Genomic DNA, 223,980 nt, shown 5'->3' on the forward strand with positions numbered 1-223,980 from the left:
GTGGCCGCGCGCCTGTCCACTATGCTCCTGCTCACGCCGAAAAGCAGAAAGCCCGGCCAGGGGCCGGGCTTTCTGGTTCAACTCGAGCGTGCGTCCGTTAGTTCTGGACGTTGAGCTCGGTGCGGCGGTTGCGCGCACGACCTTCCGGATTGTCCGAACCATCCGGGTTGGTGTTCGGCGCGATCGGGCGGCTCTCGCCGTAACCGGTCGGGCCCACCAGGCGGCTGGCAGCAATGCCGGCGCCGGTGATGTGGTCGTACACGGCGCGCGCGCGGCGCTCCGACAGGGCCTGGTTGTAGGCGTCGGTACCGACGGAGTCGGTGTGGCCGGCGACTTCAACGCGCAGGTCGGGGTAGCGACGCAGGATCTCGATCGCCTCGTTGAGGATGGCGACGGCGTCCGGACGCAGGGTCGAGCGATCGAAGTCGAAGTTCACGCCACGCAGGTCGATGGTGACCGGGACCGGGCAGCCATCCGGGCCGACCGTGGTGCCTGCCGGGGTGTTCGGGCAGCGGTCGTCGCAGTCGTTGACGCCGTCACCGTCGGTGTCGCGGTCGGCGCAGTTGTCGACCGGAGCCGGCGGCGGCGCGACAACCGGAGCAACCGGCGGCGGGCCCAGCGGGATCACCACGCCGACCGAAGCCAGCAGGTCGGTGAAGTAGCTCTCCGACTGGTTGTGCGGGTAACCCGCCCAGTCCTGCGAGCCGTTGGCGGCGTAGCTGCTGTCGTCGAAATCGCCACGCAGCGCGACTTCGGCACGGACCGCAACGCGGTTTTCGAAGGTGCCCTGCAGACCCAGGCCGACCTTGGCGGCGAAGTTGCCGTCCTCGCGCTCACCCGGCGAATCCGGGCTCGGGAAGTTGTCGTACTCTTCTTCCGAACGCTGGTAGCCGACGCCGAACAGCGCGTAGGGGTTCCAGGTGCGGCCTTCCTGCATCCAGTGGTAGCGGAAGTCGAACGAGATGCCGTACTGGCTCCAGTTCAGGTCGGGGTTCGAACCCTCGACCGAAGCGGCGCTGCGCAGGCCCGGGTTCTGGTAGTTGATCTCACCGTCGACCGACCAGTTCGGGCTGATGAACTTGCCCAGGCCGATGCTGCCGAACGGGGCGTCGTTGGTGCGGCGGTCGTCGTCCTGGAAGTTGTAGCCGACGGAGCCAGTCAGGTACCAGCGATCGTCGAACTCCTGCGCACTGGCAGCGTGTGCCAGGCCCAGGCCGCCAACCAGCGCGGCGCAGAGGAGTTTCTTTTTCATTCGTTCAGCTCCTTGATCAAGGGGGGAAAGCATCTACATCGTTTGTTGTGATTGCGTCGAGATCGCGTCAGGCAATCATCGCCGGCGTAGCCTAGAGTCAGGCCTGTGAAGACGTCGTTAACGCTAGCATAACAGTTGCGGAGTGCCAATCTGGGGCAACTCCGGACCCACCCTCCACAGTCAGGGACGGCGAACGGCAGCCAGCGCAGCGACGCCGCGTCCAAGCGTGCACACGATTGTGATCATCGGGCCCCGCGCAGATGTTCCGCAGCAGCGGCTGGCACGGCCTGACCGCCGCGCACCTCGCGCTACTTGCCGGCATCACCGTGCACGTGCAGCCCCCATGGATGTCGCGCCGCCCCACAAGCCGAGACAACAACATGACCGCGATGCTCCACCGCTACGCCGCGTTCTCCCACGATCCGGCCGGCGGCAATCCTGCCGGCGTGTGGATCGGTGACATCCTGCCCGCAACGGCGGTGATGCAGCGGATCGCCGCGGAGGTCGGGTTCTCGGAAACAGTGTTCGTTGCGGGTACCGGCAACGTACGCAGCGCGCGCTATTTCAGCCCCGAAGTGGAAGTGCCTTTCTGTGGCCACGCGACGATCGCCGCCGGCATCGTGCTGGGCGAGACCTGCGGCGATGGACGCTATCTGCTGGAGACCACGGCCGGCGAGGTGCCGGTGATGGTCACGCAGCGCGGCGGCGTGCGCGAGGCCGCGTTGACGAGTGTCGTGCCACGCCACGCGGCCGCGGCGCCCGGGCTGGTCGATGCCGCACTGGCGGCGCTGGGATGGACGCACCTCGAACTCGACCACCGCATTCCTCCGGCGCGTGCCTACGCGGGCGCCTGGCACCTGGTGCTTGCCGTGCGCGATGCGGCGCGGCTGGCATCGCTTGCGTACGACTTCGAACGCCTGAAGGCGCTGATGCTCGAGGACGGGCTCACCACGCTGCAGCTGGTGTGGCGCGAGCGGGCGGACCTTTTCCATGCCCGCAACCCGTTCCCGGTGGGCGGCGTGGTCGAGGACCCCGCGACCGGCGCCGCCGCAGCCGCACTCGGTGGCTATCTGCGCGACGCCGGGCTGATCGCGGCGCCGGTGCGCATCCGCATCCGCCAGGGCGACTGGATGGGCCGGCCCGGCCTGCTGGTCGTCGACATCCCGCACTCCGGGGGCATCATCGTCTCCGGCACCGCGGTGCCGTGCGCGGCCTCCACCATGTCGCCGCCCTCCCCGACCTGTCAGGAGCCCACGCCATGAAAGCCATCGTGACCACCGGCCCACGCCCGGCCAAGGACCCTCGCGCGCTCGAGGAGCGTGACCTGCCGATGCCGGCGCCGGGTGCCGGCGATCTCCGCGTGCGCATCGAAGCGGTCTCGGTGAACCCCGTGGACACCAAGCTCCGGCGTGCGCCGCTGCCTGCCGGTACCGACCACCGGGTGCTGGGGTTCGACGCCGCCGGGACCGTCGATGCCGTGGGCGACGCGGTGCGCGGCTTCGCGCCGGGCGATCGTGTCTATTACGCCGGCGACGTGACCCGTGCCGGCAGCAACGCCGAGTACCAGCTGGTCGATGCACGGATCGTGGCGCGCGCGCCCGCGTCGATGGACGCCGCGCAGGCAGCCGCGTTGCCGCTGACCGCGCTCACTGCATGGGAGCTGATGTTCGAGCGCATGCCGTTCTCGATCGAGGGCGGTGGCACCGGCAGGACGTTGCTGGTGATCGGCGGCGCCGGCGGCGTCGGGTCGATGGCGATCCAGCTCGGGCGGCTCGCCGGCTTCCGGGTGATCGCCACCGCGTCGCGCGAGGAGACCCGCGCCTGGTGCAGCGGACTCGGCGCCCACCATGTCGTCGATCATCGCCAGCCACTGGCGCCTCAGCTGCAGGCCCTGGGTTTCGAAGCGGTGGATGTCGCCCTCAACCTTGCCGACACCGACCACTACTGGGACGCACTGGGCGAACTGCTGGCGCCGCAGGGGCATGTGGGGCTGGTCGTGGAACCCACGGGTGCGCTGCGCATCGGCGATCCGTACAAGGCCAAGTGCATCGGCATCCACTGGGAATTCATGTTCGCGCGTTCGCGCTTCGGCACCGCCGATATCGCCGAGCAGGGGCGCATTCTTGCGCGCGTGGCCGCGCTGGTCGATGCCGGGCGCCTGCGCGGCACGCTGACGGAGACACTGCAGCCGATCTCCGTCGACACCTTGCGCGAGGCGCATCGCCGGGTCGAAGGCGGCCGCAGCATCGGCAAGCTGGTCCTGGCCGGCTGGTAACGCCCGGCGGTGCCGTGCCGCGCGTTGCGTGATGCAACCGGACCCGGCATCCTCGCCGATCCATACGCAAGCGTATTTCGCGATGCCCGCCCGCCAGGACGCCGCTGCCGCGGCACCGCACTACCCGCACCTGTTCGCCCCGCTCGATCTCGGCTTCACCACGCTGCGCAACCGCGTGCTGATGGGTTCGATGCATACCGGGCTCGAGGATCGCGCACGTGATGCGCCGCGCCTTGCAGCGTACTTTGCCGAGCGCGCGGCGGGCGGCGTCGGGCTGATCGTCACCGGCGGCTACGCGCCGAACCTCGAAGGCTGGCTGAAACCGTTCGCCGGCAGCCTGGTGTGGCGCGGGCAGCTGCGTCGGCATCGCCTGGTCACCGACGCGGTGCATGCGCACGACGCGAAGATCTGCCTGCAGCTGCTGCACGCCGGCCGCTATGCCTATCACCCGCTGCAGGTCGCGCCATCGAAAGTGAAGGCGCCGATCAACCCGTTCACCCCCCGCGCGCTGGGTGCTCGGGGCGTGGAGCGCACCATCCGCGCATACGTGCGCGCCGCGCGGCTGGCGCGCGATGCCGGCTACGACGGCGTCGAGGTGATGGGCTCGGAAGGCTATCTGATCAATACCTTCGCCAGCGCGCGCACCAACCGCCGCGACGATGCATGGGGCGGCGACCTGCGCCGGCGCCTGCGCCTGGCCACCGAAGTGGTGGCGCGGATTCGCCAGGCCTGCGGACCGGACTTCATCCTGATCTACCGGCTGTCGATGCTGGAACTGGTGCCCGACGGCTCGGACTGGAACGAGATCGTCGAACAGGCCCGTGCGATCGAGGCGGCCGGCGCGACCATCCTCAATACCGGCATCGGCTGGCATGAATCGCGGGTTCCGACGATCGCCACCTCGGTGCCGCGCGCCGCTTTCGCCGGCGTCACCGCCAGGCTGCGCCCGCATGTGCGGCTGCCGGTGGTCGCCACCAACCGCATCAACATGCCGGACGTCGCCGAGGCCATCCTCGCGTCCGGGGCCGCCGACATGGTGTCGATGGCGCGCCCGCTGCTGGCCGACCCGCAGTGGGTGGCCAAGGCCCGCGCCGGGCGCACGCAGGCGATCAACACCTGCATCGCCTGCAACCAGGCCTGTCTGGACCATGTGTTCGTCAACCGCACGGCGAGCTGCCTGGTGAATCCGCGTGCCTGCGCGGAGACCGAACTGAACTGGTCGCCTGCGGAGACGCCCAAGCGCATCGCCGTGGTCGGCGCCGGGCCGGCGGGCCTCGCCTGCGCGACCGTGGCCGCTGAACGCGGCCATCGCGTGACCCTGTTCGAGGCGGCGGACACGATCGGCGGGCAGTTCAACCTCGCCCGGCGGATTCCCGGCAAGGAGGAATTCGACGAGACGGTGCGCTGGTTCGGCCATCGCATCGAGGACACCGGCGTGGCGTTGCGCCTGTCCACCCCTGCCGATGCCGCCACCCTCGCCGGCTTCGACGAGGTGGTGCTGGCCACCGGCGTCCGCCCGCGTGCGGTGGATTTTCCCGGCCACGACCACCCCAAGGTGGTCGGCTATGCCGACGTGATCCGGGGCCGGGTGGTGCCCGGCGCGCGGGTGGCGATCGTCGGTGCCGGCGGCATCGGCTTCGACGTCGCCGAATTCCTCGCCCATGCCGGGCCGTCGTCCACGCTCGACCCGGAGCGCTGGATGCGCGAATGGGGCGTCGACCCGACCTTCGAGCGGCCGGGCGGCCTGCAGCCGGCGCAGCCACCGGCCCCGGCCCGCGAGCTGTGGCTGCTGCAGCGCAGCCCGGGCAGGCCCGGCGCGCGCCTGGGCAAGACCACCGGCTGGATCCACCGTGCCGCGCTGAAGGCACTGCAGGTGCGCATGCACGGCGGCGTCGAATATCTGCGGGTGGATGATGCCGGCTTCCATGTACGCATCGATGGTGCCGACAAGGTGCTGCCGGTCGACCACGTGGTGGTCTGCGCCGGACAGGAACCGCATCGCCCGCTGCGCGATGCCCTCGTCGGTGGCAGCGCGCGCGTACATGTGATCGGTGGTGCCGATGTCGCCGCGGAACTCGATGCCAAGCGTGCGATCGCGCAGGGCACGCGCCTCGCCGCGACGCTGTAGCCGGTGCCATCGATCCGGAAAACAGCCGTCGCTGCCTACTCCGGATAAGCTGAACGGGGCAACCCCATCGGGGACCGCCCATTCAGGAACCGTTGCCATTGGCGCTTTTACCGTGCGCCCACCTTCCGGGGCCAACCTGCCCCGGAACCGGCCCGGGTCGCGTTCGGCGATTCCGGTGCCCGGGCAGAAGTGTGCCGCAGAGCCCGCTGCCCTTGTCGCGAATCCCTCGCGAGCGTCCCGGCTGATGCCGGACGTGCCTATCGCCATGCCGGAATCCGCTGCGACCGCCGTTCCCCTACGGGACGACGCCGCCGGCCGGCGCAACGGAGCAAGGACCGAACATGCAACTGAGCTGGATCCTGTGGCTGGCATCGATTCTTCCCCAGCCCGCCGCCGATGCGTTGTGCCTGAGCACGACCGTCTACCTGGAAGCCCGCAACCAGTCCGAGCGCGGCCAGAAAGCCGTCGCCGAAGTCGCCCTGAGGCGGCAGGACAGCGGCCTGTGGGGCGAGTCGATGTGCGAGGTGGTCACCGCACGCAAGCAGTTCGCCCCGACCATCGTGTCCCCGCGCACGCGCCTCAACAATGTCGAGGCGTGGTCGCAGGCGGTCACGATCGCCCTGGAAGCGGAACGCAACTGGTCGCTGCCGCCGGGCGAGCGCACCGAGATCGTGCCCGGCGCGAGCCACTTCATGGCGCATGCGATCGCCAGCCCGGGCTGGCGCAATGCCTACCAGGTCGCACAGATCGGCGACCACACCTTCCTGCGCGTGCAGCGGCTGACGCCGCGTGCGGCCGCCGGTGCCTCGGCGACCGCCGCGGCGGCGAAGGGCTGATCGGCACGCGATGACCGCCGGCCGGCAATCCGGCGCTGCCGCCGGAAGCAATGACCCCACAGACAGCAAGGCCGCGCGATGCGCGGCCTCGCTGCGTTGACGTTGCCGGATCCCCCAGCGCTCAGCTGCGCTTTTCGATCGGCACGAACTCGAGGTTTTCGGGGCCCGTGTAGTTCGCGCTGGGGCGGATGATCTTGCCGTCGATGCGCTGCTCGATCACGTGCGCGCTCCAGCCGCTGGTGCGGGCGATGACGAACAGCGGGGTGAACATCGCCGTCGGCACGCCCATCATGTGGTAACTGACCGCGCTGAACCAGTCGAGGTTGGGGAACATCTTCTTGATGTCCCACATCACCGTCTCCAGGCGCTCGGCGATGTCGTACATCTTCATGCTGCCCTGCTCTTCCGACAGGTCCTTCGCCACCTTCTTGATGACCTCGTTGCGCGGATCACCGGTGGTGTAGACCGGGTGCCCGAAGCCGATCACCACTTCCTTGCGCTCCACGCGTGCCCTGATGTCGGCTTCCGCCTCGTCGGGCGAGTCGTAGCGCTTCTGCACCTCGAACGCGACCTCGTTGGCGCCGCCGTGCTTCGGCCCGCGCAGGGCACCGATCGCACCGGCGATGCACGAATGCATGTCACTGCCGGTGCCGGCGATCACGCGCGCGGTGAACGTCGATGCGTTGAATTCGTGCTCGGCGTAGAGGATCAGCGAGGTATGCATCGCGCGCACCCAGCTTTCCGGCGGCGGCTCGCCGTGCAGCAGGTGCAGGAAGTGCCCGCCGATGGAGTCGTCGTCGGTCTCGACGTCGATGACCCGGCCGTTGTGGGCCCAGTGGTACCAGTACAGCAGCATCGAGCCGAGCGAGGCCATCAGCCTGTCGGCGATGTCGCGCGCGCCGGGGTGGTTGTGGTCGTCCTTCTCCGGGGTCACGCAGCCCAGCACCGAGACGCCGGTGCGCATCACGTCCATCGGGTGGGCGGACGGCGGCAGCTCTTCCAGCGCGGCCTTGACCGCCGCCGGGATGCCGCGCAGCGACTTCAGCTTCGCCTTGTAGGCGCGCAGCTCCGCGGCGTTGGGCAGCCTGCCGTGCACCAGCAGGTGGGCGATCTCCTCGAACTCGCTGGTGGTGGCGAAGTCGAGGATGTCGTAGCCGCGGTAGTGCAGGTCGTTGCCACTGCGGCCGACGGTGCACAGCGCGGTGTTGCCGGCCGGGGTGCCGGACAGGGCCACGGACTTCTTCGGCTTGAACGCCGGGGCGGTGGTGTCGCTCATGTCGTTTCTCCGTTGGGGCGTGCCGCCCGCGGGTTGCCCGGATCGGCACGGATTGAAGGCTTCGGTCGTTCCTGCCCGGCCCGCGCCCATCCGCGCGGCGCCGTGGCGACGCTTATTTCTTTGCGGCGAACTGCGAATCCAGGCGCTCCTCGAACGCGTGGTAACCGATGCGCTCGTAGAGCTCCTCGCGGGTCTGCATGGCATCCACGACGGACTGCTGGTGGCCGTCGCGACGCACCGCGGTGTACACGGCTTCGGCTGCCTTGTTGGCGGCGCGGAAGGCCGACAGCGGAAACAGCTGGATCGCAACACCGGCGGACGCCAGCTCGTCGCGGGTGAACAGCGGCGTCCTGCCGAACTCGGTGATGTTGGCCAGCACCGGCACCTTCACCGCGTCGACGAACCGGCGGTAGGTGTCGAGGTCGTAGGCGGCCTCGGCGAAGATGCCGTCGGCACCGGCCTCGACGCAGGCCAGTGCGCGTTCGATCGCCGCGTCCACGCCTTCCACCGCGATCGCATCGGTGCGCGCGATCAGGAAGAACTCCGGATCGGTCTTCGCATCGGCTGCCGCCTTGACGCGGTCGGCCATCTCGCCCTGCGACACGATCTCCTTGCCGGGGCGATGCCCGCAACGCTTGGCGCCGACCTGGTCCTCGATATGGCAGGCGGCGGCGCCGGCCTTGATCAGCGACTTCACCGTGCGCTCGATGTTGAAGGCGCTGGCGCCGAAACCGGTGTCGATATCGACCAGCAACGGCAGGTCGCAGACGTCGGTGATGCGGCGGGTGTCGATCAGCACGTCCTCGAGCGTGTTGATGCCGAGGTCCGGCATCCCCAGCGAACCCGCGGCGACGCCGCCACCCGACAGGTAGATCGCACGGAAGCCGGCGCGCTGCGCCAGCAGGGCGTGGTTGGCGTTGATCGCGCCGATCACCTGCAGCGGCGACTCGGCGGCAAGGGCAGCGCGGAACCGTGCTCCCGGGGAAGCGGAAGCGCCAGTGGACGGATGACTCATGGAAGGCTCCAGTCAGGCCGGCACTGCCGGCGGGAGTGGCGGTCGTCCCGCCATGCCCGCCACTCTTGCAGTTCTGGACGGGTTGATCAATCTTGATCATGTCGATCAACATATCGCCCGCCATGCCGAATGATGCCACCGACCCGCCTCCCGACCTGCTCACCGCGCGCGACGCCTGCGCGCTGCTCGGCATCAGCCAGTCCACGCTGTATGCCTATGTCAGCCGCGGCCTGCTGCGTTCGCGCCCGGGGGCGGACCATCGCAGCCGCGTGTACCTGCGGCAGGACGTCGAGCGCCTTGCCGGCCGCAAGCGCAGTGGCCGGGGGGCGGCACAGGGCGCGGCGCAGAGCCTCGACCGTGGCCTGCCGGTGCTGGAAACACGGATTTCGCTGATCCGCGCCGACAGCCCCTACTACCGCGGTCGCTCGGCGGTGGCCGCGGTGCGGGCAGGCGCGGGGCTGGAAGACATCGCGCGGCTCCTGTGGGACTGCGGTGCCGACGACCCCTTCGCGCGGGTGGCCGTCGCCCCGTGGCCGGAAGACGCCGCGCCGCTCGCACGCGCTGCCGGCCTGCCGCCGCTGGAACGCACGATGGCGGCGCTGCCGCTGCTCGCGCTCGATACCGTGGGCGCCTTCAGCGCCGCACCCCGCGCGCGCCACGAGATCGCCGCCGGCCTGCTGCGCGATGTCTGCGCACTGCTGGTCGCCGCCGAGCGTACGCCGGGCCCGGTGCACCTGCAGCTCGCACGGGGGTGGCGAGCCGACGACGCCGCATTCGCGGAGCTGGTCCGCGCGGCTCTGGTGCTGTGCGCCGACCACGAACTCAACGTGTCCGCGTTCGCGGCGCGCGTGGTGGCCTCCACCGGCGCGCACCTGCATGCGACGGCCTGCGCCGGACTCGCGGCGCTCTCTGGGCCGCGCCACGGAGGTGCCACCGCGCGTGCCTGGGCGCTGATCGCCGAGGCGCGCGCGGGCGATCCGCTCGCGGTGATCGCCGCGCGCTGGCAGCGTGGCGACGATCTCCCCGGGTTCGGCCATGCGCTGTATCCGGAGGGCGACCCGCGCGCGGCCGAACTGTTGCGGCTGCTGCGCATCGGCGCCGCCGGCAGCATGGTGATGCAGGAACTCGACGCGATCATCGCCGCCGCCGAGGAAGTCAGCGGCGAGCGCCCGAACATCGACCTGATGCTGGCGGCGATCTGCCATGTCCACGGGCTGCCGGCTACACCGGCGCTGGTGCTGTTCGCCGCCGGGCGCGTTACCGGCTGGCTGGCACATGCACTCGAGCAGCAGGCCGAGGGCCGCCTGATCCGTCCGCGTGCCCGCTACACCGGCGTGATGCCGGACGAGCGCGTGGACGGTACGCACCCGGGCGACGACGCTGGATCCTGAGCGGCTGCTTCAGTCCGCTGCCAGCGCGCGTCGCACTTCGTCCAGCGAACCGGGGTCGTCGAGGGTGGAGAGATCACCGGGATCCTGCCCTTGGGCCAATGCCTGCAGCGATCGCCGCAGCAGCTTGCCCGACCGCGTCTTCGGCAGGGCGTTGACGATATAGACCCGGGCCGGCCGCGCCACCGCCCCCAGCGAAGTGTCCACCGCGCGCTGCATGTCGCGCGCGGCCTGCTCGCGGGCGGCGACGTCGGCACCGCCATCGCGCAGGGTGGCGAACACCACCGGCACCTGCCCCTTGAGTGCGTCGGCCACGCCGATCACCGCGGCCTCGGCGACGGCCGGGCAGGACGACACCACTTCCTCGATCTCGCGCGTGCCGAGCCGGTGTCCGGCGACGTTGATCACGTCGTCGGTGCGGCCGAGGATGAAGGTATAGCCCTCGTCGTCGCGGATCGCCCAGTCCAGCGAGCTGTAGACCAGTTCATTGAAGTGGCTGAAATAGCTGTCGACGAAACGCCGGTCGTCGCGCCAGATCGTGGTCATGCAACCCGGCGGCAGTGGCGGCTCGATCACCAGCACGCCCTTGCGGTTCGGCCCGACCTCCTCGCCGGTCGCGTCGTCGACCACCTTCATCCGGTAACCGAGGTTGGGAAACCCGGGCGAGCCGAACTTCACCGGGCGCATGTCCAGGCCCGGCATCAGGGTGAGCGCCGGCCAGCCGGTTTCGGTCTGCCAGTAGTTGTCGATGACCGGCTTGCCGAGCGCCTCGCTGATCCACGTCGCAGTGGGTTCGTCCAGCGGCTCGCCGGCGAGGAACAGGTAGGCAAGCTTGGACAGGTCGTGGTCGCGGAGATGGCGGATGTCGTGCTTCTTCAGCACGCGGATCGCGGTGGGCGAGGAGAACATCGTGCGCACGCCGTATTTCTCGCACAGGGACCACCAGATGCCGGGGTCCGGATTCACCGGCAGCCCCTCGTAAAGCACCGAGGTGCAACCGCCGATCAGTGGCGCGTACACGTTGTACGAATGGCCGACCGCCCAGCCGACATCGGACGTGGAGAACATCACCTGGCCCGGGGCGCAGTCGAAGATGGTGCGCATCGACTGCGCCATCGCCACCGCGTAGCCGCCAACGTCGCGCTGCACGCCCTTGGGCTTCCCCGTGGTGCCGGAGGTGTAGAGCAGGTAGCTGGGCTCGTTGGATTCCAGCCATTCGACCGGCACCTCCGCATCGCCGACCTCCACGCGCAGGGTCGCGTAGTCGACGTCGCGCCCTTCGATACGCGGCTGCGCGGGATCGAGCCCGCGCGAGACGATCAGCACGTGCGTCGGCGGCGCCTTGGCGCGCGCGCAGGCCTCGTCGACCAGTCCCTTGTACGGGATCACCCGGCCACCACGGCAGCCGGCATCGGCGGCAATCAGCAGTTTCGGCTCGGCATCGTCGATGCGCAGGGCGAGGTTGTGCGCGGCGAAGCCGCCGAACACCACCGAATGCACCGCGCCGATCCGCGCACACGCCAGCATCGCGAACACCGCCTCGGCCATGTTGGGCATATAGATGACCACGCGGTCGCCACGGCCCACATCGAGCCGCCGCAGCACGGCGGCAAACGTGTTCACTTCGCGATGCAGCTGGCGGTAGGTGACCTCGCGCGTCTCGCCGGTCTCGGTGGACACCGCCACCAGCGCGAGCTGGTCAGCACGCTCGTCGAGATGGCGGTCGACGGCGTTGTAGCAGAGGTTGGTCTGCCCGCCGACGAACCAGCGCCGGAACGGCGGATTCGAGTAATCGAGGATCTGCCGCGGCGGCGCATGCCAGTGGATGCGCTTCGCCTCCTCCGCCCAGAACGCTTCGGGCTCATCGATGGAGCGGCGGTAGACCTCTTCGTACGTCATGGCGCGATCCCGCTAAAGCCGATCGCCCGAGAATAGTCCGCGACCACGCTGCCGGTAGCTCGACCTTCGTCTTACGCCCGGCTCATCGCAGCCCTGCGTCGGATGCAGGAAGGTAGGCGGTGACCGACTCCGGGATGCCAGATCGTCCCGCGGCTGCCCACGGAAAGTTGCCCTCCAAGCTCAAGGCCGGCGGGCAGCTTGAAGTCCGTTGATGCGCGCATTCTTTCGTTGCTGTTTCGCGCGTACGAAGGTGTTGCCCTCGATCTTCTCCGGGCCGCGGTGATGGCGCAAAGCCGGAGTGGCGGATGCGTGTGTGGTGCTTCGTTTGACGTCGCGCCGCCCGTCGCGGCCGCAGGGGGATGTCCAGAGCCGGCCATGGATGGCCGGCGGCCGGATGTGGGAGCAGGACGCGGAGATATCCGGCTGGACATCCCTCTGTGGCCGCGGCGGGCTGCCCGCGCCCCGCCCAGCCGGTGCTCTGGCTCTGGCTGGCTTTTTGCCATGGGCGTCCGGGCGCGAGGCTCCGCGCTCGGGTGGAAACCCCTCAATCGAGAGAAGAACCCAAAAAAGGACAGCGGCGTTCGCCGCTGTCCTCCAGGTTCATCGATCCGGCATCGAGAGCCGGCCAGACCCGCATCAACCCAGCAGGTGGGCCACGCCGCTGCGCTCTTCCTCGAGCTCGGCCAGCGTCTTGTCGATGTAGCTGCGGCTGAAGTCGTCGATCGGCAGGTCCTGCACGATCGTGTAGCGGCCGTTCTCGGTGGTGACCGGGAAGCCGAACATGACGCCCTCCGGGATGCCGTAGCTGCCGTCCGACGGCACGCCCATGGTCACCCACTTGCCGTTCGAGCCCAGCACCCAGTCGCGGATGTGGTCGATCGCGGCATTCGCGGCCGAAGCGGCCGACGACAGCCCGCGCGCCTCGATGATCGCCGCGCCGCGCTTGCCGACGGTCGGAATGAAGGTGCTCGCGTTCCACTCCTGGTCGTTGATCGCATCGCCGATCGACGCACCGTCGGCGGTGGCGAAGCGGTAGTCGGGGTACATGGTCGGGCTGTGGTTGCCCCACACGACCAGCTTCTCGATGCCGCCGACCGGCTTGCCGAGCTTCGTCGCCAGCTGGCTCAGCGCGCGGTTGTGGTCCAGGCGCAGCATCGCGGTGAAGTTTTCAGGCTTCAGGTCCGGTGCCGACTTCATCGCGATATAGGCATTGGTGTTGGCCGGGTTGCCGACCACCAGCACCTTGACGTCGCGGCTGGCGACCTTGTTCAGCGCCGCGCCCTGGGCGGTGAAGATCTTCGCGTTCTCCAGCAGCAGGTCCTTGCGCTCCATGCCCGGGCCGCGCGGTCGCGCGCCGACCAGCAGTGCGACGTCGGCGTCCTTGAAGGCCACTTCCGGGTCATCGGTGCCGACCATGCCCGCCAGCAGCGGGAACGCGCAGTCCTCGAGCTCCATCATCACGCCCTTGAGCGCGGCCTGGGCCTTTTCCATCGGCAGCTCGAGCATCTGCAGGATGACGGGCTGGTCACGGCCCAGCATCTCGCCGGAGGCGATGCGGAACAGCAGCGCGTAGCCGATCTGGCCTGCGGCACCGGTAACGGCGACTCGGACGGGGGTCTTCATTGCGTGGAATCCTCTGGTTGCAGTGGGAGCGGCAGACGCGTCAGTACACGCGATAGCCGAGTTTGCGCAGGCCCTGGTCGAGGGCGGCGGTGTCGTAGCCGCGCACGACCTGCTGGCCGATGATCGTGGTGGGGACGCCGCGCGCACCGATCGCCTGCATCGCGCGGTCGCCTTCGGGGGTGTCGACGTCGAGCACGCGGTAGCGCACGTTCGCGCGTTCGAAATCGCTCTGCTGCCTGCGGCAGTAGCCGCACCACTCCGCGGCCAGCATCACGATGCGGTCGTCGGCGGTGCCGATGCGCGGATCATCCGGATGCAACGCGGGTTCCGCATCGCGCTGGAAGTGGTGCCAGGCGCCGGCGGCGGCAAGCAACAGCAGCAGCACCGGCCAGCGCATCGATCAGCCCAGCAGCGGGCGCGGGGCCCGGGCGGCGGCGGCACGTGCGCAATGCGCAGGCGCGAAATCGGCGATCGATGGAATCGTCTGCGGCATCTGAAAGGTCGTAAGCCAGCCCGGCGCGGCGCGCGGCGGGCTGGCGATTTTACCATCCGTCAGGGCATGGCCGCCCCGACAGGCCGGCCGCACTCAGGCGGCGAGGATTTTGTTCCACTCGGCAACGCGCCCGGCGTTCGCCGCCAGCACCGCATCGGCGTCGCCTTCGATCTTCACCGACTTGATGGCGTCGCCCTGCTTGACCGCGTCGACCACGTCGAGGCCTTCCACGACCTTGCCGAACACGGTGTGCTTGCCGTCCAGCCAGTCGGTCTTGATGTGGGTGATGAAGAACTGGCTGCCATTGGTGTTCGGGCCGGCATTGGCCATCGACAGCACGCCGCGGTCATGCTTGACACCGTTGCCGGTCTCGTCCTCGAAGCGGTAGCCGGGGCCGCCGCGGCCGCTGCCCTCGGGGCAACCGCCCTGGATCATGAAATCGGCGATGACGCGATGGAACGAGAGGCCGTCGTAGAAGCCGCGGCGGGCGAGGTTGACGAAGTTGGCCACGGTCAGCGGGGCCTTTTCAGCGAACAGCTCGACCTTGATCTGGCCACGGTCGGTGTCGAACAGGGCGTGCAGGGACATGGGGGAATCCTTGTGAAGGGGCAGCCGCCTTCGGCGCCTGCGTGAACGGTGAATGCGGGGATCGGGACCGCCTGCAGCATCGACGGCACCTGCCGGTATATGATACCCGGCTTCCTTCCCACGAGCCTCGCGCCCTGCCCCGCAACGGCGCCCGCTCCACTGTGCCCGCCATATGTCCATCGAACGCTTGCGCAACATCGCCATCGTCGCCCACGTCGACCACGGCAAGACCACCCTCGTCGACCAGCTGCTGAAGACGTCCGGAACCCTGGACGAGCGCGCGGTCGTCCCCGACCGGGTGATGGACAGTGGCGACATCGAGAAGGAGCGTGGCATCACCATCCTCTCGAAGAACACCGCCATCCGCTGGACCCATCCGCAGACCGGGGAGGTGTGGCGCATCAACATCGTCGACACCCCGGGCCACGCCGATTTCGGCGGCGAGGTCGAGCGCGTGCTGTCGATGGTCGACTCGGTGCTGATCCTGGTCGACGCGATGGACGGGCCGATGCCGCAGACCCGCTTCGTGACCCAGAAGGCCTTCGCGATGGGCTTCAAGCCGATCGTGGTGGTCAACAAGGTCGACCGCCCCGGTGCGCGCCCGAGCTGGGTGCTGGACCAGACCTTCGACCTGTTCGACCGTCTCGGCGCCAACGACGACCAGCTCGACTTCCAGGTGGTGTATGCATCCGGCCTGCAGGGCTATGCGGGGCTCACCGATGATGTCCGCAGCGGCGACATGACCCCGCTGTTCGATGCCATCTGCCAGCACGTGCCGGCGCCGCCGGTCGATCCGGACGGCCCGTTCCAGATGCGCGTGACCTCGCTGGACTACAACAACTACGTCGGCGTGATCGGCATCGGTCGCATCCAGCGCGGCAAGGTGAAGACCAACCAGCAGGTGACCGTGGTGGCCGCCGACGGCAGCCGCCGCAATGCCAAGGTGCTCCAGGTGCTGGGCTTCATGGGTCTCGAGCGCGTCGAGGTCCCGGAAGCGCAGGCCGGCGACATCATCGCGTTCTCGGGCATCGAGGGGCTGGGCATTTCCGACACCCTGTGCGACCCGTCCGCGGTCGAGCAGCTGCCGGTGCTCAAGGTCGACGAGCCGACGATCTCGATGACCTTCCAGGTCAACGATTCGCCGTTCGCAGGCGTCAAGGACCGCTCCGGCGGCAAGTTCCTCACCAGCCGCCAGCTGCGCGACCGCCTCACCCGCGAGACCGCGCACAACGTGGCGCTCAAGGTCGAGGACACCGCCGACGCCGACAAGTTCAAGGTCAGCGGCCGCGGCGAGCTGCACCTGTCGATCCTGATCGAGAACATGCGCCGCGAGGGTTACGAACTTGCGGTGTCGCGCCCGGAAGTGATCATCCGCGAGGTCGATGGCAAGGTCGAGGAGCCGTACGAGGCGCTGGTCGTCGACATGGACGAGCAGTACCAGGGCGGCGTCATGGGCCGGCTGGGCGAGCGCAAGGCGCTGCTGCAGAACATGGAGCCCGACGGCAAGGGCCGCGTGCGCCTGGACTACATCATCCCGGCGCGCGGCCTGATCGGCTTCCAGACCGAGTTCAAGACGCTGACCGCCGGCACCGGCCTGCTGTTCCACGTGTTCGACCACTACGGCCCGAAGGCCGATGGCGACATCGGCCAGCGCAACAATGGCGTGCTGATCTCCAACGGCACCGGCCCGTCGCCTGCGTACGCGCAGATGGCGATGCAGGAACGCGGCCGTCTCTTCATCGAGCCGGGCGAAGAGATCTACGAGGGCCAGATCGTCGGCATCAACGCCAAGGACAACGACCTCACCGTCAATGCGCTGCGCGGCAAGCAGCTGACCAACTTCCGCGCTTCCGGCAAGGATGACGACGAAGGCCTGATCCCGGCGATCAAGTTCTCGCTGGAGCAGGCGCTGGAGTTCATCGACGACGACGAGCTGGTCGAGGTCACGCCGAAGGCGATCCGCCTGCGCAAGAAGCACCGCTCCGAAGTGGACCGCAAGCGCGCCAGCCGCGCCGCCTGATCCCGGCCACGGCCATGAGCGACTTCATCGCCTGGCTGCCGGATGCCGACACGCTCGATGCGCTGGAGGCACTGTGTGCGGCATTGCCCGGGGCGTTCCCGGCGATGCCGCCACTGCAGTTGCGCCGGCGCGCGCAACTGCACATGACGCTGCGTTACCTGGCGGAAGGATTGCCCGACGACCCGGCGCCGCTGTACGCGGCACTGGCCGACCTCGCTGCGCGCACGCCACGCCTGCCTGTGCAGCTGGGACGGCTGGAAAGCTGGCCGGGTGCCGACGTGCTGGTCGCGCGCCCTGCGCCATCGGATGCGCTCGACGAGCTGTTCGCCGCGCTGGATGCGGTGGCAGTGGCCTGCGGCCATGCGCCGGAACCACGGCGGCCGCGCCCGCACATCACCCTCGCCTATCTGCCCAGGGGGCTGTCCGCGGCCGGCCTGGCGACGCCTGCACCGGGCGTGCTGCCGCTGCCGATCGATGCCTGCCTTGGCAGCCTGTCGCTCGCACGCACCGCGCCCGGCCGCTACGACAGCCTGCAATGGTGGCCTCTGGCCGAGCCACCCTGCATGTCGTCCGACCCGCACCCACGATGAGCACCGGGGCCGCCACCGGCGGACCCGCCGACACGGCGCCGCCATCACCCGCCGCCCCGCTGCGCGCGGTGGCGGTGTTCGAGGCCGGCAAGGGCGTGGCCGCCCTGCTGGCGGCGGGCGCGCTCGGCTGGCTCGGCGCGCCGCAACTGCAGCGGTTGGCCGAATCACTCGCTGCGCGAGTCGGCGCACCGCTCGACCGCGATCGGGTGGCCTGGCTGGAGCGCGTGTTCGATGCCGGCACCCTCGACCTCGTGCTGGTGGTGCTGCTGCTCTACGCAGCGGTGCGCTTCGTCGAGGCCTGGGGCCTGTGGCGTGCACGTGGCTGGGCGTCCTGGCTGGGCTGCATCGGTGCCGCAATGTACCTGCCGATCGAACTGCGCGAACTCTGGCGCCATCCCGGCTGGCTTCCTGCCACCGTGCTGGCGATCAACCTCGCCGTGGTCTGGGTGCTGGGGCGCGACTGCCTGCGGCGCATGCGCGTGCAGGCAGCGCGCGCCGGCTAGGGCGGCGGCGAGGCCTGCGGCGAGCCGGTGTTCGCGGAATCGGCGACCTCGTCGTGATCCGCCGACCCGCCGGCACCGTGCCTGGCCATGGCGAGCGTGCCACCCAGTTCGGTGCGCCGGCGCGCCAGCGACCGCGGATGCTCGCGACGCAGGAAGTCCATCATCCGCTCGCGCACCGCGGCACGCAGGTCGTAGTCGTCGCCGGAATTGCGCGCACTGACCAGCAGGCGCACCTTCATCGCATCCGGCTGCAGGTCGTCGACATGCACCACGCAGACGCGTCCGTCCCAGCGCGGGTCGGACTGGCAGATCCGCTGCAGCTCGTCGCGCACGGCCTGCAGCGGCGTGCCGTGGTCGAGCCACACGTACACCGGGCCGAGAATCTCCGCGCTGCTGCGGGTCCAGTTCTGGAACGGGTTCTCGATGAACCACTGCAGCGGCACCACCAGCCGACGCTGGTCCCAGATCCGCACCACCACGTAGGCGCTGGTGATCTCCTCGATGCGACCCCACTCGCCCTCGACAATCACCACGTCGTCGAGGCGGATCGGCTGGGTGATGGCGATCTGCAGGCCGGCGATCAGGTTGCCGAACACGGGCTTCGCCGCGAAACCCGCGACCACGCCCACCAGGCCCGCGGACGCCAGCAGCGCGGCGCCCACCTGGCGGATGGTCGGGAAGGTCATCAGGATCACCGCCAGCCCGATCAGCATGATGCCGATCTGCACCGCGCGGCCGATCACGCGGGTCTGCGTCTGGATGCGTCGTGCATGCAGGTTGTCGACGACGTCGACGGGGTTGCGCGCGATGATGCGCTGCTCGATCGCGCCCACGCCGCGCACCAGCGCCCAGGTCACGCAGGCGAGCCCGCCGACGCCCAGCAGATGCTGGATCCTGTCGATCCACACATCGGGGAGCGGCGTGGCCGCCACCGCAAGACTCAGGAACAGCAGCGGCAACGCGAACGCCGCGGGTGCTGCCACTGCGGTGAAGATGCGCGCCCATGCGCGATCGGCGCGCCGGCCCGCGCGACGCGCGGCGGCAAGCAGGATCTGGCGTACCGCCAGGCCGATGGCCAGCGCCACCACCACCGGCCAAGCGGTGGCGGCGACGAGGTTCCAGTCGTAATCGGGCATGCAGTGTGTCCGTTGCGTACGAACGGCTCATGCTGCATGCGACGACGTGGACACAGGGTCGATACCTGCATCGCGCCCGCCGCAGGCCGTCCCCAACCTGCGGTCGAGCGTGCGCTGTCAGCGCACCAGTGGCTGTGCCAGCGAACCCTGCTTGCGCACGATCGCGATCGCAATCTCCAGCGCCTGCTCGTAGTTCAGGCGCGGATCCACGGCGGAACGGTAGGCCCGGCCGAGGTCGACCTCGGTGAGGTCACGCGCGCCACCGGTGCACTCGGTGACGTCCTCGCCGGTCAGCTCGAGATGCACACCGCCCAGGCGCGTGCCGGCGGCCGCGTGCAGGTCGAAGGCCTGGTCGAGCTCGTTGCGGATGCGTTCGAAGCGCCGCGTCTTGTAGCCGTTGCTGGTCGACTCGGTATTGCCGTGCATCGCATCGCAGATCCACAGCACACGCCGCCCTTCGCGCTTCACCACGTCGAGCAGCGGCGGCAGCTTCTGTGCGATCTCGCGGTCGCCCATGCGATGGATCAGGCCCAGCCGGCCCGGCTCGTCGTGCGGGTTGAGCACGTCGATCAGTCGCATCAGCTGATCAGGCGTCACCGTCGGGCCGACCTTGACCGCGATCGGATTGCGGATGCCACGGAAGTACTCGACATGCGCGCCATCCAGCGCCGCCGTGCGCATGCCGATCCACGGGAAATGGGTGCTGAGGTTGAACCAGCCCCACTGCCGGGGCACCTGGCGGGTGAACGCCTCCTCGTAGGGCAGCAGCAACGCTTCGTGCGAGGTGTAGAAGTCGACGCGGTTGAGGTTGTGCACCTCGCTGCCCGACAGTGTCTCCATGAAGCGCACCGCGTCGCCGATGCTCGCGACCATGTGCTGGTATTCGGCCGCCAGCGGCGAATGCCCCATCCAGCCCAGGTTCCAGTACTCCGGGTGGTGGAGATCGGCGAAACCGCCATCGATCAGCGACCGGGTGAAGTTCATCGTCAGCGCGGAGCGCGCGTGCGCCTTGACCATGCGCCGCGGGTCCGGCGCGCGGTCCTGCGCGGTGAAGGCCGGGCCGTTGATCATGTCGCCGCGATAGCTCGGCAGGGTCACGCCGTCGCGGGCTTCCGTATCGGTCGAACGCGGTTTGGCGTACTGCCCGGCGAAGCGGCCCACGCGAACCACCGGCAGGCGCAGGCCATGCACGAGCACCAGGCTCATCTGCAGCAGCACCTTGAGGCGGTTGGAGATGACCTCGGAGGTGCAGTCGGCGAAGTTCTCCGCGCACTCGCCGCCCTGCAGCAGGAAGCGGCGGCCCTCCTGCGCATCGGCGATCTGCTGCTTGAGGGCGAGGATCTCCCATGACGTGACCAGCGGCGGCAACGCGCGCAGTTCTTCCTGCACCACCGCCAGCGTCTCGGCATCGGCATAGTGCGGCATCTGCAATGCCGGGCGGTCGCGCCAGCTGCCGGGCTGCCAGTCATCGGCCAGCTGCACCGGCATCAGGTTGCGTTCGGGGGAAACCATCGGATGTCCTGTTGCGTGGGCACTCATGATGCCAGAGCGACGCATCGGGTCAATTTCGCCGCGACCGGCGACGGAACGCGGCATACAGCGCCCAGACGGCCAGCAGCACGAACCACAGCAGGCTCCACGCCGGCATCGACAGCCCCAGGAACGTCCAGTCGACATTGCCGCAGTCACCGGTGCCGGTCATGACCCGGCGGATCAGGCTGGTGGTCGACAGGGTGTCACGCAGGAACTCGAATGGCGGCCCGCAGGCGGGAACCTCCGGCGGGTTGAGCTGCAGCCAGGTATGGCGGCCGGCGATCGCCGCGCCCACGGCCGCCGCCAGCAGCGCGAGCATGCCCCACCCCCGTCGCCAGCCCGCGCCACGCGGTGCGGCGAGCCCGCCCACCAACAGCACGATGCCCAGTGCGATGAAGGCGAAGCGCTGGAAGATGCACAGCGGACAGGGCTCCAGGCCCCATTGCAGCTGCGAGAAGATCGCGAATCCCACCAGCGCGAAGCAGATGGCGGACGCGGTGAGGAACTGTGCCCGGAACGACCAGGCGAAGGGGTTGCTACCCATGATGGCCCTGTTGGCTGAGGCGCCGCGGTCACGGGCAGGCCACGACCGGCGAAGCGCGGAACCATAACAAAAAACCCCGGTCTGGACCGGGGTTTCTCGGGAATCGCCAGGCGGATGCCTGTCTTACGCCTCGTCGTCGCCGGCAGCCGCCTGCGGGCGGTCGACCAGCTCGACATAGGCCATCGGCGCGTTGTCGCCGGCACGGAAACCGCACTTGAGGATGCGCAGGTAGCCGCCCGGGCGCGCCTGGTAGCGCGGGCCCAGCTCGACGAACAGCTTGCCCACCGCTTCCTTGTCGCGCAGACGCGCGAACGCGAGGCGGCGGTTGGCGACGCCATCGACCTTGGCCATGGTGATCAGCGGCTCGGCAATGCGGCGCAGTTCCTTGGCCTTGGGCAGGGTGGTCTTGATCAGCTCGTTCTTAAACAGCGATGCCGCCATGTTCTTGAACATCGCCTCGCGGTGGGCGCTGGTGCGGTTGAACTTGCGACCGGCTTTCTGGTGGCGCATGGGTAGGATCCTTCAGGTCTGAATACTGGGTCTGTGGGTTGCACTGTCGCCGTCATGGCGTTGGAACCTGGACTGCGGATGGTCCGTGCCGGAACTCCGTTCCCGGCGTCGTCGCGTGCCTTTGGGCCGTCGACATGTGGTGCTTCTGCATCCTGCGGCATCCATGGACGCCGCCGTTTCCTGCTTCGATCAACCGCGGTGTCGGTGCCGGCACGGGCACCGACACCGAATGTCCGGCCGGTGCCCGTCAGGCACCGGCTGGACGCACCGGTCAGCCGAGCATGCCATGGCTGGCGACGCCGGCCGGCGGCCAGTTCTCCAGCTTCATGCCCAGCGACAGGCCACGCTGTGCGAGGACTTCCTTGATCTCGGTGAGCGACTTCTTGCCGAGGTTCGGGGTCTTCAGCAGCTCGACTTCGGTCTTCTGGATCAGGTCGCCGATGTAGTAGATGCTCTCGGCCTTGAGGCAGTTGGCCGAACGCACCGTCAGCTCCAGATCGTCGATCGGGCGCAGCAGCAGCGGATCGACACCGGCGGTCTGCTGCTTCGCCGCACCGCGGTCGCGGTTGGTGAAGTCGCCGAACACCGACAGCTGGTCGGTGAGGATGTCGGCGGCGGTGCGCACGGCTTCCTCGGCGTCGATCGTGCCGTTGGTCTCGATGTCGAGGACCAGCTTGTCGAGGTCGGTGCGCTGCTCGACGCGCGCGGCCTCGACTTCGTACGCCACCCGGCGCACGGGCGAGAACGAGGCGTCCAGCATCAGCCGACCGATGGTGCGGGTCTCTTCATCCGGACGACGACGCGCAGCCGCCGGCTGGTAGCCGAAACCGCGCTCGATCTTCAGGCGCATGTTGATCGCCGCATCCTTGGTCAGGTTGCAGATCACGTGCTCGCCGTTGATGATCTCGACGTTGTGGTCGGTCTTGATGTCAGCGGCGGTGACGACACCGGCGCCCGTCTTCGACAGCGACAGCGTCGCGCTCTCGCCGGTTCCCATGCGGATGGCGACGTCCTTGAGGTTCAACAGCACCTCGAGGATGTCTTCCTGCAGGCCTTCGATCGCGCTGTACTCGTGGAGCACGCCGTCGATCTCGACCTCGGTGATGGCGAAGCCGGGAATCGACGACAGCAGCACGCGGCGCAGGGCATTGCCGAGCGTATGGCCGTAGCCACGCTCGAGCGGTTCGATCACGACCTTGGCACGATTGCCGGCGAGACGCTCGATTTGCGGAGCGCGCGGGCGCAGGACCTGGTTGGCAGTAACCGTCATTAGATAGCTTCTCCTGCGGTGCCCGCGTCATTGCGACACGGACGAGGCTCTTGGAGCCCCCTTTCGACAAGGGGGCGGCCGGCGCGAGGCGCCGGCCGGGGTGGGGTTGCTTCGCGCCGGGGGCAACGGCCACCGGCGCCGGTGGCGATTCGCCCCGCTTACTTCGAGTACAGCTCGACGATCAGCGCTTCGTTGATGTCGGCAGGCAGGTCGCCACGGGCCGGAACGGCCTTGAACACGCCGGCGAACTTGCCGGAGTCGACCTCGACCCACGACGGCGACAGATCCATCTGCGAGGACACCTCGAGGGCCTCCTTGACGCGGAGCTGCTTCTGGGCCTTCTCCGACAGCGCGATCGCGTCGCCCGCCTTGACCTGGTACGACGGCAGGTTCACCGGCTTGCCGTTCACCGTGACGCCGCGATGCGACACCAGCTGGCGAGCGGCCGGGCGGGTCACCGCGAAGCCCATGCGATAGACGACGTTGTCCAGGCGGGTCTCGAGGAGCTGCAGCAGGTTCTCACCCGTGTTGCCCTTCTTGGTGGTCGCCTTCTTGTAGTAGTTGCGGAACTGGCGCTCCAGCAGACCGTAGATACGCTTGACCTTCTGCTTCTCGCGAAGCTGGGTGGCGTAGTCGGACAGCTTGCCCTTGCGGGCGGTGGCGCCGTGCTGGCCGGGCTTCTGCTCCAGCTTGCACTTCGAGTCCAGCGCACGGGCCGGGCTCTTGAGCGACAGGTCGGCGCCTTCGCGGCGCGCGAGCTTGCAGGTAGGACCGATATAACGAGCCATTTCTTATCGCTCCCTTTAGACGCGACGCTTCTTCGGCGGACGGCACCCGTTGTGCGGGATGGGCGTCACGTCGATGATGTTGGTGATCTTGTAGCCGACGTTGTTGAGCGAACGCACGGCGGACTCGCGACCCGGGCCGGGGCCCTTGATGCGCACTTCCAGCGACTTCACGCCGTAGTCGAGCGCAGCGCGGCCGGCCTTCTCGGCGGCAACCTGGGCAGCGAACGGGGTCGACTTGCGGGAACCGCGGAAGCCCGCGCCGCCCGAGGTCGCCCACGACAGTGCATTGCCCTGGCGATCGGTGATGGTGACGATGGTGTTGTTGAAAGAAGCGTGGACGTGGGCGACGCCATCGGTGATGACGCGCTTGATCTTCTTCTTGGTCTTGGTAGCAGCCGGCTTTGCCATGTCTGTTCCTTACTTCCTGATGGCCTTGCGCGGGCCCTTGCGGGTCCGGGCGTTGGTCCGGGTGCGCTGGCCGCGCAGCGGCAGGCCGCGGCGGTGGCGCAGGCCACGATAGCTACCCAGGTCCATCAGGCGCTTGATCGCCATGCCGGTCTCGCGGCGCAGGTCACCCTCCACCACGTACTTGCCGATCTCCGAGCGCAGGCGCTCGACTTCCGGCTCGGTCAGGTCGACGATCCGGGTCGTCTGGTCGACACCCGCAGCGTCGCAGACCTTCTTGGAACGGGTACGGCCGATGCCGTAGATACTCTGAAGCCCGACCCAGACATGCTTCTGGGCAGGCAGGTTGACGCCAGCAATACGCGCCATGACGCGATCTCCAACTGGTTAGGCGGCCGGACCCGGGCGGGCGCGCGGCGCAGTGAACACGAAATTGTATCAAAGTCCCGGGTTGTCAGGAAGCCCCGGCCAACAGCGGCCAGGACTCCGGCATGGGGAGTGTGCCCATGCTCCGGCGAAGGCCCAGGACTGGTCGCCGGCGCAAGCGCCTGCGGCCCTCCCCGCCACTCAAGCGGGGAACCGGCCCTGGACCACCCGTGCGCGGGACTGCCGCCCGGGTCGCCCATCCGGACCGGGACGAGGCCCCGGTCCATGCAGGCCGCCGAAGCGGCCCGCGTGCGATCTGTATTGCCGTCAGCGGGCGCTCAGCCCACCACCGCGACCACCCTTCAGGTTGGCCTTCTTCAGCAGGCTCTCGTACTGGTGCGACATCAGGTGGGCCTGCAGCTGGGCGATGAAATCCATCACCACGACCACCACGATGAGCAGCGAGGTGCCGCCGAAGTAGAACGAAGTCCCCAGCTCGGCCCGCAGGAACTCGGGCAGCAGGCAGACGATGACCAGGTAGGTCGCACCGGCGGCGGTGAGCCGCGTCAGCACGCCATCGATGTAGTCGGCGGTGGCCTTGCCGGGGCGGATGCCCGGGATCAGCGCGCCCGACTTCTTCAGGTTGTCGGCGGTTTCCTGGCTGTTGAACACCAGCGCCGTATAGAAGAACGCGAAGCCCGCGATCAGCCCGGCGTACAGCAGGATGTAGAGCGGCTCGCCCGGCGACAGCGCCTGCGCGGCGCGCTGCAGCCAGTTGGCCGAACCGGCCTGGCCGAACCAGGTCGAGACCGTGGCCGGGAACATGATGATCGACGAGGCGAAGATCGCCGGGATCACGCCCGCCATGTTGAGCTTCAGCGGCAGGAACGAGCTCTGGTTCATGTACGCGTTGCGGCCACCCTGGCGGCGCGCGTAGTTGACCGTGATCCGGCGCTGGCCGCGTTCGACGAACACCACGAAGTACACGAACACCAGCACGATGGTCGCGATCAGGATCACCGCGATCGGGCTGATGTCGCCGTTGCGGGCCTGCTCGAAGGTGCTGATGACCGCGCCCGGAATGCCGGCCACGATGCCCGCGAAGATGATCAGCGACACGCCGTTGCCGATGCCGCGCTCGGTCACCTGCTCGCCCAACCAGACCAGGAACATGGTGCCGGCGGTCAGCGCGACGATGGCGGTGAGCACGAAGCCCATGCCCGGCTGGTAGACCACCTGGATACCGCTTCCGGCGCCCTGCGACTGCAGCGCCATCGCGATGCCGGCCGACTGGAAGATCGCCAGCGGGATCGCGCCGATGCGCGACCACTGGGTGATCCGGCGACGGCCGGACTCGCCTTCCTTCTGGATCGCCTTGAGGCTGGGCACGATCTGCACCATCAGCTGCATGACGATCGACGCCGAGATGTACGGGATCACGTTCAGCGCGAACAGGCTGAAACGCTCCAGCGCACCGCCCGAGAACATGTTGAACATGTCGACGATGGTGCCCTGCTGCTGTTCCATCAGGCGCAGCATGGCGTCCGGGTTGACGCCCGGAACCGGGATGTAGCAGCCGATACGGTAGACCAGCAGCGCACCGAGAACGAACAGCAGGCGCTGGCGCAGCTCGGTGAACTTGCCCATGCCCGCGCCGAGATTGCCCATTGCGCTAGCGCTGCGTGACATCGAATGCTCCGTTGTGCCGATCTGACCGCACGTGACTATGACCCGAAACCTGGCCGCCTTCCGCGACGACGACGGCCGCCCTCAACGGGCGGCCGCATTGCTGAAGTTGGCGCTGCCGGCTCAGGCCGGCTGATCCTCGACCGTGCCGCCGGCGGCTTCGATCGCCGCACGCGCACCGGCCGTGGCAAGCACGCCCTTGAGCACGAGCTTCTTCGACAGCTCGCCCTTCTTCACGATCTTGGCGCGCTTGGCGGTCGACGGGACCAGCTTGGCGGCGCGCAGCGCGGCGAAGTCGATCTCGCCGTCCAGGCGCTCCAGCTGGTACAGCATCACTTCGGCGGTGTCGTTCTTGGTGCGCGAGCGGAAGCCGACCTTCGGCAGCCGCATGTGCATGGGCATCTGGCCGCCTTCGAAGCCGGCCTTGATCTTGCCCTTGCCCGAGCGCGCGAACGAACCCTTGTGGCCGCGGCCGGCGGTCTTGCCGAGGCCGGAACCGATACCGCGGCCAACGCGCTTGCGATCGGCACGCGCGCCTGCAGCAGGCTTGAGAGTGTTGAGCTTCATCTGGATTACTCCTCGACCCGGACCAGGTAGTGGACCTTGTTGATCAGGCCACGGACCTGCGGGCTGTCCTTGAGTTCGCGGACATCATTGAGCTTGTTCAGGCCGAGAGCCCGAACCGAGAGGCGGTGCTTGGCCTGCGAACCGCGAAGGCCCTTGACCAGGCGCACCTTGACGGTGCCGTTGCCGGCTTCGTTCTTACCCATGGAGGATCTCCTCGACCTTCTTGCCGCGCTTTGCCGCGATCTTGGACGGCGACTGCATCGACTCCAGGCCGCGGACCGTGGCACGCACGAGGTTGATCGGATTGCGCGAACCGACGGCCTTCGCCAGCACGTCCTTGACGCCGACGGCTTCCAGGACGGCGCGCATCGCACCGCCGGCAATCACGCCGGTACCCTCGGACGCCGGCTGCATGAACACGCGGGCGGCGCCGTGGCCGGCCTTCACCGTGTGGAACAGCGTGCCGCCGTTGAGGTCGATGTTGCTCATGTTCTTGCGGGCGTACTCCATCGACTTCTGGATCGCGACCGGCACTTCGCGCGCCTTGCCGTAACCGAAGCCGACACGGCCGTTGCCGTCACCCACCACCGTCAGCGCGGTGAAGGTGAACTGGCGGCCGCCCTTGACCGTCTTGCTGACGCGGTTGACCGCGATCAGCTTCTCGATCATGCCGTCGTCCTGCTCCTCGCGGTCGCGGCGGTCGCGGCCCCGGGATTCTCTTTCGTTTGCCATGTTGGGTCGTCCTGATGTGGGAAATGTACGGCTCGCGGCCGCTTATGGTTGTTGGGCTGGTGCGGTGCAGCGCCTGACCGTGCAGAAGACGGAGGGCGCCCGGCGTATGGCCACGCCGGCGGCGGTAGCCCGGGACAGGCCCGGGCCCGGTGGATCAGAACTGCAGACCACCCTCGCGGGCGGCGTCGGCCAGTGCCTTGATGCGACCGTGGTAACGGTAGCCGGAACGATCGAAGGCGATCTTCTCGACTCCGGCCGCACGCGCCTTCTCGGCGATCGCACGACCGACCTTGGCGGCGGCCTCGATGTTCTTGGCGCTGCTCAGGCCTTCGCGCACGTCGGCCTGGGTGGTGTTGGCCGCGGCCAGCACCTTCGAACCGTCGGCGCTGAACAGCTGCGCGTAGACGTGCTGGCCGGTGCGCAGCACCGACAGGCGCGGCATACCGAGTTCGCGGATGCGCGAGCGCGTGCTCTTGGCGCGGCGCAGGCGGGCGTTCTTCTTGTCCATGGTGGTTTCTCTCTAGGAAGCGGATCGACGCGGCTTGACCGTTGCACCGCCGGCCTCTGCAGGTCGGGCGGTGCGCGGGGACCGGCTTATGCCTTCTTGGCTTCCTTGCGGATGACGGTCTCGTCGGAGTACTTCACGCCCTTGCCCTTGTAGGGCTCCGGCGGACGGAACCCGCGGATCTTGGCGGCGGCCTGGCCCACGGCCTGCTTGTCGGCACCGGTGATCAGGATTTCGGTCTGGGTCGGGGTGCTGATGGACACGCCTTCCGGGGCCTGGAACACCACCGGATGCGAGAAGCCCAGCGCCAGGCTCAGATCCTTGCCCTGCATGGTGGCGCGGTAGCCGACGCCGACCAGCTCGAGCTTGCGCTCGAAGCCCTGCGACACACCGTGCACCATGTTGGCGAGGATCGCCCGCAGGGTGCCGGTGATGGCCATGTGCGACGACGGATCCACCGGGGAGAGCACGGCATGACCGTCCTCGACCTTGATCTCCACGCCTTCCGGCCTGGTGGTGGACAGGGTGCCCTTGGGGCCCTTCACGCCGACGGTGTCGGCCTGGATGTTGAGTTCGACGCCCTGCGGGAGGGCGACCGGCTTCTTGGCGACGCGAGACATGTGCTGTTCTCCCTTATGCCACGAAGCACAGGACTTCGCCGCCGACGCCCTGCTGGCGCGCCTGCGAGTCGGTCATGATGCCCTTCGAGGTCGAAATGATGGCGATGCCCATGCCGTTGAGAACCTTGGGCAGTTCGTCCTTGCCGCGGTACTGCCGCAGGCCGGAGCGCGAGAAACGCTGCATGCGCTCGATCACCGGACGGCCGGCGTAGTACTTCAGTTCGATCTGGAGTTCGGCCTTGGCGCCGTTCTCGGTCACGCGGTAGTCGGCGATGTAGCCTTCGTCCTTGAGGACCTTGGCGATTGCCGTCTTGATCTTCGACGACGGCATCTTCACCGTCGGCTTGCCGACCGCGGCCGCATTCTTCATGCGGACCAGCATGTCGGCGATGGGATCAGTCATGCTCATGAGTATTCACCTTTGAGTAGCACCGATATCCGCTTTCGCGAAATCTTGGGTTGTGCCCGCCACGCGGAACGCAGGCGGGATCTCCCCCTGCAGACGGCGGGGAGCCGGGCATTGTAGCAGCATGCAACCGGCTGTGCACCGGCACACGCGATGACCACAGTGCCGTCCGTTACCGGACGGCGCCTGGCGGTTACCAGCTGGCCTTGCGCAGGCCGGGCACGTCACCGTTCATGGTCGCCTTGCGCAGCATGTTGCGGCCGAGGCCGAACTTGCTGTAGACGGCGCGCGGACGGCCGGTCAGGGCGCAGCGCGTGGTCTGGCGGGCCGGCGACGAATCGCGCGGCAGCTTCTGCAGGCGGGTGACCGCGTCCATCTTCTCTTCGTAGCTTGCCGTGTCGCTGGCGATGATCTTCTTGAGCTCGTCGCGCTTGGCGGCGTACTTCTTCACCAGCTTGGCCCGCTTGACTTCGCGGTTGACCATGGAGGTCTTTGCCATAAGTGTTTCCTCAGTTCCGGAACGGGAAGCGGAAGGCCTCGAGCAGGGCCTTGGCCTCCGCATCGGTCTTCGCCGTGGTGGTGATGGCGATATCCATGCCGCGGATCGCGTCGACCTGGTCGAAGTCGATTTCCGGGAAGATGATCTGCTCCTTCACGCCCATGTTGTAGTTGCCACGGCCATCGAACGAGCGGCCCGACACGCCACGGAAGTCGCGCACGCGCGGCAGCGAGACGTTCACCAGGCGGTCCAGGAACTCGTACATGTGGTTGCGGCGCAGGGTGACCTTGCAGCCGATCGGCCAGCCGTCGCGGATCTTGAACGATGCCACCGAGACGCGCGACTTGGTGACCAGCGGCTTCTGGCCGGAGATCTTCGCCATGTCGGCGGTCGCGTTCTCGAGCACCTTCTTGTTCGCGGCAGCCTCGCCCACGCCCATGTTGAGCGTGATCTTCACCAGCTTGGGGACTTCCATGATGTTGGCGTAGCCGAACTGCTCCATGAGCTTCGGCACCACCTCATCCTTGTAGAACTTTTCCAGACGCGTGTTCATTTCAACATTCCTCAGGCGTCAACCGCCTCACCGCTGGAGCGGAACACGCGAATGCGGCGTCCATCCTCCAGCACCTTGGTCCCGATGCGCTCGCCCTTGCCGGAAGCAGGGTTGAAAGGCATCACGTTGGATACATGGATCGGCGCTTCGCGCTCGATCACGCCGCCTGGCTGGTTGGCCTGCGGGTTGGGCTTGGTATGGCGCTTGATGATGTTGACGTTGGACACGACGACCGTGTCGCCGATCACGCGCACCACGTCGCCCTTCTTGCCCTTGTCCTTGCCGGCGGTCACGATGACGTGGTCGCCCTTCTTGATACGGTTAGCCATTGTCTTGTCCTCCGCTCACAGCACTTCGGGTGCGAGCGAGACGATCTTCATGAACTTCTCGGAGCGCAGCTCGCGCGTGACCGGCCCGAAGATGCGGGTACCGATCGGCTCGTGCTTGTTGTTGAGCAGCACGGCGGCGTTGCCATCGAAGCGGATCAGCGAGCCGTCCGGACGGCGCACGCCCTTGCGGGTGCGGACGACGACGGCGTTGTACACCTCGCCCTTCTTCACCTTGCCGCGCGGGATGGCGTCCTTGATGGACACCTTGATGATGTCGCCGATGCCGGCGTAACGGCGCTTGGAGCCACCGAGCACCTTGATGCACATCACTTCCTTGGCGCCGGAGTTGTCGGCCACATCGAGGTGGCTTTGCATCTGGATCATGGTCAGCGCTCCTCGTTATTCCGCTGCGCGCGTGATGATTTCGACCACGCGCCAGTTCTTGGTCTTGGACATGGGCGCGATCTCCACCACGCGGACGGTGTCGCCCTCGTTGCAGGAATTGTCGGCATCGTGGGCGTGCAGCTTGGTCGAACGGCGGATGTACTTGCCGTACAGCGCGTGCTTGACCTGCCGCTCGACCAGGACCGTCACGGTCTTGTCCATCTTGTTGCTGACGACACGGCCTTCGACCGTGCGCAGCTTCTTTTCGTTGTTGTCGGTCATCTCGGCCGTCCTCAGTTCTTCGCGCCAGCGTCGAGCTGGCCGATCACGGTGTGCACGCGGGCGATCTCGCGACGCACGCGACGGGCCTCGTGGCTCTTTGCAAGCTGGCCGGTGGCCTTCTGCATCCGCAGCGAGAACTGCTCCTTGTGCAGCTCGAGCAGGTGGGCCTTGAGGTCGTCGACCGACTTCTCACGCAGTTCCTTGATCGTAGCCATCAGCGCACCGTCCGGGTCACGAATTGGGTGGTGACCGAAAGCTTGGCGGCGGCCAGGCGGAACGCTTCACGCGCGGTCGCCTCGTCGATGCCCTCGATCTCGAAGATCATCCGGCCGGGCTGGATCTGGGCGACCCAGAACTCCACGCTGCCCTTGCCCGAGCCCATGCGGACTTCGATGGGCTTCTTGGTGATCGGCTTGTCGGGATACACGCGGATCCACATCTTGCCGCCGCGCTTGACGTGACGGCTGATGGTGCGGCGGCCGGCTTCGATCTGGCGTGCGGTCAGCTGGCCGGTCTGCGTGGCACGCAGGCCGTACTCGCCGAAGCTGACGGCATTGCCGTTCCACGCCAGGCCGTCGTTGCGGCCCTTGTGCATCTTGCGGTATTTGGTTCGCTTGGGTTGCAACATGACTTAGTCCCTCGCCTCGCGGTCGCGGCGCGGGCCACGGCGGTCGCGGTCACCGCGATCACCACGCTCGCCACGCGGCGTGTCGTCCTGCTTCTCCTGGCCCACCTGGCTGAAATCGAAGATTTCGCCCTTGTAGATCCAGACCTTGATACCGATGACGCCGTAGGTGGTATGCGCCTCGGCGAAACCGTAGTCGACGTCGGCGCGCAGCGTGTGCAGCGGCACGCGACCTTCGCGGTACCACTCCGAACGCGCGATCTCGGCGCCGTTGAGGCGGCCGGCGACGTTGACCTTGATGCCCAGCGCACCGAGGCGCATCGCGTTGCCGACGGCGCGCTTCATCGCGCGGCGGAACATGATGCGGCGCTCGAGCTGCTGCGCGATCGACTCGGCCACCAGCTGCGCGTCGAGTTCGGGCTTGCGGACTTCGGTGACGTTGATGTGCGCCGGAACGCCCATCATGTCGCTGACTTCCTTGCGCAGCTTCTCGATGTCCTCACCGCGCTTGCCGATCACCACGCCCGGACGGGCGGTGTGGATCGTCACGCGTGCGGTCTTGGCCGGACGCTCGATCAGGATCTTGCTGATGCCGGCCTGCGCGAGCTTCTTGCGCAGCATCTCGCGGACCTTGAGGTCGGCGGCGAGGTAGTCGGCGTATTCCTTCTTGCCGGCGTACCACTTCGAATTCCAGTCCTTGGAGATGCCGAGGCGGATACCGGTGGGATGAACTTTATGACCCATGTTACTTGCCCTCTCCCACGACGACGGTGATGTGGCTGGTCCGCTTCAGGATGCGGGTGCCGCGACCCTTCGCACGCGCCATGAAGCGCTTCAGCGTGGGACCCTCGTCGACCATGATGGTCTTGACCTTCAGCTCGTCGACATCGGCGCCCTGGTTGTTCTCGGCATTGGCGATCGCCGACTCCACCACCTTCTTGATCAGGTGGGCAGCCTTCTTGTCCGAGAACTTCAGCAGGTTGACGGCGCGCTCGGCCGGCAGGCCGCGCACCTGGTCGGCGACCAGGCGAGCCTTCTGGGCGGAGATGCGCGCACTGCGCAGGATTGCTTTCGCTTCCATTGTCATCTCCTTAACGCGACTTCTTGTCGCCGCCATGACCCTTGAAGGTCCTGGTCAGGGCGAACTCGCCGAGCTTGTGGCCAACCATGTTCTCGTTGACGAGCACCGGAATGTGGTTCTTGCCGTTATGCACGGCGATGGTGAAACCCACCATCTCCGGCAGGATCATCGAGCGACGCGACCAGGTCTTGATCGGCTTCTTCGTGTTGCTGCCCGCGGCTTCCACCTTCTTGACGAGGTGGTGGTCGACGAACGGGCCTTTCTTGAGTGAACGTGCCATGGCCGATTAGCTCCTGCGATCGCGCACGATGAACTGCTGCGTGCGCTTGTTCTTGCGGGTCTTGTAACCCTTGGTCGGGACGCCCCACGGGGTGACCGGGTGCGGGTTGCCCTGGCCGGCGCGGGCCTCACCACCGCCGTGCGGATGGTCGACCGGGTTCATCGCCGCACCGCGGACGGTCGGCTTGACACCGCGCCAGCGCTTGGCGCCGGCCTTGCCCAGCTTCTCCAGGTTGTGCTCGACGTTGCCGACTTCGCCGATGGTGGCGCGGCATTCGGCCGGCACCTTGCGCATCTCGCCCGAACGCAGGCGCAGCGTGGCGTAGCCCTGCTCGCGCGCGACCAGCTGCACGCCGGCACCGGCGGCACGCGCGATCTGCGCGCCCTTGCCGGGCTTCATCTCGATGCAGTGCACCGTGGAGCCGACCGGGATGTTGCGCAGCGGCAGCGTGTTGCCGACCTTGATCGGGGCATCGCTGCCCGCGAGCACCTGGTCGCCGGCCTTCAGGCCCTTGGGGGCGATGATGTAGCGGCGCTCACCGTCGACATAGCACAGCAGCGCGATGTGCGCAGTGCGGTTCGGGTCGTACTCGATCCGCTCCACGCGCGCCGGAATGCCTTCCTTGTTGCGCTTGAAGTCGATGATGCGGTAGTGCTGCTTGTGGCCACCACCGATGTGGCGGGTGGTGATGCGGCCGTGGTGGTTGCGGCCACCGGACTTGCTCTGCTTCTCGACGAGCGCGGCGTGCGGAGCACCCTTGTGCAGGTCGGGCGTCACCACCCGGACCGCGGCGCGGCGGCCGGCGGAGGTGGGCTTGAATTTCATCAATGGCATGGGACTGGATCCTGTTTAGAGAAGTGCCGACGTATCGGACTTCGTCAGACCTTGGCCGTCATCACGTCGATCGACTGGCCTTCGGCCAGCGTCACGTACGCCTTGCGCCAGTCGCCGCGGCGGCCGGTACGAAAGCGGAAGGACTTGTTCTTGCCCTTCACGTTGACCACGTTGACCGCCTCGACCTTCACGTCGAAGAGCTTCTCGACTGCCGCCTTGATGTCGGCCTTGGTCGCGTCGACCGCGACCTCGAAGGCGTACTGGTTGGACACTTCCTGCAGGCGCGCGGTCTTTTCGGACACGCGCGGCGCACGGATCACCTCATAGAGCTTGGCGTCGTTCATGCCAGCCATTCCTCGATCTTCTTGACCGCATCGGTCGTGATCAGCACCGTGTCCGCGCCGACGAGCGCGACCGGGTCCAGGCCCTGCACGTCGCGGACCTGCACGTACGGCAGGTTGCGCGCGGACAGGTACAGGTTCTCCGACGCTTCCTCGGTGACGATGAGCGGACGCTTGCCCAGGTCGAAATCCTTGAGCTTGGTGACCAGCGCGCTGGTCTTGGTCTGGTCGACGTCGAACGCGTCGACGACCTTCAGGCGGCCCTGGCGGTTGAGCTCGGACAGGATCGCCGACATCGCCGCGCGGTACATCTTGCGGTTGACCTTCTGCGCGAAGCTGCGCGGCTTGGCCGCGAAGGTCACGCCGCCGCCGACGAAGATCGGAGCCGTCAGTGCGCCATGACGCGCGCCGCCGCCCTTCTGCTTCTTCGACTTCTTGGTGGTGCCGTTGACCTCGGAACGGGTCTTCTGCGCCTTGGTGCCGGAACGACCTGCGTTGCGGTAGGCGACCACGACCTGGTGGACCAGGTCCTGGCTGAAGTCGCGTCCGAACACGTCGTCGGAGACCGACAGCTTCTCGTTGCTATTGGTGATGGTGAGTTCCATCGTCGTGACTCCTTAACCCTTGCTCGCAGGACGCACGATCACGTCACCGCCAGGTGCACCCGGAACCGCACCCTTGATCGCGATCAGGCCGCGCTCGGCGTCGACCTTGATCACTTCGAGGTTCTGCGTGCTCTGCACGTCGGCGCCCATGTGGCCGGACATCTTCTTGCCCGGGAACACGCGACCCGGGGTCTGGCGCTGGCCCAGCGAACCGGGCGAACGGTGCGACAGCGAGTTACCGTGCGTCGCGTCGCCCATGCTGAAGTTCCAGCGCTTGATCGTGCCCTGGAAGCCCTTGCCCTTGGTGACGCCCTGGACGTCGACCAGCTGGCCGACCTCGAAGATGTCGGCCTTGATCTCGCCGCCGATGGTGAAGTCGGCGATGCGGTCGTCCTCGACGCGCAGCTCCCACAGGCCACGGCCGGCTTCGACCTTGGCCTTGGCCAGGTGACCCGCTTCGGGCTTGTTGATCAGCGACGCGCGCTTGTGGCCCACGGTCACCTGCACGGCGCTGTACCCGTCGGTGTCGGGGGTCTTGATCTGGGTGATCCGGTTCGGGGTGGCCTCGATCAGCGTCACCGGCACGGAGTTGCCGTCCTCGGTGAACACGCGGCTCATGCCGGCCTTGCGACCGACGATACCCAGCGAATATTTCTTCGCAGTCATCTCAGTGGCCTCAGGTCAGCTTGATCTGGACGTCGACGCCGGCCGCGAGCTCGAGCTTCATCAGCGCGTCAACGGTCTTGTCGTTCGGGTCGACGATGTCCAGCACGCGCTTGTGCGTGCGGGTCTCGTACTGGTCGCGCGCGTCCTTGTCGACGTGCGGCGAGGTGAGGATGGTGTAGCGCTCGATCTTGGTCGGCAGCGGGATCGGGCCGCGCACCTGGGCGCCGGTCCGCTTGGCTGTTTCAACGATCTCGCTGGCGGAGCGATCGATCAGGCGATGATCGAACGCCTTGAGCCGGATCCGGATCTTCTGGTCCGTCATGACGGATTTCCTCTGTTGGAAAGCCCGCACCGGAGGCGCGGACCTTTGCGAGGGGACTCGCAGATTTAAAGAGCGACAGGCTCCGCGGCTGGGTGCGCGGAACCCCATGTAATCGATGCCCTGCCGGACCAGATTCACCCGCGACCCGGCAGTACCCCTGAACAAACAAGGCAGGCCGGTTACCCGGCCCGCCCAGACGAGAAACGCAGACGCGACAACTCGCTCTTCCCTGTATGCTCCGGACACTTCCGGAACGGGTAGAGCACTGCCTCGCGACATGTCCCTGTCTGGCGAAGACGAGGCGCGTCCTGCACCTCATTTCGCTGTTTCCGGCCTGCGTTACAGCATGCCGCCGGAAGTGGTCGAACATTCTAGCGGCATCCGGGCCCGACTTGCAAGCGCGGATGCTGACTGGCTGCGAACCCGACTGGGCCTGCAACCGACGTGCGCCCGAAGGCGCACGTGGCAATCGTCAAGTTACTGCATCCCCGACTGGAGCGCTTCGGGGATGGCGCATCGCAAAGGCACTGGATCCCCGACAAGAGCGCTCGGGGATGATGCATTGGCAAAGGCGGCTACGCTTGCTCGTAGCCGCGCCAATGCGTCACTTGATGATCTTGGCGACGACGCCGGCGCCGACGGTGCGGCCACCTTCGCGGATCGCGAAGCGCAGACCTTCGTCCATCGCGATCGGGTTGATCAGCGAGACCACCATCTTCACGTTGTCGCCCGGCATCACCATCTCGGTGCCTTCCGGCAGCTCGACCGCACCGGTGATGTCGGTGGTGCGGAAGTAGAACTGCGGACGGTAGCCCTTGAAGAACGGCGTGTGGCGGCCGCCCTCGTCCTTCGACAGCACGTAGACTTCGGCTTCGAAGTCGGTGTGCGGCTTGATCGAACCCGGCTTGCACAGCACCTGGCCGCGCTCGACGTCGTCACGCTTGGTGCCGCGCAGCAGCAGACCGGCGTTGTCGCCCGCCTGACCCTGGTCGAGCAGCTTGCGGAACATCTCGACGCCGGTGACGGTCGTCTTCTGGGTGGCGCGGATACCGACGATCTCGATTTCCTCGCCCACCTTGATCACGCCGCGCTCGATGCGCCCGGTCACCACGGTGCCGCGGCCCGAGATCGAGAACACGTCTTCCACCGGCATCAGGAAGGTCTTGTCGATGTCGCGCTCGGGCTCCGGAATCCAGGTGTCGAGCGCCTCGACCAGCTTGATGATCGCCGGCACGCCGATGTCGGACTGGTCGCCTTCCAGCGCCTTGAGTGCCGAACCGTGGATGATCGGGGTGTCGTCGCCCGGGAAGTCGTACTTCGACAGCAGCTCGCGCACTTCCATCTCGACCAGCTCGAGGAGCTCGGCGTCGTCGACCATGTCGGCCTTGTTCAGGAACACCACGATGTACGGCACGCCGACCTGGCGGGCCAGCAGGATGTGCTCGCGGGTCTGCGGCATCGGGCCGTCAGCGGCCGAGCACACCAGGATCGCGCCGTCCATCTGCGCCGCACCGGTAATCATGTTCTTGACGTAGTCGGCGTGACCCGGGCAGTCGACGTGCGCGTAGTGGCGCGTCGGGCTTTCGTATTCCACGTGCGAGGTCGAGATCGTGATGCCGCGGGCCTTTTCCTCAGGCGCCTTGTCGATCGCGTCGTAGGCGTGGAACTCGCCGCCGAAACGCTCCGCGCCCACCTTCGTCAGCGCCGCCGTCAGCGTCGTCTTGCCGTGGTCGACGTGACCGATCGTGCCCACGTTCACGTGGGGCTTGGTGCGCTCGAACTTACCCTTTGCCATGTGTCTAACTCCGAAATTGGGGGTTGGGGACTGAAGCGGTGACCCGGGGCGGACTGCCCCGGATCCCCAGCCGATCCCGGCTCTTAGTTCTTCTTGACCACGGCTTCGGCGATGTTGGTCGGCGCCTCGGCGTAGTGGTCGAATTCCATCGTGTAGGTCGCGCGGCCCTGGCTCATCGAACGCAGGGTGGTCGCGTAGCCGAACATCTCGCCCAGCGGCACCATCGCGTTGATGACCTTGCCCGACAGCGTGTCGTCCTGGCCCTGCAGGATGCCGCGGCGGCGGCTCACGTCGCCCATCACGTCACCGAGGTAATCCTCGGGGGTGACGATCTCGACCTTCATGATCGGCTCGAGCAGCACCGGGCTGGCGCGGTTGAAGCCTTCCTTGAAGCCCATGGAGCCGGCGATCTTGAACGCCATTTCCGAGGAGTCGACCTCGTGGTACGAGCCGTCGACCAGGCGGACCTTGACGTCGACGATCGGATAGCCGGCCATGATGCCGTTGGCCAGCACTTCCTGGATGCCCTTGTCGACCGCGGGGATGTATTCCTTCGGCACGACACCGCCGACGATGGCGTTCTCGAACTCGTAACCGGTGCCCGGCTCCTGCGGCGAGATCTCCAGCCACACGTGGCCGAACTGACCCTTACCACCGGACTGGCGCACGAACTTGCCTTCCGACTTCACCGACTTGCGGATGGTCTCGCGGTACGCGACCTGCGGCTTGCCGACGTTGGCCTCGACGTTGAACTCGCGCTTCATGCGGTCGACGATGATGTCGAGATGCAGCTCGCCCATGCCGGAGATGATGGTCTGGCCGGATTCCTCGTCGGTACGTACGCGGAAGGACGGATCCTCCTGCGCCAGGCGGCCGAGGGCGAGGCCCATCTTCTCCTGGTCGGACTTGGTCTTGGGCTCCACCGCCATCGAGATGACGGGCTCCGGGAAGGTCATGCGCTCGAGCACGATCGGCGCATCCTGGGCGCAGAGGGTGTCACCGGTGGTGACGTCCTTCAGGCCGACGGCGGCAGCGATATCGCCCGCGAGCACTTCCTTGATCTCGTCGCGGTTGTTGGAATGCATCTGCAGCAACCGGCCGATGCGTTCCTTCTTGCCCTTGACCGAGTTCAGCACCTGGTCGCCGGCGTTGAGCTTGCCGGAGTAGACGCGGAAGAAGGTCAGCGAGCCCACGAACGGGTCGGTCATGATCTTGAACGCCAGCGCCGAGAACGGTGCGGCGTCGCTCGAGTCGCGCGACAGCTCCTTCTCCTCGTCGTCGACGTCGGTGCCGGTCACGGCCGGCACGTCGACCGGCGACGGCAGCAGCTTGACCACACCGTCGAGCATCGCCTGCACGCCCTTGTTCTTGAACGCCGAGCCGCAGAACATCGGCACGATCTCGGTCTTGAGGGTGCGCTCGCGAAGGCCGTTGACGATCTCTTCCTCGGTGAGCTCGCCGCCCTCGAGGTACTTGTCCATCAGCGCTTCGCTGGCTTCCGCCGCGGACTCGACCATGAAGGCGCGCGCCTCTTCGGCGATCTTCTGCAGGTCGCCCGGGATGTCGCGGTATTCGAAGTTCAGGCCCTGGGACGCGGTATCCCAGTGGATCGCCTTCATCTTCAGCAGGTCGATCACGCCCTCGAAGCCGTCTTCGGCACCGACCGGCACCTGCATCGGCACCGGGTATGCACCCAGGCGCGCCTTGAGCTGGTCACGGACCTTGAAGAAGTTGGCGCCGGTGCGGTCCATCTTGTTGACGAACGCGATGCGCGGCACCTTGTACTTGTTGGCCTGGCGCCAGACGGTCTCCGACTGCGGCTGCACGCCACCGACGGCGCACAGCACGAACACCGCGCCGTCGAGCACGCGCAGGGACCGCTCGACCTCGATGGTGAAGTCGACGTGGCCGGGGGTATCGATGATGTTGAAGCGGTGTTCCGGCAGGGACTTGTCCATGCCCTTCCAGAACGCGGTGGTGGCAGCCGACTGGATCGTGATGCCACGCTCCTGCTCCTGCTCCATCCAGTCCATGGTGGCGGCACCGTCATGCACCTCGCCGAGCTTGTGGCTCTTGCCGGTGTAGAACAGGATGCGCTCGGACGTGGTGGTCTTGCCGGCATCGATGTGGGCCATGATGCCGAAGTTGCGATAGCGTTCGATGGGAGTGGTACGAGCCACGGTCGTCTCTCGTTTCTGGGCCCGACGCATGCGCCGGGCTGAAATGGCCGGACGCCGCCTTGCGGCGGCCTCCGGGTGCAGGATGCGGCCGCCGGGGGCAGCCGCGCCGGCGCCGACCCCGAAGGGTCAGGCTGTGCCGGAATGGGCGCCCCGCGGGACGCCCGGAGGAATCACCAGCGGTAGTGCGCGAACGCCTTGTTCGCTTCCGCCATGCGGTGGGTTTCCTCACGCTTCTTGATTGCGCCGCCGCGGTTCTCGGAGGCATCCATCAGCTCGCCTGCCAGCTTGCGCGGCATGGAGTTCTCGCCGCGCTTGCGCGCCGACTCGATCAGCCAGCGCATCGCCAGCGCACTGCGGCGCGACGCGCGCACTTCCACCGGCACCTGGTAGGTGGCGCCGCCGACGCGGCGGGACTTCACCTCGACCGACGGGGACACGTTGCCCAGCGCCTTCTCGACCAGCTCGAGCGGGTTGGGGTTCTTTTCGCCGATGACGTCCATGGCGCCGTACACGATCTTCTCGGCAATCGACTTCTTGCCGCTCTTCATGACCATGTTGATGAAACGCGCGATGGTGTCGCTGCCGTGCTTCGGATCAGGCAGCACCGAACGCTGCGGAGTATTTCCCTTGCGTGACATGTCTAGTCTCCTCAGCCCTTCGGACGCTTGGCGCCGTACTTCGAACGCGCCTGCTTGCGCTTGGCGACACCGGCGGCGTCGAGCGAGCCGCGCACGGTGTGGTAGCGAACGCCCGGCAGGTCCTTGACACGACCGCCGCGGATCAGCACCACGCTGTGCTCCTGCAGGTTGTGGCCTTCGCCGCCGATGTACGAGATGACCTCGTAGCCGTTGGTCAGGCGCACCTTGGCCACCTTGCGAAGTGCCGAGTTCGGCTTCTTCGGGGTGGTGGTGTACACGCGGGTGCACACGCCGCGGCGCTGCGGGCAGTTCTCGAGCGCAGGCGACGTGCTCTTGTATGTTTCCGGGCTGCGCGGCTTCCGCACCAGCTGGTTGATCGTTGCCATCGTGTCTTTGGTTTCTTTGGTTGGGGCTGGCGCCCGTGCGTGAAAACAAGGGCAGGCCGCATGCGGCCCACCCAGACGGAAAAGTATAGCCCGCGCCGACGCAAAGCGTCAACGCGCACTATCCACCCAGCGACCGCGCACAGGCACGCCGCCGGAACTTCTGCGATCCCGCCCTTCCTGGGCCGAACACGAGGCGCGTCCATGGCGCCTCTTTTCGTGATCTGGGACGGCCCTGGGGCCGTCGAACTGCGAATTGTAACCCAACGGCGGACCGGGAGGGGGGCCGGCTGGCCGCCCCGTCCCTGTCCGCCGGCGATCACTCGCCCTGGCTTGCCTCCGGAGCGGCGGATTCGGCCACGTCCTCGCCGACCTGGCCCGCGGCCATCTCGACGTCGGCGGCCACGCTGCCCGACAGTGCTTCCATCTCCGACTCGGTGAGGCCCGAGGCGTCGCGACGGCGCTGGGTGTGATACGCCAGGCCGGTACCCGCCGGAATCAGGCGGCCCACGATGACGTTCTCCTTCAGGCCGCGCAGGCTGTCGCGGGTGCCGCGCACGGCAGCCTCGGTCAGCACGCGGGTGGTCTCCTGGAAGGAGGCCGCCGAGATGAACGACTCGGTCGCCAGCGAGGCCTTGGTAATGCCCAGCAGGACCGGCTCGTACTTCGCCGGGAGCTCGTTGCGCTTGATGAGCTTGGCGTTGTCCTCGATGGCGCGCTGCTTCTCCACCTGCTCGCCAGCCAGATAACGGCTGTCGCCGGAGTCGGTGATCTCGACCTTGCGCAGCATCTGGCGAACGATCACCTCGATGTGCTTGTCGTTGATCTTCACGCCCTGCAGGCGATAGACGTCCTGGATTTCCTTGGTCAGATAGGACGCCAGCTCCTCGACGCCCTTCAGGCGCAGGATGTCCTGCGGGCTCGGCTCGCCGTCCACCACGGTCTCGCCCTTCTCCACGTGCTCGCCTTCGAACACGATGATCTGGCGGTACTTCGGGATCAGCTCCTCGTGCTCCTCGCCGTCCGGACCCTTGAGGATCAGGCGCTGCTTGCCCTTGGTGTCCTTGCCGAAGCTGACGATGCCCGAACGCTCGGCCAGCACCGCCGGGTCCTTCGGCTTGCGCGCCTCGAACAGGTCGGCCACGCGCGGCAGACCACCGGTGATGTCGCGGGTCTTGGACGCTTCCTGCGGGATCTTGGCGACCACGTCACCCACGCCGACCGGTGCACCATCCTGGAGGTTGACGATCGAGCGCGGCGGCAACAGGTACTGCGCCGGCAGGTCGGTACCCGGGATGTTGAGGTCGTTGCCCTTGCCGTCGACGATGCGCACGATCGGGCGCAGGTCCTTGGCGGCCGAACCGCGACGCTTGGGGTCGGTGATCTCGCGCGAGGCCAGGCCCGTCAGCTCGTCGGTCTTCTCGATGACGGTGACGCCGTCGACGAAGTCGATGAAGCGGATGAAGCCGGCGACTTCCGACACGATCGGGTGGTTATGCGGATCCCAGTTGGCCACGGTCTGGCCGGCCTTGATCTCCGCGCCATCCTCGACGCTGATGGTGGCACCGTACGGGAGCTTGTAGCGCTCGCGCTCGCGGCCGTGCGGGTCGAGCACCGACAGTTCGCCCGAACGCGACACCGCCACGAAGTGGCCGCTGGCATGGCGGACGTGCTTGAGGTTGTTGAACTTGATCGAGCCGGTGGTCTTGACCGTCACGTTGTCGATGGCGGCCGCACGCGATGCCGCACCACCGATGTGGAACGTACGCATGGTGAGCTGGGTACCCGGCTCGCCGATCGACTGCGCGGCGACCACGCCGACCGCTTCGCCGTGGTTGACCAGGTGGCCGCGGCCGAGGTCACGGCCGTAGCACATGGCGCACACGCCAAACGGGCTTTCGCAGGTGATGGTCGAGCGGACCTGGATGGTCTGCACGCCGGCGTCCTCGAGGCGGCTCACCCACTGCTCGTCGAGCAGCGCGTTGCGGGTGACGATCGGGTCCTCGTCGTTGCCCGGCAGGAACACGTCCTCCGCCACGACACGGCCGAGCACGCGGTCGCGCAGCGGCTCGACGACGTCGCCGCCTTCCACGATCGGGGTCATGGTCAGGCCCGCGGTCGTGCCGCAGTCGGTCTCGGTGATCACCACGTCCTGCGCCACGTCGACCAGGCGACGGGTCAGGTAACCGGAGTTCGCGGTCTTCAGCGCGGTATCCGCGAGGCCCTTACGGGCACCGTGGGTCGAGATGAAGTACTGCAGGACGTTCAGGCCCTCGCGGAAGTTCGCGGTGATCGGGGTCTCGATGATCGAGCCGTCCGGCTTGGCCATCAGGCCACGCATGCCCGCCAGCTGGCGGATCTGCGCCTGCGAACCACGCGCACCGGAGTCGGCCATGATGTAGATCGAGTTCATCGACTTCTGCTCGATGGCGACGCCTTCGGCATTGGTGACGGTCTCGGTGCCGATCGTGTCCATCATCGCTTTGGCGACGCGCTCGTTGGTGCGCGACCAGATGTCGACCACCTTGTTGTAGCGCTCGCCGGCGGTGACCAGGCCCGACTGGTACTGCTGCTGGATCTCCAGCACCTCGGCTTCCGCCTCGGCGAGGATGTCCTTCTTCTCGGCCGGGATGGTCATGTCGTCGATGCCGATCGACACGCCGGCGCGGGTCGCGAACGCGAAGCCGGTGTACATCAGCTTGTCGGCGAACACGACCGTGTCCTTCAGGCCGAGCTGGCGGTAGCAGGAGTTGATCAGGCGCGAGATGTTCTTCTTGGTCAGCTCGGTGTTGGCCAGCGCGAACGGCAGGCCGTCCGGCAGGATCTCGGCCAGCAGCGCGCGCCCGATCGTGGTGTCCACAATCGAGGTCTTCTTCTCGCGGTTGCCTTCCTCGTCGATCACGGTCTCGGTGATGCGGACCTTGACCTTGGCGTGCAGCTCGGCGACGCGGTTGTCGTATGCGCGCTTGACCTCGGCGACGTTGGCGAATGCCATGCCCTCGCCCGCCTTGTTCTCGAGCGCGCGGGTCATGTAGTACAGGCCCAGCACGACGTCCTGCGACGGCACGATGATCGGCTCGCCGTTGGCCGGCGACAGGATGTTGTTGGTCGACATCATCAGCGCACGCGCTTCCAGCTGGGCTTCCAGCGAAAGCGGCACGTGCACGGCCATCTGGTCACCGTCGAAGTCGGCGTTGAACGCGGTGCAGACCAGCGGGTGCAGCTGGATGGCCTTGCCCTCGATCAGCACCGGCTCGAACGCCTGGATGCCCAGGCGGTGCAGCGTCGGCGCACGGTTGAGCAGCACCGGGTGCTCGCGGATGACTTCTTCCAGGATGTCCCAGACTTCCGCCTCTTCGCGCTCGACCAGCTTCTTGGCGGCCTTGATCGTCGTGGCCAGGCCACGGCGCTGCAGCTTGGAGAAGATGAAGGGCTTGAACAGCTCGAGCGCCATCTTCTTCGGCAGGCCGCACTCGTGCAGGCGCAGGGTCGGGCCGACCACGATGACCGAACGGCCCGAGTAGTCGACGCGCTTGCCGAGCAGGTTCTGGCGGAAGCGGCCCTGCTTGCCCTTGATCATGTCGGCGAGCGACTTCAAAGGCCTCTTGTTGGTGCCGGTGATGGCACGGCCGCGACGGCCGTTGTCCATCAGCGCATCCACCGACTCCTGCAGCATGCGCTTTTCGTTGCGCACGATGATGTCGGGCGCATTGAGTTCGAGCAGGCGGCGCAGGCGGTTGTTGCGGTTGATGACGCGGCGGTACAGGTCGTTGAGGTCGGAGGTCGCAAAGCGGCCACCGTCCAGCGGCACCAGCGGACGCAGGTCCGGCGGCAGCACCGGCAGCACCGTCATGATCATCCACTCGGGGCGGTTGCCGGACTCGACGAACGCCTCGACCAGCTTGATGCGCTTGGTGAGGCGCTTGAGCTTGGTTTCCGAACCGGTGCTGGCGATGTCTTCCTTGAGCTTCACCATCTCGGCCTGCAGGTCGATCGTGCGCAGCAGGTCGTAGACGGCCTCGGCGCCCATCGCGGCGTCGAAGTCGTCGCCGTGCTCCTGGCGCATCTGCAGGAACTGCTCCTCGTTGAGCAGCTGGCCGCGCTCGAGCGGAGTCAGGCCCGGCTCGGTGACCACGAACGCCTCGAAGTAGAGGATGCGCTCGATGTCACGCAGGGTCATGTCCAGCATCAGGCCGATGCGCGACGGCAGCGACTTGAGGAACCAGATGTGCGCGGTCGGGCTGGCGAGGTCGATATGGCCCATGCGCTCGCGGCGCACCTTGGCCAGCGTCACTTCCGTGCCGCACTTCTCGCAGACCACGCCGCGGTGCTTCATGCGCTTGTACTTGCCGCACAGGCACTCGTAGTCCTTCACCGGCCCGAAGATGGACGCGCAGAACAGGCCGTCGCGCTCGGGCTTGAAGGTGCGGTAGTTGATGGTCTCGGGCTTCTTCACTTCGCCGTAGGACCACGAACGGATCATGTCCGGCGATGCCAGCGCGATCTTGATCGCGTCGAAATCGAGCGCCGGGCGCTGCTGGTTGAAGAGATTGAGCAGGTCTTTCATGAGTGTCTCCGGGATTCGGGATACGAGATTCGGGATGCGTCAGAGCGGGAATCGGGGGTGGGCGTCGCAGCGATTGCCTGCGCGACGCCCGGCCCCCCGGGGCCCGGTCCCGGGTCTCAGTGCTCCTCGAGCTCCATGTTGATGGCCAGCGAGCGGATTTCCTTGACCAGCACGTTGAAGGACTCGGGCATGCCCGCGACCATCTCGTGTTCGCCGTCGACGATGTTCTTGTACATCTGGTTGCGGCCCTGCACGTCGTCGGACTTCACCGTCAGCATTTCCTGCAGGGTGTAGGCCGCGCCGTAGGCTTCCAGCGCCCAGACTTCCATTTCGCCGAAGCGCTGGCCGCCGAACTGCGCCTTGCCGCCCAGCGGCTGCTGGGTGACGAGCGAGTACGGGCCGGTCGAACGCGCGTGCATCTTGTCGTCGACCAGATGGTTGAGCTTGAGCATGTGCATGTAGCCCACGGTCACCTTGCGCTCGAAGCCCTCGCCGGTACGCCCGTCGTACAGCTGCGTCTGGCCACTGACCGGCAGGTCGGCGAGTTCGAGCATCTTCTTGATCTCGGTCTCGGCCGCACCGTCGAACACCGGCGTCGCCATCGGCACGCCGTCGGTGAGGTTCTTCGCCAGTGCCAGAAGCTCGTCGTCGCTGAACTGCGACAGGTCGACGCGCCCGCCGGTCACTTCGTTGTCGTGGTTGTAGATCTGGTCGAGGAAGGCACGCAGGTCGTTCACCGCGGTCTGGGCATCGAGCATGCGCTGGATCTTCTCGCCCAGGCCCTTGGCCGCCCACCCGAGGTGGACTTCCAGGATCTGGCCGATGTTCATGCGCGACGGCACGCCCAGCGGGTTGAGCACGATGTCGACGGTCTGGCCATCGGCCATGTACGGCATGTCCTGCACCGGCACGATGTTGGACACCACGCCCTTGTTGCCGTGGCGGCCGGCCATCTTGTCGCCCGGCTGGATGCGGCGCTTCACCGCCAGGAACACCTTGACCATCTTCAGCACGCCCGGTGCGAGGTCGTCGCCCTGGGTGATCTTGCCGCGCTTGTCCTCGAAGCGACGGTCGAACTCCTTGCGGTGCGCGTCGATCTGCATCTGCGCACGCTCGATCGCCTCGACCGCTTCGGCGTCCTTCATCCGCAGCGCGAACCAGTCGGTCCGCTTCAGGCCGTCGAGCACCGCCTCGGTGACGGTGTCGCCCTTCTTCAGGCCGGCGCCGCCGTTGGCGACCTTGCCGACGAGCTGCGACTTCAGGCGCGCGTAGATCGCACCCTCGAGGATGCGGAACTGGTCGTCGAAGTCCTTCTTGACGCGCTTGATCTCGGATTCCTCGATCTGGCGCGCACGTTTGTCCTTCTCGATGCCGTCGCGGGTGAAGACCTGCACGTCGATGACGGTGCCGTCCATGCCCGGCGGCACGCGCAGCGAGCTGTCCTTCACGTCCGAGGCCTTCTCGCCGAAGATCGCGCGCAGCAGCTTCTCTTCCGGGGTCAGCTGGCTCTCGCCCTTCGGCGTGACCTTGCCCACCAGGATGTCGCCGGCGCGTACTTCGGCGCCGATGTACACCACGCCGGACTCGTCGAGGCGGTTCAGTGCCTGCTCGGAGACGTTGGGGATGTCGGCGGAGATCTCTTCCGGCCCGAGCTTGGTGTCGCGTGCGACCGCGGTCAGTTCCTCGATGTGGATCGTGGTGTAGCGGTCTTCCTTGACGACGCGCTCGGACAGCAGGATCGAGTCCTCGAAGTTGTAGCCGTTCCACGGCATGAACGCGACCAGCATGTTCTGGCCCAGGGCCAGCTCGCCGATGTCGGTCGACGGGCCGTCGGCCAGCACGTCGCCGCGCGCGATCACGTCACCCACGACCACCAGCGGACGCTGGTTGATGCAGGTGTTCTGGTTGGAACGCGTGTACTTGATCAGGTTGTAGATGTCGACGCCGGCATCGGTCTCGCCCGAGATCTCCTCCTCGTGCGCCTTGACCACGATGCGGCCCGCGTCCACCTGCTCGACCACGCCGCCACGGCGCGCGTTGACGGTCACGCCCGAGTCGCGCGCAACCGCGCGCTCGATGCCGGTACCCACCAGCGGCTTCTGCGCACGCAGCGTCGGCACCGCCTGGCGCTGCATGTTGGCGCCCATGAGCGCGCGGTTGGCGTCGTCGTGCTCGAGGAACGGCACCAGCGCGGCCGCCACCGACACGGTCTGCATCGGCGACACGTCCATGAAGTGCACTTCCGCCGGCGGCTTGAGCAGCGACTCGCCCTGGTAGCGCACGTCGACGAACTGCTCGCTCAGGCGGCCGTCGTCGTCCTGCGGCGCGTTGGCCTGGGCGATGACGTACTCGTTCTCCTCGATCGCCGACAGGAACTCGATCTCGTCGGTGACCTTGCCTTCGACCACGCGGCGATACGGCGTCTCGAGGAAGCCGTAGCGGTTGGTGCGGGCGAACACCGCCAGCGAGTTGATCAGGCCGATGTTCGGGCCTTCCGGCGTTTCGATGGTGCACACGCGACCGTAGTGCGTGGGATGCACGTCGCGCACTTCGAAGCCGGCGCGCTCGCGGGTCAGGCCGCCCGGCCCGAGGGCCGAGACACGGCGCTTGTGGGTGACTTCCGACAGCGGGTTGTTCTGGTCCATGAACTGCGACAGCTGCGAGGAGCCGAAGAACTCCTTGACCGCGGCCGCGACCGGCTTGGCGTTGATGAGTTCCTGCGGGGTCAGGCCATCGGCCTCGGCCATCGTCAGGCGCTCGCGCACGGCGCGCTCGACGCGGACCAGGCCCACGCGGAACACGTTCTCGGCCATCTCGCCGACCGACCTGACGCGACGGTTGCCCAGGTGGTCGATGTCGTCGACGCCACCACGGCCGTTGCGGATCTCGGTCAGCACGCGGATCACGTCGAGGATGTCGGAGCTGTCGCCGTTGGCCTCGCGCAGGCGCGCGGAATCCTCGTCCTTGCGGTCGGCGAAGTACTTGGCGTCGTACAGCACCGACGCGCCTTCGGTTTCCTTGCGGCCGAGGCGGCGGTTGAACTTCATCCGGCCCACGCCCGACAGGTCGTAGCGCTCGAAGGTGAAGAACAGGTTGTGGAACAGGTTCTGCGCGGCGTCCTTGGTCGGCGGCTCGCCGGGACGCATCATGCGGTAGATCTCGACCAGGGCCTCGAGCTGGGTCTTGGTCGGGTCGATGCGCAGCGTGTTGGACAGGTACGCACCGCGGTCGAGGTCGTTGACCCACAGCGTGCCGATGGCGTCGATGCCGGCCTTGCGGAACGCGGCCAGCTGCTCTTCGCTGATCTCGTCGTTGGCGGTGGCCAGCAGTTCGCCGCTGGCGGCATCGACGATGTCATGCGAGAGGATGCGGCCGAGCAGGTACTCGTCGGGCACCGCGAGCGCGGAAATGCCCGAGGCCTCGAGCTGGCGCACGTGGCGTGCGGTGATGCGGCGGCCGGCCTCGACGATGACGGTGTCGCCATCGGCCAGGTCGAAGTCCAGGGTCTCGCCACGCAGGCGCTCGGGCACGAGCTCGAGCTGCACGCCTTCGGGCAGGATGTGGAAGGTGTTGATCTCGAAGAACTCGTTGAGCATCTCCTCGTTGGAGTAGCCCAGCGCGCGCAGCAGGATCGACACCGGCAGCTTGCGGCGACGGTCGATACGGGTGAACAGCGCGTCCTTCGGGTCGAACTCGAAGTCCAGCCACGAGCCGCGGTAGGGAATGATGCGCGCCGAATACAGCAGCTTGCCCGAGCTGTGGGTCTTGCCACGGTCGTGGTCGAAGAACACGCCCGGCGAGCGGTGCAGCTGGGAGACGATGACGCGCTCGGTGCCGTTGACGATGAAGGTGCCGTTGCCGGTCATGAGCGGGATCTCGCCCATGTAGACCTCCTGCTCCTTCACGTACTTGATGGCCTTGGCCGACGACTCGCGGTCGTAGATCACCAGGCGCACGGTCACGCGCAGCGGGGCGCCGTAGCTGAGGCCGCGGTTGCGGCACTCGCGCTCGTCGAACACCGGCTCGCCGAGCTTGTAGCCGACGTACTCCAGCGCGGCGTAGCCGTTGTAGCTGACGATCGGGAACACCGACTTCAGCGCGGCGTGCAGGCCGCGGTCCTCACGCTTGGCGGGATCGATGTCGGCCTGCAGGAACTCGCGGTACGAGTCGACCTGGATCGCGAGCAGGAAGGGCACCTCAAGGATGCTCCGGCGCTTGCCGAAGTCCTTGCGGATGCGCTTCTTCTCGGTAAAGGAATACGTAGTCGTCATGAGCAATGACCGCCTTTGGCATCTGGGGCTGCGCGTCCGCAACCCTGGGGACAGACCATCTGTGTCGATGGTCCCGGGGGAAACCGCCAGTCGGAAGTTGCTGGTATTGCCGGCACCAGCACGCCTTCTCCCGCTACTTCCGAATGGCGACTCTTGGATGGAACATTCCTGGATCGAACAGGAACTGCTGATTCGCGACTGGTGGCCGCACGCCCGGATACCGGGGCGCCCGCATCACGGCGGCGAATCAGCAGTTGCCGCACCTGCAGCAACGGCCAAAAGCCGGGGGCTTTCGCCCCCGGCCTCGGTGGTCGCCTGAACGGGTCGGGCGACGCAAGGACCGCTTACTTCAGCTCGACGGCAGCGCCGGCGGCCTCGAGGTCCTTCTTCAGCTTCTCGGCTTCGTCCTTCGAGACGCCGTCCTTCACGTCCTTCGGGGCGCCTTCGACGAGGTCCTTGGCTTCCTTCAGGCCCAGGCCGGTGATGGCGCGCACGACCTTGATGACCTCGACCTTCTTCTCGCCGGCGGCCTTCAGGACGACGGTGAACTCGGTCTGCTCTTCAGCAGCCGGGGCAGCAGCAGCGGCCGGGCCGGCAGCCATGGCGACCGGAGCGGCGGCGGACACGCCGAACTTCTCTTCGAACGCCTTGACCAGCTCCATCACCTCGACGAGGGACTTGTTGCCGATGGCTTCCAGGATTTCTTCGTTGGAAAGGGACATTGTAGTTACCTTGATTGACTGGTTTCGAAACGGCTAGATGATTGGATGCGTACCGAATGCGGCATCCATCAGTGACTTCAGGCGGCCTTGGCCTGGCCGACCGCGTTGATCACGCGGGCGGTCGAGGCGGCGGGCTCGGCAAGAACGCGGGCAAGCATGGTGGCCGGCTGGGCCATCATGCCGACCAGCATGGCCAGTGCCTGTTCGCGGGTCGGCAGCGAAGCCAGGACATCCACATGGGTGCCCGGGTACTTCTGTCCACCAACCGCGACCAGACGCGGCTTCAGCTTGTCAGCGGTCTTGGCGAAGTCCTTGATGAGGCGGCCGGCGGCACCCGGATCTTCCTTCGAGAAGGCATACAGCAGCGGACCGGTCAGGTCGTCGGCGATGACGGCGTAATCGGTGTCGGCAACTGCACGCGACACGAGGGTGTTCTTGACTACCTTGAGGTAGACCCCGTTGTCGCGCGCCTTCTTGCGCAGGTCGGTCAGCTGAGCGACCGTAAGACCCAGATACTCGGCGGCGACCAGCGAGTGCGCCGATGCGGCGACCTCGGCCAGTTCGGCAACGACTTCCTTCTTCTGGTTCAGATTGAGAGCCATTGCACTCCTCCGTACTTCAACTCCGCCCGCGGCTCCTGCCGCCGGCGGTCCAAGAGCGGCACCGGTCCATCGATGCCGGGAAGGCCGAATGGCCTTCCGGGTGGCAGCCTTCTTCCGGATTCGAAACCAGCATGAATCTCAGAGGGTCGGCGACCATCTACGCAGGCCCGCGATGCTTGCGCATGCACAGGATTAAGCGCTCAGCGCTGCAGCGGCGGCGACTCCCTTGCCATTCGAGCGTCCCTGCCCGTCGCCGTTGCATCGTCGACCGCGCCTGCGGTCTTTGACGGCGCCGCGCCGGGACCTTCGGTCCGTTTGCGAAGCCCTCAAAATTTGTGGAGCAGGTGGCGCCCGGAGGCGCCACCGTCGGACATCACTTCAGCGACAGCGAACCCTGGTCCACGGCAACGCCGGGGCCCATCGTCGAGCTGACGGAAATCTTCTGCAGGTACTGGCCCTTCGAGGTCGCCGGCTTGGCCTTGACCAGGTCGGCCAGAAGCGCCTGCAGGTTGGTCTTCAGGCGCTCGGCGTCGAAGTCGGCCTTGCCGATCGTGCAGTGGATGATGCCGGCCTTGTCGGTGCGGTAACGCACCTGGCCACCCTTGGCATTCTTCACCGCTTCGCCCGGGTTCGGGGACACGGTGCCGACCTTCGGGTTCGGCATCAGGCCGCGCGGGCCGAGCAGCGTGCCCAGCTTGCCGACGACGCGCATCGCGTCCGGCGTGGCGATCACCACGTCGTAGTTGAGGTCGCCACCCTGCATCTTCTCGGCGAGGTCATCCATGCCCACCGCGTCGGCACCCGCGGCCAGGGCCTCGTCGGCCTTGGCGCCGGCCGGGGCGAACACCGCCACGCGCACGGTCTTGCCGGTGCCTTCCGGCAGCACGGTCGAACCACGGACCTGCTGGTCGGACTTGCGCGCGTCGACGCCGAGGCGCACCGCCACGTCGACCGCTTCGTTGAACTTCGCCGTGCTGAGATCCTTGACGATCTTCAGCGCGTCGTCGATGGCGTAGGTCTTGCCGGGCTGGACCGCGGCGGCGACTGCCTTCTGGCGCTTGGTCTGCTTTGCCATGTCTTAGCCCTCCACCGTCAGGCCCATGCTGCGGGCCGAGCCCGCGATCGTGCGCACCGCCGCTTCCAGTTCGGCCGCCGTCAGGTCGGCTTCCTTGGTCTTGGCGATCTCTTCGAGCTGCTTGCGGGTGACCTTGCCCACCTTCTCGGTGTTCGGGCGCTTGGAGCCCGAGGTCACGCCGGCGGCCTTCTTGAGCAGCACGGCAGCAGGGGTGCTCTTGGTGATGAAGGTGAAGGTACGGTCCGAGTAGGCCGTGATGATCACCGGGACCGGCAGGCCCGGCTCCATCTTCTGCGTGGCGGCATTGAAGGCCTTGCAGAATTCCATGATGTTCAGGCCGCGCTGACCCAGCGCAGGACCGACCGGCGGCGAGGGGTTGGCCTGACCGGCCTTCACCTGCAGCTTGATGTAACCGACGACTTTCTTTGCCATCTGCGTGTTCTCTCCGGGTGCAAGCGCCTGGGAAGGCTCCCCATCGGGCCGGGATCAATGTCGATCAGGAGCGGCACGCGTCCCGGCGTCGCCTTGCCACTCACACGAAGGGCCACCTGCGGGGTGGCCAATACGGATGCCCGGCTCGACCGGACAGGGAGCCGCGCAGTATAGCAGGTTGGAAAGCCACCGCCAGTGCAGCCGGTGGCGCGGTTCAGGCCTTCTCGACCTGCCCGAATTCGAGTTCCACCGGGGTCGAGCGGCCGAAGATCAGCACGGCCACGCGCAGGCGGCTCTTCTCGTAGTTGACTTCCTCGACCACGCCGTTGAAGTCGTTGAACGGGCCGTCGATGACGCGGACCATCTGCCCGGCCTCGAACAGGACCTTGGGACGCGGCTTCTCGACGCCATCCTGCACGCGCTGCAGGATCGCATCGGCCTCGTCGTCACGGATCGGCAGCGGCTGCGCCGCGGTGCCACCGATGAAGCCCATCACCTTCGGGGTTTCCTTGACGAGGTGCCAGCTCTCGCTGTCGATGCGCGGGATGCCGCCCTCGTCGTGGGTGGCGATCTGCACCAGCACATAGCCCGGGAAGAACTTGCGCTCGGAGCGGCGCTTCTGGCCGGAGCGCATCTCGATGATCTCTTCGGTCGGCACCAGCACGTCGCCGAACTTGTCCTGCATCTCGGCACGGACGATGCGGTCACGCAGCGCCTGCGCCACCGACTTCTCGAAGCCGGAATAGGCATGCACCACGTACCAACGCTTGTCGGCTTGGGTTTCCATCAGCTCGTCAACTCCTCAGTGCCCCAGAAACAGCCGCAGCAGCCACTGGATGACGGTATCGAAGCCCGCGAGCACCAGCGCGATGATGATCACTGCGATGATCACCACCCAGGTCATGCGCATGGCTTCCTGGCGCGTCGGCCAGACCACCTTGCGCAGCTCGAAGCGGGTCTCGGCAAAGAACTCGCGGGTCTGCGCGCCCTTGGCCGTGGACATCATGAACACCGCGGCGCCGGCAGCGACGCCGGCAACCACGGCGAGGATCCGCGCAAAGCCCGGCCACTGCCCGGAGAACCAGTAGAACGCGAACAGGCCGGCGACCACCAGCAGGATCGACACCGCGTACTTGACGATGTCGGCGGCGGACGCGGTCTTGGATTGTTCGACTCGGCTGTTCACTCGGGCTTCGCTGCTGTGGTCGTGCCGACCGGAAGGTCGGTCATGTGCGGGCGGATCCGCCTGTCTGGCACGCCAGGAGGGACTCGAACCCCCAACCTGCGGTTTTGGAGACCGCTGCTCTGCCAATTGAGCTACTGGCGTGTATGGATGAAACGGTGTCGCGACAGCCTGTCCTCAGACGACGAAGGCGGACCGGGGTTCCGGCCCGCCTCGCTGGCTGCGGCGAAGCGGTGGAATCGCCTGGGACGATTCCACCCTTGCAGCTTACTTGATGATCTTGGCGACGACGCCGGCGCCGACGGTGCGGCCACCTTCGCGGATCGCGAAGCGCAGACCTTCGTCCATCGCGATCGGGTTGATCAGCGAGACCACCATCTTCACGTTGTCGCCCGGCATCACCATCTCGGTGCCTTCCGGCAGCTCGACCGCACCGGTGATGTCGGTGGTGCGGAAGTAGAACTGCGGGCGGTAGCCCTTGAAGAACGGCGTGTGGCGGCCGCCCTCGTCCTTCGACAGCACGTAGACTTCGGCTTCGAAGTCGGTGTGCGGCTTGATCGAACCCGGCTTGCACAGCACCTGGCCGCGCTCGACGTCGTCACGCTTGGTGCCGCGCAGCAGCAGACCGGCGTTGTCGCCCGCCTGACCCTGGTCGAGCAGCTTGCGGAACATCTCGACGCCGGTGACGGTCGTCTTCTGGGTGGCGCGGATACCGACGATCTCGATTTCCTCGCCCACCTTGATCACGCCGCGCTCGATGCGCCCGGTCACCACGGTGCCGCGGCCCGAGATCGAGAACACGTCTTCCACCGGCATCAGGAAGGTCTTGTCGATGTCGCGCTCCGGCTCCGGAATCCAGGTGTCGAGCGCCTCGACCAGCTTGATGATCGCCGGCACGCCGATGTCGGACTGGTCGCCTTCCAGCGCCTTGAGTGCCGAACCGTGGATGATCGGGGTGTCGTCGCCCGGGAAGTCGTACTTCGACAGCAGCTCGCGCACTTCCATCTCGACCAGCTCGAGGAGCTCGGCGTCGTCGACCATGTCGGCCTTGTTCAGGAACACCACGATGTACGGCACGCCGACCTGGCGCGCCAGCAGGATGTGCTCGCGGGTCTGCGGCATCGGGCCGTCAGCGGCCGAGCACACCAGGATCGCGCCGTCCATCTGCGCCGCACCGGTGATCATGTTCTTGACGTAGTCGGCATGGCCCGGGCAGTCGACGTGCGCGTAGTGGCGCGTCGGGCTTTCGTATTCCACGTGCGAGGTCGAGATCGTGATGCCGCGGGCCTTTTCCTCAGGCGCCTTGTCGATCGCGTCGTAGGCGTGGAACTCGCCGCCGAAACGCTCCGCGCCCACCTTCGTCAGCGCCGCCGTCAGCGTCGTCTTGCCGTGGTCGACGTGACCGATCGTGCCCACGTTCACGTGGGGCTTGGTGCGCTCGAACTTGCCCTTGGCCATGATTGGTATCTCGATTGAACGGTTGGATGTGTCGGTTGGATCGGGGGGCGGCGGAAATGGTGCTCACGAAAGGAATCGAACCTTCGACCTCCTCCTTACCAAGGAGGTGCTCTACCGACTGAGCTACGTGAGCACGGGTGTTCCCGCTCCTTCCTGCCCTGCGCGATGCTTCTGGCATCGCCCGGCGCTTCCTGCGCCTCTGTAGAACCCGTGGATGGTGGCGGCGCTGTCGCGAGACGTCAATGGAGCGGGAGACGGGAATCGAACCCGCACCATCAGCTTGGAAGGCTGAGGTTCTACCATTGAACTACTCCCGCGGACTGCGGAGCCGCACACCCCGCATGCGATGGACTGCCTGCGGTTGGAACTGTTGCGGACCGTCAGACGGACCGCGATGCAACGTGGTGGAGGGAGGTGGATTCGAACCACCGAAGGCGTAAGCCAGCAGATTTACAGTCTGCCCCCGTTGGCCGCTTGGGTATCCCTCCGGAACCGGCCCGTAGGCCAGAACAGAGCCCGCAATTCTGGACTGACACCCCGGGGCTGTCAACGCCTGTACAGGCTTCCGGGACAACTTTTTCACGCCTGCGCCGATCACGCGGCGCTTTGCCGGACGCGGGTTGCGGAACCGCACGCATTGCCAGGCTGCCCGCGCGCGTCGCGCATGGCCTGTCGGGCCCGGATCCGCGTGCGCAGCCGCTCAGACGTTGAAGCGGAAATGCATGACGTCGCCATCCTTGACGATGTAGTCCTTGCCCTCCAGCCGCCACTTGCCCGCCTCCTTGGCACCGGACTCGCCGTTGTAGCGGATGAAGTCGTCGTAGCCGACCACTTCCGCGCGGATGAAACCCTTCTCGAAATCGGTGTGGATCACCGCGGCGGCCTGCGGCGCGGTGGCGCCCACCTTCACCGTCCACGCGCGCACTTCCTTGACGCCGGCGGTGAAGTAGGTCTGCAGGTCCAGCAGCCCGTAGGCGGCGCGGATCACCCGGTTGAGGCCGGGCTCGTCCAGGCCCAGGTCGGTCAGGAACGCATCGCGGTCGGCATCCTCGAGCTGCGAGAGTTCCTCCTCGATCGCCGCCGACACCGGCACGACCTCGGCGCCCTCGCCCGCCGCGCGCTCGCGCACCGCGTCGAGGTGCGGGTTGTTCTCGAAGCCGTCCTCCAGCACGTTGGCGATATAGAGCACCGGCTTGGCGGTCAGCAGGAACAGGTCGCGGATCGCGGCGCGGTCGTCATCCGACAGCGTCAGCGCGCGCACCGGCTGGCCGTCGGCGAGGCCCTTCTGCACGCGGCCGAGCACCTCGGCGCGGGCCTTCGATTCCTTGTCGCCGGTCTTGGCCGAACGCTCGGCACGCTGCAGCGCGCGCTCCACCGAGTCGAGATCGGCGAGCGCGAGTTCGGTGTCGATGGTCTCGATATCGGCGATCGGATCGACCCGGTTGTTGACGTGGATGACGTCCGGGTTCTCGAAGCAGCGCACCACGTGGGTGATGGCATCGACCTCGCGGATATGGGCCAGGAACTTGTTGCCCAGCCCTTCGCCGCTGGCCGCACCGGCCACCAGCCCGGCGATGTCGACGAACTCGACGGCCGTGGGCACGACCTTCTGCGGCTTGATGATGTCGGCCAGCGCGTTCAGGCGCGGGTCCGGCACCGGCACCACGCCGACGTTGGGCTCGATGGTGCAGAAGGGGAAGTTGGCCGCGGCGATGCCGGCCTTGGTCAGTGCGTTGAAGAGGGTCGACTTGCCGACGTTCGGCAGGCCGACGATGCCGCATTTGATGCCCATGACGTCCGGAACCTGGATTGGGAATTCGGGATTCAGCGCTCGATGCAGGCAGCGCCTGATCGAACCCGGAATCCCCAATGCCTAATCCCGCCCGGTATGCAGCCTGGTCATCGCATCCATGAAGTTGCCCTCCACCGCCAGCGGCAGCACGTCGAGCGCATCGTCGATCGCGCGTGCGATCAGCACGTCGTCATCCGCACTGGCGCGTCCGAGCACCCAGGGTGTCACCTTGTCCTTGCTGCCGGGATGGCCGATACCGACCCGCAACCGGTGGAAACGTGCGTGGCCGAGCACTCGCGTGATGTCACGCAGCCCGTTCTGCCCGCCGTGGCCGCCATCGAACTTCAGCCGCGCGGTGCCGGGCGGCAGGTCGAGCTCGTCATGAGCGACCAGGGTGGACCCGGGTTCGATCTTCCAGAACTGCAACGCCGCCAGCACCGACTTGCCCGAGAGATTCATGAACGTCGCCGGCCGCAGCAGCCTGACCGACTGCCCGCCGATCTCGACCCGGGCGGTCTCGCCGAACAGCTTCGAATCCACGGCGAAGCGGCCGCCGAAACGCTCGGCGACGGCATCGACGAAACGGAACCCGGCGTTGTGCCGGGTCCGCTCGTAGTCGCGGCCCGGATTGCCCAGGCCGACGATGAGACGCAATCCTTCCATTACGCAGGCTGCGGGCGCGGCACGTGGCCACGCCCGCGTGCCGGTCACTCGGCCTTGTCGCCTTCCGCGCCTTCCTCGGCGTCGTCGGCGGCTTCCACGCGGGCGTGGCGGGCCACGGCGATTGCGGGGTTGTGCGACTCGTCGATCGGGGTGGCGGGCTGCACGCCCTCCGGGAACACCACGTCCGACATGTGCACGGTGTCACCGACGTTCATGTTGCCGAGGTCGACCTCGATGTTCTCCGGCAGCTTGCCCGGCAGGCACAGCACCTCGATCTCGTTGAGTTCCTGCGTCACCACCACGCCCGCGGTCTTGCCGGCCGGCGAGGTGTCGACGTTGACCATGTGCACCGGGACGCTGGCGCGGATCGCCTCGTTCTCGTTCACGCGCTGGAAGTCCAGGTGCATGATCAGCTGGCGGTACGGGTGGCGCTGCATGTCACGCAGCAGCACCTTCTGCACCTGGCCGTCGAGGTTGAGGTCGAGGATCGACGAGTAGAACCACTCGTTCTGGCTGGCCAGCCAGACCTTCTCGTGGTCGAGCTGGATGTTGACGGGGTCGATGCCCCCGCCGTAGACGATGGCCGGGATCTTCGCGGCGTGGCGGAGGCGGCGGCTCGCACCCTTCCCCCCGTCCTCGCGGCGCTCGACCTTGATTTCATGCGTAGACATGTTGATTCACTACCCTGGTTGGAAGACCGCCGGGTGGCGGTCGGTGTGGGCAGCCCCGCGACCAGGGCTGCCCTCGAATGCCGCGCACGCAGGCGTGCACGGCGGAAACTGCAACGGTCAGTCGACGTAGAGCGAGCTCACCGACTCGCCGAAGGCGACGCGGCGGATGGTCTCGGCCAGCAACTCTGCGACGCTGAGCTGGCGGATCCGGCCACAGCCGCGCGCGGCCTCCGACAGCGGGATGGTGTCGGTGACCACCAGCTCGTCGAGCTGCGACTTCGAGATGTTGTCGATCGCCGCGCCCGACAGCACCGGATGGGTGCAGTAGGCCACGACCTTGGTGGCGCCGTTCTCCTTCAGCGCCGCGGCAGCCGCGCACAGGGTGCCGGCGGTGTCGACGATGTCGTCGACCAGCACGCAGGTCTTGCCCTGCACGTCGCCGATGATGTTCATCACCGTCGCCACGTTGGCGCGCGGGCGGCGCTTGTCGATGATCGCGAGGTCGGCATCGTCCAGGCGCTTGGCGATCGCGCGGGCGCGCACCACGCCGCCGACGTCCGGGCTCACCACCACCATGTTGTCGGTGCCGTGTGCGCGCCAGATGTCGGCCAGCAGCAGCGGCGAGGCGTAGACGTTGTCGACCGGGATGTCGAAGAAGCCCTGGATCTGGTCGGCGTGGAGATCGACGGTCAGCACGCGGTCGGTGCCGACCGAGCCGATCATCTTCGCCGCCACCTTGGCGGTGATCGGCACGCGCGAGGAGCGCATGCGACGGTCCTGGCGGGCGTATCCGAAGTACGGGATCACCGCGGTCACGCTGGCCGCGCTGGCGCGCTTGAGCGCGTCGACCAGCACCGCGAGCTCGACCAGGTGCTCGGCACTCGGTGCACAGGTCGGCTGCAGCACGAACACTTCCTGCCGGCGCACGTTCTCCTCGATCTCGACCTGCACTTCGCCGTCGGAGAATTTCGACACCAGCGCCTTGCCGAGCCGCGTGCCGAGTTCACGGCAGACCGACTGCGCAAGGGGCTTGTTGGCATTGCCTGAGAAGATCAGGAGGTTGCGATCTTCTTTCATGATGACGACTCCGCTCCGCTCTGACCGTGGCGGGATGTGGGGAAGGAACGCCGCGGACGGCGATGGCAGGGGCGGCAGGATTCGAACCTGCGAATGCCGGGATCAAAACCCGGTGCCTTAACCACTTGGCGACGCCCCTGTTGAATCGGGATGACCAGCCTTCCGGCTGCTCGATGGAATCGGGAAGAGGCCCCATGACCTGCTCCCGACCCCGGAATCACTGCCCCAGCGCGTCCAGCAGCGGCGAGCGCGCCGCACCGGCCACCACCCGGGCCCTGAGGCCCGCGGGCAACGCGGAAAGCGCAGCTTCGGCGCCCTCGCGGCTGGCGAATTCGACGAAGCAGCCGCTGCCGGTGCCGGTCAGCCGCGCGCGGCCGACCTGCGACAGCGCGACGAGCGCGGCATCCACGGCCGGCTCGCGGCGACGCAGCACCGGCTCGAACACGTTGCCGAGCGGAGCACCCGAAGCGAAGCCCGGTATTGTCGCGGGCGCGGCATTACGCGTCAATTCGGGGTCCGCGAACAGCGCCGCGGTCGGCACCGACACCCCCGGGTCCACCAGCAGGTACCAGGCGGGCGGCAGGTCGATCGGCGTCAGCCGCTCGCCCACGCCCTCGGCCCAGGCGTTGTGGCCATGCACGAACACCGGGACGTCGGCACCCAGACGCAGGCCCAGTGCGGCCAGCCGGTCGCGGGGCCAGCCCAGCCCCCAGAGACGGTCGAGCGCGAGCAGGACGGTCGCCGCATCCGACGATCCGCCGCCGTAGCCGCCACCAGCGGGGATGCGCTTTTCGATGCAGATGTCCACACCAAGGCTCACATTCGCCTCTTTTTGCAGGAGTTCTGCCGCGCGTACCAGCAGGTCGTCATGCGCATCCAGCCCGGGGAGCGTCTCGCCGACGCGGTGGATGCGCGGGTCCGCACGCGGGCGCAGGAACACCGTATCGCCCCAGTCCAGCAGCCGGAAGGCGGTCTGCAATTCGTGGTAGCCGTCGGGCCGGCGCCCGGTCACGAGCAGGAACAGGTTGAGCTTCGCCGGCGCCGGCCATGCACTCCAGCCGTGACCCGGATCCGCTGTGACCGTCACAGCGAGTCCGGGGTATCGCCCAGCTGCCAGGCGTCGACGAGGAGCCGCACGCGGGCATCGTCGCGCTGTGCGTTGATGCGCAGCGGCAGGCCCCCGGCCACGCCCGCGGCGTCCGCCTGCCATGCCGGGTAATCGATGGTCCAGCCATCCTGGTGCAGGCGCAGCAGCTGGCCGGTGGCGTCGTATTCGACCTGGGCGGGGCCGAAGCGCGCCGGGTCGGCACGCATGCCCGCGGCCCAGTCCGCGAGCGCGCCGACCGGAATCTCGAGCCCGGTGGCGTCGCGGACCAGCGACTCCGCATCCGCACCTTCACGCGGCCCGCCCTCGAGGCCATCGATGCGTGCGCGGCCGTCGGCGTGGCCCAGCAGGCTCCAGCTCTGGCGGGTGACCGGGGCGCTCAGCGTCACCCGGTACTCGCCGCCCTGCTGCCGCCATTCGATCCGGCCATTGCCGCCCTCGCGGCCCCGGGCCAACGCGACGCGACCATTGAAGGCGATCACCGGCTGCGCGCGCAGCGCCTGCTCGCGCGCCGCCAGCCGTGCCTGCGCGGCATCCAGTTCGGCGCCCACGAGTACCGCCGCAGCCGGCGCGGCGACCTGCCGGGTGGTGGCGCAACCCGCAAGCACCAGCAGCGCCAGCGCGATCACGACAAGGCGCGCGCTCACAGCTCCGCCCCGGTGGATTCCAGCGCACGGCGCAGCGAGCGGTTCTCCGGATCGAGCGCCATCGCCTTGCGGAAATACTCGCGCGCCTCGTCACGGCGACCCATCACCCACAGCACCTCGGCCACGTGGGCGGCGACTTCCGGATCCTTCATCAGCGTCCACGCGCGCCGCAGCTCAACCAGCGCCTCGGCGTTGCGCCCGAGGCGATAGAGCACCCAGCCGTAGCTGTCGACGATGGCGGCGTTGTCGGGCTCGGCCACGCGCGCGCGGTCGATCAGCTCCAGCGCCTCGCGATAGCGGTCGGTGCGGTCGGCCAGCGTGTAGCCCAGTGCATTGAGCGCGGCCACGTTCTCCGGCTCCATCACCAGGATGCGGCGCAGGTCGGCCTCGGCACGCGGGATGTCGTCGCGGCGCTCCCACATCAGCGCGCGTGAATACAGCAGGGCGCCGTCGTCGGGATGCGCGCCCAGACCGCGGGCATACGCATCGGCCTCCGCATCGGGGCGCTCGTCGGCGCGGTGCAGCTCGGCCTCGAGCAGGTAGGCATCGCGGCGCAGCTCGTCGTCGGCCGAAGCGTCCCCCTGCAGCGCGCGCAGCGCGGCGAAGGCATCGTCGTGGCGATCGAGGTCGTGCAGCACCTTGGCGGTGCGCAGCCGCGCGACCCGCCGCGGCTCGCCACCCGGCACGCTGGCATACCACTCCAGCGCATCCTCGTGACGCTCCAGGTATTCGGCGATCTGCCCCAGCATCAGCCGCCAGCCGGGCTCCGGCGACGCGTCCTGCTCGCGCAACTCGTCATACAGCGCGCCCAGCGCCTCGCGGTCCTCGGCCTTCACCAGCAGCGATGCGCGCAAGCCGTAGCTGCGCGTGTCCTGCGGGCCGATCGCCATCACCCGCGCCGATTCCAGCGGTGCGCCCAGCGCGTCGTACTCGGCGGCAATCGCCAGTCGCAGTTCCGGCGACAGCCGCGCCTGGTCCTCCACCCGCGCCAGTGCCTCGCGCGCGTTTTTGATGTCGCCATCGGCCCGCAGCTTCGATGCGCGCAACAGCGCGACCCGCGGTTCGTCGGGAAAGCGCTGCATCACCTCGTCCAGGATGCGCGCGGAAATATCACCGCCCAGCTGCTGCGACAGGCCACCGAAGGCCAGCCATGCCTGCAGGTCGTCGGGAATCGCACCGGCATCCACCAGCCTGCGGACCATCCGCGCGGCGTCCTCCGGCTCGCGGTGACCGGCGCTGATCGCCGCCAGCGCGTGCCGCCATCCGGCGGGATCCGGATCGGCCAGCAGCGCCACCAGCTGGCGGCGCGCGGCGCGCTCGCGGCCGCTGCGCAGCAGCCAGGTTGCCTCGATGCCCTGCATCGCCAGCGTGGGCGGCGCGCTGCGCTTCCACAGCGCCAGCGCCTCGCCGGCACGCGCGTCGTCGTTGGCCAGCAGCGCGATGCGGGTCGCGCGCTCCGACAGCGCCGGATCGTCCGGCGCCGCGCGCGCCGCGCGCAGATAGGCGTCGGCGGCCTCGTCGAGACGACCGGCCTGCAGCGCGAATTCGGCCGCCATGGTCGCGCCGAGCAGTTCGCCGGAGGCCGGTTCACGGGCGGAAACAGCGCCAGCGGCCAGCGCGATCGCAAGCACCAGGGCGGCGGGGCGCAGGGCTGAACGGGACCAGTCAGGCATTGGCGGCGTGGTGGCCGTAAAATACGGCGGTTCGCCAGCAAGCTTATCGCAAGCCCCTGAACGCGCGGTCCCCGTTTCCATGAGTCTTCTCGCCCTCGGCATCAACCACCAGAGCGCGCCGGTCGCCCTGCGCGAACGGGTGGCGTTTGCCGAACATGCGCTGCCGGAGACGCTGCGCTCGCTGCGTGCGATGCCGGAAGTACGCGAGGCCGCGGTGCTGTCGACCTGCAACCGCACCGAACTCTACGCAGTGGCCGATGACGGCGGCGAGGCGCTGGCTCGCTGGCTGGCGCTGCGCCCCGACGCCGACCTCAGCGCATATCTGTATGTCCACCAGGGCGGCGACGCCGCGCGCCACCTGTTCCGCGTGGCCACCGGGCTGGATTCACTGGTGCTGGGGGAGCCGCAGATCCTGGGCCAGGTGAAACAGGCCTGGGCCGCGGCACGTGAAGCGGGCACCCTCGGCAGCGAGCTCGACCGCCTGTTCCAGCATGCGTTCGTGACCGCCAAGCGTGCGCGAAGCGAAACCCGCATCGGCAACAGCCCGGTGTCGGTGGCCTCGCTGGCGGTGCGGCTGGCGCAGGAATCGTTCACCCGGCTGTCGGAATCGACCGTGCTGCTGATCGGCGCCGGCGAGACCATCGAACTTGCCGCGCGCCATCTGGTGCAGGCCAGGGCGCAGCGGCTGCTGGTCGCCAACCGCACCCTCGCCCATGCGCAGGCGCTGGCCTCGCGGCATGGCGGGGTGGCCCTGCCGCTGGAGGAACTCGACCGTCACCTGTCCCAGGCCGACCTGGTGTTCTCCGCCACCGCCAGCCGCGAGCCGGTGCTGCACCGGGGCCAGGTCGAGGCCGCGTTGCGGGCGCGCCGGCACAAGCCGATGCTGCTGATGGACCTGGCGGTACCGCGCGACATCGCACCCGACGTGGCCGACCTCAAGGACGCCTACCTCTACACCGTCGACGACCTCGAGCGCGCGGTGGAGGACAACCGCCGCAACCGCCGCGAGGCCGCCGACGCCGCCGAGGCGATCATCGACCTGCAGGTCACGCGCTACCACGAGGTGCTGGCCGCCAGCGCCTTCAATGCACCGCTGCGGCTGCTGCGCGAGCATGGCGAGCAGGCGCGCAATGAAGCCCTGGCACGCGCGCGCCAGCAGCTGGCCGCCGGCAAGGACCCCGACGCGGTGCTCGAACACCTCGCCCACGCGCTCACCAACCGCCTGCTGCACCTGCCGACCGCCGCGGTGCGCGAGACCGCCGCGGGCGGGAACCCCGAACTCGCCCGTGCGATCGAACGCGCGCTGCGCCCGGCGGCCACGTCCGCCACCCTGCCCGACTCCATTGCCGATGCTGCCGACCCTGCGCCGCAAGCTTGAGGCGCTGGCGGAACGTCGCGAGGAACTGGAACGGCTGCTGGCCGACCCCGGGATCGCGGCCGACCAGCAGCGCTTCCGCGCCCTGTCGCGCGAGTTCTCGCAGCTCGAACCGCTGTCGACCGCGCTCGCCGCCGAACAGCAGGCCCGCACCGACCTCGACGGCGCGCTGGCGCTGCGCGACGACCCGGAGCTGGCCGCGCTGGCCGACGAGGAGATCGCCGCCAGCCAGGCGCGCCTGGATGCGCTCGATGCCGAGCTCATGGCGCTGCTGGTGCCGCGCGATGCCCGCGACGAGGGCGGCCTGTACCTGGAGATCCGCGCCGGCACCGGCGGTGACGAGGCGGCGATCTTCGCCGGCGACCTGCTGCGCATGTACACGCGATACGCCGAGCGCCAGGGCTGGCGGGTCGAGGTGGAATCGGCCAGCCCCGGCGAGCACGGGGGTTTTCGCGAGGTGATCGCGCGCGTCGAAGGTGCCGGTGCCTACGCGCGGCTGAAATTCGAATCGGGCACCCACCGTGTGCAGCGCGTGCCGGAGACCGAATCGCAGGGGCGCATCCACACCTCGGCGGCCACCGTGGCGATCATTCCGGTGGAAGAGGACGGCGAGCCGATCGAACTCAACCCCGCCGACCTGAAGGTGGATACCTTCCGCTCGTCGGGCGCCGGCGGCCAGCACGTCAACAAGACCGACTCGGCGATCCGCATCACCCACGTGCCGAGCGGGCTGGTGGTGGAGTCACAGACCGAGCGCAGCCAGCACGCCAACCGCGACAAGGCGATGAAGCGGCTGCGCGCGATGCTGGCCGAAGCGGAGGCGGCACGCCGCACGGCGGCCACCGCGGCCAGCCGCAAGCTGCAGGTCGGCAGCGGCGACCGCAGCCAGCGCATCCGCACCTACAACTACCCGCAGGGGCGGATCACCGACCATCGCGTCGACGGGCTCACGCTCTACGACCTGCCCAACGTGCTGGAAGGCGCCCTCGACCCGCTGGTCGACCGCCTGCTGCAGGAACATCAGACCGAGGAGCTGGCGCGGCTGGCCGAAGCCGGCTGAGGCCGCTCCCGCCCGGTACGCGCCTGCACCGGATGATCCTGGCGCTGGAAGCTTTGCGCTGACGGGCGCCGTGCGCGGAAGTGCGACTGCCTGCAGCGACGCGACCGGCGACGCCCGTGCACGTCCAGGCTGCAGCGCGGCGCCCGACGGATGACAGGCCGGCCGCAACACGCGAGCATGACCGGCCGTTTCTCCGGATCCTCGCCGCCGATGACACAACACCCGGACCCGCGCATCGAAGCCCGTCTCGCCGTGCAACGCACGCCCGACGATGCAATGGCGTGGATCCTGCTGTCCGACGTCGAACTCGGCGCCGGTGACGCACGCAATGGCGCCGGCGCGGCGCAGCGCGCGCTTCAGCTGGCCCCCGGCCATCCGGAAGCGCTGGCCCGGCTCGGTCGCGGGCTGTGGATGCTCGGTCGCCATCGCGAAGCCGCACAGGCGCTGCGCGCCGCGGCGCACAACGCGCCGGGGCATGCCGGAATCGCGGTCTGGCTCGGCCATGCACTGGAGGATGCAGGCGACGCCGAGGCCGCCAACGAGGCCTACGGCCGTGCGCACGCGCTGGCGCCGGAGCATCCGCAGATCGCCGCCTACCTGCTGGCGTGGCGGCGCCGGCTGTGCGACTGGCGCGGCATCGATGCGCTGTCGCGGCAGGTACGCGCCGCCGTCGCCAACGGTGACGGCGCGGTCGAACCGTTCGCCTTCCTCAGCGAGGACGCCAGCGCCGCGGAGCAGCTGGCGTGCGCGCGCCTGCGCGCCGGCGCGGTGGCCACGCAGGTGCGCATGCTGCCACCGGCACCGGCGCGCACCGCTGCGCGTTTGCGCGTGGGCTTCATGTCGAATGGTTTTGCCGCCCACCCGACCGGCCTGCTGACGGCGGCGTTCTTCGAGGCGCTGCGCGCGCACGACGCCGTGGACATCCACCTGTTCGCGCTCACGGCCGACGACGGCAGCATCATCCGCCGCCGGCTGCAGGCCTCGGCGCATGCGCTGCATGATGTCGGCGACCGCCCGCATGCGGAGATCGCCGGGCGCATCCGCGAGGCCGACCTCGACGTGCTGTTCGACCTGCGCGGCTGGGGCGGCGGCGGGCGCCCGGAAGTGCTGGCGATGCGCCCGGCACCGCTGCAGGTGAACTGGCTGGCCTACCCCGGTACCAGCGGCGCGCCGTGGATCGACTACGTGCTCGCCGACCGCGTGGTGCTGCCCGAGAACCTCGCCGTGCATCATTCCGAACAGCCGGCCTGGCTGCCGCGCTGCTTCCAGCCATCCGACACCCGCCGTGACGTGCCGCCGGCGCCGACCCGCGCCGAGTGCGGGCTGCCGGACGCCGGCATCGTGTTCTGCTGCTTCAACAACAGCTACAAGCTCAACCCGGCGTCGTTCTCGCGGCTGATGGCGGTGCTGCGCCGGGTGCCGGGCAGCGTGCTGTGGCTGCTGTCGGGGCCGGGCGAGGCCGACCGCCGCCTGCGCGAAGCCGCACAGGCGGAAGGCGTCGATCCAGCGCGACTGGTGTTCATGCCCAAGCAACCGCAGGCAGCCTATCTCGCACGCCTGCAGCTCGCCGACCTGTTCCTCGACTGCAATCCGTACAACGCCCACACTACCGCGTCCGATGCGCTGTGGGCGGGATGCCCGGTGCTGACCCGGCCGGGCGCCACGTTCGCCGCACGCGTGGCCGCGAGCCTCAACCACCATCTCGGCCTGTACGAGCTCAATGTCGACGACGACGCCGCATTCGTCGCGCTGGCCACCGCACTCGGCAACGACCCTGCGCGCCTGGGTGCGCTGCGAGCGCGCGTCGCGGACCTGCGCGAACGTTCCGGGCTGTTCGACATGGGCGGCTTCGCTCACGACTTCGCACGCATCGTCGCGGCGATGGTCGAGCGCCAGCGTCGTGGCGAGGCGCCGGCACCGCTGTCGCTGGCCGAGGGCTGAAGCCCGGCTCCGGGTCAACGCGGCCGCGCGCAGCCGTTTTCCGGGGACGCACGGGCGTGCACGCAGGCACTCCCGGCCTTGCCGCTTCCCCGCTCACATGTGCATGGCTACCCTGCCCCGCATGAGTGCATCCGACGGCTTCATCCCGCTTTCCATCTGCGTGCTGACGGTCTCCGACAGCCGCACACCGGCCGACGACCGCTCCGGGGACTACCTCGCCGGCGCGATCGAAGTCGCCGGCCACCGCCTTGCCGCTCGCGCACTGCTGCCCGACGACCGCTATCTCCTGCGCGCGGCGGTGTCGCAATGGATCGCCGACCCCGCGATCGATGGCGTGCTGGTCACCGGCGGCACCGGCTTCACCGGCCGCGACGCCACCCCGGAAGCGCTGCTGCCGCTGCTGGACAAGCAGATGCCCGGCTTCGGCGAGCTGTTCCGCGCGATCAGCTTCGACGAGATCGGCACGGCATCGCTGCAATCGCGGGCGTTCGCCGGGCTGGCCAACGCCACCTTCGTGTTCTGCATGCCGGGCTCGACATCGGCCTGCCGCACCGCGTGGGAGCGGATCATCCGCGAGCAGCTGGATGCGCGCACGCGGCCGTGCAACCTCGCCACGTTGCGGCCGCGCCTCACCGAATGACGGAGCCGGCGATGACGAAGACCCTCAAGCGCAGGGAATACGAAGCGGCCCTGGAACCGATGCAGGTCGAGCTGGTGGACATGGCGCGCTGGGTCCGGGAATGCGGCCAGCGCCTGCTGGTGATCTTCGAAGGCCGCGACACGGCGGGCAAGGGCGGCGTCATCAAGGCGATCGCGCAGCATCTCAACCCGCGCCAGTGCCATGTGGTCGCGCTGCCCGCGCCCAGCGACCGTGAACGCACGCAATGGTATTTCCAGCGCTACGTGCCGCATCTGCCGGCCGCCGGCGAGATCGTGCTGTTCGACCGCAGCTGGTACAACCGCGCCGGCGTCGAGCGGGTGATGGGCTACGCCAGCGAGGGCGAGGTGGCGTTGTTCCTGCAGCAGGTGCCGGCCTTCGAGAAGATGCTGGTCGACGATGGCGTGCTGCTGTTCAAGTACTGGCTGGGCTGCGACCAGGCCGAGCAGGAACGCCGGTTCGCCGAGCGGCTGGCCGATCCGCTCAAGCGGTGGAAGCTGTCGCCGGTGGATGTCGAGGCACGCCGGCGCTACGACGACTACACCCGCGCACGCGAGGCCATGCTGGAGGCCACGCATACCGCACACGCACCGTGGGCCACCGTCGACTTCAACGACCAGCGCCGCGGCCGGCTCACCCTGATCCGCCACCTGCTCGACCGCCTGCCCGACAACCGCATCGCTGCCACCCCGGTGGCGCTGCCACCGCTGCCCGGCCCGCTGCGGCCGGAACGCCATGACCACGTGCCGCCGCTGCCGTCGTTCACCACCGAGGGGTGAACGCGGCCTCTGGAAACAGGAACGGCCGCACTCGGCGGCCGTCCCGATGATGCGGCGCGGTGATCAGAAGCGGTATTCGACGCTTCCGGTCAGCGTTTCGAGCTTGACCCGCACGTCGGCGACCTTCGGCTCCTGGTAGTCGTAGCGCACGCCCACGCCGAAATTGGGGCTGTAGTCGAAGCCCACGCCAACGCCGACATAGGGGTTGGTGTCGCTGTCGTCCCACGACTCCACGCCGCGCAGCGTCTCCTCGACGCGGTTGCGGGCGATGCCGGCCCGGCCGCTGACGTAGAAGCCGGTATAGGCCTCGGCGCCAAAGTTGGCTTTGCCGAACACGCCAACGCCGATGCCGTCCACTTCGGTACGCCAGGGGCCGCTGGTATCGGCGCCATAGCGGGTGACGAAACCCTCGATGCCGAACTGCGGGCGGAAGTAGTAGCCACCGCGCAGGCCTACGGCGGTGTCGTTGTCCTTGGCGCCCTCGACCGACAGGTCGCTGCGGCCGGCTTCGATCGCCATGAACCCGGTGCCCTGGGCGGCAACGGCCGGCATTGCGGCGGCAGCCAGCGCGCTGGCGAGAAGCAATTCCCTGATCATTCTGAAACTCCTGTTTCTGCGTGGGGTATACGCCGCGCGTGCATGCACGGCGGCGCATTCTCGGGGCGCACCGCATGGCCGTCAATTTTCCGTTAACCGTACGCGACCCGCTTCCGTGCACGCGTGCCGGTCGCACCCCCGCAAGTGCCGGGACTACAGTGGGCGCGACCCTGTTGCCGGAGATCCAACATGATCGAGCTGGTCATCGCCTCGCGCCGCCGCGACCTCGGCGGCTTCGAAGTCGGTCGCGTGCTGCCGTTCGCGAAACGCCGGATGGTCGGGCCGTACATCTTCTTCGACCGCATGGGGCCGGCGATGTTCGAGCCCGGCCTGCCGCGTTCGGCCGACGTGCGCCCGCATCCGCATATCGGCCTGTCGACGATCACGTATCTCTTCGAGGGCGAGATCATGCATCGCGACAGCGTCGGCTCCGAGCAGCCGATCCGCCCCGGCGAGGTGAACTGGATGACATCCGGCAGCGGCATCACCCATTCCGAGCGTTTCGAGCAGGGCCGCGCGGTGGGCGGCCCGATGGACGGCATCCAGGCCTGGGTGGCCCTGCCGGACGGACGCGAGGAGATCGCGCCCGGTTTCTGGCACTACGACGCCGGCGAGCTGCCGACCTTCGACGAGGGCGGGGTCTGGACGCGGCTGATCGCCGGCGAGCTTGCCGGGACCCGCTCACCGGCGGCGATCGATTCGCCGCAGTTCTATGTGCACTGGCGATTGCGTGCCGGCACGCGGGTGTCGCTGCCCCCGGCATACCCGGAACGCGCGGTCTACGTGGCGGATGGCGCGGTGGAAATCGATGGCCAGCGCATCGAACCGGGCAGCATGGCGGTACTGGCACCGGGCGCCGCGGTAACCATCGCCGCGCTTGGCGATGCTGTGGTGATGGCCCTGGGTGGCGAGCCGGTCGGCCCGCGCTTCATCGACTGGAACTTCGTGTCCTCGTCGAAGGAGCGGATCCTGCAGGCGCGCGCCGACTGGGCTGCCGGGCGGATGAAACTGCCCGACCTCGACGACCAGGAGTTCATCCCGCTGCCGCCGGCCATCGGCGCCGCGCCGGAGCCGATGTCCTGATCTGCCGACCGGCCGGCGTCGCTCAGGGCGCCGGCACGAAGGTGACCCGGGTCGACACCGCGACCTCGTCGGGAATGATCGACACATCGGCCCAGTCGCCGCCGCCGACGCCGAAGGCCGAGCGGCTGACTTTCGCGCGTCCGGCGAGCGTCGGCCGCTCGCCGTCGCTCAGGGTGAAGGTCAGCGTGACCGGCTTGCGCACGCCGCGCAGTTCGAGGGTGCCATCGGTGCTGTAGCTGCCGTCGCCCAGCCGGGTGAAGCCGCGCGCGGTGTAGCGCGCCTGGGCGAAACGCGCGACGTCGAAGAAGTCGACGGCCTTCAACGTGCTGTCGCGATCGGCGTTGTCGGTGTCCGCGCCGGCCAGCGGGATGACCACGTCGAGGCTGGCGTCCTGCAGTGCGGCGGGATCGAAGCGCATCGTGGTGCGGAAGCCCGGCAGGCTGCCGACAAAGGTCTCGCCCTGGTACTGGCTGGCAAAGGTCAGCGCACCGGAGGCCTGCGCGTAGTCGGCGGCAACCGTGGGCGTCGCGAAGGTGGAGGCCGCCAGTGCCAGCGGCAGCAGGAAACTGCGGAAGCTCATGTCATTGCTCCATTCGCCGGTGCGGTGCCGGCGTGCGGGAAACGGAAGGCAGCATGCGGCGCAGCGTCGCGTCGCGCCGCACGAAGTGGTGGTACAGCGCGGCGGCGGCGTGCAGCCCCACCAGCGCCAGCAGCAGCCACGCACCGTACTCGTGCAGCTGCCGCGCAAGCTGGGCGACCCCGGCGTCGCGCCCGGCGAGCGCCGGCAGGTTGAACTGCCCGAACCACTGCAGCGGGTAGCCCGAGGCGGAATTGAACAGCCAGCCACTGAGGGGAATCGCGAACAGCAGCGCATACATGCCGGCATGGGTGACCGATGCCAGCCGCGCCTGCCACGGCGGCGTACCGGGCAGCGCGATGGCGCTGCCGGCCACCATCCGCCACGCCAGCCGCAGCACCACCAGCGCAAGCAGGGTGAGCCCGAGCGACTTGTGCAGCGCGTAGGCCTCGATCTTGGCCGGCGTCGCCGGCATGTCGACCATCGTCAGTCCACGCCAGGCGAGCCAGCCGATCAGCATCACGATCGTCCAGTGCAGCAACTGGCTCACGGGCCCCCAGCGTTCCGGCGTGTTGCGCAGTCGCATCGCGGGTTCCGGTTATTGCAGCTGCAGCTGCGGCAGGTCGAACACGAGGATCTCGGCACCGTCGCCACGCTCGACCCGCACCTCGGGCTCGTCACGGTAGACCAGCGCGTCGCCCGCGGATACCGCATGGCCGTTCACCACCGCCGAGCCGCGCACCAGGTGCATATAGGCCAGGCGCCCATCGGCGACGCGCACGGTGGCGTGTTCGTCGCCATCGAAGAGCCCCGCGTACATCCGCGCATCCTGGTGGATCGTTACCGAGCCGTCGGCACCGTCGGCGCTGGCCACCAGCCGCAGGCGGCCGCGCTTTTCCGCGTCGGAGAACGTGCGCTGCTCGTAGCCCGGCGCGATGCCGGCAGTGCGTGGAAGGATCCAGATCTGCAGGAAATGGGTCACGCCCTCGCGATCGTGGTTGTATTCGGAATGGGTGACGCCGCTGCCGGCGCTCAGGCGCTGCACCTCGCCGGGCACGATCGTCGCGCTGTTGCCCATCGAGTCGCGATGCGCGAGCGCACCGTCGATGACGTAGCTGATGATCTCCATGTCGCGATGGCTGTGGGTGCCGAAGCCCTGCCCGGGCTGCACGCGGTCCTCGTTGATCACCCGCAGCGGTCCCCAGTGCATGTGGTCCTGGTCATGGTAGTTGGCGAACGAGAAGCTGTGCCACGACTCCAGCCAGCCGTGGTCGGCATGGCCGCGCTCGTGTGCGGGTCGCAGGATGATCATGGTCTGTCTCCGGTTGCGGGTGGCAGCTGCCACGACGCAGCCAGTCTGGCGCCGCTTGTGCGGTGCGGATGCGGCGACGATGGCACGGAAGGTTCCACATCCGCCTTGCACCCGCCGTTGCCATGGTTGATGCGGCTTTCCGCGCACCGGCGGACCGTTCCAGCTTCGGCACCGACCTTTCTGCACGTGTTCGCCGACCGCATATCGCAAAACGCGAGGGGTCCGCTGCCGGTTCGCACTATCCGTCCGCGCGGCTCAGTCGGCGGATACAGGCTCGACCCCGACCGGATCGATGTCTTCGCGCCGCACCCCGTCCACCCGCGCCATCGGCGGACCGTGCCGGAGCCAGGCGGCGAGTGCGTCGACGGCCTCCGCGTCCCCGTCCACCTGCACCTCCACGCGTCCGTCGTCGAGGTTGCGTGCATGCCCATGCAGCCCGAGGCGTTGCATCTGCTCGCGGGTGGACGCCCGGAAGAACACCCCCTGCACCCTGCCGCTGACCAGGAAGCGCGCGGCACTCATGCGCCGGAACTGGTGTCGGCGACCGGCACGGCGGGCCCGCCGGCAGCGGCGATATCGCGCTCGATGTCCTGCGCGGTTACCGGGCCGAGGTACTGCTCGGCCACCACGCCCTGCGGATCGACGAGGTAGGTCATCGGCAGCCCGCGCGGCGGGTCGAACCCGGCCGGCGGGGCGTACACGTCGACGATCGAGATCGGATACAGCACCGGATGCTTCTGCAGGAACGCGCGCATCGCCTCCGGCTCGATCTCCTCGTAGGCCAGGCCGATGACCTCGACGTGCTCGCGCATCGCGCCCAGCGCCGAGAGTTCGGGCATCTCCTTCAGGCAGGGCGCGCACCAGGTCGCCCAGAAGTTCACCACCACCCATTTGCCGCGCTGCGCGGCGAGGTCCCAATCGCTGCCGTCGAGGGTGGTGACCTGCAGTTCCAGCGGCGCGGCCGCATCGGTGGGTGCGGGTGCCTGCGCTGCCGGGGCCGGCGACGATGCTTCCGGCGCAGCCGGCGGCGCTTCTCGCTGGCAGGCGGCCAGCAGGCAGATGGCAAGGATGGACACCAGGGGACGGATCATGGGGCAAGCTCCTTGCCGGATGGATGGATGTCGCCGACACGGCGCTTGAGCAGGTCGCGCAGCGGCACGCGCAGGTCGTCGAGCGCCGCCTGCGCGGCGCGCCCGAGGGCGTCGTCGTGGCACGGCAGGTGCGCCTCGTGCACCGGGATGCGCAGGTGGCAGGCCTCGTAGAGGTCCACCAGGGTGACGTCGTCGAGGTCACGGGCCAGCAGCCAGGCACCGCTTTCCGCCCGCGCGAGGATGCCCGCGGCCTCCAGCTGGGCAAAGAACTGCTGCGCCAGTGCGTCGGTGAGGCACGGCTCCAGCACCATCAGTTCATCGGTATGCAGGCCGCGACCGTGCCGGCGCGCCTCGACGAAGCGCCCGAGCAGCCGCAGCAGCGCGAATATCTCGTAGCCCAGCGGCAGCCGCATCGCCGCCGGCTGGTAGCGGAACGCCGACAGCGACGCGGCGAACGACGCGCCGAGCAGGATCGCCAGCCAGCAGAAGTAGATCCACAGCAACAGCACCGGGATGAAGGACACCTGGCCGTAGATGCGTTCATATCCATCGAAACTGCCCAGGTACAGCGCGATCGCGCGCTTGGCCAGTTCCAGCAGCAGCGCCGACAGCAACGCACCGGCGAACGCATGCCGCCACTGCACGGTGCGGTGCGGGATCACCCGGAACACCGCGGCAATGGCCAGCAGCTCGATCACCAGCGGCGCCAGCTGCAGCAGCGCGCGCTGCAGCCACTGGCCCGACAGCGTGCTGTGGAAGATGTCGAGCGCGAGGAAACGGGTGAACAGCGCAAGGCTGGCCGCCGCAACCAGCGCGCCCAGCGTGAGTACCGTCCAGTAGACGAGGAAGCGGGCGAACTTCGGCCGCGTGGTGCGTACGCGCCAGATGCGGTTGAGGGTGGCCTCGACCCCCTGCAGCGTGACCAGCACCGAGACCACCAGTGCGATGGTGCCCAGCGCGGTGAGCTGGCCGATGTTGCGTGAGAAGCCGAGCAGGTACTGCTCGACCTGGCGCGCGGAATCGGGCACGAAGTTGGAGAAGATGTAGTCGGTGAGCTGCGCGCTCCACGACTCGAACACCGGGAAGGCCGACAGCACGCCGAATACCACCATGCTCAGCGGCACCAGTGCGAACACGGTGGTGAACGCGAGCGCGCCGGCGGCCTCGAACAGGCGGTCGTCGACGAAACGCCGCCACAGGAACCGCAGGAACGAGCCCGAGCGCGCACGGTCGGTCAGCCGTTCGCTCCAGCGGGTCAGGGTATCCAGCGGTTCCATCGGCCGAAGCGTAACCGAACGTCGTGCAGGCAACGGTCGCGCCCGGCACAGGGCGGGAGGGCATGGCGCGCATGCCCTATCCTTGCCCGCTATCCGAGCAGGAGCGCGCCATGCCCGACATCCTCGTCCTCTACTACAGCCGCGGCGGTTCGGTGGCACGGCTGGCGCGGCATATCGCGCGTGGCATCGCCGAGGTGGATGGCATGCAGGCGCGCCTGCGCACGGTGCCGCCGGTGGCCACGGTCACCCGGACCGCCGAGCCACCGGTGCCAGAGGAAGGGGCGCCCTACGTCGAGCGTGCGGATCTCGCCGAATGCGCCGGCCTGCTGCTGGGCAGCCCCACCCGCTTCGGCAACATGGCCGCTCCGCTCAAGCATTTCATCGACGGTCTCGGCGCCGAATGGGCCAGCGGCACCCTGGTCGGCAAGCCGGCGGCGGTGTTCACCTCCACCGCCACCCATCACGGCGGCCAGGAAGCCACGCTGCTGTCGATGCTGATCCCGCTGCTGCACCACGGCTGCGTGGTCGCGGGCATTCCCTACACCGAGCCGCAGCTCCATAGCACCACCGGCGGCGGCACTCCGTATGGCGCCAGCCACGTGGCCGGTGCCAATGACGATCCGCAACCCACCGATGACGAAGCCGCGCTCGCCCGTGCGCTGGGCCGTCGGGTGGCGCAGCTGGCGGCGAAGCTCGCATGAGGCGTGGCGCCGCGCACTGGCTGCTGGTCGCGGCCCTTGTCGCGCTGGCGGCCGTCTATGCCGTGTGGCTCGCACGTGGCGAGCATCTCGTCGCCGCGCTGGCCGCGCTGGTCGCGCCGCCACTGCTGCTGGCGGGCGGCGTGCTTGCCGGCAGCGCGCGGGCACGCTTCTGGGCCGGCGTCTTCGGTCTCTTCTGGTTCTCGCACGCAGTCATGGAAGCCTGGAGCACCCCGGCCGCCCGTGGCTACGCATGGGCGCTGCTCACGCTGTCCCTGCTCGTCATCGGCAGCGCCAGCTGGCCCGGCCTGCAGGCACGATTCGGGCGCCGCGCGGCCTAGGCACCGCACCACGCCGGTTGCCGCCCCGGCATGGGTGGCCGAAAATCCGCGGTCCCGTCCCGCTTTCGCTGCGTCCCTCCCGCGACGCACGCCTCCCACCGGATACCAATCCCCGATGCAAGAACTGCTGATCGTCACCACGGGTGGCACCATCGACAAGGTCTATTTCGACGACAAGTCGGACTTCCAGGTGGGTGCGCCGCAGATCGGCCGGATCCTCGAGGAGCTGGGGGTGGCGTTCCGTTTCAGCGTGATCCCGATCCTGCGCAAGGATTCGCTGCACATCACCGACGACGATCGCGAACTGATCCGCGCCACCGTCGCCGCGCAGCCGGCCAGGCACGTGCTGATCACCCACGGTACCGATTCGATGGTCGATACCGCGCGCGCGCTGGCCTCGATCCCCGACCGCACGATCGTGCTCACCGGCGCGCTCAACCCGGCGCGCTTCCGTGGTTCGGATGCGGAATTCAACATCGGCACCGCCGTGGGTGCGGTGCAGTCACTGCCGCCGGGCGTCTATATCGCCATGAACGGCCGCATCTGGGATCCGACCGCGGTGCGCAAGAACGTGGCTGCCAACCGTTTCGAAGCGGTGGGCTGACGCGAGCGGCCCGCAGGGCGACGCCGGTCGGCGCGGGTCAGTCGCCGCGCATCATCGGTTCGCGCTGCGCGGGCCCGGGCGCGCGCTGCATCATGCCGTCGGGCTCGGCGTACTCGACATCCGGGTCCTCGGCCAACGCCCGCAACAGGCGCTGGGCGGTGTCGTGGTCCAGCGGCGGATCGGCGACCACCAGATCCGCACCGACGCCCAGCCGGCGCTCCCAGCGCAATGCCGGCTGCGTGCCATGCGTGTGCAGTCCGGCCTCCCTGGCGATGCGTTCGAGCCGCGGCGCCACGGCCGCGGCGTCGCGACCGGCATCGGTATGCGCGTGGTACTTCACGATGAAACGGTGCCAGCGTTGCTGCGCGGCAGCGGTATCGGACTCGGCCATCGCGGTGTGCTCGCGTGCCGTTACCGTCGCGCCGCAGCACAGGGCCGCCAGGACCATGCACAACACGGGGATCGGGCGCATGGCACGTCTCCAGTGGGATGTGCCCTCAGCATAGGCCTGTCGGCCGTGGCGCGCGCATCCCACCGACGCCATGCCGACCGTCGGGCCCGCTTCCATTTCGCTGGAAGCGGGGCCGGTGCAGGCCTCAGTTGTGGCGGGCCTGCAGGGTGACGTTGGCGAACGCGGTCTCGCCGACCAGCTTGATGTAGTAGCTGCCCGGCTGCGGGTTGGCGATGCGCACGCTCTCGCTGTTGCCCGGCCGCGCGGAGCGGGCGTCATGCTCCGCTTCGGTCGGCTCGGCCTCGAAGGACACATACAGGCTGAGGTTGCCGCTGCCGCCGGAGGTGAGGATGCTCAGCGGCCCGCTGGCACCTTCCGGCACGTCGACGCGGTACAGCAGTTCCTCGCCGGCACCGCCTGCCACGCCGCGCACGGGGGTCCGGTTGAGCAGTTCGATCGCATCCGGGCCGGTGTCGCCGACCTCGATCGACTGGCTGCGCGAATTGCTGTTGCCCTCGTCGTCGGTCACCGTCAGCGTGACGGTGTACACGCCGGTCTCGTCGTAGGTCTTGACCGGGTCGGCCTCGTCGGAGGTGGTGCCGTCGCCGAAGTCCCAGCTCCAGGCCACGATGTCGCCATCGTCGGTGGAGGTGTCGGTGAACGCCACCGTGAGCGTCTCGTCGTCGACCGTCCAGCTGAACCCTGCGACCGGATCACCGGGCTGGCCCGCACCGCCGATGCCATCGATGAACTGCGCCCCGGTGCCCGCCGGGTCGAGCCAGGTGCTCAGCCGGGTGGCATCGGTGCCGCCGCCGGCCCACGAGGTGTGGATGCGGCCGTACCAGTCGACGTGCTGCGAGCCGGTGGTGCTGCACGAGGCGTAGCCGCCATGCAGCTGGCCGATCACGCGCTTGTCCGGGCTGAAGATCGGCGAGCCCGACGAGCCGCCCTCGGTGGTGCCCTGCGGGTTCCACTGCACCTTGAGGTGGGTGGTGCCGGCGGCGCCGAGGTAGCCTTCGATCTGCAGCGGGTTGTCGGAGTGGGTGATGCGCTTCTCCGCCACGCGCGGGTGGTGGATGCCGGTGGCGCCGTTGTAGGTGATGTCGCGGCGGTCCCAGCCGTTCCAGCTGAGGTTGAACTCCGGGTTGGCCGGATCGTCGAGCTCCAGCAGGGTGAAGTCGGAGGTGGCCCAGGTCGCCTTCACGGTGGCACCGGTCTGGTTCTGCGCCATGCTGCCGTCGCCGTTGGCGCCGCTCTCAGGGCTGCCCGGGACGCGGCAGGTGGAGTTCTCGTAGTTCCAGTAGACGACGATCGATGCCGCCGCGTCCGCGGTGCCCATGCCGCAGTGGTGCGCGGTGAGGAAGTACATGCTGCGGTCGCTGGCGGTGTTGTTGACCAGCGAGCCGGTGCAGTAGAGCGTGCCGAAACGCGAGTACGCCCCGACTGCCGGAATCTGCTGGCGCCAGTCGTCGCCGGCCGGACAGGCCACGTCGACGTTGCACGAGCCCGACACGCCGGCCGCCTGTTCCAGCGAACCGGCACGGGCCAGCCGGCCGAAGCCGACATAGTCGTGGTTGACGCTGCCGATGCGCAGGCGCAGCTCATCCGCGCGGTCCTTCGGCACCACCACCTCGATCACCGCATGGTCGCCCGGCACCACCGGCGTCCACAGCGCACCGTGCGGTTTGTTGTCTGCCGCGGTGAAGGTACGGATCGCGCCGGGCTCGGCGTCCTCGGGCAGGCCGGCGGGATAGATCAGCATGTGCCCGCCCTCGGGCATGCGGTACTCGTCGAAACCGAAGTTCAGCGACAGCGCTCCCTTCGACTCCACCCGCAGCCGCCACACCAGGGTGTCGGCGTCGATCTCGTCCCAGTCGCCTGCGTCCACCGGGGTGATCGACACCCTGTGCGGGGTCGCGAAGCGCACCGGCGCGTCGCGGCGCGGCGCGCGGTTGCGCAGGTCCTCGGCCAGCAGCCGGGCGTTGTCCACGCGCGGCATGGTGCGCACCTCGACCGTGTGCTCGGCCGGCAGGCGGTGGTCGAACGCCGCGGGGCGTTCACCGGCGGCGGCTCCGGCAGCCGCCGACCCGGCCAGCAGCATCGCAATCCATCGCTTCATCGTCAGGTCCATCCTTCGTTGCGGAGTGGTCGCGCCGTGGCGATCGCACGCGGCGCTGCGTGGGTCCGGGCGGCACCTGCCACCCGGACGGCCGGGCTCAGTTGCCGGTGTAGTTGCCCACGAGGCTGACGCCGGAATACGCGGAATAGCCGCGCACGGTGACGTGCCAGGTCCCGGACTGCGGGCTGGCGAAGGTGCAGCTCTCGTTGTTGCCGGTGCGGTACGGGCGGCAGTCGTAGACCGACGTGGTCGGCGCCGCGCCGCGGCGCACGTAGAGGTCGGCATCGCCGCTGCCGCCGGACATCGCGAAGCTCAGGTTGCTGGCACCGGCCGGGACGTTGAAGGTCCAGGTGCGGCTGCTGCTGGCCGCGCCGGAAAGCCCGGTGACCGGCACCCCCTTCTGCAGCTGGTTGCCGCCGCCACCGCTTCCGGCATTGAAGCGGCCGGTCAGGGTGATGCCCGAGAAGGTCGAATAGCCGCGCACCATGATGTGGTACGTGCCGGCTTGCGGCGCGGCGAAGCTGCAGCTCTCGGCATTGCCGCTGCGGTAGGGCCGGCAGTCATACGCCGAGGTGGTCGGCTGCGAGCCGAAACGGACGTAGAGATCGGCATCGCCGCTGCCGCCGGACATCGCGATGTCGAGGTTGGTCGCACCGGCGGGCACGGTGATCGTCCAGTACTGGCTGCTGCCGGCGCCGCCGGCGACCCCGGTCACCGGGACGCCATTCTGCAGCGCGCCGCCGCCCGGCGGATCCGGATCCGGGCCCGGGCCACCGCCACCACCGGCCGCTGCATCCACCGCGGCCTTCGCATTGATGATGCCCGCGCCGCAGCCGCCCGAGCAGGCCCCCGGCAACGGCCGCGCGGTGCTCTTGAGGATGCTTTCGACCTGCGCCGGCGTCAGCGGCGTGGACGCCGCGGACTGCATCAGCGCGACCACGCCGGCCACGTGCGGGGCCGCCATCGAGGTGCCGTTGTAGGACGCGTAGCTTTCCGTGCCCGGCGCGCGGGTGCCGCTGTTGAGGGTGGAGACGATGCCCACGCCGGGTGCCGACACGTCGATGCCGGTGCCGTAATTGGAGAAGCTGGCGCGCGATCCGTTCTGGTCGGTTGCCGCCACCGCGATCACGTTGGCGCAGTTGGCCGGGGTGAACCCGGACACGTTGGCATTGCTGTTGCCGGCCGCCACCACCACCGTGGTGCCGCGCGACACCGCGCCATTGATGGCGTTCTGGGTGGTGCTGCCGCAGCTGCCGCCGCCGCCGAGGCTCAGGTTGATGACCTCGGCCGGGTTCTGGTTGGCCGGCACCCCGGGCACCGATCCGCCCGAGGCCCAGATGATGCCGTCGGCAATGTCCGAGGTGTAGCCGCCACCGCGGCCAAGCACGCGCACGTGCGACACCTTTGCATTGAACGCGGTACCGGCCACGCCGGTGCCGTTGTTGGTCAGCGCGGCGACGGTGCCGGCGACGTGGGTGCCGTGCCAGCTCGACGGGTCGCTGCCGTAGTAGTCGCCCGGATCCGACGGGTCGGCGTCCCGCGCGTTGCCGTCGCCGCCAACGGTTGCGTCGCTGACCATATCGTAGCCGGCAATCGTGTTGCCGTTGAGGTCGCTGTGGCTGGTGCTGCCGGTATCGAGCACCGCGACCACCACGCCTGCGCCCGTGGCCACGTCCCAGGCCTGGTCGGCGCGGATGCCGCCGGTGGCGTTGAAGTAGCCCCACTGCTGGCTGTAGCGCGGGTCGTTGGGCGACAGCGCGATCTGCAGCACCTGGTCGATCTCGACGTACTCCACCGCCGGGTCGGCGGCGATCTGCCGCATCAGCATTTCCGCCTCGGCGCGGTCGAGCTTGCGGCCGGTGGTCACCACCTCGGCGCCGGTGCCGGTACGCCGCAGCGCGCGCACCGCCAGTGGCGCACCCTTGCTGGCCGGCACCGCACGTGCGGCCGTCTGCAATTGCCGCTGCAGCGCGGCGCTATCGGAGCTCGCAGCGGTGCCGTCGCGGTACTTGACGATGAAACGGTCGTGGAGATCTGCCGACTGCAGGCCGCCCAGGTTGAGCCGCTCGGCGGCGAGCGCGGGCACGGCGACGGACGACAGGGCGGTTGCGGTGGCGATCGCCAGCACCCGCATGCGGATGCGCTGATGGGACACGGACATCGGATACTCCCGGGCGGGGGAGGCCGCGCGGCCTCGTGAGGGTGGACTGCTCGACGCCGGCTGCGGGCGTGCACTCAGCCGGAGAGTGGCGACGTATGACGTGTTGCGTGCACGAACTGACGCTAAGCGACCGTTCATGGTGAACGCAAGACAACAAACCGTCGGCCGTCATCGCATGAATGCGATAGCCATCACGGATCGGGAGATTGGGTGCCGGAATTCCGGCGGAACGCGTCGGTCGCGACGCGGACGCAGCGGTGCTGCGTCAGTACATGCCGGTCTCGAGCCGGGCCGCCTCGGACATCATGCTGCGGTTCCACGGCGGGTCGAACACCAGTTCGACATCGGCCTCGGAGATCGTGGGGATCATCTCCAGCTTGCTGCGCACGTCGTCGACGAGGATGTCGCCCATGCCGCAGCCGGGCGCGGTCAACGTCATCTTGACCTCGACCGTCCTGCTGCCGTCCACGGGGGGGTGCACCACGGCTTCGTAGACCAGGCCGAGATCGACCACGTTGATCGGGATTTCGGGATCGAAGCAGGTACGCAGCTGCTTCCAGACCAGCTGCTCGACCGCGGCATCGTCGGCGCCGTCCGGCAGCTCCAGCGGTTCCGGCGGTTCCTTGCCGATCGCATCGGCATCGCGGCCGGCGATGCGGAAGAGGTTGCCCTCGACGAACACCGTATAGCTGCCACCCAGCGCCTGGGTGATGTAACCGGCGCTGCCGGCAGGCAGGGTCACTTCCTCGCCCTGGGGGACGAGAACGGCGGCGCAATCGCGCTCGAAACGGACGGGTTCGCTGCTACGGGAGTACATGGGCCGGAGATGGGGGCGCGATCGGCGCGTGCAAGCCGTGCATTGTAGCGGCGCGCCCGGATCACCGTGCCCTGCGGCTCACGCGGATCCCGGAATGCTGCGTGCCGTCGCCGTGCAAACGCACCCGGGAGCCGGCGACGCACGCCGATCCCGGTATGCTGGCGCGCCCTGCCCGTCCGTTGCTGATGACCACCCTCGAGCCTGCGCGCAAGTCCGTCGCCTTCCGCGCCTTCGACCTTGTCGTGCTCGCGGTGGGCTGCGTCGGCTTCGCGGCGATCTGGGTGCTGCTGGCTGGCGGCTTCGGCCGTCCGCTGCATGCGATGGCCGTGGTCGCGGCACTCGATGCCACGCTGCTGCTGCGGCTGGTGCGCATGCGCCCCGGCCTGTCGCGCGCGCTGGCGGGCGCGCTGGTGACCGCGACCATCATCGTGCTGGCGCAGTGGGGGGTGATCGCGGGCCAGGTCGGCAGCATGTTCGGGCTGCTGCCATGGGAGTCCGCCCTCAGGCTCGGCCCGTCGCTTGCGTGGGTGATCGCCGGCCTGGCGCTGGATGCGGTGGCGCTGGCGTGGTTCGGAGCTTCGCTGGTGATCGCCGCGGTGCTGTCGCGGTGACGATCGATGTCGGGCGGCGCGGCGGCTCTCAGTGGCCGGAGTCGAGCGCCTTCAGCTCGCTCACCAGCGCACCGGCCATCTCCGCCCCGTCGCCATAGAGCATGCGCGTGTTGTCGGCGTAGAACAGCGCGTTCTCGATGCCGGCAAAACCGGTGCCCTTGCCGCGCTTGATGACGATGGTGTTCTTCGACTCCACCACGTCGAGGATTGGCATGCCGTAGATCGGCGATGCGGGGTCGGTTTTCGCCACCGGGTTGACCACGTCGTTGGCGCCGATCACCAGGCTGACATCGGTATTGGCGAATTCGGCGTTGATGTCCTCCATGTCGGCGATGAGGTCGTACGGCACGCCGGCTTCCGCCAGCAGCACGTTCATATGCCCGGGCATGCGCCCGGCCACCGGGTGGATCGCGAACTTCACCTTGACCCCGCGCTCGATCAGCCGTTGCGCCAGTTCCCAGATCCTGTGCTGGGCCTGCGCCACCGCCATGCCGTAGCCGGGCACGATCACCACGCGCTCGGCGAACGCCATCATCGCGGCCACGTCGCCGGCCTCGATCGGTTTCTGCGTGCCCTCGATTGCGGCCCCGGCGGCGCCGGCGCCACCGAAGCTCGAGAACAGCACGCTGGCGATCGAGCGGTTCATCGCCCTGGCCATCAGCCGCGTCAGCAGCATGCCCGCGGCGCCGACCATGGTCCCGGCGATGATCAGCGCCTCGTTGCCCAGCACATAGCCTTCGAACGCCACCGCCAGGCCGGTGAGTGCGTTGTAGAGCGAGATCACCACCGGCATGTCGGCGCCGCCGATCGGCAGCGTCATCAATACGCCCAGCGCCAGCGCGACGATGAAGAACGCCACCACCAGCGGCACGCCCAGCGCATGCACCAGCAGGCCGCCCAGCACCAGCGCGGCGAGAAACACCGCCGCGTTGAACAGCTGCATGCCGGGGAAGCTGTAACGCCTGTCCATGCGGCCGTCGAGCTTGGCCCAGGCGATGATCGAGCCCGACAGCGCCACCGAGCCGATCAGCGCGCCCAGCACCGCCAGCACCAGTGCGACCTGCGACGGCGCCGCGCCGGCATCGCTCCAGCGCAGCAGCTCCACCGCCCCGATCGCCGCCGCCGAGCCGCCGCCGAGGCCGTTGTACAGCGCCACCATCTGCGGCATGTCGGTGATGGCCACGCGCTTGCCCGACACCCACGCAAGCGCGGTGCCGATGGCGATCGCCAGCACGATCAGCGGGATATTGCCGAGCCCCGGCTGCAGGAACGTGGCGGCGGTGGCGACCAGCATGCCGGCACCGGCCCAGCGGATGCCGCTGCGCGCGGTCAGCGGCGAGGCCATGCGCTGCAGGCCGAGCAGGAACAGCGTGGCGGCGACCAGGTAGCTGGCCCTGACCACGAGATCGAGGATCTCCCCGGCGCTCATGCCTTCGGCCCCGGTTTCCTCGACGACCTGAACATGTCGAGCATGCGCTCGGTCACCACGTAGCCGCCGGCGGCGTTGCCCGCGCCCATCAGCACCGCGACGAAGCCGATCACCTTCTCCGTCGTGGTCTCGGCGTGGCCGAGCACGATCATCGCGCCGATCAGTACGATGCCGTGGATGAAGTTGCTGCCCGACATCAGCGGCGTATGCAGGATCACCGGCACGCGGGCGATGATCACGTGCCCCGCGATCGCCGCCAGCATGAAGATGTACAGCGCCACGAATCCGTCGCCCATGCGCACGCTCCCCTTGCCCGCCCCCGCCCGATCATACCCGGGCGCGCCCACCGTGCACGGCGTGCGTGTCAACCGCCGCCGACCCCATGCGTTGACAGTCCCGACCCCTCACCGAGGCCCGCCCACATCGTGGATGGCAGCCTGCCCACCGCCCGCACCCGCATGCCCGTGACCGGCCCCGCCGATCACGCGGCCGCCGATGTCGCGGCGCCGGCCACGCTGGACGCGTTCTTCGCTGGGGTACGCACGCGGGCATTCCGCTTCGCCGAGATCGGCCTGCGCCACCGCGAGGACGCGCTGGACGCGGTGCAGGATGCGATGACCCGCATGCTCGGCTACCGCGACCGCCCGCCGGAGGAATGGACCGCGCTGTTCTGGACCATCCTGCGCAGCCGCATCGTCGACATCCAGCGCCGGCGCATGTTCCGCCTGGGCTGGATGACCGATGCCGGTGGCACCGCCGACACCAGCCTCGACTGGGCCGACGCCAGCCCGGACCCCTCGCGCGCGCAGGACTCGCGCGAGGCCTACACCGCCCTCGTCGCGGCGCTGCGCACGCTGCCACGTCGCCAGCGCGAAGCCTTCACCCTGCGGATCCTGGAAGAACTCGACGTAGCGACCACCGCACGGGTCATGGGCTGCAGCGACGGCTCGGTGAAAACCCATCTTTCGCGCGCCCGCGAGGCGCTGCAACGGCAACTGGAGGATTTCCGATGACCGCCCCCCACGGTCCGCAGGACCGCTTCGACCATGCCGCACGTCGCCTGCACGACGACGCCCTGCGGCAGGTCACCCCGCGCACGCTGGCGCGGCTGCGCCCGCGCAGCGCTCCGTCGCCGGCGCCGACGCGGCGGCCGGTGTTCGCACTCGCCAGCGCCTGTGTGCTGGCGATGGCCGCCTTCGTGGGGATGCAGCTGCTCCCGGACACCGGCACCCCGGCGCCCCACACCGGACCCCTGGTGGCCCGGCAGGCCCCGGCGCCGATGGTGCTGCCAGCCGCCGACCCGCTGGCGACGCTGGAAGAAGACCCCGACATGTTCCTGTGGCTGGCCTCGATCGAGGCGCAGCCGGTGGCGATGGAGTGACCCCGATGACACCGATCCGTACCTGCCTCCTCGCCGCGCTGCTGGGCCTCACCGGCTCCGCCTTCGCCACGCCGCCCACCGCCAGTGAAAACACGCCCGCGCTGCCGGCCTGGGACCAGCTCGACGCCACGCAGCGCGACCTCCTCGTCCAGCCGGTCCGCGACCGTTGGGACGCGAGCCCCGAGGCCCGCCAGCGGATGCTGCGCCATGCCGAACGCTGGCGGCAGATGACCCCCGAACAGCGCGACCGCGCCCGCCAGGGCATGAAGCGCTGGGAGGACATGTCGCCTGAACGCCGGGCCGAAGCCCGCGTGTTCTACCAGCACATGCGGCGGTTGCCCGAGGCCGAGCGCGAGGCGCTGCGCACGCGCTGGAAGACGATGTCCGCCGAGGAACGCCAGCGCTGGCTGGGGACCAACCGCCCGCGCGACTGACGCGCGTCGCTCCTCTCAGCCGGTCGCGGTGGCGTCCGCCGCCGGCACCGCCGGCCACACCGTCTTTGCCAGCAGCTCGTCGCTCCAGTCGAACGCGAGCGCGCCATCGGCCAGCAGCAGCTGCACGAAATTCAGCACGTTGCGCGCGTACATCTCGCTGGCATGGCGGGCGCCGAGGCTTGCCAGGTGCAGCGGGCCGGCCACGGTCACGCCACCGACGTCGTAGGTCTGGCCGGGACGGGTGGCCTCGCAGTTGCCGCCGGTTTCCGCCGCCAGGTCGACGATCACGCTGCCGGGCTGCATGCCGGCCACCATCGCCGCGGTGATGATCCTCGGCGCCGGGCGCCCGGGCACCGCCGCCGTACACACCACCACGTCGATGCCGCGCAGGTGCTCGGCCAGCCGACGCTGCTGTTCGGCGCGTTCCTCCTCGGTCAGCGCGCGCGCATAGCCGCCCTCGCCGGCGGCGCTGACGCCGAGGTCGAGGAAGCGCGCCCCCAGCGATTCGATCTGTTCGCGCGTTTCCGGGCGCACGTCGAAGCCTTCCACCTGGGCACCGAGGCGACGCGCAGTGGCGATCGCCTGCAGGCCGGCCACGCCGGCACCGATCACCAGCACCTTCGACGGGCGGATGGTGCCCGCGGCCGTGGTGAGCATCGGAAAGAAGCGCGGGGCGAGCTGTGCGGCGATCAGCACCGACTTGTACCCCGCCATGCCGGCCTGCGAGCTCAGCACGTCCATCGATTGCGCACGGGTGGTGCGCGGCAGCCGTTCCAGCGGGAAGGCGAGCAGTCCGCGCGCGCGGATCGCGTCGCCGCGGGCGTCATCGGCTTCGGGCTGCAGGATGCCGACCAGGACCGCGCCGGCCTGCAGCGCATCGAGCTGCAACGCTGCCGGCGCCTGCACGCAGAGCACGACGTCGGCGCCCTGGAGCGCCGCAGCCCCGTCATCGACCAGTTGCACCCCGGCCGCGGCGTACTCGGCATCGGCGAAGTACGCACCGTCGCCGCTGCCGCGTTCCAGCTGCACGCGGGCGCCAGCGGCGACCAGCTTGCGGCAGGTTTCCGGCGTCGCGGCCACCCGCCGCTCGCCCTGCGCGCGCTCGCGCGCAACCCCGATGGTGATCGCCATGCCCGTTCCCCGCTCGACCCTGCCCGCTCCCGATCCTAGGAGCCGGCGCAGCGGAAGTCATCCGGCACGTGCCGTCGCGTCGCCGCCCGCCCGCGTGCGCTGGCGCGCCGGGCCGCGCAGCCACGCGCAGGGCAAGGCCAGCTGCAACCGGTCAGGGCGCGCCCTGCTCCAGCCGCCGCAGGGCGGCGTCCACCGGGCCCGGCAACGGGCGGGGCAGCAGTTCACCGCGGGCGATCGCCCCGGCGAGTTCGGCGGCCGTGCAAAGCCGCTCGCGTGCGCCCTGCAGGTTGACCAGCAGGCTGGCGCTGCTGATCGGGCTGCGCCAGGCCAGCCGCAGCATCCGCGGTGCCACGCCCGGCCGCTGATCGACCACGCGTTGGCCGACGGCGAGCGGCTCGATGCCGGGCGACACCCCGTGCGTGACGGGATCGAATCCATCGCCTTCCGGCGCCAGTGGCGTCATCGCCTGCGGAGTACGCGGGGCGTCGGGTTGTGCCAGATCGGCGACCAGGCCGGACAGCAGGCGGGTCGCCGCATCGGCATCGAGCCCACAGGCCGCGCAGCACTCACGCAGCGACGGTTCGATGGCGAGCAGTCCGTCCGCCACCACGCGGCCGCCACCGCTGCGCGCGTCGGCGTCCAACTGCTGCATCGCCTCGCCCAGTGCCACCGCGTCGCGGTAGCGGACCGAGTCGGCGCCATCGCGCAGCCAGGTCTGCACCAGCAACTGCCGCCACGGCTCGGCAAGGAATTCGCCCACGCTCGGCAGCAACGGGCCGCGCGTGAACAGCGCGTGCAGGCGCGCGTCGGCATCGCGGCGTGCAGCGGCAAGCCGCTCGCGGCCCTGGATCGCCTGCCATACGCGTTTTTCCGCCAGTTCCGCGCGCCGCTGCAGCGGCTCGATGGCCTGGTCCATGCGCCGCAGCAACTGCTCGAACAGCTCGTTGTTGCCGTGGTATTCGTCGATGATGGCCTGCGCCACCTGGTCGGCGAGCGTGTGCAGCTCCTGCTCGGCGGGCAGCTCGCAGGGATTGGCGTCCCAGCACTCCACCAGCCGCGTCAGCACCTGCAGCGCCGGATGCCCCGGCGCCTCGTCGAACAGGTAGGCATCCTCCAGCGCGAGGCGCAGGAAGGGCAGCGTGAGCCGGGCCAGCCGGTCGAGCGCCGCCGGCCCGAGCGCATGCGACGAGGCAAGCTCGTCGAACAGCCGCCCCAGCAGCTCGATGGTGTCGTCCTGCACCTGCGCCGGCACCGCGGTGCCGTGCTGGATGCCGATGCGCTCACCGGCCTGCGACAGGCAGTCGCGCAGTACGCGCCCGATCGATGGCTGCCCGCGCACCGCCAGCAACGCGTCGGGCTCCGCCTGCAGCAGCGAGAGCAGGGCGAGCAGTTCCTCGGCGCGCATCTCGCGCGCGCCATCCGCGGGCCGCGCGCGGCGCACCCGTTCGCGCAACAGGTTGCCGCGCACCGCATCGGCGGGCGTGCGCCGGGGCGCCGCGGGCTGGCCCGCCTGCGGCCGCCAGGTCGAGGCGCGCGGCGCCAGCGCATTGCCCTGCGACCACACCGTGTCACGGCCGGTCGCGAAGCCGACGGACCCGAGCAGCATCGCCTCCTCGCTGCCCGACGCCATCGCATAGCCGGCATCGGCCAGCTCGCTGTTGAGCCATGTGTACAGATCGCCGAGGCGATCGCCGGCCTGGCGTTCGTAATGGCGCAACACCGCGGCGCGCACGCGCGGGTTGCAATCGTGCACGGTGACGGCACCCAGGTAGGCCTGCACCAGCGCGCGCGGAGCAAAGGGGTTGCCCGGGCGCGACGGGCTGCCCATGCGTGCCGCCAGCGAGTACAGCCGGCGGTCGATGGTGTCGAGGATGTCCGCGTGCCGGCGGTCCAGCACCCCGATCACCGGTTCGCCGATCAGCTGCGCCTGCAGTTCGTCGTCGCTGACCAGTGCGAAGGCATCGCCCTGCGCGGGCGCGCCATCACTGTGCGGCCAGCCCTGGCTGCCCTGCAGGAAGCGCTCCTGCCAGCGACGTTCGTAGCTGGTGGACTGGCGGGTGAGCAGCAACAGGTCGGCACGATCCTCCAGCAGCCCCGGCGGCGGCGGATCGTGCAGCGCGAGGTTGTCGCACTCACGGCGCGCGGACGCGATCGCAGCCGGCAACAGCGGTGCCAGCCGCGCGCACATGCCACGCCTGAGATCGTCGAAGACACGGGGCGGAGCCGCTGCCGTAGTGTCCATGTTGCCGTCGCGTCCCATCGACTCCGCCTGTCCACCCCCGGCGGGCGGCCGCCGCTAGCCTAAGCGATACGGTGCCGGCGCATGTCGACGCCTGCGGGGATACATCCCGCTATCGGCAACGGCGCGAAAACCTTGAATGCGACCGTGCGGCACGTGCCCCGTGGACTGTCGCGGCTGGCTGTCAGCCGGCGTTGACCGCCGCCTTCAGCGGTGCCCGTGGCGCATGGTTGAGCCGCTGCCAGAGCTGCTTCATCGCCTCGTCGAACGGTGCATCGACCGAGCGCACCACCGCGCGGCCGGCGGCGACCATGGCCGCCAGTTCCTCGGGCGATACCACCAGCTTGCGGATGCCGCGCCGGTTGACCAGCAGGAAACGCGAGGTCAGCGGGCTGATCCAGGCGATCCGGGCAGCGGTCTCGTGCCCGGCGCGGTCGATCAGGCGCACGCCCTGCCCCACCTTGAGGCGACGCATCCGCGCGGCGATCGCCGGGTCGAACTCCAGGGTGTCGGTACCGCCGACCAGGCGCAGCGGCGGCAGGCCGTCGTCCTGTTCGAACTCGTCGACCTCGTCGGCGCGCGGGGTGTGCACCTGGCGCGCGGTATCGGGCATCGCCAGCGCGGCGATGATGCGCGCCATCGCCTCGCGGGCGCTGGCGGCATCCAGGCCGCAGCTGGAATAGCACTCGCCCAGAGGCGCCTGCAGGGCGAGCAGCTGTGCCGCGACCGCGGCACCGCGCACCTGCGCGGCATCGGCGTCGACCTGCAGCATCGCGTCGCCAAGCCCGACGGCGAGGTGGTAGCGCTCGGCCTCCGCGCCTTCGCGCAGCCAGGTCTGGGTGAGGTGGTGGCGCCAGTGTTCGTCGAGGAAATGCGCGACCGCGGCGGTCATCGGCCGGTCGGCAAGCCGCGAGGCCACCAGTTCCTCGGCGGCGCGTCGCGCCAGCTGCAGCCGCTCGCGGCCGTAGATCGATTCGGCGATGCGGCGCTCGGCGATCTCGGCGCGCTTGCGCTGCTGGTCGAGCTGGTCGCGCAGTTCGCTGGCGGCGAGTTCGAAGATCGCCGCGTCGTCCTGGAATTCCGCGACCACGCGGTCGACCGCGCGCTCGGCGTGCTCCAGCGTCTCCTGGTCGCGCGCGGTCTCGCCGCTGTTGCCGTCGCAGGCTTCGGTCAGCGCGTCGAGCAGCTTGCGCGCCGGGTGCGAGCGACGGTTGAACAGCGAATCGTCGACCAGTGCGACCTTGAGGTAGGGCATCACCAGCTTGCCGTACATGGCACGGGCACGCTGCAGCAGGTCGTTGGCCTCCACCAGCGACTGGAACAGGATCCCGACCAGGTCGATCGCGTCCTCCTCGTCGGCGCTGAAGCGGACCCGCTCCGGATCCAGGCCCAGCTGCCGCACGCTGCCCAGGATCTGGCTGCGCAGGACATCGCCCAGCGGGCGCTTGTCCTCGCCGGCCAGCGCGCGCGCGTACGGCCCGGGGTCGTCGCCCTGCAGCAGCGAGGCGATATTGAACATGTCCTCGGTGGCGAGGAACTGGCCGTCGTTGGCGGAAGCCTCGGCGGCCGGATCGGATTCCGGCGCGGTATTGAAATAGCCACCCATGCGGCCGGCGAGGCTGGAGCCGCCGTGCCGGCGCCAGGCATGCAGCTGTTCGCGCACGATGTCGCGGTATCGCAGCGGCTGCCCCTCGACGTGGCCCGGCGCGCTGGCGGGCATCGCGTAACCGGGTGCGGCGTCGGCCTCGCCGCCGCCGTACGTCGGGGTGCCGGCCCGGGTGGCACCGTCGTCGAAGCCCGGCGTGCCGGTGTCGCGGGCCTCGACGGTGCCGCCGTCAGGCACCCATGCATCCGATGCCGGTGCAGCGGGCTGCCGCGGTGCCTGCACCGGCCTCGGCGCCGGCGTGTTGCCGGTGAATGCAGCTTCGGCCAGCGTGGTGTTCGCCTTGGCGTAGACATCGCCCAGGGCCTTGGGCAGGCGCTTGTCGAACTGCTGGAACACCATCCGCCGCAGGCTCGGCGTCAGGTCCTCGGCTTCGAACAGTTCCACGAAGGCGGTGACCGCGACGGCGGGGCGCAGCGGGTTCAGGCGCCGCCCCCTGAGGCCCAGCGCCCGTGCCAGGGCATCCAGGCGCTCGTCGAGCTCGGTCAGCGGATGCAGGAACTGGTGATCGAGCAGCTCGATGATCTGCTGGCCGGCCAGATGGATCTCCAGATCCCCTTCCGACATCAGCTCCAGCGCGCCTTCGCGCTCCGGCTCGCGGGGTTCGGCCTCGCGCCAGTGTGCGAACGCCTGCTCGATCGCCGCGCGGTAGCGGGTGGCAAGCTCGAGCGCGCGCGGCGCCAGTGCCATGATGGCCACCCGGTCTTCCTGCGCCGCACTGAAGTCGTGGCCGGCCAGTGCGGCGATCCGCACCTGCTCCTCGATCGTGCTCCAGAACCCCGACATCACCCCGACCAGCTCGGTCACGGCATTGTGCTGCAGCGTCTCGAGCACGCGTTCAGGCCCGCGCGCGCTTCCGGTACGCGCCGGACGCCTTGCCGCGAGGTCGTCGAGACTGTTCATTCGGGGGACAATACACGCTCGCCATCGAACGACGGCGGAATGTGCATACCATCCTGAATGGCGCGTGGAACGTCTGTGATGCCAATCCCAAATAGCGTTGAAGACGGCGCCCTCGAGCTTCTCGACCGCCGCCGGTCCACCCCCGCCCGGCAGCTCGGCGAGCCCGCGCCCGACCACCCGACGCTGTTGCGCATCCTGCGCTCCGCCGTGCGGGTACCCGACCACGGCAAGCGCGTGCCGTTCCGCTTCCTGCGCATCGAGGGCGACGCCCGCCAGGCCCTCGGCGAGGCCGTGGCCGCGATCGGCCTGCGCCTGCGCCCCGGGGCGGCGCAGGCTGCGATCGACAAGGATCGCCAGCGCTTCGCCCACGCGCCGCTGGTGCTGGCCGTGGTCGCGGTGCTCGACCCGGAGGACACCATTCCGGAGACCGAGCGCCTGATGACCGCCGGCTGCGTGTGTTTCGCGGTGCTGCAGGCCGCCCAGGCATTGGGCTACGGCGGCACCTGGCTGACCGGCTGGCCGGCGTTCGATCCCGACGTGATGGCCGTCCTCGGGCTCGGCCCCGACGAGCGCATTGCCGGCTTCATCCATCTGGGCACGCCACGCATCGAGGTGCCCGAGCGCGAGCGCCCGGACCCGGCCGCCCTGTTACGCGACTGGACCCCGGCGTGAGCGACGCCCCGCTGGCCGCCATCGGAATCCCGGACATCGCCGGCGCGCAGCCGACGCGGCCACCGGTCCATCTGGTCGACGCCAGCCTCTACGTGTTCCGCGCCTGGCACTCCATGCCCGACGAGTTCCGCGACGGTGAAGGCTGGCCGACGAATGCGGTGCACGGGTTCGCGCGCTTCCTGCTGGAACTGCTCGAGCGCGAGCGTCCACGGCATATCGCCGTGGCCTTCGACGAAGCGCTCGACAGCTGCTTCCGCAATGCGATCTATGCCGAGTACAAGGCCAACCGCCCACCGGCACCGGAGGAACTGCGCCGGCAGTTCGCACACTGCAAGGCACTCGCCCGGGCACTGGGGCTGGTGGTGCTGGCCGATGTCCGCTACGAGGCCGACGACCTGATCGGCAGCGCACTGGCGCAGGCACGCACGCACGGGCTGCGCGGGGTGGTGGTGTCGGCCGACAAGGATCTCTCCCAACTGCTGGCCGAGGGCGACGAACAATGGGATTTCGCCCGCGGCCAGCGCTGGGGCATGGCCGGGGTGCCGGCCCGCCACGGCGTGCGCGCCGACCAGATCCCCTGCTACCTGGCGCTGTCGGGTGATGCGATCGACAACATTCCCGGCGTGCCGGGCATCGGAGCCAAGACCGCGGCGGCCCTGCTGGCGCACTTCGGTGACCTGGAAACGCTGCTGGCACGGGTCGACGAAGTGCCGTTCCTGCGCCTGCGCGGGGCGCGCCAGACCGCTGCCCGGTTGCGTGAGCATGCCGCGCAGGCGCGGCTGTGCCGACAGCTGACGACGATTGCGCTGGATGCGCCGCTCGGCGCGGCGGTGGCGCCGTTCCCTCGCGGCGTGGCCGATGCCGGTCAGCTGGGCGTGCTGTGCGAACGCCTGCGCTTCGGGCCGCTCACGCGCCGGCGCCTGCAGATGGCCGCAGGGCTGGATGCGCTGCCCGGCACGCTTCCCGACGCCGCGGCCTACTGAGCCCACGCGGCCCGCACACCGGGCCGGGCTAGCATGCGCGCATGAGCAGACCCGACGACACCCGAACCGAACTCCTGTACGAAGGCGAGTGGCTGCGGCTGGTGCGCCGCGGCAAGTGGGAAGCCTGCGAGCGCACCCACAGCGCCGAGGGCCTGGCGGTCATCGTCATCGCGGTCACTCCGGCCGACGAGGTGCTGTTCGTCGAGCAGTACCGGATGGCCCTGGGCGCGCCCACCATCGAGATGCCGGCCGGACTGGTCGGTGACGACGACGCCGGCGACACCCTGGAAGCCGCAGCGACCCGTGAACTGGTCGAGGAAACCGGCTGGGAACCCGGGCGGGTGGAGATCCTGCTCACCGGGCCGACCTCGTCGGGCATGAGCAACGAACGCATCGCCTTCGCCCGCGCCCGCGACCTGCGCAGGGTCGGCGAAGGCGGCGGCGTCGGCAACGAGGACATCACTGTCCACCACGTGCCGCGCGCCGAGGCGCCCGCCTGGCTGATGCGCAAGCACCGCGAAGGCTACGAGCTCGACCTCAAGCTGTGGGCCGGGCTGTGGATGATCGAGCACAACCCGGACGGATCGCCGGCGGACTGAGCGCCGGCGTCGGTTGCGCAGCGAGGGCTCAGGCGTTGGCGAAACGGTCGGTGGCCTGCACCAGCGCGTCGACGTTCTCGGGCTCGAACGCGGAATGTCCCGATGCCGGGGTGATGACCAGTTCCGATTTCGGCCACGCGCGATGCAGATCCCACGCGTTCTGCACCGGGCACACCACGTCGTAGCGGCCGTGCACGATGACGCCGGGGATGTCGACGATGCGGTAGATGTCGCGCAGCAGCTGGTCGTCGACCTCGAAGAAGCCGCCGTTGACGAAGTAGTGGTTCTCGATGCGCGCGAACGCCAGTGCGAAGTGCGGGTCGTCGTGGCCGTGCACGAAGTCCTGGTCGACGTGCAGGAACGAGGTGGCGCCCTCCCACACGCTCCATGCACGCGCGGCCGCCAGGCGGGTGGCCTCGTCGTCGGAGGTGAGGCGGCGATGGAAGGCGGCGATCATGTCGCCGCGCTCGTTCTCCGGAATGGCGGCGACGTAATGCTCCCAGGCTTCCGGGAACAGCCGTGACGCGCCTTCCTGGTAGAACCATTCCAGCTCCCAGCGCCGCAGCATGAAGATCCCGCGCAGCACCAGCGCACTCACCCGCCGCGCATGCGCCTGGGCGTAGGCCAGCGCCAGCGTCGAACCCCAGGACCCGCCGAACACCTGCCAGCGATCGATGCCCAGGTGCTCGCGCAGCTTCTCGATGTCGGCGACCAGGTCCCAGGTGGTGTTGTCGACGAGGTCGGCATACGGCGTGGAACGGCCGGCGCCACGCTGGTCGAACAGCACGATCCGATACTTCGCCGGATCGTGGAAGCGGCGCATCTTCGGGTTGCTGCCGCCGCCCGGGCCGCCGTGCAGCAGCACCACCGGCTTGCCCTTCGGGTTGCCGCTCTGCTCGTAGTACAGCGTGTGGCGGTCGTCGACCCGGAGGGTGCCGGTATCGAACGGTTCGATCTCGGGATACAGCGTGCGCATGGGCGTGGGGCTCCTGCGAAAACGCGGCAGTCTACCAGCCGGCCCCGGCGCCCTCCGGCCCCGGTGCCGCGGCCGCAAGGCGCCCGGACCCGACGCGGTCGCGTCCCTCGAGGTCGCAGGCGGTGCCGACATCCGCGAATCCCGCGGCGCGCAGCAGCTCGCGCACGGCCGGGCCCTGGTCGTGGCCGTGCTCGAGCAGCAGCCAGCCACCGGGCTCGAGGTGCGCCGGTGCCGCGGCAACGATGCGGCGGATGTCATCGAGCCCGTCGACGCCCGAGGCCAGCGCGGTGGCCGGCTCGAAACGCAGGTCGCCCTCGGACAGGTGCGGGTCGTCGCTGCGGATATAGGGCGGATTGCTGGCGATCAGGTCGAAGCGACGGCCGGCCAGTGGGGCCAGCCAGTCACCGTGGACGAACTCGACGTTGCGGACACCGGCGCTGCCGGCGTTGGCGGCCGCCACCGCCAGCGCCGCTGCGCTGCGGTCGGTGGCCACGACCCGCGCCTGCGGCCGCTCGCGGGCGATGGCCAGCGCGATCGCCCCGCTGCCGGTGCCCAGATCCGCCACCGTCGATGGCACCCCCATGGGCAGGCGCTCCAGGGCGAGTTCCACCAGGCGCTCGGTGTCCTCGCGCGGGATCAGGGTGTCCGGGGTCACGCCAAGGTCCAGCGTCCAGAAGCCGCGCCTGCCGGTGAGATAGGCGACCGGCTCGCCGGCTTCGCGGCGTTCCAGCAGCGCATCGAACTCGCGCTGGCGCGCTGCATCCAGACGATCGTCGGCATGCGCGTACAGCCAGCTGCGCGGGCGCTGCAGGACATGCAGCAACAGCCACTCCGCATCCACTGCGCCGATGCGCGCTCCGGCCGCGCGCAGCACGGTATCGAGCCGCGGCGCGGGGTCATGGGGGGTTGCAGGCATGGTCATGCGGTCATCGTACGGCGTGGGGCCGACGGCCGGCCCGGACGTCGACGATCGCGCAACGGTGCCGGGGCGGCCACACGCCAGATCGAGGGGTGGACCTTCGCCGGCCTTGCGGGGCGGTGGCGGTGGCGGTGGCGGCAAAAAGAAGGCGACCCGGAGGTCGCCCTTGAATACCGTGACACGCGTGGGAGGGAGTACGGGACACGGAAGCGGCGGACGCCAAGGGCTGCCAACCGGGCCGCAAGCGGCACGGCACCGATATTGGTGCAACGCAGCACGAGGGTCAAGGCATCCGGAGGCGTATCGGGCGATAGGTACCGGCTATTGTATCGATGGCTTCTATCGATTTTACATATTGATAGCTCATCCCTATCCTTTGCGCGTTGCCCGGGACACCGGGCCGTTCTTCCACCCCGCCAACGAGGACTTCAATGTCTCTGATCAATACCCAGGTCCAGCCCTTCAAGACCACCGCCTACCGCAATGGCGAGTTCTTCGAAGTCACCGACGCCGCCCTCAAGGGCAAGTGGTCGGTGCTGATCTTCATGCCGGCCGCATTCACCTTCAACTGCCCGACCGAGGTCGAGGACGCCGCCGAGCATTACGCCGAGTTCCAGAAGGCCAACGCCGAGGTCTACATCGTCACCACCGACACGCATTTCTCGCACAAGGTGTGGCACGAGACTTCCGCCGCCGTCGGCAAGGCGCAGTTCCCGCTGGTCGGTGACCCGACCCACCAGCTGACCCGCGCGTTCGGCGTGCACATCGAGGAAGAAGGCCTGGCCCTGCGCGGCACCTTCATCATCAACCCCGAAGGCGTGATCAAGACCGTCGAGATCCACGACAACGCGATCGCCCGCGACGTCACCGAGACCCTGCGCAAGCTCAAGGCCGCCCAGTACGTCGCTGCCAACCCGAACGAGGTCTGCCCGGCCAAGTGGAAGGAAGGCGAGAAGACCCTGAAGCCGTCGCTGGACCTGGTCGGCAAGATCTGATTTTCCGGATCTGACCACGCCACTGCGCCGGCCTTCGGGCCGGCCGTGGCCGGCGTCCATCCCGCCATCCGCGGGATGGGCGTGCACCGGAGCCGGTGGCAAGCCAGCCGCCGCCCGCCGCGTCGCCGGCTCCGGTGCACGCCTCTCCCCCCATCACGTCCGCTGACGCACCGCGCCGTCGCGGCCCGTTATCGACTTTCCGAGGACCCGCCATGCTCGAACAGGATCTCAAGACCCAGCTCGCCGCCTACCTGGAGCGCGTGGTGCGCCCGATCCACATCGTCGCCTCGCTCGACGATGGCGCGAAGTCGGCCGAGATGCGCGAACTGCTGGAGGAGATCGCCACCCTCAGCCCGAAGATCGAGCTGTCGCTCGATGGCGACGACGCGCGCCGGCCGTCGTTCGCGCTGGGCACGCCGGGCCATGCGATCTCGCTGCGCTTCGCCGGCCTGCCGATGGGCCATGAGTTCACCTCGCTGGTGCTGGCGCTGCTGCAGGTCGGCGGGCATCCGTCGAAGGCCGCCGCCGAAACCCTGGAGCAGGTGGCCGCGCTGGAAGGCGAGTTCGACTTCGAGACCTACTATTCGCTGTCGTGCCAGAACTGCCCCGACGTGGTGCAGGCGCTGAACCTGGCCGCGGTACTCAACCCCAACATCCGCCACGTCGCCATCGACGGCGCGCTGTTCCAGGACGAGGTGGAAGCGCGCGAGGTGATGTCGGTCCCCACCGTGTACCTCAACGGCAAGGTGTTCGACCAGGGGCGGATGACGCTCGAGCAGATCGTCGCCAAGCTCGACACCAATGCTGCTGCGCGCGAGGCGGAGAAGATCGCCGCCAAGGCGCCGTTCGAGGTGCTGGTGGTCGGTGGTGGCCCGGCCGGCGCCGCCGCCGCGGTGTATGCCGCGCGCAAGGGCATCCGCACCGGTGTCGCATCGGAGCGCTTCGGCGGCCAGGTGCTGGACACCATGTCGATCGAGAACTTCATCTCGGTCCCGCACACCGAGGGACCGCGCATGGCGGCGCAGCTCGAGCAGCACGTGCGCGAGTACGACGTCGACGTGATGGACCTCCAGCGTGCGGCGCAACTGGTGCCCGCCGGCGCCGACGGACTGGTCGAGGTGAAACTCGAGAACGGTGCGTCGCTGAAGTCGAAGGCGGTGATCCTCGCCACCGGCGCGCGCTGGCGGCAGATGAACGTGCCGGGCGAGAACGAGTACCGCAACAGGGGCGTGGCCTATTGCCCGCACTGCGACGGCCCGCTGTTCAAGGGCAAGCACGTGGCGGTGATCGGCGGCGGCAACTCCGGCGTCGAGGCCGCGATCGACCTCGCCGGCATCGTCGCCCATGTGACCCTGATCGAGTTCGACGCCAGCCTGCGCGCCGACCAGGTGCTGCAGCGCAAGCTCCGCAGCCTGCCCAACGTGACCATCCTCACCAGCGCGCAGACCACCGAGGTGCTGGGCGATGGCGCGAAGGTGACCGGGCTGGTCTACCGCGACCGTGTCGGCGGCGACAGCCACCGCGTGGTGCTGGACGGCGTGTTCGTGCAGATCGGCCTGCTGCCCAACACCGAGTGGCTGAAGGGCACGCTGGAGCTGTCGCCGCGCGGCGAGATCATGGTCGACGAGCGCGGCCAGACCAGCCTGCCGGGCGTGTTCGCCGCCGGCGACTGCACCACGGTGCCGTACAAGCAGATCGTGATCGCGATGGGGGAAGGTTCGAAGGCCGCGCTGGCCGCGTTCGACCACCTCATCCGCACCAGCGCACCGGCCGCCGCCGGTGCGGTCGCCGAAGCGGTGTAGGACCCCCGCGTGGTCCCGGATGGCGGGTCGCGCGCACGCACTGGAGCATCGCCATGAACCTGCGTGACCTGCGTTACCTCGTCGCCCTCGCCGACCATCGCCACTTCGGGCGGGCGGCGGCGGCCTGTTTCGTCAGCCAGCCGACGCTGTCGACGCAGATCCGCAAGCTCGAGGAGGAACTCGGCGTGGCGCTGGTGGAACGCGCGCCGCGCAAGGTGATGCTGACTCCCGCCGGCCGCGACGCGGCCGAGCGCGCGCGCCGCATCGTCGACGAGATCGAGCAGATGAAGGAGGCCGCACGCCGCGGCCAGGATCCGCAGGCCGGCACCGTGCGGCTGGGCATCTTCCCGACCCTGGGGCCGTACCTGCTGCCGCATGTGATTCCGCGGATCCGCGCGCGCTTCCCGCAGCTGGAACTGCTCCTGTTCGAGGAGAAGAGCGACGTGCTGCTGTCACGGCTGCGCGATGGCCGCCTGGATGCCGCGGTGCTCGCGCTGCCGGTCGACGACGACCAGTTGCATACCGAGGCCCTGTTTTCCGAGCCGTTCGTGCTGGCCGTCCCCGACCGCCACCCGCTGGCGGGGCGCGAGCGGCTGCAGCTCGACGAGCTGGCCGACCAGCGCCTGCTGCTGCTCGAGGACGGCCACTGCCTGCGTGAACAGGCGCTCGACGTCTGCCAGCTCTCGGGCGCGCATGAACGCAGCGAATTCCGCGCCACCAGCCTGGAGACGCTGCGGCAGATGGTCGCCGCCAACGTCGGCATCACCCTGCTGCCGATGCTGGCGGTGCAGCCGCCGGTCGCGCGGTCGGAGAACATCCAGCTGGTGCATTTCGCCGCGCCCGCCCCCGACCGCGACATCGCGATGACATGGCGGCGCAGTTCGGCGATGGGCGCGTTCCTGCGCCAGCTGGCCAGGGAATTCCGCGCCCTGCCCGACCAGCTGCTGGTGGCACCCGGCGCCGCCGCTGCCCCGCCCGGTGCCGACCGTCCGGCGGCCGCCGGGCCGGCCACCGCCGGGGTGGCTTGAACCGGCCTGCCGAACGGGCTAGCTTGGACACCGTACGGGCGGCGCTGACGCGTCGCCCGTTTCCTTTGCTCCGGTTCCGGCCCCCGCGTGCCGACCGCATGAGCAACCAGACAACTTCACCGAGGAACCTGTCATGTCCACTCCCAACAGCGGCCTGCCGCCGTCTCTGCTGGTGTCCGAAATCGATGCCGCCCGTCTCGATGCGCTGATCGAGAACCCCACCTGGCGGGGCCACCCGGCGGCGGTGGCGCTGCAGGAAGAACTGCTGCGCGCGCAGGTGCTGCCGGTGGCACAGATGCCGTCCGACGTGGTGCGCATGCATTCGCGGGTGGAGTGCGTCGATGCCGATGGCACCCGCCGCACCCTGACCCTGGTCTACCCGCACGAGGCCGACAGCGCCAGCGGCCGGGTGTCGGTGCTGGCGCCGGTCGGCAGCGCGCTGCTGGGCCTGTCGGTGGGCCAGAGCATCGAATGGCCACGCCCGGACGGCGGAACCCTCAGCCTGGAAGTGGCCTCGGTCGAGCCGCAGCCCGCCGCCTGAGCGGACGGCGCGCGCAGCGGGCCGGGCTCCGGCCTCACACCACCGGCGTCGCCGCGCAGCGCACGCCGGTGCCGCCCAGGCCGCAGTAGCCGCCCGGGTTCTTCGCCAGGTACTGCTGGTGCTCGTCCTCGGCGTAGAAGAACTCCGGCGCCGGATGCACGATTTCCGTGGTGATGTCACCCAGCCCCGCGGCATGCAGCCCGGCCTGGAAGCTGTCGCGGCTGCGCTGCGCCGCCTGCGCCTGTTCCGACGTCGTGCAATGGATCACCGAGCGGTACTGGGTGCCGAGATCGTTGCCCTGGCGCATGCCCTGGGTCGGGTCGTGGCTTTCCCAGAAGGCCGCCAGCAGGCGGTCGAAGCCGATCACTGCCGGGTCGTAGACCACCAGCACCACCTCGGCATGCCCGGTCTGCCCGCTGCACACTTCGCGGTAGGTGGGATTGGGCGTATGCCCGCCGGCATAGCCGACCGCGGTGGTTTCCACCCCCGGCAGCGACCAGAACACCCGCTCGGCACCCCAGAAGCAGCCCATGCCGAACTGCACCTGCGACAGGCCCTCGAAGGCGTCGCGCAGCGGACGGCCATGCACATGGTGGCGGTTGTGCAGCGGCAGCGGGTCCGCGCGGCCGGGCAGCGCGTCCTGCGGATGCGGCATCCGCTGTTTCCAGGCACCAATCCCGAACATCGGCTCGCTCCACGCACGCGGCCCGTCGCCGCACCTGATTGAGTGGGGCGCGCGCAGGCCGGCTTCAACCCCGACCCGCCTCGGGTCGGCGCTGGCGCAACCCGGCCAGGAAGATGCCGGCCAGCGTCAACGCCAGGCCCATCCATTCGCGCGGCGAGGTGCTGCGGTCGAGCACTGCGAGGTCGAGCAGGAACGCGCATACCTGCTGCGCCAGCAGCAGCAGGCCGACCACCGCCACCGGCAGCTGCTGCATCGCCCGCGAGATCAGGACCCAGCTCAGGCAGTGGCCCACCCCGGCCAGCAACAGCAACCAGCCGAGCGTTGCGAGGTCCGGGATCACGAAGGACACGCCTTCGGCGACGCCGGCCATGCCCAGCAGCACCGCGCACAGCGCCGAGACCACCGCCAGCACCTGGGCGATGGGCGCGCGCCGCTCCGGCGCCAGTGCGCTGCCGGCACGCTGCACATGGCGCAGGCCGATGTTGTACACGGCGTAGCACAGCCCGGTGGCAAGCCCCAGCCACACGCCCCAGCGGTAATCGGCCGGCAGATCCACCCGGTCGCCACCCAGCAGCAGCCACAGGCCGAAGAACGCCAGCGCGATGCCGGCCAGGAAGCGGGCGCCGATGCGCTCGCCGAACAGCAGCACGCCGGCCAGCGCCATGAAGAACACCTGTGCATTGGCCAGCAGCGTGGCCAGGCCCGGCCCGACCAGCAGGATGCTGCGATGCCACAGCCACAGGTCGGCGGCGAACGCAGCGGCCGGCAGCAGTGCCAGCACCCACACCGCGCGCGGCAGCGGACGCCAGTCGCCGCGCGCCGCCACCAGCGCACCCAGCATCGCCGCGGCAAACAGCATCCGGTAGAACGCCGAGACCGTCGGCGCGGTGTCGGCCAGCCGCACCATCAGGCCGTTGCTGCCGATCAGCACCGCGCCGGTGAGCATCCATGCCACTGCGGTACTGCGGGTGGGCGAATCCTGCACGTCTGTGGGCATCAAGTGGCGCCGCAGCGTAGCAGCGGACGGGCACACCGGTCAGGTGAACACGGCGGGTGCCACGTGCACGCAGTTACGGCCAAGCCGCTTGGCGGCGTAGAGCGCCTTGTCGGCGCGGTCCACGGTGTCCTGGGGGGAGCGCTCGCCCTCGCGCCGGGTGGCCAGCCCGACGCTCACGGTGAGCCGCAGCTGCTTGTCTTCCCAGCGCACGTCCAGCTGTTCGACCGCGCTGCGCATGCGCTCGCCGGTGTCGCGCGCGGGCGCGGCGGCAAGGCCGGGGAGGATGGCGATGAACTCCTCGCCGCCGTAGCGCCCGAACAGCGCGCCCTCGCCCACCGCCTTGCGCAGGGCCGCGGCCACCGTGCGCAGGCAATGGTCACCGGCGACATGCCCGTGCTGGTCGTTGATCGACTTGAAGTGGTCGAGGTCGACCAGGATCACTGACAGCGGCTGCCCGCCGCGCTCGGCCTCGTTGAAGCTGCGCAGGAGCCACTGGTCGACCGAGCGGCGGTTGAGCGAACCGGTCAGGGCGTCCATTTCCGCGGAGCGGCGCAGGTTGGCGGTCACCACCGCCTGTTCCACGTGCAGTTGCGCCAGCCGGGTGAATTCCATCGCCAGCGCCATCTCCTCGGCGCTGAATCCCTCGCTGCCATCGCGCTGCAGCAGCACCGCGCCCCAGCCGGGCGCGCGCACCTGCAGCGGCAGCAGGGCTTCGGTGCGTGCGCCGCGCTCATCACCCAGGAGTTCCTGCCGCGGCAGCCCGGCGGTGGCGGCGCGTCGCAGCGGCAGCGCGCGGCGCTCGAGATCGGCGACTGCCTGGTCGCGGCCTGCGGCGGGATGCGCAACCAGCATCTCCGCACCGTGGAAGCCCTGCGCCACCGCCACCGCCGAGCGCACCGGCAGCAGCGGCAGCAGGTGGTCGAACAGCAGCCGGAACGCGGTCCATTCGATGTCCCCGGGCCCGAGCGTGCGTAGCCCGGCCTGCAGCGCATGCGCGAACGCACCACGCGCGGCCTCGCGCGCCATCCGCCGCTCGCTGTCGAGCCGTGCCAGGCGGTCACGGTCGCGCTGGTCGCGGAAGTCGGCGATGCGCGATACCAGGCCGACCGCGAACAGGGTCAGGGTGGTGACCATGCCGGCCTGGAAGGCGAAGCGCGCCAGCAGCGGATTGCGGACGTTCCAGCCCGGCGAGAATTCATAGGCCAGCAGCGCCACGTAGGTGAGCACATGCAGCGCCAGCAGCGGCCAGGCCATCGCCAGCCGCCGGCGTACCGCCACCGTCATCCACGCCACGCCGGCGATGCCCGTCGCCACCCACAGTGCGAGGGTCACGGCGCCCAGCGGCTGGTTCAGCGCCGGCACGTCGACCAGGCACAGGCCGACCAGCACCAGCGCCGTCCAGCGGAAGGCCGAAAGCGCCTGGCGTGCCCGCGCATGCAGCGTGGCGCCGGCATAGACCTCGAGCAGCCGGGTCCAGGCCAGCAGGAACACCAGGATCAGGGCGTGCACGCCCTGGATCCCCCAGGCACCGAGGAACGACAGCCCGGCGAACTGGTACAGGTGGCCGTTGAGGGCGGCCAGCAACAGCAGAGTGGACAGCGCGCAGGCGAAATAGCCGAGGAATGCGCGGTCGCGGGCGGCGGCATACAGCGACAGCGCCAGCAGGGCCAGCACCAGCAGTACCGCATAGACCGCGGCCGACATCGCCGAGGCGCGCTGCTCGAGCATCACCGCATGGTCTTCGCGCACCAGCAGCGGCAACACGCCGACACGGCCGTCGGCGAACACGTCGAGATCCAGCTCCAGCACCGGCCCCGCCGGCTCGGGTGGCACCGAGCGGAACCCGCCGGGGAACGCCTGCGCCACCCGCGGGCGGAAGAAATCATGCGGCGGCCCGGCCCAGTCGGCGCCGGTGAACTGCAGCCGGTCCACCGGCACGCGCGGCACCCAGACCACCCAGCGGGCATCGCCTTCCATCCTCGGAGGCAGCTCCCAGCGCAGTTGCGCGCGGGTGCCGCCATCGGCGCCGGCCGGCAGCGCCAGATAACCCGAGGACGCACGTGCGCCCTCGACACGCACCACCCCGGCGGGTCGCAGCCCGTCCGACGGGTCTCCACCCAGCCCCACCAGCGCCGATGCCAGCAACAGCAGCAGCGCCGCGAAGCCGAGCGTGGCGACCAGTTCCGGCGACGGCGCCCACCTGCGGGCAGGACTCACCGCACCGTCCCCGACGGCGTGGATCCCTGCACGGTGCCGCCCCCTGCGGTCGCCATGTTCACTTCCCGGATGTGAGTGCCCGATCGGGCTGGACGGCGGATGGTAGGGACAGGAATGTTATGGCCGTCACAAATGCCCGCGCGCCTGGTCCCCACCAGGACGGTTATCGGCAGCACCACTGCCTGCTTTAGCGCCCGGTCGCGCCGCCGGCGTTCCGGGCCCGGGCCAGCCGGGGCCACGGGCCGCGCGCGGCGCGCTCGCCTACACTGTGCGATCCGCGACGGCCGCCCTGCGCCCCGCCCCGCATCCCCGTATCCGCCGATCCCAGATGACCGCTGACGCCTCCCCCGATACCGCCACCCCGACCGATGCCCCCCTGCGTCGCGACTTCATCCGCCAGATCGTGCGTGACGACCTCGCCAGCGGCAGGCACGACGCCATCCGCACCCGCTTCCCGCCGGAGCCCAACGGCTACCTGCATATCGGCCACGCCAAGGCGATCTGCCTGGACTTCGGCATCGCCCAGGAGTTCGGCGGCCGCTGCAACCTGCGCTTCGACGACACCAATCCCGCGAAGGAGGACCCGGAGTTCGTCGCCGCGATCCAGGATGACGTGCGCTGGCTGGGCTACGAGTGGGCCAGCCTGCGCCATGCCTCGGACTACTTCGAGGTCTTCTACCTGGCGGCCGAGAAACTCGTCCAGGACGGCAGGGCGTTCGTCTGCGACCTCTCCGCCGAGCAGGTGCGCGAGTACCGCGGCACGCTCACCGAGCCCGGCCGCCACTCGCCGTTCCGCGACCGCAGCGTCGAGGAGAACCTCGACCTGTTCCGGCGCATGCGCGCCGGCGAGTTCCCGGATGGGGCGCGCACCCTGCGCGCGAAGATCGACATGGCCAGCGGCAACATCAACCTGCGCGACCCGGCGCTGTACCGGATCAAGCACGTGCCGCACCAGAACACCGGCGATGCCTGGCCGATCTACCCGATGTACGACTTCGCCCACGCGCTGGGCGACGCGATCGAGGGCATCACCCACTCGCTGTGCACGCTGGAATTCGAGGACCACCGCCCGCTGTACGACTGGTGCGTGGACAACGTCGACCTTGCCGGCAACCCGCAACTGCTGGCACCGCTGGCGGCGAAGGGGCTGCCGATCGAAGCCGGCAAGCCGCGCCAGATCGAGTTCTCGCGGCTCAACATCAACTACACGGTGATGAGCAAGCGCAAGCTCACCCAGCTGGTCGCCGATGGCCTGGTCGACGGCTGGGACGACCCGCGCATGTACACCCTGCAGGGCCTGCGGCGGCGCGGCTATACGCCGGCATCGCTGCGTCTGCTGGTAGAGCGCGTGGGCATCAGCAAGCAGAACTCGGTGATCGACTTCTCGGTGCTGGAAGGCGCGCTGCGCGAGGATCTCGACGCCCACGCGCCGCGGCGCATGGCGGTGCTCGACCCGCTGAAGCTGGTGCTGACCAACCTGCCCGTGGAGCACGAGGAAGCGCTGGCATTCCCCAACCACCCCAAGGACGAATCGCTCGGCGTGCGCCAGGTGCCGTTCGCAAGCGAGCTGTGGATCGAGCGCGAGGACTTCGCCGAGGTGCCGCCGAAGGGCTGGAAGCGGCTGGTGCCCGGGGGCGAGGTGCGCCTGCGCGGCGCCGGCATCGTGCGCGTCGACGAGGTGGTCAAGGACGACGCCGGCCATGTGGTCGAACTGCGCGGCGCGCTGGATCCGGAATCGCGGCCCGGCATGGAAGGCGCCAACCGCAAGGTCAAGGGCACCATCCACTGGGTCAGCGCGCGCCATGCGGTGGCCGCCGAGGTGCGCCTCTACGATCGCCTGTTCGTGGTCGAGAACCCCGATGACGAGAGCGGCGGGAAGACCTACCGCGACCACATCAACCCCGATTCCAGGCGCTCGGTGCAGGGCTGGGTGGAACCCGCCGCCGCGGATGCAGCGCCCGAGCAGCCGTTCCAGTTCGAGCGGCTGGGTTATTTCGTCGCCGACCGCCGTGACCATCGTCCGGGCGCGCCGGTGTTCAACCGCAGCGTGACCCTGCGCGACACCTGGGCGGCGAAGGCGTGAGGAGAACCGACATGAGTGTCCGCCCGATCCGCCTGTTCGCGCTGCTGCTGGCGCTGTCGCTGGCCGCATGCGCCGCCCCGAGCGCCTCCGTGCCGGATGCCGGCCAGCCACCTGCCGCGCCGGCACCCGCACCCGCGCCCGATCACGGCACCGCGGCCGGTCACGGCCAGGTGCCCACCCTCGACACCAGCTGCAGGGTCGACAGCGACTGCACGGTCAAGGATGTCGGCAACTGCTGCGGCACCTTCCCGGCCTGCGTCAACGTCGACAGCCCGGCCGACCCCCAGGCGGTGATGGCCGAGTGCCAGCGCAGCGGCATGGCCTCGGTATGCGGCTTCCGCGAGATCCAGGCCTGCGCCTGCGTCGCCAGCCGCTGCGAGGCGGTCGACACCGCCGCTCCGGTGGCACGCTGATGCTCTACGCCCAGGTCCACCTCACCCTGCCGGCATGGGTGCACGAGGCCGTCGATACCGGCCGCGCCTACCCCGATGACGACGCCAAGATCGCGCTCGCCATCGACCTCGCGCGCCGCAACGTCGATGCCGCCAGCGGCGGCCCGTTCGGCGCGGCGGTGTTCGGCCCCGGGGACCGCATCGTCTCGGTGGGCGTCAACCGGGTGATGCCGACGAACTGCTCGGTCGCGCATGCGGAAACGATGGCCTTCATGCTCGCCCAGCAGCGCCTGCAGACCCCGCGGCTCAACGCGACGGGCGCGCCGTACACGCTGGCGACTTCCGCCCAACCCTGCTGCCAGTGCTTCGGCGCGGCGGTGTGGGCCGGCATCGACCGGCTGCTGATCGGTGCGCGCGCCGAAGATGTCGAGGCCCTGACGGAGTTCGACGAGGGCCCGCTGCCGGCCGACTGGCCGGAGGAACTGCAGCGGCGCGGCATCGAGGTGGTGCGCGACCTGCGCCGCAACGACGCCCGCGCGGTGCTCGCGGCCTATTCGGCCACTGGCGGAGCACGCTACTGATGGCCGACCTCACCACCCCGGCACTGCTGTGCTATTGCCGCGCCGGCTTCGAGGCCGATCTCGCCGCCGAACTGACCGAGCGCGCCGCGCTGGCCGGGATCGGCGGCTGGGCGCGCGCCGGTCGCGACGAGGGCTACGTGCTGTTCCACGCCGCCGAGGTAGGCGTGCCGCTGGTGCAGGCACTGCCGTTCCGCGAGCTGGTCTTCGCACGCCAGAAGGCCGTGCTGCTGGCCGAGCTGACCGGCCTCGACCCGAAGGACCGCCTCACCCCCGTGCTCGACACCCTGCAGGGCGCCGGGCGTTACGGCGAACTGTGGGTCGAGCATCCCGACTCCGATGCCGGCAAGCCGCTTTCGGCGCTGGCGCGCGCGTTCGGCAACGCGTTGCGGCCCGCACTGCGCAAGCGCGGCTTCCTGACCAACGAAGCCGATCCCACGCGCTCGCGCCTGCATGTGTGCCTGCTGGGCGGCGACCACCTGATGCTGGCGCGCAGCCAGCCAGGCGACAGCGCCGTGTGGCCGCAGGGCATCCCGCGCCTGCGCCTGCTCGGCGAAGCGCCATCGCGCTCGGCGCTGAAGCTGGAAGAGGCACTGATGGTGCTGCTGACGCCGCGCGAGCGCGAAACGCTGATCAAGCCGGGCATGCGCGCCACCGACCTCGGCGCCGCGCCGGGCGGCTGGACCTGGGTGCTGACCCGCGAACACATGCGCGTCACCGCGATCGACAACGGCCCGCTGCAGGCCGCGCTGCACGACACCGGCCTGGTCGACCACCAGCGCGCCGACGCCTTCCGCTGGCAGCCCGACACGCCGCAGGACTGGATGGTCTGCGACATGGTGGAGCAGCCGCGGCGGGTGGCCGAACGCATGGCGACCTGGTTCCGCGAAGGCTGGTGCCGGCACGCGGTGTTCAACCTCAAGCTGCCGATGAAGAAGCGCTGGAACGAGACCCGGCTGAGCCTCGACCTCTTCACCGACCAGGCCCAGGTGCCGCTGACCCTGCGCGCACGCCAGCTCTACCACGACCGCGAGGAGATCACGGTCTTCGCCAGCGCGGGGGCGGGCGGCTGATCCGGCACCTGACGGCAATCGCCCGGGGATCGGGACAGACCTGACGGCAAGTGTCGTTTGCAGGTGCAGGCGGCGGCTTCGGATGGCACCGCCGAAACGCGACCACCGGCACGTGCGGTCTCGGCCACTGCAACCGGGTACTGGCATGCTGGCGTCCTCGCTGGAGGACCTCCGAATGCAACCGCTTGAACTCAACGACCCCGCGGCGTTCGGCCGCGAATTCCTGCGCCAGACGCAGCTGCAGGGCTTCGGCTCGCTGACCAAGCGCGACCTCGAACTGCTGATGTTCGTGCTGCTGGAGCGCGATGGCGCGATCGACCGCGCGGCATCCAACCACGCCGCCGCGGCGCAGCTGCGCGTCACCCCGGCACGGCTGAAGGCCCTGCGCCGCGACGGCTATGCGCGCTGGCGGCAGCTCGCCGAGGAGGCGCCGGCCGACGCGCTGCCGCGCATCCTCACCACGGTGCTCAGCGCCGAGAACCTGCGCGCCGGTGCCCGCCATGTCAGCGAACGTGCGCGCCGCGACGGATTCCTCGCCGTACGCGTCGAGCATCCGGACGATCTCGCGCGTTTCGAGCAGGCGATCCTCGACGTCGGTGCGCTACCGGTCTACGAACGCAACCGCGAGGTGGTGGCGGTGCGTTTCGACACCCTGCTGCGGCTGGCCGAACAGCACGGCCACCTGCAGCCCGACCCGCAGGCGGTGGCCCGCGAACTGCAGAAGCTGGCGCCGGCCGCGGACGAAGTGGCCGACCTGCTGCGCAAGGACATCGACCAGCTGCGCTGGGACGATGTGCGCAATGCCCTCAATGCACTCGGCGCCCGCGCGGTCGCGGGCACGCTGGAGGGCGGCGTGCACCGGCTGCTGGCGCTGGCGTTTCCCTTCCTCGGGCGCTGAGCCCCGCGCGCCGCGGTGCCGGTCCAGTGGCAGTCGCGGCCGCTCCCACATCCGCCGGCCAGCACAGCCGGCCGCGTTGCAAGGCATCGCCCGGGTGCTCCGGTGTGGCGACAACAGGCTGCGTTGGGCGGGCCCGGCCTGGAGCCGCACGTATGATCCGGGCTCCGGTCATGACGCGGCGCCATGGAACGTTTCCTGCTCATCCTCGACTTCATCGGCACCTTCGCCTTCGCGATCAGCGGCGCGACCATCGGCGTGCGCCACCGGCTGGACCTGTTCGGCGTGCTGGTGCTGGCGTTCGCCACCGCCACCTTCGGCGGCATCCTGCGCGACATCCTGATCGGCGCGACGCCCGCGGCGCTGGCGCACTGGATCTACCTGGCACTTGCGTGCAGCGCGGGGCTGATGACCTTCTACCGCCACGGGCTGGTGGAACGCCTGCGCAACCCGGTGCAGCTGTTCGATGCGGCAGGGCTGGCGCTGTTCGCGGTGGTCGGCGCCAGCAAGGCGCTGGCATTCGGGCTGTCGCCGTTCGCGGCGGTGCTGCTGGGCATGCTCAGCGGCATCGGCGGCGGCATCGTGCGCGACGTGCTGGTCGCGCGCGTGCCGGTGGTGCTGCAGTCCGACCTGTACGCGGTCGCGGCGCTCGCGGCCGCCGCGGTGGTGGTGGTCGGGCACCGGCTCGACCTGTCGGAGGAGTGGACGCTGCCGGCCGGCATCCTGCTGTGTTTCGGCCTGCGCTACATGGCGATCCGCCACGGCTGGCGGCTGCCGGAAGCGCGTCCGCACGACCCCGGCTGACGTCGCGGGGCCACCGTGGCTACGTGCCGCTGGCGTGCCGCCACAGCGTGCGCGCCAGCGGCGGAATGCGCCCGGCCAGGCCGAGCGCGTGTCCGCGCAGCAGCGTCGGCAGCAGGGCATCGTTGGAGTACGCGCGGTTGATGCCATCGAAGCTCCACGCCGCCAGCGTGTCCTCGCTGCGCCGCCGCCGTGCCCAGCGCTGCAGCCGGTGCGGGGAGGCCCAGTCGACGCCGCGCGCACGTGCGGCAGCCACGGCATCGGCCAATGCGGCGACGTCACGCAGGCCGAGGTTCACCCCCTGCCCCGCCAGCGGGTGCACGACATGCGCGGCATCGCCCACCAGCAGGATGCGACCGGCAAGCAGCGTATCGGCCAGCTGCCGCCGCAGCGGGAATGCCGCGCGCGCCGTCAGCGGGCGTGCGGCGCCCAGGCGCGCATCGAAGGCCCGGGTGAGCGCTTCGCCGAACTGCGCGTCATCGAGCGCCAGCACGTGCTGCGCCTCGTCCTCGGGCAGGCTCCATACGATCGAACTGCTGCCGTCGCCACAGGGCAGGAAGGCCAGTGGGCCACCGGGCAGGAAGCGCTGCCATGCGGTGTCCTCGTGGGACAGCTCCGTCGCCACGTAGCCGACCACGCCGCGCTGCCGGTAGTCGTGGCGGGTGATGCCGATGCCGGCGAGCCGGCGCAGTGCCGAGGCCGCGCCATCGGCGGCGATCGCGATGCGCGCGGCCACGCGGCCGCCGTCGGCGAGGCGCAGCTGCACCGAGCCGTCGTCATGGTCGAAGGCCTCGACGTCCGCCGGACAGCGCACCTCGACGCCCGCGCCCGGCAACGCCGCCCAAAGGCGGTCGATCAGCAGGCCGTTCTCGATGATCCAGCCCAGAGATTCGCGCCCGTAACGGTCGGCATCGAAGCAGAGCTTGTCGCCTGCCGCGGCGTCCCACACCCGCATCCGCCGGTACGGGTGCGCGCGAGCAACGCGCACGGCGTCCCAGACGCCCAGCCGTTCGAACAGCGCGGCGTTGTCGGGGGCGAATGCGAACACGCGCAGGTCGGGGCGATCGCGTTGCCAGGCGGTGGGCGCACGCGCCTCGAGCAGCACCGTATCCAGCCCGGCGCGCGCCAGCGCCAGTGCGCAGGCGGCGCCGACCACCCCACCGCCCACCACGGCCACGTCGTGGCGATGCCGGCGGCTCATGGCGCGCTCCTGCGACACAGCGCCGGGACCTCGCCACGGTAGCCCATCGCCCCACCGGCAAGCCGCGCCTGCAGGCCGCTGTCGGCGTCGAGCGCCAGCAGGCCGAGGCTGCGCAGCGGCCGCATCAGCGCCGAGGGGTTCGAGGTCAGCCGTGCCAGGCCGTCGGAGAACGCCAGCGTGCGTTCGCGATCCTTGTGCCGCCGTTGCGCCCAGGTCTGCAGCACCCGCGGGGCGCCGGCATCGCCGGGATGCGCGGCAATCGCCTCGGCCAGCACCAGCGCATCGCGCAGGCCGAGGTTGAACCCCTGGGCGCCGATCGGATGCAGGGTCTGCGCGGCATTGCCGACCAGCGCCGCACGCGGCGCGGTCGTCGCGTCGGCGACCACGCGCTGCAACGGATAGGCACTGCGCGGGCCGACCTCGAGCAGCCGCCCGGCACGCCAGCCGAGCACATCCTGCACGCGCGCGAGAAACGCGGCGTCGTCAAGGCCGAGTACCGCCTCCGCATCCCCGGTGGGCACGCCATGGACGAGGCCGTAATGGCCGTCGCCACGCGGCAGCAGTGCGGTCGGGCCATGGTCGGTGAGCCGCTCCCAGGCGATCCCGTGCGGCGCGCGTGCGCCACGCACGCGTGCCACCAGCAGGGTCTGGCCGTAGTCGTGTCGCGTGGTACCGATGCGCAGCGCATCACGGACGACGCTGCGGGTGCCGTCGGCGCCGACCAGCAGGCGGCTGCGCAGGAGGTGCTCGCCGCCCCCGGCTTCGATGCGGATCGTGCAACCGCCGGTATCGGCGGTCGCGCCCAGGAAGCGCGCCGGCCGGTAACGGCGCAGCCGCGCCAGCGTCGCCAGCCGCGCCTCCAGTGCCTCGCCGAAATCGCGCGCCACCACCACCTGGCCGAATGCCTGCCGCCCGTAATCGGCAGCCCGCATGCGCACGCGGCCGAAGTCGCCCTTGCGGCTGGCGTGGATCTCGCGGATCGCGCCGGTCGGTGCACGCAGGTGGCGCATCACGTCGAGCGCGGTGAGGGCGTTGACGGTGGCATCGGCGAGGCTGAGATTGCGCTGGTCGAACACCGCGGGCAGCGAGCCGGGCGGCGTGACCTCGACGAGGCCGACATCGAGGTCGAGGCGGTCCAGCGCGATGGCGAGGCTGGCGCCGACCAGGCCGCCCCCGACCACCAGGACATCGTGGGTTGCATTCATGGGCGGATGATACGGATTCGGCCGCGCCGCCGGCGACGCGAGGGCGCAGCCACCCCTGCTCGGCTAGAATGCCCCGCTGAACCACCGAGAAGCCGCCGATGAACGTCACCACCCGTCCCATCCAGATCTTCGCAGTGCTCGCCCTCGCGCTGGCCGCCACCCGCGTCCACCACTTCGCGGCGGTGCCCGATGCGTCGTGGGCGGTGTTCTTCCTCGGCGGCTTGTACCTGCGCGCGCAGGCGCGCTGGGCGTTCCCGGTGCTGATGGGCCTGGCCATCGCGGTGGACGCCGCGGTCATCGCGGGCCAGGGCCTGAGCTTCTGGACCCACTACTGCGTGTCGCCTGCGTACTGGTGCCTGCTGGGCGCCTACTTCGTGCTGTGGACCGGCGGTGCCTGGGCCGCGCGTCGCCCGCTTCGGCTCGAGCTTGCCACCGGCGGCCGCGTCGCGCTGGCGGTGATCGCCTCCGCCGCCGTCTGCCAACTGATCGCTCAGGGCAGCTTCTACTGGATCAGCGCAAGCGTCGCCGAGCCCACGCTTGCCGGCTGGTGGAAGAACTACAGCGACTGGCTGCCGGCCTACATGGGGACGATGGCGCTGTACGTCGCGATTGCTGCGGTCGTGCACGCGGTGGTCCTGCAGCTGGCGCCCACTGCCGCGCTGCGCGGCGACCGCGCCGCCTGAGCCGGCCGCATCGATGGGCAACCGCCTTTCGAGGATCTACACCCGCACCGGTGACGACGGCACCACCGGGCTGGGCGACGGCAGCCGGACGCGCAAGGATTCGGCGCGCGTGAACGCCTACGGCACGGTCGATGAGGCCAACTCCGCCATCGGCCTGCTGCTGGCATCGGAGCTGCCCGACGACGTGCGCGACCTGCTCACGGCAATCCAGCACCAGCTGTTCGACCTCGGCGGCGAGCTGTGCATCCCCGGGCACGCCGCCATCTCCGACGAGGACGTGGACCGGCTCGAGGCCCACCTCGACCGCCACAACGCCGACCTCCCACCACTGAAGGATTTCATCCTCCCCGGCGGTGGCGAAGCCGCGGCGCGCTGCCACCTGGCACGCACCATCGTGCGCCGCGCCGAGCGCGAGACCGTCACCCTGTCGTGCACCGAGGCCGTGCGCCCGCAGGCCGTGCGTTACCTCAACCGGCTGTCCGACCTCCTGTTCGTGCTTGCCCGGGTGCTGGCGCGCGCCAGCGGCCACGGTGAAGTGTTGTGGCGGCACGAACGCCGCGCGCGGTGAACCCGGCGGTCTATACGCATGCCACCTGCCTCGGCCACGACACCGGCCCGGGCCATCCCGAGTCATCGCAACGCCTCGCCGCGGTCATCCAGGCCCTGCGTTCGGAACTCCCGGACCTGGACTGGCGCGAGGCGCCCCGCGCCAGCCGCGGCCAGCTGCTGCGTGTGCATGACGGCGAGCTGCTGGCGGCGGTCCTCGAGCAGGCGCCGGCCACCCAGGTGCATCTCGACCCCGACACGGTGATGTCGCCGGCGTCCGGCGAGGCCGCGCTGCGCGCCGCGGGTGCCGGGGTGGCCGCCGTCGATGCGGTGATGCAGGACGATGTGGCGACCGCGTTCTGCGCGGTACGCCCGCCGGGCCATCACGCCACCGGCGGCCAGGCGATGGGGTTCTGCCTGTTCAACAACGTGGCGGTGGCCGCCGCGCATGCGATCGAACGGCACGGGCTGACCCGGGTGGCGATCGTCGACTTCGATGTGCACCACGGCAATGGCACCCAGGCGATCTTCGAGGCCGACGCGCGGGTGCTCTACATGAGCTCGCACCAGATCGGCCTGTTCCCGCACAGCGGCGGCCGTCGCGAGCGCGGCGTGGGCAACATCCTCAACCTGCCACTGCCGCCCGGCACCGGGAGCAGGATGTTCCAGGAAGCCTGGGTGGAACGGATGCTGCCGGAGCTGGAAGCGTTCCGTCCGCAGCTGGTGCTGATGTCGGCGGGCTTCGATGCCCACTGGCGCGATCCATTGGCGCAGATGCAACTCGCGGCCGACGACTTCGCATGGCTGACCGGCGAACTGTGCGCGGTCGCCGGCCAGCACGCCGCCGGGCGCGTGGTGTCGATGCTCGAGGGTGGATACGACCTGCAGGCACTGCGCGAATGCGCCGTCGCCCATGTACGCGCGCTGCGGGACGCCGCGCACTGACACCACGTTCAGCGTGCCGATCAAGGTGGCGCGGCGGCTGCGATCCCGGCAGCGTCGCGTTGCCGCTGCGCATGGGATGCGGCATTCTGGCCGCCGTTTGTCCCCCGGATTTCCCGCGTGCGCCCAGCCCTCCGTCTGCTGCCCCTGCCGTTGTGCATCGCGTTCTCGCTCAGCGCCATGGCCGAGGAACGCCCCGAGGACTGGCGGCTGTGTCCGCTCGAGGATGCGGTCCCGGTGTTTCCGGACGCGCCGCCACCGATCGGCACATCCGCCGATCGCGAGGACATGCCCACCGAGATCGGTGGCGATGCACTGACGGGTATCTATGGTGAGGAGACCCGCCTGCGCGGCAACGCCACCCTGCAGCGCGGCGACCAGTTCCTCGCCACCGACAGCCTCGACTTCAACCAGGAAACCGGCGAGTACGTCGCCGAGGGCAGTGTCCGCTACCAGGACTCGGGCATGCGCATCGTCGCCGAGCGCCTGCGCGGCAACCAGGGCACCGATACCCACGAGATCGAGAACGTCAACTACCAGCTCATCGAGCGGCGCGGCAACGGCGGCGCCGATCGCGCCGAACTGGTCGGCGACGTCGGCTCGCTGTACGGCTCCACCTATTCCACCTGCCCGCCCGGCGACCGCCACTGGGAACTGCGCGCGCGGCAGATCGATGTCGACATCGAGACCGGCTGGGGCACCGCGCGTGGTGCCTCGCTGCACCTGGGCCGGTTCCCGATCCTGTACATGCCGTACTTCAAGTTCCCGGTCGATGACCGCCGCAAGACCGGCCTGCTGTATCCGGCGATCGGCTATTCCGGCCGTAACGGCTTCGACTACGCCCAACCGATCTATCTCAACCTCGCGCCCAATTACGATATGACGCTGGAGCCGCGCTACATGGCACGGCGCGGCGCACTGCTGGGCACCGAGTTCCGCTATCTCACGCGCAATGGAGGCGGGCAGTTCAATTTCGAATATCTGCCGTCCGACAGACTCACCGAGCGTGACCGCCAGCGCGAGATCGACGAAGGCATCCCGGAGGAGAACCGCCGCGAGGACGACCGCGGCATGTTCCACCACTCCAACAGCCACCGCTTCAACGGTACCTGGTACACCAGCACCAACCTCAACTGGATCAGCGACCCGCGTTACCTCGAGGACATGAGCAACAGTCTCACCTCGCAGTCGCCGCTCACGATCACCAGCAGCACCGGCATCTTCGGCCGCGGCCGTTACTGGGATGCAGGCCTGATGGCCGACTACAACCTGCTGTCGGACTACACGCTGACCGAGGCACTGATGCCCTACAACCGGCTGCCGCGTCTGTTCGGCAACTGGGAGCAGCCGCTGCGGCCATGGCTGGTCGCCGGCCTCAACATCGATGCCACCCGCTTCGAGCACACCAGCGATGCGACTTACGGTGACGGAGCCGGGGTGCGCCCGGGAGGCAGTCGCCTCGACGCCAAACCGTTCGTGACCCTGCCGTTCGAGGGCGCCGCCTGGTTCGTGCGGCCGACGCTCGCCTACCGCTATACCCGCTACCAGCTCGACGACGACTTGGCCAACCAGATCGGGGCAGCCATCGGCCAGCCGGCCGAACGCGCACCCAGCCGCAGCCTGCCGATTGCCAGCGTCGACGCCGGGCTCTTCTTCGACCGCGAAACGATGTTCCGCGGCGACAGCTACGTGCATACGCTCGAGCCGCGGCTGTTCTATCTGCGCACGCCCTACCGCAACCAGGACAACCTGCCGGTGTTCGACACCGGCTCCATGACCTTCAGCTGGGGCCAGCTGTTCCGCGACAATCGCTTCTCCGGCGCCGACCGCCAGGCCGACGCCAACCAGATGACCGTGGCGCTCACCACGCGGCTGATCCGCGAATCCGACGGCCAGGAAAAGCTGTCGGCCAGCATCGGCCAGATCCGCTACTTCGACGACCTGCGGGTGTGGCTCAACCCGAATGCACCGCCGGTGGAATCCGGCGAGTCCTCCTGGGTGGCCGAAGGCGCCTATGCGATCAACGACCGCTGGAGCGTCAACGCCGCCTACCAGTGGGATCCACGCGATCGCCGCGACGACCTCGTCAGCATCCGCTCGCGCTACCTGGTCGGCGACGACGGCATCGTCAACCTCGGCTACCGCTACCGCCGCGACCTGCTCGAGCAGGCGGACTTCTCCTTCCTGTATCCGATCAACGCCACCTGGAGCGTGGTCGGCCGCTATTACTACTCGCTGCAGGACCGCCAGCTGCTGGAAGGCATCGCCGGCCTGCAGTGGGACAGCTGCTGCGTGAGCGTGCGCCTGGTGGGCCGCCGTTACGTGCGCAACCGCCTCGGCGAGATGAACGACGCCATCCAGCTGGAAGTTGAACTGAAGGGGCTGAGCTCGCTTGGCGCCAACACGGAGGACCGTTTGCGCCGTGCTATTCTCGGTTATTACCGAGACGACCTCTATCTCGTCCCGCCGTCCGACCTGATCGGCGAGCCTGTCGAAACCGACCCCCTGCCATGAACAAGACCCTCCTGTCCCTGCTGGCGGCCGCGCTGCTGGCTGCTTCCCCCATCCACGCGCAGGACATCGTGCCGCTCGAGCGCATCGCCGCCGTGGTGGACGAGGACGTCATCCTGCAGAGCGAGCTCGACCGCGCGGTCGCCAACGTACTCGCGCAATACTCCGGACGCGACGACCAGCTGCCGCCGCGCGAGATCCTCGAGCGCCAGGTGCTCGAGCGGCTGGTGCTGGTGCGCCTGCAGACCGCACGCGCCGGGCAGATGGGCGTACGCGTCAGCGACGCCGAAGTCGACGGCGCGGTCGGCATGATCGCCCAGCAGAACGGCTTCACCCCGGAGCAGTTGCGTCAGCAGCTCGCCGCCGACGGTCTGTCGTTCGACGAGTTCCGCAATTCGCTGCGCGAGGAGCTGATGGTGCAGCGGCTGCGCCAGCGGTTCGCGCAGACCCGCATCGTGGTCAGCGATGCCGAGGTGGATGCGGCGCTCGCAGGCGATGCCGTCAACCGCCAGTACCAGCTCGCGCACATCCTGGTCGCCCTGCCCGACGGCGCCACGCCCGAGCAGATCACCACCGCCGAAGAGAAGATCGAGGGCATCAAGGCGCTGATCGACCGTGGCGAGATGGCCTTCCAGGCGGCGGCGGTGCGTTATTCCGACAGCCCGAATGCGCTCGAGGGCGGCAGCCTTGGCTGGCGCTCGCTCGACGAGATCCCCACCGCGTTCTCCGGTGCGGTGCAGTCGCTGCAGCCGGGCGAGGTCCTGGGCCCGATGCGCGGCCCCAGCGGCTTCCAGCTGCTGCAGCTGGTGGAAGTGCGCGACGCCCAGAACGCCGGCAGCGTCACCCAGTACCAGGCACGCCACATCCTGATCCGCAGCGGCGGTGACGTCAGCGACGACCAGGCCCGTGCGCGTGCGCAGACCCTGCGCGCCCGCGCCGTCGGCGGTGCCGATTTCGCGGAGCTCGCCCGCGAACATACCGACGACCCGTCCTCGCGCGAGCGCGGCGGCGATCTCGGCTGGTTCACCATCGACCAGTTCGGCCCCGACTTCGGCGCCCAGGTCGCCGCGATCGAGGACGGCGCGATCAGCGAGCCGTTCAAGACCCAGGCCGGCTGGCACGTCGTGCAGCGCGTCGGCACGCGCCAGGCCGCAGCCGACGACGAGAACCGTCGCGCCCAGGTCCGCGAGGCGATCGGCCAGCGCAAGCTGGAAGACGAGTGGAACCGCTTCCTGCGCGAGATCCGCGGCGAGGCCTTCGTCGACGTGCGCGGCAGCTCCGCGCCGGCGGGCAGCGGCGGCTGAGGATGCGGCGTCCCCGGCTCGCGCTGGTCCCGGGTGAACCGGCCGGCGTCGGGCCGGAACTGTGCGTCGCAGCCCTCGCACGGGGTTGGGATGCCGACCTCGTGGTCTTCGGCGACGGCGACACCCTGCGCCGTGCGGCCGAAGCCACCGGCCAGCCCATCCCGGAACTGATCCCGCATGACGCGCCGGCCGACGTGCCCGGGGTGCGCCTGGTCGAGTATCGCAATGCACGCCCGCTGCGCTTCGGCGAGGCCGACCCGGCCAACGCGCGCGCGGTGATCGCTGCGCTGACCGCGGCCGCCGATGCCTGCCTGTCGGGTGCCTGCGACGGCCTGGTCACCGGGCCCGTGCACAAGGCGGCCATCAACGACGGCGGCATTGCCTACACCGGCACCACCGAACTGCTGGCGCGCCATGCCGGCCGCGAGGTGGTGATGATGCTGGCCAACGACATCGTCCGGGTGGCACTGGCGACCACCCACCTGCCGCTGCGCGCTGTCCCCGACGCCATCGACGCGACACTGCTCGAACGCGTGCTGCGGATCCTGCACACCGCGCTGCGCCGCGACTTCGGCCACCCGCACCCGGTCATCGCGGTCCTGGGCCTGAACCCGCATGCCGGCGAGGACGGTCACCTGGGCCGCGAGGAACTCGACGTCATCGCACCGTTGCTGGCGCGCCTGCGCGCCGCGGACGGCTTCGACCTGCGCGGTCCGCTGCCGGCCGATACCGCCTTCCTGCCGGCACGGCTTGCGCAGTTCGACGCGGTGCTTGCGATGTACCACGACCAGGGCCTGCCGGTGCTGAAGTACAGCGGCTTCGAGCAGGCGGTCAACCTCACCCTCGGCCTGCCCTACCCGCGCGTGGCGGTGGACCATGGCACCGCGCTCGACCTGGCCGGACGCGGCACTGCCGACCCGTCGAGCCTGTTTGCGGCCATTGCCACCTGCGCGCAGCTGGCGGGGCGCCACACCGCGGACGCACGTGCATGACGGAACCCGCAGCAATGCCGACGATCGGCTGGGACGAGTTCGAACGCGTGGACCTGCGCGTGGGCCGCGTGCTCAGCGCGCGCGTGTTCGCGGAGGCGCGCAAACCCGCCTACGTGCTCGACGTGGACTTCGGCCCGGAGATCGGCGTGCGCAAGTCCAGCGCGCAGATCACCGATCTGTACACGCCGGATTCGCTGGTCGGCCGACTGGTCGTGGCGGTGGTGAACTTTCCGCCACGGCAGATCGGCCCACTGATGTCGCAATGCCTGGTCACCGGCTTCCACGACGCGCAGGGCCGGGTGGCCCTGTGCGTGCCGGATGCCGACGTCCCTCCTGGAACCCGCCTGCTGTGAGCATCGACACCACCGACACCGGCTTCGGCCGCGCCAAGAAGGCGCTGGGCCAGCATTTCCTCCACGAGCGCGGCGTCATCGACCGCATCGTGCACGCGATCGACCCGAAGCCCGGCGAGCGCATCGTCGAGATCGGTCCCGGCCAGGGGGCGCTGACCTTCCCGCTGCTGCGCGCGCATGGCGCGCTGACGGTGATCGAGTTCGACCGCGACCTGATCGCGCCGCTGACCGCGGCCGCCGCGCCCATCGGTGAGCTGTCGATCGTGCACCGCGATGTGCTCAAGGTCGACTTCAGCGAACTCGCCGGCGCCGGGGGCGCGCTGCGGCTGGTCGGCAACCTGCCCTACAACATCTCCTCGCCGATCCTGTTCCACGCGCTCGACCATGCCGGGGCCGTCGTCGACATGCACTTCATGCTGCAGAAGGAAGTGGTCGACCGCATGGCGGCCGGCCCCGGCAGCAAGGTCTACGGCCGGCTGAGCGTGATGCTGCAGGCCTGGTGTGATGTGACCCCGCTGTTCACCGTCGGGCCCGGCGCGTTCCGGCCGCCACCGAAAGTCGACTCGGCGGTGGTGCGGCTGGTGCCAAAGCCGCCAGCGCGCGTAGCGGTGGATGACCGTGCCCGCTTCGCGGCGATCGTGCGCGCGGCCTTCGGACAGCGCCGCAAGACCCTGCGCAATGCGCTCGGCGGACTGCTGTCCGCCGATGCGATCGCAGCCGCGGGCATCGAACCGGGGCAGCGCGCCGAACAGCTCGAGGTCGCGGACTTCATCGCGCTGTCGAAGCTTCAAGCGGACGCGTAATGCGTCATGCGCAACCCGCCTCACCCGCTCTTTGCGGCTGCGGGCGATACACTGTGCGCATGGACGAGAGACCGGACTACACGCTGGAAATCCAGATCGCGACGCAGTTCCTCGACGAGGAATCCGAGCCGGACCACGACCGTTACGTGTTCGCCTACACGATCCGCATCCGCAACCTCGGCCGGCGCGCGGCGCAACTGGTTTCGCGTCACTGGATCATCACCGACGGCAACGGCAAGGTCGACGAAGTGCATGGCGAAGGCGTGGTCGGCGAGCAGCCGTTGATCGAACCCGGCGAGCAGTTCGAATACACCTCCGGCGCGGTGCTCGAGACCGCGGTCGGCAGCATGCAGGGCCGTTACGACATGGTCGGCGAAGACGGAACGCGCTTCGACGCGCCGATCCCGCCGTTCACGCTGTCCGTCCCGCGTACGTTGCACTAGGCCGCGCGCATGGCGGTCTGGGCAATCGGCGACCTGCAGGGCTGCTACGGTCCCACGCAGCGACTCCTGGAGAAGCTCCGCTTCGATCCGGCGGTCGACCGGCTGTGGTTCTGTGGCGACCTGGTCAACCGCGGCGGCGAGTCGCTGGAAACGCTGCGGCTGGTGCATTCGCTGCGCGGGTCGGCCACCGTGGTACTCGGCAACCATGACCTCTCGCTGCTGGCGATCGGCGGCCGTGACGAGGCGCAGCAGCGCCGGGTCAACCCGGACCTGCAGCGGGTGCTGTTCGCTCCCGATCGCGACGATCTGCTGGAGTGGCTGCGCGGCTGCCCGCTGGTGCATGCCGACCGCGAGCTCGGCTGGATGATGGTGCACGCCGGGCTCGCGCCCCGGTGGACCACCTGCGACGCCGAAGCGCACGCCGCCGAAGTGCACGAGCGCCTGCGCGGCGGCGGGTATCGCAAGCTGCTGCGCCATATGTATGGCGACAAGCCGGCATGGTCGCCGGGGTTGCGCGGCGTGGACCGCGACCGCGCGATCATCAACGTGTTCACGCGCATGCGTTACTGCACCCCGCGTGGACGCATCGCGTTCGAGGAGAAGGGTGCGCCCGGCACGCAGGCCGCGGGCCTGTATCCGTGGTACGAGGTGCCGGGACGCGCCGAACGCGACCTGAAGCTGGTCTGCGGACACTGGTCCACGCTCGGCCTCTTCATCGGCCATGGCGTGCACGCGATCGATACCGGTGCGGTCTGGGGCGGACGGCTCACGGCCCTGCAGCTCGATACCGATGAGCTGCGCGTGGTGCAGGTGCCCGGTCGTGATGTGCCCGAGGGCGAGCGCCGCGGCTGAGGCCCGGGGCTCGCGGAACGGGCCGGCCTTGCTGTGTAAACCCAGGACGTTGTTCAGTGGAAGCTGGATGCGGCTGATTGGGGGTTGGTAGCCAAGGCTGGCGTGCGGCCGGTGCCAGTTGTACTGGTGCAGCCAGCGAGGAAGAGCGTGCCGGCGCTGCTCCGAGCTGTCGTAGGAACAGGCATAGGCCCATTCGCGCAAAGCGGTCTGGACCAGGCGTTCGGCCTTGCCGTTGGTACGCGGGGTGTAGGGTCGCGTGCGCAGATGGCGCAGGCCCAGGCGGCGCAGGAGCCGGCAGAAGCGCCGGGACTTGTAGCAGGCACCGTTGTCGGTCATCACCCGGGTGAAAGTGACTCCCAGACCGCGGTAGTAGCGCAAGGCTTGAAGCAGTGCGCGGCAAGCGCTGGATCCGCGCTCATCGCCTTCGATGGTGCCGAAGGCGACCCGTGAGTGATCGTCGATGGCAAGGTGGACGAACTCCCAGCCTGCGCCCTCGGACGCGCCTTGGCGATCGCCCGTGATCCGATGGCCAGGGCGCCAGAAGCGGCCCAGCTTCTTGATGTCCAGATGCAACAGGTCCCCGGCCTGGTGATACTCGTAGCGGTTATCCGGGCGCGCCGGCTCAAGCTCGGCCAGCCGGTGCAGCCCGGCGCGGCGCATCAGCCGGGCAATGGTGCTGAGGCCGACAGGCAAAGCCAATGAGATCTGGCGGTAGGTCTGACGCTGACGACGCAGAGCGGTCACCTCTGCGGCCACCGATGGCGGTGTGGCATGCGGGCACCGATGCGGTCGCGATGACCGATCATCCAAGCCGGCCCAGCCTTCCTCGCGAAAGCGGCGCAGCCACTTGTATGCGGTCCTGACGCTCACGCCCGCCGCGTGCGCAGCTTCCTCGACCCGCAGGCCTTGGTCGATCACCCGCTCCACCAGAAGGGCTCGACCGCGAGGCGTAAGACGGGCATGTTTATGCAGGTTCATCCGGGGCTCCTGGAGGGGTGGCTGATTCGCACCTCCAGTCTTCCGGGATCACCCCGGATGAACAACCTACTGAGAGATCACACCTAGCCGGCGTCGGGTGCGTGGTCGACGACGCGCGTGTAGTCGACGAAGTCGAACGGCAGTGCGTGTCGGGCATCGGCCGGATGATGCTCGACCGGCCCCGCGATCCAGCCGCCGTCATCCCATTCCGGGAAGAACGCGTCGGCGCTTTCCGCCTCCGTATCCACATGGGTGAGGTGGAGCACGTCGGCCAGCGGCAGGGTCAGTGCGTAGATCTCGCCGCCCCCGATCACGCACAGCTCCGGAACGTCCAGGGCGAGGGCGTCATCGAGCGTGCCGATCGCGCGCATGCCGTCGAATGGCACCTGGCCGCTGCGGGTCAGCACCAGGTTGTCGCGGCCAGGCAGCGCACGCCCCAGCGATTCCGCGGTGCGTCGCCCCATCAGCACCGGCTTGCCGAGGGTAATCCGCTTGAACCGCCTCAGATCGTCCGGCAGGTGCCAGGGCATCGCGTTGTCGCGGCCGATGGCACGCCGGCGGTCCAGCGCCGCCACCAGGCTGATGCGTGGGCGGCCGGCTGCCATCAGACCGCCACGGGCGCCCGGATCGCCGGATGCGGGTGGTAGTCGACCACTTCGATGTCGTCGTATCCGAACGCGAACAGGTCGGTCACGTCCGGATTGAGCCGCAGGCGCGGCAGTGGCAGCGGCTCACGGGAGAGCTGCTCGCGTGCCTGTTCGTAATGGTTCGAATACAGGTGCGCGTCGCCCAGGGTATGCACGAAGTCACCGACGCCCAGCCCGGTCACCTGCGCGACCATGTGCGTGAGCAGTGCATAGCTTGCGATGTTGAACGGCACGCCGAGGAAGATGTCGCCGCTGCGCTGGTAGAGCTGGCAGCTGAGCTTCCCATCCACCACGTAGAACTGGAACAGCGCATGGCAGGGTTGCAGCGCCATCGCCGGCAGGTCGGCAACGTTCCAGGCACTGACCACCAGCCTGCGCGAATCCGGGTTGCGGCGGATCTCGTCGACCACCCAGCGGATCTGGTCGATCTCGCCACCGCGGCCATCGTCCCAGCGCCGCCACTGCTTGCCATACACCGGGCCGAGCTCGCCATCGGCATCGGCCCATTCGTCCCAGATGCCGACCCGGTTGTCGCGCAGGTAACCGATGTTGGTCTCGCCCTTCAGGAACCACAGCAGCTCATGGATGATCGAGCGCAGGTGCAGCTTCTTGGTGGTGACCAGCGGGAACCCCGCGTTGAGGTCGAACCGCATCTGCCAGCCGAACACGCTGCGCGTGCCGGTGCCGGTGCGGTCCGACTTCTCAGCACCGTGCTCGAGCACATGCCGCAGCAGATCGAGATAGGCGCGCATGTCAGCGCGTCCCCGCTGGCGCGGGTGCCGGCTGCGGTTCGAGCACCGGCGCCGTGCGTGACCTCCAGAACAGGAACAGGCCGAGCGCGATCAGCGGCAGGCTCAGCACCTGGCCCATCGTCAACCAGCCGAACGCGAGGTAGCCCAGCTGCGCATCCGGCTCGCGGACGAACTCGACGATGAAGCGGAACACGCCATAGCCCAGCGCGAAGCTGCCCGACACCGCGAAACGACGGCGCGGCTTCATCGAATAGATCCACACGATCGCGAACAGCACCACGCCCTCGAGGACGGCCTGGTAGAGCTGCGACGGGTGTCGCGCGTAGGTGTCGAGTGCACCACTGGCATGCAGCGCCCGCAGTGACTCGAGGTCCATGCTCCAGAACGGCTGCGGCAGTGACTTCGGAAACACCACGCCCCAGCTGCCATCGGTCTGCCGGCCCCAGAGCTCGCCACCGATCCAGTTGCCGATGCGACCCACGCCCAGCCCCAGCGGCACCAGCGGCGCACCGAAATCCATCACGTCGAAGAAGTGCAGCCGCTGCCGGCGTGCCCACAGCCACGCCGCCAGCAGCACGCCCAGCAGGCCGCCGTGGAAACTCATGCCGCCTTCCCAGGGCCGCAGCAGCATCGACGGGTCGGCGATGAAATCACCGAACGCATAGAACAGCACATAGCCGACGCGCCCACCGAGGATCACGCCGAACATGCAGTAGAACAGCAGGTCGCCGAAGGCGTTGTAGTCGACACCGGGCAGCCGGCTGGCACGGATCCGCGCGCGCCCCAGCAGCCACGCGCTGGCGAAGGCGACCAGGTACATCAGCCCGTACCAGTGCACCTGCGGGTGGAACTGGCGGCCGAACAGCTCGAACGCCGGCAGCGAGAAGGCCACGGGATCGATCTGGTGCAGGATCGTCATCGGACTGCGCCTCCTGGGCTCATGCGTACGCGACCGGCGACGCCGGCCGCGGAATCATCACCACCGTCAACGCGGCATCGGATGGCGCGGCTCGTCGACCGGCGGCACCACCCGGCCCTGGTTGCGCATGGTGTTGCGCTTGGCCCACAGGTTGAGGATCTCGACGAACGCCGAGAAGCCCATCGCACCGTAGATATAGCCCTTCGGGATATGCAGGCCGAAACCGTCGAAGGTGAGGTACACGCCGATCAGCACGATGAAGGCAAGCGCCAGCATCTTCACCGTCGGGTTGGCATCGATGAAGCGACCCAGCGGCTGCGCGGCCAGCAGCATCACCGCCACCGCGATCAGGATCGCCGCCACCATCACCGGCACGTAGTCGCCGGCCATGCCCACCGCCGCGATCACCGAATCCAGCGAGAACACGATGTCGATCACCGCGATCTGCGCGATCACCGAGCCGAACGAGGCCGTTGCCGCGCCCGCCGCGCTCACATCGCCGTGCTCCTCGCCCTTGAGCTGCTCGCGGATCTCCATCGCGCCCTTCACGATGAGGAACAGGCCGCCGAGGATCAGGATCAGGTCGCGTACCGAGACGCCGCGCCCGAACAGTTCGAACAGCGGATCGGTCAACCGCGCCAGCCACGCCAGCGTCAGCAGCAGGCCCACGCGGGTGATGCAGGCCACCGCGATACCGAACTTGCGTGCGAACTCCCGCCGCTCGATCGGCAGCTTGCCTACGGCGATCGAAATGAACACCAGGTTGTCGATGCCGAGCACGATCTCGATCGCGGCCAGCGTCACCAGCAGGATCCACACCTGCGGGTCGGTCAACAGTTCCATCATCGTCTTGGTCGCCTCAGTCGATCCGGCCGGGGCCGGTCAGAACCAGCGCGGGAGCAGGATCAGCCCCCACACCAGCAGTACGTTCAGCATCGCCACGAACACCGCGGCCGATCCCATGTCCTTGGCCCGCCCGGCCAGCGCGTGCCACTCCCCGCCGAAGCGCTCGATCACCGCCTCGATCGCGGAGTTCAGCAGCTCCACCGTGAGCACCAGCAGGCAGCTTCCCAGCAGCAGCGCGCGCTCCACCCCGTCGGCGCCCAGCCAGATCGCGAGCGGAGCCAGCACCACCAGCAGGCACACTTCCAGCCGGAACGACGATTCGTGCAGCCACGCCGCGCGCAGGCCCTGCACCGACCATACCGTCGCCTTCCACATCCTTGCCGGGCCGCGCGGCCAGTGTCCGGTGCCGTCCATCGCTCACGCGGGATCCCGCGGCGCCGGGCCGGTGGGAACGGACCGCGTGCCGCGACGGCGCGCGGACAATACGGAAAACGCGGCAGTCATGGACATCGGATCGCGGGCACTGTGACGGGCCGGAAGCCCGACATTCTGCCACAGCGGATACACACGCCGTCAGCGTGGCGGCCCCGGGTTTGCATCGCGCCCACCGCCCTGCTTGACTGGCCATCCACCCGCGATGCGATGCCGCCGATGCCGTTCACGCTCCGCCTGCTCCGCAGCCTGCTGGCCGCCACCTTGCTGTGCACCGGCATCGCGGGTGCCGGAACGCTCCCGGCTGCGGCGACGCCCGGGGCACTGCCGCTGGATCCGGTGTCGTCACCGGCCTGGATCGAGGACATGGCGCGTTTCGCCGCCGAAGATGCCGCGCGGCCGCCGCCGATGCGACCGGTGGTGTTCACCGGCAGCTCGTCGGTGCGGATGTGGCCTGACCTGGAGCGCGCGTTCGGCGACCTGCCGGTGCTCAACCGCGGCTTCGGCGGTTCGCAGTTCCGCGATGCCGTGCATTACGCCGACGAGATCGCGATCCGCTACCGGCCGCGCCGCGTGCTGATCTATTCCGGCGACAACGACCTGATGTCCGGGCGCAACCCCGCACAGGTCGCCGCCGATGCGCGCCGCTTCGCCGCCCGCATCCATCGCGAGTTGCCCGGAACGCCGGTCGCCTTCATCGCGATCAAGCCCAGTCCGTTCAACGCGCACCGGCTCGGGCAGCAGCGCGAGGCGAACGCACTGATCGCCGACTGGGCCCGGCGCCAGCCGGATGTCGACTACATCGACGTGTTCACCCCGATGCTCGATGCCGACGGCCGCCCACGTGCCGAGCTGTTCCTGGCCGACGGGCTGCACCTCAATGCGCAGGGCTATGCACTGTGGCGCCGGCTTGTCGGCGCGTACCTCGGCCGGTGATGCGCACGGGTGATGGTCGGGATCCCGGACACGTGCAGCCTCGGCACACCTGCGGATTCGCCTGCTGAAATTCCAACCGGAGTTGCCACCATGTCCAATACGTTCGCCCAGACCACGCCGGTGGCCCTGCTGCCTGACGACCCCGACCATGCGGCCATCGCCGATGCGGCGGCCGCACCGGTGCTCGCAGCCACCGACCAGCGCGCGACGGTGCGCATCGAGCGCGTGGACACCCTCGGCCCATGGGCGTTCGTGCAGGGACGCCTCGAGGCGCCGGGTGGCGGCCGGCCGGACTACGCCGGCACTACGTTCGCGGAGCGCGCCGCGCAGGGCGGCATGTCCGATCTGCACGTCGCGCTGCTGCGCCGCGACGAGGACAGCGACGCATGGATGCTGGTGGACCACGCCATCGGCCCGGGCGATGTCGCCTGGCTCACCTGGCCGACCACGCACGCCGCGCCGCGCCAGCTGTTCGGGTTCTGAGCGCTGACGGCGATACGTCGCAACGGTCGGCAACGCCGCAACACGACGATACGCCACGGCCACGCTCGTCCGCAGGCCCGACAACGCGAAAGGCCCGGTCAGTGACCGGGCCTTTCTCATGCGCGATGGGGTCAGCGTGGCGGGGTGATGATCTCGTAGCGTCCCGAAGCGCCACCCCAGCTGATGCTCTGGGTGCCGTCGTTGTTGACGTTGTTGGAACCGATGAAGCGCGGTTGCCCGTTCTCGAAGCCGGAAAACAGCACGACATGCGATTGGCCGTCGCGCTGCATCAGCACCACGTCGCCCGGACGCGCGTCCTGCAGGGAAACGGTCTGCCAGCCGTCACCCTTGAGGTTGCTGGCCAGCTGGTCCACCGACGCACTGCCCTGGCTGGCGTCGATCACCCCCGCCTCCTGCAGGCAGGCGGACACGAAGTTCGCGCAGTTCACGTTGTCCGGCACCCAGGTCTGCATGGGCAGCTGGCCGCTGTGCTTGAGCTCGCCGACATGGGTGCCGAGGAACTGCTGCGCGATCGATGCGGCGTTGCCACCGCGGGCCATGGCATCGGTGCCGGCCACGGCCCGGGTGCCGATCGCGGTGGAGGCGCTGTCGGCACCCGCCGCGCCCTCGCCACCGCCCAGCCGCAGCGAGGCGCCGGCGTAGATCACGTCAGGGTTGCTGATGCTAGGGTTCAGCGCCATCAGCGCATCGATGGTGGAGCCGTTGCGCTGGGCGATCTGCGACAGCGTGTCGCCCCAGGCAATGGTGTGGTTTGCGATCGCGGTCATGGCAGGTGTTCCGCTGCAGCGAGGATGCCTGCAGTCTCGGCGCGCGCGGCCCGCGCCCACAAGCCGGGGCCAACCCGGATAGGGTCGACCCGAGGTCGCGGCTGCGGCGTCACTCGTCTCCGAAGATCGCCACGCCGCGTCGCCCGTCGGCGCCGATCCACCCGCGATACATGCCCGGCGTATTGAACGGCAGCGCGATGTTGCCCTGCGCATCGAGCGCGATCACCCCGCCATCCCCGCCCTGCGCCGGGATGACCTCGCCGATGACGTGGCCGGCCGCATCGGCGAGGCTGTCGCCGCGATACGCCACCCGCGCGCAGATGTCGTGCGCGACCGCGTTGCGGATGAAGAACTCGCCCCAGCCGGTTGCCGACACGCCGCAGCGATCATCGGCCCAGGTACCGGCACCGATGATCGGCGCATCGCCGACGCGGCCCCAGCGTTTGTTGGTCATGCCGCCGGTGGACGTGGCCGCGGCGATATGGCCGTGGGCATCGAGCGCGACCGCGCCCACCGTGCCGAAGTAGGCATCGCGCGCGACCGGCACGTCGAGCCCTGCCTGGCGTTGCGCCTCGTTGGCCTGCGCGCGCTGGAGCTGCTCGCGGCGCTGCGGGGTATCGAACCAGTCGTTGGGCACGCGCTCGAGATCGGTGTGGTCGTCGGCGAAGCGCTCGGCGCCATCACCGATCAGCATCACGTGCGGCGACTGTTCCATGACCCGGCGTGCGAGCCGCACCGGGCTGCGCACGGTCGATACCGCCGCCACCGCACCGGCGCGCCGGGTATGACCCTCCATCACCGATGCATCCAGTTCGTGGCGTCCTTCGGCATTGAACACCGCGCCCTTGCCGGCGTTGAAGTGTGGCGACTCCTCCAGCACGCGCACGCTGGCCTCGACCGCATCGAGCGCGGCGCCGCCGCCCGCCAGCACCGCGTGCCCGGCGTCGAGCGCGGCATCAAGCGTCTCGCGTATCGCGCGCTCGGCATCGGCCGACATGGCCTTGCGCTCGATGACACCGGCGCCGCCATGGATCACCAGCGCCGTCGGTTGCGCCTGCGCAAGCGCGGCATCGGGTGCACCCAGCAGAAGTGCGCAGCAGAGCAAAAAGGTTCGCATGTCGATCTCCGTGAAGACCGCTGAAGCATAGCAACGCAAACGTGCCGACTTCCGCGCAATGCGGTGACGCAGCGCGTCAAACGCCATTCCGGCACATGGCGTGCAAACGCTTGCATGAACGGCCAGCGGGTCTGCAGCACAGTTCAGGTCTGTCCGGCATCGCAAACAGCGCAGCCCACGCGCACCAGTGGTTGACAACACCCGACCCGGTCACGGCATCTCGCTCAGGCAACGCGGGGGGATCGGTTCCGTCACGTTCTTCATTGGAGGAAGTCATGCTCAAGCAATGCGTGCTCGTACTCGCACTGTCCGTCGCCCTCTCCGGCACCGCGCTGGCCGGGGAATTGCGCAAGGCCGAACAACCCGTGCCCGGCCAGTACATCGTGGTCTTCCACGAGGATGGCGTCCGCACCAGGCTCGCCGACGCGCACGATGGCGGCATCGACGCCACGGCGAAGGCCGCGCGCGTGGCCGAGGTGGAGAACATGGTGGTGGACATCGCCGCCCGCTTCCCGGTCACCGTGGATGCGGTGTACTCGCATGCATTGCAGGGCATGGCGGTGCGCGCAGACCAGCGCGTGATCCAGAAGCTGCTGCATGACCCGCGCGTGGCCTATATCGAGGAGGACGGCTACGTCGAACTCTCCGCCACGCAGAACAACGCCACCTGGGGCCTGGATCGCGTCGACCAGCGCGACCGCCCGTTGAACGGCACCTACATCTACACACCGACCGCGTCGAACGTACGCGCCTATGTCATCGACTCCGGCATCCGCACCGGCCATACCCAGTTCGGTAGCCGGCTGCTGTCGGGCTACTCGGCGATCAGCGACGGCCGTGGCACCAATGACTGCAATGGCCACGGCACCCATGTCGCAGGCACGATCGGCGGCTCGACCTGGGGCGTGGCCAAGCAGGTGCGGCTGGTCCCGGTACGCGTGTTCGGCTGCACCGGCGGCAGCACCAACTCGACGATCATCGCCGGTATCGACTGGGTGCGCGCCAACCGCGTGCTGCCGGCGGTGGCCAACATGAGCCTGGGCGGCGGCGCATCCACCGCCACCGACAACGCCACCAACAACCTGATCAATAGCGGCGTGACCGTGGTGGTCGCAGCCGGCAACAGCAATGCCAATGCGTGCAACTACTCGCCGGCACGGGTGACCAACGCGGTGACGGTGGGCTCGACCACCTCCACCGACGCGCGCTCGTCGTTCTCCAACTACGGCAGCTGCGTGAACATCTTCGCGCCCGGCTCGTCGATCACCTCGGCATGGTCGACCAGCACCTCGGCCTCCAACACCATCAGCGGCACGTCGATGGCGTCCCCGCACGTGGCCGGTGCGGCGGCGCTGTACCTCACCAACAATCCGTCGGCATCGCCGGCCACGGTGCGCAACTGGCTCTACACCAACGCCACCACCAACCGCCTGAGCGGCATCGGCAGCGGTTCGCCGAACCGGTTGCTGTACACGCGCTAGTCGCGGACGGCGTCGCCCCGTTCCCTCGTCGGCGGGGCGCGCCGGCATCGCAGGGCCGCACCTCCGGGTGCGGCCTTTTCGCTACTGCCGCAGCGCCTCGATCGGATCGAGCTGCGAGGCCTTGCGCGCCGGGTAGTAGCCGAAGAACAGGCCGGTCGCCACCGAGAAGCCCGCGGCCATGCCGATCACGTTGGCATTCAATGCCACCGGCAGCGAGCCCATGCGGCTGACCAGCAACGCGCCGACCACGCCGAGCGCAATGCCGATCGCACCGCCGATCAGCGAGATCAGCATCGCCTCCGCGAGGAACTGCCGGCGCACGTCCGACGGGCCCGCGCCCACCGCCATGCGCAGGCCGATCTCGCGGATCCGCTCGGTCACCGACACCAGCATGATGTTCATGATGCCGATGCCGCCAACCACCAGAGAGATCGTCGCCACCGCGCCCAGGAGCAGCGACATCAGCCGCGTGGTGGCGGTGCGGGTAGCGACGATCTCGGCCATGTTGCGCACGGTGAAGTCGTCCTCGTCGCCGGGGCCGATCCGGTGGCGCTGGCGCAGCAGGGCCTCGAGTTCCGACTGCACGTAGCCGAGGTCGTCTGCATCGTTGACGGTCAGCGCGATCTGCATCACCGCGCGCGGCGGCAGGCCCATCGCGCCCAGCAGGCTGCGCCGGCCGGTGGCCATCGGCACCATGATCACGTCGTCCTGGTCCTGGCCGAAGCCACCCTGGCCCTTCGGCGCCAGCGTGCCGGCCACGGTGAACGGCACGCGGCCCAGGCGGATGGTCTCGCCGACGCCGCTGGCATCGCCGAACAGCTGCCGGCGCACGGTTTCCCCGAGGATCGCCACCTTGCCCGCGCCGGTGTAGTCCTGCGGCTGGAAGCCGTCGCCATCGGCCAGCGTCCAGCCGTTGATGGCGAAGAAGTCAGGCTGCACGCCCTGCCAGCTCGCCGCCCAGTTGTTCTCCGCATACACCGCCTGGGTGTTGCCGCGCAGCGAGCCCGACACGTACTGCACTTCCGGGATCTCTTCGCGGATCGCGTCGACGTCGCCCTCGGTCAGGGTGAAGAAGCTTGACGACGCACCCCGTGCGCCGCCCGGCCCACGGCGCGAGCCGGGCGAGATGTCGAGCCGCTGCGAGCCGAGCCCCGAGACCAGCTTGTCCAGCTCGGCCTGGGTGCCCTGGCCGACCGACACCATCACGATCACCGCGGCGATGCCGATGATCACGCCCAGCGAGGTCAACGTGCTGCGCATCCAGTTGCCACGCAGCGCGTGGATGGCGGTGCGCAGGATGTCGGAGAAGTTCATTGCCCTTCCTCGTGCAGTTCGCCGTCGCGCATGACGAAGGTGCGGTCGGCGTGCGCGGCCACCTCGGCGTCATGGGTGATCAGCACCACGGTATGACCGTCATCGCGCAGGCGCTTGAACAGCGCCAGGATCTCCTCGCCGGTTTTCGAATCCAGCGCACCGGTGGGCTCGTCGGCAAGCAGCACCGGCGGCTCGTTGATCAGCGCGCGGGCGATCGCCACGCGCTGCTGCTGGCCACCGGAGAGTTCGTTGGGCCGATGCCCGGAACGGGCGCCCAGCCCCACCGATTCCAGCGCCGCCTGCGCGCGCTCCACGCGCTCGGCCGGCGGCACCCGCGCATACCCCAGCGGCATCGCCACGTTCTCCAGCGCGGTCATCCGCGGCAGCAGGTGGAAGCCCTGGAAGACGAAGCCGATCTTGTCGCGGCGCAGCTCGGCCAGCGCTTCGGCATCGAGGGTGGCGACGTCGATGCCGTCGCACAGGTACTGCCCGCCGGATGGCGTATCCAGGCAGCCGATGAGGTTCATCAGTGTCGACTTGCCCGAACCCGACGGCCCCATGATCGCAACGAAATCGCCATGCATGATGCGCAGGTCGACGCCGGCCAACGCGATCACCTCGGCTTCGGTGCCGGGCGAATAGACCTTGCCCAGGCCGCGGGTCTCGATCACCGGAACCGCTGCATTCATGGTGCCGCGCGCTCGCCGGTGATGACCAGGTCGCCCTCGGCGAGGTCGCCGGCGATCTCGGTGGCGCTGCCGTCGCTCGCCCCCACGCGCACCATCACCGCGCGCGGCTGGCCGTCGACCAGCCGGTACAGCGGTGCGCGGCGTGCACCGACGATGGCATTGAGCGCGCGGTCCCACCGCGCACGCTGGTTGTCGTCGAGGGTGGCGCGGAACGACGCGAAGTCCTGCTGGTAGCGCTGCATCATGCGCTGGCGGATCTGCGCGGCCATGTCGCCGCCCCCGGACGTGACCACGCGCATGCCGGGCCCGCCGAACATGCCGCCCGCGCCCTGCGCCGGCGCGGCCGCCTGGCGCGCGGCCATGCGTTCGCGGATCGCGGCCAGCGCCTCGTCGAACGCCGACTGCTGCTGCGCGGTGAGCTCCAGCTCCTGCGCGGCCCGGGCGAGGTCGTCGGCAACGCCACTGCCTCCGCCGCCGCGCGGGCCAGAGCCCTGCGACGCGGCCAGCTGCGCATCGCTGGGCTTGTAGCGCAGCGCGGCGTTGGAGACCTTGAGCACGCCATCGCGGCGGCTGACCTCGATCTCGGCATTGACCGTCAGCCCCGGCAGCAGGGTGCGGTCGCTGTTGTCGACGCTGACCACCACCGGGTAGGTGATCACGTTATTGGTATTGGTCGCCGACAGACGCACCTGCGCGACCTCGCCACGGAACTGGCGATCCGGGAAGGCATCGACACTGAAGCTCACGCCCTGTCCGACCTCGACCTGGCCGATGTCGGCCTCGTCGACCTCGAGCTCGATCTGCATCTTCGACAGATCCTCGGCGATGGTGAACAGCTCCGGTGCCTGCAGGCTGGCGGCCACGGTCTGGCCGGGCTCGATATTGCGTACCAGCACCACGCCGTCGACCGGCGAACGGATCACGGTGCGCTCGAGGTTGACCTGGCTGGTGCGCGTGGACGCGGTCTGCTGGGCGATCTGCGCGCGCGCGGCGTCGCGCTGCGCACGCGCCTGGTCGAGCGCGGCACGCGACAGGTCGACATCGGCGCGCGCGACCAGCTGGGTGTCGCCGAGGTCCGACTTGCGCCGGTAGTCGAGCTCGGCATTGCGCAGCGCCGCTTCCGCCTGCGCCAGCGATGCACGTGCGCTCGACACCTGGGCGTTGCCCTGGTCGATCTGCGCCTGGTAGGTGCTCGGATCGATGCGCGCGATCACCTGGCCGGCCTCGACGGTGTCGTTGAAGTCCACCAGCACATCGGTGACCTGGCCGGAGATCTGCGAACCCACGATCACCGTGCTGGTCGCGCTCAGCGTGCCGGTGGCGGAGATCGCCACCCGGATGTCGCCGCGCTCCACCGGCACGGTGCGCCACTGCCCTTCGACCGTCGATGGACGGCTGCCCTGCCACCACCAGACGCCACCGGCGACCAGCGCCAGCGCGAGCACCGCGATCGCGGGCTTGAGGAAGCGCGGGGAACGGCCACGCGAAGGGGTGGCGCGGGAAGACGGCTTGGCTGGGCTCATGGCTGCGAAATGATGGAGATCAGGAAGGAGAACGCGCGCGGGTCGCGCACGTTGACAGGCCGGCGCGCGCGGCGCCAGCGCGCTCGCGCGCAGGCATCAGGTAACGATGGGCGAGACGCAGTTACGCGGCCTGCCTTCGATAGCCGGTGTGGCGCGCAGATCACCGCCAACGGCTCAGCCGTAACGGATGGTCGCCGTGGTGCCTTCGCCCGGCTGGCTTTCCAGGCTCACCGGCCACCCGAAGCGTTCGCCGAGCCGGCGCACGATCGACAGGCCCATGCCCTTGCCGGAGCGGAACGGGTCGGCGCGGTAGAAGGGGTCGTAGACACGCTGGAGCACCTCGGGTGACATGCCGATGCCGGTATCGCGCACCAGCACCCGGTCGTCGAGCACTTCGACCTCGATCGATCCTTCCTCGGTGAAGATGCAGGCATTGCTGAGCAGGTTGCCCAGCATCACCCCGAGCACGCGCGGTGGCGCATCCAGCCGCGGGCGCGTGTGGCCGGTGACGCGCAGCTCCACCGGCTTGCCCTGCAGCAGCGGCTGCACCTTCTCGACTTCTTCCATGACCACGTCATGGACATCGAAGTCCTCGCCCTGCACGGCGATGTCGTCCTCGCGTGCAAGGATCAGGAAGGCGTCGATCACGGCCTCCATGTCCCGGGTGGCGCGGTGGATGCGCTGCAGCGAGCGGTGCGAGCGCTGCGGGATCGCGTCGTCGGCCAGCAGCATGTCGCTGGCGACGCGGATGACCGTCAGCGGCGTGCGCAGCTCGTGGCTGGCATCGCGGGTGAAGTCGCGCTCGCGCTGCACGAACGCCTGCACCCGCGCCGACAGCGTGGTCAGCGCATTGCTGAGCTGGTCGACCTCGCGCCCGACCTCGCCGGGAATGCGCTCGGGAATCAGGCTGCCCGGGTCGGCGGCATCCGGATCCCAGCGCGAGACTTCCTCGGCCAGCCAGCTCACCGGGGCCACCAGCCTGCGCGTGGTGCGGTAGGTGAACCAGCTGAACAGGTGGATCGCGGCGATCCCGCCCAGCATCAGCAGTGCGCCCATCATCCACAGCGTGCGGCGCGCGTAGGTGAGATCCATGCTCAGGACGAGCACGCCCACGTCGCGCCCTTCGACGAGCACGTCGCGGCCTTCGCTCGCCAGGTAATGGTGGCCTGCGGACAGCCGGCGCAACGTCGGCGGCAACCGGTCCGCGGCACCGCGGCGCAGGAAGTAGCCGTGCACGAGGTCGGTCTCGGGCAGCACCGGGTTGGCCGGATCCCGCTCGATGAGCGACCAGTATTCGTCGGCCTGCGCACGCAGGCGCGCATCGACGAGTACCCGCAACACGGTGGAGAACGCGATGGTGACGCCCAGAACGATGACCAGGCTGCCAAGGGCAGCCTGGATCATGAACGCAACGCGGACTTTCCTGGGGATTCCCTGGGGCATCGGATGCTACGGCCGGCCTCAGGCCGGAGACTGCTCGATGTCCGCGATCCGGTACCCAGCGCTCTGGACGGTGTGCAGCAACGGCTTGTCGAACGGCTTGTCGATGGTCTTGCGCAGATTGTAGAGGTGGCTGCGCAGGGTATCGGAATCCGGCAGGCTGTTGCCCCAGATCTCGCGCTCGATCTCCTGCCGGCTGACCACGCGCGGCGACTCGCGCATCAGGATCGTCAGCAGCTTCAGGCCGATCGGCGACAGCTGCAGCTCCTGGCCGGCACGGGTGGCACGCAGGCTGGCCGGATCGAGCACGAGGTCCGCGACCTTGAGCACTTCCGAACCGACCTGGCGACGCTCGCGGCGGATCAGTGCACGCAGGCGCGCTTCCAGTTCCTGGATCGCGAACGGCTTGGTGAGGTAGTCGTCGGCACCCGACCCGAGGCCGGTGAGCTTCTCGTCGAGGGTGTCGCGGGCGGTCAGCATCAGCACCGGCGTGGACTTGCGCGCTTCCTCGCGCAGCCGCTTGCAGACTTCGATGCCGTCCAGGCGCGGCAGCATCAGGTCCAGCACGATGACGTCGTAGCTGTTCTCCGAGGCCAGCCGGTAGCCGTCCAGACCATCGGACGCGTAATCGACCTCGAAGCCCTTGCCTTCGAGATATTCGCCGATCATCTCCGAGATGTTGCGATTGTCTTCGACGATCAGGACCAGACCGCCCGGCTCTTGGCTTGCACGCATGAACAGGACTCCAAAAGGATTTCAGGGGGATGCTTCAGGTTTGTGAAACTACCCGATTCCCCGGTGCAGGCCCCGTGAAGAGCGCCGGCTGCGGACGTAAGCTGATGCGCCTCCGCCTGCCACCCCGATCCCCATGCCCGGCTTCGAACGCGTCGCCCCGATCCTGATGCTGCTGGCCTCGAACGTGTTCATGACGTTCGCCTGGTACGGCCACCTGAAATACCGCTCGGCACCGCTGCTGCTGGCGATCGTCGCCAGCTGGGGCATCGCCTTCTTCGAGTACGCGCTGATGGTGCCGGCCAACCGCATCGGCTACACGGTGTATTCGGCGCCCCAGCTCAAGGGCATGCAGGAGGTCATCACCCTGCTGGTGTTCGCGTGGTTCTCGAGCTGGTATCTCGGGCAGCCGCTGAAGTGGAACCACTGGGCCGGCTTCGCGCTGATCGCGGTGGCGGCGTGGCTGATCTTCCTCGAGACCTGAGGTGCGGCATCAGAAGCGGATGCGGCCGATCAGGATGTCCTTGAACATCACCCAGTCCCCGAGGAACGAATACAGCGGATGCCGGAAGGTGGCGGGCCGGTTCTTCTCGAAGAAGAAGTGCCCGACCCAGGCGAATCCGTAACCGCACACCAGTGCCGCGAGCAGCCACCACGCATTGCGTTGCCAGGCGGCAGTGGCCAGCAGCACGAGCACGCCACAGCTGCCGATGAAATGCAGTCGTCGCGAGACCGGGTGCGCGTGCTCGCCCAGATAGAACGGGTAGAACTCGCGGAAACTGGCGAAGCGCGACATGGGATGTCTCCGTGCTCGAAGGTCGTACTGGCGATGATGCCCAGCCGCCCCGCCTGCCACAACGCGTCGGGCGATGCGATTGCGGCCGCCCACTCGAGGCAGGCGCGGCGATCTCCGCTGCGCGCCTCAGGTCCCGGGCGTTTCCCCGGCCTTGACCCGCGCCCACAGCGACTCCCGCTCATCGAGCGTGCGCTGCTCCAGTGGCCGTCCTTCGCCGGCAGCGATCGCTTCCATGGCGCGGAACCGGCGTTCGAACTTCAGGTTCGCCCCGCGCAACGCGCGGCCGACATCGACGCGGGCATGCCGCGCAAGGTTCGCGGCCACGAACAGCACGTCGCCGAGTTCCGCCTCCAGCCGCGCCTGCGCCGCCGGGTCATGATCATCGGCGGCGACCGCGGCGAATTCCGCCTCGACCTCGTCGAGTTCCTCGCGCAGCTTGGCGATCACCGGCGCGGGACCGGGCCAGTCGAAGCCGGTGCGCGCCGCGCGCTGCTGCAGCTTGGATGCGCGCACCCATTCCGGCAGCCCGCCGGAGATGCCTGCGAGCGCGGAGTCGTCGTGCTCGCCCCTGCCTGCGCGCTCCTCGCGCTTGATGGCCTCCCAGCTGCGCGCCACCGCGTCGGCGTCGTCGCGATCGGCATCGCCGAACACGTGCGGATGGCGGCGCACCATCTTGTCGCAGATCGCGCCCACCACGTCCGCGAACGCGAAGTCGCCGGCCTCTTCGGCCATGCGCGCATGGAACACCACCTGCAGCAGCAGGTCGCCGAGTTCATCCCTGAGCGCGGGCATGTCCGCGCGCGCGATCGCGTCGGCCACCTCGTAGGCCTCCTCGATCGTGTAGGGCGCAATGCTGGCGAAGTCCTGCGCGAGATCCCACGGGCAGCCGCTCCCGGGATCGCGCAGCCGCGCCATGATGTCGATGAGTTCACCGATGTCGCGTTCGTCTGCCACTGCTGGCTCCCTGGAGTGGTGTGATGTCGCCCGGGCCGCGGATCAGCGGATAAACGCGATCAGGCCGGTCGTCAGCCGTCGAGCCATGCACGCCATGGCAGGTCGGGATCGCCCAACGCGATGAAATCGCCATTGAGCAGGGTGTCGCGCTGGTTGTAGCGGAACGGCCTGCCCTGCGGATCCACGACCAGGCCGCCCGCACCCTCGAGGATCGCCTGACCCGCCGCGGTGTCCCACTCGCTGGTCGGGCCGAAGCGCGGATAGACATCCATGCGCCCTTCGGCAAGCCGGCAGAACTTCAGCGAAGACCCCAGCCCGATGGCCTCGGTCCTGCCGATGCGCGCCATCAGCGCGCTGGTGCGCCCGTCGCGGTGCGAGCGGCTTGCGGCCACGCGCAGCGGTGCAAGGGCAGGCCGGCGCACTTCGATCGCGCGCTCGCTGCGCCCCTCCCGCAGCCAGGCCCCGTGCCCGGGCGCGCCGAACCAGAGCGCCCCCGTCACCGGTTGCTGGATCACACCGAAGGTGGCGACGCCGTGCTCGATGAGCGCGATGTTGACGGTGAACTCGCCATTGCGCTTGACGAACTCGCGGGTACCGTCGAGCGGATCCACCAGCCAGTAACGCGACCAGCCATGGCGCTGCGCGGTCGACACCTGGTCGGCGCACTCCTCCGACAGCACCGGCACGTCGGGCGTCAGCGCCCGCAGTCCATCGACGATGCGGTGGTGGGCGGCCAGGTCGGCGGCGGTCACCGGCGAAGCGTCGGCCTTGTGCTCGACCTCGAAGGCCCCGGCATACACCGCGAGGATGGCGGCGGCGGCCTCGTGCGCGATCGCGATCACGCCCTCGCGCAGCGTCTCATCCACGTGCATGGCGGCGCAGGTGCTCGCGGGCGATGAACAGCGCGGCGATCGAGCGGCCTTCCGAACAGTCGTCGCGCACCACCAGTTCGGCGAGCGCGTCGAGTTTCCACGGCACCACGTCGAGTTCTTCCGGCTCGTCCCCCGGCAGGCGCTCGGGATAGAGGTCGCGCGCGAGCACCACGTGGGTCTGGTGGCTCATGTAGGTGGGCGCCAGCGTCAGCGTGCGCAGCACTTCGAGGCGACGCGCGCCGTAACCGGCTTCCTCCTTGAGCTCGCGGTCGGCAGCCTGCAGCGGGGTCTCGCCCGCATCGATGCGGCCCTTCACCAGGCCGAGCTCGTAGCGGTGCAGGCCGGCGGCGTATTCGCGCACCAGCAGCACGGTGTCGTCGTCGAGCATCGGCACCACCGCCACCGCGCCATGGCCGCGGCCGTGCAGCCGTTCGTAGTGGCGGCGTTCGCCATTGGAGAACTCGAGGTCGAGGCGCTCGAGCCGGTAGGGGCCCGCGTCATGCTCGGTGATGTCATGGATGACCGGCAGGCGGCGCGTCATCGACGGCATCCGGCGGGCGGGAAGGCGATAATGCGGGCATGTCCACGAAGCATCACGATCCCGCCATTCTAGCCGAGGCCGACGCCTGGCGTTCCCGCGACCTCGCCGTGCTGTGGCATCCGTGCACGCAGATGCGCGAGCACCCCGACACCCTGCCGCTGCTGCCGGTTGCGCGCGGCGACGGCGCGTGGCTGGTCGGGCCGGACGGGCGGCGCACCCTCGATGCGGTGTCGAGCTGGTGGGTGAACCTGTTCGGTCATGCCGAGCCGCGCATCGCCGGGGCGATCGCGCGGCAGGCGCATACGCTCGAGCAGGTGATCCTTGCCGGTTGTTCGCACATGCCGGCGGTGGAACTGGCCGAACGCCTGCTGGCGCTGGCGCCGCGACAGGCCGGACGCGCCCCGCTGTCGAAGGTCTTCTACGCCGACAACGGCTCGGCCGGGGTCGAGGTCGCGCTGAAGATGGCGTTCCAGTGGTTCGCCAACCGCGGCGACGAACCACGGCGCACGAAGTTCGTGGCGCTGGAGAACGGCTACCACGGCGAGACCGTCGGCGCGCTGTCGGTCGGCGACATCCCGCTGTACCGGCGCGTCTATGCACCGCTGCTGATGGAAGCGGTGTTCGCGCCGTCACCGGATGCGTATCTCGCCGCCGAAGGCCGCTCGGCCGCCGACCATGCCGAGGACGCCGCCGACGCGCTGGCACGCATCCTCGATGACCATGCCGGCGAGATCTGCGCGCTGGTGCTGGAGCCGCGGGTGCAGTGCGCCGGCGGCATGCGCATGCACGACCCGGTGTATCTCAAACGCGCGCGCGAGCTGTGCGACGTGCACGGCGTATTCCTGATCGCCGACGAGATCGCGGTGGGCTTCGGCCGCACCGGCACCATGTTCGCCTGCGAACAGGCCGGCGTGATGCCCGACCTGATGTGCCTGTCGAAGGGGCTGACCGGCGGCTTCCTGCCGCTGGCCGCGGTGCTCGCCACACAGGCGATCTACGACGGCTTCCTCGACGACTCGCGCGAGCGCGCCTTCCTGCACTCGCACAGCTATACCGGCAACCCGCTGGCCTGTGCGGCGGCGCTGGCCACGCTCGACATCTTCGACTCCGACGACGTGCTTGCGCGCAACCGCCGGACCGCGGCGCGCATGGCCGAGCTTGCCGCACCTCTGGCGGCACATCCGCACGTGGCCGATGTGCGCCAGGCCGGCATGATCGTCGCCTTCGAACTGAGCGAGGGCGGCCGCAGGAACACACCCTTCGACCCCACCCGCCGTATCGGCCTGCAGGCCTATACGCATGCGCTCGAGCGCGGCGTGCTGCTGCGCCCGCTGGGCGACATCCTCTACTGGATGCCGCCCTACTGCATCGACGACGACCAGCTGGAACTGCTGGCCGACGTCACCCGCTCGGCGATCGAGGCGGCAACGGCGTGAGGCTGCGTAGTTTCATGCCAGGGGTCCACACGATGGCCACGGATCGGGAGCGGATCGACACGCTGCACGGGGAGTGCGCGTGCGACGCCGACCGACGTCCCGTGACCTCCCTCATCCGCGCCCACCCGCGTCCATCCGTGACCAGTCCCCCATGCGACTGACCCGCGCCCACGTCGACCTGCCACTCGCGCCCGGCGCGAGGATCACGCTGCCGGAGACCGCCGCCGCGCATCTGCTCCGCGTGCTGCGCCTGCGCGAGGGCGATGCCTGCGTGCTGTTCAACGGCGATGGCCATGACTACGACGCGCGCATCGTCGCCACCGGCAAGCGTGGCGGCGAGGCGCAGGTGGTCGACCGCCGCGCGGTGGACAACGAGTCGCCGCTGCGGATCACCCTGGTGCAGGGCGTCGCCCGCGGCGAGAAGATGGACCTGATCCTGCAGAAGGCCACCGAGCTCGGCATCGACGCCGTGGTCCCCGTGCAGAGCGACCGCAGCGAGGTGAAGCTCGACGGCGAACGCGCGCAGAAGCGGCTCGCGCACTGGACCAGCGTGGTGGTGGCCGCCTGCGAGCAGAGTGGCCGTGCGCGGGTGCCGGCGGTGGCGGCAGCCGCGCCGCTGTCGGAAGCGCTCCACGTGCTGCCGTCCGGCGGGCTGCGGCTGCTGCTGGATCCGTTCGCCGATGCCAATACGCAGTCGCTGGGCGAGCCTGCGGACCGGCGGATCGTGCTGGCCGTCGGGCCGGAGGGTGGCTGGTCCGCGCGCGACCGCAGCGTGCTGGAAACCGCGGGTTTCAGCGGCATCCGTCTCGGCCCCCGCGTGCTGCGCACCGAGACCGCCGGGCTTGCCGCGATCGCCGCGCTGCAGGCGCGCTTCGGCGATCTCGGCTGAGCCGGGGACTCAGGCGGTGGCGCCCAGCGCCTCGTCGATCAGCGCGGCCATCGCCTCGAGGTCCGGGATCAGCGCCTCGTCCTCGTTCAACCGTACCCGCGCATGCACCGCGGTCGGCAATCCGCCCTCGCCGGCCTCCACCAGCAGGCCGTCGGCGGAGACATTGACCAGGCGCGGGAAGCCCTGGGTCAGCAGTGCGAAGTAGGGAAAGCGGTCGCCGGCGCGCAGGTTCTTGAGCACCGCGACCTTGCTGCCGAGATCGCCATGTTCGCTGTCACTGATGCCCGCGGCGCGCGAGAACGCCACCAGCGGCACTTCCCAGCCGCGCCAGCGGGTGCGCCCGAGCAGCCATGCCGGCGCCCCGTCCACCGGCTCCGGATCGGCATAGGACAGCACTTCGGAGATCGTGGTGTTGGGCAGCAGCAGCCGCGCGCGGTCGATCTGGATCAGCACGCCGCGGATGTCGCGGGGCGTGCCACCGGCTGGAACGTCATTCATTGGAAGCCTCGAGTTCGATGCCGCTTGCCGCAACGCCGGGCGCCCAGCGGTCCACGAGCAGGGCCGCCAGTGCGGCCGGAGCGGCAAGCGCGCCGCCATGTTCGGCCACGCGTGCCGACGCGGCGGCGTCGTAGCAGCCGTCGAGCGACTGCGCCACGACCAGCGAGCCTGCCCAGGCGCCACCCATCGCATGGTCCACCAGCGCCGCGTCCGCGCCGCTGAGGAAGACCACCGCGCTGTCGTTGGCCGGCAATGCATCCGGAAGCTGCATGGCGCCGCCATCGGCCGCGGTGAAGCGCAGCCGCCCACGATCGGCTGCCACGCCCAGCGCCGGCGGCAGGAAGTACACGGTGCCGCGCTCCACCGACGCCCCGTCCTCGGCCAGCGCCACCGGCAGCGTGGTCGCGCGCGCCATCTGCCGCACGAGACGGTCGTAGCGGTCGCCGTCCAGCCGCAGCCTCACCAGCACCGCGCGCGGGAAGTTTTCCGGCAAGGCCGCCAGCAGCTGGCGCACGGGGTCCGGGCCACCGAGCCCGCCTTCGACCAGCACGGCGCCCTGCAGCTCACCGAAGCCGTAGCTGTCGACATCGACCAGCGACAGGCCACCGATGCGGCTGTCGAGATCGACGAGCGCGTCCGCCACCGGCGCTGCGGCCGGCGCGTCGACGGTCGCATCCGGCGCCACCAGCGAAAGCCCACCGGCGTCAGGCATGGATGGCTGCGCCGGGGACTCCGCAGGCGCCACCCCGTCTTCCGCGGTGTCCGGCTGCGCATCCCAGGTGAGATCCACCGGCTCGAGGTAGGTGCGTTCCGCGCCATGGCCGGTGCGCGCACCCCCGAAGCCGCTGTCGTCGTCGAGCACCAGCTCATCGAGGCTCACGTCCTCGAGGGTCAGTTCGCCGAAGCTATTGTCGCGATCACCCGCGTCGGCGGTCTCGAGGGTCACGTCCTCGAGCATCAGGCCATCCTGCGCGACTCCGTCGAGCCCATCCGCAGCGACGACGCCCGGCCCGTCCGCATCCGGCACGACCTCCCCGAGTTCGAGCACATCGGCATCGAGCGAGGCGAGTTCGTCGCGCGGCACGTCGTCGGCATGCGCATGCATCTCATCGGTGACCCGATCCATGTCGCCGCTGGAGACATCGCGATACCCCGGATCGAAGGCCACCGGGGTGTCGTCCAGCGTCAGCGTGGTGTCCTGCCCGGCGCCCGGCGGCAGCACATCGTCGTGACGGTGCAGCTTGGCGGCGAGATGGCGGACCCAGCGCGCCGCGTCCCAGCCGCTGCGCTGGGTCGCCAGTTCGGCCTCCTCGAACACCACCGTGATCGCGGGATCCGCCAGCAGCGGCTGGAACCCGTCGAGCGCGTCCTCCAGCGCCGGCTCCAGCGCGACCACCACCGCCTGCACGCCGAGGCCGGTGACGGCGTCCAGGGTGGTGGCCAGCGGATCGAAGCTGCCGAGCAGGTCCGCGCCGGCATCACGCACGGCGCCCTGCAGGCGTTCGCAGGCCTCGCCCGGCCGCGCCAGGACGATCACGCGGGGCTGGGTTTCAGACACCGACGCGCTCCATCCCGAGCAGCTCGTAGACGTTGCGCATCAGCTCGTTCTCCTGGTAGGGCTTGCCGAGGTAGCGCTCCACGCCGATCTCGAAGGCGCGCTGGCGATGTTTTTCGCCGGTACGCGAGGTGATCATCACGATCGGCACCGAGCGCAGGCGCCCATCGGCCTTCATCTGGGTCGCGAGCTCGTAGCCGTCCATGCGCGGCATCTCGATGTCGAGCAGCATCAGGTCGGGCACGCGCTCGTCGAGGCGCTCCAGCGCGTCGATGCCGTCCTTCGCGGTCACCACCTCGAAGTTGTGGCGTTCCAGCACGCGACCGGTGACCTTGCGCATCGTCACCGAATCGTCGACCACCATCACCAGCGGCACCTGGCGGCGCTCCGGCACCGGCGCCGGCTCGGCCTCGCGCGGCAGCGCGGCCTGGCGGCGCACCAGCGGCGCGACGTCGAGGATCACCCGCACGCTGCCGTCGCCCATGATCGTGGCGCCGAAGATGCCCGGTACCGACGCGACCTGCGGGCCGACCGGCTTCACCACGATCTCGCGGTTGCCGATGATCTGGTCGACCGCAACGGCCGCGCGCAGCTCGCCCGCGCCCACCAGCAGCAGCGGCACCTGCAGCTGGCCCTCCGCGCGCGCGCGCGGCTGGCCGACCAGCTGGCCGAGGTCGTGCAGCGCGTACTCGTGGCCGCCGTAGTTGTACACGGCGCCCGGTGCGGCGAGGTCCTCGCGGCTGATGCGGCCCACGCCGCGCACCGAGGCGATCGGCACCGCGAAGCTGGTCTCGCCGATACGCACGAACACCGACTGGGTGACCGCCAGCGTCTGCGGCAGGCGCAGCGTGAACGTGGTGCCCTCGTGCTTGCGGGTGGCGATCTCGAGGCTGCCGCCGAGCTGGCGGACTTCGCTTGCGACCACGTCCATGCCGACACCGCGGCCGGCCAGGCGGCTGACCTCGTCGGCGGTGGAGAAGCCCGGCTCGAAGATCATCGCGTCGAGCGCGCTGTTGGTCAGCACCGCATCCGGACGCACCAGGCCACGCTGCTCGGCGCGGCGACGGATCGCGCCGCGGTCGAGGCCCCGGCCATCGTCGGCCACCTCGAGCACCACCTCGGAGCCCTCGCGGCGCACCGCGATGCGCACCGTGCCTTCTTCACCCTTGTTCGCCACGCGGCGCTGTTCGGGCGTTTCCAGGCCGTGCGCCACCGCGTTGCGCAGCATGTGTTCCAGCGGCGCGGTCATGCGCTCGAGGACGTTGCGGTCGAGCTCACCCTGGGCGCCGTCGAGCCTCAACTGCACCTGCTTGCCGGTTTCCTGCGCCGCCTGGCGCACCACGCGGCGCAGCCGTGGCACCAGCGAGTCGAACGGCACCATGCGCGTGCGCATGAGGCCTTCCTGCAGCTCGGAGCTGACGCGCGACTGCTGGGTCAGCAGTGTCTCGTACTGGCGGGTGAGGTCGTCGAGCGTGCCCTGCAGGCTGGCCAGGTCGGCGGCGGATTCGCCCAGCGCACGCGACAGCTGCTGCAGGTTGGAGAAGCGGTCGAGTTCCAGCGGATCGAACGCGGCATCGCCGGTGTCGCCCTCGCGCTGGAAGCGCGCGATGATCTGCGCCTCGGTCTCGATGTCGAGACGGCGGAGCTGGTCGCGCAGACGCATGTTGGTCTGCTCCATCTCCCCCATCGCGCCACGGAACGCGCCCAGCTGCTGCTCCAGGCGCGCGCGGTAGATCGCCACTTCGCCCGCGTAGTTGACCAGGCGGTCGAGCAGGTCGGCACGGATGCGCACCTGTTCCTGCGGCGCGCGCGCCTGCGGGTCGTCCTCGAATGCCGGTTCATCGCCGATCGGCGCCGACAGCGGCGCAAGCTCGACCTTCGCTGCCGGCGGCACCGGGGCCCCGCCCACGCTGGTCGTGGCGTCGACGCTGACGCTTTCGCCGCGCGAACGCGCGTCGAATTCCTCGATCAGGCCTTCCGGCAACGCGACTGCACGGCGCTCGCCGATGCGGCTGACCATCGCATGCAGACGGTCGAAGCCACGTTCGAGCAACGGCACGCCATCGCGGCCGAGTTCGCAACGCTGCTCGACCACGGATTCCAGCAGCGACTCCATCGCGTGGCCGAGTTCGCCGATGGCCATGATCCCGGCCATCCGCGCACCGCCCTTGATGGTGTGCAGGTTGCGCTGCAGGCCGACCACCGGCTCGCGCTCGCCCGGCTCCTCGCGCAGGCGCGCGAGCAGCCCATCGGAATGGTCGAGCAGATCGCCGCTTTCCTCGACGAAGATGTCGAGCAGCTCGGCGTCGAGCTCGCGCATGTCGAGTGCCAGGTCCGGGTCGGCCCCGTCGGCATCGGCAGCATTGCTGTTGACGGCTGGCTCATCGGCGTCGGGCGCGATGGCTGGCCCGGCCAATGCCGGCTGATCGGCCGACGCGGGCTGATCGTGCTCGACGTGTCCGGCTTCCGCGCGCGCGGCTTCAGTGCGTTCGGCGTCGGCGCGCCCGCTGTCCACGCGCTCCATCTCGAGGCGCTCGGCTTCGAGGCGATCTGCCTGCACGCGCTCGGCTTCGAGGCGCTGTGCCTCGCGCTCCGCCTCCAGACGCTCGGCCTCCACGCGGTCCGATTCAAGACGCTCGGCCTCGACCCGCTCGACTTCGAGCAGACCGGCTTCAAGGCGCTCGATTTCGAGCCGTTCGGCATCGGTGTGGTCCGCGGCGAGCGACGCCCCGTCGCGCAGCTCCGTGTGTTCGGCTTCGACCTGCCCGGCCTCGCGACGTTCGGCCTCGAGACGGTCGGCTTCGAGGCGCTCAGCCTCGAGACGGTCGGCTTCGAGACGGTCGGCTTCGAGGCGCGCAGCTTCAAGCCGCTCGGCTTCGAGACGTTCCGCTTCAAGACGTTCGGCTTCGAGCCGCTCGGCCTCAAGACGTTCCGCTTCGAGCCGCTCAGCCTCGAGCCGCTCGGCTTCAAGACGCTCAGCTTCGAGCCGCTCGGCTTCAAGACGCTCAGCTTCGAGCCGCTCAGCTTCAAGACGCTCAGCTTCGAGCCGCTCGGCTTCAAGACGCTCAGCTTCGAGACGTTCGGCTTCAAGACGTTCGGCTTCGAGACGCTCGGCTTCGAGACGTTCGGTTTCGAGACGTTCGGTTTCGAGACGTTCGGTTTCGAGACGTTCGGCTTCGAGGCGCTCGGCTTCTAGGCGCCCCGCTTCGAGGCGTTCGGCTTCGAGACGCTGGGCCTCAAGACGTTCCGCTTCAAGGCGCTCAGCCTCGAGGCGCTCGGCTTCCAGACGCTCAGCCTCAAGACCTTCCGACTCAAGACGTTCCGACTCAAGACGTTCCGACTCAGGACGCTCCGCCTCGTGACGTTCCGTCTCGAACCGGTCATCGCTCGCAGGCGTGTGCCCGGCATCCGCTGCGGTGCCGAGGTAATCGGACAGATCCAGCACCGACAGCTCGTCGACGGCCCCGATGTCGAGATCGCTCGCCTCGTCGTCATCGTAGGTGACCGCCATCGGCGGTGGCTCCGGCAGCGCGTCGCGCAGCGAAGCCAGCGTGGCGGCAAGGCCGTCGCAGCGGTAGACATGCGGATGCGGCTCGTGCAGCCCGGCTAGGGTGTCGCGCACCAGCGTCGACAGCGCGCGCATGGCGGCCACGCCCTCCGCGCCGGCCGGGACGCCGGCCGCGTGCAGGCGGCGCGCATAGGCTTCGGCCGGCCACAACGCGGCGGTCACCATCGGCACTTCGGCCATGGCGAACGCGCCGTTCATCGTATGCACGGCGCGCAGCAGGGCGTCATCCACCTGCGGCACGTCACGCCCGGTCCATGCGTCGAGCACGGCCAGGTGGCCGTTGACCTCGGCGTCGAGGATTTCCAGCAGCAGTGCATCCACTGCGGCCGGTACCCGCTCGCCATCATCGTGGACGGACGCGGCGGCTGCCACGACGTCCGGCGTCACCTCGGACGGCACATCGGGGGCGAAACCGGTGCGGTCGTCCGCGCTGGTGGCCGGCATGGCGATGGCGGCATCCGCCTGCCAGTGTTCCTGCGCCGAGGTGACCGCCGGCGGCAGCGTGGCCGGTGCCGGCGGCGTCTCGTCACCTGCGGCGATGCGCTCGGCATCGGCCTGCAGGCGTTCGAGATCGACGCGGATCGCGCCCTGGCCGCGCAGGGCGGCCTGCAACTGCGGCAACGCGTAGAAGGCCTGGTCGACCATCGCCACGACCGCAGGGCTGGCCACGCGGCTGCCGTCGAGCACGCGGTTGAGCAGGGTCTCGACCTTCCAGCTGAATTCGCCGAGCGTGCGCGCACCGACCAGGCGGCCGCTGCCCTTGAGGGTGTGGAACACGCGACGGATCGGCCGCAGGCGCTCCAGGTCGTCGGGCTGCTCGCGCCAGGGCGGCAGCAGGCGGTCGAGGTTGTCGATCTCCTCGGCGAATTCCTCGAGGAACACCTCGCGGATCTCGTCGTCGATATCGTCGTCGGTGGCTTCGAAGCCGCCGTTGCCTGCCGCCTGGACCGGCGCCGGCGTGCTGGCGGCGGGCTGCGTGACCGGCGACGCCGGCGCGGGCGCGTAGCCGCGGTCGAGGAACGCCGCGGTGGCATCCAGCGTGGCCTCGTCAACCGGCGACGCCGATTCCGCAGCTTCCGCCGGGGCGCCGGCGAGGTCCTCGGCCGGCAATGGCCAGTACCCCAGCGTCTCCAGGCTGGCGCGGGCGATGGCGAGGATCTCGCCGCGGTTGGGCCGCTGCTCGCGCAACGCCTCGAGGTAGTACTCCAGGCTCGCGAGCGCGTCGGCGAAGGTGTCGAGCTGGCGGCCGTTGGGCACCCGGCGCCGGCCCAGCAATTCGGTCTCGATGTAGCGGCGGATGCCGGTGATGTAGTCCACCGGCTCCGCAAGTTCGAGCATCTGCAGCGCGCCGGCGACTTCCTGCAGCAGGCGCGGCACGTCGACCAGCTCGCCATGCTCCCAGCTGGTCTCGACGAAGGCGACAAAGGCCTGGCGGGCATCGGCGAAGTTCGCCACCGCTTCGCGCACCACCACTTCCAGCACCTTGCGCGACTCGCTGGCGAGCGCATCGGTGTCGTCGGAATCGCGGGTACCCAGGCGCGCCACCTGGTCGTCCAGCGAGGCATCGACGTAGAGCAGCGAGCCGGCGATATCGAGCAGCACGTCCTCGTCGGCGGCACGGTCGCCGCGCACGATCGCGGCCATCGCCTCGCGCTGCTGCTGCACCACGCCGCGGGCGACACCAAGGCCGAGCATGCCGAGCGTGTCGGCGACCTGGCCCAGCGCCTCGACCTGCGGCGCCAGCAGCGCGAGATCGGTTGCCTGCGTGCGCAGGTGCAGGTCGAGCGCATCCTTGACCCGCAGCAGGTCCTCCTTGACCGCGCCGGCGACGGTGTCGAGCAGCGCACGGTTGCGGCCACTCAGGCTGCCGCGCGCATGTTCCACCTCGGCCGCGGTGGCCTCGCCGCCGTCGAGGCGGAACGCGTCGCGCAGCTCGCGCAACGTCGTGTGGTCACCGGGCGCGGCCGAGACCAGGTACAGCAGCTGGCGCGTCGGTTCGAGCGCGGTTTCCGCGCCCGGCACGCCAAAGCCGTCGTCCTGGAACTGGCGGCGGATCTCCCGCACCACGCCGACGAAGCCGTGGCGCAGGGCCGGCGTCGGTGCCAGCGCGCCGGCGTCGAGCGCCTCGAGCACGCGCGCGGCCACCCACAGCATGCGGCGCACCGGCTCTTCGGCACTCAGCGGCAGCAGCGCATCGATCGCAGCGGCGAAACCACGCGGATCAGCGGGCGCCCCGTCTTCGGGCCATGCGGCGAGGTGTGCGATGACGTCGGTGGCCTGCGTCCCCGCGCTGCCCTTGCGCTCGGCCTCGGTGACGCTGGCCACCGCCGGCAGCTCCACCGCAAGCGGCGCCTGCAGGTCCGGTGCGAACAGCACGCTCTCGTTGAGCCCTGACGCACCACGTGCCGCGCGCAGCTCGTTGAGCAGCGGCAGCAGCACGATCGGGATGTCCTTGTGCCCGCCCTGCAGGCGCTCGAGATAGTCGGGCAGCAACACCACCGCACGCATCAGCGTCGCGCAGGCAGTGTCGCGGTCACCGGTGGCATCGCGGGCGAGCGCCTCGGCCAGCGCCTCCATCTCCTCGGCGACCATCGCCGGGGCGTACAGCTCGACCATGCGCAGGGTGCCCTGCACCTGGTGCAGGTAGCTCGCGCAGAAGCGCATATGGCTGGTATCGGACACGTCCTCGACGAACGCCTCGATCTCGAGCCGCGCCTGGCGCAGGGTCTCGTCGAGTTCCGGCTTGACCCAGCCCAGCGTGGTGTAGTCGATGGCATCGCGGAAGGCGGTGGTCATCGCGTACCTCCACGGGTGCGCGCGCCGGTATCGGCGGCGCGATCCGCGAGCGGGTGGCCGGCCACGCGGAGGCCGCCGGGAAGGCCGGCCCCGGCGCACACCGATGCCGTCGTTTTCACCACCATGCTCATTTCAACCCCGCGATCTGCTGCACGCACTGCCCTGGTCGTCCGCTGTCCGCCGGCTCGCTTCAAACCGGCAGCTTGAAGTCGGCGACCGAGCGGCGCAGGTCGGCGGCGAGCTGGGCCAGGTTGCCGATGGACTCGGCGGTCTGGTTGGCACCCTGCGAGGTCTGCGCGGTGATCGACTGGATCGTGCCCATGGTCTGGGTGATGTTCGATGCCGCCGCGGACTGCTGCTGGGCGGCCTGCGAGATGCCCTGGATGAGGTCGGCGAGGTCGGTCGACACGCTTTCGATCTCGCCCAGCGCGGTGCCGGCGTCCTCGGCCAGGCGCGCACCGGCGACCACTTCCGAGGTCGTCTGCTCCATTGAACTGACCGCCTCGTTGGTATCGCTCTGGATGGTCTGCACCAGCGTCTCGATGCGCTTGGTCGCGTTGGATGCGCGTTCGGCCAGTCGCTGCACTTCGTCGGCGACGACCGCGAAGCCGCGGCCGGCCTCGCCAGCGGACGCCGCCTGGATCGCCGCGTTCAGCGCCAGGATGTTGGTCTGCTCGGAGATGTCGTTGATCAGTTCGACGATCGAGCCGATTTCCTGCGAGCTTTCGCCCAGGCGCTTGATGCGCTTGGAGGTTTCCTGGATCTGGTCGCGGATCGAGTCCATGCCGGCGATCGTCTCGCGCACCACGCCTGCGCCCTTGGTGGCGATCTGCACCGAGCGCTGTGCCACGTCCGCGGATTCCGCGGAGTTCTTCGACACCTGGTTGATGCTCTCCGCCATCTCGTTGATGCGGTTGGAGGCGGATGTGATCTCGCGCGCCTGGTGCTCGGCGGCTTCGGCCAGGTGCATCGCGGTGGCCTGGGTCTCCTGGGCGCTGGCCGAGACCTGCACCGAGGTGTCGTTGATCGTCTGCACCAGGTTGCGCAGCTGTTCGACGGCGAAGTTGATCGAGTCGGCGATCGCGCCGGTCATGTCCTCGGTGACGGTCGCCTTGACCGTCAGGTCGCCTTCTGCGAGCGAACCCATTTCGTCCAGCAGGCGCATGATCGCCTCCTGGTTGCGGTTGTTGAGTTCGAGCGAGGTCGCGTAGCGCTCGCGCTGGGCGCGGTTGAGTTCGTACAGCAGGCCGACGATGGCGAGGATCGTCACCAGGCCGAACACGATGCTGATCCAGATGTTGCCCAGCACGCTGCGGTCGGACATCGAGCCGAAGGTGGTGAACGCCTGGAACAGCTGTTCGCTGTCGGCCAGCAGCTGGTCGGAGCCGGCGGTCAGCTGGGCGGCCGCGGACTGCGCGCCGAACACCGCCGGGGCGGCGGCGAGGATGGCGTCGAGATCCTGCTTCATCTGCGTCCACAGCTCGGTGGACTGGCCGAGCGCGGCCACCGCACCGGCGTTCGAGAGCGCCTGCACGTTCATCGCCTCGTCGCCGGCACGCAGGCCGTCGAGCACCTGCTCGAACACGCCGACATCGCGCGCGAGCGCCTCGCCGGCATTGGCCGCACCGGGGCCGCCGGCCTGGATCTCGGTGACCCGGCGCGCCATCGTCGAGGCCAGCACCACCTGGCGCAGCGCGATGTAGATCTGCGAGGCCGGCGAGCCGCTGGTGGACATCGCGCGCACCAGCTCGTCGAGCTGCGCCTGCAACTGCGGCACCCGCTGGGTGAAGCGCTCGGCGTTGCCGGCGAAAGCCAGCACCGCCTGCTCACCCGCGATCACCTGCTGCGCGCTCTGCTCAAGCGGCTGCCAGGTGGCGGTGACGGTTTCGATCGGCCCGGACACGCCGGTGGTGCTGCCGAAGGTGGCGTTGAGGTTGGCGATGTCGCCATCGATCTGCGCCTTGGTCGCCTTGAACGCGGCGTAGGCATCGCCCTCACCGGCGACGCCTTCGCGGCCCTGGATCGCCAGCCGCTGCGAGTTCACCTGCAGGCTCGACGCCGCCGTGCTCGCACCACCCAGGCGCGACGCCTTCCAGATCGCGAAGCCTGTGTTGGCGACGACGATCAGCAGCGCGACCGCCAGCAGCGCCAGCCAGAAGTTGGTGCCGAACTTGCGCCCCGGGCCGGCGACGTTGTCGATTGCAGTACTCATGGAACATCCCCTGGTGTGTAGCGGTGCGGCGCGGTCAGGCCGCGGCTTGTCTGAACTCCGGCGTGCGGGTCAGCCGTTCGAGGCTGAAGATCCCCCACTCGTGGTCGCCGAGGCGGAACGCGCGATCGACGAAATGCGCGTAACGCCCCTGCGCCAGCGCATCGGCCGGCACTTCGTTGGTCTCGTGGAAGCTGCGCTGGCCGAACAGTTCGTCGATGGTGACGGCGACATCGCCGCCGGCCTGGCGCACCACCAGCATGCGCTGGCTTTCGTGCAGCACGGTGCGCTCGCCCTCGAGGAACTGCTTGAGGTCGACGATCGGCAGCAGGTTTCCGCGCACGTTGGCCACGCCGAGCATCCACCCCTGTGCACCGGGCACCGGGGTGATCTGCGGCAGCGGCAGGATCTCGACGACCTCGTCGAAATTGGAGGCGAGCCGACGCACGCCGACGCGGTATCCGACCCCACGCCACAGCCCGGGCGCATCCAGCCGCTCCGGCAGGCCGGCCTCGTGCGCAAGGCTGCGCCGCTCGTAGTCGATCAGCAGCGCGAAGGCATCCCCGCCTCCCGTGCGCTCCGGGGTGCTCATGCGTCGGCGCCGAGCAGCTCGTTGATCTGGGCGATCAGCGCCCCTTCTTCCGGCGGCTTGACGATGTAGCCCCTGGCGCCCTGGCGCATGCCCCAGGCCTTGTCGGTCTCCATGCCCTTGGTGCTCACGATCAGCACCGGGATGGCGCCGGTGGCGCTGTCGCGCGACAGTGCACGCGTGGCCTGGAAGCCGTTCATGCCGGGCAGCACCACGTCCATCAGCACCAGGTCGGGCAGCTCGCGGCGTGCGACCTCGATGCCTTCCTCGGCGCTCGATGCGGTGAGCACCTCGTGCGCATGACGCTGGAGCAGCTGGGTGAGGACCGCCGTATCGGTCGGCGAATCCTCGATCAACAGAATGCGTGCCATGGTCCCTGTCCCCCCGGTCAGGTGTTGACGTGCTTGCGGATCGCGTCGAGGAGTTCCTCGCGCGTGAACGGCTTGGTGACGTACTGCTCGGAGCCGACGATGCGCCCGCGTGCCTTGTCGAACAGCCCGTCCTTGGACGACAGCATGATCACCGGCGTCTGCCGGAAGACCTGGTTGTTCTTGATCAGCGCGCAGGTCTGATAGCCGTCGAGCCTCGGCATCATGATGTCGACGAAGATGATCTGCGGCTTGTGGTCGGCGATCTTGGCCAGCGCCTCGAACCCGTCCACCGCGGTGACCACCTCGGCCCCCTCGCGCTTGAGCAGCGTTTCGGCGGTCCTGCGGATGGTTTTCGAGTCGTCGATCACCATCACCCGCAAGCCATCGAGGCTTCCGGCGCGTTTCTCGTCCTGCGTCATTCCTGCTTCCCCTTGCGCGGCGCGGGCTCATGCTCCGATTCGCCGCCGCGATCGGCTTTATACCCCAGCCGGGCCGCGCAGTGTCAAGCGCGGTCCGCGCTGTATCGCCGCAACCACCGCGGTGCGCGCGATGCGCCTGCTACCATCGCGGCCCCGACCTCCGTGCCGCCTGCCATGCATTCCGAAGTCGTCGTCGTGATGGATCCGATCGGATCGATCAGGATCGCCAAGGATTCGACCTTTGCGATGCTGCTCGAGGCGCAGCGGCGCGGGTTCCGCCTGTCGTACGTGGTGCCCGGCGGGCTGTCGGTGGCCAACGGCATCGCGCAGGCCAGGCTCGCGCCGCTGACCGTACGCGACGATCCTGCCGACTGGTACGAACTGGGACCGGAATCACATCGTGCGCTGGGCGCGGGCGACCTGGTGCTGATGCGCAAGGACCCGCCGGTGGATGCCGAGTTCGTGCACGACACCCAGATCCTGTCGCTTGCACAGCGTGCCGGTGCACGCGTGGTCAACGACCCGCAGGGCCTGCGCGACATGAACGAGAAGCTCGCCGCGCTGGAGTTCCCGCAGTGCTGCCCGCCGAGCCTGGTGAGCCGCGAGGCGGCCGCGCTCAAGGCATTCGTGCAGGAACATGGCGAGGCGGTGGTGAAACCGCTCGACGGCATGGGCGGGCGCTCGATCTTCCGCACCCGCGCCGGCGACCCGAACCTCAACGTGATCCTCGAGACCCTGACCGACGGCAACCGCTCGCTGGTGGTGGCGCAGCGTTACCTGCCGGAGATCGTCGACGGCGACAAGCGCATCCTGCTGATCGATGGCGAGCCGGTCGATTACTGCCTGGCGCGGATCCCGCAGGGCGACGAGTTCCGCGGCAACCTCGCCGCCGGTGGCCGCGGCGAAGGCCGGCCACTGACTGATCGCGACCGCTGGATCGCCGCCCAGGTCGGGCCGGAACTGAAACGCCGCGGCATGGTGTTCGTGGGCCTCGACGTGATCGGCGACTGGCTGACCGAGGTCAACGTCACCAGCCCCACGTGCATCCGCGAACTCGATGCGCAGTTCGGCCTCAACATCGCCGGGATGCTGTTCGATGCGCTGGAGCGCACGGCCGGGCAGCACACCGCCACGGATTGACGCGGATGCGCGCGGACGGGGTTTCCTTCCGGCGCGGCGGCGCCCGGGGCGCGTGCCGCCCGCATGGGCGCTCGCGAGCATCCGATCCGTATGAGCCGCGCCATGCGGCGCGTCGGCGTCCATCCGCGTCGGTTCGCGGCGGGACACCACCTTCGGCATGAGCAGCGTCCCCGCCCCGCCCCGCATCGGTGACCGCGATCGCCTTGGCGCCACCCTGGTGCTGTCGCTGCTGCTGCACGCGATGCTGGTGCTCGGCGTCGGGTTCACGCTGGACGATGCCGCGCCGGTACTGCCGACGCTGGACGTGATCCTCACCGAAACCACCAGCCCGCTGACGCAGGCACAGGCCGACTTCCTCGCCCAGGCCAGCAACCAGGGCGGCGGCGAGCACGACCAGCCGCAGCGCCCGCGCGAATCGCAGCTGGGCACCGCGCCGCAGGACACGCCCGGCATCGCGCCCGAAGCGCTGCGCGCGCAGTCACCCGACGAACGTCCCCCGCCGCAGGCACGGGTGGTGGCCAGCGCGCAGGGCGAGCAGGCGGTTGCCACGCCCGACCCGACCCCGCAGGCCGATCCCAGCCTGCTGCCGCGTGGCCGGGACCGTATCGAGCGCGACATGGAGATGGCGCGGCTCGCCGCCGAGATCCACCTGCGTTCGGAAGCCTATGCCAAGCGTCCCAAGCGCAAGTTCGTGTCCGCAAGCACCCAGGAATACGCCTACGCCGCCTACCTGCGGCAGTGGGTGGACCGGGTCGAGCGCATCGGCAACCTCAACTATCCGGACGAGGCACGCCGCCGCGGGCTGGCCGGCGAGCTGGTCATCAGCGTGGCGATCCGCCGCGATGGTACGGTCGAGGCAGCACGGGTGATCCGCTCCTCGGGGGTCGCCCTGCTCGACGAGGCGGCCCTGCGCATCGCGCAGCTCGCCGAGCCCTATCCGCCGCTGCCGCGCACCGACGAGGAGGTCGACATCCTGCACGTCACCCGCACCTGGCAGTTCCTGCCGGCGGGCACCCTGGTCGACAGCTGACGGTTGCGGGCGCCCCGTGTTGCGTTGGCGGACGTCGTCACCACGATGCGCGGCGCGCGCCCGGCCCGTCCTGACGGCTACAGCCTGCGCCAGCCGAAGCCTTCGCCGCGACGGTGGTAGACCGCGACGGCGCGACCGTAGAACGCGTCCACCGGCACCAGGCCGAAGTAGCGCCCGTCAAAGCTCGCGCCGCGGTGATCGCCGAGCACCAGCACCTCGCCCTCGGGCACCCGCAGCGGACCGAGATCGGCGCCACCACCGTGGGCGAGATCGAGGCTGATCCTGCGCGTGCCGATCTGCTCCACGGCCGGCACGTGCGCCGGCGCCGGTCGTCCATCGACCAGCAGCCGGCCGCCCCGCACCTCCACCTGCTGCCCGCCCACCGCCGCGACGCGCTTGATCAGGCGGGTGCCGTCGGCCGGCGAGTCGAACACGACCACCTCGCCCGGCAGCGGATCCGCGACGGTGACCAGGTCGAAGGTGCTGAACGGCAGCCGCCAGCCGTAGGCGCGCATGTCGACCACCACCCGGTCGCCGGGCTGCAGCGCGGGCTGCATCGAGCCGCTGGGCACGTGGTAATGGTTGGCGAGCGAGGAACGGGCCGCGGTCAGCAGCAGGATCAGCACCAGCAGCGGCAGCGCTTCGCGGCGCAGCCAGCCGAGGACGCGGCGCTGGCGGGAAGCGGTTGCGGCATCGGTCTGCATCGGATGTTCCCGGTCGGATACCCGGGGTGTGACCGCGGATGCGTGCAAAGGTTCAGCCGCGGCGCGCGGCCTGCTCGGCCAGCGTCAGCGCGACGTTGTTGCGCAGGTACGCGGGCTCGGCATGTTCCGGGGCGACCCCGCCACCCGCCGCGTGCAGCAGCGCGGCCAGCCGCGCGGTATCGGCGGCATGCGGAAGCGCGCCGGCATCGACGTGTCGCAGGCGGCTGCCCAGCCGCTGCACGAGCGCGTCGTCGACCGCGGTGAACCCGGTGCCGACGCCGATCCAGTTGTCCCCTTCGGCAAGTTCGACCTGGTCGGGCGCGCAGACGATTTCGGCATCCAGAAGCGTGGGACCCTGCGCACCGGCGCCGTAGCCGGCCACGTAGACCTCGCCCATGCGTGCGTCGATCGCCGCCAGCACGTGCGCATCCGGATGATCGCGCAATGCCGCCGCGGCCAGCGTTGCCAGCGTGGACACCGGCACCACCGGCACGTCGAGGGCCAGCGCAATCCCCTGGGCAATCGCGATCCCCAGTCGCACACCGGTGAACGCCCCCGGCCCGCGCCCGACCGCGATGGCGTCCAGCCCGCTGCGCGCGATCCCGGCTTCTGCCAGCAGCGCCTCCGCCCAGGGCAGCGCCAGTTCGGCATGCCGACGGGGCGCGACTTCGAAGCGCGCACGCACTTCGCCATCGGCGAACACCGCCACCGAACAGGCTTCGGTGGAGGTCTCGAAAGCCAGGAGTTTCATGCGCTGGAGGGGGCACCGGATGGCAGGGCGGACAGGATACGCAACGCCCGGCGCCGACGGCACACACGCAGCGCACCGCGTAATCCGTCGCCGGATCGGTGGTCGATCAGTCGCCCATCGCCGACGGGCGGAAGGCCGGAGCCGCCTCGAGCCCGTTGCGGATCTCGCCGAACTGCACCGCGCCCGTGGGACTCTTCAGGCAGGGCGTGCTGAACATGCCCACGACGTAGGTGTTGGGCCCCTTGTTGAGACCCGAATCCAGCATGTACCGGTTGCCGGTGCCCGGCTCGGTGGCCGCCAGGTTCACGCCGCCGTTGTCGAGCCGGCGGAAGCGGGTGATCTCCCAGCCGGATTCCTGCCAGCGCGCGTGCACGTCCTCCAGCACCTGCCCGGCGTTGTCGTCGTGGGCCACGCCACGCACCCCGACCCAGATGTAATAGACGTCGTCGCGGTCCCGGCCCTCGGCTCCCTCGGGAATCTCGCAGCGGTTCACCCGCACCGTGAACTTCTCCGGCGCGATCGGCAGGCCGGAAATAAACGCCTCGACCTGCGGCACGATGTCGCGCGCGGCCTGCAAACTGTCCCTGGTTTCCATCGTGCCTATCTCTACTGCATCCACCGGAGCCTGACAAGCAGCGCCGACCAGCAGCAGCGCCGCGGCCGACGCCGGCCATCGTGGCCATTGCAGAACCGGTCTCAGGGGCATCGTGTAGCCACTCGGCAACGGGGCCGCCGAACCGGTCAGCGGAATTCCCGGGTGGTCACCATATGCTCGTTGCCGGTCACGATGTAACCCTGGTTGCGCAGCGACTCGCTGTCCGCGGCCCAGTACCCCGAATGGCCGGACGCGCCGCCATTTGCGATGCGGGTTCCGCCAAAGCCCTCGTTGACCGGGTTGGTGCCCAGGATCCAGCCGGGAACGAAGCGGATCTCGTCGTCGTCGGCCATCGCCGTCCAGAAGTTGCCCTCGTCGATGCTGAGCTCATCGGCGCTGTCCACGCCCATGCCCGGGCTGCCGGCCACGATGATGTTGTCTGCGCCGAGGCCGCCGGTGCCGTCACGATCGGCATGGCCGACCACGGTCGAGCCGTAGGAGTGGCCGATCACGGTCAGGTTGGGGCCATCCCCGCTCTCGTGCGACGCCCGGAGCCCATGGGTGAGCTCGCGCAACGAAGGCGCGCCGTCGCGTGCCGGACCGGCACCGGTGGCAGCGGCCAGGTTGTCGGGCGCGTCATAGCCCAGCCAGACGATGGTGGAGGTCACGACTTCGTCGTCGATCAGTTCGGCCTGCGCCTTCAGGTCGTCGATGCGGTCGATGTTGCCGCCGATACCCGCGACCGTGGAGCCGGTGCCGGGGACGAAGATGGCGACGTTGTCGGCGGTGTCCGGGTTGCTGATTGCAACGATGGCCTTCGCGTCGGTCCCGCCATCCTGCGGCGCATAGCCGAGCAGGTACAGGTGTCCGGACGTGGCGGTCGGATCGCGCCGCGAATCGTCGATCCGCGTCAGCAGGTCCTGCGCGCCCTGGTCACCGTCCGCGGCCTGCTGGCGCAGGACCTCCATGTTGGCCTCGTGCCTGACCTCGGACGGCAGCCCGTCCATCGCGCCGAGCTGGGCGCCATAGGTCGACAGGTAGTTGGACTGCTCCTGCGGCGACAGGCCGTTCCACCACTGCGCGTTGAGCGCGGCGTCCTGCTCGGGGGTGAGCCCCCCGGCCGGGCACATGACCGGCTGTTCGCGCGTCCCGATGCAGCGGTCGCCCGGCGGCGGCTGCGCCGGGCAGGCGTTGGGCTCGGGCAGCAGCGAAGGATGGGTCGTCTGGGTGGAACCAACGGGCGGGGACATGGCGGGCTCTCAGCCGTCGCGTTGCGGTTACCGCGAAGGTGGCACGGAAGCGGCCGCGCCGGAATCAGGGCAAACCCTTGGCGGATCCGGCTCGCTGGCGGCGAAGAATGCCTGCACCTCGGCCACGTCGCGGGTCACCGGGAACGGCGGCAGCGAACCCAGGAACACCCGCCCGTACGGCCGGCTGGTCAGGCGCGGGTCGCACAGCACCAGCACCCCGCGGTCGTGCTCGCTGCGGATCAGCCGGCCGACGCCCTGTTTGAGTGCGATCACCGCCTGCGGCAGCTGTTCGTCGGCGAAGGGATTGCCGCCGGCGCGGCGGATCGCGTCCAGCCGCGCCTCGAACACCGGCTCGTCGGGCGCGGCGAACGGCAGCTTGTCGATCACCACCACGCTGAGCGCATCGCCGACCACGTCCACGCCCTCGCGGAAGCTGGCGGCACCGAGCAGCACGCCATTGCCGGATTCGCGGAACCGCTGCAGCAGCACGTGGCGCGGGGCCTCGCCCTGCACGAACAACGGCCAGGGGCCGCCGCGCAGCAGCGCCGCGGTCTCGCGCAGCGCACGGTGCGACGCGAACAGCAGGAACGCACGGCCGTTGGAGGCGTGCAGCACCGGCAGCACCGCGTCCAGCACCGCGCCTGCATACGCCGGTGCCGACGGTGCCGGCAGCCGCGGCGGCAGCAGGCACAGCGCCTGGCGCTGCCAGTCGAACGGACTCGGCGCCACCAGCGTGGTCGGGGCATCGAGCCCGAGCCGTGTGGCCACGTGGTCGAAGCAGCCGTCGATCGCGAGCGTCGCCGAGGTGAACACCCACGCCGCGCCGGAGGCCTCGCGATGCGTGCGCAGCGGGCCGGACACATCGAGCGGCGTGCGCTGCAGGCGGAACCCGCGCGGCGACAGCTCGTACCAGCGCACGTCGCCATCGTCGGCGCTGTCGGCGCTGTCGGCGTCGACATCGTCGGGCTCATCGAACGCGCCCGGTCCGTCGGCCACCTGCCAGCGCGACAGGCGGCTGCTGAACTCGCGCGCGCGGGCATGCACGGCATCCAGCGCGGGCGAGGCCTCGCGCAGCGGCGCCACCGCGTCGGCAAGGTCGCGCAGTGCATCGCACAATGCCTCCAGCGCGTCCTGCACGCCGGCATCGTGCAGGGCGCGGTCGCGGGTGCCGCGCGGCGGTAGCGACTCCATCGCCGCGCGCAGCGCGCGGACCGCATGTTCCAGCCCCTGCGCGGACGGCTGCAGCGCCGCGAGCGCACCCTCGACGCCGGCGCATTCGGCGGTCGCGTCACGTGCCAGCTCGACCAGCGGCCGTGCACTCAGGCCTTCGCCGAAGAACTGCGCGGCAAGTTCGGGCAACTGGTGCGCCTCGTCGACGACGAATGCCTGCGCGCCGGGCAGGATCTCGCCGAAGCCCTCCTGCTTGAGCGCGAGGTCGGCAAGCAGCAGATGGTGGTTGACCACCACCAGGTCCGCGGCCTGCGCGCGCTGGCGGGCCTGGACCACGAAACAGTCGCCATAGAACGGGCACTCGCTGCCCAGGCAGTTGTCGACGGTGGAGGTCACCATCGGGATCAGCGGCGAATCCTCCGGCAGCGCCTCGATCTCGGCGAGATCACCCATCCGCGTACGCCCGGCCCAGGCGACGATGCGCTGGAACAGCGCGACCTGGTCGCGCGCGCTGAAGCGCGGTTCGCCCCGCGCGCGCTCGAGGCGGTACAGGCACAGGTAGTTGGCGCGGCCCTTGAGCAGCGCGGACTTCAGGCCGATGCCGAGCGCATCGCGCAGCCGGGGCAGGTCGCGGTGGTAGAGCTGGTCCTGCAGCGCGCGGGTGCCGGTGGAGACGATGGTGCGCAGGCCCGACAGCAGTGCCGGCACCAGATAGGCGAAGGTCTTGCCGGTGCCGGTCCCGGCTTCGGCCAGCAGGGTGCCGCGGCTGCCGAGTGCATCGACGACGGCCGCGGCGAGCTGCTGCTGCGACGGCCGCGGGTGGAACTGCGGCAGCGCCTGCGCGAGCTCACCGCCCTCGGCCAGCGCCGCCTGCACGCGCGCGGCCAGGGTGTGGCCGGCGGCGATGGCCGTCGCCGGCGGCGCGGCGTGCGCGGTCACGTTCAGAAGCGGTCGAGCACGCCGACCCGACAGCCCCCGATCTGCGCACGGGCCTCGGCGGCGCCATCCCCGTCGCCCTGCAGCAGGCGCACCTGCTCGAGCGTGGCCCAGTGGCGCCGGCAGGCCGGTCCGACCTGGGGGCCGAGCGCGTAGGCACGCTGCGACAGGGGCTCGGCGTCGTCGAACTGGCCCAGCAGCAGGGCGAGCTCGGCGCGCTGCTGCAGCAGCGCCGGATCCGTCGGCACGATCTCCAGCGCGGCGTCGACAGTGGCGGTCGCCGCCACGTAATCGCCCGAGGCCTCCTCGCGCACGGCACGTTCGCGCAGGTCCTCGATGCGGCCATCGCGCAACGGCTGCACCGCGAGTTCGCCCTCGCCGTCGCCGGCAGCCTCGCGGATCGCGGCGACCATCTGCTGCGGCGAGGCGTCGGTCAATGCCACCACCACGGGCGCCGGCTCCGGCGCGGTGGCACAGGCGCCAAGCACCAGGCACAGCATGGCCAGGGCTCCGCGACGCGTGCGCCGCACGGGGTTCGGCGTCATGGCAGCTGCTCTCCGGAATAGGCGGGTTCGGGTGGCGGCGGAGGTGCTGCGGGTGCCGCAGGCTCGCGCGCGGCATCCTGCCGGCCGCGGCCGAAGAAGCGCCGCCAGCCGCTTTCCTGCGGCGCGGGCTCATCCGTGTACGCCGGCTCCCCCGGCTGCGTGAGCGGCTGGCCGTCCGCGGCGTACGGTGCGGGATAGCTGGCGTAACAGGGCTGGTAGGCCGGCTCGTACCCTTCCAGGAACGCGAAGCGGCGGGCGTCCGGGCAGTCCGGGTCGGTGGCGCCGCCCTGTGCCACCCAGGTCCACGAGAGACCGTCGTCGTCCACTTCCAGCGGCGCGCTGGGCAGGCGCCGGAACAGGTCCGACCACACGCGCATCGCACCGGTGGTGCCGTACAGACCGGTCGCCTCGTTCTGGTCGTTGCCGACCCATACCACCGCGAGGTGGTCGCCGGTCCAGCCGGCGAACCAGCTGTCACGGCCATCGTTGGTGGTGCCGGTCTTGCCGGCCGGCTGCAGGCGGGCAAGCCCGTCGGCGATCAACTGGCGGCCGGTGCCGGAGGTCACCGCATGCTGCAGCGCCAGGGTGACCAGCCGCACGTACTGCGAATCCTGCGGATAGGCCTCGGGTTGCGGGCCGTCGTAGCGGCGTTGCACGCGGCCTTCGCTGTCGAGCACGCCGCGCACCATGCGCAGGGTCTGCTTCTCGCCGCCTGACGCCAGGAACTGGTAGAGCTGCGCCATCGCATACGGACTTTCGTCGACCGCGCCGAGGATCAGCGAGGGGTTCGGCTCGGCGCGAATGGTCGCCAGGTTGTGCAGCAGGTCGGCCAGTGCTCGCGGGCCGACTTCCATGCCCACCCTCACCGTGGCCTGGTTGTAGGAGCGCGCCAGCGCGTCCATCAGCCGCACGCTGCCATGGCTACGACGATCGGAATTGGCCGGATTCCAGCGCTTTCCGTTGGGCAGCACCAGGTCCACCGGGGCATCGTTGACCCAGGTGGCCAGCGAGAACTCGTTGGGGCGGGTCAGCGCCAGCAGGTAGACGAAGGGCTTGAGCAGCGAGCCCACCGGCCGCTTGGCCTCGATCGCGCGGTTGAAGCCGTGCTCGGTGGGATTCGCACCGCCGACCACCGCGATCACTTCGCCGCTATGCGAATCGGTGACCACCAGGCCGGCCTGCAGTTCCGGGCGCTTGTCATTGCTGAGTGCCTCGATCGTGCGCCGCACGGCGCCCTCGGCATAGCCCTGGGCGGCCGGCGACATCGCCGTCATCACGGTGAGGCCCGCGCCCTGCAGCACCTCGGCCGGATAGTCCGTGGCCAACTGCCGGCGCACGAGATCGACATAGGCGGGGAAGCGGTTGGCGGCCAGCGTGCCGGGCGTGGAGCTGATGCCCAGCGGCGCCGCCAGTGCCCGCCTGTACTCGGCCGCGTCGATCAGCCCGTTCGCGTGCATCTTCCCGAGCGCGAAGTCGCGGCGTTCCTTCGCGCGTTCCGGATGCCGGCGCGGGTCGTAGTACGAGGGCCCGCGGATGATGCCGACCAGCAGCGCGACGTGCTCGGTGGCCAGGTCCTCGAGCCGGCGCCCGAACCAGAACTCCGAACCGGCGGCGACGCCGTGGATCGCCTGCGCACCGCGCTGGCCAAGATAGACTTGGTTGAGGTAGGCCTCGAGGATCGTGCCCTTGTCGTAGCGGGCCTCGATCAGCATCGCGTAGAGGATTTCGTTGAACTTGCGCGTGTAGGTCTGCTCGCGGCCGATGCCGAGCAGCCCGGAGCGCGCGAGCTGCTGGGTCAGCGTGCTGCCGCCCTGGCGCGCCTCGCCGGCGCGCACGTTCACCCAGGCCGCGCGCAGCATGCCGCCGAGGTCGATGCCGAGGTGGTGGGCGAAGTCCTCGTCCTCGACCGCCTGCAGCGCGTCGGTGACCAGCACCGGCACGTCCTCCACACGCACCAGCCGGCGCTCCTCCTGGCGCTGGCCGTACAGCGTGGCGATACGCGCGGGATCGAGACGGGCGCTGTCGATCGCGGCGTCGCCGCCGGCCTCGCGCAGCCGGCTGATCCGCCCGCCCGACATCGACACCTCGATACGGCGCGGGGGCACAGCGCCACCGACGTCCTGGAAGCCGCGGCTGGAGATCGTCCAGCGCCCGTTCTCGGCCACCGACCAGGTGCCCGGGCTGCGGCCGTCGCCTTCGCGGTAGGCGGACGACTCCAGCTCCAGCTTCAGCGTCTGCGCGTCGAGCGCCATGCCGGGCGCGAGATGCAGCGGCCGCGCATAGACGCGCGTGGGCACCTGCCAGCGCAGTTCGCCAAAGCGCTCGCTGACCTGCTGGTTGAGATAGAGGGTGTAGGGGATCAGGAACCCGAGCCCGAGCCCGACCAGGGCCAGTGCCCAGACGAGCGCACGTCGCGACCAGGTGCGGCGCGGGGAATCCGGGATGTCGTGATCGTCCTCGTCACGGTCGATGCGGCGCATCGAGTCCTGGGGTTTTGGCATCTGCAACGAGGCTCATGGGGGATGCGACAATGGCTGGCCGCAGTCTAGCCCAGCACGGTTTCCCGCCGGGCGAAGGCTCCCTGCACAGTCAGCTGGAGTTCCACCGGATGCCGTTCTCGCTGACCGACGCGCAGTTCCGGCTTGCCCGGGCGCTCGGTCTTTCCCGTCGCGCCTGGAGCAGCCTGCGCACCCGCGGCTGGCAGCAGACCTGGCAGCGCGTCGTGCTGCGCCTGCAGCGCACGCTGCGCCGCGCTCCCACCGATGCGATCCCGCTGTGGCGCCCCCCGCACTCTGCCGACCAGGCCCTGCCCACGTTCGTCGAAGCAGAAAGGGCCCCCGTCGCCAGCATCGTGATTCCGGTTCACAACCACCTCGGCCATACGCTCGAATGCCTGCGCGCACTGGCCGCGGCACCGCCCGAGGCCACGATGGAGATCATCGTGGTCGACGACGCGAGCAGCGACGACACCGCCGCCCTGCTGCCACGCATCGCCGGCCTTCGCTACCACCGCCATGAGCGCAATGGCGGTTTCATCGCCGCCTGCAATACCGGGGCCGCGCTGGCACGCGGCGAGGTGCTGGTGTTCCTCAACAACGACACCGTGCCGCAACCGGGCTGGCTGGACGCGCTGCTCCGCACCCTGCGCGAGGTTCCACGTGCAGGGATCGTCGGTGCGCAGCTGGTGTATCCGGACGGCCGGTTGCAGGAGGCCGGAGGCGTGGTGTTCCGCGATGGCCAGGCCTGGAACTACGGTCGCTTCGAATCGCCCGACGACCCGCGCTACGGCTATCTGCGCGATGCCGATTACATAAGCGGCGCCGCGCTGGCGATCCCGCGTGCGCTGTTCGATGCCGTCGGCGGCTTCGATACACGCTATGCGCCGGCCTACTACGAGGACACCGATCTCGCCTTCGCGGTGCGTGCGGCCGGCCACCGCGTCCTGTACCAGCCGGGTGCGCGGGTGCTGCACGACGAGGGCACCAGCGCCGGCACGGATCCGTCGACCGGCATGAAGGCCGCGCAGGCCCGTAATCGCGAGGTGTTCGCGCTGCACCGGAGACAGGAACTGGCAGCGTTTCCACCCGCCGATGAACTGCCCGGCCCCGGGACGCTGCACCGCGGCCAGCGCCGCATCCTGATCGTCGACGAATCCACGCCACGGCCCGACCACGACTCCGGCTCGCTGCGACTGGTCGCATTGATGCGGATGCTGCTCGAGGAAGGCGCCCATGTCGCCTTCGTGCCAGCCGATGGCCGCCATGCCGGCCGCTACACGCGCGAGTTGCAGGCAACGGGGGTGGAAACCTGGTCGGAGCCGTGGACCGGTGGCATCGCGCACTGGCTGCGCCGCCACACCACCCGTTTCGACGTGGCCATGCTCAGCCGCCACTTCGTCGCCGCGCCGCTGCTGCCGTTGCTGCGCCGGCATGCGCCGCGGCTGCGCGTCCTGTTCGACAGCGTCGACCTGCACTACCTGCGCGAGCGCCGCGCCGCCGAGCTCGCCGGTGACGCAGCCATGCTGGCGATCGCGCGGCGCACACGCTCGCGGGAACTGGCGGTGGTGGCCGCCGCCGATGCCACCCTGGTGGTCAGCCCCGCCGAGCGCGAGCTGCTGGCTGCGGATGCGCCTGGCGCGCGGGTGGAACTGCTGTCCAACCTGCACCGGCTCAGCGCCCGGACGGCAGCCTGGGAGCAGCGCCACGGCGTGGTGTTCGTCGGTGGCTTCCACCATCCCCCGAACGTGGATGCGATGCGCTGGTTCCTCACCGGGGTCTGGCCGCGCATCCGCGCGCAGGCGCCCATGCTGGACTTCCACTGCATCGGCAGCGACCCACCCGATGACCTCCGCGCCCACCACGGCCGTGACGGCGTGCAGGTGCATGGGCACGTGGCCGACATCGCGCCGTGGATGGACGGCTGTCGGGTGGCGGTGGCGCCGTTGCGGTTCGGTGCCGGGGTCAAGGGCAAGATCAATCTGAGCATGGCCCATGGACAGCCGGTGGTCGCGACCACGGTGGCGGCCGAGGGCATGCACCTGCACGACGGCCAGGACGTGCTGCTGGCCGACGATGCCGACGCCTTCGCCCAGGCGGTGCTGCGTGCACACGAGGATGCCGACGCCTGGTCACGCCTGGCAGCCGGCGGGCGCGCGAATGTGGAGCGGCACTTCTCCGTCGATGCCGCACGCGAGACGGTGCGCCGGCTGTTCCTCGCGGCCGACTGACCCCGCGCTTCAGCCCGGGTCCACCGCCGAGCCGGCCGCGCGCAGGCGCTCGCCGAAGGCCGACAGTTCCGGGACCGCGGGATCGAGGTCGCGGGCGGCGTCGTGGGCGGCACGCGCGGCGGCGAGTTCGCCGGCGCCCAGGCGCTCGTCGCCGACCGCCAGCCAGCGCTGGGCGAGGCGGCGCCGGGCCGGGCGCAGCGTGGCCTCGTCCTCCGACAGCGCGGTGCGTGCATCCAGGCAGGCGCGTGCGCGTGCCAGGCTGTTGGCGCGCAGTTCGCGGTCGAAGCAGCCGACGGCGGCCGGCAACAGGCGGGCCGCGGCCTGCCGCACCTCGCGGTCGTCGGGGGCGATCGCGCGGGCCGCGCGCAGGCGGTCGTAGGCGCTCTCGCCGGGCGGAGTCAGCAGGTCGCCGCGCTGTTCGGCGGCCTCCACCTGCGCCAGCAGCACCCGCAGGCGATCGCGCCGTTGTGCCGGGCTGCCGGCAGGGCGCAGCTGCGCGTGCGACAGCCGCGCGCGCTCGACATGGCGCACGGCCGCATCCACCGCCGCGGTGCCGCTGCCGCCGGGAGCCACGCGCGACGCCTCGGCCAGCGCGGCGTCGGCGTCGGCGAAGCGGAAGTCGGCGGCTGCACGTTCGGCACGTCGTGCGTACGCCAGCGCAAGCTGCTCCATGCCCTCCAGCGGCTCGGCAGCATCCGGGTCCGTTTCCAGCAGTTCGCGATAGCGCGCCTCCGTGCGCTCCAGCCGCCCGGCGTTGAGATCGTCCTGCGCACGGCGCAGCAACGCATCGCGCTCCTCGCCCAGACGTGCCTGGGTGTCGGGCAGGTCGATATGACCGGTGTCGAACTCGCGGGCGACCGCCACCGCGTGCGCGGCCGCGGCGTAGCGGCCCAGCCGCAGGTCCTCGCGCGCCTGCTGCAGCAGGTCGCCCAGCGCGTCCTCGCGGCCACGCAAGGCATCGGCATCGTCGGGGCGCAGGCCGAGGATGCGCCGGTACAGCGGCAGCGCCGAGTTCGCACTGCCATGCAGGTCGCCGCGTGCATAGGCGTCATCGGCGCGGGCACGCAGGTCGTCGAGGCCGGCCTGCGCGGCCAGGCGCTCGCGCAACGCGGCATCCACCGCATCGACCGCCGCGCGCGGCGCGGCCAGTTCCCGGGCCAGCGCGAGGGCTGCACGCGCGTCATCGAAACGGTCGTCGTCGAGTGCCGAGCGCGCCTGGGCGAGCGCGGCGCGTGCCACCTGCGACAGGCCGTCGCGGGCCTCGGGCCGGTCCGGATCCATCGCCAGCGCGGCTTCGTAGAGCTCGCGTGCACCGCTGCCGTCTTCCGCGCTCAAGTGGCCGGCCGCAAGCGCGGCGGCGGCTTCCTCGCGCAGCGCCTGGGCGCGGGTGTCCGGCCACAGCCAGTCGGCCAGCGGCTGGCGCACCACCAGCAGCAGGATCAGTGCCACGCCGATCGTCGCGGCCGCCATCGGCCACCAGCTGCGCCAGTCGCGCTGCGCCACCCACAGCGCCATGCGCACGCGCGCCTCCAGACGCCTGAGCGCCCGGGTCGGGTTGCGCGCTGGCGTTCCGGAGGTGTCGGCTCTGGATGCGGAGGGGCGACGGATCACCGCGGCAGCATAGGTGCAAACCATGAACGCGACGTCAGCCGCGCTTGGCCGCTACCGATCGCGCCGGGCGACTCCGCGGATGTGCGCGGCGTCAGCCGCGGCGCGCGCGCTCGATGCCCGGCAGCGCCTCCATCCGCCCGAGCAGACGCGCGAACTGGCCGTGGTCCTGCACCCGCAGCTGCAGCCGCAGGCGCACGCGACCGACGCCGCTGCCATCCTCGCTGTGGATCGACAGCACGTGCGCGTCCTCCTGTGCGATCAGGTTGGTGAGGTCCTTGAGCAGATGGCGGCGGTCCACGCCTTCCACCACCGCCTCGGCCTCGTGCACGCCACCGGCGCGGCCCCACTCCACCGGCAGCACCCGCTGCGGGTCGCGCGCGGCCATGCGCTGCAGCGCCGCGCACTCGGCGCGATGCACGCTGATGCCGCGGCTGCGGGTGAGGTATCCGGTGATCGCCTCGCCCGGCAACGGCCTGCAGCAACGCGCGATCTGCACCAGCAGGTTGTCGACACCGACCACGCTGAACTCGGAACTGCCCTTCGGCAGCCGGCGCGGTGGCGTGCGCGCGAGGTTGGTGGTCTCGTCGACCGGCCTGCGCGCCTCGGCCTCGGCTTCGCCGAGCGCGCGGACGACCTGGTGCGGGCCGACATCGCCCAGCGCCACCAGCACGTACAGGTCATCGAGGGTGGCGGCATGGAAGCGCCTCAGCGCCGGTGCCGGATCGGCATGCTGCAGGCCCAGACGCTTGAGTTCGCGATCGAGCAGGTCGCGGCCGGCCTGCACGTTGCGCTCGCGGTCGAGCGCGCGGAACCAGGCACGCACCTTGTCGCGCGAGCGGCCGCTGGCGAGATAGCCGTTGGCGGCGTGCAGCCAGTCGCGACGCGGTTCCGCGGTCCTGCCGGTCAGCACCTCCACGCGGTCGCCGCTCTGCAGCCGGTGGTCGAGCGGGACGATGCGGCCGTTGACCTTGGCGCCGCGGCAGCGGTGGCCGACCATCGTGTGCACGTGGTAGGCGAAGTCGAGCGGCGTCGCGCCGCGCGGCAGGTCGATGACCTCGCCCATCGGCGTCAGCGTGTAGATGCGGTCCTCGACCAGCTCGGTGTCGAGCGCGCCTGCCAGCCCGCCCTCGTCGCCGCCGTCCTGGTGCGATTCCAGCAGCCGCCGCATCCATTCGATCTTGCGTTCGAGCGCGGCATCGCCGACGCCGCCTTCCTTGTAGCGCCAGTGCGCGGCCACGCCGAGTTCGGCCTGCTCGTGCATCTCGAAGGTGCGGATCTGCACCTCCAGCGTCTTGCCTTCCGGCCCGACCACCGCCGTGTGCAACGAGCGGTAGTCGTTGCGCTTGGGGCGCGCGATGTAGTCGTCGAACTCGCTTGGGATCGGCGTCCACAGCGCATGCACGACGCCCAGCGCGGCGTAGCAGGCACCGACATCGTCCACCAGCACGCGCACCGCGCGCAGGTCGTACAGCTCGCCGATCGGCACGCCCTTGCGCTGCATCTTCTTCCAGATGCTGTAGATGTGCTTGGGGCGGCCGGCGACATCGGCATGCAGGCCCTGCGCGGCAAGCGCTTCGCGCAGGGTGCGCGTGACCTCGTCGATGTAGCGCTCGCGCCCGGAACGCTTGTCGTCGAGCAGGCCGGCGATGCGGCGATAGGTCTCCGGATCGAGGTGGCGGAACGCGAGGTCCTCGAGCTCCCACTTCAGCTGCCAGATACCGAGACGGTTGGCGAGCGGCGCATGGATGTCGCGGGTCAGCCGCGCCAGCGCGACGCGCTCGGGTTCCGGCCGCGTTGCCACCGCGCGCAGATGCGCGAGCTGCCGCGCAAGCAGGATCGGCACCACCCGCAGGTCACGCACGATCGCCAGCAGCAACCGGCGCAAGCCCTCCTGGCCACCGCGGCCGACGCGCTCGGCGTGCAGTGCCCACACCTGGCGCGCGGCGCGCTGGCCATCGAGCAGCGCGGCGACGCGCGGATGCGCCTGTGCCAGCCGCGTCGCGGCATCGGGCGGCGGCTCGGGCAGCACGTGCAGGATCGCCGCGGCGATGACATCGGCATCGGCATTGAGCGTGGCCAGCGACTGCAGGGTATCCGCCAGCACCGGCCAGGGCTCGGCCGGCACCACCCGGGCGCCGGAGGCATCGCGCAACGCGGCCTCGACCACCGTGCGCAGGGCAGGCGTCAACGCCGCGGTGGCGGGCAGCGACAACAGGGTTGCGGCGCTGGCGTCGACGGCCGACACGGCATCACGACTCGGGTGGGCGCTCTACACTAGCCGCCACCTGCCCCGAGGAACAGACCATGCGCAGCCTTTTCCATCCAGCACTGCTGGCCGCCGCCCTTCTGTCGAGCGGACCTGCCCTGGCGCAACAGGCACCACCGCTGCAGGAACAGATGACCGCCAACGAGTTCCGCGCCGCCGGCCTCGACAAGCTCAGTGCCGACGAGCTCGCCGCGCTCAACCGCTGGCTGGAACGCCGGGTCGGCGAACAGACTGCCGCCGCGGTCGAGCAGGCACGCGAGGAGGGCCGGCAGGAGGTGGTGACCAGGAACCGCGGCTTCTTCCACTTCGGCTCCGAGGAGCCCATCGAAAGCACGATCGCCGGCGAGTTCCGCGGCTTCGGCAAGGGCCGCCGCTACACCCTGGCCAATGGCCAGGTCTGGGAACAGACCGACAGTGCCAGCCTGGCCGGTGTGCGCCGGCAGGATATCGGCGTGCGCATCCGCCCCGGTGCGATCGGTGGCTGGTGGATGCAGGTGGACGGCTACAACACCACCGCGCGCGTGCAGCGGGTGGAATAGCGGTCGCCGAAGCCCGGTTCCTCCGTCGGCGCCCTCATCCGGCGCGGCGGGGCGGGTTCTCAGCCCTGCAATGCCTCCAGGCGCCTCGCCAGCTTCTTGGGCGACACGCCGCCGCGCGCGCCGAGTTCCTGCGCATGCAGTGACACCCGCAGTTCCTCGAGGTCCTGGCGGAACGCGCGCCATTCCGGATCGGACGCAATGCCATCGGCTTCGGCCTCGACCAGCGCATCGACGAAGGGCTTGAGTTCGAGCATGCGCTGCTGGTCGCGCAACGGGTCGCGCAGCGCGCGTTCGGCACGCAGCGACAGCGCCTGCAGGTAACGCGGCATCTGGTCGAGCAGCGCATCCGGCGTGGTTGACAGAAAGCCCGGCGGCGCGAGGCTGTCGAGATGCGCGCGCATGTCGTCGAGGTTGGCGCGTGCCCAGCCCATCAGCCCGCCCTCGAGGCGGCCGCGGATGTCGGCGATGCTGTCGAGCACACGTTCGGCCAGCTGCAGCCGGCGCATCGCCTCGCCGAACAGTTCGCGCCCGATCGCGTCGCGCCGGTCCGCGAACGCGGCGGCGTCGCGGATCGTCTCCAGGCCATCGGCGGCGAGTGCGATGAACGCGCCCTCGACCAGATCGTCGCGCAGCGGGTCGCCACCTTCCGGGCGCACCGCGCGCGGTGCCGCGGCTTCGATCGCGGCATACAGCAGCGCGGTCTTCGGCTTCGCGGTGAGCTGCTTGCGCGCCTGCCGCAGCTTCGCATCCAGCGCGATACGCAGCAGCCGGCGCACGCCGCCCGGGTGCCGGCGCGCGGCCTCCGCGGCATCGGCGTACACCGCAAGCCGCGCGCTGTCGCCGGCATCGTCGAGCGCGGGATATGCGGTGATGCCACCGGCGCCGGGCACCGACCGCGGCACCGGCGTGTCCGGGAACGTGGTCAGGCCGGTCTGCGCGAGCCCCTCCGCCGCGCGCTCGGCGAATGCCGCGTCGGCGTCGGCGCCGAAGCGCGCACGCAGCGCCGCGAGGTCGCGCGATTCCGCAAGCACCTGGCGGCCGTCGCGTGCGAGCAACCGCAGGTTCATGCGCAGGTGCGGCTCCAGCGCCTCTTCGTTGAAATCTGTGGCGGCCACGTCGACGCCGGTCAGGCGCTTGAGGAAGCGCGCCAGCACGCCGGTGAACGCATCGGCCCCGGGCTGGCGATGGGCTTCGGCGAAGGCGCGGGCGAAGTCCGGCACCGGCACGAAGTTGCGGCGCAGGGCCTTGGGTAGCCCGCGGATCAGTGCCGCCGCACGGTCCTCGGCGAAGCCGGGCGCAAGCCACGACAGCCGCGCGGGATCGAGTGCGTTCAACAGGTGCAGCGGCACCCGCACGGTCATGCCGTCGTCGACCGCGCCGGGCTCGAAGCGGTAACCGACCTCCAGGCGTGCATTGCCGACCGCCAGCACCTTGGGGAAGCGGTCGGCATCGGTCTCGTCGGCGACCAGCAGGTCGTCGCGCGTCCATGCCAGCGCGTCGCGCTCGGCGGGCGACGCCTTCTTCCACCACGCCTCCAGCGAACGCGCATCGACGATGCCGGCCGGAATGCGGTCGTGGTACCACTGCTGCATCCATTCCTCGTCGACCACCAGGCCCACGCGGCGCTGCTTGGCCTCCTCCTCGCGCGCCTGCGCCAGCGTGGCCAGGTTGCGCGCCAGGAACGTCGCACGCAGGTTGATCTCGCCGGTGACCAGGCCGTCGCGCAGGAACATCGCGCGCGCCTCGTCGGGGTACAGGCACCCGTAGTCGACCGGCCGTTTCGGCGCCAGCACCAGCCCGAACAGGCTGACCTGCTCGCTGCCGATCACCCGGCCCTGCGCACGCGACCAGTGCGGATCGTGGTGGCGGCGCGCCAGCAGGTGCGGCAGTTCGGCGATCGCCCAGTCCGGCTCGATGGTGGCATTGGTCAGCGCCCACACCTTTTCGGTATCGAGCAGCGTCGCCGACAGCACCCACGGCGGCGGCCTGCGCGCAAGCGTGGATCCCGGAAACAGCTGGAAGCGGCGCCCGCGAGGGCCCTCGTACTGGCCGCGATCACCACGATGGCCGAGCTGGGTCGGCAGGCCCACCAGCAGCGCACGATGCAGGGCTGCGTAGCCACGCGCGTCCATCACCGGCACCGGATCCGCGCCGGCAGCAGGCTCACGCAACGGCGTGCGTCCCTGCTCCACCGCCCAGCCGAGATCGGCGCACTGCAGCTTCAGCTGGCGATGCAGCTCGCGCCATTCGCGCAGGCGCAGGAAACCGAGGAAGTGCTTCTCCGCCCAGCGCCGCAGCTGCGACTGGGTGAGTTCCTCGTGGGCGCCGCGATAGGCCTCCCACAGTTTCAGGATCCCGACGAACTCCGAGCGCGGGTCGGCGAACAGCGCATGCGCGTTGTCGGCCGCCGCGCGCTGGTCGGCGGGGCGTTCGCGCGGATCCTGGATGCCGAGGAAGGCGGCGATCGCCAGCATCGGTTCGAGGCAACCATGCGCCTGTGCGGCCACCAGCATCCGCGCCAGCTTCACGTCCACCGGCAGCCGCGCCATGGTGCGGCCGGTCGCGGTGAGCCTGCGCTCGCCATCCACCGCGCCGAGCTCGGTCAGCTGCTGCCAGCCGTCGGCGATCGCGCGCGGGTCCGGCGCTTCCAGGAACGGGAAATCCTCGATGACCCGGCTGTTGGTCGCGGCGCGTTTCGGCGATGCCGACGCACGGCTCCCGATGTCGCCCAGGCCCAGCCACAGCATGCGCAGGATCACCCCCGCCAGCGCGGCGCGGCGGATCTCCGGATCCGTGTACTGCGGCCGCGAAAGGAAATCGGCTTCCGAATACAGCCGGATGCAGGTCCCGGGTGCGATGCGCCCGCAGCGGCCCTTGCGCTGGTCGGCGGCGGCCTGCGAGACCGGCTCGATGTGCAGGCGGTCGAGCTTCTGCCGCGGGCTGTAGCGCTTGACCCGCGCGAAGCCGGGATCGACGACGTAATGGATGCGCGGCACCGTCAGCGAGGTTTCGGCGACGTTGGTCGCCAGCACGATGCGCCGCAGCGGACCGGGATTGAACACCCGGTCCTGGTCGCGCGTGGACAGCCGCGCATACAGCGGCAGCACCTCGGTATGGCGGTATTTGCGGCGCTCCAGCGCCTGGTGGGCGTCGCGGATCTCGCGCTCGCCGGGCAGGAACACCAGCACGTCGCCGATGCCGCCGGGGCCGCGCGCCTCGCGCATGATCTCGTCGCAGGCGGCGACGATGCCGTCGAGCACCGAAACGGTCTCGGCGCCGTCATCGCTGCGTGGGCTGCGGCCGGCCGCGGCGCCAGGCGTGTCGGCGTCGCTCTGCGCAGCTTCGCCCAGCGGCCGCCAGCGCACCTCGACCGGATAACCGCGCCCTTCCACGTTGACCACCGGCGCATCGTTGAAGTGTTTCGAGAAGCGTTCGGTGTCGATCGTTGCCGAGGTGACGATCACCTTGAGGTCGCGGCGGCGCTCGAGCAGCTGCTTGAGATAGCCCAGCAGGAAGTCGATGTTGAGGCTGCGCTCGTGCGCCTCGTCGACGATGATCGTGTCGTAGGCCGACAGCCAGCGGTCGGACGCGATCTCCGCCAGCAGGATGCCGTCGGTCATGAACTTCACCGCGGTGCGTTCGCCGACCTGGTCGTTGAAGCGAACCTGGAAACCGACCGCGCCGCCCAGCGGCACCTTCAGCTCCTCCGCCACCCGGCGCGCCACCGCACGCGCGGCGATGCGCCGCGGCTGGGTGCAGCCGATCATGCCGGCGGCGCCGCGCCCGGCCTGCAGGCACAGTTTGGGCAGCTGGGTGGTCTTGCCCGACCCGGTCTCACCGGCGATCACCACCACCTGGTGGTTGCGGATCAGCTCGACGATGCGCCCGGCCTCGCTGGCGATCGGCAGCGACGGGTCGACGTCGGCCCGCGGCAGTGCCGCGGCGCGCGTCTCGCGGGTGGCGACCGAAGCCGCCAGCGCCTGTTCGAACGCCTGCTGCGCGGCGGCATCGTCCGCCCGCGCCCGCCAGCGCGACCACAGGCCGTGCAGCCGCCCGCGGTCGCCCGACAGGGCACCGTCGATCGCCGCGCGCGCCGCCTGCAGGGCGGGATCGGGGCGCGCAGGGGCGCGGGGCGGGCGGGGCGTCTTGGGTGCTTGCAAGCGGGTCTTCCAGGTCACACATCGGCCACGGCGGCTGCCGTATTGTCGCCGCATCCACCCAATGGAGCTTGAAATGGCCAGTGAACAGAACCCCAGCCCTGACGCATCCACCCATGCCTCGGTGCAGACCACCGCATCGCCGGAGCCGCAATCGCGCGCGCCCGCCATCGACATCGGTATTCCCGAGGAGGATCGCCGGAAGATCGCCCAAGCGCTGTCGGTGTTCCTTGCCGATGCCTACACGCTGTACCTCAAGACCCACAACTTCCACTGGAACGTGACCGGGCCGATGTTCAACGCCCTGCACAACATGTTCGAGCAGCAGTACACCGAGCAGTGGAACGCACTCGACGACGTCGCCGAACGCATCCGCGCGCTGGGCTACAACGCCCCGGGCTCGTACGCGGAATTCATCGAGCTGACCTCGATCAAGGAAGAGCCTGGCCTCGAGAAGGCCGCGGACTGGCGAGAAATGGTGCGCCAGCTGGTGGAGGGCAACGAGGCCGTCTGCCGCAGCGCGCGCGTGGCGCTCGAGATTGCAGACGACGGCGACGACGACCCGACCGAGGACCTGCTGACCCAGCGTCTGCAGACCCACGAGAAGTACGCCTGGATGCTGCGCTCGCTGCTGCAGTGACCCGTTAGGAAGATGCTTCTTACGGCTCCGGCGTGATGGCAGACAGGCGGCCTGTCCGTGCGTCCGTGAGTTGCTCCGTTGTTGCTTCGCGCCGCCCGCCGCGCGCCTTGGCGGGTGTGCTCCCCCGGCCGGAGTCCACGTCCAGCGACCACGGCCGGCGCCGGCCCTCCATTGGCCGGCTGTCCGCACACCCGCCGGTGCACGCGACGGGCCCGGGCATCCGCCGGCTCCGGCACGGGAATCAACAGTGGTGGTGCAGGCGTCGCCTGCCGCTGAGATGCCCGCCTCACGCGTTCGGCAGTTCCGCTTGGCGGTCGGCAGGTACGACACGGCCTCAACGCCGGCAGCGGCGGCAATGGCGCAATGGCGGTAGAGGCGGCAGGCCGAAAGTCGCCGCCACGAGGCCCTGGTTCTCGCCGTTGATCTCTTCCGGAAACGCGACGACGGTTCGGGGCCCGCCGCGGCCGCAGGGGGATGTCCAGAGCCGGCCATGGATGGCCGGCGGCCGGATGTGGGAGCCGGACGCGGAGATATCCAGCTGGGCATCCCCCTGGGGCCGCGGCGGCTGGCGTACGACCAGCAGGTGCGGTCCGGCTTCGCCGTCGGGCGACGGATCCGCGCCCATCCACTTGTCGCCGCTTCCGGACCCGACACCGGACCTCCTGACCGCGGCTCACGGGATCCGCACGGTATCCTGTGCCGATGTCGCGCACCGCCCACGCAGTACTGCAGAACGTCTTCGGCCATGCCGCCTTCCGCGGCGAACAGGCGTCCATCGTCGACCATGTAGCGTCGGGGAATGACGCCCTGGTGCTGATGCCCACCGGCGGCGGCAAGTCGTTGTGCTACCAGGTGCCGGCGCTGCTGCGCGACGGCTGCGCCATCGTCATTTCGCCGCTGATCGCGCTGATGCAGGACCAGGTCGAAGCGCTGCGCCAGCTCGGCGTGCGCGCGGCCTACCTCAATTCCACCCTCGATGCCGCCGAAGCGCAGGCGGTGGAACAGCAGCTTCGCGAAGGTGGCCTGGATCTCGTGTACGTCGCCCCCGAGCGGCTGCTGACCGGGCGCTTCCTGTCACTGCTGGAGCGTGCACGGATCGCGCTGTTCGCGATCGACGAAGCGCATTGCGTGTCGCAGTGGGGCCACGATTTCCGCCCCGAATACCGCGAGCTCACCATTCTCCACGAGCGCTGGCCGGAGGTGCCGCGCATCGCGCTGACCGCCACCGCGGATCCGCCCACCCAGCGCGAGATCGCCGAGCGCCTGCAGCTCGAGGACGCGCGCCGTTTCGTCAGCTCGTTCGACCGCCCCAACATCCGCTACCACGTCGTGCAGAAGGACGACGCCCGCCGCCAGCTGCTGGACTTCCTGCAGGCGCATCGCGGCAGCGCCGGCATCGTCTACTGCATGTCGCGGCGCAAGGTCGAGGAGACCGCGGAATGGCTGGTGGCGCAGGGTGTGGACGCCCTCCCCTACCACGCCGGCCTCGAGTCACGCCTGCGCGCCACCCACCAGCGCCGCTTCCTGCGCGAGGACGGCGTGGTGATGGTGGCCACGATCGCGTTCGGCATGGGCATCGACAAGCCGGACGTGCGCTTCGTCGCCCATACCGACCTGCCGAAATCGATCGAGGGCTACTACCAGGAAACCGGCCGCGCCGGCCGTGATGGCGAGGCCGCCGATGCCTGGATGTGCTACGGCCTGGGCGACCTGGTGCTGCTGCGGCAGATGATCGAGCAGTCGGAATCGGGCGAGGAACGCAAGCGCCTGGAGCATCGCAAGCTCGACCAGCTGGTGGGCTACGCCGAGACCATGGCCTGCCGTCGCCGGGTGCTGCTGGCAAGCTTCGGCGAGCGCTACACCCCTGCGGGTGCGAGCGGCAGCGGCGAGCACGATTGCGGCAACTGCGACAACTGCCTGCAGCCACCGGAGAGCTGGGACGCCACGGTCGCGGCGCAGAAGGCGCTGAGCGCGGTGTTCCGCAGCGGCCAGCGTTTCGGCGCCGCGCATGTGATCGACATCCTGCGCGGTGCCGATACCGAGAAGGTGCGCCAGTTCGGCCATGACCGCCTGAGCACCTACGGCGTGGGCGCCGAACTCGACGCGCGCGCGTGGCGCGGGGTATTCCGCCAGCTGGTCGCGCACGGGCTGCTGGAGGTGGATGCACAGGGCCATGGCGCGCTGCGCCTGACCGAGGCCAGCCGCGCCGTTCTGCGCGGCGAGCAGGGCGTGCGCCTGCGCAAGCTGCCGCCGGCGCGCAGCGGCGGCGGCGGTGCGCGCGCGACCAGTGCCGCCGCAGCGGTGCCGGCACCGGACCAGCCGCTGTTCGAGGCCCTGCGTGCGATGCGCGGCCGCCTGGCCCGCGAACAGAACGTGCCGGCCTACGTGATCTTCCACGACGCCACCCTGCGCGAGATCGCCGCACGGCGCCCGAAGAGCCTGCCCGCACTGGGCGGCATCGGCGGCATCGGCGCCGGCAAGCTCGAGCGCTACGGCGAAGCGGTGCTGGACGTGGTGTTCGAGCACGATTGAGGTCATTCCGGGTGGCCCGCCGCGGCCACAGGGGATGCCCAGCCGGATATCTCCGCGTCCTGCTACCACATCCGGCCGCCGGCCATCCATGGCCGACTCTGGACATCCCCCTGCGTCCGCGACGGGCTCCGACCTGTCGTCGTCCCGGGGGACGACCAGATCAACGACGGAGAACGCGCGCGCGGGGGAGAAGGCCCCGCGGTGGTCGCTGTTGATCTCCGCGCCGAAGCCGGCGGAAGCAGGAGCCGGTCGCGTGCCCAGGGGGGTGTGCGGACAGCCGGCCATGGATGGCCGGCGGCCGGCCGTGGTAGCTGGACGCGGACTCCGGCCGGGGGAGCACACCCCCCTGGGCGCGCGACGGGCAGCGCGGATCGCGGCGGAGCGGCTTGGACGCCGGGAGCACTTCGATCGGTGCTTCCGCGGTGTAGGGAGGACAACCTCACTTCAGCCCGGGCTGCCGGCAGCCGCTACGGTCGGGCCCGGCAGATCCACGACCACCCGCCGTGCCACCACTTCACGCACCAGCGCAGCGCGGGCCGCCGCCGCGGTTTCGGCGTCGAGCGATGCATCCACCTCGATAGCATCACCCAGCCGCGTCGCCACCACATGCCCGTCGCGCAGCACCAGGCGCGCGCCCGGCTGGCGTGGCAGGCGCTCGCCGGGCAGCACCGTGCCGGCAAGGTTGAGCGGGTCATGCGCCGACACGCAGACCAGTTCGCCTGTAGGCGGACGGTTGCGGACCGCACGCAGCAGGCCGACCGCCTCGGGCAGCGCGTACTGCTCGCCGGCGATGCCCGCCACGAAGCGTCCGCCGCGGATCTCGCCGCGCGCCTCCAGCCTGCGGTACACGCGCACCAGTTCGCGCCACGGCGGCAGCCAGTCGGGTTCGCGCTGCAGCATCCGCCAGCCGGCCACCCCGTAACGGCGCAGCAGCACGCGCGCCACGTATTCGATGTCGTCGGCGCCCGCGTCGGCTTCGTCACGGCGGGCCGGCCCCCAGCGGCCGGCATCGGCGATCCCCGACAGCGCGACCCTGCGCCCGCGTCGTCCCGCGGCCGGGCGTTTCGACGGCGGCACCAGCAGCGCGCGCAGGCCGGCGAAGCTGTCGCAGTGCGCCAGTCCCGCGGCCACCAGTTCCGACAACGCGTCCTCGAGTTCGGTACGCAGCAGGCGCGCATCGTCCTGCAGCTCGTCGAAGAACGACGCACCCTGCCGCTGCAGCACCTCGTGCAACCGGCGCGCACGCGATGACAACCCCTCGGCGTCCATCGGCGCAGGCGCCAGCCGCGTCCAGCGCGCCGCCTCGCGGCGCGGCAGCAGCACGACCGGCGTGGCGCGAAGGGTGCCGCTACGCCCTGCAACCGGCTCGCCGGCGCGTGGCCGCAGGCGCAGCCAGGTCGTGCGGCCCGCGGTGCACAGCTCGTCGAGCCAGGTGATGGCGTAATCGCGCACCCGCAATGCCAGCAGCTCGGTTTCCCACGCGGATGCGGGTGCCTCGAAACCTTCGAGCTGCGACAGCACGCCCGCAAGTGCATCCGCACCGCTGCTGCGCGTGGCTGCGGTCACGCGCTGCCAGTCGCACAGGAAACGCACATAATCGGCGACCGCGACCGGCTCGATCTCGCGCCGCAGCCGGCCCAGGGTGTCGCGGTGGATGCGCGCAAGCAGGCCGCGCTCGCACCACTCGAGCGCCGCGCCCCCGGTGAACCGGCCCTGCATCGCCGTGCCCTCGTGTTCCAGCACCCGCAACGCCTGCTCGACCACCCCCACGTCCAGGCGAAGTGGCCGCGCGAGGGCATCCGCCTGCACCGGGCCGAGCGCGCCGAGCCGGGCGCGTACGAATTCGACAGCCGCGGTATCGGCGTCCCAATCCCCGATGCAGTCCGCAGGCACCACCACCGCAGGCGTCACCGGTGCCTGCGGGTGCAGCGCGCGCAGCAGTGGCAGGCGCTCGGTGGCGACATGCAGCACACCATCGCCCAGCGCCATGCGCGTCGCCCGGCCGCTCGCCTGCAGCGAATCGACAAGCGCCGGCCACTCCGGCGTGCGTTGCAGCTCGGCCTCGTCGAGCGCCCCCAGCAGCATCAGCGCATCGTGCAGCTCGTCGGCGGTCGACGCCTCCGGCCAGGCTTCGTCGCGCACCCGCGCGATCGCCGCGGGATCGAGACGGCCGAGATCATCGGCACTGGCAGGGTCCGCATACCGTCGATGCTGCACCGCCTGCGTGCGGCGCTCTTCCAGCGGTGCATCGTCAAGAAACGCGTAAGGCCGCGCATTGCAGGGCTCGGCGGCCAGCGGCGACGGCGAGGTCAGGTCGCGGGCGACGACCTGGATATCACCCGCCTCGATCGCACCCAGCACCTGCAGCCAGCCGGGCGCATCCATCGCGTCGTGCAGGCAGTCGCGCAGGGTCTGCGCGACCAGCGGATGGTCGGGGATCTCGCGCTCGCCGACGATGTTCTCCAGGCACGCGACCTGGTCGGGGAACACCGCCGCCAGCAGGTCCTCCGCCCGCATCCGCTGCAGCTGCGGCGCCACCTTGCGGCCGCCGGTGAAGCGCGGCAGCGCCAGCGCGGTGGTCGCGTTCCAGCGCCAGCGCACGCCGAACAGTGGCGCATCCAGCAACGCCTGCACCAGCACGTCGAGCGCGCTCGCCGAATGCAGGAAGCGCGCCACGTCCTCCAGGGGGAAGCTGTGGCTGGTCGACAGCGACAGCACGATGGCGTCCTCGGTGGCCGCGGCCTGCAGCTCGAAATTGAAGGTACGGCAGAAGCGCTTGCGTAGCGCCAGGCCCCAGGCGCGGTTGATGCGGCTGCCGAACGGCGCGTGGATAAGCAGCTGGGTGCCACCGCTGGCGTCGAAGAAGCGCTCCAGTACCACGCACTGCTGCGTGGGCAGCACGCCCAGCGACGCGCGTGCCGCGCCGAGGTAGTCGACGATCTGCCGCGCGGTTTCCGGCGACAGCCCGACCCCGCGCTGCAGCCAGTCGCGGGCGTCGGCATGCATGTCCTCCGGCGCCGCGGCCGGGGTCGCGTCCAGGCGTTCCGCCACCTCGGCACGCAGGCGCGACACACCCGCCGACAGCGCGTCGGTACGTCCCGGCGCCTCGCCCAGCCAGAACGGGATCGTCGGCGGCAGCCCGTGCGCGTCCTCCACCCGCAGCCGCCCCGGCTCCACGCGCAGGATCCGGTAACTGGCATTGCCGAGCTGGAACACATCACCGGTGAGGCTTTCGACTGCGAAGTCCTCGTTGACGCTGCCGATGCCGTGGCCATCGGGCTCCAGCATCACGGTGTAATCGCCGATTTCCGGGATGGTGCCGCCGGACATCGTCGCCACCATCCGCGCGCCCTTGCGCGCACGCAGGCGACGGTGCACCGCATCGCGATGCACCCAGGCCGCGCGGGGACCATGGCGGCCGACGTAGCCGTCGGCAAGCATGCGCACCACCGCATCGAAGTCATGGCGTTCCAGCGCCCGGTACGGCCAGGCGCGGCGCACCAGCTCGAACAGCGCATCCTCGTCCCAGTCCTGCGCGGCGGTCTCGGCCACGATCTGCTGCGCCAGCACGTCGAGCGCGGCCTGCGGGATACGCAGCACGTCGAGTTCGCCACGACGCACGCAGTCCAGCAGCGCGGCGCACTCCACCAGCTCGTCGCGGCTGGTCGGGAACAGCCGCGCCTTCGGCACGCCGCCGACGTGGTGGCGCGAACGACCGGCGCGCTGCAGGAATGCGGAGATCGAGCGCGGCGAGCCGATCTGGCAGACCAGGTCGACATCGCCGATGTCGATGCCGAGTTCCAGCGACGCGGTCGCCACCAGCACCTGCAGCTCGCCGCGCTTGAGCCGCTGTTCGGCATCCAGCCGCGCCTCGCGCGACAGGCTGCCGTGGTGCGCGGCCACGTGTTCACGGCCCAGCAGCTCGCCGAGATGGCGTGCGGCGCGCTCGGCCATCCGCCGGGTGTTGACGAACACCAGGGTGGTGCGATGGGTCTGTGCCAGCTGCGCGATGCGCCGGTAAACCTGCTGGGCCTGGTCGGTGGACAACACCGCCGACAGCGGCGTGGGCGGCAGTTCCAGGCCGAGGTCGCGCGGGCGGTCGCTACCGACATCGATGATCGCGCAGTCGGGCATTACATCGTCGGCGGTGGCGCCCACCAGGAAACGCGCCACGGTATCGATCGGCTTCTGCGTCGCCGACAGGCCCACGCGCACCAGCCGCCGCCCCGCCAGCGCATCCAGCCGCTCCAGCGTCAGCGCGAGGTGGCTACCGCGCTTGTCACCGGCCACCGCGTGGATCTCGTCGACGATCACGCTGCGCGCCGTGCGCAGCATGTCGCGGCCGGATGCCGAGCCCAGCATCACGTACAGCGATTCCGGCGTGGTCACCAGGATATGCGGCGGGCGGCGACGCATCCGCGCGCGCTCGGCCTGCGGGGTGTCGCCGGTGCGCACGGCGGCGCGGATCGGCACGTCGTCGAAGCCGAGCGCCGCGAGCTGCTGGCGGATGCCGGCCAGCGGTGCTTCGAGGTTGAGCTGCACGTCGTTGGACAGCGCCTTCAGCGGCGAGACGTAGATCACCGCTGTCTCGTCGACCAACCCGCCGGCGGTCGCCAGGCCCTCGCGCACCAGCATGTCGATCGCGGTCAGGAAGGCCGTCAGGGTCTTGCCCGACCCGGTCGGTGCGGACACCAGCACGTCGCGCCCGGCACGGATCGCCGGCCACGCCGCCGCCTGCGCCGGAGTCGGCGCGGGGAATGCGCTGGCAAACCACTGCGCAACGGCGGGATGGAAGGGTTCGAGGGGCATGGGTCTCGCCTGCACGGCGACGGTGGCTTGCACATGCGGCGCGCCGGGATGCGCGACGTGGCGAACATAGCGGTCAGGATGCCCGATCTGCGCCCGGCGTGGCCGCGCTTCAACGCTGCCGGCCCGGGATGTTCAGGCCGCGGCCGGCGCACCGCTGCCCTCCGCGATCGCGGAGGGCGTCACCGCGATGGCAACGCCCCAGCACGCGCCGCATCAAGCGTCGCGGCTTCACCGATACGCAGGACATTAACGTCGGCGGGCACCGGTGCAGGAAACGCGGCAGCGCATGCCCACACCTACGCCGACCCCGCCGACTCGGATCCCCGGATCGATCCCGGGAAATGGCCCCGACAGCGACGCAAGCCGCGCAGGGACTGCGCGGTGTACCGCTGGCGCACCGCCGCGCGAACCTAGCGCCACAGGTGCCGCCCCCTCCAGTCCGCTGGAATCTTCATCGCGTCCAGCGGCACCGCGGGATGCGCGTCCAGCAGTGCCCAGAGTCGTTCGCGCCATTGGCAGCCGGGTGACACCAACAGCAGCATGTGCCTGAGCACAACCAGCATCCCGTACAGGCGGCCGTTGTCCGGGACCTGGTGCGGCCAGGTCAGGCTACGCGAAGGGAACCGTGGCCGGATCGCGAATTGACGGTTCCAGAGCCGCTTGTGGTGGGCGCAGACATTGCGCAGGTAGGTCAGCGCATGCAGCCAGCTGCGCAGGAACTGTTCATCCACCCCGTACTCTGCCGCGATCTTCTGTTTCAACGCCGGCGCCAGCGCAGCGTAGAGCTTGGATACTGCGCCGAAGGACAGCAGCTCGGTCGCCATCCAGACCGGCAAGTGGGGTTCGGAGGTGTACTTCTTCCGGAAGTGTCCCGCGAACGTCTCTTTCGCTCGCCTCTCCTCCCCGACCAGCTCGTCCATGAATCGGCCATGCTCGAAGCCGGGGGCGAAGTTGGCAGGGTCGGTGTGACCGAACGACCCGTAGGCGTGCGCGATCTCGTAGGTGATGGCCGTGCGGATTGCGACTTCGATGCGCTCGATGGCATCGAGCACCAGCAGCCGCAGCTTGCGGTCGAAGATGTACAGACCGGCCACATCGTTGAAGTCGGTACCGGCGCGGAAATCCTCGCCATCTTTGAACGGAAGGAAATAGGCGCTGAGGCGGTAATAGCTGACCTTCTGGAGCCATCGCATGGCCCGGTCGGGGTCAGGGATGGCCAGGCCGCGCTGCCGCAGCAAGTCCATTTGCTCGTCGAAGGTCAGGGCCGGCTTGGTGTAGTGCATTGTTCAGGCAATAAAAACCCGCCAATTATGCGCGTCACCTGCCGAGGCAGGGCTAAGCGTGGCGGGTGTGTTGCCGCAAAGATTACGGAATTCCGTTGTCAGCGGCAAGCTTCGGGCAGTCAGGCATTCAGTCCATGCGAACAGCGCGGTAGCCTCATCCCGCCGCACTGGCGGCCATCCAGTCCCAGGCTGGCGCCATCTCGTCCCAGTCAAAGGTGGCGCCCAGGCTCCCGTCGTCATTGACGACCCTGAGCTTGTCGCCGTCCTTGGTGACGAACATCACCTTCCCGTAGATCTTCGGTATACGGCGCGACTTGCGGGAGGCGTCCTTGGTGCTTTCCTTGGTTTCCACCAGCCGCGTCACCTCCGGCGCTCCCTCGGGATGCGAAAGACAGATGACGAAGTCCGGGTAGAAGTAGTTGCGGTGCTCGCCACGCACCAGCCGCACCGACCAGGGTTTGCGATCCGGGTTTCGGTGCCACCAAAGCACCGCGTCGTCCCGGTCCAGGGCTTCTACAAATGCGCGTTCCTCGTCATTCAGCCCCATGGAAGCGTCAAAGCCCGAGACGTGCCAACGGCCGCCCGCATACGGTGCGGTTGACTCGCCGAGCCTGGTCTGGGCATCGATGTCCAGACCATCCCGATCGTGCTGGAGCCGATCCTTGTGCGGTGGAATGACGCCATAGATGTTCTTGCGCGACGGTGCCAGTGGATGCTGCAGCGGGTACAGCAAGGCATCGGGCAGAGGCGCCGCGTCGTTCACCGTGGCAAAGCGCGCCACGCTGTCCTGCACCAGCTCGGTCAAGGCCTGGGCCTCCCGGCGGATGACCCAGCAGGCGGCATCGCGGGCGAGTTGCATCAGACGCTTCTCATCGTGGACAGCGTCACCGACTTCGGCCGGGGACATTTCGACGTCCGGCCGAAGCCGCTCGGCCAGCGTCGTCACGATGATGCGGACATCCTCATCCTCCACCTGCGGAATGCGCCGCAGGCAGCTCTCGGCCTCGCGCAGGAGGGCGCCCCGGTCAGTGATGATGGCCACCTCTTCCTCATGCCGCTGGCCGGCTGTCAGTTCCGTGTGGACCTCCTTCTCGCGCAGCAAGTGGTAGGTGGCACGCACGGCACTGGCGATCAGATTGCCATCCATCGGCAGCTCCATCGCCGCCTGTCGCGACACCTGCGCCATGTCGGCCAGCATCGGGCGGGTTTCCTGCTTGAGGCAGGCCGGCACGGCGGCCGACCGCATGCTGCGACGATACGGCTGCAGCCCCATGGCCTTCAGGGATTCGATCAACGCCTCTTCATCCGCCGGCAGCACCGCGGCCGCGCCAGCGCCAGCTGCCACGACACGGTCCCACCCCATCAGGGTCGTGCCGGGATCGAGTTCTGCAGCTCCCCCAGCGAACAGCCCTTCCTGCGCAGGCTCGCCGGGATTGCCCAGCTCCTTGACGGGCGCCCGTGAGGTCACAGCGTCCTGCGGCATCTCCTCGTAGGTCACCGGCATCTGCGGTGTTACCCGGTTGCTGAAAACCGTCGCCCCCGACGCGGTCTGCCGGGTCACCATGCGCTCGGTCTGGCCCTCCAGCTGGCTCTTGACCGCACCACTGGTATTCACGGCCGACTGGAACCCCTGCTGGGCCTCGGCATCGGCCAGGTAAACATAGGCCGTATCCAGCTCCGGCGGAATCGGCAGTGGCCTGGGAAACGCCTTGCGGATGGCAGGCGCCACCCGCATCACGCGCCCGATGAACTGCATGGCGAAGTCGGCGTCGTTCACCGGCTTGGTCGATGCGAGCACGAATGCGCGCGGCGCATCGAAGCCGGTACCGGCGGACTGCTTGAAGATCAGCACTTCCTTGCTGCTGTCGTTGGCGATGGCCGCCATCAGCACTGGGTCAGGATCGTCCGCCGAATGGGTTCCGATCACCGCGGGCGGCACCTTGCACAGCCGCACCAGCTCTGTCTGCGCCTCTTCGACCGCGTTCTTGCCATTGGCCACCTGCACCAGCAGCAAGGGCGTCAGGTCAACGCCGGCTTCCTGCAGCCTGCGCTTGAGCCACAGGTGCTGCAGCCAGGCCTGGCGCAGCACGGTGCGCTTGAGGTCCGCCACGGTGGAGACGCTATGCCGCAGGTCGTAGACCACCGCCTCGATGTAACGCTTGTTGAGCCGGGCTTCGACCACTTCCGAACGACTGACCACGAATGCTTCGCGCGCACCCTTCCCTGCCTTGGCCAGGAACTCGTCCAGGCGCGCATCCTTGGGCGTCGCGGTCGCCATCACCAGATAGTCCGGCGCCAGCCAGTGGGCGAACTGCCCGAACTCGGTGCCGTGGTCCAGGCCGATATGCGCCTCGTCCACCACCAGCCCGATCTTCAGGCCGCGCACGCGGGCCAGGGCCACGAACTCGTCCAGCGTCTGGCGCTCATCGTCGGCATCGCCGGCGTAGCCGGCCCGGCGATCCTTGGCACGAGCCACTGCCTGCGCGGTGGACAGCAGCACCGTCCCGGCCGTTGGCTCCTGGTTGCGTCCCTGCGCCAGCATGACCGGCGTCAGCCCCGGGGCATTGGCCAGCAAGGAGTCCTCGGTCTGCTGCACCAGGTTCACGAACGGCACGAACCACAGCCACAAGGTTGGTTGCGCAGCCGACACCTTGTCCAGCACGCCGGCGAGCATGAAGGTCTTGCCGGAGCCGGTCGGCGCGCGGAGCAGGCATGGCGGCGACGGGTGGCGCAGCAGGGCCGCCGCCATGCTGTCGATGATGGTCCGCTGGAATGCGGCGGGCACCAGCGCACTGGACTGTGCGGCGGCGAGATTGAGCGAACTCACGCCGCACCTCCGGCCTGGCCGTGGCGAAGTGCCTCATGCAAGCCGTAGCACGCCGCGTCCACGCCGTGGCTGGCCAGCGCCTCGGCCAGCGATTCGGGACGCTCGCTGTAGACGGCGATCCGCGCCACCCCGTTGGCCTGCACCCAGCCACCCAGGATCTCGATCGAGGCAGGGTCCACGCGCGTGCACAGCAGCACGTCGCAATCGTCGGCGCGGGCGATGAACTGCACCGCCTCCGCTCCGGACGGGCGCAGCGTCTGGGTCAGGCGCAGGCTCAGCAGCGGGTGGGCATGCGATGCGCCTGCCTCGAAGGGAATGTCGGCAGGCGCAATCTTGTCCAGCTGCAGATAGGCGAATTCGCCGCCCTGCCCGGCGCTGTATCCGGGCTTGCCGGCCCGGCCGGCACCGACCCGGCGCATGCGTTCGGCGCAGACATCGCGACAGATGTTCTTCGCCGGCTCCCTCGCCGTGGCTTCCGTGCTGGAGCACAGGATGTAGCGACGCCGGCCGTCGTCTTCGGCATTGAGTTCCAGCACCGCCCGCCCCGTCGTGCCCGAGCCGGCAAAGAAGTCCAGCACGATGTCGCCCGGCCTGGAGGCCTGGGTCAGCAGGGCCCGGATCAGCGCAGAGGGCTTCGGGTGCTGGAACGCCTTGGATCCCAGCTCCGCCTTCACCTCGTCGGTCGCCACGCCGCCGCGCGGGCTGCGCAGCACCTCCGGCTGTTCGTCCTCGTCTTCGGTATCGAAGTCGACGTCCTCGTTCAACCCGGCGATCCAGCTCGACAGTGGCGCAAGGCGCTCGCTCTCCGGCCTGCTGTCCCAGAAATCCTTGCGCGACGGGCGACCGGGCGCGATCGGCTTCCCGATCCAGAAGTCGAGGTCAGGCAGGTCTTCGCGCAGCAAGGGCGTCTTCTTCTTGGGGAGCATGGGTCCGTTCCCGGAACGGATGGCCTCAAGCAATGCGTCACGCGTCTTGAAGCGAAGTACGTCGTCACCATTGCAGGGCGGGAAGTAGATCAGCCGCTGTGCGATCAGCGCCTCGATGGTTTCACTGCGCAGCGCGGCCAGCGCGGCCTGCACCTGGTCTTCCGTGATCCCGTCCCGCCGCCGGATCTCCTGTTCGGATGCAAAACGCCAGACGCTGTCCGGATCGCAGGGATACCAGCAGCCGGTGTCCGGATCCTGGATCGGGTAATAAGTATTTGGGCGCTCAATCAGAGACTTGTTCGTAGTGATTGGACGCGGTGCCCAATCGCCCCGCGCATCCCCATCCGGGTTCCGGAATTTGCGCCGGTCCGTCGCCCGGCCGTTGAACCGGAATTCCGGATTGGCGTAGACGAGCACGTGCTCGTGCACATGGCTGAAACGCTGGCCCAGGTCATTGCCGGTGTCCTTGGTGCGCCAGGCCAGGCTGCCGACCCGTCGCCCGGGGAACACCTCGTCCATCAGCAGCTCCAGCCGCGCCCGGTTCTCGTCGTTGATCGACACCAGGATCACGCCGTCGGGCGTCAGCAGGTCGCGGGCCAGCCTCAGCCGCTGGTACAGGAATTCCAGCCACTGCGAATGGCGCCAGCGGTCGTTGGCGCCCACATAGCGGTCGTTGTAGACCCAGTCCTTGTTGCCGGTGTTGTAGGGCGGATCGATGTAGATCACCCGCACGCGTCCGGCATGGGTGGACTTGAGCAGTCGCAGGGCGTCGAAATTGTCGCCCTCGATGATCAGGTTACGGTGCGGCTCTCCGGGCGCCATCCCATCCGGCCGATGGCCCAGTTCGGGGACCAGGCGCGGCAACACGACATCGGCATTGAGTGCCTCGTCGCGCGCGATGGCGTCGCTTTCCCAGTACAGCCCCAGCTTGCGCCTGGTCAGATGCTCCACCAGCAGGCGGCGCAGCTCCGGCGCGCCCAGTTCCTCCAGGCGGGCCATCAGGGATCGTGCGTTGGCATTGGTCATGGCGGGCAGATGAGTTGGAGTGTCGGGTAGTAGGTGCGATACCGCTTCGCATCCCGCGTCAGCAGCGCCATGCCCTCGATAGCGGCATGGGCACCGATGTAGAAGTCGGGCAGCGGCGAAGTGCGCGCGCCCTTCGCGCGGCGGTACTGCAGGAAAGCCTTGCCGGCGAGGAAGCCGGCCTCCCACGGCAGCTCCAGACGGGTGAAGGCCTCAGCCGGCAGGGCCGCGTCCAGCTCCTCGATGCGCTCGAAGCCGACCGAAACCTCGGCGTAGATGATGGGGTTGATGCACAGCTCGGCCCCGTCGGCGCAGGCATCGAGCTGCGCCGCCGACCACTCGTACCAGTCCGGATCGTCTGTCAGCACGTCCAGCAGGACGTTGGCGTCCACCAGTACGCGTCTGGCTGCAGCCGGCGTCGCGGCGGGCGTGTCAGTCGCCACGGGTCAGCTGCATGATCTCGTCGGTGCCCATGCGCGCCGTCGCGCGGCCGCGCAGCCGCGCAGCCAGGCCGCCGCGGCGGGTCTTGGGCGGATGGGCGATGGTGGTCTCGGCCTCGCGCAGCGCGGCTTCGCGCACGAAGGTGGCCACCGGCAGGCCGTGCAGTTCGGCGGCGCGACGCAGGCGGTTCTTGTCCTCGACGCTCAGGCGCAGGTCGAGACGATCGGCGGTTGCGGTCATGTTGGCCTCCAAGTGCGTACGGCAGGCTACCGTACATGAAGGCAAGACGCGTGGACATCACAGTGGACCGTGGCGTTCAACACCCGGAAAGCGTACGCCCGGCCAGCGGCTCCCGAGCAGGCGACTGGCGCGAGTGGTGGGTCGTGATGGATTCGAACCATCGACCAGCGGATTAAAAGTCCGATGCTCTACCGACTGAGCTAACGACCCGTGAGCTGCAAGGCCGGCGGCGCCGGCGTGCAATCGTGGTGCGATTTTGCCACAGAGTGCCGGCTTCGCGTCGAACCGCGTGCACGGATACGCGCGATCGCGCGGCCGGCACGGATCGTGCATCGTGTCGCATGGCGCGGCCTCCGGCCCCGACGGGGCCGTTATCGCATGCTACAAACCGTGTGCGGTTGATCTCGATCAACCCGCCACCTCACGCAGGCGGCGACAATACGCCCGAACCAGGAGATCTGCATGGATTCCACACACTTGGCGCCCACCGGCGCCGGGATGGCGTCGGCTGCTGCCGTACGCAACGAGTACTACAACGACCGCGTCGTGCTCCAGTTCGCCGTTGCCACGGTGGTCTGGGGCGTGATCGGCATGCTGGTGGGCGTGGTGATCGCCGCCCAGCTGTACTGGCCGACGATGACCGACGGCATCTCCTGGCTGAGCTACGGCCGCCTGCGCCCGCTGCACACCAACGCGGTGATCTTCGCGTTCGGCGGCAGCGCGCTGATGGCCACCAGCCTGCACGTCGTACAGCGCACCTGCCATGTGCGGCTGCTGTCCGACAGGCTTGCCGCATTCGTCTTCTGGGGCTGGCAGGCGGTGATCGTGGCCGCGGTCATCACCCTGCCGATGGGCCTGACCCAGGGCAAGGAATACGCCGAGCTGGAATGGCCGATCGACATCCTGATCGCCGCGGTGTGGGTGTCCTACGCGGTGCTGTTCATCGGCACGATCGCGAAGCGCCGGGTGCGCCACATCTACGTGGCGAACTGGTTCTATGCCGCCTTCATCATCGCCGTGGCGCTGCTGCACATCGTCAACAACATCGCGCTGCCGGTGAGCCTGGGCAAGTCGTACCAGGTCTATACCGGCGCCGTGGATGCGATGGTGCAGTGGTGGTACGGCCACAACGCGGTCGGTTTCTTCCTGACCGCCGGCTTCCTCGGGATGATGTACTACTACGTGCCCAAGCAGGCCGGGCGCCCGATCTATTCCTACCGCCTGTCGATCGTGCACTTCTGGGCGCTGATCGCGGTGTACATGTGGGCCGGCCCGCACCACCTGCACTACACCGCGCTGCCGGACTGGGCGCAGTCGGTGGGCATGGTGTTCTCGCTGATCCTGCTGGCGCCCAGCTGGGGCGGCGCGATCAACGGGATCATGACCCTGTCGGGTGTGTGGCACAAACTGCGCACCGACCCGGTGCTGAAGTTCCTGATCGTGGCGATCAGCTTCTACATGATCGCCACCTTCGAGGGACCGATGATGTCGATCAAGACGGTCAACTCGCTGTCGCACTACACCGACTGGACGATCGGCCACGTGCACGCCGGCGCGCTCGGCTGGGTGGCGATGATCTCGATCGGCTCGCTGTATTCGATGCTGCCGCGCGTGCTCGGCCTGTCGAACATGTACTCGGTGCGCTGGATGGACCTGCACTTCTGGGTGCACACCCTCGGCGTGGTGCTCTACATCGTGGCGATGTGGATCGCCGGCGTGATGCAGGGCCTGATGTGGCGCGCCACCAACGACGACGGGATGCTGACCTACAGCTTCGTCGAGTCGCTGGCGGTCACCTACCCCTACTACATGGTGCGACTGGTCGGCGGGGTGCTGGTGGTCGCGGGCATGCTGCTGATGGCCGCCAACGTGTGGAAGACCTTCGCCATGGCGCGCGGCAACGGCCCGGTGCGCAATCCCGTGCTGGCGCCTGCCGCCGACCACGCCTGACCCGGAGCGACCGATGAGCAACAACCCGCACGAGAAGATCGAGAAGAACGTCGGCCTGATGGCGGTGCTGATCGCGGTGGTGGTGTCGTTCGGCGGCCTCGCCGAGATCATCCCGGTGATGTACCAGGCCGAGGCGATCGAGCCGCTGCCCGGCGTCGAACCCTACCCCGCGCTCGAACTGGCCGGGCGCGACGTGTACGTGCGCGAGGGCTGCTACAACTGCCACTCGCAGATGGTGCGCACGCTGCGCTTCGAGACCGAGCGCTACGGCCATTACTCGCTGGCCGGCGAATCGGTCTACGACCGCCCGTTCCAGTGGGGTTCCAAGCGCACCGGGCCGGACCTGGCCCGCGTCGGCGGCCGCTATTCCGACGACTGGCACCGCGTGCACCTGATCAACCCGCGCGACGTGGTGCCGGAATCCAACATGCCCTCCTACCCGTGGCTGGAGAACACCCTGGTCAGCGCCGGCGACGTGACCCGCCGCATGCGCGCGCTGCAGACCCTGGGCGACCCCTACACCGACGAGCAGATCGCCGCCGCCAGCGAGGACGTGCGTGGGCGCACCGAGCTCGATGCGGTGGTCGCCTATCTGCAGGGCCTTGGCCGCCACGCACCGAAGGGGCGCTGAGATGGTGTCGGGAATCGTGACGGTGATCCTGCTGCTGCTGTTCATCGGCGGCTGGATCTGGGCCTGGAGCCCGCGGCGCAAGCGCGACTTCGACGAGGCCGCGCGCCTCCCGCTGGCGGATGACGAGGACCCGCCCGCGGATCGCAGGGCGGACAACGGGGTGCCGCCAGCGGATCACGCGGCGGACGGAATTCAGAACGGCAAGGACAACGGGGAAAGCGCACGATGAGCACTGGATGGTCGTGGTACGTCATCGTCCTGGTGGTGCTCAACATCGCCGGCTGCGCGTGGCTGCTGTGGTGGACGGCGCGCCGTCGCCCCGGCGACCCGGCACCGACCGACACCAGCCACGTCTGGGACGGCGACATCACCGAGTACAACAAGCCACTGCCGAGGTGGTGGATCAACATGTTCTACCTGACCATCGTCTTCGCCGTGGGCTACCTGGCGTGGTACGGCGGGTTCGGTGGCTATGCGGGCTACAGCGGCTGGAGCTCGGCCTCCGAGCATGACCGGCAGCTGGCGCAGAACGCGGCGCGCATGGAGGAGACCTTCTCGATGTACGCCGGCCGGCCGCCGGAGGAACTGGCCACCGACCCGACGGCGCTGGCGATCGGCCGCTCGGTGTTCACCAACACCTGCGCCACCTGCCACGGCTCGGCCGGCCGCGGTGCGATCGGCTATCCCGACCTCGGCGACGACTCCTGGCAGTGGGGCGGCGAACCGGAGCAGATCCTCACCAGCATCCTCGACGGCCGCGAGGGCGTGATGCCGCCGTGGGGCCAGGTGCTCACGGGCATGGGCGGCGACACCGCGATGACCTCGATCGTCGCCTACACCCGCTCGCTGTCGCAGCCGGCCAACCGCAACGACTACTTCGCCGCCCGCGGCAAGCAGCTCTACGAGGGCGTGTGCGTGGCCTGCCATGGCATCGACGGCACCGGTAACGAAGCGCTCGGCGCGCCGGACCTGACCGACGGCTACTGGCTGTACGGCGGCAGCCCCGAGGCGATCCACCGCAGCATCGCGCAGGGCCGGCACGGCGTCATGCCCGCCCATCGCGACCTGCTCGGCGAGACCCGCGCACGGCTGGTGGCGGCCTATGTGTGGTCGCTGTCCAACCCGGCCGGCGGCACGGCCGCGGGTGTGCAATGACCGGGGCGCCCCCGGTCTTCGACCACCCACCGCGCCCGCTGGCGCAGAAGCTCGGCGCCATCCTCTGGCCGAGCTTCTTCGCCGCGGGGGTGGCGACGATGGCGTTCTTTGCCCATGTCGATCCGCTTGCACTGCGCGACATGACGTTCCCCGGCCTGGCGATCACCCGCGGACTCGGCTACACGGCCGGGTTTTTCGCGTTCTGGGCAGCCACCGCCGCGTCGAGCCTGTTCACCTGGTGGCTGCTGCGCCCTGCCAGCCGCTTCAACCGCGCCCTGCCGCGGGACGATTGAGACGAGATGTCCGCACGCATTCCCCTGAAGATGGTCGATGACAACGAGGGCAGCCTCTACGTCAGCGAAGGCAAGATCCACCCGCGCGAGGTCTCCGGTCCACTCGACCGGCTGCGCAAGGTCGCGGTGGTGTGGCTGCTGGGAATGTTCTACGCGTTCCCGTGGCTGCGCTGGGATGGCCGCCAGGCGGTGCTGTTCGACCTGCCGGCGCGTCAGTTCCATGTGTTCGGGCTGACGTTCTGGCCGCAGGACTTCGTGTTCCTCGCCCTGCTGCTGATCATGGCCGCGCTGGCGCTGTTCTTCTTCACCGCGCTGGCCGGGCGGCTGTGGTGCGGCTACGCCTGCCCGCAGACCGTGTGGACCGAAGTCTTCATCTGGATGGAGCGCTGGACCGAGGGCGACCGCGCCAAACGGATCAAGCTCGACGCCGCGCCGTGGACGGGCGAAAAGCTGCTGCGCAAGGGTGCCAAGCACGCGCTGTGGCTGGTGTTCGCACTATGGACCGGCTTCACCTTCGTCGGCTTCTTCACCCCGATCACCGACCTCGCCGCGCGCGCGGTGCCGTTCGCCTGGGGTGGCTGGGAAATCTTCTGGGTGCTGTTCTACGCACTCGCCACCTGGGGCAACGCCGGCTTCCTGCGCGAGCAGGTGTGCAAGTACATGTGCCCGTACGCGCGCTTCCAGGGCGCGATGTTCGACCGCAACACGCTGATCATCGCCTACGACCCGATGCGTGGCGAACCGCGCGGCCCGCGCAGGCGCGGCCTGGCCAGCGTGCTGGAGCGCGCGCGTGGCCTTATCGACAACCTCACCGCCTACGACTACGTGTTCCGCGCCAGCAAGCACCCGTCGGCGGCCACCGCCAGTGCGCAGGCACGCGGCACCATCACCTGGGACGGCGATCTCGGCGAGGTGCAGCCGCTGCCGAAATTCCAGTTCGAGGAACTGGGCGACTGCATCGACTGCACGATGTGCGTGCAGGTCTGCCCGACCGGCATCGATATCCGCAACGGCCTGCAGTACGAGTGCATCGCCTGCGGCGCCTGCATCGACGCCTGCAATGGCGTGATGGAGAAGATGGGCTACCCGCACGGGCTGATCCGCTACTCCACCCAGAACGCCATCGACGGCAAGCCGACGCGCGTGCTGCGGCCGCGGGTGCTGGTGTACGGCGCGATCCTGCTGGCGGTGATCGCGGCCTGGGCGTGGGGCGTGAGCGCGCGCAGCCCGCTGATCGCCGAGGTGCTGCGCGACCGCAATGCGCTGTACCGCGAGACCGCGACCGGGGTCGAGAACGGCTACGTGCTCAAGCTGGTGAACAAGTCGAACGACGCGACCGCCTATCGTGTGCAGCTGGATGGCGACGTGGCCGGCATGCAGCTGATCGGCGACGGCAACGCGGTGACCCTGCAGCCGCAGCAGGTGCTGTCGCTGCCGCTCACGGTGACCGCACCGGCGGGCACCTCCGGGCGCCATGACGTGCAGTTCGTGGTGGAGGCGGTCGAGGGGGACACCCGCGCCGTGGTGAACAGCAGTTTCTTCGGACCAACGCAATGACCGACAAGACCGCCTTCTGGCGCAACCCCGTGCTGATGCTGGTATTCATCCTGCCGGCGGTGGCCATCATCGCCGGCATCGGCCTGGTGGTGATCGCCGTGCGCAGTGGCGGCTCCGATTCGGTCACCGAGAACGTGCGCCGCAGCGCCCAGGTACAGACCGTCGACCTCGGCCCGGATGCCGTCGCCCAGCGCGAGCGGCTCTCCGCGGTGATGCGCGTGGATATGGAACAGGGCGCGGTCGAGGTGCTGCCGGTCACCGGCCGCTACGAGCGCGGCGCGCCACTGCAGCTGATCCTCGTCCACCCCGCGCGTGCGGCAGAGGACATCCACCTCGAGCTGCAACCCAGCGAAACCGGCTGGCGCGCGGAGGCGGAGGTCGACGTCGGCCACGACTGGAACCTGCGGTTGGCGCCGGGCAATGCCGGCTGGCGCCTGCAGGGCCGGCTGCTGCGTGGGCAGTTGGCCGCGCACCTGCACCCGGCGCTGCAGGACGCCGCGGATACGCCATGAGCGCGACCCTGTCCGTCGGCGCTGCATCGGCAGCGGCACGGGCCATCACCGGCGACTGCCACCATTGCGGCGAAGCGCTGCCTGCACAGCCCTCGCTGCTCGCCATCGACGGCATCACCCGCGGGTTCTGCTGCGATGGCTGCGCGGCCGCCGCGCAGTGGATCGGCGAAGCACACCTGGGCGACTACTACCGGCTGCGCACCGCCCCGGCCACGCGCATCGACGCCGGCGCCGCCGACTTCGCGCTGTGGGACCGCGAGGAAGTGCAGGCCGAACACGCACGCGACATACCGGGCGGGCGCGAGATCACCCTGCTCACCGACGGCATGCGCTGCGCCGCCTGCGCATGGTTGATCGACCGCGTGCTGGCGCGCGAACCCGGCGTCATCGACAGCGGCGCCAACGCGGTCACTGGCCGCATCCGCGTGGCCTGGGATCCGGCGCGCACCACGCTGTCGGCACCGCTGGCGCGGCTGGCGGCACTCGGTTACCGGCCGTACCTGGCCACCGGCGAGGCGCGCGAGCGCGAACGCCGGCGCCAGCGCAACCGCGACCTGCTGCGCATCGGCATCGCCGGGCTGGGTGCCATGCAGGCGATGATGATGGCCGAGGCACTGTACCTGGACGTCTCCGGCAGCATGCCGCTGGCCACGCGCGACTTCTTCCGCTGGCTGACCTTCCTGCTGTCGACGCCGGTGGTGTTCTATGCCGGGTGGCCGTTCATCGCCGGCGCCTGGCGCGAGCTGTCGCAGCGCAGGCTCGGCATGGACGTGCTGATCGCCGGCTCCACCCTGCTGGCCTGGGGCGCGAGCGTGTTCGAGACCGTGCGCGGCGGCACCCACGTCTGGTACGACGCCGCGGTGATGTTCGTGTTCCTGCTGCTGCTGGCACGGATGCTGGAGCAGCGCGCACGTGCGCGTGCCAGCGCGCAGGTCGATGCGCTTGCGCGTGCACGTCCCGCATTCGCCGAGCGCGAACGCGACGACGGCAGCCGCGAGACGGTGCCGGTGGCGGCGCTGTCGCGTGGCGACATCGCCTGCGTGGCGGTGGGTGGCGTGGTGCCGGCCGACGGCATCCTGCTGGAGCCATCGCACTTCGAGGAAGCCCTGCTGACCGGCGAATGGACCGCGGTCGCCCGCGCCGCCGGCGAGCGCGTCTATGCCGGCACGCTGTGCCGCGAACGGCCCGCGCGCCTGCGCGTCGACGAGACCGGCGCCGGCACCCGGCTGTCGCAACTGACCGCGCTGGTGGAATCGGCGCAGGCGCAGCGCCCACCGCTTGCTCTCGCCGGCGAGCGCATCGCCCATCATTTCGTCGCCGCACTGCTGTTGACCGCGGTCTGCGTGTACATCGGCTGGCGCATCCACGATCCGTCACGCGCGCTCGAGGTGGTGCTCGCACTGCTGGTGATCAGCTGCCCCTGCGCGCTGGCGCTGGCGGTGCCGACCGCGCTGGCCACCGCGCACGGTGCACTGGCGAGGATCGGCGTGCTGGCACTGGGCGAACGCGCGCTGGAGCGGCTGGCAATGGCCACCGACATCGTGTTCGACAAGACCGGCACCCTCAGCGACGGACGACCGCAGCTGGCCGGCGTGGAGACCTTCGATGGTTTCGATCGCGACCAGGCGACCGGGATCGCCGCCGCACTCGAACGCGACAGCGGGCATCCGCTGGCGCAGGCGTTCACCGGCATCGACACCGCGCTGGCCGCGACCGGGCTGCAGGCGCATGCCGGCGCCGGCGTCGAAGGCCTGGTCGATGGCCGGCAGTGGCGGCTGGGCACTGCGGGCTTCGCCGCCGGCCGGGCCGACAGCGATGGCATCTGGCTGGGTGACGGCCGCGGCGCAGTCGCGCGCTTCCGCATCCAGGAAGCCGCGCGTGGCGATGCCGCCGCGGCGATCGCGCAACTGCGTACGCTGGGCCTGCGCGTGCATCTGTCCAGCGGTGATGCCGATGCACCGGTGCAGGCATTCGCCACGCGCCTGGGCATCGAACATGCACACGCGCGGCAACGGCCGGAGGACAAGCTGGCGTATGCGCGCGCCCTGCAGGCGGATTCACGCGTGGTGGCGATGGTCGGCGATGGCATCAACGATGCACCGGTGCTTGCCGGCGCCGACGTCTCGCTGGCGATGGCCGAAGGCGCGCCGCTGGCGCAACAGTCGGCGGACCTCGTGCTGACCGGGCGCACCCTGCAGCGCGTGCCGCAGGCGATCGTCATCGCCCGGCGCACGCGCCAGGTGGTGCGGCAGAACCTCGCCTGGGCCGCTGGCTACAACGTCGTCGCGGTGCCGCTGGCCGCGGCCGGCTGGGTCACCCCGTGGCTGGCCGCGCTGGGCATGGCGCTGTCGTCGCTGCTGGTGGTGGGCAACGCGCTGCGGCTGTCCGCCATGCCCGCGGGCGGGTTCGACCCGCAGACACCTTCTCCGGCGCCCGGCGTGGCGGTGGATCCGCAACAACTCGAGGCCGGCGCGCAATGAACATCCTGCTGCTGCTGATCCCGATCAGCCTGGTGCTGCTGCTGGCGGCCGTCGCGGCGTTCGTGTGGGCGGTGCGGCGTGGCCAGTTCGACGACCTCGACAGCCCGGCCATCGACATCCTGGTCGACGAGCCGGCGCCGGAACGCACGCCGCGCGACGACGGCACCGGCAGGGACGCGCCTCCCGCCGCCGCGCCTCCAGCCGCCGCACGCGACGACGATGCCGGTTGACTGGCTGACGCTGGGCGCGGCACTGCTTGCCGGGCTGATGGGCGGGGTGCACTGCGCGGCGATGTGTGGCGGCATCGCCACCGGCTTCTCGGCGATGTCGCCCGGCGGCGGCTGGCGCATGGCGCTGGAACCCAACCTCGGCCGCGTCGGCGGCTACGTCATCGCCGGTGCGATCGCCGGTGGCCTCGGCCACGGCATCCTGTCGCTGGCGCGGGTGGACTGGCTGGCCTGGGGTCTGCGTGCGGCGGTGGGCCTGGTGCTGGTGGTGGTGGCGCTGCGTCTGCTCGACCGCGGCGGCCGCCTGCGGTTGATGTCGCGTCCCGCCAGTGGCCTGTGGACGCGGCTGCGGCCCCTGCAGCAACGCCTGCTGCCGGCCAACACCACGCCGCGACGCATCGGGCTGGGCGTGCTGTGGGGCTGGCTGCCCTGCGGGCTCAGCACCACCCTCCTCGCCGCCGCCTGGCTGCAGGCCGATGCGCGCAACGGCGCGTTGACGATGTTGGCCTTCGGACTCGGCACATTGCCGTTGATGGTGCCGCTGACCTGGTCCGGCGCGCGCGTGGGCCGCTGGCTGCAGCAGCCGCGCCTGCGCACCACCGCGGGCGTGCTGGTGCTGGCCGCCGGCCTGCTCACCATCGCCGCACCCTGGTTGATGCAGGTGCCGGCGCTGCATGGCGTCCTGGTCGCGCTGGGCTGCGTGCCGCCCGGATATTCCTAGGGTCTCAGGCCCTTTCTCGGGCTTGAAAGGGAAGCTCCAGGCAGCCCACCGCGGCCACAGGGGGATGCCCAGCCGGATATCTCCGCGTCCTGCTCCCACATCCGGCCGCCGGCCATCCATGGCCGGCTCTGGACATCCCCCTGCGTCCGCGGCGGGCTCCGAGCTGTCGTGGCGTCGGGACGAAGATCAAGGTCAATGGCGAAAGAACGAGAGTGGACGGCTGCATGCGGCTCCGACAGCAACGCTCCTGCTCTGTGCGTGCACCGAAGCCGGCGGACGTCTGAGCCAGTCGCGTGCACCGGGGGGTGTGCGGACAGCCGGCCATGGATGGCCGGCGGCCGGCCGTGGTAGCTGGACGCGGACTCCGGCTGGGGAGCACACCCCCCGGGGCGTGCGACGGGCGGCGCGAACCACCACGAAGCAACTCGGACACGCACAGACGCCACGGCGGGCACGGACCTGTCGTCGCGTCGGGGGCGAATCAAAGTCAACGACAAGAGAGAGCCCTTGAGCGGTCGCGGGCGACTCCAGCGACGGCCGCTCCTGCTCTCCGCGCCGAAGCCGGCGTACGCCGAAGCCCGTCGCGTGCACCGGGGGGTGTGCGGACAGCCGGCCATGGATGGCCGGCGGCCGGCCGTGGTAGCTGGACGCGGACCCCGGCCGGGGGAGCACACCCCCCGGGGCGTGCGACGGGAGCGCGAACCACAACGAAGCAATCTCGCGCATGGACACCCGATAGAACACCTTGGCCCGTCGTCTTCGCACATCCCTTTCTGAACCATCACCGACCTGGGCCCGTGCGCAGCGCTGGCAACCGGCGCACGCCTGACCTGGATCAATTCGCGCCTCCGGCCCCGCGCGCAGACTGTCCCTGTCGAACAACAACGCCCCACTGGAGTAGCTGATGATCCGTTACCTTTCCGCCGCCGGCCTCGCCTGCGCCTTCGGCCTGTCCGCACTTGCCATGCCTGCCCCCGCCGAAGCCTCCGGCTGCAGCGCCACCATCGAAGCCAACGACGCGATGCAGTTCTCCACCCGCGCGCTGAGCGTTCCCGCCTCGTGCAAGGAATTCCAGGTCAACCTGAAGCACACCGGGCAGCTGCCGGTGGTGGCGATGGGCCACAACTTCGTGGTCGGCAAGACCGCCGACATCACCGGCATCAACGCCGACGGCATGGCCGCCGGAGCCGCCAACAACTACGTCAAGCCCGGCGACGCGCGCGTCATCGCGGCCAGCACCCTGATCGGCGGTGGCCAGACCACGTCGGTGAAGATCCCCGTCAACCGGCTGCGCGCGGGCGAGGACTACACCTTCGTGTGCACCTTCCCCGGGCATGCGGGCATCATGCGCGGCAAGCTGAGCCTGGCGCAGTAATCAGCGCCTCCACCGATCGCCGGGCGCGCGCCCGGCCAGCGATGGCGGAACCGGCAGGCCCGGTTCCGCCCGTCGTCGTCTTCCTGACCGGACATGAGCACCAACAGCCTGCCCACCCGTGACGACCTCGCCCGCCTGGTCGACCGCTTCTACGACACCGTGCGCGCGGATGCGCTGCTCGGCCCGGTGTTCAACGCGGCCATCGACGACTGGGACGCGCACAAGGCCACCCTGGTGGACTTCTGGAGTTCGGTGATCCTCGGCACCGGCGGCTATCGCGGCAATCCCATGGCCGCGCATCGGCCGCACCCGATCGTCGATGCGCACTTCGGCCACTGGCTGGCGCTGTGGCACCAGACCACCTCCGAACTGCTGCCTCCCGCGCATGCCACGCTGCTGCAGGATCGCGCCGCGCGCATCGCCACCAGCCTGCGCTACGGGCTCGGCCTAGACCCCGCACGGCCCCTGCGCCGCAGCAGCATCGACGGCCATCCGCCGCGCGATTGATTCTGGTCAAGGCGCACCGCCACCCGCGGGCCTAGTCTGGCCGCATGCTCGATCCGCCCACATTCGATACCGCCCTGTTGCAGCGCTACGACCGGCCCGGTCCGCGCTACACCTCGTACCCGACCGCGCCGCAGTTCAACGCCGGCTTCGGCGAAGCCGAACTACGCGAGGCGGTGCTGGCCAGCAACGGCGACCCGATCCCGCGCCGGCTGTCGCTCTACCTGCACGTGCCGTTCTGCATGAGCCCGTGCTTCTACTGCGGCTGCAACCGCATCATCACCCGTGACCTCGCGCGCGGCGAACACTACCTGGTGCGCCTGTACCGCGAGATCGCCGCGATGGCCGCGCTGTTCGACCGCGACCGCGAGGTGATCCAGATCCACTTCGGTGGCGGCACCCCCAACTTCCTGTCACCGGCGCAACTGGCCGAGGTGCTGGACACGCTGCGCCACCAGTTCACGGTGTCCTTGAGCGCGGAACGCGACATCTCGATCGAGCTCGACCCGCGCTTCGTCTCGCCCGCCGACATCGGCCAGCTCGCCGCCGCCGGCTTCAACCGCGCAAGCCTGGGCGTGCAGGATTTCGACGCCGACGTGCAGGCCGCGGTGAACCGCATCCAGTCGGTGGACGAGACGCTGGCGATCATCGATGCCTGCCGCGCGCACGGCTTCCGCTCGGTCAATGTCGACCTGATCTACGGGTTGCCGCGGCAGACGCTCGCCGGCTTTGCACGGACGCTCGAAACGGTGCTGCGCGCGCGCCCGGACCGCCTGGCGGTGTACGGCTACGCGCACCTGCCGGAGCTGTTCCGCCCGCAGAAGCAGATCGACGCCAGCGAACTGCCCGATGCCGCCACGCGGCTGGCGCTGCTGCAGCTGGCGATCACCACGCTCACCAGCGCCGGCTATGTCTATGTCGGCATGGACCATTTCGCCCTGCCCGACGACGACCTCGCCACCGCACAGGCGCGTGGCGGGCTGCACCGCAACTTCATGGGTTACACCACGCATGCCGACACCGACCTGGTCGGCCTGGGCGTGAGCGCGATCAGCCATATCGGCGATACCTTCAGCCAGAACCCGCGCGAGTTGCCCGGCTGGCAGCACGCGCTCGACGAAGGCCGGCTGCCGGTGTTCCGCGGCATGCGCCTGAGCGACGACGACCAGCTGCGCGCCGACCTGATCCAGTCGCTGATGTGCCAGGGCGAGATCCCGATCAGCGCGCTGGAACGGCGCTACGACATCGATTTCGAGCATTATTTCGCCGCCGACCTCGCGCGCATGCAGCCGCTGGTCGACGACGGCCTGGTGCGCACCGGACAGGGGCGGATCCGCGCGACCTCGCAGGGACGCCTGCTCCTGCGTAACATTGCGATGTGCTTCGACCACTATCTCCACCAGCCAGCCAACGCGCCCGGCACCCCCGGCCCACGTTTTTCGCGTGCCATCTGAGCATGCGGGAGCGCAAGGCTTGAGTTCGACACCCGCGTTTCCGCGCCAGGACGCCCGCACCATCGCCGACGACGGCGATGCGCTGAACTTCTGCTCGACCTGTGCGTTCTCGCAGGCCTGCATGTCCGAGGGCATGAACAAGGCCGACCTCATGGACCTGCACATGCTGGTCGAGCATGTCGGCCCGCTGCATGCCGGCGCCCATGTGTTCCGTGCCGGCGACACGTTCGAGGCGATCGCCGCGGTGCGCTCGGGCACGGTCAAGACCTACACCGTCGACCGCGACGGCCATGAGCACGTGCTGGGCTTCTACTTCCCGGGCGAGGTGATCGGGCTGGATGGCATCCATGGCGACCGCTATCCCTGCAATGCGGTGGCGCTGGACACGGTGATGCTGTGCCGGTTCTCGTTTCCGAAGATCTCGGTGCTGGCCACCCAGCTGCCCGGCCTGCAGCAGCACCTGTTCCGCCTGCTCAGCCGCGACATCGGCCGCGCCGCGCTGCTGGCCGGCGACTGGACCGCCGACCAGCGCATGGCCGGCTTCCTGGTCGGGCTGTCGCGCCGGCTGGCCGCGCGCGGCTTCTCGCCGGACCGCTTCCAGCTGACGATGGCGCGCACCGACATCGCCAACTACCTGCGGCTGGCCCCGGAAACCGTGAGCCGGGTGCTGCGACGCTTCCAGGAGGCCGGGCTGGTGCGGCTGGACCGCCGCGAGGTCGAGCTGCTGCGCCGCGACGAACTCGACGCCCTGGCCGAACCGCTGCAGCGCTGACCGGCGCTGCCGCCGCACATGCCGGAGCCCGCCACCGCGCGCCAACGCGCGTTCGGAACTGCGCTGCTCGACCAGGAAATCGCCGGCATCCCGACGCGCGACGGCCCCGCGACCCACCGTGACCTGGATCAAGGCGTCAACACGCACCAGCGACGATGCTGGACGTATGGATCCCCGACCCGTTTCCGCACCGCGTCCGTCGCCGCGCCTGCTCGGCGCCGCGCCGCACCGGCTGATGTTCTTCATCGGCGCCGGCAACCTGCTGCTGGCGATGGCCTGGTGGGCCGCATGGCTGGCCGCGACGCGCTGGCCGGCGCTGTCGATGCCGCAGCCACAACCGTGGGCCGGATGGCTGCATGCCTTCGTGATGCAGTACCAGGTGCTGCCGAGCTTCTTCTTCGGCTTCCTGCTCACCACGTTCCCCAAGTGGACCGGGCAGCCCGACTTCGAGCGCTGGCGCTATGTGCCGGTCGGGCTGGGCCTGATGGGCGGGCAGCTCGCCACCCTGCTCGGTGCGCTGGGCTGGGAGGTCGGCATCGTGGTCGGCCTGCTGATGACCACCGCCGGCTGGGTCGCCGGGCTGGCCACGCTTGCGCCGCTGCTGTGGCGCGAACAGGGCACCACCTGGCATGCGCGGTCTTGCTTTGCGGCCCTGCTGCTGGGTCTCGCCGGGCTGCTGGCGTGGGGCGCGTTCGTGCTGGGCGCCCCGCCGCTGTGGGCGTTCGCCAGCATCAAGGTCGGCACCTTCGGCCTGCTGCTGCCGGTCTATGTGAGCGTGGCGCACCGGATGTTTCCGTTCTTCGCCAGCCGCGTGGCGCCGGGCTACCAGCCCTGGCGGCCGCTGTGGCTGCTCGCGCTGTTCTGGGTGCTGACCCTCGCGCACCTGCTGCTGGAACTCGCCCACGCCTACGCCTGGCTGTGGCTGGTGGACGTCCCGCTGCTGCTGCTTGCCACGACGATGCTGTGGCGCTGGTGGCCGCACGGCACGGTGCCCGGCCTCCTGCGGGTGCTGTTCGTCGGTCTGGCGTGGCTGCCCATCACCTTCGCGCTGTATGCCGGGCAGAGCCTGGCCTATGCGCTGACAGGTGTCTTCTGGCTCGGGCGCGCGCCGGCGCATGCGTTGTTCATCGGCTTCTTCGGCAGCGTGCTGGTGGCGATGGTCACCCGGGTGACGCAAGGCCATTCCGGCCGACCACTGGCGATGTACGGCGTGGCCTGGTTCGCGTTCGTGGCGATCCAGCTGGTGGCGGTGATGCGGGTGGTGGCCGAACTCGCACCGGATACGCTGGCATGGCAGGTCGCCGCGGCGCTGGGCTGGCTGCTCGCCTTCGCGCCGTGGGTCGCACACATCGGCCGCATCTACCTGAGCCCGCGCGTCGATGGCGGGCCGGGCTGACACCCGGCGGGAGGCCACGATGATCGGATTCCATCCGTATCCGCATTCGCAGCACGCCAATATCGCGCCTGGCCGGTTCGTCCATGTCCGCTGATCACACGCCACGCGGCATGACACACGTCGATGGGCCGCCGCACGGCGCCGACGCACGTGCCTGGATCTCGCATGCGCTGGCACTGTTGCGCCAGGAAGCCGCACGTTCGGCCGATACCCACCTGCTGAAACTCGCCTTCGCGGGTTTCCCGGGGATCGACTTCTACTTCAAGGACGAGGCCGCGCATCCCACCGGCAGCCTCAAGCACCGCCTCGCGCGCTCGCTGTATCTCTATGCGCTGTGCAACGGCCGCCTGCACGCCGGGCAGCCGGTGGTGGACGCATCGTCCGGCAGCACCGCGATCTCCGAGGCCTGGTTCGCGCGCCTGCTGGGCCTGAGCTTCACCGCGGTGATGCCGGCCGGCACCGCGCCGCGCAAGATCGCCGACGTCGAGGCGCTCGGTGCGCACTGCGACCTGGTGGCGGACCCGGCGATGGTGCACGAGCGTGCCGCCGGGCATGCCGCTGCCGGCGCCTGCCACCTCGACCAGTTCGGGCTCGCCGAGCGCGCCACCGACTGGCGTGGCAACAACAACATCGCCGAGTCGATCCTCGGTCAGCTCGCGGGTGAACCGCATCCCGAGCCGGCATGGATCGTCTGTGGGGTCGGGACCGGCGGCACCTCCGCCACCATCGGCCGCTACCTGCGCTATCGCGGCCTGCGGACGCGGCTGTGCGCAGCCGAGCCCACCGGCAGCGCCTTCGTGCACGGCTGGCGCGGCCGCGACCGCACGGCGGTATGCAGCCGTCCGACGGTGATCGAGGGCATCGGCCGCCCGCGGGTCGAGCCGGGGTTCCTGTTCGAGATCGTCGACGAGGTGGTCGAGGTGGCCGACGTCGAGTCGATCGCGGCGATGCAGGTGCTCGAGCGCCACCTCGGGCGTCGCTACGGTGGTTCCTCCGGCACCAACCTGGTGGCCTGCCTGCGGCTGGCTGTGCGGATGCGCGCACGCGGCGAGCGCGGCAGCATCGTCAGCCTGCTCTGCGACCCGGGCGAACGCTACGACGCCACCCTGTCCAACCCGGACTGGCTGCGCCGCAACGGCCTCGAACCCGCAGCGGCTGCCGACGCCCTGCGTGCAACCATCGCCAGCGGCCGGTGGCATCCCTCCGCGGACGAAGGCTGACCGGCAACCGCGCAGCAGCGGCCACCACGTCGCCGGCACCGGGCACGCGCTCAGTGGTGCGGACGCGCCGGGGCGTCGGCGGGAAACGCCGGGTCATCGAACAGCCGCGGATAGTCGGCGATCGCATCGCGCATCGCGGCCAGTGGCGTTTCCATGTCGGCCGGATCGTCGCGCAGCGCCTGGGCGCCGGCCATCATCCGCGCAAGCACGCCGTGCAGGGCGACATCGGGCTCGGGTGGCAGCGCGCAGTGTTCGAACATGTAGGCCACCGCCGCATCGACGCGGGATGCCAGCTGCAATGCGTGCGCGGGGTTGCCGGCCGCATGCGCGCCATGGTGATCCCCGTCGTCCAGCGCGGCATGCAGCCGACGCATGCCGGTCATCAACGGCGCATCCGGCGCCCACTTCGCCGCGTCGGCATCGGGCAGGCCCGTCGGCGCGGCATCGGGGTGCGCATGTGCCTGGTGATCGGCGTGCGCCTGGTGGTGCGCATGCGCACCTGCCGCGGCTGCAGCCGCATGCCCTTCGTGCGCGTGCCCCGGCGGCGTGGCGTGGGCAAACCCGGCACACAGCGCCAGCGCCAGCATCGGCAAGGTGGTCTTCATGGTGATGTCCTCAGCTGCAACCGCCGCAGCATTCGCTGCCTTCGCCATGCACCGGCGCGCGCAGCGCGGTGAAATCGATCACCGTCTCGCCCGGCTGGCGCTGCATGTAGTCCACCGACAGCTGGTCGCCGTAGCGCTCGCGCAGCTCGGCCAGCAGCGGCAGCGGATCGTGGTCGTTGATGAAACGCAGCCCTTCGCCCGGCTGCAGGGTGTCGAGCGCGCCGATCAGGGCAGCGTGGCGGAAGCGGCGGTCGACGCCGCGGGCATCGAACGGAAGAACCTGCAGGGACAGAGCGTTCATGGTGCACCTGGGTGTGTGGGTGGACGACTGCAGGATGCTCCCGGCACCCCGCGTCGTCCTTGACGTGGATCAGCCCGATCGCGGTCACGACGGCCGGGTTCAGTAGCTGACGGCAAGCCGTGCCCACAGCGTGCGTCCCGGTTCGTTGATCCGCACCGCTTCGGCCGGGTAGCCGAAGTCGGCGTTGCCGGCGAGGTTGAGGTGTTCGCTGTAGGCACGGTCGAACAGGTTGTCGACGCCCGCGCTGACCTGCACCCCGCTGGCGAAGCGGTAGCCGCCATTGAGCGCCAGGGTGGCGAAGCCGGCGCTGGGCCCGATGTCCTGGCCGACCACGTTGCCGTAGCCGCGCGCCACGCGATTCTGGCCGTCGACCACGCGCAGCAGCATCCCCGCCGACCAGCTGCCGTTGTTCCAGTCGGCGCTGAAGCGGCCTTCCAGCGGCGGCATCTGCGGCAGCGGCCGCCCGCTCTCGCGGTCGGTGCCGCGCGCATAGGCGAGACTGCCGCCGAGCTTCCAGTCGGCGCTGGCCCGGAACTCCACCCCTGCCTCGCCGCCGATCGTGCGCGCATCGATGTTCGTGACCGTCGACGTCGCGCCCATCATTCCGGTGACATAGCGGAACTGGATGAAGTCCTCGACGCGGCCGGCATAGGCCGACACCCAGGCGTCGAAGCGCGTGCCGCGGTACTGCAGGCCGACGTCGAGCTGCGTGGTCCTCTCGATATCGAGGCCGGCGAATGCGTTGGCCGCGCCGGCCGGGCCATGGTCTGCGGAGAAGAGTTCCCAGTAGTCGGGCATGCGTTGGGTATGGCCGACGCCGGCGTACCAGCTGAGCTGCCTGCCAATGTCCTGCTCGAAGCGCACGAAGCCGGCCCTGAGCGTTTCCTCGCGTGACTGCCCGGCCGTGGGATTGGGCACCGCGTGCCCGCCATGTCCGCCATGCCCACCGGACACCGTGGCGCGCGCATCCTCGACGCCCGCGCGATCCAGGCGCGCACCGATGATCCAGCGGTTGTCATCGCCCTGGAACCACGTGCCCTCGGCGAACACGCCACGGTTGTCGAAGCGCGCATCCACCACCCACGGCAGCGCACGGTAGGCATCCACGCCCATCGCGCTGCGGCGGCGGTGGCGGCTGTCCTGCGCGTCGATACCGGCCACCAGCTCGAAGGCTGCGCCGCGCCAGGTCGCCGCCGCGCGTCCGCCGCTGGTGCTGCGCTCGACGTTGGACGCCATCGGCATCGGCATCGCGCCGTCGGGGTTGGGATCGCGCAGGCTGTAGTTGTCCATCACGTGGTCGGCCACGTTGTGGAAGAGGCTGGCCTCGAAGGCCTGCATCGCGCCTTCCATGTTGTCCTTCTCGAAGCGCAGGCTGTAGTTCGCGCGGTCGAACCGGCTGCCGTCCATGCCGCGCGTGGCATAGCGCGCCTCGCCATCGCCGATGCCGATGCCGAGTTCGAGCAGCGTGTCCTCGTCGGGCGTCCAGCCCAGGGCGAGGTCTGCGTTCCACTTCTTCCATGCCGAGCCGACGCGGTCGCCGTTGCCGTCGTCGTAGTCGCCCGATTCCGAGCGGTTGGCGCTGATGCGCGCATAGCCCAGCGGCGCGCCGTAGGTCGCATCCACGACCTGGTCGTTGCGCCCCCAGCTGCCGCCGAGCGCGCTGCCGGCGAGCTTCCAGGTGGGCTCCGGGTAGAACTCGCGGTCACGTTCGAAACGCACGGTGCCCGCCGACGCGCCCGGCCCCCACAGCACCGTCTGAGGCCCCTTGGTGACCACCAGCGCGTCGTAGGTCTCCGGCGCGATGTAGGACATCGCGTTGTCCATCCGCGACGGGCACGCGCCCGGCATCGCGCCATCGTTGGTCAGCAGGTTGAGCCGCGAACCGAACATGCCACGCAGCACCGGATCGCCGTTGCTGCCGCCGTTGCGGATGGCGCTGAAGCCGGGAATGGTCTTGAGGTAGTCGGCGCCATCGCTGGCGGGTACCGGCTGGCGCGGCAGTTTCGGGCTGGTTTCCCAGGTGAGCGCGGAGACCGGTGCCGCGGCGGTGACCACCACCGCGTCGAGATCGATCACGCGCAGCGCGTCGGGCACTGCAACGGGGGTAGCGTGGTGCGCGTGGCCGGCGTGACCCGACAGGTCGGCGGATGCAGCGCCGGTATCGGATGCGTTCGCGGACACCGCGGAGGCGGCCATCGCCGTCGCAATGGCGACGCACAGGCACGACCGGCGGATCACCGGGCAATACGGGATCGACATGGGAAGCTCCATGGAAACTGGTGTGCTGGATGGCCGCGACGGATGCGCGGCGTGGCGGGAAACGCCCGCTCAGGGCGGTCCGCGCGAACCCAGTCCCCACGGATGGCGCCACCGCAGGTCCAACGCACGCGGCGCGGCGGCAGGGCGCCCCATCGCTGGCAATGGCATCGCGTTGAAGGCGATGTCCATCGACGGCGCCAGCGACGACAGCAACGGGCAGTAATCGCAGTCCGGATCACCGAGCGCCGGTCGCGGGCTGTCGGCGTCGCCTGACTGCCAATGCGCACGGTCGGCGTCGCCATGGTGCGCATGCACTGCCTGTTGCTGTGCCATATGCGCCGTCGTTGCCTGTGCAACGCGGTCCAGCGTCGGCACCAGTACCAGCAGCAGCGAGGCCGCGAGACCGAGCCGACCCATCCAGTGCTGGAATGCCCCACGTTTCATGGGGCCGATTGTGGATGCGGCGTTTCCTTACCCTGATGACACAGGTCAAGCCGTGGCGATTTCCGTACGCAAAGGTATGTGCTTGATCCAGGTCATGGAGGCAGGCCGGCGCACTTCCTATCGTGGCTGCAACGGCGGAAAGCCCTTCCGCATGTGCTCCCCCGGCTTCGCATCAACCGCAAGGAAATACGCCATGAGGAACCTGGTTCTGCTGTTCGCACTCGCCGCCGCCGGCGGCTTCGTCCCGATGGAGGTGGCCGCACAGCAGTCCGCCTCGGTCACCCCGATCGCCGATGTCACTTTCAGCATGCGCACCGAGATCGCCAACGGACAGATGGTCTTCATCGGCAATGCCGGGGCCATCAAGGACGTGGTCAACCCCGACCTGCGCGTTGCCGAAGGCGCGGTGGTCGCCATCACCATCACCAACAACGACGGCGCCATGCACGACATCGCGGTGCCGGAGTTCGGCGCGCAGTCCGACCAGGTGGTCGGCGTGGGCGCGGCGACCACGATCGTGTTCCGCGCCACCAAATCGGGCACGTTCGAATACATCTGCACCATTCCGGGCCACAAGCTCGCCGGCATGACCGGCAACCTGATCGTCGGCGACGTCAAGGAAGAGGTGAGCACGGCGATCGACATCGCCAAGAACCCCGCCGAGGTCGGCACGCCCGTCGGCGACCGCGCTCCGCAGCACATCAACTACGACCTGCTGACCACGGAGGTCGAAGGCCGGCTGTCGGATGGCAGCACCTACCGTTACTGGACCTTCGACAACACGGTGCCGGGCCCGATGCTGCGCATCCGCCAGGGCGACACGGTGACCATCAACCTCAAGAACGCCGAAGACAGCATCAACATCCATTCGGTCGACTTCCACTCGGTCACCGGCCCCGGCGGCGGCGCCGCGGTGACGCAGGTGCGCCCCGGCGAGACCAAGAGCTTCACCTTCAAGGCGCTGCACCCGGGCCTGTACGTCTACCACTGCGCCACGCCGATGATCGCCCACCACATCTCCAACGGCATGTACGGAATGATCCTGGTCGAACCCGAGGGCGGCCTGCCGGCGGTGGACAAGGAGTACTACGTCATGCAGGGCGAGCTCTACACGGCGCAGAAGCACGGCTCACGCGGGCTGCAGGAGTTCTCGGTCGACAAGCTGCTCGACGAGAAGCCCGAGCACCTGATGTTCAACGGTTCGATGGACGCGCTCACCAAGACCTTCGACATGACGGCCAACGTGGGTGAGGAAGTGCGCATCTTCTTCGGCGTCGGCGGCCCGAACATGACCTCGAGCTTCCACCTGATCGGCGAGGTGTTCGACCGGGTCTACAACCTGGCCTCGTTCACCAGCCCGCCGCTGACAGACGTGCAGACCACGCTGGTGCCGCCGGGTGGCGCGACGATGGTCGAGTTCAAGGTCGACTATCCCGGCAAGTACATCCTCGTCGACCACGCACTGTCGCGCGCCGAGAAGGGCCTGACCGGCATCCTCACCGTCCACGGCGATGCCGATGCGACGATCTTCCACTCCAGCGAAGCGATCGACGCGGCCTCGGGGCACTGAGAATCCCCTGGCGGCATGTGGTACCGGAGGCGCCTGCGGGCGCCTTCGGCATTTCGGTACTCCCGCACACTCCAGCGACTGGGCGTCAGCCGCATTCCTGTCTTGAAAGGGCTGCTCCGTTGTGATCCGCGCCGCCCGGCGCGCACGCCGGGGAGCGTGCTCCCCCGGCCGGAGTCCGCGTCCGGCTACCACGGCCGGCCGCCGGCCATCCATGGCCGGCTGTCCGCACACCCCCCGGCGTACGCGCCGGGCTCAGGCATCCGTCGGCTCCGCACCGGGATCAGAACCGGCTCCCGGCAGACTCGCGTGCGACCGACCAGCGCCATTCGTTGTTGACTTGCGACCCGACGGGACGAGAGTGGGTGCCCACCGTGGACGCAGGGGGATGTCCAGAGCCGGCCATGGATGGCCGGCGGCCGGATGTGGGAGCAGGACGCGGAGATATCCGGCTGGGCATCCCCCTGTGGCCGCGGTGGGCCGCCCAGGTCCCACCGGGGGCAGGCCCGGACCTGGGGATGCCGTCGCCTTTGTGTCAGGCGTAACGTGTCGGGTCGGCAATACCTGCGCCCGCAAACCCGTCCGCACGCAATCGGCAGGCATCGCAGTCGCCACAGGCGCGGCCCTGCGCATCGGCGCGATAGCACGACACCGTGGCGGCGAAGTCCACGCCCAGGCGCATGCCTTCGGCAGCGATCTGAGCCTTGCTCATGTCGAGCAGCGGCGCATGGATGCGGATTCCCGCGCCTTCCACCCCGGCACGGGTGGCGAGGTTGGCCAACCGCTCGAAGGCCTCGATGAACTCCGGCCGGCAGTCCGGATAGCCGGAATAGTCCACCGCATTGACGCCACAGTAGATGTCGGCCGCGCCCAGCACCTCGGCCCAGCCCAGCGCGATCGACAGCATGATGGTGTTGCGCGCCGGCACGTAGGTCACCGGGATGCCGTCGTTGCCGCCGCCCGTGGGCACGTCGATGTCATCGGTCAGCGCCGAGCCGCCGATGCTGCGCAGGTCGACGGCGACCACCTTGTGCTCGACGGCGTCGGCGGCCATGCGCGCTGCGGCCTCGAGCTCGGAAGTGTGCCGCTGCCCATAGGCGACGCTGAGCGCGTGCACCGCATGCCCGCGCTCGCGGGCAATGGCGAGGACGACGGCGGAGTCCATCCCACCGGAGACGAGGACGACGGCTTTCTGCATGGCGTGATTCACGGCTGGTGACAGGGCATTCGTAATCGGGCGACAGCCCGCTGACGTGACCGGACCGAACCTTCCGCTGCGCAGCGGTCGGGTCACCGGGGCCACCGGTCAGGGTGACCGGCCGGCTACCGTCCGGGTTCGTCGTTCCACAGCAGCTTGTGCAGCTGCAGCTGGAAACGCACCGGCAGGCGGTCGGCGACGATCCAGTCGGCCAGCGCGCGCGGATCGACCTCGCTCTTGCTGGGCGAGAACCACACCTCGCAGCGCGCGGCCAGCGCATGTTCGTTGACCACCCCGCGCGCCCACTCGTAGTCCGCACGCGAGCAGATCACGAACTTCACCTGGTCATGCGGCGTCAGCAGCGCGATGTTGGCCCAGTGGTTGCGGTGCACCTCGGCCGAGCCCGGCGTCTTGATGTCGAGCACGCGCGACACGCGTGGATCGACCTCGCCGATATCGAGCGCGCCTGACGTTTCCAGCGACACCGCGTAGCCGGCATCGCACAGCCGACGCAGCAGGCCGATGCAGCGCTTCTGCGCCAGCGGCTCGCCGCCGGTCACGCAGACATGGCGCACGCCATGCGAGGCGACCTCGGCGAGGATCGCATCGACATCTCGCCATTCGCCGCCGTGGAAGGCGTAGGCGGTATCGCAGTACTGGCAGCGAAGCGGGCAGCCGGTCAGGCGCACGAACACCGTCGGCCAGCCGGCATCGCGGGCCTCGCCCTGCAACGACAGGAAGATTTCGGTGATGCGCAGCCGGTCGGCCACCGGCGCGGCGGCTTCGGAAGCGGCGGGAATCATGGGCGGCATTGTAGCCGCCGGACGGGCGCCGGGCCTGAAGCCCGGCTGCTGCGTCAGCGCAGCCGGCTCAGCTGGATCGCGCGCAGGCGGTCGTCGGCGGTCCGCGCGGCGTCGGTGCCCGGGTAGCGCTTGCCGACATCGGCCAGGGTGGCCTCGGCGGCGTCCAGATCGCGCAGGCCGTACTGCGACAGCCCGAGCTTCAACAGCGCACCGGGTGCCTTGTCGCTGTCCGGGAAGCGGCCGATCAGTGCCTGGAACTGCTGCTGGGCCAATTCGTAGTTCTGTGTGGCGTAGTAGCTCTCGCCCAGCCAGTAGAGCGCGTTCGCGGCGTAGGCGCCGTCCGGGTACTGGCCGAGGAAATCCTGGAACAGGTTGGCGGCATCGGCATAACGGCCGCCGCGCAGCGCTTCGAAGGCGCTTTCGTAGGCGGCACGCTCATCGGCCGGAGCCGCGGCGCGCGCGGCAGGCGCATTGCGCGGCGGTGGTGCCGGCAACACGCCGCCGGCATTGCCGGCAGGTGCATCGGTGGATGCCTGCGGCGGATCGGGCAGCGTCGCCCCCGCGCCACCAGCCCCACTCTCGAGGCGGTTGAGCCGCCCGTCGATGTCGAGGTACTGCGCACGCGAAGTCGAACGCAGCTGCTCGTTCTGCTGCTGCAGTTCCTCGAGCTGCGAACGCAGGGCCTGGACCTCGCCACGCAATTGCGTGAGCTGGTTGAGCAGGTCCATGTTGCCCTGGTTGGCGGCGGCCTGCTGCTCGAGCGAAGCCACGCGATCGGCCAGGCTTGCACGCTGGCCGTACGCGGGCGCGGCCGCCACAAGGGCGGCCGCGACCAGGGTTGAAACGATCAGTCCACGCATGCCGATCAACGGGCGGTGTAGACGATCTCGACGCGACGGTTACGGGCCCAGCAGTCCTCGCTGGTCTCGGTGCAGACCGGACGCTCTTCGCCGTAGCTCACGACGGTCAGCTGGGTGCCCGAGCCGCCCTGCGCCTGCAGGGCCGACGACACGGCATTGCCGCGACGCTCGCCCAGGCCGAGGTTGTACTCGCGGCTGCCGCGCTCGTCGGCGTTGCCTTCCAGGGTGATGCGGGCCGACTGGCGGTCACGCAGGTACTTGGCATGGCAGGCCATGGCCGCCTGGAACTCGGGACGCAGGGATTCCTGGTCGAAGTCGAAGTAGACCACGCGCTGGCGCAGGCAGGCATCGGTATCCAGGTCTTCCGGGCCATAAGCGCCGCCGGTGCCCTGCTGGGGCTGGGTCACGGTGCTGGCGGTGCCGGGCGTGGTGGTCTGCGGCTCTTCCTTGACGCGCTTGGAGCAGCCGACAACGGCAACGCACAATGCAGCGGCGAGCAGGACTCGGGTGGTGATGTTCATCTCGTCGTTCCCTAGGTGGTGGTTCAGGCGGTTCAGATTGATTGAGTGGATGTGCAGGCCGCGTCAGCGCTGTTCGCGGTAAGGTCCCCAGGCGGGTTCGCGGACGTCACCATCCGCGAGGACCAGCCGTTGACGGACCCGTCCATCTGCCGAAACCGCATACAGCACGCCCCGCCGCCCCTCGCGCGCCGCATAGAGAACCATGCTGGCGTTCGGAGCAAAACTGGGCGATTCGTCGAGCGACCCCGGTGACAGCGTGGACCAGCGAGGACTCCCCAGGCTGCGATCCAGCACGGCGATACGGTACACGTTACCTGAACCCTGCGCCACGGCGATTTTCTGCCCGTCGAACGACACGCTCGGGTCCGCGTTGTAGCTGCCCTGGAACGTCACGCGCGTGGCGCTGCCACCGCTCGCTGGTACCTGGTAGACCTGCGGCCGGCCACCGCGGTCGGAGGTGAAATAGATGCTGCTGCCGTCATGGCTCCAGGCCGGCGAGGTGTCGATGCCGAAGTGGTTGGTGAGCTGGGTCAGCGCCTTCGAACCGAGATCCATGACGTAGATCTCGGGGTTGCCGCTGCGCGACAGGGTCAGCGCCAGGCGGCGGCCATCGGGCGAGAACGCCGGCCCCGAATTGATGCCGCGGAAGCTCGAGACCAGCTCGCGGGCGCCGGTGTTGATGTCCTGGATGTAGATCGAGGAGTTGCGGCGCTCGAAGCTCACATAGGCCAGCTTGCTGCCATCCGGGCTCCACGACGGCGACAGCAGCGGCTCGTTGGAGCGCACCACGGTCTGCGGGTTGTGGCCGTCGGAATCGGCAACGATCAGCGCGTAGCGGGCGTTCTCGCCGACGCCGGTCTGGGTGACGTAGGCGATGCGGGTCCAGAACGCGCCACGCACGCCGAGGATCTTCTCGTACACGGCATCGGCGATCTGGTGGGCAACGTCGCGCATCGAACCGGAGCGCGCGGTCATCGCCATGCCGATCAGGCGCTCCTGCCTGGCGACGTCGAACAGCTCGTACTCGACCCGGTAGGCACCGGCGCCGGCATCGAGCACCCGGCCGATCACCAGGAAGTCCTGCCGCAGCACGCGCCAGGTCGGGTACTGCACCTCGCTGCCACGGGTCGGGCGCTCGACGATGTCGCGCTCGGGCAGCGTGCGGAACTGGCCGGAGCGGTCGAGGTCGGCGCGGATCACCGCGGCGATGTCGGTATCCGGCGCGCTGCCGGAGCCCTGGTAGGGCATCGGCACGACGGCGATCGGCAGCGCCGAGGCATGACCGCCGACGATGTCGATCTCCAGGCCCTGCTGTTGCGCGGCGGCAAGCGATGGCAACAGCAGCGCGAGCAGGAGGAGCAGGCAACGGGTCATCGGTTTCATCGGGGCACCTGGTCTTGAAGGGAAGGCATCGCGTCCGCGTTCACGGAAGCGCTCGACAGCTTGGACGGCGTGACCGCAGCGCCCGGTGAACGGGCGTCATCGATCCTGCGCGGTGAAGTTGAGGTTGAGCCGGCGGTTGAAGACTGACTCGAATCCCGCGTACGGCAACGGCGCGGCACGCCGCACCGCGGCCTCCACCGAGCGCCGGCCCAGCGCGTCGTACGGACAGCCGGCATCGAATTCCACGTTGATCACCTCGCCACCCGGCAACTGGGTGATGTAGATGCGGCAGCGCTGGCCGATCGGCACGTTGTCGGGCCGGGTCCACTGTCGCGCGATTGCTTCCTGCAGGGCGGCGGCGTACTTCGCGGCAAGGTCACTGCTGCCATCCGGGCGGCCCGGTGGCGGGCTTGCCGCGGGGGCCGACGCCGCGGCCTGCTCGGCGGCCTGGCGCGCGCGGGCATCGGCGATCTGTTTCAGCCGCTGCTCGGCCTGTTCGGCCTCGCGGCGGATCCGCTCGCGCTCGGCCTGCAGCTTGCGCAGTTCCTCCTGCCGCTGTTGCTGGGCCAGCCGCCGGCGCTGCTCGGCCTCCTCCTGGCGCTTGCGCTCGGTGAGGTCGATCTGCTCCTGCCGGCGGCGCTCCTCCTGCTCGCGCTGCGCGCGCAGCTCGGATTCGGACTCGCGACGGGCGGCGTCCTGGTCGACCGTGTCCGGCTCCGGCAGGCGCTCCTGCGGCGTCGGCTGCGGCGCCACTTCGGCATCCTCGGGCACCGGCGCCGGCAATGGCTGCGGCGGCGGAGCGGCCTCCTCCTCGACCGGCTCGGGTTCCGGCAGCGGTTCCGGCCCGGCGTCGGGTTGCGGCGGCGGGGGATCCGGCAGCGGCTCGGGTTCGGCTGCCAGCGCACGGCGTTGCGCGGCGCTGAGCGCATTGGGGTCGATGATGTCGGCGGTCACCGGTGAACCGAACGCCGGCTCGGCCCGGCGCTGGGTCCAGTCGAGGCCGAATACCAGCAGCAGGGCCAGCAGGACATGCAGGCCCAGCGCGAGAGCGACCGCCTGGACCGTATCGGCGCGCTGCTGCCGCATCAGCCCCCCGACTCGAGCGGGCGGCTGAGCAGGCTGACCTTCGTCACCCCGGCCTCGTTGATCGCGCTGATCGCATCCATGATCAGCTGGTAGCTGGCGGCGCCGTCACCGCGCACGAGGATGGTGGCCTCGGGGTTCTGCGAATGGATCGCGCGCAACCGGGCCATCAGGTCGTCGCGGGTGAGTTCCTGGTTCTGCTGCTCGACCATCAGTGCCAGGCGGCCGTCGGGATACACGCTCACGACCACCGGATCCTTCGGCGCACCCAGCGAGCGCGCGCTCGAATCGGGCAGGTTGACGTCGGTGCCGAGGTTCAACAGCGGCGTGGTGACCATGAAGATGATCAGCAGCACCAGCATCACGTCGATATATGGGACGACGTTGATTTCGTTCTTGAGTTTGCGGCGCTTGTGGCGGCGCATGGTCACGGACATGGGGGTGGTCCTCGCAATCGGGTCGGATCAGCGCGCCGGCAGCCAACGTGCCTGCGGCGCGCGCGGGGTCATGCCTCGCTCGACTGCCGCTCGAGGATCGACGAGAACTCTTCGGAGAACGCCTCGTACCGGCTGGCGATGCGCTCGACCCGGGTGGCGAAGCGGTTGTAGGCCCACACCGCCGGGATCGCGGCGAACAGGCCCATCGCGGTGGCGATCAACGCCTCGGAGATACCCGGCGCCACGGTGGCGATGGTGGCCTCGCGCACGTTGGCCAGGCCATGGAACGAGATCATGATTCCCCACACGGTGCCGAGCAGGCCGACGTAGGGCGCGATCGAGCCGACGTTGGCGAGGAATTCGAGGTTCTGCTCGAGCCCGTCGATCTCGCGCGAGCCGGCCACGCGCATGCCGCGCTGGGCGGCCTCGAGACGCGAGCGGCTGTCGACGCTGCGGCGCGGCCGCGCGTACTCGCGGAAACCGGATTCGAAGATCGCCTCCAGACCCTCGATCTCGCGGTTGCGCTCGGTGGCGGCGGCATGCAGCTTCGTAAGTTCGGCGCCGGACCAGAACTTCTCCTCGAAGCGGTCGGCTTCCCTGGTGGCACGGTCGAGCAGGCGCTTCTTGCGGAAGATGATCACCCACGAGGCGATCGACGCGAACAGCAGCAGCAGCATGACCAGCTGCACCGGAATCGACGCATGGAGGATGAGGCTCCAGACGTCCAGGTCGGTGGGCAGCGCGCCCGCCGCCGCGGCGGCATCGGCGCCCGCGGGCAGCGCCTCGGCGGTGGCGGCCGCGTCCTCGGCCAGCGGCTCGACCTGGGTGGCCTGCAGCAACATCGTCAGTGGGGTCATGCATCCGCTCCGGTTTGATCGCTCCGACACGCGGCGGCGCCGCGCATCCATGTCTTTCGGCCGCGCCGCGTCCAACGGCGGGGCCATGCTCACTTCCCGCCGGCGGTCATCCCTGGTCCGGCTGCGCTTCCAGCGCTTTCAGCTCCGCGTACAGCGGCTGCGGGATGGCACGCGGGCGGAAACCCGCCGCGTCCAGCGCTGCCACCCGCACCTCGGCATCGAGCAGCAGCTCGCCGCCGCGGTGGATCGACTGCGCGATGACCAGGCTCGCGCGCCGGCATGCCGACAACGCCACCGACACCTGCAGCGCATCGTCCAGCCGTGCCGGCGCGCGGAAATCGATCCGCATCGCCCGCACCGCGAACACCAGGTCGTGCCGGGTGCGCAGCACGTCCTGTCCGTGCCCCAGCGCGCGCATCCATTCGCTGCGCGCGCGTTCGAGGAACGCGACGTACTGCGCGTGGTAGACCACGCCACCGGCGTCGGTATCTTCCCAGTAAACGCGGACGGGATGGCTGAACATTGCTTGAAACTACCGTGGCTGCGCCGCACGCGGCGTGGAGGCCCGCGTCACGGCTCGAAAGGGTCGGCCGCCGGCACGTCGGCGAACAGGTCGGGGCGCGCGCGCACCGGCAGCCCGAGGTGCCGGTAGGCCTTCTGGCTGGCCATGCGCCCGCGCGCGGTGCGCACCAGATAGCCCTGCTGGATCAGGTAGGGCTCGATGACGTCCTCCAGCGTGCCGCGCTCTTCCGACAGCGCCGCGGCCAGTGACTCCACCCCCACCGGGCCGCCGTCGAAGTTCTCGATGATCAGCCGCAGCAGCCGGCGGTCAAGGTCGTCGAAACCTTCCGGATCGACCTTCAGCATGTCCATCGCCGCACGCGCGACGTCGCGCTGGATGTGGCCGTCGGCGCGCACCTGGGCGTAGTCGCGCACCCGCCGCAGCAGCCGGTTGGCGATGCGCGGGGTGCCACGTGCGCGGCGCGCGATCTCGGCGGCACCCTCGCCTTCGCAGGCGATGCCGAGGATCGTCGCCGAACGCCGCACGATGCGGGTCAGCTCCTCGGCGCTGTAGAACTCCAGCCGCTGCACGATGCCGAAGCGGTCGCGCAGGGGCGCGGTCAGCAGGCCGGCGCGGGTGGTGGCGCCGATCAGGGTGAACGGTGGCAGGTCGAGCTTGATCGAGCGCGCCGCGGGGCCCTCGCCGATCATGATGTCGATCTGGAAGTCCTCCATCGCCGGATAGAGCACTTCCTCCACCACCGGCGACAACCGGTGGATCTCGTCGATGAAGAGCACATCGTGCGGCTGCAGGTTGGTCAGCAGCGCCGCGAGATCACCGGCCTTCTCGATCACCGGGCCCGAGGTCACCCGCAGGTTGACCCCGAGCTCGTTGGCAATGACATGCGACAGCGTGGTCTTGCCCAGGCCGGGTGGGCCGAAGATCAGCACGTGGTCGAGCGCTTCGCCGCGCCGCTTCGCCGCCTCGATATAGATGCCCAGCTGCTCGCGCACCGGCTGCTGGCCGAGGTAGTCGGCGAGGCGTTGCGGGCGGATGCTGGCCTCGACCGCGTCGTCCTCGCGGGTGGCGCCGGCAGCGATGATGCGGTCGTCGATCATCGCGCTATGGTCGCACGGCGCCGATGCCCATCGCACCTTCGCATGCGCCGGTGGCTGGCGTTGCGCGAGCCGGCGATGGGAGGACGCCCACAGCGCTTCCAGCGGCCCGCGACGGAATGCGCGCAGCCACAGGTGCGCGGCCAGGATGACGACCGGGCACAGGGCGAAATACAGCAGCACGGTGGCCGGCAGGCGCTGCGCTTCCCCGATCCGCCCGGCCAGGTCGAAGCCCCACCCGTAGCAGATCGCCGAGGCGATGATGTTCTGCAGCACGTAGCAGCTCAGGGCCGTGCGGCCGACCTCCGACAGCCGCCGGCCCAGCCAGCCGGGCGCCGGGCGGGCCTGGTAGAACTCCGCGACCAGCCCGAGCACCCCGAGCGCGACCAGCGCCGCGGTGCCCCAGCGGGTGTAGAACCACCACGGCATCCCGGCATACACCGCGATGGCCATGTCGAGCGGCCAGGCCAGCAGGCCAATCAGCATCAACCGCCGCCGCAGCGCAGCACCCGCGGCCTCGAAGACACCCGCGCGATACAGCCTTGCCCCGAGCAGGAACAGCGCGACCGTCATCGGCAGGATCAGCACCGGCTCCACGATGCGGAACACCGCAAGGTTCCCGATGCGGAAGCGCACCAGATCCCACCAGCTGCCGTCGCGATACGGATTCCAGTCGAGGGATGACGCGTACGCAGCGGCGTCGGCGTGCACCGGGGGCGGCAGCGACATCACCGCGAGCGCCAGCAGCGTGAGCAGGACGAAGTGGACGGCGGCCAGTCCCAGCAGCCAGCGCCACTGCGCCCGCTCGCTGCTGCACAGCAACCATGCCACCAGTGCGCCGCTGACGGCGTAGCCCATCAGCACGTCGAACTCGATCACCAGCACGTAGTTCAGCACGCCATCGAGAAACAGCAGCGCCGCCCGCCAGTGGTAGCTGCCCGGCCACGTGCGCCCTGCCATGGTCGCGGCGCGCTGCTGGATCGCCAGGCCCACGCCGAACATGATCGACAGCAGGCCGAGGAACTTGCCGGTGGACAGCTGCCGCAACACCACTTCGAGCAGATCGGAGGGCGGCGGCCCGTCGATCTCGCCGAGCAGGCCGGCCGGATGGGTGAACACCCAGACGTTGGTGGCGAGCGTGCCGAGGATGGCGATGCCGCGCAGCACGTCGAGAGCCGGTAGACGGGCGTTGGCAGCGCTCATGGCGTTCCCTGGCTGCCGGCACCCGATCGGCCGCGGAAGACACGATAAACGCAAACCGCGACGCGATGGACCGCGTGCGCGGAAGGCACGCCGGTCAGATCTCGACGCGCGTGCCCAGCTCGACCAGCCGGTTGCCGGGGATGCGGAAGAAGCCCGAGGCCGGTGCCGCGTTGCGATGCATCAGTGCGAACAGCTGCTCGCGCCACAGCGCCATGCCGCGACGCGCGCTCGCCACCACCGTTTCGCGGCTGGTGAAATAGGTGGTTTCCATCGGGTCCACACACAGGTCCGGGGCGACATCGCTGCAGCGCATCAGTGCCAGCGGCACGTCGGGGATCTCCATGAAGCCGAATTTCACCTGCACGCGATGGAAGCCGTCGCCGATCGCGCTGACCTTCAGCCGGTCGCGCGCGTACGGCATGGTCAGCGTTTCCACGGTCAGGAACACGTTGCGTTCGTGCAGCACCTTGTTGTGCTTGAGGTTGTGCAGCAGCGCCTGCGGCACGATGGTCAGGTCACTGGTCAGGAACACCGCGGTGCCGGGTACCCGCAGCGGCGGCGCCAGCATCAGCCCGGGGATGAAGGTATCGGGGCGGATGCCCTGGCTGCGCACGTCCTCGTGCAGCAGCTGGCGGCCGCGGCGCCAGGTGCGCAGCAGGGTGAACAGCACCACGCCCAGCACCAGCGGGAACCAGCCGCCCTGCAGGACCTTGGCAAGGTTGGCGGTGACGAAGGCGACATCCACCACCAGGAACACCACGCACAGCGGCAGCACCCAGCGCCGCCACTGCGGCCACAGCGCGCGCGCGACCACGGCCAGCAGCAGGGTGTCGATCAGCATGGTCAACGACACCGACACGCCGTAGGCGGTCGCCAGTGCCGACGAGGAGCGGAAACCCAGCACCAGCGCGATGACGATCACCATCATCATCCAGTTGATCGCCGGGATGTAGATCTGCCCGATGGTCTCGCTGGAGGTGTGGCGCACCTTCATCCGCGGGATGTAGCCCAGCTGCATGGCCTGGCGGGCGATCGAGAAGCCGCCGGTGATCACCGCCTGCGAGGCGATCACCGTGGCCAGGGTGGCGAGGACGATCATCGGCACCCGCCCCCAGTCGGGCACCCCGAAGTAGAACGGGTTGCGGATCGCCGCCGGATTCTCCAGCACCAGCGCGCCTTGGCCGAGATAGTTGATCATCAGCGCCGGCAGCACGAACCAGTACCAGGCCAGGCGGATGGGCCGCGGCCCGAAGTGCCCCATGTCGGTGTAGATCGCCTCGCCACCGGTGACCGCCAGGATCACCGCGCCGAGGATGAAGACGCCACCGACACTGTGTTCCTGGAAGAACAGCAGGGCCCACCAGGGGTTCAATGCGTGCAGCACCTCGGGCTCGTGGGCGATGTTGGCGATACCCATGACCGCGAGCACCACGAACCACAGCACCATCACCGGTCCGAACACGCGCCCGACCTTCGCGGTGCCGTAGCGCTGGGTGGCGAACAGCGTGACCAGCACCACCAGTGCGATCGGCACCACCCAGTCATGCAGCTGCGGGGCGACGATCTCCAACCCCTCCACGGCCGACAGCACCGAGATCGCCGGGGTGATCACGCCGTCGCCGAAGAACAGCGATGCACCGAGGATGCCCAGCAGGCCCAGCACGTAGGCCGACCTGGACCCCGCCGGCAGCCGGCGCTGCGCCAGTGACATCAGCGCGATGATGCCGCCCTCGCCGTCGTTGTCGGCGCGCATGATGATGGTCACGTACTTCAATGTGACCACCAGCATCAGCGACCAGAAGATCATCGACAGCACGCCGAGCACGGTGTCGTGGTCGGCGACGAGGCCGTAGTGCGGCGCGAACGCCTCGCGGATGGTGTAGAGCGGGCTGGTGCCGATATCGCCGAAGACGACACCGATCGCGCCCATCACCAGCGTGGCGAGTGCCGCCTTGCCGTGGGGAGCATCGTGGCGGGGATGGGCGCCCGCAGGCGTGGAACGTGTCATTTCCGGACGGGATGCCGAGGGCGGCTGTCAGCGAAGCGCGGACTGTAGCGCCTTGCGGATGATGATTTCGGGCGTATCGCCTTCACTGGCCGCCGCGCGCGCCATCTTCTGTGCCTCGGCCGGCTTGTAGCCGAGCTGCTGCAGCGCCACGGTGGCTTCCGACAGCGGATCGGCAGGTACCGGGCCGCTGGCGGACACCGCCGCGCCGACCGCCAGATCGGCGGCGCGGTCGCGCAGTTCCACCACCATGCGCTCGGCGGTCTTCTTGCCAATGCCGGGGATGCGCGTCAGCGCGGTGATGTCGCCGGTCTGCACCAGCCGCGCGAACTCGCCGACGCTTGCACCCGACAGCACCGCCAGCGCGATCTTGGCGCCGATGCCGCT

At 69.6% G+C, this 223,980-nt stretch carries 207 protein-coding genes, 6 tRNA genes and 4 pseudogenes (1 of these 217 cut by a window edge); 73 read left to right on the forward strand and 144 right to left on the reverse strand.

What is annotated here, in order from left to right; genetic code table 11:
• Window positions 1-97 precede the first annotated feature (97 nt).
• Complete coding sequence (locus tag ERL55_RS11190) at window positions 98-1,252, reverse strand: OmpA family protein (protein ID WP_129136494.1); 1,155 nt, start codon at window positions 1,250-1,252, stop codon at window positions 98-100.
• Between the two features lie 260 nt (window positions 1,253-1,512).
• Here ERL55_RS11190 and ERL55_RS11195 point away from each other — a divergent pair, with 260 nt between their 5' ends.
• The 4 genes from ERL55_RS11195 (at window position 1,513) to ERL55_RS11210 (ending at window position 6,491) form a co-directional block, all read left to right on the forward strand.
• A complete protein-coding gene (locus ERL55_RS11195) occupies window positions 1,513-2,514 on the forward strand; it encodes a PhzF family phenazine biosynthesis protein (protein ID WP_206733313.1) in 1,002 nt (333 codons plus the stop codon).
• Window positions 2,511-3,527, forward strand: a complete 1,017-nt coding sequence (locus ERL55_RS11200; RefSeq protein WP_129136496.1) for a zinc-binding alcohol dehydrogenase family protein — start codon at window positions 2,511-2,513, stop codon at window positions 3,525-3,527. Before ERL55_RS11195 ends, ERL55_RS11200 begins: the two co-directional genes overlap by 4 nt.
• A gap of 82 nt (window positions 3,528-3,609) precedes the next feature.
• The gene (locus ERL55_RS11205; protein WP_129136497.1) at window positions 3,610-5,655 is read left to right on the forward strand and encodes an NADPH-dependent 2,4-dienoyl-CoA reductase; all 2,046 of its coding nucleotides are present in this window, start codon (window positions 3,610-3,612) and stop codon (window positions 5,653-5,655) included.
• A gap of 341 nt (window positions 5,656-5,996) precedes the next feature.
• Window positions 5,997-6,491: a cell wall hydrolase gene (locus ERL55_RS11210; protein WP_129136498.1), complete on the forward strand. Its 495-nt coding sequence runs from the start codon at window positions 5,997-5,999 to the stop codon at window positions 6,489-6,491.
• Window positions 6,492-6,612: 121 nt separating this feature from the next.
• Here the strand turns inward: ERL55_RS11210 and prpC are convergent, their stop codons facing one another.
• Together prpC and prpB are read right to left on the reverse strand one after the other, a co-directional pair.
• Entirely contained in the window at window positions 6,613-7,767 is a 1,155-nt protein-coding gene (prpC, locus tag ERL55_RS11215) for a 2-methylcitrate synthase (protein WP_129136499.1), read from the reverse strand.
• A gap of 112 nt (window positions 7,768-7,879) precedes the next feature.
• The gene (gene prpB / locus ERL55_RS11220; RefSeq protein WP_129136500.1) at window positions 7,880-8,782 is read right to left on the reverse strand and encodes a methylisocitrate lyase; all 903 of its coding nucleotides are present in this window, start codon (window positions 8,780-8,782) and stop codon (window positions 7,880-7,882) included.
• Between the two features lie 98 nt (window positions 8,783-8,880).
• Here prpB and ERL55_RS11225 point away from each other — a divergent pair, with 98 nt between their 5' ends.
• The gene (locus tag ERL55_RS11225) at window positions 8,881-10,173 is read left to right on the forward strand and encodes a citrate synthase family protein (RefSeq protein WP_241685754.1); all 1,293 of its coding nucleotides are present in this window, start codon (window positions 8,881-8,883) and stop codon (window positions 10,171-10,173) included.
• Window positions 10,174-10,182: 9 nt separating this feature from the next.
• On the opposite strand, the gene prpE is transcribed toward ERL55_RS11225, so the two are convergent.
• The 4 genes from prpE to ERL55_RS11245 form a co-directional block, all read right to left on the reverse strand.
• The gene (prpE, locus tag ERL55_RS11230; protein ID WP_129136502.1) at window positions 10,183-12,069 is read right to left on the reverse strand and encodes a propionate--CoA ligase; all 1,887 of its coding nucleotides are present in this window, start codon (window positions 12,067-12,069) and stop codon (window positions 10,183-10,185) included.
• Between the two features lie 636 nt (window positions 12,070-12,705).
• Complete coding sequence (locus tag ERL55_RS11235; protein WP_129136503.1) at window positions 12,706-13,692, reverse strand: malate dehydrogenase; 987 nt, start codon at window positions 13,690-13,692, stop codon at window positions 12,706-12,708.
• Between the two features lie 40 nt (window positions 13,693-13,732).
• Complete coding sequence (locus tag ERL55_RS11240) at window positions 13,733-14,089, reverse strand: glutaredoxin domain-containing protein (RefSeq protein WP_129136504.1); 357 nt, start codon at window positions 14,087-14,089, stop codon at window positions 13,733-13,735.
• Window positions 14,090-14,278: 189 nt separating this feature from the next.
• The gene (locus ERL55_RS11245) at window positions 14,279-14,773 is read right to left on the reverse strand and encodes a peptidylprolyl isomerase (protein ID WP_129136505.1); all 495 of its coding nucleotides are present in this window, start codon (window positions 14,771-14,773) and stop codon (window positions 14,279-14,281) included.
• A gap of 172 nt (window positions 14,774-14,945) precedes the next feature.
• Here ERL55_RS11245 and typA point away from each other — a divergent pair, with 172 nt between their 5' ends.
• Genes typA through ERL55_RS11260 form a run of 3 tightly spaced genes read left to right on the forward strand, consistent with a single transcriptional unit; the run spans window position 14,946 to window position 17,886 of the window.
• Window positions 14,946-16,793, forward strand: a complete 1,848-nt coding sequence (gene typA / locus ERL55_RS11250) for a translational GTPase TypA (RefSeq protein WP_129136506.1) — start codon at window positions 14,946-14,948, stop codon at window positions 16,791-16,793.
• Between the two features lie 14 nt (window positions 16,794-16,807).
• Entirely contained in the window at window positions 16,808-17,383 is a 576-nt protein-coding gene (locus ERL55_RS11255) for a 2'-5' RNA ligase family protein (protein WP_129136507.1), read from the forward strand.
• On the forward strand, window positions 17,380-17,886 hold the full coding sequence (locus tag ERL55_RS11260) for a DUF2127 domain-containing protein (RefSeq protein WP_164972186.1): 507 nt from the start codon (window positions 17,380-17,382) through the stop codon (window positions 17,884-17,886). The genes ERL55_RS11255 and ERL55_RS11260 overlap by 4 nt, the downstream gene beginning before the upstream one ends.
• On the opposite strand, the gene ERL55_RS11265 is transcribed toward ERL55_RS11260, so the two are convergent.
• From ERL55_RS11265 to ERL55_RS11535, 55 genes are all read right to left on the reverse strand, one after another.
• Entirely contained in the window at window positions 17,883-19,022 is a 1,140-nt protein-coding gene (locus ERL55_RS11265; protein ID WP_129136509.1) for a mechanosensitive ion channel domain-containing protein, read from the reverse strand. The two genes, ERL55_RS11260 and ERL55_RS11265, sit on opposite strands and share 4 nt — an antisense overlap.
• 117 nt (window positions 19,023-19,139) lie before the next feature.
• Window positions 19,140-20,534, reverse strand: a complete 1,395-nt coding sequence (locus ERL55_RS11270) for a 3-deoxy-7-phosphoheptulonate synthase class II (protein WP_164972187.1) — start codon at window positions 20,532-20,534, stop codon at window positions 19,140-19,142.
• A gap of 49 nt (window positions 20,535-20,583) precedes the next feature.
• A complete protein-coding gene (locus ERL55_RS11275) occupies window positions 20,584-21,099 on the reverse strand; it encodes a disulfide bond formation protein B (RefSeq protein WP_129136510.1) in 516 nt (171 codons plus the stop codon).
• A 123-nt stretch (window positions 21,100-21,222) separates the two neighbouring features.
• A complete protein-coding gene (gene rplQ / locus ERL55_RS11280; RefSeq protein ID WP_129136511.1) occupies window positions 21,223-21,609 on the reverse strand; it encodes a 50S ribosomal protein L17 in 387 nt (128 codons plus the stop codon).
• 271 nt (window positions 21,610-21,880) lie between these two features.
• The gene (gene rpoA / locus ERL55_RS11285) at window positions 21,881-22,879 is read right to left on the reverse strand and encodes a DNA-directed RNA polymerase subunit alpha (protein ID WP_129136512.1); all 999 of its coding nucleotides are present in this window, start codon (window positions 22,877-22,879) and stop codon (window positions 21,881-21,883) included.
• A gap of 158 nt (window positions 22,880-23,037) precedes the next feature.
• Window positions 23,038-23,667 (reverse strand): 30S ribosomal protein S4, encoded by a 630-nt coding sequence (gene rpsD, locus ERL55_RS11290; RefSeq protein ID WP_129136513.1) that lies wholly within the window; start codon window positions 23,665-23,667, stop codon window positions 23,038-23,040.
• A gap of 15 nt (window positions 23,668-23,682) precedes the next feature.
• A complete protein-coding gene (gene rpsK, locus ERL55_RS11295) occupies window positions 23,683-24,075 on the reverse strand; it encodes a 30S ribosomal protein S11 (RefSeq protein WP_024891209.1) in 393 nt (130 codons plus the stop codon).
• 9 nt (window positions 24,076-24,084) lie between these two features.
• Window positions 24,085-24,441 carry a 30S ribosomal protein S13 gene (rpsM, locus tag ERL55_RS11300; RefSeq protein WP_100322026.1) on the reverse strand — a complete coding sequence of 119 codons (357 nt, stop codon included), beginning with the start codon at window positions 24,439-24,441 and terminating at the stop codon, window positions 24,085-24,087.
• Window positions 24,442-24,765: 324 nt separating this feature from the next.
• Window positions 24,766-26,106: a preprotein translocase subunit SecY gene (gene secY, locus ERL55_RS11305; RefSeq protein WP_129137325.1), complete on the reverse strand. Its 1,341-nt coding sequence runs from the start codon at window positions 26,104-26,106 to the stop codon at window positions 24,766-24,768.
• 141 nt (window positions 26,107-26,247) lie between these two features.
• Window positions 26,248-26,697, reverse strand: a complete 450-nt coding sequence (gene rplO, locus ERL55_RS11310) for a 50S ribosomal protein L15 (RefSeq protein WP_164972236.1) — start codon at window positions 26,695-26,697, stop codon at window positions 26,248-26,250.
• Entirely contained in the window at window positions 26,697-26,894 is a 198-nt protein-coding gene (gene rpmD / locus ERL55_RS11315) for a 50S ribosomal protein L30 (protein ID WP_129136515.1), read from the reverse strand. Before rpmD ends, rplO begins: the two co-directional genes overlap by 1 nt.
• Complete coding sequence (rpsE, locus tag ERL55_RS11320; protein WP_129136516.1) at window positions 26,887-27,423, reverse strand: 30S ribosomal protein S5; 537 nt, start codon at window positions 27,421-27,423, stop codon at window positions 26,887-26,889. Before rpsE ends, rpmD begins: the two co-directional genes overlap by 8 nt.
• A gap of 154 nt (window positions 27,424-27,577) precedes the next feature.
• Window positions 27,578-27,931 (reverse strand): 50S ribosomal protein L18, encoded by a 354-nt coding sequence (gene rplR / locus ERL55_RS11325; RefSeq protein WP_129136517.1) that lies wholly within the window; start codon window positions 27,929-27,931, stop codon window positions 27,578-27,580.
• A gap of 86 nt (window positions 27,932-28,017) precedes the next feature.
• Window positions 28,018-28,548 carry a 50S ribosomal protein L6 gene (gene rplF / locus ERL55_RS11330; protein ID WP_129136518.1) on the reverse strand — a complete coding sequence of 177 codons (531 nt, stop codon included), beginning with the start codon at window positions 28,546-28,548 and terminating at the stop codon, window positions 28,018-28,020.
• Window positions 28,549-28,561: 13 nt separating this feature from the next.
• Window positions 28,562-28,957 carry a 30S ribosomal protein S8 gene (gene rpsH / locus ERL55_RS11335; RefSeq protein WP_129136519.1) on the reverse strand — a complete coding sequence of 132 codons (396 nt, stop codon included), beginning with the start codon at window positions 28,955-28,957 and terminating at the stop codon, window positions 28,562-28,564.
• A 190-nt stretch (window positions 28,958-29,147) separates the two neighbouring features.
• Complete coding sequence (rpsN, locus tag ERL55_RS11340) at window positions 29,148-29,453, reverse strand: 30S ribosomal protein S14 (protein WP_129136520.1); 306 nt, start codon at window positions 29,451-29,453, stop codon at window positions 29,148-29,150.
• A 10-nt stretch (window positions 29,454-29,463) separates the two neighbouring features.
• Complete coding sequence (gene rplE / locus ERL55_RS11345; protein WP_129136521.1) at window positions 29,464-30,006, reverse strand: 50S ribosomal protein L5; 543 nt, start codon at window positions 30,004-30,006, stop codon at window positions 29,464-29,466.
• A gap of 11 nt (window positions 30,007-30,017) precedes the next feature.
• Window positions 30,018-30,335: a 50S ribosomal protein L24 gene (rplX, locus tag ERL55_RS11350; RefSeq protein ID WP_100322016.1), complete on the reverse strand. Its 318-nt coding sequence runs from the start codon at window positions 30,333-30,335 to the stop codon at window positions 30,018-30,020.
• 15 nt (window positions 30,336-30,350) lie between these two features.
• Window positions 30,351-30,719 (reverse strand): 50S ribosomal protein L14, encoded by a 369-nt coding sequence (rplN, locus tag ERL55_RS11355; protein WP_100322015.1) that lies wholly within the window; start codon window positions 30,717-30,719, stop codon window positions 30,351-30,353.
• A gap of 15 nt (window positions 30,720-30,734) precedes the next feature.
• Entirely contained in the window at window positions 30,735-31,001 is a 267-nt protein-coding gene (gene rpsQ, locus ERL55_RS11360) for a 30S ribosomal protein S17 (protein WP_100322014.1), read from the reverse strand.
• Between the two features lie 11 nt (window positions 31,002-31,012).
• Window positions 31,013-31,216: a 50S ribosomal protein L29 gene (rpmC, locus tag ERL55_RS11365; RefSeq protein WP_100322013.1), complete on the reverse strand. Its 204-nt coding sequence runs from the start codon at window positions 31,214-31,216 to the stop codon at window positions 31,013-31,015.
• The gene (rplP, locus tag ERL55_RS11370; RefSeq protein ID WP_100322012.1) at window positions 31,216-31,629 is read right to left on the reverse strand and encodes a 50S ribosomal protein L16; all 414 of its coding nucleotides are present in this window, start codon (window positions 31,627-31,629) and stop codon (window positions 31,216-31,218) included. The genes rpmC and rplP overlap by 1 nt, the downstream gene beginning before the upstream one ends.
• A gap of 3 nt (window positions 31,630-31,632) precedes the next feature.
• The gene (gene rpsC, locus ERL55_RS11375; protein ID WP_100322011.1) at window positions 31,633-32,370 is read right to left on the reverse strand and encodes a 30S ribosomal protein S3; all 738 of its coding nucleotides are present in this window, start codon (window positions 32,368-32,370) and stop codon (window positions 31,633-31,635) included.
• Window position 32,371: 1 nt separating this feature from the next.
• Window positions 32,372-32,707 (reverse strand): 50S ribosomal protein L22, encoded by a 336-nt coding sequence (gene rplV, locus ERL55_RS11380; protein WP_100322010.1) that lies wholly within the window; start codon window positions 32,705-32,707, stop codon window positions 32,372-32,374.
• 10 nt (window positions 32,708-32,717) lie between these two features.
• A complete protein-coding gene (gene rpsS, locus ERL55_RS11385) occupies window positions 32,718-32,987 on the reverse strand; it encodes a 30S ribosomal protein S19 (RefSeq protein WP_100322009.1) in 270 nt (89 codons plus the stop codon).
• A gap of 6 nt (window positions 32,988-32,993) precedes the next feature.
• Window positions 32,994-33,821 carry a 50S ribosomal protein L2 gene (gene rplB / locus ERL55_RS11390; protein ID WP_100322008.1) on the reverse strand — a complete coding sequence of 276 codons (828 nt, stop codon included), beginning with the start codon at window positions 33,819-33,821 and terminating at the stop codon, window positions 32,994-32,996.
• Between the two features lie 44 nt (window positions 33,822-33,865).
• Window positions 33,866-34,165 (reverse strand): 50S ribosomal protein L23, encoded by a 300-nt coding sequence (gene rplW / locus ERL55_RS11395; RefSeq protein WP_100322007.1) that lies wholly within the window; start codon window positions 34,163-34,165, stop codon window positions 33,866-33,868.
• Window positions 34,162-34,767, reverse strand: a complete 606-nt coding sequence (rplD, locus tag ERL55_RS11400) for a 50S ribosomal protein L4 (protein WP_129136522.1) — start codon at window positions 34,765-34,767, stop codon at window positions 34,162-34,164. Before rplD ends, rplW begins: the two co-directional genes overlap by 4 nt.
• A 12-nt stretch (window positions 34,768-34,779) precedes the next feature.
• A complete protein-coding gene (gene rplC / locus ERL55_RS11405) occupies window positions 34,780-35,433 on the reverse strand; it encodes a 50S ribosomal protein L3 (protein WP_129136523.1) in 654 nt (217 codons plus the stop codon).
• A gap of 10 nt (window positions 35,434-35,443) precedes the next feature.
• Window positions 35,444-35,755, reverse strand: a complete 312-nt coding sequence (gene rpsJ / locus ERL55_RS11410; RefSeq protein WP_047137645.1) for a 30S ribosomal protein S10 — start codon at window positions 35,753-35,755, stop codon at window positions 35,444-35,446.
• A gap of 604 nt (window positions 35,756-36,359) precedes the next feature.
• Window positions 36,360-37,550: an elongation factor Tu gene (tuf, locus tag ERL55_RS11415; RefSeq protein WP_129136524.1), complete on the reverse strand. Its 1,191-nt coding sequence runs from the start codon at window positions 37,548-37,550 to the stop codon at window positions 36,360-36,362.
• 83 nt (window positions 37,551-37,633) lie between these two features.
• Window positions 37,634-39,730 (reverse strand): elongation factor G, encoded by a 2,097-nt coding sequence (gene fusA, locus ERL55_RS11420; protein WP_129136525.1) that lies wholly within the window; start codon window positions 39,728-39,730, stop codon window positions 37,634-37,636.
• A 170-nt stretch (window positions 39,731-39,900) separates the two neighbouring features.
• Window positions 39,901-40,368: a 30S ribosomal protein S7 gene (gene rpsG, locus ERL55_RS11425; RefSeq protein ID WP_100324557.1), complete on the reverse strand. Its 468-nt coding sequence runs from the start codon at window positions 40,366-40,368 to the stop codon at window positions 39,901-39,903.
• Between the two features lie 11 nt (window positions 40,369-40,379).
• Window positions 40,380-40,754, reverse strand: coding sequence for a 30S ribosomal protein S12 (gene rpsL, locus ERL55_RS11430; protein ID WP_129136526.1), 375 nt, complete (start codon window positions 40,752-40,754; stop codon window positions 40,380-40,382).
• Window positions 40,755-41,070: 316 nt separating this feature from the next.
• Window positions 41,071-45,318, reverse strand: coding sequence for a DNA-directed RNA polymerase subunit beta' (gene rpoC / locus ERL55_RS11435; RefSeq protein ID WP_241685755.1), 4,248 nt, complete (start codon window positions 45,316-45,318; stop codon window positions 41,071-41,073).
• A gap of 116 nt (window positions 45,319-45,434) precedes the next feature.
• Window positions 45,435-49,589: a DNA-directed RNA polymerase subunit beta gene (gene rpoB, locus ERL55_RS11440; RefSeq protein ID WP_129136527.1), complete on the reverse strand. Its 4,155-nt coding sequence runs from the start codon at window positions 49,587-49,589 to the stop codon at window positions 45,435-45,437.
• Window positions 49,590-49,933: 344 nt separating this feature from the next.
• Window positions 49,934-50,311, reverse strand: a complete 378-nt coding sequence (gene rplL, locus ERL55_RS11445; RefSeq protein WP_129136528.1) for a 50S ribosomal protein L7/L12 — start codon at window positions 50,309-50,311, stop codon at window positions 49,934-49,936.
• Between the two features lie 77 nt (window positions 50,312-50,388).
• Window positions 50,389-50,913, reverse strand: coding sequence for a 50S ribosomal protein L10 (rplJ, locus tag ERL55_RS11450; RefSeq protein ID WP_100324552.1), 525 nt, complete (start codon window positions 50,911-50,913; stop codon window positions 50,389-50,391).
• 373 nt (window positions 50,914-51,286) lie between these two features.
• Window positions 51,287-51,988: a 50S ribosomal protein L1 gene (gene rplA / locus ERL55_RS11455; RefSeq protein WP_129136529.1), complete on the reverse strand. Its 702-nt coding sequence runs from the start codon at window positions 51,986-51,988 to the stop codon at window positions 51,287-51,289.
• A 3-nt stretch (window positions 51,989-51,991) separates the two neighbouring features.
• The gene (gene rplK / locus ERL55_RS11460; protein ID WP_100324550.1) at window positions 51,992-52,420 is read right to left on the reverse strand and encodes a 50S ribosomal protein L11; all 429 of its coding nucleotides are present in this window, start codon (window positions 52,418-52,420) and stop codon (window positions 51,992-51,994) included.
• A 214-nt stretch (window positions 52,421-52,634) separates the two neighbouring features.
• Entirely contained in the window at window positions 52,635-53,207 is a 573-nt protein-coding gene (gene nusG / locus ERL55_RS11465) for a transcription termination/antitermination protein NusG (protein ID WP_129136530.1), read from the reverse strand.
• Between the two features lie 15 nt (window positions 53,208-53,222).
• Window positions 53,223-53,606, reverse strand: a complete 384-nt coding sequence (gene secE / locus ERL55_RS11470) for a preprotein translocase subunit SecE (RefSeq protein WP_129136531.1) — start codon at window positions 53,604-53,606, stop codon at window positions 53,223-53,225.
• A gap of 65 nt (window positions 53,607-53,671) precedes the next feature.
• Window positions 53,672-53,747 (reverse strand) — tRNA-Trp (locus ERL55_RS11475).
• Between the two features lie 123 nt (window positions 53,748-53,870).
• The gene (tuf, locus tag ERL55_RS11480) at window positions 53,871-55,061 is read right to left on the reverse strand and encodes an elongation factor Tu (RefSeq protein WP_129136524.1); all 1,191 of its coding nucleotides are present in this window, start codon (window positions 55,059-55,061) and stop codon (window positions 53,871-53,873) included.
• Between the two features lie 57 nt (window positions 55,062-55,118).
• A tRNA-Thr gene (locus ERL55_RS11485) sits at window positions 55,119-55,194 on the reverse strand.
• Window positions 55,195-55,304: 110 nt separating this feature from the next.
• Window positions 55,305-55,378, reverse strand: a tRNA-Gly gene (locus ERL55_RS11490).
• Window positions 55,379-55,463: 85 nt separating this feature from the next.
• Window positions 55,464-55,549, reverse strand: a tRNA-Tyr gene (locus ERL55_RS11495).
• Window positions 55,550-55,761: 212 nt separating this feature from the next.
• The gene (gene ychF, locus ERL55_RS11500) at window positions 55,762-56,853 is read right to left on the reverse strand and encodes a redox-regulated ATPase YchF (RefSeq protein ID WP_129136532.1); all 1,092 of its coding nucleotides are present in this window, start codon (window positions 56,851-56,853) and stop codon (window positions 55,762-55,764) included.
• Between the two features lie 81 nt (window positions 56,854-56,934).
• Complete coding sequence (pth, locus tag ERL55_RS11505; protein WP_129136533.1) at window positions 56,935-57,516, reverse strand: aminoacyl-tRNA hydrolase; 582 nt, start codon at window positions 57,514-57,516, stop codon at window positions 56,935-56,937.
• A 44-nt stretch (window positions 57,517-57,560) separates the two neighbouring features.
• A complete protein-coding gene (locus ERL55_RS11510; protein ID WP_129136534.1) occupies window positions 57,561-58,187 on the reverse strand; it encodes a 50S ribosomal protein L25/general stress protein Ctc in 627 nt (208 codons plus the stop codon).
• 117 nt (window positions 58,188-58,304) lie between these two features.
• Entirely contained in the window at window positions 58,305-59,264 is a 960-nt protein-coding gene (locus ERL55_RS11515) for a ribose-phosphate diphosphokinase (protein ID WP_129136535.1), read from the reverse strand.
• Window positions 59,265-59,327: 63 nt separating this feature from the next.
• Window positions 59,328-59,403: transfer RNA gene (locus ERL55_RS11520), tRNA-Gln, on the reverse strand.
• A gap of 78 nt (window positions 59,404-59,481) precedes the next feature.
• Window positions 59,482-60,351, reverse strand: coding sequence for a 4-(cytidine 5'-diphospho)-2-C-methyl-D-erythritol kinase (ispE, locus tag ERL55_RS11525; protein ID WP_206733425.1), 870 nt, complete (start codon window positions 60,349-60,351; stop codon window positions 59,482-59,484).
• Window positions 60,348-61,016 carry a lipoprotein insertase outer membrane protein LolB gene (gene lolB / locus ERL55_RS11530; protein ID WP_129136537.1) on the reverse strand — a complete coding sequence of 223 codons (669 nt, stop codon included), beginning with the start codon at window positions 61,014-61,016 and terminating at the stop codon, window positions 60,348-60,350. Before lolB ends, ispE begins: the two co-directional genes overlap by 4 nt.
• Window positions 61,013-62,689: a tetratricopeptide repeat protein gene (locus tag ERL55_RS11535; protein WP_129136538.1), complete on the reverse strand. Its 1,677-nt coding sequence runs from the start codon at window positions 62,687-62,689 to the stop codon at window positions 61,013-61,015. Before ERL55_RS11535 ends, lolB begins: the two co-directional genes overlap by 4 nt.
• Before the next feature lie 79 nt (window positions 62,690-62,768).
• On the opposite strand from ERL55_RS11535, the gene hemA reads away from it, so the two are divergent.
• The 5 genes from hemA to ppk2 all read left to right on the forward strand — a co-directional run bounded on the left by hemA (window position 62,769) and on the right by ppk2 (window position 68,502).
• Entirely contained in the window at window positions 62,769-64,067 is a 1,299-nt protein-coding gene (gene hemA / locus ERL55_RS11540; protein WP_129136539.1) for a glutamyl-tRNA reductase, read from the forward strand.
• Window positions 64,039-65,124 carry a peptide chain release factor 1 gene (gene prfA / locus ERL55_RS11545; RefSeq protein WP_129136540.1) on the forward strand — a complete coding sequence of 362 codons (1,086 nt, stop codon included), beginning with the start codon at window positions 64,039-64,041 and terminating at the stop codon, window positions 65,122-65,124. Before hemA ends, prfA begins: the two co-directional genes overlap by 29 nt.
• Before the next feature lie 210 nt (window positions 65,125-65,334).
• A complete protein-coding gene (locus tag ERL55_RS11550; RefSeq protein ID WP_129136541.1) occupies window positions 65,335-67,065 on the forward strand; it encodes a UDP-N-acetylglucosamine-peptide N-acetylglucosaminyltransferase in 1,731 nt (576 codons plus the stop codon).
• Between the two features lie 121 nt (window positions 67,066-67,186).
• Complete coding sequence (gene moaB / locus ERL55_RS11555; RefSeq protein WP_129136542.1) at window positions 67,187-67,705, forward strand: molybdenum cofactor biosynthesis protein B; 519 nt, start codon at window positions 67,187-67,189, stop codon at window positions 67,703-67,705.
• A gap of 11 nt (window positions 67,706-67,716) precedes the next feature.
• The gene (gene ppk2, locus ERL55_RS11560; RefSeq protein ID WP_129136543.1) at window positions 67,717-68,502 is read left to right on the forward strand and encodes a polyphosphate kinase 2; all 786 of its coding nucleotides are present in this window, start codon (window positions 67,717-67,719) and stop codon (window positions 68,500-68,502) included.
• 63 nt (window positions 68,503-68,565) lie between these two features.
• Here the strand turns inward: ppk2 and ERL55_RS11565 are convergent, their stop codons facing one another.
• Window positions 68,566-69,099, reverse strand: a complete 534-nt coding sequence (locus ERL55_RS11565) for a porin family protein (protein ID WP_129136544.1) — start codon at window positions 69,097-69,099, stop codon at window positions 68,566-68,568.
• A gap of 189 nt (window positions 69,100-69,288) precedes the next feature.
• On the opposite strand from ERL55_RS11565, the gene ERL55_RS11570 reads away from it, so the two are divergent.
• A complete protein-coding gene (locus ERL55_RS11570; protein ID WP_129136545.1) occupies window positions 69,289-70,182 on the forward strand; it encodes a pirin family protein in 894 nt (297 codons plus the stop codon).
• Window positions 70,183-70,204: 22 nt separating this feature from the next.
• Here the strand turns inward: ERL55_RS11570 and ERL55_RS11575 are convergent, their stop codons facing one another.
• From ERL55_RS11575 to ERL55_RS11600, 6 genes are all read right to left on the reverse strand, one after another.
• Window positions 70,205-70,762: a YceI family protein gene (locus tag ERL55_RS11575; protein WP_129136546.1), complete on the reverse strand. Its 558-nt coding sequence runs from the start codon at window positions 70,760-70,762 to the stop codon at window positions 70,205-70,207.
• A 1-nt stretch (window position 70,763) separates the two neighbouring features.
• Window positions 70,764-71,345, reverse strand: coding sequence for a cytochrome b (locus ERL55_RS11580; RefSeq protein WP_129136547.1), 582 nt, complete (start codon window positions 71,343-71,345; stop codon window positions 70,764-70,766).
• A gap of 12 nt (window positions 71,346-71,357) precedes the next feature.
• Window positions 71,358-72,071, reverse strand: coding sequence for a pirin family protein (locus ERL55_RS11585; RefSeq protein ID WP_129136548.1), 714 nt, complete (start codon window positions 72,069-72,071; stop codon window positions 71,358-71,360).
• A gap of 255 nt (window positions 72,072-72,326) precedes the next feature.
• Window positions 72,327-72,593 carry an acylphosphatase gene (locus ERL55_RS11590; protein ID WP_129136549.1) on the reverse strand — a complete coding sequence of 89 codons (267 nt, stop codon included), beginning with the start codon at window positions 72,591-72,593 and terminating at the stop codon, window positions 72,327-72,329.
• Complete coding sequence (locus ERL55_RS11595) at window positions 72,590-73,162, reverse strand: TlpA disulfide reductase family protein (RefSeq protein WP_129136550.1); 573 nt, start codon at window positions 73,160-73,162, stop codon at window positions 72,590-72,592. Before ERL55_RS11595 ends, ERL55_RS11590 begins: the two co-directional genes overlap by 4 nt.
• Complete coding sequence (locus ERL55_RS11600) at window positions 73,159-74,439, reverse strand: YihY family inner membrane protein (RefSeq protein ID WP_129136551.1); 1,281 nt, start codon at window positions 74,437-74,439, stop codon at window positions 73,159-73,161. The genes ERL55_RS11595 and ERL55_RS11600 overlap by 4 nt, the downstream gene beginning before the upstream one ends.
• A gap of 110 nt (window positions 74,440-74,549) precedes the next feature.
• Between ERL55_RS11600 and wrbA the strand changes: the two genes are divergently transcribed.
• From wrbA to ERL55_RS11615, 3 genes are all read left to right on the forward strand, one after another.
• The gene (wrbA, locus tag ERL55_RS11605) at window positions 74,550-75,140 is read left to right on the forward strand and encodes an NAD(P)H:quinone oxidoreductase (protein WP_129136552.1); all 591 of its coding nucleotides are present in this window, start codon (window positions 74,550-74,552) and stop codon (window positions 75,138-75,140) included.
• On the forward strand, window positions 75,137-75,478 hold the full coding sequence (locus ERL55_RS11610) for a DUF2069 domain-containing protein (RefSeq protein WP_129136553.1): 342 nt from the start codon (window positions 75,137-75,139) through the stop codon (window positions 75,476-75,478). Before wrbA ends, ERL55_RS11610 begins: the two co-directional genes overlap by 4 nt.
• Before the next feature lie 115 nt (window positions 75,479-75,593).
• Complete coding sequence (locus ERL55_RS11615) at window positions 75,594-76,082, forward strand: asparaginase domain-containing protein (protein ID WP_129136554.1); 489 nt, start codon at window positions 75,594-75,596, stop codon at window positions 76,080-76,082.
• Window positions 76,083-76,119: 37 nt separating this feature from the next.
• Here the strand turns inward: ERL55_RS11615 and ERL55_RS11620 are convergent, their stop codons facing one another.
• The 5 genes and pseudogenes from ERL55_RS11620 to sufT form a co-directional block, all read right to left on the reverse strand.
• Window positions 76,120-76,554 (reverse strand): hypothetical protein, encoded by a 435-nt coding sequence (locus ERL55_RS11620; protein ID WP_129136555.1) that lies wholly within the window; start codon window positions 76,552-76,554, stop codon window positions 76,120-76,122.
• Window positions 76,555-76,678: 124 nt separating this feature from the next.
• A complete protein-coding gene (locus ERL55_RS11625) occupies window positions 76,679-78,652 on the reverse strand; it encodes a PKD domain-containing protein (RefSeq protein WP_164972188.1) in 1,974 nt (657 codons plus the stop codon).
• 97 nt (window positions 78,653-78,749) lie between these two features.
• Window positions 78,750-79,046 (reverse strand): PPC domain-containing protein, encoded by a 297-nt coding sequence (locus tag ERL55_RS15175; RefSeq protein WP_256386151.1) that lies wholly within the window; start codon window positions 79,044-79,046, stop codon window positions 78,750-78,752.
• A gap of 42 nt (window positions 79,047-79,088) precedes the next feature.
• A pseudogene (locus ERL55_RS11630) lies at window positions 79,089-80,813 on the reverse strand (S8 family peptidase); the annotation flags it as partial.
• A gap of 265 nt (window positions 80,814-81,078) precedes the next feature.
• Window positions 81,079-81,630: a putative Fe-S cluster assembly protein SufT gene (sufT, locus tag ERL55_RS11635; RefSeq protein ID WP_129136558.1), complete on the reverse strand. Its 552-nt coding sequence runs from the start codon at window positions 81,628-81,630 to the stop codon at window positions 81,079-81,081.
• A 155-nt stretch (window positions 81,631-81,785) separates the two neighbouring features.
• Between sufT and ERL55_RS11640 the strand changes: the two genes are divergently transcribed.
• A complete protein-coding gene (locus ERL55_RS11640; RefSeq protein ID WP_129136559.1) occupies window positions 81,786-82,241 on the forward strand; it encodes a hypothetical protein in 456 nt (151 codons plus the stop codon).
• A 28-nt stretch (window positions 82,242-82,269) separates the two neighbouring features.
• Here ERL55_RS11640 and ERL55_RS11645 read toward each other — a convergent pair whose 3' ends face one another.
• Both ERL55_RS11645 and ERL55_RS11650 read right to left on the reverse strand, forming a co-directional pair.
• Window positions 82,270-83,670 (reverse strand): NAD(P)(+) transhydrogenase (Re/Si-specific) subunit beta, encoded by a 1,401-nt coding sequence (locus ERL55_RS11645; protein ID WP_129136560.1) that lies wholly within the window; start codon window positions 83,668-83,670, stop codon window positions 82,270-82,272.
• A complete protein-coding gene (locus tag ERL55_RS11650; protein WP_129136561.1) occupies window positions 83,667-83,966 on the reverse strand; it encodes an NAD(P) transhydrogenase subunit alpha in 300 nt (99 codons plus the stop codon). The genes ERL55_RS11645 and ERL55_RS11650 overlap by 4 nt, the downstream gene beginning before the upstream one ends.
• Window positions 83,967-84,128: 162 nt before the next feature.
• Between ERL55_RS11650 and ERL55_RS11655 the strand changes: the two genes are divergently transcribed.
• The 3 genes from ERL55_RS11655 to ERL55_RS11665 are packed head-to-tail and all read left to right on the forward strand — an operon-like array spanning window position 84,129 to window position 85,485.
• Entirely contained in the window at window positions 84,129-84,683 is a 555-nt protein-coding gene (locus ERL55_RS11655; RefSeq protein ID WP_129136562.1) for an RNA polymerase sigma factor, read from the forward strand.
• A complete protein-coding gene (locus tag ERL55_RS11660; protein WP_129136563.1) occupies window positions 84,680-85,051 on the forward strand; it encodes a hypothetical protein in 372 nt (123 codons plus the stop codon). The genes ERL55_RS11655 and ERL55_RS11660 overlap by 4 nt, the downstream gene beginning before the upstream one ends.
• A gap of 5 nt (window positions 85,052-85,056) precedes the next feature.
• Complete coding sequence (locus ERL55_RS11665; protein WP_129136564.1) at window positions 85,057-85,485, forward strand: DUF3106 domain-containing protein; 429 nt, start codon at window positions 85,057-85,059, stop codon at window positions 85,483-85,485.
• 15 nt (window positions 85,486-85,500) lie between these two features.
• Here ERL55_RS11665 and ERL55_RS11670 read toward each other — a convergent pair whose 3' ends face one another.
• The 3 genes from ERL55_RS11670 to ERL55_RS11680 all read right to left on the reverse strand — a co-directional run bounded on the left by ERL55_RS11670 (window position 85,501) and on the right by ERL55_RS11680 (window position 91,421).
• Window positions 85,501-86,616: an NAD(P) transhydrogenase subunit alpha gene (locus ERL55_RS11670; RefSeq protein ID WP_129136565.1), complete on the reverse strand. Its 1,116-nt coding sequence runs from the start codon at window positions 86,614-86,616 to the stop codon at window positions 85,501-85,503.
• 151 nt (window positions 86,617-86,767) lie between these two features.
• Window positions 86,768-88,858: a DUF1631 family protein gene (locus ERL55_RS11675; RefSeq protein ID WP_164972189.1), complete on the reverse strand. Its 2,091-nt coding sequence runs from the start codon at window positions 88,856-88,858 to the stop codon at window positions 86,768-86,770.
• 181 nt (window positions 88,859-89,039) lie between these two features.
• Window positions 89,040-91,421: a DUF1631 family protein gene (locus tag ERL55_RS11680; protein ID WP_129136567.1), complete on the reverse strand. Its 2,382-nt coding sequence runs from the start codon at window positions 91,419-91,421 to the stop codon at window positions 89,040-89,042.
• A 78-nt stretch (window positions 91,422-91,499) separates the two neighbouring features.
• Between ERL55_RS11680 and ERL55_RS11685 the strand changes: the two genes are divergently transcribed.
• The 3 genes from ERL55_RS11685 to ERL55_RS11695 are packed head-to-tail and all read left to right on the forward strand — an operon-like array spanning window position 91,500 to window position 93,675.
• The gene (locus ERL55_RS11685) at window positions 91,500-92,093 is read left to right on the forward strand and encodes a nitroreductase (protein WP_129136568.1); all 594 of its coding nucleotides are present in this window, start codon (window positions 91,500-91,502) and stop codon (window positions 92,091-92,093) included.
• A gap of 35 nt (window positions 92,094-92,128) precedes the next feature.
• Window positions 92,129-93,076: a 5'-3' exonuclease H3TH domain-containing protein gene (locus tag ERL55_RS11690; protein WP_129137326.1), complete on the forward strand. Its 948-nt coding sequence runs from the start codon at window positions 92,129-92,131 to the stop codon at window positions 93,074-93,076.
• Between the two features lie 41 nt (window positions 93,077-93,117).
• Window positions 93,118-93,675, forward strand: a complete 558-nt coding sequence (locus ERL55_RS11695) for an NUDIX hydrolase (RefSeq protein ID WP_129136569.1) — start codon at window positions 93,118-93,120, stop codon at window positions 93,673-93,675.
• A gap of 28 nt (window positions 93,676-93,703) precedes the next feature.
• On the opposite strand, the gene pip is transcribed toward ERL55_RS11695, so the two are convergent.
• Window positions 93,704-94,651 (reverse strand): prolyl aminopeptidase, encoded by a 948-nt coding sequence (gene pip, locus ERL55_RS11700; protein WP_129136570.1) that lies wholly within the window; start codon window positions 94,649-94,651, stop codon window positions 93,704-93,706.
• A gap of 31 nt (window positions 94,652-94,682) precedes the next feature.
• Window positions 94,683-95,567, reverse strand: coding sequence for a peptide chain release factor N(5)-glutamine methyltransferase (gene prmC, locus ERL55_RS11705; RefSeq protein WP_129136571.1), 885 nt, complete (start codon window positions 95,565-95,567; stop codon window positions 94,683-94,685).
• A 434-nt stretch (window positions 95,568-96,001) separates the two neighbouring features.
• Here prmC and ahpC point away from each other — a divergent pair, with 434 nt between their 5' ends.
• The 4 genes from ahpC to rnk all read left to right on the forward strand — a co-directional run bounded on the left by ahpC (window position 96,002) and on the right by rnk (window position 99,936).
• Complete coding sequence (gene ahpC / locus ERL55_RS11710) at window positions 96,002-96,565, forward strand: alkyl hydroperoxide reductase subunit C (RefSeq protein WP_100321969.1); 564 nt, start codon at window positions 96,002-96,004, stop codon at window positions 96,563-96,565.
• Between the two features lie 212 nt (window positions 96,566-96,777).
• On the forward strand, window positions 96,778-98,367 hold the full coding sequence (gene ahpF, locus ERL55_RS11715; protein ID WP_129136572.1) for an alkyl hydroperoxide reductase subunit F: 1,590 nt from the start codon (window positions 96,778-96,780) through the stop codon (window positions 98,365-98,367).
• 53 nt (window positions 98,368-98,420) lie between these two features.
• Complete coding sequence (oxyR, locus tag ERL55_RS11720) at window positions 98,421-99,395, forward strand: DNA-binding transcriptional regulator OxyR (protein ID WP_129136573.1); 975 nt, start codon at window positions 98,421-98,423, stop codon at window positions 99,393-99,395.
• Between the two features lie 133 nt (window positions 99,396-99,528).
• On the forward strand, window positions 99,529-99,936 hold the full coding sequence (gene rnk, locus ERL55_RS11725; protein ID WP_129136574.1) for a nucleoside diphosphate kinase regulator: 408 nt from the start codon (window positions 99,529-99,531) through the stop codon (window positions 99,934-99,936).
• Window positions 99,937-99,970: 34 nt separating this feature from the next.
• Here the strand turns inward: rnk and msrA are convergent, their stop codons facing one another.
• The 3 genes from msrA to ERL55_RS11740 all read right to left on the reverse strand — a co-directional run bounded on the left by msrA (window position 99,971) and on the right by ERL55_RS11740 (window position 103,835).
• Window positions 99,971-100,621: a peptide-methionine (S)-S-oxide reductase MsrA gene (gene msrA, locus ERL55_RS11730; RefSeq protein ID WP_129136575.1), complete on the reverse strand. Its 651-nt coding sequence runs from the start codon at window positions 100,619-100,621 to the stop codon at window positions 99,971-99,973.
• Between the two features lie 64 nt (window positions 100,622-100,685).
• Window positions 100,686-101,618 (reverse strand): DMT family transporter, encoded by a 933-nt coding sequence (locus ERL55_RS11735; protein WP_129136576.1) that lies wholly within the window; start codon window positions 101,616-101,618, stop codon window positions 100,686-100,688.
• Between the two features lie 39 nt (window positions 101,619-101,657).
• Window positions 101,658-103,835, reverse strand: a complete 2,178-nt coding sequence (locus tag ERL55_RS11740; protein WP_129136577.1) for a GGDEF domain-containing protein — start codon at window positions 103,833-103,835, stop codon at window positions 101,658-101,660.
• Between the two features lie 328 nt (window positions 103,836-104,163).
• On the opposite strand from ERL55_RS11740, the gene ERL55_RS11745 reads away from it, so the two are divergent.
• From ERL55_RS11745 to ERL55_RS11770, 6 genes are all read left to right on the forward strand, one after another.
• Window positions 104,164-105,918, forward strand: a complete 1,755-nt coding sequence (locus tag ERL55_RS11745) for a glutamine--tRNA ligase/YqeY domain fusion protein (protein WP_129136578.1) — start codon at window positions 104,164-104,166, stop codon at window positions 105,916-105,918.
• Window positions 105,919-105,929: 11 nt separating this feature from the next.
• Window positions 105,930-106,331, forward strand: coding sequence for a hypothetical protein (locus tag ERL55_RS11750; protein ID WP_129136579.1), 402 nt, complete (start codon window positions 105,930-105,932; stop codon window positions 106,329-106,331).
• Window positions 106,331-106,891 carry a nucleoside deaminase gene (locus ERL55_RS11755; RefSeq protein WP_129136580.1) on the forward strand — a complete coding sequence of 187 codons (561 nt, stop codon included), beginning with the start codon at window positions 106,331-106,333 and terminating at the stop codon, window positions 106,889-106,891. Before ERL55_RS11750 ends, ERL55_RS11755 begins: the two co-directional genes overlap by 1 nt.
• The gene (gene rlmM, locus ERL55_RS11760; RefSeq protein WP_129136581.1) at window positions 106,891-107,961 is read left to right on the forward strand and encodes a 23S rRNA (cytidine(2498)-2'-O)-methyltransferase RlmM; all 1,071 of its coding nucleotides are present in this window, start codon (window positions 106,891-106,893) and stop codon (window positions 107,959-107,961) included. The genes ERL55_RS11755 and rlmM overlap by 1 nt, the downstream gene beginning before the upstream one ends.
• A 175-nt stretch (window positions 107,962-108,136) precedes the next feature.
• Entirely contained in the window at window positions 108,137-108,859 is a 723-nt protein-coding gene (locus tag ERL55_RS11765; protein ID WP_129136582.1) for a hypothetical protein, read from the forward strand.
• Between the two features lie 183 nt (window positions 108,860-109,042).
• Window positions 109,043-109,660 carry a trimeric intracellular cation channel family protein gene (locus ERL55_RS11770; RefSeq protein ID WP_129136583.1) on the forward strand — a complete coding sequence of 206 codons (618 nt, stop codon included), beginning with the start codon at window positions 109,043-109,045 and terminating at the stop codon, window positions 109,658-109,660.
• Between the two features lie 19 nt (window positions 109,661-109,679).
• Here ERL55_RS11770 and ERL55_RS11775 read toward each other — a convergent pair whose 3' ends face one another.
• Together ERL55_RS11775 and ubiH are read right to left on the reverse strand one after the other, a co-directional pair.
• Window positions 109,680-110,858, reverse strand: a complete 1,179-nt coding sequence (locus ERL55_RS11775) for an FAD-dependent oxidoreductase (RefSeq protein ID WP_129136584.1) — start codon at window positions 110,856-110,858, stop codon at window positions 109,680-109,682.
• Window positions 110,855-112,063 (reverse strand): 2-octaprenyl-6-methoxyphenyl hydroxylase, encoded by a 1,209-nt coding sequence (gene ubiH, locus ERL55_RS11780; protein WP_129136585.1) that lies wholly within the window; start codon window positions 112,061-112,063, stop codon window positions 110,855-110,857. The genes ERL55_RS11775 and ubiH overlap by 4 nt, the downstream gene beginning before the upstream one ends.
• 98 nt (window positions 112,064-112,161) lie before the next feature.
• On the opposite strand from ubiH, the gene ERL55_RS11785 reads away from it, so the two are divergent.
• The 10 genes from ERL55_RS11785 to ERL55_RS11830 all read left to right on the forward strand — a co-directional run bounded on the left by ERL55_RS11785 (window position 112,162) and on the right by ERL55_RS11830 (window position 121,492).
• A complete protein-coding gene (locus tag ERL55_RS11785; protein WP_129136586.1) occupies window positions 112,162-112,746 on the forward strand; it encodes a hypothetical protein in 585 nt (194 codons plus the stop codon).
• 13 nt (window positions 112,747-112,759) lie between these two features.
• Entirely contained in the window at window positions 112,760-113,314 is a 555-nt protein-coding gene (locus ERL55_RS11790; RefSeq protein ID WP_129136587.1) for a cob(I)yrinic acid a,c-diamide adenosyltransferase, read from the forward strand.
• On the forward strand, window positions 113,311-114,237 hold the full coding sequence (locus ERL55_RS11795; RefSeq protein ID WP_129136588.1) for a histone deacetylase family protein: 927 nt from the start codon (window positions 113,311-113,313) through the stop codon (window positions 114,235-114,237). Before ERL55_RS11790 ends, ERL55_RS11795 begins: the two co-directional genes overlap by 4 nt.
• Before the next feature lie 117 nt (window positions 114,238-114,354).
• Entirely contained in the window at window positions 114,355-116,748 is a 2,394-nt protein-coding gene (gene lptD / locus ERL55_RS11800) for an LPS-assembly protein LptD (protein WP_129136589.1), read from the forward strand.
• A complete protein-coding gene (locus ERL55_RS11805) occupies window positions 116,745-118,049 on the forward strand; it encodes a peptidylprolyl isomerase (protein WP_129136590.1) in 1,305 nt (434 codons plus the stop codon). Before lptD ends, ERL55_RS11805 begins: the two co-directional genes overlap by 4 nt.
• A gap of 2 nt (window positions 118,050-118,051) precedes the next feature.
• Window positions 118,052-119,041: a 4-hydroxythreonine-4-phosphate dehydrogenase PdxA gene (gene pdxA, locus ERL55_RS11810; RefSeq protein WP_129136591.1), complete on the forward strand. Its 990-nt coding sequence runs from the start codon at window positions 118,052-118,054 to the stop codon at window positions 119,039-119,041.
• A gap of 14 nt (window positions 119,042-119,055) precedes the next feature.
• Window positions 119,056-119,394, forward strand: a complete 339-nt coding sequence (locus ERL55_RS11815) for a tRNA-binding protein (protein ID WP_129137327.1) — start codon at window positions 119,056-119,058, stop codon at window positions 119,392-119,394.
• A gap of 2 nt (window positions 119,395-119,396) precedes the next feature.
• Window positions 119,397-120,197: a 16S rRNA (adenine(1518)-N(6)/adenine(1519)-N(6))-dimethyltransferase RsmA gene (gene rsmA, locus ERL55_RS11820; RefSeq protein ID WP_241685891.1), complete on the forward strand. Its 801-nt coding sequence runs from the start codon at window positions 119,397-119,399 to the stop codon at window positions 120,195-120,197.
• Between the two features lie 59 nt (window positions 120,198-120,256).
• Window positions 120,257-120,640 (forward strand): Co2+/Mg2+ efflux protein ApaG, encoded by a 384-nt coding sequence (apaG, locus tag ERL55_RS11825; RefSeq protein ID WP_129136593.1) that lies wholly within the window; start codon window positions 120,257-120,259, stop codon window positions 120,638-120,640.
• Between the two features lie 9 nt (window positions 120,641-120,649).
• Window positions 120,650-121,492, forward strand: coding sequence for a symmetrical bis(5'-nucleosyl)-tetraphosphatase (locus ERL55_RS11830; protein WP_129136594.1), 843 nt, complete (start codon window positions 120,650-120,652; stop codon window positions 121,490-121,492).
• Between the two features lie 30 nt (window positions 121,493-121,522).
• Here the strand turns inward: ERL55_RS11830 and ERL55_RS11835 are convergent.
• The 6 genes and pseudogenes from ERL55_RS11835 to ERL55_RS11860 all read right to left on the reverse strand — a co-directional run.
• Window positions 121,523-122,470 (reverse strand): annotated as a pseudogene (locus tag ERL55_RS11835) (IS481 family transposase); the annotation flags it as partial.
• Between the two features lie 83 nt (window positions 122,471-122,553).
• Window positions 122,554-123,075 carry a dihydrofolate reductase gene (locus ERL55_RS11840; protein ID WP_206733314.1) on the reverse strand — a complete coding sequence of 174 codons (522 nt, stop codon included), beginning with the start codon at window positions 123,073-123,075 and terminating at the stop codon, window positions 122,554-122,556.
• Window positions 123,075-123,869, reverse strand: a complete 795-nt coding sequence (locus tag ERL55_RS11845) for a thymidylate synthase (RefSeq protein WP_129136595.1) — start codon at window positions 123,867-123,869, stop codon at window positions 123,075-123,077. Before ERL55_RS11845 ends, ERL55_RS11840 begins: the two co-directional genes overlap by 1 nt.
• Before the next feature lies 1 nt (window position 123,870).
• A complete protein-coding gene (lgt, locus tag ERL55_RS11850; RefSeq protein WP_129136596.1) occupies window positions 123,871-124,788 on the reverse strand; it encodes a prolipoprotein diacylglyceryl transferase in 918 nt (305 codons plus the stop codon).
• 66 nt (window positions 124,789-124,854) lie between these two features.
• Entirely contained in the window at window positions 124,855-125,634 is a 780-nt protein-coding gene (locus ERL55_RS11855; RefSeq protein WP_129136597.1) for a TerC family protein, read from the reverse strand.
• Between the two features lie 36 nt (window positions 125,635-125,670).
• On the reverse strand, window positions 125,671-126,048 hold the full coding sequence (locus ERL55_RS11860) for a diacylglycerol kinase (RefSeq protein ID WP_129136598.1): 378 nt from the start codon (window positions 126,046-126,048) through the stop codon (window positions 125,671-125,673).
• A 237-nt stretch (window positions 126,049-126,285) separates the two neighbouring features.
• Between ERL55_RS11860 and ERL55_RS11865 the strand changes: the two genes are divergently transcribed.
• Window positions 126,286-127,002 carry an SGNH/GDSL hydrolase family protein gene (locus ERL55_RS11865; RefSeq protein WP_129136599.1) on the forward strand — a complete coding sequence of 239 codons (717 nt, stop codon included), beginning with the start codon at window positions 126,286-126,288 and terminating at the stop codon, window positions 127,000-127,002.
• A gap of 90 nt (window positions 127,003-127,092) precedes the next feature.
• Complete coding sequence (locus ERL55_RS11870) at window positions 127,093-127,485, forward strand: hypothetical protein (protein WP_129136600.1); 393 nt, start codon at window positions 127,093-127,095, stop codon at window positions 127,483-127,485.
• A 131-nt stretch (window positions 127,486-127,616) separates the two neighbouring features.
• Here the strand turns inward: ERL55_RS11870 and ERL55_RS11875 are convergent, their stop codons facing one another.
• Window positions 127,617-128,273: a LysM peptidoglycan-binding domain-containing protein gene (locus ERL55_RS11875; protein ID WP_164972190.1), complete on the reverse strand. Its 657-nt coding sequence runs from the start codon at window positions 128,271-128,273 to the stop codon at window positions 127,617-127,619.
• A gap of 109 nt (window positions 128,274-128,382) precedes the next feature.
• Entirely contained in the window at window positions 128,383-129,390 is a 1,008-nt protein-coding gene (locus ERL55_RS11880; RefSeq protein WP_129136602.1) for an isoaspartyl peptidase/L-asparaginase, read from the reverse strand.
• 275 nt (window positions 129,391-129,665) lie between these two features.
• Here ERL55_RS11880 and ERL55_RS11885 point away from each other — a divergent pair, with 275 nt between their 5' ends.
• On the forward strand, window positions 129,666-130,871 hold the full coding sequence (locus ERL55_RS11885) for a S8 family peptidase (protein ID WP_129136603.1): 1,206 nt from the start codon (window positions 129,666-129,668) through the stop codon (window positions 130,869-130,871).
• A gap of 81 nt (window positions 130,872-130,952) precedes the next feature.
• On the opposite strand, the gene ERL55_RS11890 is transcribed toward ERL55_RS11885, so the two are convergent.
• The 5 genes from ERL55_RS11890 to ERL55_RS11910 all read right to left on the reverse strand — a co-directional run bounded on the left by ERL55_RS11890 (window position 130,953) and on the right by ERL55_RS11910 (window position 136,572).
• Window positions 130,953-132,185: an ABC transporter permease gene (locus tag ERL55_RS11890; protein WP_129136604.1), complete on the reverse strand. Its 1,233-nt coding sequence runs from the start codon at window positions 132,183-132,185 to the stop codon at window positions 130,953-130,955.
• A complete protein-coding gene (locus ERL55_RS11895) occupies window positions 132,182-132,874 on the reverse strand; it encodes an ABC transporter ATP-binding protein (protein ID WP_129136605.1) in 693 nt (230 codons plus the stop codon). Before ERL55_RS11895 ends, ERL55_RS11890 begins: the two co-directional genes overlap by 4 nt.
• On the reverse strand, window positions 132,871-134,397 hold the full coding sequence (locus tag ERL55_RS11900; RefSeq protein ID WP_129136606.1) for an efflux RND transporter periplasmic adaptor subunit: 1,527 nt from the start codon (window positions 134,395-134,397) through the stop codon (window positions 132,871-132,873). The genes ERL55_RS11895 and ERL55_RS11900 overlap by 4 nt, the downstream gene beginning before the upstream one ends.
• A gap of 174 nt (window positions 134,398-134,571) precedes the next feature.
• The gene (locus ERL55_RS11905; protein WP_129136607.1) at window positions 134,572-135,840 is read right to left on the reverse strand and encodes a HAMP domain-containing sensor histidine kinase; all 1,269 of its coding nucleotides are present in this window, start codon (window positions 135,838-135,840) and stop codon (window positions 134,572-134,574) included.
• 18 nt (window positions 135,841-135,858) lie between these two features.
• Window positions 135,859-136,572 (reverse strand): response regulator transcription factor, encoded by a 714-nt coding sequence (locus ERL55_RS11910; protein ID WP_129136608.1) that lies wholly within the window; start codon window positions 136,570-136,572, stop codon window positions 135,859-135,861.
• A 133-nt stretch (window positions 136,573-136,705) separates the two neighbouring features.
• On the opposite strand from ERL55_RS11910, the gene ERL55_RS11915 reads away from it, so the two are divergent.
• The gene (locus ERL55_RS11915; RefSeq protein ID WP_129136609.1) at window positions 136,706-137,053 is read left to right on the forward strand and encodes a DMT family protein; all 348 of its coding nucleotides are present in this window, start codon (window positions 136,706-136,708) and stop codon (window positions 137,051-137,053) included.
• Window positions 137,054-137,062: 9 nt separating this feature from the next.
• Here the strand turns inward: ERL55_RS11915 and ERL55_RS11920 are convergent, their stop codons facing one another.
• The 4 genes from ERL55_RS11920 to nudE all read right to left on the reverse strand — a co-directional run bounded on the left by ERL55_RS11920 (window position 137,063) and on the right by nudE (window position 139,732).
• Window positions 137,063-137,365 carry a DUF962 domain-containing protein gene (locus tag ERL55_RS11920; protein ID WP_129136610.1) on the reverse strand — a complete coding sequence of 101 codons (303 nt, stop codon included), beginning with the start codon at window positions 137,363-137,365 and terminating at the stop codon, window positions 137,063-137,065.
• A 126-nt stretch (window positions 137,366-137,491) separates the two neighbouring features.
• Window positions 137,492-138,280 carry a nucleoside triphosphate pyrophosphohydrolase gene (mazG, locus tag ERL55_RS11925; protein WP_241685893.1) on the reverse strand — a complete coding sequence of 263 codons (789 nt, stop codon included), beginning with the start codon at window positions 138,278-138,280 and terminating at the stop codon, window positions 137,492-137,494.
• 110 nt (window positions 138,281-138,390) lie between these two features.
• The gene (gene cysQ, locus ERL55_RS11930) at window positions 138,391-139,191 is read right to left on the reverse strand and encodes a 3'(2'),5'-bisphosphate nucleotidase CysQ (RefSeq protein WP_129136612.1); all 801 of its coding nucleotides are present in this window, start codon (window positions 139,189-139,191) and stop codon (window positions 138,391-138,393) included.
• Window positions 139,178-139,732, reverse strand: a complete 555-nt coding sequence (nudE, locus tag ERL55_RS11935) for an ADP compounds hydrolase NudE (RefSeq protein WP_164972191.1) — start codon at window positions 139,730-139,732, stop codon at window positions 139,178-139,180. The genes cysQ and nudE overlap by 14 nt, the downstream gene beginning before the upstream one ends.
• A gap of 38 nt (window positions 139,733-139,770) precedes the next feature.
• Between nudE and bioA the strand changes: the two genes are divergently transcribed.
• Both bioA and ERL55_RS11945 read left to right on the forward strand, forming a co-directional pair.
• Window positions 139,771-141,168 (forward strand): adenosylmethionine--8-amino-7-oxononanoate transaminase, encoded by a 1,398-nt coding sequence (gene bioA / locus ERL55_RS11940; protein WP_129136614.1) that lies wholly within the window; start codon window positions 139,771-139,773, stop codon window positions 141,166-141,168.
• Window positions 141,169-141,319: 151 nt separating this feature from the next.
• Entirely contained in the window at window positions 141,320-142,057 is a 738-nt protein-coding gene (locus tag ERL55_RS11945) for a 16S rRNA (uracil(1498)-N(3))-methyltransferase (protein ID WP_129136615.1), read from the forward strand.
• A gap of 9 nt (window positions 142,058-142,066) precedes the next feature.
• Here ERL55_RS11945 and ERL55_RS11950 read toward each other — a convergent pair whose 3' ends face one another.
• The 7 genes from ERL55_RS11950 to pilG all read right to left on the reverse strand — a co-directional run bounded on the left by ERL55_RS11950 (window position 142,067) and on the right by pilG (window position 154,062).
• Window positions 142,067-142,555, reverse strand: coding sequence for a chemotaxis protein CheW (locus ERL55_RS11950; RefSeq protein ID WP_129136616.1), 489 nt, complete (start codon window positions 142,553-142,555; stop codon window positions 142,067-142,069).
• Window positions 142,548-144,113 (reverse strand): chemotaxis protein CheB, encoded by a 1,566-nt coding sequence (locus ERL55_RS11955; RefSeq protein WP_129136617.1) that lies wholly within the window; start codon window positions 144,111-144,113, stop codon window positions 142,548-142,550. Before ERL55_RS11955 ends, ERL55_RS11950 begins: the two co-directional genes overlap by 8 nt.
• The gene (locus ERL55_RS15180; RefSeq protein WP_241685756.1) at window positions 144,106-150,474 is read right to left on the reverse strand and encodes an Hpt domain-containing protein; all 6,369 of its coding nucleotides are present in this window, start codon (window positions 150,472-150,474) and stop codon (window positions 144,106-144,108) included. The genes ERL55_RS11955 and ERL55_RS15180 overlap by 8 nt, the downstream gene beginning before the upstream one ends.
• A 190-nt stretch (window positions 150,475-150,664) precedes the next feature.
• Window positions 150,665-152,686 carry a methyl-accepting chemotaxis protein gene (locus tag ERL55_RS11980; protein ID WP_129136618.1) on the reverse strand — a complete coding sequence of 674 codons (2,022 nt, stop codon included), beginning with the start codon at window positions 152,684-152,686 and terminating at the stop codon, window positions 150,665-150,667.
• Between the two features lie 34 nt (window positions 152,687-152,720).
• Window positions 152,721-153,275, reverse strand: coding sequence for a chemotaxis protein CheW (locus ERL55_RS11985; protein ID WP_129136619.1), 555 nt, complete (start codon window positions 153,273-153,275; stop codon window positions 152,721-152,723).
• Window positions 153,272-153,643, reverse strand: a complete 372-nt coding sequence (locus ERL55_RS11990) for a response regulator (protein WP_129136620.1) — start codon at window positions 153,641-153,643, stop codon at window positions 153,272-153,274. Before ERL55_RS11990 ends, ERL55_RS11985 begins: the two co-directional genes overlap by 4 nt.
• A 17-nt stretch (window positions 153,644-153,660) precedes the next feature.
• A complete protein-coding gene (gene pilG, locus ERL55_RS11995; RefSeq protein WP_129136621.1) occupies window positions 153,661-154,062 on the reverse strand; it encodes a twitching motility response regulator PilG in 402 nt (133 codons plus the stop codon).
• 174 nt (window positions 154,063-154,236) lie between these two features.
• Between pilG and gshB the strand changes: the two genes are divergently transcribed.
• Together gshB and ERL55_RS12005 are read left to right on the forward strand one after the other, a co-directional pair.
• Window positions 154,237-155,202: a glutathione synthase gene (gshB, locus tag ERL55_RS12000; RefSeq protein WP_129136622.1), complete on the forward strand. Its 966-nt coding sequence runs from the start codon at window positions 154,237-154,239 to the stop codon at window positions 155,200-155,202.
• 157 nt (window positions 155,203-155,359) lie between these two features.
• Entirely contained in the window at window positions 155,360-156,232 is an 873-nt protein-coding gene (locus ERL55_RS12005) for an energy transducer TonB (protein ID WP_129136623.1), read from the forward strand.
• Between the two features lie 77 nt (window positions 156,233-156,309).
• Here ERL55_RS12005 and lepB read toward each other — a convergent pair whose 3' ends face one another.
• The 7 genes from lepB to mrcB form a co-directional block, all read right to left on the reverse strand.
• Window positions 156,310-156,936, reverse strand: coding sequence for a signal peptidase I (gene lepB, locus ERL55_RS12010; RefSeq protein WP_129136624.1), 627 nt, complete (start codon window positions 156,934-156,936; stop codon window positions 156,310-156,312).
• 52 nt (window positions 156,937-156,988) lie between these two features.
• Window positions 156,989-157,687, reverse strand: a complete 699-nt coding sequence (gene tsaB, locus ERL55_RS12015; RefSeq protein WP_129136625.1) for a tRNA (adenosine(37)-N6)-threonylcarbamoyltransferase complex dimerization subunit type 1 TsaB — start codon at window positions 157,685-157,687, stop codon at window positions 156,989-156,991.
• A gap of 106 nt (window positions 157,688-157,793) precedes the next feature.
• Window positions 157,794-158,282, reverse strand: a complete 489-nt coding sequence (locus ERL55_RS12020) for a hypothetical protein (RefSeq protein WP_129136626.1) — start codon at window positions 158,280-158,282, stop codon at window positions 157,794-157,796.
• Window positions 158,283-158,428: 146 nt separating this feature from the next.
• A complete protein-coding gene (locus tag ERL55_RS12025; RefSeq protein WP_129136627.1) occupies window positions 158,429-159,532 on the reverse strand; it encodes an alpha/beta hydrolase in 1,104 nt (367 codons plus the stop codon).
• Between the two features lie 27 nt (window positions 159,533-159,559).
• Window positions 159,560-161,590: an ATP-dependent DNA helicase gene (locus ERL55_RS12030; protein ID WP_129137331.1), complete on the reverse strand. Its 2,031-nt coding sequence runs from the start codon at window positions 161,588-161,590 to the stop codon at window positions 159,560-159,562.
• Between the two features lie 53 nt (window positions 161,591-161,643).
• Window positions 161,644-162,183, reverse strand: a complete 540-nt coding sequence (locus ERL55_RS12035) for a tetratricopeptide repeat protein (RefSeq protein WP_241685757.1) — start codon at window positions 162,181-162,183, stop codon at window positions 161,644-161,646.
• Complete coding sequence (mrcB, locus tag ERL55_RS12040) at window positions 162,180-164,684, reverse strand: penicillin-binding protein 1B (protein WP_129136628.1); 2,505 nt, start codon at window positions 164,682-164,684, stop codon at window positions 162,180-162,182. The genes ERL55_RS12035 and mrcB overlap by 4 nt, the downstream gene beginning before the upstream one ends.
• Window positions 164,685-164,791: 107 nt before the next feature.
• Between mrcB and ERL55_RS12045 the strand changes: the two genes are divergently transcribed.
• On the forward strand, window positions 164,792-166,909 hold the full coding sequence (locus tag ERL55_RS12045; RefSeq protein WP_129137333.1) for a glycosyltransferase: 2,118 nt from the start codon (window positions 164,792-164,794) through the stop codon (window positions 166,907-166,909).
• Window positions 166,910-166,918: 9 nt separating this feature from the next.
• Here the strand turns inward: ERL55_RS12045 and ERL55_RS12050 are convergent, their stop codons facing one another.
• Window positions 166,919-168,430, reverse strand: coding sequence for a hypothetical protein (locus ERL55_RS12050; protein WP_206733315.1), 1,512 nt, complete (start codon window positions 168,428-168,430; stop codon window positions 166,919-166,921).
• Window positions 168,431-168,611: 181 nt separating this feature from the next.
• Window positions 168,612-170,765, reverse strand: a complete 2,154-nt coding sequence (locus ERL55_RS12055; protein WP_129136630.1) for a bifunctional (p)ppGpp synthetase/guanosine-3',5'-bis(diphosphate) 3'-pyrophosphohydrolase — start codon at window positions 170,763-170,765, stop codon at window positions 168,612-168,614.
• 59 nt (window positions 170,766-170,824) lie between these two features.
• Between ERL55_RS12055 and ERL55_RS12060 the strand changes: the two genes are divergently transcribed.
• Window positions 170,825-171,325, forward strand: coding sequence for a hypothetical protein (locus ERL55_RS12060; protein ID WP_129136631.1), 501 nt, complete (start codon window positions 170,825-170,827; stop codon window positions 171,323-171,325).
• A 59-nt stretch (window positions 171,326-171,384) separates the two neighbouring features.
• On the opposite strand, the gene hrpA is transcribed toward ERL55_RS12060, so the two are convergent.
• Window positions 171,385-175,485 carry an ATP-dependent RNA helicase HrpA gene (hrpA, locus tag ERL55_RS12065; protein WP_241685758.1) on the reverse strand — a complete coding sequence of 1,367 codons (4,101 nt, stop codon included), beginning with the start codon at window positions 175,483-175,485 and terminating at the stop codon, window positions 171,385-171,387.
• 151 nt (window positions 175,486-175,636) lie between these two features.
• Here hrpA and ERL55_RS12070 point away from each other — a divergent pair.
• A pseudogene (locus ERL55_RS12070) lies at window positions 175,637-176,122 on the forward strand (Dps family protein); the annotation flags it as partial.
• A gap of 702 nt (window positions 176,123-176,824) precedes the next feature.
• Complete coding sequence (recQ, locus tag ERL55_RS12075; RefSeq protein WP_129136634.1) at window positions 176,825-178,654, forward strand: DNA helicase RecQ; 1,830 nt, start codon at window positions 176,825-176,827, stop codon at window positions 178,652-178,654.
• 444 nt (window positions 178,655-179,098) lie between these two features.
• Here the strand turns inward: recQ and ERL55_RS12080 are convergent, their stop codons facing one another.
• The 7 genes from ERL55_RS12080 to ERL55_RS12110 form a co-directional block, all read right to left on the reverse strand.
• A complete protein-coding gene (locus ERL55_RS12080) occupies window positions 179,099-183,463 on the reverse strand; it encodes a DEAD/DEAH box helicase (RefSeq protein WP_129136635.1) in 4,365 nt (1,454 codons plus the stop codon).
• Between the two features lie 410 nt (window positions 183,464-183,873).
• Window positions 183,874-184,746 (reverse strand): Abi family protein, encoded by an 873-nt coding sequence (locus ERL55_RS12085; protein ID WP_129136636.1) that lies wholly within the window; start codon window positions 184,744-184,746, stop codon window positions 183,874-183,876.
• A 154-nt stretch (window positions 184,747-184,900) separates the two neighbouring features.
• A complete protein-coding gene (locus tag ERL55_RS12090) occupies window positions 184,901-187,573 on the reverse strand; it encodes a DEAD/DEAH box helicase family protein (RefSeq protein WP_206733316.1) in 2,673 nt (890 codons plus the stop codon).
• Window positions 187,570-189,366, reverse strand: coding sequence for a site-specific DNA-methyltransferase (locus ERL55_RS12095; RefSeq protein WP_206733317.1), 1,797 nt, complete (start codon window positions 189,364-189,366; stop codon window positions 187,570-187,572). Before ERL55_RS12095 ends, ERL55_RS12090 begins: the two co-directional genes overlap by 4 nt.
• A gap of 155 nt (window positions 189,367-189,521) precedes the next feature.
• Complete coding sequence (locus tag ERL55_RS12100; protein ID WP_241685759.1) at window positions 189,522-189,914, reverse strand: type II toxin-antitoxin system VapC family toxin; 393 nt, start codon at window positions 189,912-189,914, stop codon at window positions 189,522-189,524.
• Window positions 189,915-189,954: 40 nt separating this feature from the next.
• Entirely contained in the window at window positions 189,955-190,203 is a 249-nt protein-coding gene (locus ERL55_RS12105) for a DUF1778 domain-containing protein (protein ID WP_129136639.1), read from the reverse strand.
• 134 nt (window positions 190,204-190,337) lie between these two features.
• A tRNA-Lys gene (locus ERL55_RS12110) sits at window positions 190,338-190,413 on the reverse strand.
• 288 nt (window positions 190,414-190,701) lie between these two features.
• Here ERL55_RS12110 and ccoN point away from each other — a divergent pair.
• The 16 genes from ccoN (at window position 190,702) to ERL55_RS12190 (ending at window position 206,450) form a co-directional block, all read left to right on the forward strand.
• A complete protein-coding gene (gene ccoN, locus ERL55_RS12115; protein ID WP_129137335.1) occupies window positions 190,702-192,153 on the forward strand; it encodes a cytochrome-c oxidase, cbb3-type subunit I in 1,452 nt (483 codons plus the stop codon).
• A gap of 13 nt (window positions 192,154-192,166) precedes the next feature.
• Entirely contained in the window at window positions 192,167-192,784 is a 618-nt protein-coding gene (gene ccoO / locus ERL55_RS12120) for a cytochrome-c oxidase, cbb3-type subunit II (protein WP_129136640.1), read from the forward strand.
• Between the two features lie 16 nt (window positions 192,785-192,800).
• Window positions 192,801-193,013, forward strand: coding sequence for a cbb3-type cytochrome c oxidase subunit 3 (locus ERL55_RS12125; protein WP_241685760.1), 213 nt, complete (start codon window positions 192,801-192,803; stop codon window positions 193,011-193,013).
• A complete protein-coding gene (ccoP, locus tag ERL55_RS12130; RefSeq protein ID WP_129136641.1) occupies window positions 193,010-193,939 on the forward strand; it encodes a cytochrome-c oxidase, cbb3-type subunit III in 930 nt (309 codons plus the stop codon). Before ERL55_RS12125 ends, ccoP begins: the two co-directional genes overlap by 4 nt.
• Window positions 193,936-194,232, forward strand: coding sequence for a hypothetical protein (locus ERL55_RS12135; protein ID WP_129136642.1), 297 nt, complete (start codon window positions 193,936-193,938; stop codon window positions 194,230-194,232). The genes ccoP and ERL55_RS12135 overlap by 4 nt, the downstream gene beginning before the upstream one ends.
• Before the next feature lie 6 nt (window positions 194,233-194,238).
• Window positions 194,239-195,789, forward strand: coding sequence for a 4Fe-4S dicluster domain-containing protein (locus ERL55_RS12140; RefSeq protein WP_129136643.1), 1,551 nt, complete (start codon window positions 194,239-194,241; stop codon window positions 195,787-195,789).
• Window positions 195,786-196,301: a FixH family protein gene (locus ERL55_RS12145; RefSeq protein WP_129136644.1), complete on the forward strand. Its 516-nt coding sequence runs from the start codon at window positions 195,786-195,788 to the stop codon at window positions 196,299-196,301. The genes ERL55_RS12140 and ERL55_RS12145 overlap by 4 nt, the downstream gene beginning before the upstream one ends.
• Complete coding sequence (locus ERL55_RS12150; protein ID WP_129136645.1) at window positions 196,298-198,781, forward strand: heavy metal translocating P-type ATPase; 2,484 nt, start codon at window positions 196,298-196,300, stop codon at window positions 198,779-198,781. The genes ERL55_RS12145 and ERL55_RS12150 overlap by 4 nt, the downstream gene beginning before the upstream one ends.
• A complete protein-coding gene (gene ccoS, locus ERL55_RS12155) occupies window positions 198,778-199,011 on the forward strand; it encodes a cbb3-type cytochrome oxidase assembly protein CcoS (protein WP_129136646.1) in 234 nt (77 codons plus the stop codon). Before ERL55_RS12150 ends, ccoS begins: the two co-directional genes overlap by 4 nt.
• Entirely contained in the window at window positions 199,001-199,729 is a 729-nt protein-coding gene (locus ERL55_RS12160) for a sulfite exporter TauE/SafE family protein (RefSeq protein WP_129136647.1), read from the forward strand. The genes ccoS and ERL55_RS12160 overlap by 11 nt, the downstream gene beginning before the upstream one ends.
• 904 nt (window positions 199,730-200,633) lie before the next feature.
• Window positions 200,634-201,104, forward strand: a complete 471-nt coding sequence (gene azu / locus ERL55_RS12165; protein ID WP_241685761.1) for an azurin — start codon at window positions 200,634-200,636, stop codon at window positions 201,102-201,104.
• Between the two features lie 93 nt (window positions 201,105-201,197).
• The gene (locus ERL55_RS12170) at window positions 201,198-201,611 is read left to right on the forward strand and encodes a group III truncated hemoglobin (RefSeq protein ID WP_129136648.1); all 414 of its coding nucleotides are present in this window, start codon (window positions 201,198-201,200) and stop codon (window positions 201,609-201,611) included.
• 44 nt (window positions 201,612-201,655) lie between these two features.
• A complete protein-coding gene (hemN, locus tag ERL55_RS12175) occupies window positions 201,656-203,062 on the forward strand; it encodes an oxygen-independent coproporphyrinogen III oxidase (protein ID WP_129136649.1) in 1,407 nt (468 codons plus the stop codon).
• Window positions 203,063-203,081: 19 nt separating this feature from the next.
• Window positions 203,082-203,834 (forward strand): helix-turn-helix domain-containing protein, encoded by a 753-nt coding sequence (locus tag ERL55_RS12180; protein WP_241685762.1) that lies wholly within the window; start codon window positions 203,082-203,084, stop codon window positions 203,832-203,834.
• Window positions 203,835-204,000: 166 nt separating this feature from the next.
• On the forward strand, window positions 204,001-205,230 hold the full coding sequence (locus ERL55_RS12185) for an NnrS family protein (protein WP_129136650.1): 1,230 nt from the start codon (window positions 204,001-204,003) through the stop codon (window positions 205,228-205,230).
• A gap of 110 nt (window positions 205,231-205,340) precedes the next feature.
• A complete protein-coding gene (locus ERL55_RS12190) occupies window positions 205,341-206,450 on the forward strand; it encodes a pyridoxal-phosphate dependent enzyme (protein WP_129136651.1) in 1,110 nt (369 codons plus the stop codon).
• Window positions 206,451-206,500: 50 nt separating this feature from the next.
• Here ERL55_RS12190 and ERL55_RS12195 read toward each other — a convergent pair whose 3' ends face one another.
• The 4 genes from ERL55_RS12195 to ERL55_RS12210 form a co-directional block, all read right to left on the reverse strand.
• Entirely contained in the window at window positions 206,501-207,055 is a 555-nt protein-coding gene (locus tag ERL55_RS12195) for a DnrO protein (RefSeq protein ID WP_129136652.1), read from the reverse strand.
• A gap of 10 nt (window positions 207,056-207,065) precedes the next feature.
• Window positions 207,066-207,356 carry a DUF2249 domain-containing protein gene (locus ERL55_RS12200; RefSeq protein WP_129136653.1) on the reverse strand — a complete coding sequence of 97 codons (291 nt, stop codon included), beginning with the start codon at window positions 207,354-207,356 and terminating at the stop codon, window positions 207,066-207,068.
• Window positions 207,357-207,455: 99 nt separating this feature from the next.
• Window positions 207,456-209,615, reverse strand: a complete 2,160-nt coding sequence (locus ERL55_RS12205) for a TonB-dependent copper receptor (protein WP_241685763.1) — start codon at window positions 209,613-209,615, stop codon at window positions 207,456-207,458.
• A 69-nt stretch (window positions 209,616-209,684) separates the two neighbouring features.
• Window positions 209,685-210,059, reverse strand: a complete 375-nt coding sequence (locus ERL55_RS12210; protein ID WP_129136654.1) for a DUF2946 family protein — start codon at window positions 210,057-210,059, stop codon at window positions 209,685-209,687.
• Window positions 210,060-210,252: 193 nt separating this feature from the next.
• Here ERL55_RS12210 and nirK point away from each other — a divergent pair, with 193 nt between their 5' ends.
• Window positions 210,253-211,629: a copper-containing nitrite reductase gene (gene nirK / locus ERL55_RS12215; RefSeq protein WP_206733318.1), complete on the forward strand. Its 1,377-nt coding sequence runs from the start codon at window positions 210,253-210,255 to the stop codon at window positions 211,627-211,629.
• Window positions 211,630-212,161: 532 nt separating this feature from the next.
• Here nirK and queC read toward each other — a convergent pair.
• From queC to ruvA, 13 genes and pseudogenes are all read right to left on the reverse strand, one after another.
• A complete protein-coding gene (gene queC / locus ERL55_RS12220) occupies window positions 212,162-212,848 on the reverse strand; it encodes a 7-cyano-7-deazaguanine synthase QueC (RefSeq protein ID WP_256386152.1) in 687 nt (228 codons plus the stop codon).
• A 101-nt stretch (window positions 212,849-212,949) separates the two neighbouring features.
• Entirely contained in the window at window positions 212,950-213,627 is a 678-nt protein-coding gene (gene queE, locus ERL55_RS12225) for a 7-carboxy-7-deazaguanine synthase QueE (RefSeq protein ID WP_129136655.1), read from the reverse strand.
• Between the two features lie 53 nt (window positions 213,628-213,680).
• Window positions 213,681-214,487 (reverse strand): tol-pal system protein YbgF, encoded by an 807-nt coding sequence (gene ybgF / locus ERL55_RS12230; RefSeq protein WP_129136656.1) that lies wholly within the window; start codon window positions 214,485-214,487, stop codon window positions 213,681-213,683.
• 5 nt (window positions 214,488-214,492) lie between these two features.
• Window positions 214,493-215,008 carry a peptidoglycan-associated lipoprotein Pal gene (gene pal / locus ERL55_RS12235; RefSeq protein ID WP_129136657.1) on the reverse strand — a complete coding sequence of 172 codons (516 nt, stop codon included), beginning with the start codon at window positions 215,006-215,008 and terminating at the stop codon, window positions 214,493-214,495.
• A 63-nt stretch (window positions 215,009-215,071) separates the two neighbouring features.
• A complete protein-coding gene (gene tolB / locus ERL55_RS12240) occupies window positions 215,072-216,391 on the reverse strand; it encodes a Tol-Pal system beta propeller repeat protein TolB (protein WP_129136658.1) in 1,320 nt (439 codons plus the stop codon).
• A 96-nt stretch (window positions 216,392-216,487) separates the two neighbouring features.
• Complete coding sequence (locus ERL55_RS12245; protein WP_129136659.1) at window positions 216,488-217,477, reverse strand: TonB C-terminal domain-containing protein; 990 nt, start codon at window positions 217,475-217,477, stop codon at window positions 216,488-216,490.
• Complete coding sequence (gene tolR / locus ERL55_RS12250) at window positions 217,477-217,911, reverse strand: protein TolR (RefSeq protein ID WP_129136660.1); 435 nt, start codon at window positions 217,909-217,911, stop codon at window positions 217,477-217,479. The genes ERL55_RS12245 and tolR overlap by 1 nt, the downstream gene beginning before the upstream one ends.
• A 68-nt stretch (window positions 217,912-217,979) precedes the next feature.
• Window positions 217,980-218,768: a protein TolQ gene (gene tolQ, locus ERL55_RS12255; protein ID WP_129136661.1), complete on the reverse strand. Its 789-nt coding sequence runs from the start codon at window positions 218,766-218,768 to the stop codon at window positions 217,980-217,982.
• 106 nt (window positions 218,769-218,874) lie between these two features.
• Complete coding sequence (gene ybgC, locus ERL55_RS12260; protein ID WP_100321879.1) at window positions 218,875-219,291, reverse strand: tol-pal system-associated acyl-CoA thioesterase; 417 nt, start codon at window positions 219,289-219,291, stop codon at window positions 218,875-218,877.
• Between the two features lie 47 nt (window positions 219,292-219,338).
• Window positions 219,339-220,388 (reverse strand): Holliday junction branch migration DNA helicase RuvB, encoded by a 1,050-nt coding sequence (ruvB, locus tag ERL55_RS15185; RefSeq protein WP_241685894.1) that lies wholly within the window; start codon window positions 220,386-220,388, stop codon window positions 219,339-219,341.
• Window positions 220,389-220,487: 99 nt separating this feature from the next.
• A pseudogene (locus tag ERL55_RS15275) lies at window positions 220,488-221,588 on the reverse strand (DUF418 domain-containing protein); the annotation flags it as partial.
• 94 nt (window positions 221,589-221,682) lie between these two features.
• On the reverse strand, window positions 221,683-223,518 hold the full coding sequence (locus ERL55_RS12270; protein ID WP_241685895.1) for a potassium transporter Kup: 1,836 nt from the start codon (window positions 223,516-223,518) through the stop codon (window positions 221,683-221,685).
• 105 nt (window positions 223,519-223,623) lie between these two features.
• Window positions 223,624-223,980, reverse strand: the 3' portion of a protein-coding gene (gene ruvA / locus ERL55_RS12275; RefSeq protein WP_129136664.1) for a Holliday junction branch migration protein RuvA. 234 nt of this gene lie beyond the right edge of the window; the window shows 357 of its 591 coding nt (coding positions 235-591); the start codon falls outside the window, past its right edge; the stop codon is at window positions 223,624-223,626.

The organism is Luteimonas sp. YGD11-2, from assembly GCF_004118975.1.
Taxonomy (GTDB): domain Bacteria; phylum Pseudomonadota; class Gammaproteobacteria; order Xanthomonadales; family Xanthomonadaceae; genus Luteimonas; species Luteimonas muca.

What these genes read in the sequence shown, in the direction of transcription:
- ERL55_RS11190 (WP_129136494.1), bottom strand. Translation starts at nt 1,252, where the DNA reads ATGAAAAAGAAACTCCTCTGCGCCGCGCTGGTTGGCGGCCTGGGCCTG.
- ERL55_RS11195 (WP_206733313.1), top strand. Translation starts at nt 1,513, where the DNA reads ATGTTCCGCAGCAGCGGCTGGCACGGCCTGACCGCCGCGCACCTCGCG.
- ERL55_RS11200 (WP_129136496.1), top strand. Translation starts at nt 2,511, where the DNA reads ATGAAAGCCATCGTGACCACCGGCCCACGCCCGGCCAAGGACCCTCGC.
- ERL55_RS11205 (WP_129136497.1), top strand. Translation starts at nt 3,610, where the DNA reads ATGCCCGCCCGCCAGGACGCCGCTGCCGCGGCACCGCACTACCCGCAC.
- ERL55_RS11210 (WP_129136498.1), top strand. Translation starts at nt 5,997, where the DNA reads ATGCAACTGAGCTGGATCCTGTGGCTGGCATCGATTCTTCCCCAGCCC.
- prpC (WP_129136499.1), bottom strand. Translation starts at nt 7,767, where the DNA reads ATGAGCGACACCACCGCCCCGGCGTTCAAGCCGAAGAAGTCCGTGGCC.
- prpB (WP_129136500.1), bottom strand. Translation starts at nt 8,782, where the DNA reads ATGAGTCATCCGTCCACTGGCGCTTCCGCTTCCCCGGGAGCACGGTTC.
- ERL55_RS11225 (WP_241685754.1), top strand. Translation starts at nt 8,881, where the DNA reads ATGTCGATCAACATATCGCCCGCCATGCCGAATGATGCCACCGACCCG.
- prpE (WP_129136502.1), bottom strand. Translation starts at nt 12,069, where the DNA reads ATGACGTACGAAGAGGTCTACCGCCGCTCCATCGATGAGCCCGAAGCG.
- ERL55_RS11235 (WP_129136503.1), bottom strand. Translation starts at nt 13,692, where the DNA reads ATGAAGACCCCCGTCCGAGTCGCCGTTACCGGTGCCGCAGGCCAGATC.
- ERL55_RS11240 (WP_129136504.1), bottom strand. Translation starts at nt 14,089, where the DNA reads ATGCGCTGGCCGGTGCTGCTGCTGTTGCTTGCCGCCGCCGGCGCCTGG.
- ERL55_RS11245 (WP_129136505.1), bottom strand. Translation starts at nt 14,773, where the DNA reads ATGTCCCTGCACGCCCTGTTCGACACCGACCGTGGCCAGATCAAGGTC.
- typA (WP_129136506.1), top strand. Translation starts at nt 14,946, where the DNA reads ATGTCCATCGAACGCTTGCGCAACATCGCCATCGTCGCCCACGTCGAC.
- ERL55_RS11255 (WP_129136507.1), top strand. Translation starts at nt 16,808, where the DNA reads ATGAGCGACTTCATCGCCTGGCTGCCGGATGCCGACACGCTCGATGCG.
- ERL55_RS11260 (WP_164972186.1), top strand. Translation starts at nt 17,380, where the DNA reads ATGAGCACCGGGGCCGCCACCGGCGGACCCGCCGACACGGCGCCGCCA.
- ERL55_RS11265 (WP_129136509.1), bottom strand. Translation starts at nt 19,022, where the DNA reads ATGCCCGATTACGACTGGAACCTCGTCGCCGCCACCGCTTGGCCGGTG.
- ERL55_RS11270 (WP_164972187.1), bottom strand. Translation starts at nt 20,534, where the DNA reads ATGGTTTCCCCCGAACGCAACCTGATGCCGGTGCAGCTGGCCGATGAC.
- ERL55_RS11275 (WP_129136510.1), bottom strand. Translation starts at nt 21,099, where the DNA reads ATGGGTAGCAACCCCTTCGCCTGGTCGTTCCGGGCACAGTTCCTCACC.
- rplQ (WP_129136511.1), bottom strand. Translation starts at nt 21,609, where the DNA reads ATGCGCCACCAGAAAGCCGGTCGCAAGTTCAACCGCACCAGCGCCCAC.
- rpoA (WP_129136512.1), bottom strand. Translation starts at nt 22,879, where the DNA reads ATGACGGTTACTGCCAACCAGGTCCTGCGCCCGCGCGCTCCGCAAATC.
- rpsD (WP_129136513.1), bottom strand. Translation starts at nt 23,667, where the DNA reads ATGGCTCGTTATATCGGTCCTACCTGCAAGCTCGCGCGCCGCGAAGGC.
- rpsK (WP_024891209.1), bottom strand. Translation starts at nt 24,075, where the DNA reads ATGGCAAAGCCGGCTGCTACCAAGACCAAGAAGAAGATCAAGCGCGTC.
- rpsM (WP_100322026.1), bottom strand. Translation starts at nt 24,441, where the DNA reads ATGGCGCGTATTGCTGGCGTCAACCTGCCTGCCCAGAAGCATGTCTGG.
- secY (WP_129137325.1), bottom strand. Translation starts at nt 26,106, where the DNA reads ATGGGCAATCTCGGCGCGGGCATGGGCAAGTTCACCGAGCTGCGCCAG.
- rpmD (WP_129136515.1), bottom strand. Translation starts at nt 26,894, where the DNA reads ATGGGTAAGAACGAAGCCGGCAACGGCACCGTCAAGGTGCGCCTGGTC.
- rpsE (WP_129136516.1), bottom strand. Translation starts at nt 27,423, where the DNA reads ATGGCAAACGAAAGAGAATCCCGGGGCCGCGACCGCCGCGACCGCGAG.
- rplR (WP_129136517.1), bottom strand. Translation starts at nt 27,931, where the DNA reads ATGGACAAGAAGAACGCCCGCCTGCGCCGCGCCAAGAGCACGCGCTCG.
- rplF (WP_129136518.1), bottom strand. Translation starts at nt 28,548, where the DNA reads ATGTCTCGCGTCGCCAAGAAGCCGGTCGCCCTCCCGCAGGGCGTCGAA.
- rpsH (WP_129136519.1), bottom strand. Translation starts at nt 28,957, where the DNA reads ATGAGCATGACTGATCCCATCGCCGACATGCTGGTCCGCATGAAGAAT.
- rpsN (WP_129136520.1), bottom strand. Translation starts at nt 29,453, where the DNA reads ATGGCAAAGACCTCCATGGTCAACCGCGAAGTCAAGCGGGCCAAGCTG.
- rplE (WP_129136521.1), bottom strand. Translation starts at nt 30,006, where the DNA reads ATGAACACGCGTCTGGAAAAGTTCTACAAGGATGAGGTGGTGCCGAAG.
- rplX (WP_100322016.1), bottom strand. Translation starts at nt 30,335, where the DNA reads ATGGCTAACCGTATCAAGAAGGGCGACCACGTCATCGTGACCGCCGGC.
- rplN (WP_100322015.1), bottom strand. Translation starts at nt 30,719, where the DNA reads ATGATCCAGATGCAAAGCCACCTCGATGTGGCCGACAACTCCGGCGCC.
- rpsQ (WP_100322014.1), bottom strand. Translation starts at nt 31,001, where the DNA reads ATGACCGACAACAACGAAAAGAAGCTGCGCACGGTCGAAGGCCGTGTC.
- rpmC (WP_100322013.1), bottom strand. Translation starts at nt 31,216, where the DNA reads ATGGCTACGATCAAGGAACTGCGTGAGAAGTCGGTCGACGACCTCAAG.
- rplP (WP_100322012.1), bottom strand. Translation starts at nt 31,629, where the DNA reads ATGTTGCAACCCAAGCGAACCAAATACCGCAAGATGCACAAGGGCCGC.
- rpsC (WP_100322011.1), bottom strand. Translation starts at nt 32,370, where the DNA reads ATGGGTCATAAAGTTCATCCCACCGGTATCCGCCTCGGCATCTCCAAG.
- rplV (WP_100322010.1), bottom strand. Translation starts at nt 32,707, where the DNA reads ATGGAAGCGAAAGCAATCCTGCGCAGTGCGCGCATCTCCGCCCAGAAG.
- rpsS (WP_100322009.1), bottom strand. Translation starts at nt 32,987, where the DNA reads ATGGCACGTTCACTCAAGAAAGGCCCGTTCGTCGACCACCACCTCGTC.
- rplB (WP_100322008.1), bottom strand. Translation starts at nt 33,821, where the DNA reads ATGCCATTGATGAAATTCAAGCCCACCTCCGCCGGCCGCCGCGCCGCG.
- rplW (WP_100322007.1), bottom strand. Translation starts at nt 34,165, where the DNA reads ATGAACGACGCCAAGCTCTATGAGGTGATCCGTGCGCCGCGCGTGTCC.
- rplD (WP_129136522.1), bottom strand. Translation starts at nt 34,767, where the DNA reads ATGGAACTCACCATCACCAATAGCAACGAGAAGCTGTCGGTCTCCGAC.
- rplC (WP_129136523.1), bottom strand. Translation starts at nt 35,433, where the DNA reads ATGACTGCGAAGAAATATTCGCTGGGTATCGTCGGTCGCAAGGCCGGC.
- rpsJ (WP_047137645.1), bottom strand. Translation starts at nt 35,755, where the DNA reads ATGACGGACCAGAAGATCCGGATCCGGCTCAAGGCGTTCGATCATCGC.
- tuf (WP_129136524.1), bottom strand. Translation starts at nt 37,550, where the DNA reads ATGGCAAAGGGTAAGTTCGAGCGCACCAAGCCCCACGTGAACGTGGGC.
- rpsG (WP_100324557.1), bottom strand. Translation starts at nt 40,368, where the DNA reads ATGTCACGCAAGGGAAATACTCCGCAGCGTTCGGTGCTGCCTGATCCG.
- rpsL (WP_129136526.1), bottom strand. Translation starts at nt 40,754, where the DNA reads ATGGCAACGATCAACCAGCTGGTGCGGAAGCCGCGCAGCCCGGAAACA.
- rpoC (WP_241685755.1), bottom strand. Translation starts at nt 45,318, where the DNA reads ATGAAAGACCTGCTCAATCTCTTCAACCAGCAGCGCCCGGCGCTCGAT.
- rpoB (WP_129136527.1), bottom strand. Translation starts at nt 49,589, where the DNA reads ATGACGACTACGTATTCCTTTACCGAGAAGAAGCGCATCCGCAAGGAC.
- rplL (WP_129136528.1), bottom strand. Translation starts at nt 50,311, where the DNA reads ATGTCCCTTTCCAACGAAGAAATCCTGGAAGCCATCGGCAACAAGTCC.
- rplJ (WP_100324552.1), bottom strand. Translation starts at nt 50,913, where the DNA reads ATGGCTCTCAATCTGAACCAGAAGAAGGAAGTCGTTGCCGAACTGGCC.
- rplA (WP_129136529.1), bottom strand. Translation starts at nt 51,988, where the DNA reads ATGGCAAAGCAGACCAAGCGCCAGAAGGCAGTCGCCGCCGCGGTCCAG.
- rplK (WP_100324550.1), bottom strand. Translation starts at nt 52,420, where the DNA reads ATGGCAAAGAAAGTCGTCGGTTACATCAAGCTGCAGGTGAAGGCCGGT.
- nusG (WP_129136530.1), bottom strand. Translation starts at nt 53,207, where the DNA reads ATGGAAACCCAAGCCGACAAGCGTTGGTACGTGGTGCATGCCTATTCC.
- tuf (WP_129136524.1), bottom strand. Translation starts at nt 55,061, where the DNA reads ATGGCCAAGGGCAAGTTCGAGCGCACCAAGCCCCACGTGAACGTGGGC.
- ychF (WP_129136532.1), bottom strand. Translation starts at nt 56,853, where the DNA reads ATGGGCATCAAATGCGGCATCGTCGGCCTGCCGAACGTCGGCAAGTCG.
- pth (WP_129136533.1), bottom strand. Translation starts at nt 57,516, where the DNA reads ATGGAAGGATTGCGTCTCATCGTCGGCCTGGGCAATCCGGGCCGCGAC.
- ERL55_RS11510 (WP_129136534.1), bottom strand. Translation starts at nt 58,187, where the DNA reads ATGTCTACGCATGAAATCAAGGTCGAGCGCCGCGAGGACGGGGGGAAG.
- ERL55_RS11515 (WP_129136535.1), bottom strand. Translation starts at nt 59,264, where the DNA reads ATGAAAGAAGATCGCAACCTCCTGATCTTCTCAGGCAATGCCAACAAG.
- ERL55_RS11535 (WP_129136538.1), bottom strand. Translation starts at nt 62,689, where the DNA reads ATGCCTGACTGGTCCCGTTCAGCCCTGCGCCCCGCCGCCCTGGTGCTT.
- hemA (WP_129136539.1), top strand. Translation starts at nt 62,769, where the DNA reads ATGAGTCTTCTCGCCCTCGGCATCAACCACCAGAGCGCGCCGGTCGCC.
- prfA (WP_129136540.1), top strand. Translation starts at nt 64,039, where the DNA reads ATGCTGCCGACCCTGCGCCGCAAGCTTGAGGCGCTGGCGGAACGTCGC.
- ERL55_RS11550 (WP_129136541.1), top strand. Translation starts at nt 65,335, where the DNA reads ATGACACAACACCCGGACCCGCGCATCGAAGCCCGTCTCGCCGTGCAA.
- moaB (WP_129136542.1), top strand. Translation starts at nt 67,187, where the DNA reads ATGAGTGCATCCGACGGCTTCATCCCGCTTTCCATCTGCGTGCTGACG.
- ppk2 (WP_129136543.1), top strand. Translation starts at nt 67,717, where the DNA reads ATGACGAAGACCCTCAAGCGCAGGGAATACGAAGCGGCCCTGGAACCG.
- ERL55_RS11565 (WP_129136544.1), bottom strand. Translation starts at nt 69,099, where the DNA reads ATGATCAGGGAATTGCTTCTCGCCAGCGCGCTGGCTGCCGCCGCAATG.
- ERL55_RS11570 (WP_129136545.1), top strand. Translation starts at nt 69,289, where the DNA reads ATGATCGAGCTGGTCATCGCCTCGCGCCGCCGCGACCTCGGCGGCTTC.
- ERL55_RS11575 (WP_129136546.1), bottom strand. Translation starts at nt 70,762, where the DNA reads ATGAGCTTCCGCAGTTTCCTGCTGCCGCTGGCACTGGCGGCCTCCACC.
- ERL55_RS11580 (WP_129136547.1), bottom strand. Translation starts at nt 71,345, where the DNA reads ATGCGACTGCGCAACACGCCGGAACGCTGGGGGCCCGTGAGCCAGTTG.
- ERL55_RS11585 (WP_129136548.1), bottom strand. Translation starts at nt 72,071, where the DNA reads ATGATCATCCTGCGACCCGCACACGAGCGCGGCCATGCCGACCACGGC.
- ERL55_RS11590 (WP_129136549.1), bottom strand. Translation starts at nt 72,593, where the DNA reads ATGAGTGCCGCGCGCTTCCTGGTCAGCGGCAGGGTGCAGGGGGTGTTC.
- ERL55_RS11595 (WP_129136550.1), bottom strand. Translation starts at nt 73,162, where the DNA reads ATGATCCGTCCCCTGGTGTCCATCCTTGCCATCTGCCTGCTGGCCGCC.
- ERL55_RS11600 (WP_129136551.1), bottom strand. Translation starts at nt 74,439, where the DNA reads ATGGAACCGCTGGATACCCTGACCCGCTGGAGCGAACGGCTGACCGAC.
- wrbA (WP_129136552.1), top strand. Translation starts at nt 74,550, where the DNA reads ATGCCCGACATCCTCGTCCTCTACTACAGCCGCGGCGGTTCGGTGGCA.
- ERL55_RS11610 (WP_129136553.1), top strand. Translation starts at nt 75,137, where the DNA reads ATGAGGCGTGGCGCCGCGCACTGGCTGCTGGTCGCGGCCCTTGTCGCG.
- ERL55_RS11615 (WP_129136554.1), top strand. Translation starts at nt 75,594, where the DNA reads ATGCAAGAACTGCTGATCGTCACCACGGGTGGCACCATCGACAAGGTC.
- ERL55_RS11620 (WP_129136555.1), bottom strand. Translation starts at nt 76,554, where the DNA reads ATGCGCCCGATCCCCGTGTTGTGCATGGTCCTGGCGGCCCTGTGCTGC.
- ERL55_RS11625 (WP_164972188.1), bottom strand. Translation starts at nt 78,652, where the DNA reads ATGAAGCGATGGATTGCGATGCTGCTGGCCGGGTCGGCGGCTGCCGGA.
- sufT (WP_129136558.1), bottom strand. Translation starts at nt 81,630, where the DNA reads ATGTACTCCCGTAGCAGCGAACCCGTCCGTTTCGAGCGCGATTGCGCC.
- ERL55_RS11640 (WP_129136559.1), top strand. Translation starts at nt 81,786, where the DNA reads ATGCTGGCGCGCCCTGCCCGTCCGTTGCTGATGACCACCCTCGAGCCT.
- ERL55_RS11645 (WP_129136560.1), bottom strand. Translation starts at nt 83,670, where the DNA reads ATGAGCGCCGGGGAGATCCTCGATCTCGTGGTCAGGGCCAGCTACCTG.
- ERL55_RS11650 (WP_129136561.1), bottom strand. Translation starts at nt 83,966, where the DNA reads ATGGGCGACGGATTCGTGGCGCTGTACATCTTCATGCTGGCGGCGATC.
- ERL55_RS11655 (WP_129136562.1), top strand. Translation starts at nt 84,129, where the DNA reads ATGCCCGTGACCGGCCCCGCCGATCACGCGGCCGCCGATGTCGCGGCG.
- ERL55_RS11660 (WP_129136563.1), top strand. Translation starts at nt 84,680, where the DNA reads ATGACCGCCCCCCACGGTCCGCAGGACCGCTTCGACCATGCCGCACGT.
- ERL55_RS11665 (WP_129136564.1), top strand. Translation starts at nt 85,057, where the DNA reads ATGACACCGATCCGTACCTGCCTCCTCGCCGCGCTGCTGGGCCTCACC.
- ERL55_RS11670 (WP_129136565.1), bottom strand. Translation starts at nt 86,616, where the DNA reads ATGGCGATCACCATCGGGGTTGCGCGCGAGCGCGCGCAGGGCGAGCGG.
- ERL55_RS11675 (WP_164972189.1), bottom strand. Translation starts at nt 88,858, where the DNA reads ATGGACACTACGGCAGCGGCTCCGCCCCGTGTCTTCGACGATCTCAGG.
- ERL55_RS11680 (WP_129136567.1), bottom strand. Translation starts at nt 91,421, where the DNA reads ATGAACAGTCTCGACGACCTCGCGGCAAGGCGTCCGGCGCGTACCGGA.
- ERL55_RS11685 (WP_129136568.1), top strand. Translation starts at nt 91,500, where the DNA reads ATGCCAATCCCAAATAGCGTTGAAGACGGCGCCCTCGAGCTTCTCGAC.
- ERL55_RS11695 (WP_129136569.1), top strand. Translation starts at nt 93,118, where the DNA reads ATGAGCAGACCCGACGACACCCGAACCGAACTCCTGTACGAAGGCGAG.
- pip (WP_129136570.1), bottom strand. Translation starts at nt 94,651, where the DNA reads ATGCGCACGCTGTATCCCGAGATCGAACCGTTCGATACCGGCACCCTC.
- prmC (WP_129136571.1), bottom strand. Translation starts at nt 95,567, where the DNA reads ATGCCTGCAACCCCCCATGACCCCGCGCCGCGGCTCGATACCGTGCTG.
- ahpC (WP_100321969.1), top strand. Translation starts at nt 96,002, where the DNA reads ATGTCTCTGATCAATACCCAGGTCCAGCCCTTCAAGACCACCGCCTAC.
- ahpF (WP_129136572.1), top strand. Translation starts at nt 96,778, where the DNA reads ATGCTCGAACAGGATCTCAAGACCCAGCTCGCCGCCTACCTGGAGCGC.
- oxyR (WP_129136573.1), top strand. Translation starts at nt 98,421, where the DNA reads ATGAACCTGCGTGACCTGCGTTACCTCGTCGCCCTCGCCGACCATCGC.
- rnk (WP_129136574.1), top strand. Translation starts at nt 99,529, where the DNA reads ATGTCCACTCCCAACAGCGGCCTGCCGCCGTCTCTGCTGGTGTCCGAA.
- msrA (WP_129136575.1), bottom strand. Translation starts at nt 100,621, where the DNA reads ATGTTCGGGATTGGTGCCTGGAAACAGCGGATGCCGCATCCGCAGGAC.
- ERL55_RS11735 (WP_129136576.1), bottom strand. Translation starts at nt 101,618, where the DNA reads ATGCCCACAGACGTGCAGGATTCGCCCACCCGCAGTACCGCAGTGGCA.
- ERL55_RS11745 (WP_129136578.1), top strand. Translation starts at nt 104,164, where the DNA reads ATGACCGCTGACGCCTCCCCCGATACCGCCACCCCGACCGATGCCCCC.
- ERL55_RS11750 (WP_129136579.1), top strand. Translation starts at nt 105,930, where the DNA reads ATGAGTGTCCGCCCGATCCGCCTGTTCGCGCTGCTGCTGGCGCTGTCG.
- ERL55_RS11755 (WP_129136580.1), top strand. Translation starts at nt 106,331, where the DNA reads ATGCTCTACGCCCAGGTCCACCTCACCCTGCCGGCATGGGTGCACGAG.
- rlmM (WP_129136581.1), top strand. Translation starts at nt 106,891, where the DNA reads ATGGCCGACCTCACCACCCCGGCACTGCTGTGCTATTGCCGCGCCGGC.
- ERL55_RS11765 (WP_129136582.1), top strand. Translation starts at nt 108,137, where the DNA reads ATGCAACCGCTTGAACTCAACGACCCCGCGGCGTTCGGCCGCGAATTC.
- ERL55_RS11770 (WP_129136583.1), top strand. Translation starts at nt 109,043, where the DNA reads ATGGAACGTTTCCTGCTCATCCTCGACTTCATCGGCACCTTCGCCTTC.
- ERL55_RS11775 (WP_129136584.1), bottom strand. Translation starts at nt 110,858, where the DNA reads ATGAGCCGCCGGCATCGCCACGACGTGGCCGTGGTGGGCGGTGGGGTG.
- ubiH (WP_129136585.1), bottom strand. Translation starts at nt 112,063, where the DNA reads ATGAATGCAACCCACGATGTCCTGGTGGTCGGGGGCGGCCTGGTCGGC.
- ERL55_RS11785 (WP_129136586.1), top strand. Translation starts at nt 112,162, where the DNA reads ATGAACGTCACCACCCGTCCCATCCAGATCTTCGCAGTGCTCGCCCTC.
- ERL55_RS11790 (WP_129136587.1), top strand. Translation starts at nt 112,760, where the DNA reads ATGGGCAACCGCCTTTCGAGGATCTACACCCGCACCGGTGACGACGGC.
- ERL55_RS11805 (WP_129136590.1), top strand. Translation starts at nt 116,745, where the DNA reads ATGAACAAGACCCTCCTGTCCCTGCTGGCGGCCGCGCTGCTGGCTGCT.
- pdxA (WP_129136591.1), top strand. Translation starts at nt 118,052, where the DNA reads ATGCGGCGTCCCCGGCTCGCGCTGGTCCCGGGTGAACCGGCCGGCGTC.
- ERL55_RS11815 (WP_129137327.1), top strand. Translation starts at nt 119,056, where the DNA reads ATGCCGACGATCGGCTGGGACGAGTTCGAACGCGTGGACCTGCGCGTG.
- apaG (WP_129136593.1), top strand. Translation starts at nt 120,257, where the DNA reads ATGGACGAGAGACCGGACTACACGCTGGAAATCCAGATCGCGACGCAG.
- ERL55_RS11830 (WP_129136594.1), top strand. Translation starts at nt 120,650, where the DNA reads ATGGCGGTCTGGGCAATCGGCGACCTGCAGGGCTGCTACGGTCCCACG.
- ERL55_RS11840 (WP_206733314.1), bottom strand. Translation starts at nt 123,075, where the DNA reads ATGGCAGCCGGCCGCCCACGCATCAGCCTGGTGGCGGCGCTGGACCGC.
- ERL55_RS11845 (WP_129136595.1), bottom strand. Translation starts at nt 123,869, where the DNA reads ATGCGCGCCTATCTCGATCTGCTGCGGCATGTGCTCGAGCACGGTGCT.
- lgt (WP_129136596.1), bottom strand. Translation starts at nt 124,788, where the DNA reads ATGACGATCCTGCACCAGATCGATCCCGTGGCCTTCTCGCTGCCGGCG.
- ERL55_RS11855 (WP_129136597.1), bottom strand. Translation starts at nt 125,634, where the DNA reads ATGATGGAACTGTTGACCGACCCGCAGGTGTGGATCCTGCTGGTGACG.
- ERL55_RS11860 (WP_129136598.1), bottom strand. Translation starts at nt 126,048, where the DNA reads ATGGACGGCACCGGACACTGGCCGCGCGGCCCGGCAAGGATGTGGAAG.
- ERL55_RS11865 (WP_129136599.1), top strand. Translation starts at nt 126,286, where the DNA reads ATGCCGTTCACGCTCCGCCTGCTCCGCAGCCTGCTGGCCGCCACCTTG.
- ERL55_RS11870 (WP_129136600.1), top strand. Translation starts at nt 127,093, where the DNA reads ATGTCCAATACGTTCGCCCAGACCACGCCGGTGGCCCTGCTGCCTGAC.
- ERL55_RS11875 (WP_164972190.1), bottom strand. Translation starts at nt 128,273, where the DNA reads ATGACCGCGATCGCAAACCACACCATTGCCTGGGGCGACACGCTGTCG.
- ERL55_RS11880 (WP_129136602.1), bottom strand. Translation starts at nt 129,390, where the DNA reads ATGCGAACCTTTTTGCTCTGCTGCGCACTTCTGCTGGGTGCACCCGAT.
- ERL55_RS11885 (WP_129136603.1), top strand. Translation starts at nt 129,666, where the DNA reads ATGCTCAAGCAATGCGTGCTCGTACTCGCACTGTCCGTCGCCCTCTCC.
- ERL55_RS11890 (WP_129136604.1), bottom strand. Translation starts at nt 132,185, where the DNA reads ATGAACTTCTCCGACATCCTGCGCACCGCCATCCACGCGCTGCGTGGC.
- ERL55_RS11895 (WP_129136605.1), bottom strand. Translation starts at nt 132,874, where the DNA reads ATGAATGCAGCGGTTCCGGTGATCGAGACCCGCGGCCTGGGCAAGGTC.
- ERL55_RS11900 (WP_129136606.1), bottom strand. Translation starts at nt 134,397, where the DNA reads ATGAGCCCAGCCAAGCCGTCTTCCCGCGCCACCCCTTCGCGTGGCCGT.
- ERL55_RS11905 (WP_129136607.1), bottom strand. Translation starts at nt 135,840, where the DNA reads ATGCCCCAGGGAATCCCCAGGAAAGTCCGCGTTGCGTTCATGATCCAG.
- ERL55_RS11910 (WP_129136608.1), bottom strand. Translation starts at nt 136,572, where the DNA reads ATGCGTGCAAGCCAAGAGCCGGGCGGTCTGGTCCTGATCGTCGAAGAC.
- ERL55_RS11915 (WP_129136609.1), top strand. Translation starts at nt 136,706, where the DNA reads ATGCCCGGCTTCGAACGCGTCGCCCCGATCCTGATGCTGCTGGCCTCG.
- ERL55_RS11920 (WP_129136610.1), bottom strand. Translation starts at nt 137,365, where the DNA reads ATGTCGCGCTTCGCCAGTTTCCGCGAGTTCTACCCGTTCTATCTGGGC.
- mazG (WP_241685893.1), bottom strand. Translation starts at nt 138,280, where the DNA reads ATGGCGCGGCTGCGCGATCCCGGGAGCGGCTGCCCGTGGGATCTCGCG.
- cysQ (WP_129136612.1), bottom strand. Translation starts at nt 139,191, where the DNA reads ATGCACGTGGATGAGACGCTGCGCGAGGGCGTGATCGCGATCGCGCAC.
- nudE (WP_164972191.1), bottom strand. Translation starts at nt 139,732, where the DNA reads ATGACGCGCCGCCTGCCGGTCATCCATGACATCACCGAGCATGACGCG.
- bioA (WP_129136614.1), top strand. Translation starts at nt 139,771, where the DNA reads ATGTCCACGAAGCATCACGATCCCGCCATTCTAGCCGAGGCCGACGCC.
- ERL55_RS11945 (WP_129136615.1), top strand. Translation starts at nt 141,320, where the DNA reads ATGCGACTGACCCGCGCCCACGTCGACCTGCCACTCGCGCCCGGCGCG.
- ERL55_RS11950 (WP_129136616.1), bottom strand. Translation starts at nt 142,555, where the DNA reads ATGAATGACGTTCCAGCCGGTGGCACGCCCCGCGACATCCGCGGCGTG.
- ERL55_RS15180 (WP_241685756.1), bottom strand. Translation starts at nt 150,474, where the DNA reads ATGACCACCGCCTTCCGCGATGCCATCGACTACACCACGCTGGGCTGG.
- ERL55_RS11980 (WP_129136618.1), bottom strand. Translation starts at nt 152,686, where the DNA reads ATGAGTACTGCAATCGACAACGTCGCCGGCCCGGGGCGCAAGTTCGGC.
- ERL55_RS11985 (WP_129136619.1), bottom strand. Translation starts at nt 153,275, where the DNA reads ATGAGCACCCCGGAGCGCACGGGAGGCGGGGATGCCTTCGCGCTGCTG.
- ERL55_RS11990 (WP_129136620.1), bottom strand. Translation starts at nt 153,643, where the DNA reads ATGGCACGCATTCTGTTGATCGAGGATTCGCCGACCGATACGGCGGTC.
- pilG (WP_129136621.1), bottom strand. Translation starts at nt 154,062, where the DNA reads ATGACGCAGGACGAGAAACGCGCCGGAAGCCTCGATGGCTTGCGGGTG.
- gshB (WP_129136622.1), top strand. Translation starts at nt 154,237, where the DNA reads ATGCATTCCGAAGTCGTCGTCGTGATGGATCCGATCGGATCGATCAGG.
- ERL55_RS12005 (WP_129136623.1), top strand. Translation starts at nt 155,360, where the DNA reads ATGAGCAGCGTCCCCGCCCCGCCCCGCATCGGTGACCGCGATCGCCTT.
- lepB (WP_129136624.1), bottom strand. Translation starts at nt 156,936, where the DNA reads ATGCAGACCGATGCCGCAACCGCTTCCCGCCAGCGCCGCGTCCTCGGC.
- tsaB (WP_129136625.1), bottom strand. Translation starts at nt 157,687, where the DNA reads ATGAAACTCCTGGCTTTCGAGACCTCCACCGAAGCCTGTTCGGTGGCG.
- ERL55_RS12020 (WP_129136626.1), bottom strand. Translation starts at nt 158,282, where the DNA reads ATGGAAACCAGGGACAGTTTGCAGGCCGCGCGCGACATCGTGCCGCAG.
- ERL55_RS12025 (WP_129136627.1), bottom strand. Translation starts at nt 159,532, where the DNA reads ATGTCCCCGCCCGTTGGTTCCACCCAGACGACCCATCCTTCGCTGCTG.
- ERL55_RS12035 (WP_241685757.1), bottom strand. Translation starts at nt 162,183, where the DNA reads ATGACGCCGAACCCCGTGCGGCGCACGCGTCGCGGAGCCCTGGCCATG.
- mrcB (WP_129136628.1), bottom strand. Translation starts at nt 164,684, where the DNA reads ATGCCAAAACCCCAGGACTCGATGCGCCGCATCGACCGTGACGAGGAC.
- ERL55_RS12045 (WP_129137333.1), top strand. Translation starts at nt 164,792, where the DNA reads ATGCCGTTCTCGCTGACCGACGCGCAGTTCCGGCTTGCCCGGGCGCTC.
- ERL55_RS12060 (WP_129136631.1), top strand. Translation starts at nt 170,825, where the DNA reads ATGCGCAGCCTTTTCCATCCAGCACTGCTGGCCGCCGCCCTTCTGTCG.
- recQ (WP_129136634.1), top strand. Translation starts at nt 176,825, where the DNA reads ATGTCGCGCACCGCCCACGCAGTACTGCAGAACGTCTTCGGCCATGCC.
- ERL55_RS12080 (WP_129136635.1), bottom strand. Translation starts at nt 183,463, where the DNA reads ATGCCCCTCGAACCCTTCCATCCCGCCGTTGCGCAGTGGTTTGCCAGC.
- ERL55_RS12085 (WP_129136636.1), bottom strand. Translation starts at nt 184,746, where the DNA reads ATGCACTACACCAAGCCGGCCCTGACCTTCGACGAGCAAATGGACTTG.
- ERL55_RS12105 (WP_129136639.1), bottom strand. Translation starts at nt 190,203, where the DNA reads ATGACCGCAACCGCCGATCGTCTCGACCTGCGCCTGAGCGTCGAGGAC.
- ccoN (WP_129137335.1), top strand. Translation starts at nt 190,702, where the DNA reads ATGGCGTCGGCTGCTGCCGTACGCAACGAGTACTACAACGACCGCGTC.
- ccoO (WP_129136640.1), top strand. Translation starts at nt 192,167, where the DNA reads ATGAGCAACAACCCGCACGAGAAGATCGAGAAGAACGTCGGCCTGATG.
- ccoP (WP_129136641.1), top strand. Translation starts at nt 193,010, where the DNA reads ATGAGCACTGGATGGTCGTGGTACGTCATCGTCCTGGTGGTGCTCAAC.
- ERL55_RS12135 (WP_129136642.1), top strand. Translation starts at nt 193,936, where the DNA reads ATGACCGGGGCGCCCCCGGTCTTCGACCACCCACCGCGCCCGCTGGCG.
- ERL55_RS12140 (WP_129136643.1), top strand. Translation starts at nt 194,239, where the DNA reads ATGTCCGCACGCATTCCCCTGAAGATGGTCGATGACAACGAGGGCAGC.
- ERL55_RS12145 (WP_129136644.1), top strand. Translation starts at nt 195,786, where the DNA reads ATGACCGACAAGACCGCCTTCTGGCGCAACCCCGTGCTGATGCTGGTA.
- ERL55_RS12150 (WP_129136645.1), top strand. Translation starts at nt 196,298, where the DNA reads ATGAGCGCGACCCTGTCCGTCGGCGCTGCATCGGCAGCGGCACGGGCC.
- ccoS (WP_129136646.1), top strand. Translation starts at nt 198,778, where the DNA reads ATGAACATCCTGCTGCTGCTGATCCCGATCAGCCTGGTGCTGCTGCTG.
- ERL55_RS12160 (WP_129136647.1), top strand. Translation starts at nt 199,001, where the DNA reads ATGCCGGTTGACTGGCTGACGCTGGGCGCGGCACTGCTTGCCGGGCTG.
- azu (WP_241685761.1), top strand. Translation starts at nt 200,634, where the DNA reads ATGATCCGTTACCTTTCCGCCGCCGGCCTCGCCTGCGCCTTCGGCCTG.
- ERL55_RS12170 (WP_129136648.1), top strand. Translation starts at nt 201,198, where the DNA reads ATGAGCACCAACAGCCTGCCCACCCGTGACGACCTCGCCCGCCTGGTC.
- hemN (WP_129136649.1), top strand. Translation starts at nt 201,656, where the DNA reads ATGCTCGATCCGCCCACATTCGATACCGCCCTGTTGCAGCGCTACGAC.
- ERL55_RS12185 (WP_129136650.1), top strand. Translation starts at nt 204,001, where the DNA reads ATGGATCCCCGACCCGTTTCCGCACCGCGTCCGTCGCCGCGCCTGCTC.
- ERL55_RS12190 (WP_129136651.1), top strand. Translation starts at nt 205,341, where the DNA reads ATGACACACGTCGATGGGCCGCCGCACGGCGCCGACGCACGTGCCTGG.
- ERL55_RS12195 (WP_129136652.1), bottom strand. Translation starts at nt 207,055, where the DNA reads ATGAAGACCACCTTGCCGATGCTGGCGCTGGCGCTGTGTGCCGGGTTT.
- ERL55_RS12200 (WP_129136653.1), bottom strand. Translation starts at nt 207,356, where the DNA reads ATGAACGCTCTGTCCCTGCAGGTTCTTCCGTTCGATGCCCGCGGCGTC.
- ERL55_RS12205 (WP_241685763.1), bottom strand. Translation starts at nt 209,615, where the DNA reads ATGTCGATCCCGTATTGCCCGGTGATCCGCCGGTCGTGCCTGTGCGTC.
- ERL55_RS12210 (WP_129136654.1), bottom strand. Translation starts at nt 210,059, where the DNA reads ATGAAACGTGGGGCATTCCAGCACTGGATGGGTCGGCTCGGTCTCGCG.
- nirK (WP_206733318.1), top strand. Translation starts at nt 210,253, where the DNA reads ATGAGGAACCTGGTTCTGCTGTTCGCACTCGCCGCCGCCGGCGGCTTC.
- queE (WP_129136655.1), bottom strand. Translation starts at nt 213,627, where the DNA reads ATGATTCCCGCCGCTTCCGAAGCCGCCGCGCCGGTGGCCGACCGGCTG.
- ybgF (WP_129136656.1), bottom strand. Translation starts at nt 214,487, where the DNA reads ATGCGTGGACTGATCGTTTCAACCCTGGTCGCGGCCGCCCTTGTGGCG.
- pal (WP_129136657.1), bottom strand. Translation starts at nt 215,008, where the DNA reads ATGAACATCACCACCCGAGTCCTGCTCGCCGCTGCATTGTGCGTTGCC.
- tolB (WP_129136658.1), bottom strand. Translation starts at nt 216,391, where the DNA reads ATGAAACCGATGACCCGTTGCCTGCTCCTCCTGCTCGCGCTGCTGTTG.
- ERL55_RS12245 (WP_129136659.1), bottom strand. Translation starts at nt 217,477, where the DNA reads ATGCGGCAGCAGCGCGCCGATACGGTCCAGGCGGTCGCTCTCGCGCTG.
- tolR (WP_129136660.1), bottom strand. Translation starts at nt 217,911, where the DNA reads ATGTCCGTGACCATGCGCCGCCACAAGCGCCGCAAACTCAAGAACGAA.
- tolQ (WP_129136661.1), bottom strand. Translation starts at nt 218,768, where the DNA reads ATGACCCCACTGACGATGTTGCTGCAGGCCACCCAGGTCGAGCCGCTG.
- ybgC (WP_100321879.1), bottom strand. Translation starts at nt 219,291, where the DNA reads ATGTTCAGCCATCCCGTCCGCGTTTACTGGGAAGATACCGACGCCGGT.
- ruvB (WP_241685894.1), bottom strand. Translation starts at nt 220,388, where the DNA reads ATGATCGACGACCGCATCATCGCTGCCGGCGCCACCCGCGAGGACGAC.
- ERL55_RS12270 (WP_241685895.1), bottom strand. Translation starts at nt 223,518, where the DNA reads ATGGGCGCGATCGGTGTCGTCTTCGGCGATATCGGCACCAGCCCGCTC.